Genomic DNA, 216040 nt, shown 5'->3' on the forward strand with positions numbered 1-216040 from the left:
AGCGCCGCGCCCTCGTAGCGAGTGTCATGTCACTCGAAGGCGAGTCCGCACCCGATTTCACGCTCGAAAGCACCGCCGGCGAACCGATCACCCTCTCGGAGACGCTCGAAGAGGGGCCGACCGTCGTGGTGATCAACCGCGGGTACTGGTGTAGCTTCTGTGCCGAACAGTTGCAAACGTTCAGCGAGGTCTCCTACGACCTCTGGTTCAACGACGGTGTGGATATCCTCCCGGTCGTCCCCAGCCCGCTCGGCCGCGTCACCGAGATGCGCGACCGCTACGATCTGGACATTCAACTACTGGCCGATCCCGACGGCGAGGTCGCTGAACGCTACAGCGGCACCGAGGAGACCAAATACGGCGTCACCGGCATTTCGGGCGTCTACGTGATCGACTCGGAGGGCGAGGTGCGCTACGAACAGGTCGCCGACGACCTTACCGACCGGGTGTATGGGAACTGGATCCGCTATTTCATCCGCAACGAATTCGAGGACCCCTTCTGAATCGCCGGGTCTATGCGAGCGGTGACCGATCTCCGAGCATGGACACCGCACTCATCGTCGGCGGCACCCGCTTTATCGGCCGCCACACGGTCCGAGAGCTACTGGATCACGAGTACGAGGTGACGATCTTCAACCGGGGCAACCACGAGAACCCCTTCGCCGGAAACGACCGGGTAACCCACGTCGAGGGCGACCGCAACGACGAAACCGCCCTAGAGACCGCCGCAGTCTCGGTCGATCCCGACCTCGTGATCGACTGTATCGCGTACTACCCCGAGCAGGTCCGCGCGGCCACGGAGGTCTTCGCCGATGCCCGGTACGTCTACGTTTCGAGCGGCTCCTCGTACGGGGTCGAACACGTCCCGAAACGCGAGGGCGAGACGCCGCTCGAAGCCTGCACGCCCGAGCAGGCGACCGACGACTCGCCGGCGACCTACGGCGCGCGCAAGGCCGAGGGCGACCGGGCGGTCTTCGAGGCCGCAGAGCGCGGCGTCGAGGCGATGGCCGTCAGGCCCTGCATCGTCTACGGACCCTATGACTACACCGAACGCCTCGATTACTGGATCGACCGGGTGCTGAATCACGACCGCGTGGTCGTGCCCGGCGACGGCCAACACCTCTGGCACCGTGTCTACGTCGGGGACGTCGCGAGCGCGCTGCGGATCGTCGGCGAGTCCGGTACTGCGGGCGAGGCCTACAACGTCGGCGATCGCCAGCTGCTCACGCTCGAAGAGACGCTCGAAACGATCGCCGAGGTCGCGAAAACGGAGGTCGAAGTCGTCACCGCGGGCGAGCGCGAACTCGCCACCGGCGGGCTCTCGCCCGACGATTTCACGCTCTATCGGGAGTACCCACACGTCATGTCGACGGCGAAACTATCGGATCTCGGTTGGGAATCGACGCCAATCGGGGAAACGATGGCCCGCACCGTCGCGGAACACGAAGAGAGCGACCGCGACGGGGCCGAGTACGACCCCGGTCGCGAGGCCGAAGAACGCGTGCTGGGCGTGCTCGATACGCTGTAGGTCCGTGGATCGAGCCGACGCCGAGTCGGCGATCGGTCGTCGGGTTCGAAGTCAAGAGCAAACGGTTTGGCCGGCGGGCGTCTCCTCCCCGTATGTTCGAGAAATCCAGCTGGATCCGCCTCCCGCGGAACGTACTCATCGGCCACGGCGTGCTCGACCGGGCCGTCGAGGCGATCGACGAGCTCCACCTCACAGGTCGGCCGCTGATAGTCACCAGCCCGACCCCCCGAGAGGTCGCCGGCGACCGGGTGATCGAGGACTTCGGGGATCGAGGGATCGAGCCGGCGGTCATCGTCGTCGAGGAGGCGAGTTTCGCGGCCGTTCAAGAGGTGATCGAGGCGGCCCGAAGCGAGGAGGCGGGCTACCTCATCGGGATCGGCGGCGGAAAGGCCATCGACATCGCGAAGATGGCCTCCGACGAGATCGGAACCGGCTTCGTCTCGGTCCCGACCGCCGCGAGCCACGATGGGATCGTCTCCGGACGGGGCTCGGTCCCCGAGGGCGACACCCGTCACTCGGTGGCCGCGGACCCGCCGGTGGCCGTCGTCGCCGACACCACCGTGCTCGCGAACGCGCCGTGGGAGCTGACGACGGCGGGCTGTGCGGACATCATCTCGAACTACACCGCGGTGAAGGACTGGCGGCTCGCCAATCGCCTCCAGAACGTCGAGTATTCGGAGTACTCGGCGGCACTGTCGGAGATGACCGCAGAGATGCTCGTGGGCAACGCCGACTCGATCAAGCGCGGGCTCGAGGAGTCGGCGTGGATCGTCACGAAGGCGCTGGTCTCCTCGGGCGTCGCGATGTCCATTGCGGGGTCTTCCCGACCGGCCTCGGGCGCGGAACACCTCTTCAGCCACCAGCTCGACCGGATCGCTCCCGGGAGAGCGCTGCATGGCCATCAAGTGGGGGTCGGCTCGATCATGGTCGAGTACCTCCACAGCGGTGAGAGCGGGCGCTGGAGTGCGATCCGGGACGCCCTGTCGAGCATCGAGGCGCCGACGACGGCCGCCGAGCTCGGGCTCGACGAGGAGGAGGTGCTCGAAGCGCTGACGAGCGCCCACGAGATCCGCGACCGCTACACCATCCTCGGCAACGGGATGAACGAGCGGGCGGCCCGCGAGGCGGCGACCGTCACCGGCGTGATCTGAGAGGGATTGTCGTAGGAGTTCATAGGTTTCCTGTCCGGATATCGAACCACGGTGTCGGCTCCCGTGAGGCGAACCATCCGGATGGCGACGATACACCCTCCGAGTCACTCCGCCTCTTCGGTCGGGAGCCAGTCCTCGTCGGCGTCGGTTCGTCCCGCCAGAACGGCGTTGAAGATCGCCCCCAGAAGCAGGATCAACCCGCCGAGATAGAGCCACGTAAGCACCAGCAGAACCGCACCGGCGACCCCGTAGAGCGCGACGCTGTCGGAGGTCGTCGCGTACACCCGGAAGCCGAGCGCCGAAAGCGTCCACGCGACCGCCGAGAACGCCGCGCCGGGCATCGCCTCGCCGAGGGTAACCGATTCGGCCGGAAAGCGGTAGTACATCGGGAGGAAGGCGAGGAAGAAGGCCCCAAGCAGTAGGGGAACGCTGAGCACCGAGACGGCGACGTTGTCGACGACGAGCGCGAGCGCGACGCCGACCCCGCCAATCAGCGAGAGCGCGACCAGCACGATCGCGAATATGAGGAGCGAATCGGCGATTTTCCGGAGGCCCGACCGTCGCTTTCGCGTGCCGTAGATCTCGCTGAACGCGATGTTCACGGCTTGAAACATCGTCGCCGTGCTGTAGAGGAAGATGCCCGCGGCGATCAGTCCCGCCCGGGTCCGGGCCCCTCCGTTCCCGGCGACCTCCGCGATCACGGGTTCGATCTCGGCGGCACGGAGGCCGGTGATCGATGCGAGCACCCCCGCCGTCGTCCCGGGACTCTGGACGATCGAGACGCCGATCGTGAGGAGCAACAGGAGGGGGATCAGCGAGTTGAAGGCGTAATACCCCAATCCGGCGGCCGTGACGGTGATGTGCTGTTCCCTCCCGACGGCGATCGACGCCTTTAGCGCGCGAAGCCACTCGCGGTACTCCCCCATCAAGTCGACCCACAGCGACCAGCGGGGAAACCCCTTCGAATCGTGGGCGGTGGGTCTTATGGCGCTGGCGACGGAGCGGGGAGTATGGCGGACGATTACGACCACGACCGCAGGCTGGTTTCGGGCTGGGAGGGGCGCTACTTCGAGGACTTCGCCGTCGGCGATATCTACAAACACCCCTACGGGCGAACCGTCACCGAGACCGACAACGTCTGGTTCACCAACCTGACGATGAACCTCAACCCGATGCACTTCAACGAGGCCTACGCCGCCGAAACGGAGTTCGGCGAGCGCCTCGTCGATGGCACTTTCACTATTGCGCTCGCGGTGGGGATGAGCGTCATCGACATTTCGATGAACGCCACCGCCAACCTCGGCTACGATAGGATCAGACATCACGCGCCGGTCTTCCACGGCGACACGATCTTCGCCGAGAGCGAGGTCCTGGAGAAACGCGAGAGCAGTTCTCGAGACCACGTCGGGATCGTTACAACGGAACTCCGGGCGTACAACGAGGACGGGACGAAGGTGCTCTCCTTGGAGCGCACCCCGATGGTGCTCAAACGCGAATACGCAGAGCCCTCCCCGGAGCAGCCGACGGGGTGGCCCGAGGGCGTCGGCACCCAACCGGAGGGTCTCGGTTAGACGTACTCTTCGAGGAACGTCGCGATCCTCGTGTAGGCCTCGATACGGTTCTCGAGTTTGGTGAAACCGTGGCCCTCGTCCTCGAAGATCAGCGTCTCGACGGGGACGTGCTCTTTCGCACGCTCGGCGATCTGTTCGGCCTCCCCCACGGGGACTCTCGGGTCGTTCTCGCCGTGGAGGACGAACAGCGGGGCCTCGATCGAGTCGATGTTGTTGATCGGCGAGACGGATTCGAGAAACTCCCGGTCGCGTTCGAGAGATCCGTACTCGGCCTCGCGGAGTTCGCGCCGCCAGTCGCCGGTATTCTCGAGGAACGTCACGAAGTTCGCGATACCGACGATGTCCACGCCGGCGGCCCACAGGTCGGGGTACTCGGTGAGCGCTGCGAGTACCATGAACCCGCCATAGGAGCCGCCGAGCGCGACGATCCTGTCGGGATCGATTGTGGACTGGCTGTGCAGCCACTCGACGCCAGCCCGGATGTCTGCAACCGAGTCCATGCGCTTTTCGACGTCGTCCAAGTGGGTGTACTCGCGACCATATCCCGACGAACCGCGGACGTTGGGCTCGAAGTAGGCGTAGCCCCGATTGAGGAAGTACTGTTTGACCGGGCTGAACGAGGGCCGGCGCTGGCCCTCGGGCCCGCCGTGGATGTCGACGATCACCGGCGTCTCGCCTGCGGACGCGTCGGCGGGCAGCGAGAAGAAGGCGGGGATCTCCCGGCCAGCGCGGGACTCCGTCCCGCGGGCGGACGGGTTTTGCCCGTCAACGTCGAACGACTCGAAACGCACGAGTTCGGAGGAAGCGAATCGCTCACGGGGGATCCCGCCGGTGGCGGCGTCGGTCCAGCGTTCGGTCTCGCCCGTTTCGACGTCGACCACGTAGACGTTCGTGTTCTCCGTGTTGCCGGTCGCGCTCACCGCAAACCGCTCGCCGTCGGGTCCGAAGCTCACTCCGCCGGCGACCCCCTCGGGCAGGTCGGGGGCAGGGAACTCGTGGATCTCCGTCTCGCCGATGAACTCCCCGACAGTGAGTTCCGCGTAGCCCTCGACGTTGCGTGAGTAGACGATTCGCCCGCTTTCTTCGTCGATCGCGACCCCATCGACGTTCCAGTCTCCACCGTCTTCGACGACGTCCAGATCACCCGTCCCGGTGTCGAGTCGCGCGAGATACAGCGTGTCGCTATCGAGGTCGGTCACGAGGTAGATTCCTCCGTTCGGTCCCCAGCTCGTGCTCTGAAAGCGAACGGCCCCTTCATGCGGCGTCAGGTGGGTCAGCTCGCCCGACTCGATATCGAGGACGAAGACGTCCTGATCGAAACTGGAGGAGGCCTCGGTGACGATCAGTCGCGAGTCGTCGGGACTCCACCCGCCGACTTCGAGCCAACCCTCGCCCTCGTGGATCAGTTCTGCCTCCTCGCCGCGCTCGTTGCGGCCCTGGGCGTAGATATCGAAGACGGCCTCGTCGCGACGGTTCGAGGCGAAGGCGAACCGGTCGCCGTCGTGAGACCACCCGCCAAAGCGGTGTTTGGCGCTCGGCTTATCGGTTAAGGGATCGATCATGCCATCCTCGTCCAGTAAAAAGAGTTGCTGACGCTCGTTACCGCCCCGATCCATCCCGAAGACGAGTTCGGGGCGTGTAGGCGAGAAGGCGGTGAAGGTGACGCGCTCGTCGTCGAAGGTGCGCTGGTCGGGCCACGCCCGGGGAGAGTCGAGCGACCAGACCTGCGGAACGCCCGTGGTATCCATCAGGAAGGAGAGCCGATCGCCCTCGGGGCCGAACGACGCCCCGTAGGCGTTGCGGACGTTGAGATAGCGTTCGAACGGGTATGCCATGTGGCGGCCTGTCGCCGGATTCGCATAGGGTTTCGGGTCGCGGAACCCGGCCGTGGCGTTTATTATATGTCAATATAACATGTAGTGTATGAAACAATCCCTCCACGACCATCCGGGGGTTCACGACGCGCTGTACGCCCGGAAGCCCTACGCGGAGGAGGTGGCGTTCGCCCTCGAGCGAGCGCCCGCGGCCGACCGGGCGCTCGTCGTGGGCTGTCGGACCGGCGAGCACGTCCGGCGGTTCGAGGCCGCCGGCGTGGATGCCGTCAGCGTCGACCCGTCCCCGGCGATGGTCGAACGCGCGCGCGAGCGGTCGGATTCGACGTTCCACGTCGGGGGGCTGCCGGGGCTGTCGGTCGATGGGGAGTTCGATCTCGTGGTCGCGCCCTTCATGACGGTGAACCGCCTCGCGGCCGACGAGCTGGAGCCGGCGCTGGCGGCGCTCGCGGACCGCGTGGGCGAGGACGGGGTGCTGGTGCTCGACACGGGCGAGTACCCCGACATGGAGTCGCCGACGCTCCGGACCGCGGGCGGGATCGAGAATGACGACGGAGAGATCGGGGGCGCCTGTGCGCTCTTCGAGCAGTTCCGCCGGTTAGACGGCCGGGAGGTGCGCGCGGAGTCGGTCGTCCTCCACGGGGAGTCGTGGTTCGTCGACGGCCACGAACTGGTTGAGTTCGAGAACGACGAGATCGGGACCCGCCTGGCCGACCTGGGGTTCGTCGTCAAGCGCGAGGACTGGCTCCCCGACCCGACGACGCCGGCCGAGTCCTCCGTGTTCGTCGCCAGCCGGTAGACGATTCCCCGTTCGGCTACACGAGCCAGTAGCGGGCCACGAGCGCGAAAAAACGGGCGGGGCGGTGTGCGTCTACTGGCCGTCGCCGGTCTCGATCGGGGTGCGGATCATGCTGCCCCACTCGGTCCACGAGCCGTCGTAGTTGCGGACGTCCTCGAAGCCCAGCAGTTCGCGCAGCGCGAACCACTCGATCGAGGAGCGCTCGCCGACGCGGCAGTAGGCGATGGTCGACTCCTCGCCGTCGACGCCGGCCTCGGCGTAGAGCTCGCGCAGTTCGTCGGCGCTCTTGAACGTGCCGTCGTCGTTCAGGATGGTCGCGATGGGGACGTTGCTCGCCCCGGGGATGTGGCCGGCGCGCTGGGCGGTCTCGTTGAGCCCCTCGGGCGCGATGACCTCGCCGCTGAATTCCTCGGGCGAGCGCACGTCAACCATCGGGAGCCCCTGCTCGATCGCGGTATCGACGTCGTCGCGGTACGCACGGATCGACTCGAAGGGGCCCCGGGCGTTGTACTCCTGGGCGTCGAACTCGGGTACCTCGTCGGTCAGCGGGTAGTCGTTGTCGACCCAGTAGCCCTTCCCGCCGTCGAGCACCTTCGCGTCCTCGTGGCCGTAGTATTTGGCCTGCCAGTAGGCAAAGAGCGCGAACCAGTTGGGAACCCGGCCGCCGCCGTAGAAGACGATGGTGCTGTCCTCGGTGATGCCGGCCTCGCCCATCGTCTCTTCGAAGGCGTCCTTCGAGAGGATGTCGCGGGTCTGCTGGTTCGTGAAGTCCTCCTCCCAGTCGAAGAAGATCGCGCCCGGCGCGTGGCCCTCCTCGTAGGCGGTGTACTCCGAGTCCGCCGTGACGGTGGGGTTGTTCACTTCCAGCAGTCGATACTCGGGGTCGTCGCTCTGGAACTCCTCCAGATGGTCCTCGACCCAATCCGCACTCACGAGCACGTCGTTATCATAATCGGACATACGGGTCGGCCTACGTCCCCTACCCTATCAGGTCTTATGGCGGCGGCCGCATACGTCGGTTCACCCTGAAAGACGCAATATTGCCCGCTATCGGTCACCGTTTGCGGCCTCGACCGCCCGGACGGCGGCGACGTTCTCGGGGACGTCGTGGACCCGGACGATATCCGCACCGCGTTCGGCCGCGATGGTCGTCCCGGCAATGGTTGCCGCCGTTCGGTTCTCCGAATCGCGGCCGATCCGGTCGAACATCGATTTATGCGAGTGACCGATCAGCACGGGACAGCCGAGCGCGTGGAACTCCTCGACCCGCCCGAGGATCTCGAAGCCCTCGCGGGCGCTCTTCGCGAATCCCAGCCCGGGATCGACGATGATCTTCTCGCGATCGAGCCCGGCCTTCTCGGCGAGCAACACCCGTTCGGTGAGTTCGCCGATTACGTCCTCGACCACGTCGTCGTATGCGACCTCCCGGTCGGGGTCGACCGGCGCGTCGAGGCTGTGCATCACGATCAAGGGCGCGTCGTACTCGGCGGCGACGAACCGCATCTCGGGGTCCTCGAGGCCGGAAACGTCGTTCAGTATGTCCGCACCGGCCTCCATCGCCGCGCGGGCGACCGCGGCCTTGCGCGTGTCGACCGATACCAGCGCGTCGAGGTCCGCAATCCGTTCGACGACGGGGACCACGCGCTCGATCTCCTCCTCCGTGGGGACAGGATCGGCGCCCGGTCGGGTGCTTTCGCCGCCGACGTCGATGACATCCACACCGTCCTCGACCATGCGTTCCGCTTGGGCGACCGCGTCCTCGACGCGCTCGTACTCGCCGCCGTCGTGGAAGCTGTCGGGCGTGACGTTGAGGATACCCATCACCGCGGTGCGGTCCTCCCACGGATACCCATGCGAGGCGGGTTCGACCCCGATCCTGAGGGCCTCGCGGACGTTCCGGGCGACGACCGGCAGACCGTAGGGCTGGCCCTCGAGCTTCTCACAGAGGCGTTTGAACTGCGCGAGCGTGCCCATCAGGACCACGTCGATGGTCTCCTCGTCCTGGTCGTTGAGCCCTGACTGGGCGCACTCCCCGCCAAGCGAGAGCATCTCCTCCTTCAAGTATTGGGCCTGCCGGCGCTGGACGCGGGTCTTGAGCACGCGGTGGACGGCCTTTCCGCGCATCCGCCAGACGCCCGCCGAGGTCACATGCGAGCCCTCCAGTACCGAACGGGCCTCGCCCAGATCGCGAACTCGCTTGGGGATCTCGGCGCGCGTCCAGTGCTCGCGGGCCTCCGCGACGGCGAACAGCGAGCCCGCCACGAGCACGCAGTCGTCGGGCCCCGCCTCTTTCAGCGCGCGGGTGAGCGCCCCCGAGACCGCCCCGCGCGTTTTGACGTCCTTGACGCCGCGCTCGGCGAAGACGCGCGCGAGCACCTCGCGGTCCTCCGCCCGGTCGAGATCGGGCTGGGTACAGACGACGTGATCCGGTTCGGGAAGCGCGTCGGCCATTCCTCTGTGATCCTTCTCGTGCATCGCGCCGACCACCAAGAAGAGGTCGTCGTACTCGAACTCCGCGAGGGTTTCGGAAAGCGCCTCGCAGGCCCCGGGGTTGTGCGCGCCGTCGAGGATAGTGAGTGGCTCCTCGCCCATCACCTCGAAGCGACCCGGCCAGTGGGCGTTTCTGAGCCCGCGCTCCAGTTCGGCCTCGGACGCGCCGACCTGTCGGGCGAGCGCCGCCGCGATCCCTGCGTTTCGCGCCTGATAGCTCCCCAACAGCGGGAGCCGGGTCTCGACGGCCCAGTCGGGACCCGAGAGCGCGACCGCGCTCTCGACGTGGTTGGTCCGCCCGCCGTACTCCGTGCTGACCTCTGCCTCAGGGCCGACCGTCAGGACCTCGCCGGCCTGTGCTTCGATGGCCGCGAGCGCCTCGCCCTCGGCGGCCGTCACGAGCGGTCCCTCGGCGGGCGCGACATGGGCCTTATCGCGGGCGATCTCCGCGATGGTGTCGCCCAGAATGCCGGTGTGTTCGAGTGTGACGCTCGTCACCGCGCTCGCGACGGGGTCGATCACGCTGGTGGCGTCGTATCGGCCGCCGATCCCGACTTCGAGGACCGCGACGTCCACGTCGCGACGGCCGAACTCCCGGAGCGCCATCGCGGTCATCACCTCGAAGAAGGTGGGGGCCTCGCCTTCGGCCGCGCGCTCGATGACGTGGGGTTCGATCGACTCGACGAACTCTGTGAGGGCGCCTTTGGTCATGGGGCGGCCGTCGACCTGCACGCGCTCGCGGACGTCGTCGAGATGCGGCGAGGTGTAGAGCCCGACGGATAGCCCGGATTCGCGGAGGACCGACTCGGTCATCTTCGCGGTACTCCCCTTCCCGTTCGAGCCGGCGACCTGGACGTATCGGGGCCCCTCCTGTGGGTCATCGAGGTAGTGCAGGAGCTCGGCCGTCGACTCCGTGCCGGGTTTCGGACGGAAGCGCCGCAGATCGAAGAGGAAGTTCGCGGCGTCGTGAAACTCCATGTACGACAGGAAAAACGGGGCGTGCTTAGGACTATCGGAGGGTGCTATTCCAGCGCCTCGTCGGGCCGAACCGTCCCGCGCTCGATGACCTCCGAGCGCTCGGCATGAGCGCGCGCGTTCTCGACGTAGTGGTCGGCGGCGGCCGCAAACACGGCGTCGTCGAGTTCCTTCACCGGCTCGGCAGGTGCGCCTGCAACCAGCGTTCGAGCCGGTACCGCAGTCCCCTCGGTGACGGTGCTGTTGGCCGCGACGACCGCCTCTTCTCCAATAACCGCGCCGTCGAGGACGATCGCGCCCATCCCGACGAGGCTTCGCTCGCCCGTCTCGGCGGCGTGGACGATCGCGTTGTGGCCCACCGTAGTATGGGCCCCGAGTTCGACACCCTCGTGGAGGGTGGCGTTGTCCTGGACGTTCGCGCCCTCGCGCAGGGTAATGGTGCCGTGGTCGCCCCGTAATACCGCGCCGGGCCAGACGCTCGTCTCGGCTTCGAGCACCACATCGCCGATGACGACCGCGCTCTCGTCGACGTAGGCCGACTCGGCGATCTCCGGTACTGTGCCGTCGAAGGACCTGATCATATATACAAAATAGCCAGCTCGTACAAATCCATTTTGTTAAGTAATAATCACATCTATAAAATTTTATATACTAATATACAGATATGAAAAAATACTAAATATTTATTACAATTATTTTAATATACAAATATGGTATATGATAGTCGAGATTTCATGAAACAAGCTGCCCCGTTTGGCGATCTTTGCGGTGAATTAAACAAGTCTCTTTATGATGTATATGAGGATGGGAAGTGGGTCTATAAATCGAATCGGTATCAATCTAGCGAAAAAGATTGTATGAACGATCTAATGATAGATCTATCAAAAGTAAAATGTTATGGGTATGCATGGGAAGATAACTTAGAGGACATTCAAAGCCATATATTATATCATATTATACAGAATGCATCCAGTAATAAATCAGCGCTTAACGATTTTTTCTCAAGATACAGTGGTGACTTAGAGAGTATAGAAAGAAATCTCACCAATGGATGGAGGGATGAATTTGCACTAAACGACCCAATTGGGAAGGATGAAGGCGAGAGAATGAAGACAGTAGAATGGCGAATTACGATGTGCTACTATTCAATATTTAAAGCACAGAGTGCATTAATGCACTGCAGATTTAACAAGATACGCGAGAATGCAAAAGGTGGGTCACATGTGCAGATGTGAAAAAACATCGAAAAGAAATGATGAGCCATCTTCAAGGTGACCTTTATGTGTATCCATTCATGCTATTTCCTCAAAAACACGATATACAGAATTCTTGGTTTGATCAAACCGTCCCCTATCCAATCTCAGAGGGGGAATATGCGGAGCAGAATAGTATTATTAAAAGAAAAGCAAAAAAGAATATGAAACAGATCTATGAGAATTTTCGAGAGCTTGAAGATATAGACACAAAAGGAGTGTATACGTTTTATGATATTCTATTGCAATTCCGAACGTGGGCAAATTATAAGCATGGAGGTGTATTTAGCTTGTTGTATGGAGAAGGTTATAAAAAAGCGATCGATGATGCACTTCGCCTGCTCGCATTCGTGGGATTAGCTATCGCAGAGGTTGGGATAATTATGTCTCAAGGTTATGAATATTTTGAGGACATGTTAGATGCATTCAGAGCAAGTGCATCAGATGGAGTTTCAGATTCGGATAAAATAGTGAATAAAAGAGCGGAAGCATACAAAAGAACATATTCTGAGTCGAAATTTAATCTCATTTAACTCTTAATCAGTCGTGGCGGAACGCCCGAGAACCGGTGAAGACCATCGCCATGTCGTGTTCGTTCGCGGCGTCGATCACGTCCTCGTCGTTCACGGAGCCACCCGGTTGAATCACCGCCTCGATGCCGGCCTCGTTGGCCTCCTCGATACCGTCGGGGAACGGGAAGAACGCGTCAGAGGCCATGACCGCGCCCTCGCTGTCCTTGCCCTCGGCGTGTTCCTCCGCTTTCATCGCCGCCAGCCGAACGGCATCGACCCGGCTGACCTGCCCCATCCCGACGCCGACCGTTTCAGTATCCTTCACGAACAGGATCGCGTTCGACTTGACGTGTTTGATGGTGTGCCACGCAAAGAGCAACGACTCGAATTCGTCACTACTCGGCTCGCGCTCGGTGACGACCTCCAGGTCCTCACGCGCGAGGTGCTGGTCGTCGGCCTCTTGGACCAGCCGCCCGCCTTCGAGTTTCTTCTCCCGCAGGGCGGGTTCCAGATCGCCGAACGGACCCACGTCGAGCACCCGGAGGTTCTCCTTCCCGCGGAGGACCGCGAGCGCGTCCTCGCTGTAGTCGGGCGCGACGACGACCTCCTTGAACGAGTCGACGATCGCCTCCGCCGTGCGCTCGTCACACGTGCGGTTCAGCGCGACGATCCCCCCGAACGCGCTCATCGGGTCCGTCGAGAGCGCGCTGTCGTAGGCCTCGCTCACGGAGTCGGCCGTGGCGCATCCGGCGGGGTTCGTGTGTTTGATCACCGCCGCAGCGGGCTCCTCGAACTCCTTGATGAGGCCGAGGGCGGCGTCGGCGTCGTTGTAGTTGTTGTACGAGAGCGCCTTCGCGCCCTCGTTCAGTTGTTCTGCGTGGACCACCGTCGCGCGCTCTTCGGTTTCATCGCGATAGAGCGCGGCGGCCTGATGGGGGTTCTCGCCGTATCGGAGTTCGTTTCCGCGGTCCTCGCTCGTGATCCGGCGGGCGGGGAACTCCTTGTCCTCGTCGCTCTCGACGTGAACCTCGCCGTCCTCTACTTCGACCGTTCCCTCGGCGACCCAGCGCACCGCGCGGGGGTAGGCGCGGAACTCGGCGTCGTAGAGCACGCGTTCCTTGAGACTCGCCTCGTCGTCGCCCTCGTAGACCGGCACCGCCTCCTGGGTGACGATGGGTCCCGCGTCCACGTCCTCGGTGACGATATGCACCGTACAGCCCGTGACCCGCACGCCCGCCTCCAGAACCGCCTCGTGGGCGTTCATCCCCGGGAACGAGGGCAAGAGCGCGGGGTGGACGTTCAGCGTCAGCGGCGCGCCCTCGAGGAACTCCCGCGTCAGCACGCGCATGTAGCCGTCCAAACAGACCAGATCGAGGTCGTACTCCGAGAGCGCATCGAGGATCCGGCGCTCGTGGGACTCGCGGGATTCGTCCTCGTCGCGTTCGACGACCTCGGTGGGGATCCCTCGGTCCTCGGCCTTGTCCAGCACGGGCGCGTCGGCGTGGTTCGACAGGACCACTTCGAGTTCGGCCCCGCCGGGTGCGCCGTCCGCGATGTGCATGAGGTTTCTCCCGCGATTGCTCGCCAGCCCCGCGACCTGTGTCATACCTCCAGAAGCGACCGCGAGTTCAAAAGTCGTTGCGGTCTCCACGGACAAACTATCCAGTTTCGTGTATAACTTTACCGAAGAGACGGGGTTAGATACCGTATTCTATGCACGAGAGTGGTTCGACACCGATACGGTTTTGCGGCGGGCGTCGGTATCCCGGCGTATGAACGAGGACCAGCGTTCGGACCCGCTGTACGCAGTCTCGCCGCTCGACGGGCGGTACGCGTGGCGGACCGCACCGATTTCGCCCTACGCCAGTGAGGCCGCGCTCATGCGAGCCCGTGTGCGCGTCGAAGTCGAGTACCTCATCGCGCTGTCGGATCTCGACGCTACGCCACTGGAGATCGACGACGAGAAGCGGGCGACGCTGCGGGAGAGCTACGAGGGGTTCAATCGGGAAGACGCCCGGCTGATCAAACGCATCGAGACGGAGGGCTACGGCGAGTACAGCGCGACCAACCACGACGTGAAGGCGATCGAGTACTTCGTGCGCGAGCGCCTGCCCGAGGGTGTCGGCGAGCAGTGGATCCACTTCGGGCTCACGAGCGAGGACGTGAACAACCTCGCCCACCGGCTGCTGTTGAAACCTGCCGTCGAGGAGGTGCTCACCCCCGCGCTCCGAGACGTGCGCGATGCGCTCGCCGACCTCGCACGCGAGAACCGCGCGGTCCCGATGCTCGCGCGGACCCACGGCCAGCCCGCGACGCCCACCACGTTCGGCAAGGAGATGGCCGTCTACGCCGCGCGACTCGCGAAGGCGCTGAGCCGGATCGAGGGCGCCGCTGACGAGCTTTCGGGTAAACTGGCGGGGGCCTCGGGCACCTACGCCGCACACACCGTTGCGTATCCGGAGGTCGACTGGCGAGCGTTCTCGCAGGAGTTCGTCGAGGGACTCGGTCTCGAACACGTTCCCCTCATCACGCAGGTCAACCCGTGTGACGACCTCGCTGAACTCTTCGACGCCCTGCGGGGCGCGAACGACGTCCTGCTCGACCTCGACCGGGACGTCTGGCTCTACGTCTCGGACGGGTATCTCGGCCAGCGAACGGTCGAGGGCGAGACGGGCTCCTCGACGATGCCCCACAAGGTCAACCCGATCGACTTCGAGAACAGCGAAGGGAACCTCTCGAAGGCCAACTCCGACCTGACGTTTCTCGCCGACTACGTTACCACCTCCCGGCTCCAGCGGGACCTCTCGGATTCGACGGTGAAGCGAAACATCGGCGCGGCGATTTCCCACTGTCTGATCGGCTACAGGAAATGCGAGACCGGGCTCTCGAAGGTGACGCCCAACGAGGCGGTCATGCGCGAGGAGCTGGAGGAGAACCCCGAAGTGATCGGCGAAGCAGTGCAAACGATCCTCAGACGGGAGGGCCACACCGACGCCTACGAGCGAGTGAAGGCGTTGACACGGGGTCAGCGCACTTCCCTCGACGACTTCAAGGCGCTCTTTGAGGACCTCGACGTCGACGAGCGCATTCGTGAGGAACTGATGGAACTGACGCCCGCGGGCTACACCGGGCTGGCGGAGGAACTGGTCGGCGAACTCGACGAGTAGCGGCCTCCATCCCTAGAGGTCCGAACGCCGTCCCGACCTCACCGCCACGGGAGGCGATCCGACAGGGCTCGAATCGGGAGAGGGTATATAGCTGTCAACGACTATGGATGAGGTATGGAAACGTGAACCATGCAACGGGCAGGGGGTGCACTGGTCGTCCTCGCGGTGCTGTTGTTGGTCGGCCTCCTACCCGGAGTCGCGCTCGTTCCGAACCTTCCGGGGGCCTCGATCGCGATTATCATGCTCGCGGTCGGTACGCTACTGATCGGGGTCGCCCGCGAGCGTCGTCCGGTCTAGGTCGGTCGGGAGAGCGCCTCGGTTAGGATTCGGGCCGCTCGACGAACGTCCGTTACCCGGACGTACTCGCGCTCGCCGTGGGCGACCGCTCCCCTCTCGTCGGCGAGGACGCCGGGTCCGAAGACCACCGTGGGGGCCTCGTTCGCGAAGTAGGAGGCCTCCGTCGCGGCGGTAAAGGGGCGGACTTTGCCCGCACCCGCCGCCCGCAGCGCCTCGACGACTGCGGCGTTCGGGTCGGTTTCGAACGCCTCCAGAAAGGGCGTCTCGCGCTCGGTAAAGCGAAAGTCGGCCTCGATCTCGGGCACCCGCGATTCGAGGTGGGCGACCAGCGTCTCGGCGAACGCCTCGGTCGTTTCGGGCGGGACGCTTCGACGGTCCAGCGTGATCCGACACTCGCTCGGCACCTGGTTGGTCGCCGACCCGCCCTCGATCATCGTCGGGGTGAGCGTCGGACCACCGAGGTCGGGATGGGGCTCGGCGTCCGCGTCGAACTCTTCGAGGGCGAGGAGAACCCGGCCCGCGTCGGAGACGGCGTTGTGGCCCGTCTCGGGTTCGGCGGCGTGGGCGTTCTCGCCACGGACGGTGAGCGTTCCCTGAAACCGGCCCTTCGCGGCGGTACAGATGTCGGTGTCGGTGGGTTCGCCGACGATACACCGATCGAAATCGAGCGCGAGGGCGTGTGCGCCCGTCGAGAGGGTTTCCTCGTCGGGCGTGACCGCGAGCGTGAGCGTCCCGTCGGGGTCACAATCGAGGAAGGCCGCGAGCATCGCCGCGAGCGGTCCCTTCGCGTCACAGGACCCCCGCCCGCGGATCACGTCGCCGTCGCTCTCGAAGGGGACGTGTGGCGAGACGGTGTCGATGTGCGTGTTCAACAGGGTGTGGGGAGAACCCTCGCCGCGCGAGGCGATCACGTTCCCGGCCCCGTCGACGCGCGGTTCGACGCCGTGCTCCGCGAGGGTTTCGCACAACAGGTCGCGCATCTCCTCGACGCCCTCGTTCGAAGGGATTTCTACCGCTCGTTCGAGGAACTCGATCGGGTCGAAACTCACGGGGCCACCTCGCCCCGTCCCTCGAACGCGACGGGACCGGAGAGGACTGCGGGTCCGTTCTCGGGCACTTCCACGAGCAGTTCACCGCCGGGCGGCGAGACGGACACACGCTCGTCCTCGACGAGCCCCAGTCGCTTCGCGACCACCGCGATGGCGACCGCACCGGTGCCACACGAGCGGGTCTCGCCCTCGACACCGCGCTCGAACGTGCGCTGATCGAACCCCCGCTCGCTCCGACTGGCGAGGTTCACGTTCGCGCCCTCCGGAAAGACCTCGGCGTGGCGAACGGGCGGGGCCATCGACGCGAGATCAACAGTCGAAACGTCGTCGACGAAAACGACGGCGTGGGGAACCCCTGTATTGACCGCCGTGACCTCCCATCCCTCGACTTCCTCGCGGATCAGCGACTCCTCGCGCGCAAGCGGAATTTCGGACGGAGCGAACGAGGGCACGCCCATCTCGATCTCGATGACCTCCTCGCCCACGCGGGCGTACCGTTCGCCAGCGGGCGTGTCGATAGCGAACTCGTCGGTTTCGAGCCGCCTCGCAGCCCATTGGGCCGCACATCGTGCGCCGTTGCCACACATCGCCGCGGTGCCGCCGTCGGGCTGGTACAGCCGCATTCGCACGCGATCCCCGCCCTCGATCGAGAGAACGAGCACGCCGTCGGCTCCCCGACGGCCGTCGACCTCGACGCCCGTCTCGCGGTCGCAGTGAGTGATCGCGAACGCGCCCCAGTCGTCGACGGGCTCGCTCACCTCGCAGACGAGGAAGTCGTTGCCCGTCCCGTGGTACTTCTCGAATGCTACAGCCATGGGACCTCCCGTTCGAGCCGCGTCACGTCCGCGACGGTCTCGCGGCGCCGATCCACCGCGCTCTTGTCGTCCTCTATCACTGCCGTAGCGGGGCGCGGGCGGCTGTTGTACTGGCTCGCCATTTCGTACCCATATGCTCCCGCGTTGCCGATCGCGAGCAGGTCGCCGCGGGCGGGGTCGGGTAACTCGTAGCTCCCGAAGACGTCCCCGCTCTCGCAGATCGGACCGGTCACGGTCGCCTCGACGGTCTCGCAATCTCCCGTGCCGGCGAGCGAGCGGATCGCGTGATGGGCGTCGTACATCGCCGGCCGGGCCAGCGTCGTCATCCCGGCATCGACGCCGACGACCAGTTCATCGCCGGCGGGTTTGACCGTGTTCACCCGGGTGAGCAGGACGCCGGCATCCGCGACGAGGTAGCGGCCGGGCTCGACGACGAGCGTCGCGTCGACCTCGCCGAGTGCCTCGCGGGTCGCGTCGGCCACCGCCGCCAGATCGAGGGGGTCCTCAGCCTCGCGGTAGGGCACCCCGAACCCGCCGCCGATATCGACGAACTCCAGGCCGAGATCGGTTCTTCGAGCTAACTCGCCCATCCGCGAGACGAGTTCGCGGTGGGCCGCGAGGTCCTCGCCGCTGATCCCGCTGCCGGCGTGGGCGTGGATCCCGACGACGTCGAAGCCCCGTTCGTCGGCCTCGGCGAGGAGATCGGGCGCGCGCTCGATGGGGACGCCGAACTTCGCGTTCGCCCCAGTCGAGACCTTCTCGTGGTGGCCCGCACCGACGCCGGGATTGACCCGAAGACAGAGCCGGCCCGAAAAGCCCCGCTCTGCGAGCCGGTCGATCGTATCCTTGGCCCCCGCAGTGACCGTCAGCTCGGGGTGTTCGCGGGCGGTCGAGACGGCGTAATCGAGGTCTTCTTCGGGCGGATTGACCGCGGTGTACTGTACGCGTTCGGGGGGAGTCCCCGCCGAGAGCGCGCGCTCGACCTCGCCCGCGGAGGCACACTCGATTCCCGCGCCGGCTTCGACGAGCGTCCCCAGCACCGCCGAGGCGGTGTTTGCCTTCGCCGCGTACATGACCCGTCCCTCGGGAAAGGCGTCGGCCATCCGGGCGTAGTTCTCGCGGACCCGTTCGAGGTCCTGAACGTACAGCGGTGTTTCATGGGTATCCGCCAGCCCTTCCAGACGGGCGGCGTCCCACTCGGCGAGCCGCCGTACTGGGGAACTCATTCCCGCAGGGCCTCCTCCCGACGGGTCGCGTCGAGGGTTTCATCCTCGACATCAAGCGCCACGACGGCGGGCTTGTACGCCCCGCCCTCGAAGAGGTCGTGATCGCCCAGCGAGGACTCGACGTAGCGGGTAAAGGCCCGTCGTTCGGGTGGGAGTTCGCCGTAGAGGACCTCCTCCTCGACCAGATCGTAGACCGGGATCCGGGGCGTAAGAAGGGTGTTCTCGCCGACGATGGAGTCCTTGCCAACGACGAATCCCGAGGTCACGCGACAGCCGGCACCGAGGGAAACGCCGTCCTCGACCACCACAGGGGCGCTCTCGACGGGTTCGAGGACGCCACCGATGAGCGTGTTCGCACCGAGTTTCACATTATCGCCGATCTGGGCGCACGAGCCGACCGTATCACAGGAGTCGATAAGCGTGCCGTTTCCTACGAAAGCGCCGACGTTGACGAACGCCGGACTCATCAGGATCGCGTCGCTGCCCACGTAGGCGCCGCGCCGGATCACGGTGCCGTCGGGCGTGTTCCGGGTACCCCGCTCGCCCAGGTCCGCGGTGTCGCGCAGCGGCAGGACGTCGTGGTAGGTCACGTCGCCGTAGGTTCGTGGATGGGTCTCGCGCAGCCCGAAGTTGAGCAGAATACCGCGCTTGACCCACTCGTTGGCCTCCCACTCGCCCGCACGCTTTTCTGCGGCCCGGACTTCGCCGGCTTCGAGCGCCGCGAGGAAGGCGTCGAGCGTGTCGAGGTGGTCGGTCGTCGCCGTCTCTGAACTGACGTCGTCCCGCCGATACTGTTCCCACAGGGCCGTAATCTCGGTTTCGAGAGTCATGACTGACTATCGGGCAGGGTGTCTGAAAAGTCGTACCATCCCGGCGAACGTCCCGCGAGCCACTCGGCCGCATCGAGTGCCCCCGCCGCGAACACCCCACGACTGCCCGCCCGGTGGGTGAGCCGAAGCTCCTCGTGGTTGCCCGCGAGCAACACCTCGTGCTCCCCGCTGATGTCGCCCGCGCGCCGGGCGTGGACGCCGATCTCGCCCTCCTCACGGGGAGCGTCGCCCTCGCGACCGTGGACCCGGGGGGATTCGCCCCGGGTCTCGTCGATCGTGTCGAGCACCCTGTTCGCGGTCCCGCTGGGGGCGTCGCGCTTGCCGTTGTGGTGGGTCTCTGTGAGTTCGACGTCGTACTCGGGTAGCGCGGCGACGGCCTCGCGGACGGCGCTCAAGAGCCCCTGGACCCCGCGGGCGAAGTTCGCCGCCTGCAAGACGGGAATCGCCTTGCTGGCCTCGCACAGCTCCTCGTAGTGCTCTTCGGAGAAGCCGGTCGTGCCGACGACTGCCGGGACGCCGGCTGCTGCACAGTCGGTTACGTACGAAACGCTCGGGTCGGGTAGCGTGAAGTCGATGGTCGCGTCGGGCTCTCGCTCCTCGAGCAGCGTCGCGAACTCCTCGGCGGGCTCGATCGCCACGCCGGCGTACTCGCCGGTCGAGCTGTGGCTCACCCCGATGACCTCGTGGCCCGCCTCGCGGGCGGCGTCGATCACTTCCCGGCCCATCCGGCCCGTCGCGCCGGTCACGGCGACCTTCATGCTTCGAGTTCGAGCTCGGGGGTCGGTTCGAGATCGCTCAACAGGTCCTCCAGTTCCCCGCGAACCCCCTCGGAAGCCCGCGAGAGCGGCGAGCGCAGGTGCGGTTCGCAGTGCCCGCGCATGGCCATCGCTTCCTTCACTGGAATGGGGTTGGACTCCTCGAACAGCGTCCGCATCAGCCCGCCGAGCTCGTGGTGCAGCGACCGGGCCCGCTCGTAATCTCCCGCGAGTGCTGCTCCGACCATCGCACAGGTGCGTTCCGGTTCGACGTTCGCGACGACGCTGATGGTGCCGGTCCCGCCCACCGAAAGGGTCGGAAGCGTCATCGCGTCGTCGCCCGAGAGGACACTGAAATCGGCCTCGCGGGTCCGCTCGACGACCTCGCTGATCCGTCCGAGGTCGCCGCTTGCGGCCTTGTAGCCGACGATATTCTCGTGGTCTGCGAGCGAGACGGCGGTCTCGACCGCGATGTTTCGTCCCGTGCGACCGGGAACGTTGTAGATTATCTGAGGGAGATCGACCGCGTCGGCGATCGTTCTGTAATGCTGTTCCATCCCCGCCGGTTCGGGACGGTTGTAGTACGGCGAGATCAGGAGCAGGCCGTCGGCACCCGCCTCCGCCGAGCGCTCCGAGAGTTCGAGCGCTTCCGCTGTGTTGTTGCTCCCGCTTCCCGCGATCACGGGGACGTTTTCGACGGCCGCCGAGACGCACTCGACGACCTCAACGTGTTCGTCGTGGGAAAGCGTCGCGCTTTCACCTGTGGAGCCGACCGGAACGAGGCCGTCGACGCCCGCGCGTTCGAGGCGCTGGGCGTCGGCACTGAGTGATTCGAAGTCGATGCTGCCGTCGTCGCCGAAGGGCGTCACCATCGCCGGGAAGACGCCGCTGTAGGGTTCGTGTGCTGTCATTGGTTCGGTGGTTTCGATGGTTCGGTGAGGTGGTTTGCGTGCGGTTCACGGATCGGGCCACGGACGGGGTCGCTACCCCCGCCGGAAGCCCACCTCACACGCGTTTTTTGAAAAGAGCGCTGGGCGACACGCTGTCGGCCTCCGAACCCGTGCGTGTCGGTCGCGTCATACTCCCATACCTGCCGGCGGACCACTTAGCCCTTGCGACCCGAGCGAGCGTTGCCACCCCGACGAATTCGGTCCACATAGAAGTCTGATGAACTAAACGAAGCGTTTTATCGCCTGCCCCGAGAGAGTCCGGTATGACGGTCGTCCATCCGAACCAGCGTGTCGCCGTACTGGCCGACTCGCAGAACCTCTATCACTCCGCACACAGCCTCTACTCCCGAAACATCGACTACTCCGCGCTCCTCGAGGAGGCGGTCGGGGGCCGCGAACTCGTCCGCGCGATCGCCTACGTGATCCGTGCCGATTCCCCCGAGGAGGAGAGCTTCTTCGAGGCGTTGATCGACATCGGCTTCGAGACGAAGATAAAGGACATCAAAACCTTCGGCGACGGATCGAAGAAGGCCGACTGGGACGTCGGGATGAGCCTCGACGCCGTGACGCTGGCCTCCCACGTCGATACCGTCGTCCTCTGTACCGGCGACGGCGACTTCTCCCGGCTGTGTTCGCACCTGCGCCATCAGGGCGTGCGCATCGAGGTGATGGCGCTGGGTCCCTCGACGGCCGACGAACTGGTCGAGGCGACCGATTCGTTCGTCGATCTGACCGAGCGCGAGGAGACGTTCCTGTTGTAGCCGCCCTAAACCGCCCGTCCCTCGCCGGTCGTCCCGATGAGAAGCGATCCAACGGCCAGCCCGGTCGTGGCCAGCGCCGCGAGTACGATCGGAACCGAGAGGCTGAGCATGCCGGTAGCGAACAGGAGCGCGCCACTCAGGACGAGGAGGGCCGCACCTGCGGCGGTCTTGATCTGATCCGAAGCCATTGGTCACCGATAGGAACGGCCGCTATATAATTCTCACCAAACACGCCGGCTATCGAACACCACGGTATCGAGTGACACACAGACGAAACGGTGGTCTCTTGTACGCCGACCGCCACCGACCGGGGGATGAGCGACGGAGACGAACGGCCGCGACTGGTGCGGATCGCCGACTACCAGTTCGGTCGTGACGTGGGCGGGAGGCTGTTTACGGGCGAGCTTCGTATCGAACGCTCGAAATCGGGCCGTCCACGACAGGTCCACGCCCCCGAGGGCCGACTCGTTTCCTTGGGTGCGGACGGTCGGTTCACGCTGGGAATCGCGGGCGGGAGACGGCTGCTTTCGGCGCTCGACGCACCCGCGGGCCGGGTGGTCGTCGGCGACGACAGCGAACCGTTCGTGCGCGACGGGAAGAACGTCTTCGCGAAGTTCGTTTCGGAGGCCGGCCCGGAGATCCGGCCGGGCGACGAGGTGTGTGTCGTCCACGAATCGGGCGAGTTACTCGCGGTCGGGCGCGCGGAGCTGTCGGCGAGCGCCATGTGCGGGTTCGAGACGGGCATGGCGGTGAAGGTCCGGGAGGGCGCCGACGGCGAGTAACGCCATCCTTTTGGCCCCACGCCACCTCTCGGCGCGTATGTTTGGAGGAGGCGGCGGCGGGCTCGACCCGCGCAAGATGGAACAGATGATGAAACAGATGGGAATCGACACGGAGGAACTCGATGCCACGGAGATCGTCATCCGAACCCCCGAAAAAGAACTGGTCTTCTCGGACGCCGACGTCACGGTGATCAACGCCCAGGGCCAGCAGACCTACCAGATCGTCGGCGAACCCGAGACCCGCGAGGCAGGGTCGGGATCGGACGCGGGCGAGGACACCGCGATCGAGGACGCGGACATCCCCGCAGACGACATCGAGATCGTCGCGATGCGGACCGGCGCGAGCGAGGACGACGCGCGCGAAGCGCTCGAAGAGGCGGACGGCGACCTAGCGACGGCGGTCGAGAAGCTCGAAGCAGAGCCCAAGTGATCCTACTCACCCACGGCGACCGAGAGTACCTCCGTGAACCCGGCGAGGAGCTCCAGACCGACCTCGGCGTCGTCGAGATCCCCGCGGACGCGGGGCCGGGAGACGTTCTCGAAACGCATCTCGGCGAGGAGTTCCGCGTCCGGCGGCTCCGCGGGCCCGACCTGTTCAATCACTTCGAGCGCACCGGCGCGCCGATGCTCCCTCGCGATATCGGCCTCGTGATCGGGGAAACCGGGATCGCAGGCGGGGATCGCGTGCTCGACGCCGGTACCGGTACGGGCGTGCTCGCCGCCTACATGGGACGGGTCGGCGCGGAGGTGGTGACCTACGAGCGAAACCCGGAGTTCGCCGAGATCGCTCGGAAGAACGTCGCACTCGGTGGCGTCGCGGAAAACGTGACGGTTCGAACGGGCGACCTGACCGACGACGTGGGAGAGCTCTCGGGGTTCGACGTCCTCACGCTGGACACCGAGGACGCCCCCGACGTGGTCGCGCGGGCCGACGAACTCCTCGTTCCGGGGGGCTTTCTCGCGGTCTACTCGCCGTTCGTCGAGGCGACGCGGGAGGTCGTCGACGTCGCCCGCGAGGGGCTCTCGGACGTGCGGGCGGTCGAGACGATCCAGCGCGAACTCGACGTCGACGAGAGGGGAACGCGTCCCAGTACGGGACCGGTCGGTCACTCGGGCTATCTGGTGTTCGCGCGGAACTAGTCGTCGTCTCGGCCGAACATCGGATCCATCGAAACCGATCTCCGCCCCGGTACCGAACCGGAGGTCCGGTCGGCTACTCGTAGACCCGGACTTCCCGTGTGGCGGCATCGATCACGACCCGATAGCCGTCGAGATGAAACGAGATGACGCCGCCGGAGCGACCCTGTCCGTTGGTCCGCGGAGCGAACAGGTCACAGAGCGCTTCGGGGCCGAGGACGTCGTTGAGCGGGCCGATCTCGGCGTGGGAGGACCCGGAAGCGATCGCGACCGCGTCGATCACGACGAACGAGAGGTCCTCGCGGTCGTCGTACTCGGTTCGGTGGACGGGTTCGCTTGGGTAGGTGATGTTCACGGTGGCTTCCTCGAGCGGGTCCAATCGGGTGTCCCGATATCGATCCAGTATTAATTGTAGGTAAATAACTATTGCTATTAACCCGGATCGTGGCAGTAGACGGCCGAGGATGCCGAGAGGGCTCGTGAGTCGTCCCAGCTTATGCCGACGCGAGGTCGCGAAACGCCGCCGCCGAGGTTCGGGTCCCCTTCGCGATCAGGACGTCGCCGGCTACCAGTTCCGTGTCGGCGTCGGGGACGAGCATCCAGCCCTCTTCGGGACGCCGCACGGCGAGGACGTTCATGCTCACGTCGGATTCGGGAACACCGTCGACGAGTGAGGTGTCCTCGAGGCGACTCGCACTCTCGACGGTCACACGGACGATGATCTCGTCGCTCTCCTGGACCGCGAGTTCGACCACGGGGTGGACCTCGATCTCCCGGAGGACCCCCTCGCTGATCTCGAGGGCCGCATCCGAGATCTCCTCGGTGCTGAACCCGAGGTGAAGCAGCCCGCGAAGCGAGACGGGATCGGGCGCGTCGCTCGCCGCCTGCAGCGTCCACGCCTCGAAGCGCGAGCGCAGCGCGTCGACCTCGACTTCGAGGTTGTGGACCTCCTCCGCGAGTTCGACGTTGTTGAACAGGATCGAGCCGTACGCCAGATCCACGGCGAGTTCGCTCAGGTTCTTCATCAGGACGATCGAGTCGACCGCTCGATCGAGGTCCTCGATCTCGGAGTCGGGGACCGCCGGAGGGGCGTACTGCTCGCCCGAGAGCGTCGCGTAGACCTCCTCGATCCCGGCGTCGGATCCCCGTAGTAGGGTGACGTCGTCGGTCCGGATCTCGGTGTCGGGCCCGGGGTTGAGGATCCACTCCGATCCCCGTCGGATCGCGATCACACGGACGCCGGTCTCGGACTCGAGGTCGATGTCGAGGAGCGTGCGCCCGGCATAGGGCGAGTCCGCGGAGACGAGTCCCCGGACGAGGGTCTCGACGGCCTCGGGCAGCGCCGCCCGCATCGCGCTCGGAAGGCCGACCTCCTCTAGGACCACCTTCGCGATGTCGCCGGTCGCATCGGAGATCTTCTCCGCGCCGCTGACGATCCCCAGAACGGGCGCGAGCGCCTCGGCGTCCGAGGGGTTTCGCGCGGCCATCAGCAGGCTCATCCGGGCGCGGAGCTGGAGGACGTCCATCCGCTCCTCGAGCTGAAGCACCTCCTCGGCGATGCGCTCGTTGTTCAGGAGCACTGCCGAGTACGAGAGGTCGATCAGCAGCTCGGAGGTGTCCTTCATCTCGACGAGCAGGTCCTTGACGCTCACCGGCTCGTACTCGACCGTGGTCGGCGATGAGTCGCCACGAGGGGGTCCCATAGCGAGGGTTTCGTGGGTACGCAAAAAGTCCTTGCGCAGCTAGTGGTCGTCCTCGCGCCACTTGTGCTCGCATTCGGTGCAGACGAAGAACCGGGTTTCGGACTCGTCGGCCGCCCGGATCTGCTGCATGTACCAGTAGGCGCGGTCGTTGCCACACTCGGGACACTGTGCGCTCGTGGTCGGGAGGCCGCTGTTTTCCGCCCCCGACTCGATGACCTCGCTTTCCTCCTGAGCGGCGGTCGTGGTGTAGGAGGCGCTGTCGCCTTTGGGCTGTTCGTTCCCACAGCTCTTACAGACCCAGACGTCTCCCTCACCCATCATCATCGAGCCGCACTCGTCGCAAAATTCCATGCCCTGCCTATCGCATCCAGCCAATTAAGCGCCCCGAATCGCGCTATCCCTCCCCTTCGGACTGGTAGGGCTCGCCGACCGCCTCGCGGGGCAGCGAGTTGTGGATCTCGGTTTTGAGATCGTCGACCGAGCGATACGAGTCGCTGCCGGTCTCGGAGACGAGTTCGCCGAGGTTCGCCTCGCCGTCGGCCAGCAGAACCGTCACCTCCTCGAATTCGACCGCGGCGTCGTCCCGGGAGATCGGATAGGAAAGCTCCTCTAGCTCGTCGTCGACCCGGCTGAGTTTGACTTCGCGTGTCATGAAACCACATACGATAGCTGGGGTCTTAGCCCTTCGCCGAACAGCAGGCTGATAGCCCCCGGTTCCGTAGACCCGTCGTGGCGCTCTTCGAAACCGACCGACGCATCCTCGCGCTCGCCATGGCCCGGATGGCCGACGGCGTCGGCAACTCCTTTCTCATCATCGTCCTGCCCCTCTATATCGCGAGCGGGATCGTCGAGGGGCGGACGTTCGGGCTGACGGAGTCGATGCTCATCGGGATCGTCCTCTCGCTGGTGGGCTTCGTCAGCAGCCTCTCCCAGCCCGTCACCGGGCGGGTCTCGGATCGAACGGGCCGACGGAAGCTCTACATCCTGATCGGGCTTGGCGGGCTGACGACCGCGAACCTGCTGTACCTGCTCGCGGGGTCGTACCTCTCGCTGATCGCGTTGCGCGCCCTGCAGGGGATGTCGATCGCCTTCATCATCCCCGCCTCGGTCGCGCTCGTCAACGAACTGGCTGGCGCGGGCACCCGCGGGGGCAACATGGGCGTCTACAACACCTTTCGGCTGGTCGGCTTCGGGGCGGGCCCGGTCGCCGCCGGCGTGCTCGTCAACGCCGGTCCCTACTCGATTCTGGGGTTCGGCCTTTCGGGGTTTGAGGCTACCTTCTACGTCGCTGCCGGGGCGGCCGCACTGAGTTTCGCGCTCGTCTCGGCTCTCGTCCACGACCCCGCGGAACTCGAACGCGCGGGCGAGGACCTCTCGATCGACGTCCTCGACGGCGACGGCGGGCTCGATCCGATCTTCACCCTCGGGGTGGCCTCGCTGTTCATGGCGATCGGGATCGCGCTCTTTGCGACCCTCCAGCCCGAGATCAACGCCCGCCTCGATCAGGGCTCGACCTGGTTCGGGGTGCAGTTTGCGGCCTTTATCATCTCACAGGTCTTCCTGCAGGTCCCCATCGGGAGGGCGAGCGACCGCTGGGGTCGAAAGCCGTTCATCCTCGTCGGACTCGTCCTGCTCGCGCCCTCGACGCTCGCACAGGGGATCGTGCTCGACTCGTGGCTCATGCTGGTTGTCCGGCTCACACAGGGGGTCGCCGGCGCGATGGTGTTCGCCCCGGCGCTCGCGCTGGCGGGAGATCTCGCGACCGGCGGGGACTCGGGAAGCAAGCTCTCGGTGCTGACGATGGCGTTCGGCCTCGGAGTGGCGCTCGGGCCGCTCTCGGCGGGCTTTCTCGTGGGACTGGGATTCGTGGTACCTTTTGCCGTCGGAGCGACGCTCGCGCTCGTCGGATTCGGTCTGGTCTACACGCAGGTCGAGGAGACCGTCGAGAGCGGGATCCACAGTACGGGCTCCGACCCCGCTCCGCAGGACTAGCTACTCGAAGTCGGGGTCGCGCTTCTCGACGAACGCCTCCATCCCCTCGCGCTGATCAGCGGTTCCGAACAGGCCGCTCCAGAGGCGTTTCTCGTAGTCGAGTCCCGCCGACTGGGGTCCCTCGTGGACCTGATTGAGCGCCTCCTTCGCCGCCGCGAGGGCGAAGCGCGGCTTTTCCGCTAACTGGTGGGCCATCTCTTCGACCACGGAATCGAGATCGTCCTGCGGAACGACCTCGCCGACCAGCCCGATCTCGGCGGCGGCCTCGGCGTCGAGCCGTTCGCCCAGGAAGACCATCCGCCGTGCGGCGGCGTCGCCGACGAGTCTGGAGAGTCGTTGGGTACCGCCCCAGCCGGGGACGATCCCCAGATCGATCTCGGTCTGGCCGAGCACGGCGTTCTCGCTCGCGACCCGCAGGTCGCAGGCCAGCGCGAGTTCACAGCCGCCACCGAAGGCATACCCGTTGACGGCGGCGATCACCGGTGCGGAGTGGTCGGCGAGCCGGTCACAGATCTCGTGGCCGAGTTCGGCGTACTCCATGGCCTCCTCGACCGAAAGCCCCTTCATGTAGCCGATGTCGGCGCCGGCGACGAACGCGTCCTCGCCCGCGCCCGTCAGCACCACGACTCGGGCGTCTTCGGTCTCGTCGAGGGTCCGGTCGAGCGCCTCCAGCGTGTTGACGTTGAGCGCATTCAGGCTGTCGGGCCGGTCGATGGTGACGGTGGCGACACCGTCGATGCGGGAGATCGTGACGTTCTCTGGCATGGGCCCGACGAGGGGCCCCGATACCCTAAGCGTTCGCCAATCGGAGAACGAATGAGTAACGTATCACCTCCCCGTAGCGTCGGGCAATGACACTCTCGGAGGAGGCAACGGAGCGCCTCGCGGACGTGGTGTCGCTCCAGCCGACGAAGAACGCCGAACTCCAGGATCGGTGGGGGATGGAAAGCGGGAGCGAGGTCCACCAGTACCTCGAAAACGAGCTCTCGGAGTACTACTACCGCGACGAGGACAGTCTCATCCGGGCCACGCCCGACGCGGCGGACCTCGTCGACGTCGATCCCGGCATCGAGGGCGGCGCGGACGGCACCGTCATCCGCGTCCCCGAACTGCAGGGACAGGTCTTCGAGGTGCTCGCTGGCCCCGACGAACGCTCTCAAAGCGTGGTCTCGGTGCTGCAGGACCTCCGCTCGGAGTTCGGCATCGACCCCGAGGCCGGAGACGTCCGCTCGGCGCTCCAGAGCCTGAAACGAAAGGGGATCGTCGAGGTCGAATACCGAACCGTCCCCACGTTCCGGAAGGCCGCCCCCCGCGAGGACGTCACCGTCGAGACGCTGGAGTAGCCTCCGAGCGCGCGCGTTCCCGGCGGCATTCGAGCACCTTTTTGATACCCTTCCCGGGACCGCCCTCGATGGGCCAGCCCTTCGTGCGCCACGCGGGAGGCTCCGGGGAGAACTCCGGACACGAGCCGGAACACTCGGCGGCGGTCTGTTCGTGGCCTTTCACCGTGCAGTGGGGCACGAGCGCGTCCGAGTCGATCCGCCCCTCGAAGTGCCGGCAATCCGGACGCATCGTGTCGATATACGAGCGCCACCCTCGCTCGTAGGCCCGCTCGGCGATCGCGAGGCGTTTGTCGGCCTTCCACTCGGGCGAAACGTACTCAAAGCGCGCGGCCGAGCGGTCGTGGTCGCCTCCAGGGGGGCGCTCCGTGATCCGCGTTCCCGGATCGGCGGGTGAGAGCCGGCGGGGGTGCCAGCGGACGCTCGCCTCTCCCTCCGAGAAGACGAGGATGCCGGCTTCGACGGGCAGGTCCTCCAACAGGGCGGGTTCGACGCGTTCGCCGGTCGCGCGGGTCGCGACCCAGACCTCGTCCGCGAGTCCGAGGGCGACGTCCCGTTCTAGCTGATCCCCGAGTACGCGGGCGGCACTCGCATCGAGATCGGGTTTGTTCTCGATGGCGATAACTCTCGATAGCCAGTCGGGGTAGTCGTAGCGCCGCCGGATCTCGATCCGGTTCCCCCGTTTTCGGACGTCGAGGATCCCCCGCTCGCCCGCGGCGTGGATCGATTCTCGCACGTAGCGCCACGGGTAGCCCGGGTGGGGCAGCGCCTCGCGGTAGTACTCCCACTCCGGGGGCGCGTTCCGGACGGCATGGAGGAGATCGGCGTCCAACCGCTCGTGACCGAACCGCGTGCGCTGAGCGAGTCCCTCGGGGTCGACTTCGAGGACGACCGTGTCCCAGCGCCGCCCGCGGGTCCCGAGTTGGCGCGAGACGATAACTGGAGAGGGGTCGCCCTCGGGAGGCCAGTTTCGTTCGGCCCACCGACAGACCCGGAGTTCGAAGCCGAACTCGTGGTCGATTCGCTCGCGCGTCATGCGCACAGCTCCGTCCGCGACCGGCCTAAGTCGTTCGAACCGGCCTACCCGTCGCGGTCGGTATCCGCGCCGTCGGAGTCGTCGGAATCGGTATCGGTATCGCGCCCATCGCTGTCCCGGTCGATGCCGTCGGAGTCGAGATCCGGGCCGTCCGTGTCCCGATCGATCCCGTCGCTATCCCCGTCGGGGCCGTCGTGGTCCGTGTCCACGCCGTCGGAATCGGCGTCCGAACCGTCCGCGTCGCGATCACCGCCTACGTCGGGAACCCGAGGCGGTCGGGCTCGGTCCGCGTCTTCGGGTCGCCCGGCGTCACGGTCGTCGGGGTCCTCGCCGACGGCGCTCCCGGTCGCGTAGAGCACCACCGGCGGGAGGACGTAGGCGGCGATCGCCAGCCAGGCAAACGAGGAATCGATGAAGATCAGCAGGCCGAAGGCGGTCAGTGCCGCCGTCGCCGCGGCGTGGATCGCCGTGGTCGTATAGCGCCGATAGTACGCCCAGAAGCCGCGGGCTCGTTTCGCGATCGGTGTCCCAAAATCGGTTCGGGCGGTCATCGGATCGGCCGCCAAGGAGGTGTCATAGGGATCCTACGCTACCCGCACGTTTCAGCACTCCTCTTGCAAGCCGGGGGCTGTGTGGAGTCGGCGGCCCCGATCGTCGAGACCGGTCAGTAGCCGTTCTCGTCGAGGAACTCGTGGGCGTCTTCCAATATCTCCCGCGGGCCGTCCTGCGTGATGGTGTTGATCGCCTGCTCGTAGTCGCGCCACTGCAGGTCGCGGTGTTCCGTCGAGAGTTCGGCCGAGGCCTCGAAGGACTTGGCGATGAACAGGTGGACCGTCTTGTGGATGGTCTGTCCGTTCGCCTGAAAGACGTAGTCGTACTCGTCGCGAAAGCCGTCCAGCAGCCTGAAGTCCTCGATTCCCGCTTCCTCTTTCACTTCGCGTATCGCGGTCTGTTGGAGTTCCTCCTCGCCCTCAACCCCGCCCTTGGGGAACTCCCAGTCCCCCGGGCGGCTCTTGAGGAGGAGGTACTCGCGCCGTCCACGCGTATCCCGAAAGAGGATCGCGCCGGCGCTCGTCGCATCTACCGTCATTACCGTTCCTATCCCGCCAATCGTTAAGAGAATATCGGAGTGGGGACCCACGAGGGGTGACGAACCGGACGAAGAACTATAGTTCGTGGTTCCGACACGCCGACATGGTCGTTTCTCCCAAGGAGGTCTACCACACGCTCCGACAGTTCCAGTCGCTCGCCGAGGTCGAACGCGAGAGCTTCGGGTACACGTCGCTGTCGATCCCCGAACGGGCGTGGTACTGGCGGCGTGGATTTCTGAGCCGGGCGTCCGTCCTCTACGACTTCGAAACCCACGGCCACGAGGACTACCTCACGGACTACCAGCGCTACGTCCGGACCCGAGGAATCAACGGTCGATTCGGTTACGCGCTGGACAACAAGCTCATGCTGTACGGCCTCCTGAGCGAGTTCTCCGATCGCCTGCCGGAACTCCACGGGATCGTCAGCGACGGCACCTTCCGCTCGATCTCTCTCGACGGAAAACGGGGCCCGACCCGTCCCGCAATCGAGTGGGCCGAGGACCTCGATGCGGACGAGACCGTCGTGGTGAAATGGGTGATCGGCGGGGGCGGCCACAGCGTCCTGTTGCTCACGCGAACGGGGGAGGGCTATCGGGTCAACGGCGAGCGCGTCCCGCGGGACGACCTGTGCGAGCGCTTCGAAAAAATGGACGACTACATCGTCACGGGCTTCTCCCAGCAGTCCGAGTACGCCGACGCGATCTACCCCGAGGCGACCAACACCGTCCGGGCGGTGACGATGTGGGATTCCGAACGGGACGAACCGTTCCTCGCGCGGGCGATCCACCGGATCGGCACCGACGAGACGAAACCGATGGACAACTGGTCGCAGGGCGGACTCGGCGCGCTCATCGACCCCGAGACGGGCGAACTCGGCGAGGCCGTGAGCTACCCCGAGAACGGCGAGCGCACGTGGCGCACGGATCACCCCGATACCGGAGCGAGAATCGAGGGCGTCGAGATCCCCGGCTGGGAGGCGGTTCGGGAGGGACTACTTGAGGTCGCGGATTCGGTGCCGTACCTCCCCTACGTGGGGTGGGATCTGGTGGTGACGGGGACCGGAGAGTTCGAGATAATCGAGGCGAACAACTACCCCGGCGTGAAATCGCTGCAGGTCCACGGCCCGCTGTGTGCGGACGAGCGCGTCGAGCGCTTCTACCGAGAACACGGCGTGCGCTAAGTCGGACCGTTTTTGATGCCTGCCCGCGTCAGGAGTCGGTAGACCCCATCCATGACCTTCGTCACGAAACTCACGCTCCAGAGCGGGGACCGAACGGTGCTCGACCGAGTAGTAGAGGAGATCGCCACGGTCGTCGAACGAAAGGGTGCAGAGATGAAAGGACCGCATCCGAGTCCGCCGGACACCTACCGAGTTCCCCAGCACAAACGGACCACCGGCGGCGAGACGTTCGAGCCGTGGTCGTATACGGTGTACACCCGGACGATCGAGATCGTCGGTCACGACGAGGTCGCCCGGGGAGTGATGGACCGCTCGCTTCCGGCGGGCGTCCACCTCGGCGTCGAGGTCGAGCAGGTCCGCCCGCTCGGATCGAGCTAAATTAAGTAGCCCCCGGTTCTCGAGGTGGGTATGAGCACCGACCACCTGATCGAGATCAGGCGCGACTTGCACCGTCACCCCGAGCCCGCGTGGCGCGAGTTCTACACCACCTGCCGCATCGTCGAGGAGCTCGAACGGATCGGCGTCTCCGACCTGTACGTCGGGCGCGAGGCGATCGATACCGACGAGCGGCTCGCGGTCCCCGAATCCTCGGAACTCGTCGAATGGTTCGACCGGGCGCGGGCGGCGGGAGCGAAGGAGGACGTCTTGGAGCGCCTCGACGGCGGTTATACGGGCTGTGTCGCCGTGATCGAGCAGGGGGAGGGGCCTACAATCGGGCTTCGCGTCGACATCGACGGCCTGCTGCGCGGCGAGAGCGAGGCCGACGAGCACGTCCCCGCCGCGGAGGGCTTTCGCTCCGAGAACGAGGGCGCGATGCACGCCTGCGGGCACGACGCCCACGCGACCATCGGGCTGGGCGTGATCGAGGCCGTAAAGGAAAGCGACTTCGAGGGCACGCTCAAGGTGTTCTTCCAGCCCGGCGAGGAGATGATCGCCGGCGGCAAGGCGATGGCCAAAAGCGAGCACCTCGCGGACGTCGAGTACCTGCTGGCCCTCCATATCGGCCTCGACCACCCCACGGGCGAGGTCGTGGCGGGGATCGACGACTTCCTCGCGGTCTCGCACCTCCACGCGGAGTTCTCGGGCGAGCCTGCGCATGCCGGGGCCGAACCCGACGCCGGCGAGAACGCGGTGCAGGCGATGGCGACGGCGGTGAGCAACCTCTACGCGATCCCCCGCCACCACGACGGGGCGACCCGAGTTAACGCCGGACAGGTCGGCGGCGGCACCGCCTCGAACATCATCCCCGAGCACGCCTACATCGAGGGCGAGGTACGGGGCCAGACCACCGAACTCATGGAGTACATGCGCGAGCGCGCCGATCGCGTGCTCGAAAACGCCGCCGCGATGCACGGCTGTGAAGTGGCGGTCGAAACCCGCGGCGAGGCCCCCAGCGCGAGAAGCGACGACGCGCTGGTCGAGGTCGTCGGCGCGGTCGCACGCACAACGCCGGGCGTCGGGAACGTCCTCGATCGGGACGCACTGGGCGGCAGCGAGGACGCGACCTACCTCATGCGGGAGGTCCAGAAGAACGGCGGCTATGCGAGCTACGTCGGGATCGGCACCGACCACCCCGGTGGCCACCACACCGCGACCTTCGACGTCGACGAGGAGAGTATCGGCATCGGCATCGACGTGATCAGCCGGTCGATCGAGGAAATCGCGGCGACTCGCCCGTAGTTCCCAACGGTCGCAGGCGGGTCCCGAACCCCGGGATCGCCGCGGAATCAGTCGGCCGCCGCGGGCTGGGCCTCAACCCGCTCGAGGACCGCCGAGAGCCACGCGGGCAGGTCGTCGGGGTATCGGGCGGTGATAAGGTTGTCGTCGACGACGCACTCCTCGTCGACGAACGTCGCGCCGGCGTTCTCGATGTCGACCCGGATCGACCAGTAGCCGGTGGCCTCCCGGCCCTCCAGAACATCGGCGCTGATCAGCAACTGGGCGCCGTGACACACCGACGCGATGGGTTTGTCGCTCGCGTCGAACTCCCGGACGAGATCGACCGCCTCCTCGGCCTCCAGCCGGAGGTTCTCGGGGGCGTGCCCGCCCGGCACGACCAGCAGGTCGTACTCGTCCTCGCTCGCGTCCGAAATCGCGAGGTCGGCGTCCATCTCCTCGCCGATCTTTCCCACTACCGACTCGCCGGCGGGTGTGGCGAGCGCGACGTCGAGACCGGCCTCCTGAAGCCGGTAGTAGGGGTAGGTGAGTTCGCTGTCCTCGAACCCGTCGGTGGTGACGATGAGTGCCTTCATGGCACTCTTCTATACTCCTGCCAGCCACGAAACGAGCGCCACAGCCATCGCACCGTCTTTATATCCCCGTGTCACCGAGTCGCTCGTTCGCACGCCTCAATATCACCCTTGTTTATCTTTGAATGGGTATTTATTCCTCGAGAGCATAGCGCACTCGATGGCAGAGATGGGCTTCATGCCGCGTTCGTACGAGGACATTCCCGCCGAGCGCCGTCCGTCGATGGGACAGGCGCTGGTCCCAGTGGTGGGGATGATCGCCTTCCTGTTGATCGGGTCGGTCGGCTTCGGGCTCGACCCACACATGCCGCTGCTGTGGGGCTGCGTGCTGACCGGGTTGATGGGGCGATACTGGCTGGGCTATACGTGGGACGAGCTCTTCTCGGGGATCGCCGACAGCCTGCTGATGGGCATTCAAGCGATCCTCATCCTGTTCGTGATCTACATGCTGATAGCGACGTGGATCGGCTCGGGAACGATCCCGGGGCTGATCTACTACGGGCTCGAACTGCTCACGCCTGCGGTCTTCCTGCCGGCGACCGCGCTGATCACGACCGTTTCGGCGTTCGCGATCGGCTCGTCGTGGACCACCGCCGCGACCCTGGGCGTCGCGCTCATGGGGATCGGACAGGGGTTGGGCGTCCCCGCGCCGATGACCGCCGGCGCGGTGCTGACGGGCGCGTACACCGGCGACAAGATCACGCCGCTTTCGGACACGACGAACCTCGCCGCGGCGGTGACCGACACCGACCTGATGGAGCACGTCAACACCATGCGCGTGGGCACCGGCCTCGCGCTGGGGATCGCGCTGGTCGCCTACTCGATCCTCGGCCTGCGGATCTCCGGGTCGATCCCCACGGGGCAGGTCGAGACCATTCAGTCGGGGATCCTCGCGGGCTACGAGGTCAATCCCGTCGTGTTCCTCCCGCTCGCCATCACGTTCGGGCTGGCGCTCGTGGGCTATCCGGCGCTGCCGGCGCTGGTCGCGGGGGTCTTCGCGGGCGTCGGGACCATGTTGCTCGTCCAGGGGGTCGGGTTCGCCGAGGCATGGCAGATCGCCCAGTCGGGGACCGCCCCGGAAACGGGGACGGCGCTGGTCGACGACCTGCTCGCGAGCGACGGGCTGAACGGCTCGGCATGGACGGTCTCGATCGTCGTCGTCGCGCTCTCGCTGGGCGGGCTGCTCGAACGAACCGGGACGCTCGCCGCGCTCGCACGGGGAATCGAGGGGGTCATCCACAGCGTCGCGGGGCTGACGGTCAGTACGGGCGCCTCGGCCTTCGCGATGAACGGTCTCGCGGGCCAGCAGTACATGAGCATCGTCGTCCCGGCGATGACCTTCCGGGGGGTCTACGAGGAGTTCGGGCTGGAGAGCAAGAACCTCTCGAGAGCCGTCGAGGCCGCCGGTACCACCACGAGCGTGCTGATCCCGTGGAACGCCGGCGGCGCCTTTATGACCGCGACCCTCGGCGTCTCGCCGCTCGCCTACGGGCCCTACTATTTCCTCGGCTTCCTCTCGCCGGCGATCCTCGTGGTCATGGGGCTCACGGGGTGGAAGATCACCTACAAGGACGATCCGGACGAGGAGCCCGGTCCGGCGCCGGGGCAAGCGCCCGCCGACGGGGACTGATACTGTCGGAGGTGACGAGTCGACTCGCAGTCCTCGGATGTCCCGAGACGGGGTTCCACGTCCGCGGTTCGAATATTCACGAAATCACGTCCGACCGTATGAGCCGTCGAACGCAACGTTTCTATGGGCGCACGCGGAGCGTCCGACATGCCGACCGAAACCGGTCTCGACGCGTTGCTCCCGGAACTCGACCTGATCGAGGACTCCGACCTCCGCGCGGGCGTGGGGGACGCGTAGCGCTCGGCGATCGAGGAGACTGGCGTCGAGGACCTCGAAACGCTCCCGTGGTACCCGCCGGTCCAGCGCGAACTCGACCTTCCCGAGGAGACGCTGCTCGCACACATCCGGGACGTAACCGCGGGCGCGATCGCGCTCGCCGAAACCCTGATCGAGCGCCGGGATGTGCGGATCGACCTCGATACCGTCGTCGCGGGTGCGCTCGTCCACGACGTGAGCAAGCTCTACGAGTTCGACGGAACCGAGGAAAGCGAGATCGGGACGCTGCTGGGCCATCCCTACTTACGGGGTCCACGTCGTCGCGCGGGCGGGCCTGCCGACCGAGATGGGCCACATCGTCCTCTCTCACACCCGGCGGACGACCGTCGAACCAGCAACTATTGAGGCCGAGATCGTCCGCCGGGCCGACGAGGCCGCGGCCGCCGCGATTCGTACTGAAGCGGTTTCGGACCTCCGGGACGCACCATGACCGAATTGACGGACGGCTGACCGCGAGCGCCGGAGGCGCGAGCGGACCTTTTTCGCCCAGATTTTTGCTCGGAGCGGTGCGCGCTTTGCGCGCACCCGACGAGTAAAAAGGTGGGTGAGTCTAGTACTTCGCTTCCGCGCCGGTCGTCTCGTAGATCCGGTCCATGATCGCGTCGCGCTCGCGCTGCCAGCCCGCGAGCGCTGAGGGTCGATCCGGGTAGCGTTCGTAGTGGTCAAGCAACTCGTCGGCGTGGCGCTTGGTCTTATAGAAGTCGAGGATCGTCCCCCAGTGGCCGAAGCTGCCGATCGCCGCCTGAAGCTTGAGCTTCAGCCCGAAATCCGTACTCCCCGAATAGAGCGCTTCGGCGAGGTTCTCGCCGGGAAGGGAGACGAGCAGGCTTGTCAGCTCCGAGACCTCGACGGCCGTCGCCATGATGTTGTAGACGTCGAGTGCGGCGTAGCGCCCGCCGTAGTGGTCCATCACGCGCTCGTTGTAGTCCCAGAGCGCGCGCTCGCTCACGTCGCCGGTTTCGAGGGCCCGGATGGCCTGCTCACCCGCGTACTCGCCGGCATATGCGGCACCGGCGATCCCGCCGCCGGTCGTGGGGTTGACGTGGCCGGCCGAATCGCCGACGGCGATAAAGCCCGGCGCGACCGCCGAATCGTAGGGCCGTCTGGTCGGGAGCGCGGCCCCGAGTTTGTCTTCCACTGTGGCGCCTTCGAACTCCGGGCGGGTCGCCAGATCGGCTTTGAGATCCTCGACCAGTTGCATCGGCTCCTCGTTCATCTGGAAGCCGACGCCCGCATTGATCTCGGTGCCCGTCCGCGGGAAGTACCAGAGGTAGCCGGCGGCGCGTTTGGTCGGTTTGAACACCAGGGCATCCTTCCACTCGACCTCCTCTTCGACGTGGACGATCTCTCTGTATGCGGAACAGAACTGCGAATAGGTGACGTTCGTATCGAAGGTCGCTTGCGAGAGGTCGGCCTTGTCCTGCAGGATCGAGAGCGCGCCCGCCCCGTCGATGGTGATTTCGGCCTCGACGGTCAGGGGCTCGCCCTTCCGGCGGGCCTTGACGCCCGTGATCCGGTTCCCGTCCTGAATCACGTCCTGAACGACGGTATCGTAGGAGAACTCCACGCCAGCGTCGTCGGCACCCCGGATGATCGCTTTCCCGTACTCGAAGCGATCGATCACGGCGAGTTCGCCCGGAACGGGGATATTGAGGACGGTGCCGTGTTCGGGGAGTTCGAACCGGCCGTGATCGACCTCGGTGTTGGTCATCGCGGGTTCGAGTTTCGAACGGGAGATCACATCGGGGAACTCGTCGGCGCCCTTCAGGGCGTCCCCGCAGGCGATGTGGCCCGCTTCCTCGCGTGTCTTTCGTTCGAGGACGAGCACGTCGTAGCCCGCCTCGGCGATCGTCGCCCCCGCATAACAGCCCGCCGTGCCGGCCCCTACGATAGCGACGTCGACGGACCTCGATCTACTCATACCCGGAGTGGCCGCGCGACCGGCAAAACGCTTTAGGTCGAATTCGGTCGTTCTGTCGCCGACACGACGGGAGATAAAGGGTTTTGGGCGAGTTGGCTGTAGGGGTGGCTATGGCCACCTACACCGTCGAGTTCGTCGGCACCGGGGAGACGATCGAGGTCACTGACAAACAGACGATCCTCTCGCGGTGTCTGGAGGAGGGCATCGCCCAGGAGTACTCCTGTCGGGTCGGGATGTGTCTGGCGTGTACCGCCGAGATCGTCGAGGGAGAGGTGACTCAACCGGCCGCACGCGGCCTCAGCGAGGAGGAATCCGAAGAGTTCGCCCTGACCTGCATGGCCCGTCCCCGATCGGATCTGAAGCTCGATCGGGGGAAATACCCCCCGAGTATCGCGACCGACGAGCGGGCGAACCACACGGTCACAGGATCTGGTTCGGGCACCGTCGCCGCTGACGACGACTAAGCCTCCTTCTCGCGGCGAATCGCTGCGACCGTGTTCTGGATGTACTTGATCGCCGTCGCGATCGCCATCAGCCCGCTCATGAGCTCCTGCTGGCTCGCGCCGTCGGGGTAGATCCGGTGTTCGAACTGGATCGAGTCCACGTTCGGGAACTCCGTCGAGGTCTCCTCCTCGTCGAGGAAGGTGTAAAACCCGGGCGTCGCCGCGAAGACGGGGCCGATGCGGGCGAGCAGTTCGTAGCGCTGGTCGGGGTCGGCGATCACCGCCGCGGTGCGCTCGGTGTCGAAGGCGGCGCGGCCGACGATCCGGAGGGGGCCCCACGTGTCCTCCTTGATGACGTTCAGCGGGATATGCGAGAGGCGACACTGGATGCTGAAGGTCGCGGCGTTCTCGGTGGTCCGTTCGACGTCCTGAACCACCCGGTCGTCGAGCCACTTTTCGACCTGCTCGGCGGTGATGTCGTCGACCATACCCGACCTTCGTGGTCCGACACTAAAGGCTCGGTCCTGCATCTGCCGGTCTCGGGGGAGAAGGCTATCCGGTCGCGGGTCGTAGGTCGACCATGCCACGGGTCGAGCAACTGTTTATCGCACGAGAGGACTCCTCCCCGATGGAGTCCCTAGAGTCGGTCGAGGCCGTCGAGGGCGGGTTGGAGGGGGATCGCTACTGCACGGGGAAGGGCTACTACTCCCCCTTTGACGTCTGTGAGGTGACGCTGATCGAAGGCGAGGCGATCGACGACATAGTAGACGAATTCGATATCGACCTTTCCGATGGGAGACACCGCCGCAACGTCGTCACCCGTGAGGTCGCGGTCCACGACCTGCTGGGGGCGACTTTTTCGATCGGGGAGGCGACCCTGCGAGGAACGCGCCCGCGCCCGCCGTGTGCCCACGTCGAGCAGGTCGCCGGCGAGAAGGGGGTCGCCCGCGCGCTCAAGAACAAGCGCGGCGGGATCTGTGCGACGGTCCTCGACCCCGGTTCGATCGGGGTGGGCGACGAAATCGAGGTCATAGAGCCCGACGCCCGGACGATGGGCCGGAAGGTCGCGGACCGACTGGGCCTCTAGCTCTCCGGGAAGATGCTCTCGGGAACGTAGGCGGTGACGATCCAGTTGGGTGCATCGACGACCTCGCTGAGTTTCAGGTCGACCGCGGCCGAACAGAGGATGTACGCCTCTCCGCGGGTGAGGTCGCGCTCGCGTTCGAGGTGGTCGATCATGTGCAGGACGGCCTTCCTCGCCGCCTCCATCAGGTCGTCGCTGATCCCCGTCGTGCCGTACATCGGCTCGTCCTCGTCGGTGGCGGTAAACGGCCCCGTCGTCTCCAGTCGGGGCTGGTCGAAGCCGGCGTCCTTCTTCAGGCCGAACCGCACGGTGACGAACATCGGCGCTTCGATCCCGGTGACACAGACCTCGCCGTCGCCCTGTGCGACGTGACAGTCGCCGGTCGAGAAGAGCGCGCCCTCGACCTCGACGGGGAGATACACCGTCGAACCCGCAGTCATCTGCTTGACGTCCATGTTCCCGCCGACGTCTCTGGGAGGAAGGGTGTCGTGCTCGCCCGGCTCGGCGGGCGCGTTGCCGATCGTCCCCGGGAACATGTCTATTGGGATCTCGATGCCGTTGACGAACTGTGCGACCTCGTCGTCGATCTCCCAGACGTGCAGCCCGGCCTCCTCGAACTCCTCGGGTAGGAGTCCGAGTCCCATCTCGCCGGGCATGAACCCCGTAAAGCCCCAGCCCTTGTGCTCGAAGTCGAGCAGTTCGACGACCAGCGCGTCGCCGGGTTCCGCACCCTCGACCGCAACGGGACCCGTCAGGGGGTGAACCGGGTCGAAACTGGCGTTCGCGAGGTCTTCGACCCCCGAATCGGGGCCGACCTGTCCGTCGAGGGCGTCCCGACACTCGAAGCGGACGACTTCGCCCGGTTCGACCGTCAGAACGGGGTCGATAGCGTTGTCCCAGGCGTTGTGGACGTTCTCGCCTGCGTCGCTCAGTTCATGGTCGACCTCGTAGTTTGCGCTCGTCATGACAACCGGTTCCACGCACGGATGGGCGATAAAGCCACGTGTGGCGGCGAGTCGGCTGAAGGGAACAGAGCCGGGAGTGAGCATCACGGACGGTCGTCCGGAACGGGTGGGGCTTTCTCCGCCCCGCGAACGCGGGGAACGGGAGTGGTGCCCGCAATCTCGCGCCGCTTACGGAACGCGATGCTCGTCGAACGGCGCGAATCAGAGATTCGCTGGCTCGACGAAGCTACGCTTCGTCGAACAGCTCCTCGCCGGAGACCATGTGCTCGGAGACGGTATCGAGGTCGAGCGTGAGTCCGAGGCCCGGCGCCTCGGAGATCTCGATGGAGCCCTCCTCGATCACGCTCTCCTCGACGAGGTCCTCCCACCAGCCCAACTGGTAGGAGTGGAACTCGACGGCCAGCGAGTTGGGGATCGCACTTGCGACGTGAGCCGAGGCCATCGTCGCCACGGGAGAAGAAACGTTGTGCATCGCGATCGGCATGTAGTAGGTGTCCGCAAGGTCGGCGATCTTGCGGGTCTCTCTCATTCCACCCACCTTGGGCAGGTCGGGCGCGAGGATGTCGACGGCCTGCTGGTCGACGAGTCGGCGCTGGCCGTGTTTGCGATAGACGTTCTCGCCGGCGGCGATCGGCGTCGAGGTGTGTTGGGTGACCTCGCGCTGGACGTCGTGGTTCTCCGGCGGGACGGGGTCCTCGAGCCACCAGATGGGGTACTCCTCCAAGCGTGCGGCCAGCCGTTTCGCGCTCCCGCCGGTAAACGACCAGTGACAGTCGAACGCGACGTCCGCCCGGTCGCCGACGCGGTCGGTGACCTCCTCGACGATCTCGACCTTGTGCTCGATTTCTCGATCACTCAGGTGGCGGTTCGCGCGGTCCTTCTCCTCGCCGCTCGGTACGTCCAGATCGAACTTCAGGGCGTCGTAGCCGAGTTCCTCGACGACGCGTTCGGCCTCGGCGGCGTTGGAGTCGGGTTCGCTCTCGTCGCCGGCGTGACAGTCACAGTAGACGCGAACCTCGTCGCGGTACTTGCCCCCGAGGAGCTGGTAGGCGGGCACGTCGAGGATCTTCCCCGCCAGATCGTGCAGTGCGATCTCGATGCCCGAAACGGCGGTGACGGTCACGCCCGCGATCGAGCCCTCGCCGGACATCTTCTGGATGAGGTGCTCGTAGAGCCGGTCGATATCGAGCGGGTTTTCCCCGACGAGGAACGGCGTCATCCGGTCGATCAGTTCGGGAACGCCCGCACCCCAGTAGGCCTCGCCCGTGCCGACGATGCCCGCGTCGGTGTAGATTCTCACGAGGGTCCACGGGAAGTTCCCGTCGATCATCGTCGTCTGGACGTCGGTGATCGAGACGTCGCGCCCGCCGCCCCGTTTCGCAGCAAGCCCCATCGTATCGGCCGAGAGCTCCCGCATCGTGTACTCGGCGTTGGGGTCGTGCAGCTGTCGGTAGTCGCGAACCATACTCGGAATGGCCCCCTCAGCGTGAAAACGATGTGGGATTCGAGATCGGTATTACGATGCGAAGAAAGGCTCCGGCCATGGAGATCACAGAGGTCGAGACGTTCGTCGTCGACGCCGACTGGCGAAACTGGTTTTTCGTCCAGGTCCACACCGACGAGGGGATAAGCGGCGTCGGGGAGGCCCTCTCGGGCGAGGGACTGACCGCCGCGCTCGAGGCGACCGCCGACGCGCACAAACACTACCTCATCGGCGAGGACCCGCTGAACCGAAAGGCGATCAGCCGGCGGCTCCGCCGTGACCCCTTCGCGTGGCGCGCGGGCAAGCTGATCAACGCCGTCGCGAACGCCTTCGACATCGCCCTGCTCGACATCGCGGGGAAATACTACAACGAACCCGTCTGGAAACTCCTCGGGGGCAAGATCCACGACGAGATCCCCGTCTATGCCAACGGCTGGCACATCGGCGAGCGCACCCCCGAGAACTACGCCCACCACGCCGAGAAAGCAGTGGAAGAACAGGAGTACCCCGCACTGAAGTGCGACCCGTTCGCCCACTACGAGTACTCGCTGACCGACGACCAGATCGAAGAGGTCGGAGAGTTGCTCGGGGCCGTCCGGGAGGCCGTCGGCTGGGACGTCGGCATCGCGCTCGACTGTCACGGCCGCTTTTCACGACGTGGGGCGATCGAGGTCGCGAACGGCCTCGAGGAGTACGACATCATGTTCCTCGAGGAGCCCGTCGAACTCGAGGACCGCCAGGTGATGGCCGAGATCACGAAACAGGTGAACATGCCCGTCGCGACCGGCGAACGCATCTACAACAACGAGACGATGGCCGACCTGATCCGCACGCAGGCCTGTGATATCGTCCAGCCCGACGTCACCAACTACGGCAGCATCCAGGAGCTCCAGCACGCCGCCGCGATGGCGAAATCCCGCTACATGACGTTCGCGCCGCACAACCCCCAACGCGGGCGTCTCGACGGCCGCCGCACTCCATCTCTGTGCCGGCATCGAGAACCTCGAAGTGCTCGAACACATGAGCCGGGACGTCCCGTGGGGCGACGAGATCGTCAAACACGACTTCGAAGTGAGTAACGGCACCCTTGAGGTCCCCGACAAGCCGGGACTGGGCGTCGAGTTCGACGCCGAGGCCGCCCGCGAGCACCCCGGCGAGCCAAAGGACAGCCACAGCCTCTTCGACGCCGAGGGCGCGCTCAAGCGGCCCTAGGGAGTCGTACTTTCAAGGAGGCGGCGCGCCGAACCGAGGTATGGAACTCGTCGAAGACACGCTGGCGGTCGACCTCGACACCTTCCTCGCCCGGCCGCTCTTTTGTTTCCTCGCCACCGAATCGCCTGACGGCCCCCGAGTCTCGCCGCTGTGGTACCTCTGGGAAGAGGGCGCGGTCTGGATCGCCGTCAACCCCGAACTGAAGAGCTATCCCGACCGGATCGAATCGGATCCGCGAACCGCCCTCGCGGTCGTCGACTTCGACGCTTCTCGAGGATTAGTCCAGCACGTCGGCATGCGCGGGACGGCGAGCATCGAGGCGTTCGACCCCGAGAAGGCGACCCGGCTGTTCGGTCGGTATCTCGGTCCCGAAGAGGGGTGGGACGGGCGCTTTCACGCCGTCTTCGAGCGGAACGAGCGCTACCGGCTGGTCAAGTTCGAGCCCGGGACGGTCGTCGCGCGCGATCAGTCCTACGCGCCGGCGGGGCCGCTATAGCAGGTCCAGCGATTCGAGATCCGAGACCATCGCCTCCTCGCTCTCGGCGTCCATCGTTCGCAGGGGGCTGCGAAGCGGGCCGGCCTCGAAGCCGACGTGGGGAAGTGCGCTCTTGACGCCGGCCATGTAGGAGCCGTACTTGATCGCGTCGCGCACGTCGTAGACGTCGCTCTGGAGTTCGCGGGCGCGCTCTTCCTCGCCGGCGTCGTAGCTCTCGAAGAGGTCGACGACCAGTTCGGGAAAGACGTTCGCGACGGCGCTGACCATACCGGAGCAACCGATCTCCAGACCCGGGAACAGAAGCGAGTCCGAGCCAGCCAGAAAGGTCAGTTCGGGGTGGGCGTCGATGGCCTGTGCGAGCCACGGGACGTCCTTGCTCGAGTCCTTGACGCCCGCGAGGTTCTCGATCTCCGCGAGTCCGTCGAGGGTCTCCAGCGAGAGCGCGTTGCCGGTCTTGCTCGGGATGTGATAGATATAGACGGGGAGGTCGACCGCGTCGGCGACCCGGCGGTAGTGGTTGAGGGCGGCCTCGCCATCCAGCGGGTAGTAGTAGGGGGTGACGACGACGAGACCGTCCGCGCCGACGGATTCGGCGTGTTCTGCGGCCTCGACGGTCTCGTAGGTGCTCGGCGCACCGACGCCCGCGATCACGGGGACCTCGTCGATCTCCTCCGTGACAGCCTCGACGACGCCCTTTCGTTCCTCGCCCGTAAGCAGGGGGAACTCGCCGTTCGTTCCCAACGGGAAGACGCCGTGTGCGCCGCCGTCGACGACGTAGCGCGCGTGGTCGGCAGTTCGCTCGTAATCGACTTCCTCCTCGTCGTCGAAGACGGTGATCGTCGGCGGGATCACGCCCTGTAATGACAGTGGATCCGCGGACCCGGTGTGCATACCGGAGGGTTGCCGGCCAGTCCCTTAATGGGTGGCGGTCCACTCGGCGGGGACGAGGACGCGCGAATCGGGCGGACAGACGGCCTCCTCGGGCGTGATCGCCCCCTCGCCCGCGACCGACGCCAGCCACGTCTCGACGTCGTGGATCCGGAGTTTCAGCCGGACGCTACAGGAATGCAGTCCGGGCGAATCGGGCAGCAGCGTCCGATCGAGGTCGTACTCGCGGTACAGCGACCGGCGATCGGGCCACGGGCTGTCGAACGGCGACAGCGGAAGCGGGAGGTTGCGCCGACAGAACCCCTCGATCTGATTGAGGATCGAACTCGTCCGGGGACGGTCGGGCGGTCGGTAGCGCAGGACCGCCGGGTCGAGTTGCTGGATCGCGTCGAGGAAGGTCTCGGTGCTCCGGTGCTCGGGCGGGGTCGAGAGGTGCCACTCGAGGAGTTCGCTGTCGGCACAGACGAACGACTCGGTGAACTGGTCGGCCAGATGGGTACGGAAGGACTTCGAGGGGAGGTTCTTGATCCCGAACACGCTCGGGAGGTCGTGCTCGCTCGTACAGCGCTCGCGACAGCACTCGAGTTCGCGTTCGAGCCGGTCCTCGATGAGGGTCTCGGCACCGGTCACCTCGGACACCGACTGGCAGTCCGCGAGCAGGTCGGCGCTCTCGGGCATGATCCCGAGTTTCCTGTCGGTGAGGAAGTCGATAGCGTCCGGCTCCTCGGGGAGCCCCGAGAGCTTGACCGACTTGCCGAACGCGCCGATCCGTTTCTTCTGGACGAAGAATTCCTTCAGAAGCGAGTCGATCGCCCAGCCGTGGTAGATCACGTCGGCGTCGGCGATCTCCTCGACACCGCGCTGGTGAATGTGGATCGACTCGCCGATCCCGTTGGTATACCGGATCGTGTCGATGTCCGTGCGGAAGTACGAACCGTCGATCCCCAAGGTTCGGTGGGTCGCGCCGTACTGGTCCGCGAGCTTCTTCGCGACCCGCACCTCCGATGAGTCCGCCGTCCCGACGGTGTAACAGCACTCGATGTCGGGGATCCCCGCGAGCAGCGTCCGCGAGTCGTAGCCCGCCCCCAACAGCAGTCCCTTCGTCCCCCGAAGGTCCGCCCGCCGCGAGAGCGCCCGTTCCAGTCGCTCGGCGAGTTCGTCCGCGTAGTTGAACTCCCGTGGGCGGTAGACGAACCGGTCGAGGCGGTCGGTCGAATCCGGATAGAGGACGCCGTCGAAGGGGGTGCGAGAGACCTCCTCGAAGAGCGTCCGATCGTCGAGGACGACGCTGATGTGGGCGAGCTCGAGCAGCGAGTCGGGATCGAGCGACAGCTCCCGTCTCGCACGACAGACGTGTGCGGCGTCGGTGCCGAAGGTCCTCGGACCACTCGGGCCACCGGCGTCGGTGTAGAAACACTCCCACGACCGGATGGGGTCGGTGTAGACCGCCGCTTCGGTCCCGTCCGCGACCGCGACGAGATACGAGCCGTTGAGCGCCGTAAGCGCCGTCCGCCCGTGTTCCCGATGACGCTCGAGCAGCCAGCGGGCGGGCCAGTCGATCCCGTCCGGAGTATAGATCTCCCCCCAAATGACACAGCACCCCGAGTCGTCCTCGTAGGTCGCGCTTCGATGTGGAGCGTTGAGGTCGGGGTCCCGGATCCCGACCGTGAGCGAGTCGGCAGAACACACCCGGTCGAACGCACCCTCATCACACGCGTCGGCGAACGCGTCGGCATCACCGAACACCCCGAACAGTTCCTTGTGCATCATGTCAGATCTCCCGCCCCTCCGTCCCACTACGAAACCCTGTCGACTGCTGTCTCCCGGAGATTGATAAGTGTACTAGAAACATGGATCGGTCGGGAGGAGGTCGACGACGCCGGCCGACGCCGATGGGTCGCCGTACTCGCAGCCACGACATCGGAATTCACCGAACAGATATCTGAATTTATCCATAGTCTGTCACGTGCGTTCGAGTGTACAGCATCGGTCGTACTGTAGTTTACGGTGGACGAGAGTAGTCCGACCACCAACGGTATTGGCTCCGCAGGCCTATTCGAACACATGGTACGCGAGATATCCGCCGAGCGCGTCGAACGCATGCAGCGGGCCGGGGAGTCGTTCACGCTCGTCGATACCCGCCCCGAGGGGAGTTTCGAGGCGTGGCACATGCCGGATGCGGTGAACTTCACCTTCGGTAAAGAGGAGACGCTCACCGACGAGCGAACGGCGGCGTTCGACCGGCGGGTCGACGGCGACCGGCCCATCGTTACGGTCTGTGCGAAGGGGATCTCCTCGCAGCACTTCGCCGACGAACTCGCGTCGGCGGGCTACGACGACGTGGCGGTGCTCGAGGGCGGAATGGAAGCCTGGAGCGCCGTCTACGACGTGATCGAGATCGCCGTCGATTCGGTCGAGATCCTCCAGCTCCAGCGCCGCGCGAAGGGCTGTCTGGGCTACGTGGTCGGCGATCCCGAAACCGAAAAAGCGGCCGTGGTCGACGCGACCCGCCACACCGAGGAGTTCCGTGACGCCGCCAGCGAGCGTGGCTACGAGGTCACGGCCGTCCTCGATACGCACGTTCACGCCGACCACGTCTCGGGCGGACGCGCCCTCGCCTCGGAACTCGGAGTCCCGTACTACCTCGGCGAGCGCGCCCGCGAGCGTGGGCTGGCCTACGAGTACACACCCCTCGAACGCAACGAGGTCCTCCGGATAGGGAGCGTCGACCTCAAGGCGCTGTGGACGCCCGGCCACACGAGCGAGATGGTGAACTATCTAGTGGGAGAGACGGCGCTCCTGAGCGCCGATACGCTGTTCGTCGACGGGACCGGCCGGACCGAGTTGGAGTTCAGCGAGGACGCCGGCGAGCGTGGCGCGCGTATGCAGTACGAGTCGATCCATCGGACCCTGCTCGCCGAACCCGATTCTATCACCCTGCTCCCGGGCCACGTCACCGTCACTAGCGAGGGCGAGTTCGAGGGCGGAAAACCCGGGAAACCGGTCCGCGCGACCGTCGGCGACCTCCGGACCGGATTGGAAGTACTGGACCTCGACGAGGAGGCGTTCGTCGAGCGCAGCCTCGAAACCCTGCCCGAAAAACCGCCGAACTACGAGCGGGTGATCGAGGTCAACCGGGGCAAGGAGGACGTCGACGGGGACGAGGCGACCGAACTCGAACTCGGACCGAACAACTGCAGCGCCTAGTCGAGCGCCGCGAGCCGGTTGAGCGCGTAGATCGTCCGCAGCATGTCCGCCGCACGACCCCGATCGAAGACGAGTTCGTCGGTCTCCCGCACGAAGGCGAGGACGTCCGCCGAGGCGTGTTCCGGCGCGGCCCCGAGTCCCGAATCGTTCTCCGCGACCCACTCCATCACCCGGAGGTCGCTCTTCGAGTCGCCCATCACGAGCGCGAAGGGGTCCGTGATCCCCAGCACGTCGAGTGCGGCCTCGACGCCGACCACCTTGTTGAGTTCTAGAGAACCGATCTCGGCGGCGTCGCCCTCGTAGTAGGCGACGTCGATGCGCTCGAAGAACGTCTCGACCGCGTCGGGGGCCTCCCCGGGGTCGGGGACCGAATCGACGGATTCGAGCACGTCGTGGATCTCGGGATCTGCCGCGGCGTAGAACGAACGCGCGTACTCGCTGGTCGCGTCGGACTCCTCGCCCGTGACCTCGGCGACCGCCTCCCCCAATAGATCGATCTCGTAGACGAGCGCCTCGTCGATGATCCCCACCGCGTCCTCCGAGCCGATCTCGAAGTTGGGCTTCATCGTGACGTTGAACTCGTTGCCCTGCAGGTGGCAGTTCCGCCGCAGGTCATCGGGGGCCTCCCGGAGCACACGCGAGCGCACGTGATCGAACACCGAGACGATCTCGTCGTCGAGGTCCTCGTACAGCAGGTGCTTGGTGTCGGCCGCATGGCCCGGGGTGAACACCCCGGTCCCGGCCTCGTAGACGATCGAAAGTTCCCCCGAGTGGACGAGTTCGCTGCCAAGGCCCTGAATCATAAACCCCTTGACGTTCTCCAAGGTCTGGCCCGTACAGATCACGATCGGGACGCCGTCCTCGTGGAACTCGGTCAACAGCGAGAGGGTCTCCCGAGGAATCTCGTTGTCGGTGTTGCCAGCCGACCGCAGCGTCTCGTCGACGTCCAGTACGAGGACGTTCGCCGGTCGGTCGTATTTCGAGTGGAGATCGAGCGCGGTAAAGGCCTGCTGACGGGTCGCGTGGGCCGCGATCTCGGCGTAGACCTCTCCTTCGTCAAACGCCGCTCTGATCTCCGATTTCCGCCGATCGAGTTCCTCGCTCGCGCGCTGCCAGTGTTCAAGGGCGACCCGCGAGTCGACGGGCGGAAACAGGTCGACGAGGTCCTGATACGCCCTCAACGTATCGGCGGGGAATCCCTCGTAGAGACGGTACAGCAGGTCGTATCGTTCCATACGCTTGCTGTTCGGCCGAACGACAAAAGCGTGGGTATCGCTGGATCGGCACGTCCCGGGCGGGACCGGTCACCCAGCGATAGAAGTCTTTACTCGAAGAAGAATAAATGTTTTGTTCTCGTGGTTCCTGACCACGAGTATGGACGCGATCGCCGTTCGCGAGGGCGAACACGAACCGAGCGTGATCGACGTGCCGAAACCCGAACCGGGCGACGGCGAAGCACTGGTCAGGACCCTGCGCGTGGGCGTCGACGGCACCGACCGGGAGGTCCTCGAGGGGGGTCACGGCGAGTTTCCCGAGGGCGAGGACTACCTGATACTCGGCCACGAGGCGGTCGGCGTCGTCGAAGAGCCCAACGGGACCGACTACGAGGAGGGCGACGTCGTCGTCCCGACGGTCCGGCGGCCGCCGAACGGCGAAAACGAGTACTTCGAGCGGGGCGAGCCCGACATGGCCCCCGAGGGCGAGTATCACGAACGGGGGATCGTCGGCGCACACGGCTTCATGGCCGAGTACTTCACCAGCCCCGCGGAGGACCTCGTGCGGATCCCCGACGAACAGGCCCCGCTGGGCTTTCTGATCGAACCGATCAGCATCACCGAGAAGGCACTCGAACACGCGTATGCCTCCCGATCGGCCTTTACGTGGGAGCCCGAGAGCGCGGCCGTCCTCGGCAACGGGAGTCTCGGACTGCTGACGCTCGCGATGCTCGTCCACATCCACCCCTTCGAGCGGACGTACTGTGTGGGCCGCCGCGACCGCCCCGACCCGACCATCGAGATCATCGAGGAACTGGGTGCGACCTACGTCGACTCGCGGGAAACGTCAGTCGACGAGCTTTCGAGCGAATACGAGGGGATGGACCTCGTTTACGAGGCGACGGGTTACGCGAAACACGCTTTCCAGACGATCGAGGCGCTCGCGCCGAACGGCGTCAGCGCGCTGCTGGGCGTGCCCGAGCCGTGGGAGTTCGAGATAGACGGAGGGACGCTCCACGAGGAGCTCGTATTGCACAACAAGGCCTTGGTGGGAAGCGTCAACTCCCACGTGAGCCACTTCCAGAACGCGAGCGACACGCTCGGGTCGCTTCCCGAGGAATTCCTCGACGCGCTCGTGACCGGCGTCTACGGACTCGACGACTGGGAGGCGGCGTTCGTGGATGACGATACGACTATAAAAACGGCGGTCGAATTCGGGGCGTATGAAGAACGTTGACGACCTGATCGAGAGCGCCGCCGAGCTGGCGGAGGGCGGCCTCTCGAAGGGCGAGATCGCGGACGAACTGAACGTCTCGCGGGAGACGGCGAGCTGGCTGGTCGAACGAAGCGGACGGGCCGAACCGCCCACCGAGCCCGAAGACCGGGGCAAACCCGCCGACATCCACGTCGACTGGAGCGCCGTCGGTCGGGACAGCGCCCGGCTCTCGTACGTCTCGCGGGCGATGGCGGATCTGTTGCGCAAGCAGGGCGAGGAGATCGATCTGACCGTGGGAATCGAGAAGGCCGGCGCGCCGCTTGCGACGATGGTCGGGCGGGAACTCGACACGGATCTGTGTACCTACGCGCCACGCAAACACCAGTGGGAGGAGGGCGACATGGAGAACCTCGGCGGGAGCTTCTCGCGGAACTTCGCGGCGATCCGCGACAGGGAGTGTTACGTGATCGACGACACGATCACGAGCGGCACCACGATGAAGGAGACCATCGCGGCGATCCGCGAGCAGGGCGGCGAACCCGTCGCCTGCGTCGTCCTCGTGGACAAACAGGGCGTCGAGGAGATCGAGGGTGTCCCGGTCTACTCGCTGATCCAGGTCATCCCCGTCGACAGCGACGAGTAGGAAAACCGCTTTCCCCGTGGGCTCCGTAGAGCGGGTATGACGTTCCAACCCGATCAGGGGCTCTCACAGGCGGAGGTCACCGAACGCGTCGACAGCGCGATCGAGGACAACGAAGTGGTGCTGTTCATGAAGGGCAACCGGCTGATGCCCCAGTGTGGGTTCTCCCAGCGCGCGCTCGAACTGATCACCCAGCACCGCGAGGACGTCGAGTGTGTCGACACGCTCGAATCGCTCGACGAGTACCGAGCGGCGCTCTCCGAGCACAGCGGCTGGGAGACGACGCCCCAGACCTACGTGAACGGCGAGTTCATCGGCGGAAGCGACATCCTCGCGGAGATGGACGAACGCGGCGAGCTCGCGGCGGCGCTGAACGCCGAGTAGCACGGGAAGAGTGCAGGCAGTAGTTTTTTGTAGGGAAAGACCATATATGTCTGGAGCACCTATTATCAGTCGCACGGGCGCGGCAACGGACCGACAACCACCCGAAGAGATTCATCCACACACAATGTCAGGGCGCGTATATCAACTTCACTCGACGCTGGAACTCCCCCTCGAGGATGTCACCGAATACTTCGACTCCGACCCGGAGCTGCCGGAGCAGATCGAAGACATCGACATCACGAGGCGAAACAACACACTCATCATCAAATCCGTCGCCCGCGAGGGGGCGGTGAGCAAGTACACGCCGACCGCCCAACTGAAGGCGAGCGTCGCCGAGACTCGCGTCTACGAGGAGGAGCCCGAGGCCGGGCCGGGTGCGCCCCCCGCGTGGGGCGAGGAAGAAGAGGAGATCCCCTCCGAACTCGTCGAGTTCGCCGCGTTCAAGGGCGATCGCGAGACCGTCCTCCAGAACACGGCCCTGCAGTTCCCCATGTTCGAGGTGCTCTGTGCCATCGCCCAGCAGGCCGAAAAGGGCACGCTGACTGCGATCTCCGAACACGACGGCGAACTCGAAGCGACCAAGATCGTCGACGGCGAGAAACGTCCCGCGACCGTCGAGGTCGTCGAGGGACCCGGCAAGGAAACCGCCCCCGCAAACGGGATCAACTGGCGCGACAACAAGTTCATCTCGTGATCGAGTGGCCTGCCACCACACCACGTGGCAGGGCGTAAACCCTTTGTGCGTTCTAATTAAATCTCATTAGCGTACACCATGCCCGACGGATTTCCCGACTATCTGGACGTCGATTACGAGGACGGCGAGGGAGAAGCGCCCGAAGAGTACCCGACGCTCGATGCGAAGATCGAGAAGGCGATCGAAGTGACTCGGCAGGGACTCGAACAGTACGAGAACCCCGCGGTGATGTGGACAGGTGGCAAGGACTCGACGCTTACCCTCTATTTCATCAAGGAGGTCGCCGAGCAGTTCGACCTCGAGGTGCCGCCGGCGGTGTTCATCGACCACTACCAGCACTTCGACGAGATCCACGACTTCGTCGAGAAGTGGGCGGAGGAGTGGGACCTCGACGTGATCTACGCGCGCAACGAGGACGTCGGCGCGTACGTCGAGGAACACGACCTCGAACCCGGTGACGACATCGAGATCAGCGAACTCAACGAGCAGAACCGCCATCACGTGCGTGACCTGCTCGAGTACGAGGACGAGACCTTCCCGTTCCTGCTCGACACCTACGTCGGAAACCACCTGCTCAAGACCGTCGCGCTCAACAACGCCCTCGAGGAACACGACATCGACGGCGTCATCTCGGGCGTGCGCTGGGACGAACAGGAAGCACGGGCCGACGAGACGTTCTTCAGTCCCCGCCACGATCCCGACATCTACCCGCCCCACGACCGGATCCAGCCCATCCTACACTTCGACGAGGCGGCGGTCTGGGACGCCTTCTGGTACGTCGTCGTCCCCGAGACCGTCGAGGGCTACCCCGAGGAGGGCTACATCCCCCAGGGCTACGACGACCTCCCCGAGGGCATCTCTCAGGAGGACATCCCGATCTCGCCCAAATACTTCGAGGGCTTTCGCTCGCTCGGCAGCGAGATCAGCACCGAGAAGAGCGAGGAGGAGCCGGCGTGGCTGCAGGACCTCGACAACACAACCGAGCGCGCGGGCCGTGCCCAGGACAAGGAGGACCTGATGGAGCGCCTGCGCGACCTCGGCTACATGTAACGTTCGCCGCGAGACCGGAATCCATCGACACGGGACGAGACCTTCGGTCGCTTTCCTTTCCCTGTGCGGGCAGTTAGTAGGGAGTTCCGTCGAACAACGGAGGGTCCATCAATCGACGACGGTTGGCTAGGTATGCGACGGTGAAACGTGCCTTAGAGACGGTTTCCATACCCTGAGAGTGCCTTTCAGAGAATATATTTACAACACCGGAACCTACCGGTTGTATGAACGAATCCACCCGTTCACGGGCCGTGAAGAACCGTTTCAGAGACCCCGAAGTGACCATCGCGGCCGGCCTCCTCGCCATCGGCGCGGCGATCTACACGGTCGAGACGTATCTCTCGCCGACGCTCCTGATGAACGACGGGAATCCCGCGACGTTCGCAGCCGTCTTCGGCGCGATGGGACTCCTCTATCTGGCCGTCCTGCTCGTCTCCGAAACCGCTAGCGCATAAGCGAACGGCCGGAAGCGCTCGGTCCACTGTGGCGAGTGACGCTCGGAGACGACATACTATTACCGTCGAGCGCGTCACAGGTCGGTGATGGCCGAGTTCCCGACGTATCTCGATGTCGACTACACCAGCGGCGAGGGCGAGAGCCCCGAGGGGTACCCGACGCTCGACGCGAAGGTCGAAAAGGCGATCGAAATCACGCACGTCGCCCTCGAACAGTACCGAAACCCGGCGGTGATGTGGACCGGCGGGAAGGACTCGACGCTCGTGCTCTACTTCGTCCGTGAGGTCGCCCGCGAGTTCGATCTCGACGTGCCCCCAGTGGTGTTCATCGATCACTTCGAACACTTCCCGGACGTCCTCGCGTTCGTCGAGCGGTGGGCCGGGAACTGGGACCTCGACCTGATCTACGCCAGAAACGAGGAATTCGCCCGCCTCGGAGCCGATCCGGGCGACGAGATCCCGATCGACATCCTGAGCGAGGAAAACCGGCGGGAACTCCGCGACCGGCTGGCGTACGAGGGCGATACCTTCCGATTCAGCGCCGACAGCTACGAGGGCAACCACCTGCTGAAGACTGTCGCGTTGAACGCGATTATCCGCGAAGAGGGGTTCGACGGCGTGTTCTCGGGCGTGCGCTGGGACGAACAGGAAGCACGGGCCGACGAGACGTTCTTCAGCCCCCGCCACGACCCCGAGAAATATCCGCCCCACGACCGGGTCCACTCGATCCTCCAGTTCGACGAGCGCGCCGTCTGGGACGCGATGTGGAGTCACGTCGTTCCCGACGCGGTCGAGGGGTATCCCGCGGGCCACGTTCCGCAGGACTACGACGGCCTGCCCGCCGGCGTCGAACCGGCCGACCTCCCGGTGAGCCCGAAGTACTTCGAGGGGTTTCGCTCGCTCGGCAGCGAGCGGGGATCGGCCAGAAGCGACGACCGTCCGGCGTGGCTCCAGGACCTCGATGGGACCACGGAACGGGCGGGCCGCGCCCAGGACAAGGAGGACCTGATGGGACGGCTGCGCGATCTCGGCTACATGTGATCGATGACCGACCCGAATTCGCGTCCCTCGATGATCCCGGCGATCACCTCGCGTGGGTTTAGTGGGTCGCGCGGTACTCGCCGTGTTTGACGCCGATGGCGAGCACGACGAGGCCGAAGATCACCATCGAGGGCAGCACCATCATCAGGACGGTCCCGGTCCCCATCATCGGCGTCGTCCCGACGACACCGAGTGCGATCAGCGCGATGAAGGCCGCTGCCGTCTTCGGGAGATCGAACTCCATACCCGATCCTTCGTCGCGGCGAGGATGAGACTGTCGGTTGGACGCCCGTAGCCGAGGCGGTCGGCACGGATCGCGGACTCGCCGATCGGTCGTCTCCGGTGGGCGTCCATGACGGGACCGATGGAATATTTACGGCCTCGGTCGAAGCGGGTCCAATGAGCCGGGACGACGCACCGAGGGAGGAGTGCTAATGCGCAGTTACGTCGACTGGCGTGCGAGCGTTAGCCTCGTCGGGACGATCTGTAAGTGGCTCTCGGTGCCGCTCTCGTTCCCCCTTCTGATCGCGCTCTACTACGGCGACCCGCTCGCCCCCTTCCTCGGATTCATCGCGGTCGCGGTCGCCCTCGGAACGGGCCTCGGACGCCTCGAAACCAACCCCGACATCGGGGCACGCGAGGCGTTCTTGCTCGTTACGCTCGGGTGGGTAACGGTCGCCATCGTCGGCGCAGTCCCCTACGTCATCGCGGGCAACGGCACGATCGCCCACCCGATCAACGCACTGTTCGAATCGATGAGCGGCTTTACCACCACCGGGGCGACCGTACTGGCGGACATCTCCTTCGAGACGCACTCGCGGTCCGTGCTGATGTGGCGCCAGCTCACCCAGTGGATCGGCGGGATGGGGATCATCGTCCTCGGGGTCGCGATCCTCTCACAGCTCTCCGTGGGGGGGATCCAGCTCATGGAGGCCGAAGCGCCGGGGCCGAGCGTCCAGAAACTCACGCCGACGATCGCGCGGACCGCACGGATCCTCTGGGGGATCTATCTCACGGTGACGGTGGGCTACGTGGGCCTGCTCTACGGTCTTCACCTCGTCGGGCTGGCCCCGAACATGGACCTCTACAACGCGATCGCCCACGGCTTTACGACCCTCTCGACCGGCGGCTTCTCACCCGAGGCCAGAAGCATCGAGGCATTCTCGCCGGCCGTCCAGTGGCTCGTCATCCCCTTTATGGTCGTCGCGGGGACGAACTTCGCGCTTGTCTGGCAGGCCTCGCAGTCGGGACTACGACCGTTCCGGGAGAGCACGGAGTTTCGCACCTATCTCGGCGTGATCGCCGGTTTCGGCGGCCTGATTACGGTCCTACTCGTGACGGGTGCGGGCGTCGACACGGCCGAACTGTTGATCGAGGACGGAGACGACGCGGTCCGCCACGCACTGTTCCAGATCGTCTCGATCCTCACGACGACCGGCTTCGCGAGCCTCGATTTCAACTTCTGGACCCCCTCCGCGCAGTTCCTCCTGTTCGTCGGGATGTTCATCGGCGGGATGTCCGGCAGTACCGCCGGCGGCGTCAAGATCATCCGCTGGATCGTCATCATCAAGTCCGCACGCCGAGAGCTCTTTACGGCCGTCCACCCCGAGGCGGTCAGACCCGTCCGGATCGGCGGGCAGGTGATCGACGAGCGCGCGATCCGCGGGATCTACGCCTACACGCTGCTGTACGTCGTGCTCTTTTTCGCGGGGACGCTGTTCGTCCTCGAGGACGCGGTCCGTGTCGGCATCGACATCCGGAGCTTCGAGGCGATGAGCGCGACGGCCGCCACGTTGGGGAACATCGGCCCCGGCTTCGGGACCGCCGGCCCGATGGCTACCTACGAGACGTTTCCCGACAGCACGAAACTCGTGATGGTGCTTCTGATGTGGATCGGCCGCCTCGAGATACTGCCGGTCCTCGCGGTGTTCACACCGGCGTTCTGGCGGCGTTAAGCGACGTGATACCGGACGATCGCTTCCTTGTCACACTCGGGGCAGCGCTCGACGCCCGCCTCGACCGTCGTCCCGCAGTGGCGACATTCCGAAACGATCTGCTCCGACCCGGAGAGATACGCCCGCATCGTATCGAGAATCGGCATGAGTGATAGACGTTTCAACACTCCGAGGTAATAATCCTTTATCTTCGCACGCAGCGCGAGGGACGGACCAGATCGGCGAGACCGACCACACAGCCCAGCAGCCAGCCACCCGGAACGGCGATCCCGAGCCACATCCCGACGCAGGCCACCCCTTCGAGGGTGTGATTCTCTCGGAGATACTCGCTTGCACCCACGGTCGCAAGCGGCCCGTCGAGCAGTCGGATCGCCAGTTCCGTGCTCCCCGAGGGGGTCGCCGATCCGAGGGTCACCGAAACGAGCGCGGCGACCACGGGCGGGAGAAAGAGCACGGTCATCGCCGACGGGTAGACGAGGAGGACCGTCGTCCCGCGCCCGCCCACGCGCGAGAAGGTGATGGCGGCCGCTGCTGCCACCGTCGCGACGACCACCGCGGCGGCGACCGCGATGAATCCCCGACGGGAGAACTGGAAGTGGGCCACGACCGTCAGCCCACCCCAGACGAGTACGGAGAGCCCGACGACGCCGACGACGCCCAGACTCGCCGCCGCCCGGTCGATCCGACGGGTGGGGTATCGCAGCGCGAATCCGACCACTACGAGCGGGTACACCAGCGCCACGACGAGCGCGCCGACGCCGGCCCATCCCCCGTAGGCGACTCGACCGCCCGCCGTCTCCGGCATCAACGTTCCCGGCACCGGGAGCGCGCCGCCGCGCTGTCGAGGGAAGAACAGTTCCATCCAACTCTCGTGTAACCGCCTCAGGTCGAGACGGATCGCCCCGACGGCCCCGGGGCGGTGTGACCGCACTGCCATGCCGTCTAATTAGTATAAAATTACTTTATTGTTTTGGCAACAACAAATAGGCTACCAGGGCGCGAAGCTCGGATCGACCTGGCGTTCTTCCGTACTGATCCCGTCGATGGTTTCGACGTCCTCGGCGTCGAGTTCCAGCGACAGGGACTCCCAGTTGTCGCGGATGTGCTCCTCGCCGGTGGCCTTGGGGATCGCGGTGATGCCCTTCTCGCGGAGCCACGCGAGGCTGACTTGGGCAGCACTGGCGTCGTGTTTCTCGGCGATCTCCTCGAGTTGGGGCACGTCGAAGACCTTCCCGCGCGCGAGCGGCGAGTACGCGACCAGCGGGAGGTCGTGTTCGTCGGCGTAGGCTCGGAGGGTCTCCTGTGGAAGGAGGGGATGGCATTCGACCTGATTCGCGAAGATCGGGACCGAACTCGCCTCCCGGGCCTCGTCGAGCTGGTCGGGTTCGAAGTTCGAGACGCCGACGTTCTCGACGAGCCCGTCGGCGACGAGCGTCGAGAGCGCGTCGAAGGTCCCTTCGGGGTCGTACTCGCCGGCCGGCCAGTGGATATAGAGGAGGTCCACGTACTCGACGCCGAGCTTCTCGAGGCTCTCCTCGGTGCTCTCGACGACGTCCTCGGGCGCGAGGTTCTCGATCCAGACCTTCGTCGCGAGGAAGATCTCATCGCGGTCGACGCCCGCGCGCTCGATCCCCTCGCCGACGCTCTCCTCGTTGCCGTAGGCCTGTGCGGTGTCGATGTGTCGATAGCCCATATCGAGGGCTTCCCGGACGCTCTCGGCGCACTCCTCTTCGTCCTCGTTCTCCCAAGTACCGAGCCCGAGCATGGGCATTCCGTTCACGCTGGCTACGTCGTCACTGGTCGGTGAGTCCATACCCGAGGAAGGGGCGAGCGACGGATAGGCGTTCGGGATGCGGTAGCCGGGCGGCCTCGGAAAGCCCGCTTACAGCGCGCTACCGGGATGGTACTCGCCGAAGGCCTCGCGGAGGACGTCACATATCTCGCCGGTCGTCGCCTCGGCTTTCACAGCCTCGAGGATCGGGGGCATGACGTTCTCCTCGCCCTCGGCGGCCTCGCCGAGCGCCGCGAGCGCCTCGGCGACCGCCTCGTCGTCGCGCTCCTCGCGCACCCCCTCCAACCGGGCGATCTGACGCTGCTGGTCCTCCTCGGTGACCTCCTCGATGTCCATCTCGGGTTCCTCGTCGATCTCGAACTCGTTGACGCCGACGATCACTCTACTACCATCCTCGATCTCGCGCTGGCGCTCGAAAGCGACGTCCTGGATCTGGCGCTGAACCCACTGGTCCTCGACGGCCTCGAGCATCCCACCCCGGTCGTCGACCTCGCGGATGATCTCGAACGCCTCCTCCTCGATCTCGTCGGTCAGCGCCTCGACGTAGTACGAGCCGGCAAGCGGGTCGATGGTGTCGGCAGCGCCCGACTCGTGGGCGAGGATCTGTTGGGTTCGCAGTGCAGTACGAACGGACTTTTCTGTAGGGAGGGCAAGCGCCTCGTCCTTCCCGTTGGTATGCAAACTCTGCGTGCCGCCCAACACCGCGGCGAGCGCCTGGTACGCGACCCGGACGACGTTGTTCTCGATCTGCTGGGCGGTCAGCATCGATCCGGCGGTCTGGGTGTGGAACTTCAGCTGTTTCGCCTTTTCACTCTCGGCGTCGAAGCGCTCCTCCATAATCTGTGCCCACATCCGTCTGGCGGCCCGGAACTTCGCGACCTCCTCGAAGATGTCGTTGTGGGCGTTGAAGAAGAAGGAAAGTTGGGGGGCGAACTCGTCGACCGCTTGGCCCGCCTCCAGCGCTGCCTCGACGTACTCGATACCGTTTCCGAGGGTGAACGCGAGTTCCTGGGCCGCAGAGGCCCCGGCCTCGCGGATGTGGTAGCCCGAGATCGAGATGGTGTTGAAGTTCGGCACCTCCTCGGCGCAGAACTCGAAGACGTCGGTGATGATTCGCATTGAAGGTCCGGGCGGGTAGATGTAGGTGTTGCGCGCGATGTACTCCTTCAGCAGGTCGTTCTGGATCGTTCCCCTGAGGTCCTCACGGGGGACGCCCTGCTCGTCGCCGACGGCGATGTACATCGCGAGCAACACGGCGGCGGGCGCATTGATCGTCATGCTCGTCGAGACCTCATCGAGGGGAATGCCCTCGAAGACGGCTTTCATGTCGTTGAGGGAATCGATCGCCACGCCCGACTTGCCGACCTCGCCGGCGGCCATCTCGGCGTCGGAGTCGTAGCCCATCTGCGTGGGGAGGTCGAACGCCATCGAAAGCCCCGTTTGCCCTTGGTCCATGAGGTAGCGGTAGCGTTCGTTGGTTTCCTCGGCGGTACCCATCCCCGCGTACTGGCGCATCGTCCACAGGCGCCCGCGGTACATCGTCGAGTAGACACCCCTGGTATAGGGGTTCTCGCCGGGAAATCCCAGATCCTCCTCGTAGTCGAAGTCCGCGACGTCGTCGGGCGTATATAAGGGATCGATCTCGTGGCCGTCGGTGTCGGTCGTAAACGCCTCCTTTCGCTCGCCGAAGCGCTCGACGGTCGGGCCGCGCGTCTCCGCTTCCCACTGCGTCTTCCCCTCGCGGATCGATTCGAGTTCCTCCTGGTCGAACATGCGGAACCCTACCGCGTGCAGGCTCTTAAGCGGTCGTCAATCGGGCATCCGCTCCGCGCCACTTTTGGCCGGTGGGACACAACGGAGGCTATGGACACGCCCGTCGCCCCCGACGAGGGCGACCGCTCGCCGATCCCGGTCGACGAGGACAGCGATCGCTGGCGGGCGGCCAAATACACGCTGCCGTTCGTCGCACTCGGGATCGCCGACGTGATACTCGTCATCGGCTGGGGGCTCAACCCGATCTGGGGCTTTGCGATCCTCCCGCCCATCCTGTTCATGAGCGTACTGACGTGGGTCGCGTTCAAGAGCGGCTTCGTCACCGATCGCGAGGACTACTGACGGCCCGTATCGTACTTGTAGGTCGCCGTTTCGGGGTCGATCCCGAACTCCTCGGCGGGGATCTCGTCCCCGTTATCCCCCTCGGCGTCGGGTGCCGGTGATGCCACCTTGAACCGCTCTCTGAGCCGGTCGGGCATCGAGAACTCCCCGATAACGAGGCTCGTCGCGATCACCTCCTCGTGGTGCTCGCGCTTGGCGTCGAGGCGGTCCCCGAGGGGTTCGGGAAGCGCCGAGCGCTCGATGGGTTCGAACCCGAACTGCAGCAGGTAGTCGGGTTCGGGTGCGAGCGCGTAGACCGTCTCGAACCCCTCGTCGCCCGCGTGATCGACGAGACGCTCGACGACGTGGGCGCCGACGCCCTGCCCGCGCCACGGTTCGACGACGCCGAGGCTGGTGACCTCACAGACCTCCTCGTGGAGCCGGAGACGACCGAATCCGGCCTTCTCGCCCGTCTCCTCGTCGAGCGCGATGACGTACTCCCGGGAGCGAAACGCCGCCTCGTCGAGGTCCATGCGCTCGATCTCCTCGAGGAGCCAGACCTCTTCTCGCTTCTTGGCGCCTCGGACGTACATACATCGGGTTGGACCGCCCGCAGTAAAAGCCTTTCACGGCGACCGAAAGGTTGAATCGCGCCGCTCGCGAATCCGGGTCCATGAGCGACGAAGACGATACCGAAGAGGAGGAGGCCCCGCTCGTCGAACTCGGCGACCGAACGCCGGTCGAGGGCGCCCCGCTCGCGCGCGTGGCCTCCCGACTGTACTGGCCCGTCCAGCGGAGCGAGATCCGGCGAAAGGAAGGCGAGACGGTCGTCCGCACCGCCGAGGGGCCCACGTCGGTCGATGAGCTCCTCGACGGAACCGATATCACCTACTTCGAGAGCCGCCAGGAGTTCGTCGATGCCTGCCGCGAAGTGACCGGCACCGGTCCGGTACCGACCGCCGAGTAGATGTCGCTCCCGGGGCGGCTCTCGTGGATACAGCAGTCGTTGCTGGTCGCCGCGGTCGTCCTCCTCGTCTGGGTGAACTGGTCGACGACCACGATCACACAGCGGGTCGTCCGCGACACCGTGTTGTACCTTCTAGTCCCCCTCGGTCTCGGACTCGCTCACGGCCGTAACGTCGGCTGGCGGGTCGACCGCCGGGCGATCCGCGATACGCTGGTACTCTCGGCGTTCGTCCTTCCGTTCTACCTCGTCGGCTCGACGCTTCCCTCCGTTCGGGAGTTCTACCCGCTGTGGGAGACCACGCCCGCACTGGGGGCGTTCGTCCCCCACGCCGTCCAGCTGTTCGTCCTCGCGCTCGCCACCGAAACCTACTTTCGGGGACTGCTCTGTGTCGGGGTCCGGGACCTGGGCGCGAAATGCGTCTTCATCAGTCCCGTCGTCTACGCGCTGCTCCACGTCCACAAACCGCCGATCGAACTCGTCCTCTCGGGGCCGACCGACGTGCTGTTCGGCGCGGTCGACTACCACGCCGACTCGATCCTGCCATCGACGGTCGCCCACGGCGGCGGCCTCGTGTTGCTCGACTGGCTCGTGCTCCACGAGCCGATCGTCCCGTCCGAGGCGGTCCTCCAGTGGTTCTCGTGGCTGCCCCTGCCGCTGTGACGGGCGACCTTTTTTGAAGACGTCAGCCGATAGGGCGACCATGAGCCTCCCAATCGATCCCGAGCAGTTGACCGCGGAGGACATCGGCGAAAAGCAAGCGACCCTCGATATGGGCCACGACGAGGCCGTCGAGCACGTCCGCGAGGCGTTCACGGCAGCGGGCTTCGGCGTGCCCGTCGAGTTCTCGCCCTCGGAGTTGCTCCGTGAGAAGGTCGGTTCCGATCGGGACCCCTACTACGTCCTCGGGGCCTGTAACCCGCACATGGCCGACAGGGCGCTCGACGTGACCGAGCGGATCGGCGCGATCTTCCCGTGTAACGTCGTCGTCTGGGAGGTCGAACCCGGCCTCCAGCAGGTCTATCACGTCTCGATCATGCGGATCGCCCGGCTGGTGGCGATCGCGCCCGACGATGACGAGTGGGCCGAGATCGTCGCCGAGACCGGCGAGATGGTCGAACAAGCGATGTCGAACCTCGATAGCAGTGCGAGCGGCGAGAAGCCGCGCGGTTCGCAGGGCGGCAAAAGCGAGGGTTCCGGCGGGAGCCCGCGCTAATTCTCCCGGTCCTCACGGAGCCGTTCGGCCCACACCTCCCCGTTGTCGAACCGATTTTCGAGTTCTGCGAAGCCGACCGGATCAGCCGCTTTCCCCTTATAAACAAACCGCTCGAGCACCAGCGCGAGCGCGACGGGCAAGACGAGCGTCAGCCCGATCAGGGCCAGGAGAGCGAGTTCGGCGGGCGAGAGCGAACCCGCGACGACCAACGCGTCCATACACGCGGTAGGGCAGAGGTGCGAATAAGCGTTCGCCCGTCACTCCTCGACCCGCTCGCGGAGCTCTTCGACTTCGGCTTCGAGTTCGTCGAGGCGCTCGCTGTCGCTCTCGAAAAAGCGTCTGTAGGCTGCGATAACGAGAAAGAAGGGCGCGAGGAAGACAACGATTATCAACAGGATCACAGCGAACTCTATACCGCCGGGAACCGGGCCGAACAGGAGCATGTTTCGGACCGCTGAACGAGCCTGATAGCTCTTCTGGCCGTCGAGTGCGGCCGCCGGATCACGTCGAGAAGTCCGCGAGTGAGGCCTGCACGCCCGCGACCAGCTCCGAGGATCGGCGCAGCTCGCCGGTCGAGATCGGGAGGTGGGGCTCGATTCCCTGAACAGCCCCGTGGAAGGTCTCTGCGACCCCGCTCTCGCCCTCGAAGGCGTCCCGGACGCTCTCGCGGATCTGCCAGACGCCCACGGGAGCCCAGTACTCCTCGGAGACGTGCCGGAGGACGAGGACCTTCGCCTGCCGGCCGATTGAGTCGAGGTACTCGAGTGCGGCCAGTCGGGTCGCGTAGTATGCTCCCGCAGTGCCGCCATCGACGTACCCCGTCCGGCCCTCGTAGCCCTCGTGGTCGCTGGCGATCCAGACCTCCGAGCCGACGGGGTTCCAGACGCTACCGGGCGCCTTCATCTCGACGAGTTCGAACTCCCAGTTTCCGGGGGTAAGGATCGCCCAGTAACGATTACCCATGTACTCGCTCGAAAACACGCGCGTCTCGTCGACGCTCGGATTCGACCGGATCGAACCCCGGAGGAACTTCCCGACGGTGTCGTCGACGGCGGTGATCGACCAGCGGGTCGGGACCAGCCGGCGGCTCTCGGCCTCGCCGAGCGCGCCCGCCGAGAGGATCCGGTTGATCTCGTAGACGTCGAATCCCCGTCGATACAGATAGGTCATCGCGCCCTCGGCGCGCCAGTCGTCGTCCTCCAAGGTCTTCTCGACGGGACGGGGAACGTGGGGGTTCTCGGTCAGAGTCGCGGATTCGGCACCGGTTCGGGGTCCGCGCGGGGCGGCGGTGTCGCCATCAGGGAAATCGAAATCCAGCCGCGAGTCCGAGAGGCCGATCTCTACTCCAACGGGTCGGTCGGCGATGGCGACCTCCCGCTGGGTGCCGACGAAACCGTTCCAGACGTCGTGGACGTTGGGTGATTCGATCCCTCGGGCAGTCGTATCGAGTCCGGCGTCCCGAACGTCCGTAAACCGGTTCGCGTTCAACAGTCCGGTTCGGCGCTGGACCACGTCGTCGATCGAGAGTCCCTGGCGGTACCACGCGCTATCGGTGGCGTATTCCGAAGCGCGCTCCTCGTCGCCGACCGGCGAGAGCAGCCCCGTCGATACTTTGGGGTAGTTCGAGTGGCCGACGAAGATCGAAGGGGCGGTCGAGCCGACCAGCGAGTCGCCCGAGAGCGCCTCGGAGAAGCGGTCCTCGACCTCGTCGAGGTACTGGGTGATCCCGTAGGACTTCTCGCGGGCCAGCCGGCGGCGCTCGGCGGCCTCGTCGCGCTCGAACCCCTCGAGGTACTCGTCGAGTCGCATTCGGCCGTGGTAGGCGGCCGAGTGGCTTGAACGTTCGGCTGGCGGGCGCTCAGGGGCGAAACAGGCTACGGGTGCCTCGCTGTGGGAGGCGATAAAAACGGACCGCGAGACGACGTGTCGTCTCGCGGGTCGATGACCGTCTAGTTGTGAATGCCCATCGCTTCGATCTGTTCCTGATAGCGGTTCCGGATGGTGACTTCCGTGACCTGTGCGACGTCGGCGACCTCGCGCTGGGTCTTCTTCTCGTTACAGAGAAGCGAGGCGGCGTAAATGGCCGCCGCCGCGTAGCCGGTCGGGGACTTGCCCGAGAGCAGTCCCTCCTCGGCGGTGGTTTCGATGATCTCGTTGGCTTTCGACTGTACTTCTTCCGAGAGTTCGAGTTCGGAGCAGAATCGGGGAACGTACTTCTTGGGATCGACCGGCCGCATCTCGAGGCCGAGTTCCTGGGAGATATACCGATAGGTCCGGCCGATCTCCTTTCGCTCGACACGCGAAACCTCGCTGATCTCCTCGAGACTGCGAGGAATACCCTCCTTTCGACAGGCGGCATAGAGCGCCGCGGTGGCGACGCCCTCGATCGAGCGTCCACGGATGAGGTCTTCCTTGAGCGCGCGCCGGTAGATCACGCTCGCGACCTCCCGGACTGAGCGGGGGACGCCCAGCGCGCTGGCCATGCGGTCGATCTCGCTGAGTGCGAACTGGAGGTTGCGCTCGCCGGCGTCCTTCGTCCGGATGCGCTCCTGCCATTTGCGCAACCGGTGCATCTGGCTGCGTTTCTTCGAGGAGATGGACCGGCCGTAGGCGTCCTTGTCCTTCCAGTCGATAGTGGTCGTCAGCCCCTTGTCGTGCATCGTCTGGGTCGTCGGTGCGCCCACCCGGGACTTGCTCTGGCGCTCCGAGTGGTTGAACGCCCGCCACTCGGGACCGGGGTCGATGTTCCCCTCCTCGACGACCAGACCGCAGTCATCGCAGATGAGTTCCCCCCGATCGTCGCTCTTGACGAGGGTGTCGGAGCCACACTCCGGACAGGTGCGGACCCCTTCTTCCTCGTTTGCTCCTTCGGGTTGCTCCGTCTCGTGCTCGCGCTCCCGCTGGCGGGTGGACCGTGTCATCGCACTTAAATAGTAGTGTAATCAGCGCACTTAAACCCTTGGTCCAGTCCGGATTTTGATAGAATTGGATGAAGCGTCGGAAACCGGTCTATCAGTGCTGCCGAGCGATCTACGGGCGATATTCTACGAGATATCGGTACCAGAACGGCTATAGTCCAGAACCGGCCAGCGTCAGACAATGCCCTCTCTTTCCTGTGATCCCGAGGAGGCGCTCGAGAAACTGAAAGACGCGGGAGCGAGCGTTTCGGCCGGGAATACGGACCACGAGCGGTGGCGGGCACGGCTCGGCGAGGCGAACGCGGTCGCCTACGACGACACCGTCGTCGTCCAGGGCGCGCGCCCCGCCGACATCGAATCGGTCCTTCGAGAGGGCGGCGGCCGGGTGCATCTGTACTTCGACGGTGGGAGCCGCGGCAACCCCGGCCCGGCGGCGATCGGGTGGGTGCTCGTCTCGGGCGACGGGATCGTGACCGAGGGGAACGAACGCATCGGGGAGACGACGAACAACCGCGCGGAGTACGAGGCACTCGTGCGCGGGCTGGAGGTCGCCCGCGAGTACGGCTTCGACGAGGTAGAGATCCGCGGCGACTCCCAACTCGTGGTCAAACAGGTCCGTGGGGAGTGGGACGCGAACGATCCCGGAATGCGGGAACGGCGCGTGCGCGTCCACGAGCTACTCTCCGAGTTCGACATCTGGTCGATCACGCACGTACCGAGGGAGGTAAACGAGCGCGCCGACGAACTCGTAAACGAGGCGTTCGAGGATGGCTGAACTACCCGACGATGTCGTCGAGGAGGCGACCCAACTGACGAAACTCGCACGCGCGGCTGTCGATTCCGACGAGGCGGCGGCGTATCGCGACCACCGGACGGAACTGCTCGCCGATCACGGCTTTCGCGCGCGCGTCCGCGAGGACGACGCCACCGAGACGCTCGTCTTACATCCCGCCGAGTGGGTCGAAGACGGGACGATTCGGCCCGACCGGGTCGGGGACGTCGACCGGGCAGTCGAAGTGCAGGTCGCCGGCCCCGAGAGCCCCGACGACTGGGCCGCCGTCGAGGAGCACAACCGCACGGTCGCGGCCCGCGTCCGGGAGGAGTACGGCGAGGTCCACGGGGACAACGCCGACGCCTTCGCCGACTTCATGAGCAATCACTACGCGAAGCGTGTCGAGGCGGCCACGCCCGAGGAGCGCACGGAGTTCGTACAGGAGTACTTCGTTCGTAACGCGTGGCCGAGCGAGGCTCAAAAGGAGGTCGTAGAGCAGTCGCTCGAGTACGTCGAAAAAACGGCGAAAACGGATCTGTCGTAGCTACGGCGTAGTGGACTCTACGCTTCGATGAGGGCCCGAACGTCCTCGGCGCGGTCCTCGTCGGTGACGAGCTTCGAGAAGACCCAGTTCAACTGGCCCAGAACCGTCTCGTAGCCGTCTGCGGTGAGCTCGTACTGGTTGGTACGCTTGTCGAGTTCGCTCTTCTCGACGAGTCCGCGCTCGACCAGGTCGTCGAGGTTCGGGTACAACCGCCCGTGGTTGACCTCGGTGCCGTAGTAGCTCTCTAGTTCGCGTTTGATAGCCAGCCCGTACATCGGCTCCTCGGCGAGGATGACCAGAATGTTGTGCTGGAACGCGGTCAAATCATGTGCCGTCTGCTGGGTGCCCGGAACCGCTTGTGCCTCTGACATCACCGTAAAACATGTCATCGGGCTATTTAACACTTGCCAACCATTCCGTTTGTTTCTATAGAAATTACCAGTCAATATCAAGATATATAGTAAATAGAAGTACCAGTAGTGTTAGATTTTTGTACTATCAAGCGGGCGTGCGGCGGGCAGGTGTCGAAAGGACTTTTTCCTCACCCGGAGCAGGTCGAACCGGAATGACGAACCTCTGGGAAGACCTCGAAACGGGACCGAACCCGCCCGAAGAGATCTACGCGGTGGTCGAGTGTCTCAAAGGCGAGCGCAACAAGTACGAGTACGACAAGGACATCCCGGGAGTGGTCCTCGATCGGGTGCTTCACTCGAACGTCCACTACCCCTCGGACTACGGGTTTATTCCCCGAAGTTACTACGACGACGAAGACCCCTTCGACGTGATGGTTCTCGTCGAGGATCAGACGTTCCCCGGCTGTGTCGTCGAGGCCCGTCCCGTCGGGCTGATGAAGATGGACGACGACGGCGAGCAGGACGACAAGGTCATCGCCGTGCCGGTCGAGGACCCCCGATACGACCACATCGAGGACGTCGAGGACCTCACCCAGCAGACGAAAGACGAGATAGACGAGTTCTTCTCGTCCTACAAGAACTTGGAAGAAGGCAAGGAGGTCGAGACGCAGGGCTGGGAGGACCGCGAAGCGGCCTACGACGCGATCGAGCACGCCCAGGAGCTCTACGAGGAGGAGTTCGCGTAATTCCTGTTAGTAATAATATACTCCGGACCGAATGTTTTATGATTATGGGTAATTTTTTGAAGGGTGAGAGCGTAGCGAGTCGTATGGCAGCACGCACACCCGCCATGGGAATCGCCCATCCGACGGTCGTTCCGACGAACGTCGAGGCGGAGGCGGACGAAGCGCCCCACCGAGACGAGGACGAAGCGATCGAACGGTAGTCAAGCGGCGTGAAACGAAGGTTCTTGTAGGGGACGCCAGTAGAGGGGAATATGGGTCTCTTCGATCGGATACGCGGCGGCGAAGACCTGCCTCGTGTCGCGTTTATCGGTATCGACGGCGTTCCACACACGCTCCTCGCGGACCACCCCGAGGAGTTCCCGAACTTCGCCGCGATCGCCGAGGAGGGGACGGCCGACGCGATCGAGAGCATCGTTCCCCCCGAATCGAGCGCCTGCTGGCCCTCGCTGACGACGGGACAGAACCCCGGCGAAACAGGGGTCTACGGCTTTCAGGACCGCGAGAACGGCTCGTACGACACCTACGTGCCGATGGGCCGTGACGTCCAGGCGACCCGCCTGTGGGATCGCGTCACCGAGGCCAACCGGAAGGCGACGGTGATGAACGTCCCCGTGACGTTCCCACCCCAGCGAACGGTCCAGCGGATGGTCTCGGGCTTTCTCTCTCCCGGTCTCGACAAGGCGGCGTACCCCGACGAACTCCGTGAGACGCTCGCGGGGCTCGACTACCGGATCGACGTGAACGCGAAACTCGGCCACGACGAGGACAAGACCGCCTTTGTCGAGGACGCCCACGAGACGATCGACGCCCGGTATGAGGCGTTCAAACACTACATCGACGCCGACGACTGGGACCTCTTCTTCGGCGTGTTTATGACCACCGACCGGGTCAACCACTTCCTGTTCGAGGACTACGAGCGCGACGGCGAATACAGAGAGGAGTTCATGGAGTTCTACCGGAAGCTCGACGGCTACATCGGCGATCTCCGCGACCGTCTCGCCGAGGATGTCACCCTCATCATCGCAAGCGATCACGGCTTTACCACCCTCGATTACGAGGTCCACTGCAACCAGTGGCTCGCCGAGGAGGGCTGGCTCTCCTTCGAGAACGAGGACCACGCGGAACTCGGCGACATCGCGACGGACGCACGCGCGTACTCGCTCATCCCGGGTCGGTTCTATATCAACCTCGAGGGGCGCGAACCACGGGGAAGCGTTCCCGAGGAGGAGTACGAGTCGGTCCGTGCGGAACTCAAGGCCGACCTCGAGGCGCTCGAAGGGCCGAACGGCGAGAAGGTCTGTGAGCGGGTCGTCGAGAAGGAGGACGCCTTCCGGGGCGATCACGCGGACATCGCGCCCGACCTGGTCGCGATTCCGAACCACGGCTTCGATCTCAAGTCCGGCTTTTCGGGCCACGGCGAGGTGTTCGGCAAGGGACCGCGAAACGGGATGCACAGCTTCGACAACGCGACCCTCCACATCGACGGCGAGGCGACGATCAGCGACGCCAACCTCTTCGACATCGCGCCGACCATCCTCGACCTGATGGAGGCCGAGTACGACCGGGGCGAGTTCGACGGCGCGAGCCTCGTCTAGATCGCCGACCGGAGGCTTTCTTCACCCCGGGCCCGTACCCCCGGGCATGCTCTATCGCGACCTCGACGGCAGCGAGGCCGACAGTCCCGAGGACCTCAGAGAACAGTACGAGAGCGAACTCGCGGACGTGGTCGAATCGGTCGGCGTCGAACGCGCCGCCGAAGGGACGGGGATCGAGACGGATCGACTGGGGGCGCTCGTCGACGGTGAGTCACCCGAACTGACCGTCGAGGAGGCCACGGAGATCCTCGCGCTCTCGGAAGACGAACCCGACGCCGAGATCGTGCGAGCCGAGATCGAGGACCGTCTCCTACTGGGCATGACCACCGCCGTCCTCGACGTGGACACCATCGCCGCGAACCTCGACAGCGATCTCTCGGGCAAGGAGGTCCACCAGCGCGTCGAGGGGCGGGCCCCGATGACGCTCGCCGAATACGCCGAGATCCATCAGTTCATCGGGGAGCAAAAACGATGACGCGAGTCGCGATACTGGGTTGTGGGTACATCGGGCTCGAACTCGGGAGACAGCTCACCGCTCGCGGCCACGAGGTCGTCGGCGTGCGGCGCTCCCCTGAAGGATGCGAGTCGATCGAGGACGCCGGCTTCCGGAGTGTGCGAGCCGACCTCACCGATCCCGACGATCTCGCGCGCGTCCCGGACGCCGACGTGCTCGTCTTCGCGGCGAGTTCGGGCGGCCGGGACGCGGCGGCCGCCCGCGAGGTCTACGTCCGCGGACTCGAAACCGTACTCGGGGAGTTCTCGCAACGCGCTGACCCGCCCGAACGGCTGCTCTACACCTCGAGTACCGGCGTCTACGGCGATCACGACGGGGGCTGGGTCGACGAGGAGACGGAGGTGGAGCCGACCACCGAGAAGACGCGCGTGCTCCGAGAAGCGGAGGAAGTCGCGCTCGACTCGCCCATCGCGGGCACCGTCGTGCGCTTTGCGGGGCTGTACGGCCCCGATCGCTACCGCTTGGAGCGATATCTGGAGGGACCCGTAACGGAGGGGTACCTGAACATGATCCACCGCGAGGACGCCGCCGGCACGGTCCGCTACCTCATAGAGGAGGGCCTCGCCCGGGGCGAGGTCGTGCTGGCCGTCGACGACGAACCCGCCTCGAAATGGGACTTTGCCGACTGGCTCGCGGAACAGTGTGGCGTCCCGGAGCCGGGAAAGGAGACGAAGGAGGAACGCCTCTCGGATCCGGACCTCTCGGAACCCGCCCGACGACGACTGGAGACGAGCAAGCGCTGTTCGAACGAGAGACTTCAGGAACTGGGCTACGAGTTCTCGTACCCGACCTACCGCGAGGGGTATCACGAGGCGGTCAAAGCCTACCCGAGCCGGTAGGAGCGGGCAGTATATTCCGTTCGCTCCGGTAGATCCCCCCATGGCGACCGCAGACGGCACCTGGGCCTACCGGGATCGCTTCGGCGAGGAGTTCGGCCGGACCTATTTCCGCCGGTTCGGCGACGGGGTAGTCTCGAGTCTCGGCCTCGGGACCTATCTGGGTGACCCGACCGACGCGGTCGACGAGGAGTACGAGAACGCGATCACGGCGGCGCTCGAAGGCGGCTGTAACGTCCTCGATACGGCGATCAACTACCGCCACCAACGAAGCGAGCGCGTAGTGGGGCGGGCACTCGACGGGAGCGGGATCGACCGCGAGGCGGTGCTCGTCGCGACCAAGGGGGGCTTCGTCCCCTTCGACGGCGAGCGCCCCGCCGATCCGGGCGCGTACATTCAGGAGAAGTACGTCGATACCGGGCTCGTCGCCCGCGACGAGCTGGTGCGAGGCAGTCACTGCATCGCGCCCGACTTCATCGAGGAGCAACTGGAGCGTTCGCTTTCGAACCTCGGACTGGAGACGATCGACCTCTACTACGTCCACAACCCCGAGACACAGTTGGAGGAACGCTCGCGCGAGGAGATCTACGACACGCTCGAAGGGACGTTCACCCGACTCGAAGAACGTGTCGCCGCGGACGATCTCCGGTATTACGGGGTGGCGACGTGGGACGCCTTCCGGGTCCATCCGGAACACGAGCGCCACCTCTCGCTGCCCGAGATCGCCTCGCGGGCTCGCTCGGCGGCGAAGGCCGCGGGCAACACCGCGACCCATCTCCGGGCGATCCAACTACCCTTCAACGTCCACATGGCCGACGCCTTTACCGTTGAGGCCCACGAGGGGGCCGAGGGAACCGAAAGCGCGCTGTGGTTCGCCCAAAAGGCGGGGCTGAACGCCTTCGCGAGCGCGAGCATCGGGCAGGGCCAGCTGGCGGCGGGGCTTCCGGAGGCGGTCGCAGAACGGTTGGAGGGCGAATCGGCAGCCCAGAAGGCGATCAACTTCGCGCGCAGCGCGCCCGGGGTGACGAGCGCGCTCGTCGGGATGCGCAATCGAGATCACGTCCACGAGAACCTCGATGCCTGTCGATCCGACCCGATGGGGGCCGACGCGTTCGATTCCGTGTTCGAGTAGCCGACCGCGAGGGAAACGGCAACCCCGGCGCGTTCCGAAAGGGTTGGGACCCGCCCACGTCTCGATAGCGGTAGTGACCCGGAGCCGGCTGTTCGTCTCGCTGTGTTCGATGGCGTTCCTCGTCAACCTCGTTCGCGTGGTCTACGCACCGCTCGTCGAGCCGCTGCAGGCGGCCTTCTCCGTTGGACCGGGGACCATCGGGCTGGTCGTTACCCTCGTCTGGACCGGTAGCGCCCTCCCCAGAATCCCCATCGGCTACCTCCTCACGGTCATTCCCCGCCACCGGGTCGTACTGCTTGCCGGCGTGACCCTGACGCTCTCGTCGCTGCTCGCGACGTTCGCGAACTCCGTGCTCACCCTTGCATTGGGAGCGTTCCTGATCGGCACCGCCACCAGCGGGTATTTCGTCGCGGCGAACCCGCTGATCAGCGAGCTCTACACCGGGCAGATCGGACGGATGCTCGGGATCCACGGCGCGGTGATCCAGGTGGCCGCCGTGATCGCCGCGCCGCTTGTCACCCTCGCCCTGCTGGTCTCCTGGCGGCTCGTCTTCGCCCTGATCGGGTTCGGGGCGCTCGTTGCGACCGCCGTCCTCTACCGGACCGCGAAACGCACCGAGTTCCCCGCCGCGAGCGGGGTCGATCGGGACTTCCTGGGTGCGATCCGCGCCGAGTGGCGGCTCATCGCCGTCGGGGTGTTGGTCTTTGGGGCGACGAGCTTCCTCTGGCAGGGACTGTTCAACTTCTATCCCTCCTACATGGAGACCGCCCGCGGGTTCGATCCGGGACTGGCACGGAACCTGCTGACGGTTGCCTTCGCCGCGGGCGTGCCCGCCTTCTGGATCAGCGGACGACTGGTCGATCGCCTGCCCGCCCTCCCGTACCTGCTCGCGGTCATCGGCTCGTTCATCGTCTGCGTCCTGCTGTTGACCGTCACGGAGGGACTGGTCGGGATCGTCCTCCTCAGTGCGGTCATGGGGTACGTGATCCACAGCATGTTCCCCGCGGCCGACACCTTCCTGCTCTCGTCGTTCCCCGACGAGCACCGCGGCGGGGCCTATGCTACGTTCAGCGGCGGGATGATGTTCGGACAGGCGCTTGGGAGCTGGTTCGTCGGCGAACTCGTCGAGTCCGGGATCGCGTACGATAGGGTGTTCCAGGGACTCGCGCTGGCGCTTGCGGCGCTCGTCGGGGCCGTCACGCTGCTGGGGGTCGCCGGTCGACTGCCGGCGGCGACGGAGGTATAACGGCCCGCTTTTACTCGCTCGCCCGAAGGGGAGAGCGATGGAGTACGTCCAGGAGCGGATCGCGACGCTCCACGATCTGACGGGCCAGCCCCCGGACGCACCCACGGACCGCGCCGCCGTCGTCGTCCCGATGACCGATCGCGAGTTCGCTGGACTGGCCCCCGAGCGAACGCTGGAGACGCTCGAAGCCGTCGAACCCGCCCGCGTGATCGTCCCGCTTCGCGCGCCCGCCTCGCGCGTCGGGGCGTTCGAATCGTGGCTCTCGGGGTTCGATCTCGATCTCACTCTCGTCTGGTGTAACGCGCCGGCGGTCGAGGGGCTGCTCGCCGATTACGGGATCGACGGTCCGACGGGAAAGGGTCGGGACGTCTGGCTCGGTATGGGACTGGCCGCCCGCGAGGAGTTCGTCGCGCTCCACGACGCGGACGTGAAGAACTACGACGCCTCGCAGGTCCCCCGGCTGCTCGCGCCCCTCGGCGGGTTCGAGTTCTCGAAGGGGTACTACGCCCGCGTCGAGAACGGCCGCCTCTACGGGCGACTGTTCAGGCTGTTTTACGAGCCGCTGGTCGCGGCGCTCGGGGAGCGCCATTCTCACGAACTCCTCGAGTATCTGGGGGCGTTTCGCTACGCGCTTGCCGGCGAGATGGGGTTCACGTCGACGGTCGCCCGCGAGGTCCGTCCCGAACCCGTCTGGGGGCTCGAAACCGGCCTGCTCGGCGAGACCTTCTCGATCGCCGGTTTCGAGGGGACCGCACAGGTCGATCTGGGCGTCCACGAACACGACCACCGGGCGGTGAGCGGGGCGACGGGACTCGCCACCATGAGCGAGCACGTCGCTGATGCGCTGTTTCGCCTGCTCGAAGACGGGGGGATCGAACCCGATTTCGACACACTGCCGGAGCGCTACCGCGAGGTCGCCGGACGGTTCGTCGCGGGGTACGCCGCCGACGCGGCGTTCAACGGGTTGGCGTACGACCGGGAAGCAGAGCGCGCTCAAGTCGACAGCTACGCCGAGTCGATCCACCCGGCAGGGAGTGACCGGCGACTGCCCGCGTGGGCCGACACCGACCTCTCGCCCGAGGACGTGGCGAGCGCGAGCGAACGGGCGCTCGACGCGCTCTGAACTACCGGCGCTCGCGCCCGAGGCGGTCGACCATCCGCTCGACGCTCGAATCGAGGCGCGGATCGCGCGCGAGTCGCCACCCGCCCTCCCCGTGTGTGACCCGCCCAGCCGACTCCAGTTCGGCGAGTCGTTCACCCACGTCGTCGGGATCGTCCCCGAGGAGGGAGGCGATCCGTTCGGCGGTAGCCGGGTCGGCTTCGCCGATCGCATCGAAGAGCGCGGCGTCGTCCATAGTGCGGGAACGGCCGGGCGGAAGAAAACCGTTTGGCCGGGGTTCTTTGTGCAGCTATTCCTGAGGGGACCTATGCTCACGGACGACGAACTCGCGGGGATCTGTGACCTCTTCGGGGCGCTCACCCGCGAGGAGTTCGAGAGAGCCCGGTCCGAACTCGCCTACCGACAGGGAGAGGAACCCGGTCCCGAGGGTCGAATCGAGGAGGCGCGTTCCGCCTACGCGCTGGTCGAACACGAGGGGCTGGTTCTGGCGGGTCCCGCCGCGTTCCCGACGCTCCCCGAGGGGGCGAGCGACCTGCCCCACATCCTCGACGTCCCCGAACGCGAGGTGGATCGGGAGGCAGCAGGGAAGACAGTCCTCAGACGGCTTTCGGCGGAGGACGACCCGGACCTCGCACGCGAGGTGAGCTACGACCTTGAAGCGTGGGCCCCGGTCGACGCGAGCGCGGTCCGCGACGACGAGCAAGAACGGCTATAGTGTCGGGGCCGATAGATCCACCAATGGACCTCAGTCGGGTCGTCGGTCGGGAGCCCCGCCGGGTCACGGACGAGGAGCGCGAGGCGGCGGTGATCGTCCCCGTCGTCCACCGGGCGGGCGAGCCCCACCTGCTGTTTACGAAGCGGGCCGACGACCTCTCGGACCATCCCGGTCAGATGAGCTTTCCCGGCGGCGGGCGCGAGACGTACGACGAGAGCATCTACGCGACCGCACTACGCGAGGCCCGCGAGGAGATCGGCCTGCGCGAGGAGGAAGCGGAGTTCGTCGGCCAACTCGACGATATTCGGACGGTGACCGCCTTTTCGATCACGCCGTTCGTCGTCGAAATCCCCGACAGGGAGTACGAACCCGACGACCGCGAAGTCGCCGAGATCGCCGTCCTCCCGGTCGCGGGACTCACTGACGAGAGCAACCACGAACTCGAACGGCGCGAACATCCCTACTACGGCGAGATCGTGATCCACTACTTCCACGTCGGCGGCTACACCGTCTGGGGGGCCACGGGGCGGATCGTCGTCCAGTTCCTCGAACTCACCACGGAGTGGCGCGCGCCCGAGCGCCTCGACCCCGAGTCCTACGGATAGGCCGAACGACACGCTTTTGCGCTCGACCCTCCCTACGGGGCGTATGATCGTACAGACGCCACGGGGACTCGCGGATCGGTCCGCGGGGGATCGCGTTCCGACCCGATCGTGAGTCGGTTCTCGGAGGAGACGATGCTGGCCGGTGAGCGGGTGCGCTCGACCGGGCTCGACGCCGCCGCGCTCAAGCCCGCCGAGTGTGACGTCTCCCGGGGGGCGGCCCTCCCGTTCGAGACGGTCGTCGTCGACTACGAGGGGCGCGAACACCTCCCCGAGCGCGGGGTGCTCGAATCGCTCGCCGCCGAGAAGGAGGTCTACCTCACGACGCCCGTCCGGGCCGACGGCTTCGACCCGCTGGGCGAGGACTCGCTGCTCGCGGAGCTTCCGGATGGCGTCGGGAGAGTCCTCGTTGCAGGCCACAGCGCCTATCTGAGCGATGACGAACGGAACAAAGCGCTCGCACCCCGTCTGGGTGCGGCCGTCGAGTCCGCGCCGGGCGCGTGGGTCGGCACCGAAGGGGTCGAACGCCTCGCGCTTGCGACCGGGGCGACCCAGTTCGAGCTCCTGGGTCGCTCGACACCGCAGGACCTGCGGGCGCTGCGGGCCGCGGGTTTCTCGGGCGAGGTCGCCGTCTACGCGCCGACCGTTCTGACGGACGACCCCGACGAGGCCCTCGACGCGCTCGGGGCCTACGTTGCCCGCAGGCGGCCAGTTGCCCGTGCACTGCCCGAGGGCGCGCCGACGGACGCGGCGGCGACCGACCGCGCCCGCGAGGTGCTGCTCGCGGCGAGTAGCGACTTCGCGCTGGTGGGAGGGGCTGAGGAAGTCCGCCAACAGGTCGGGGCGCTCCGGGAGGCGGGTGCGGACACGGTCGTCGGCTATCCCGCCCGCGGACTAGAGGAGTTCCTGTAAACCGGAGGGGGCGAAGGTCAAGTAGTCGGCCCGCACACGGATCGCCATGACACGGATCGCGGTGATCGGCGGCGGGGCGGTCGGACTCACGGCCGCACACGACCTCGCGCGTGCCGGCGAGGACGTGACCGTCTTCGAGCGCGGCGCGCTCGCCTCGGGAAGCACGGATCGGGCGGCGGGCGTACTCTACGACGCCTACGCCGGAGAGATCGACGCGCGGATCGGGAAGCGATCGATCGAGCGCTTCCGCGAGTTCTCGGTCGGGGATGGCTTCGAGTTCCACGAGACTCCCTACGTCTGGTTCGCGCAGGCGGGCGACGAGCGGCGCGGAAGCGCGATCCGCGAACAGGTTTCGGAAATGTGCTCACGGGGGATCGACGCCGGACTGCTCGACGAGAGGGAACTGACCGGGTTGGCACCGGACCTCGAAACGAACGACATCGGGACGGCCGCCCTCGCCCGGAACGCGGGCTGGACCGACCCGGCGACCTACGCCGGGATGATGGCCACAAAGGCACGCAAGACAGGTGTCGAGATCAGGACGGACACGCCCGCGGCGCTCGCGGAGGCGGGCGTCAACGCTGGCGGGGATCGCGAGCCGTTCGAGACGGTGGTCGTCGCGGCGGGCGCACACACGAAACGGGTCCTCGAAAAAGCCGGTCGTTCGATCGCGATGAAACCCTACCGGGTGCAGGCGCTCGTCCTCGACGCCGCGGTCGAGACACCGATGGGCTACGACGCGAGCGCAGGCTTCTACTTCCGGCCACATCCGGACGGGCTGTTGGTGGGGGACGGCACCGAGGACCGGGAGAGCGATCCCGAGGGGTGGGACCGGGCATCCGACGCGGGATTCGTCGCGTCAGCCCGCGAGCGGGCGGGCGAACGCCTCGGACTCGCCGAGCCGCCGGTCGAACGGGCGTGGGCGGGGCTCTGTACCGCCACCCCTGACGGGGACCCCCTACTGGGCTGGCTCGAAGAGGGGCTGTACGTCGCGACGGGCTGGCAGGGCCACGGGTTCATGCGCGCGCCGGCGCTCGGCGAAGTGATCGCACGCGAAGTGCGTGGCGAATCGGGGGTCGAACCGTTCGACCCGACGCGATTCACGGGCGAGGAGGAGTTCCCGATCGTCGAGGGGTTGGCGCTCTAGGCGGGGGTTCCGACCGAGGTGTCGTCGGGAGTCTCCGCCTCGTCGTCGGGGGATTCGGCGTCGATCCCGTCTGCGTCCTCGATCGTGACCGTTGTGGCGTCGCTCTCGCCCTTGGGAATCCGGACGTGGAGCGTGCCGTTTTCCTTGAGCGTCGCGGTGGCGGCCTCGGCGTCGATGGCCGCGCCCTCGGGGAGCCGGACGCTGCCGTCCAGCGAGAGCCCGCGGCCGGGCAGGCGCATCTCGAAGCCCTCGTGGAACTCACGGAAGCGTTCGAGACGGACGAGCACCTCGCCGTTCGAGAAGCGCACCTGTACGTCGCCGCTCGACACTCCCGGCGCGTCGAAGACGGCGAGGTAGGCCTCCTCGCCTTCGAGCAGGTCGACCGCGAGCGGGCGCGATTCCTGGACGCGGCTCGAGACCCGCCCGACGCTCTCTGCGATGTGGTTGCCGACCGATTTGCCGATCTCCCAGACCTTCATGGTCATAGCTTGATGGCTTCGAGACAGTCGACGCCCCCGCAGTAGGGACACTGGAAGTCCTCGACGCCGACGTCGTCGGGCATGTCGTAGGTGTAGTGGAGTTCGAACATATCGAGTTCGCAGTCGTCGTCCGTACAGACGACTTCGAGGGTCGCGGGCATGGACGAGTGTAGGGCCGCCGCGATTATCAATGCCGTGGGTGAGTTCTAAGTGCGCGCCGGTCGACCCCCCGGTATGCGAGTCGGCGTAATCTCCGATACCCACGACAACGTCGCGGCCATCGAGCGCGCGACTGACCTGTTCCGCGAGGAGGGCATCGAGACCCTGGTCCACTGTGGCGACTTCATCGCCCCGCCGGTGCTGCCCTTCTTCGAGGGCTTTTCGCTCCACGGCGTGCTCGGCAACAACGACGGCGAGGTCGCGGGCCTCGAATCGGGTTTCGAGGCGATCGGGGGAGAGCTCCACGGCCGCTTCGCCGACCTCGAACTCGGCGGGAAGCGTTTCGCCGTGCTCCACGGCGAATCGAAGGAGGAGGTCGAGGGCTACGCCGCCTCGGGCGAGTACGACTACGTCTGTTACGGCCATCACCACGAACGCGAGAGACGGGTGGTCGACAAAACCCTAGTAGTGAACCCCGGCGCGCACTTTCCTACCGTCCCCGAGGAACACCGAACGGTGGCGGTCGTCGACACCGAGAGTCGAGGCGTCGAGTTCTACCGGGTATAACGTCTTTTGTCGTTCCGGGGGTTAGAGCGGGTATGACCGACCCCTCGGAACTCTCGGTGACGCTAGTCGACGGCTACGTCGACGAGCCGGCACACTTCGGGGTTCCACCCTACATCTCGACGTACCCGCGGTACACGGCCGGCGCGCTCGTCGATGCGGGCGTTCCCCCCGAGAACGTCACGTATCACACGATCGACGAGCTGCGCGAGGACAGGAAGAAATGGCGCGACGTCGAGGACGCGGACCTGATGGTCTATATCGGCGGGATGACCGTCCCTGGAAAGTACGTCGGCGGCACGCCCGCCGAACCCGACGAGGTGAAGAAACTGGCGTGGGTTTCCCGTGGAACGAGCTTGATGGGCGGCCCCGTGAAGTTCGGCGTCGGCGAGGAGAACGCCGGCGCCCAGGATATGGAGCGAAAGGACCTCGATTACGACTTCGTCGCGAAGGGCGACATCGAGGCCGCCGCCGCCGACCTCGTGGGATCGGGACTCGAAGGGTTCAACGACCGGATGCGCGACAACGAGGAGATCGACCGCTGGGCGAGGGAGGGCGCGTTCGTGATCGAACAGCACCCCAACCACCCCGAGTACCTGATCTGCGAGATGGAGACCTCGCGGGGCTGTGCGTATCGGTGTTCGTTCTGTACCGAACCGCTGTACGGCAACCCCGCCTTTCGGAGCGCCGAGTCGGTCGTGAGCGAAGTCTCGAACCTCGCCGACAGGGGTTCCCGACACTTCCGGCTGGGACGCCAAGCCGACATCCTCGCCTTTGGCGGCGACGGCGAGAAACCGAACCCCGACGCTCTCAGGGAGCTTTACGGCGGGATCCGCGAGGCGGTGCCCGACCTCGGGACGCTGCATCTGGACAACATGAACCCGGTGACGATCGTCGAGTATCCCGAGAAGTCGCGCGAGGGGATCCGGATCATCGCCGAGCACAACACGCCCGGCGACACCGCGGCGTTCGGATTAGAGAGTGCGGATCCCGTGGTTCAAGAGGAGAACAACCTCCTCGTCACCGCCGAGGAATGTCTGGGGGCGGTGCGGATGGTCAACGAGGAGGGCGGATGGCGACCCGGCGAAACGCCCGGTACGGGCCCCTCACACGGCGAGAGTGCGGGGAACCGCCTTCCCAAGTTGCTGCCGGGAATCAACCTCGTCCACGGGCTGATGGGCGAGCGTCCGGAGACCTACGAGCACAACAAGCGCTTTCTCGAACGAGTCTACGACGAGGGGCTGATGGTCCGGCGGATCAACATCCGGCAGGTGATGGCGTTTGCGGGTACGGAGATGGCGGAGACGGGCGCGGACATCGCCCGCGAGCACAAGGAGCAGTTCAAGCCGTACAAACGCGAGATCAGGGAGGAGATCGACAACCCGATGCTCAAGCGGGTCGCGCCCGCGGGAACGGTCTTGGAAGATGTCCACATGGAGTACCACGAAGAGGGGACGACCTTCGGGCGACAGCTGGGGACCTACTCGCTTCTGATCGGGGTGCCCGGCGAGTACGAGTTGGGGAGCGCGATGGACGTCGCGATCGTGGATCACGGCTACCGGTCGGTGACGGGGGTTCCATACCCGCTCGACGTCAACGGCGCGACGATGACCGAACTGACGGCGGTACCGGGGATCGGGAAGTCCACGGCGGGCGACATCGTCGTCGGTCGACCGTACGACTCGGCGCGCGAGGCCGGCGAGAAGGTGGGTGTGGATCTCTCGCGGTTCGCCTGAGAGGACCGGAATTCTGTCGCATGATCGGTACCGGGTGAAGTAACGGCGGTCCGCGAGCGAACGTCGTTCGCTCGCGGTCTTTTTAGTGCGCTCACTGAGCTTCGCTCAGTGGCGTCAGCGGGACCCGAGGTCCCGCCAGACAGGTTAAGCGGGTTGAGTGCGCCGAAGGCCCGGCGAACCCCCGCAGTAAAAACGTGCGTGTCTCAGACCGATTCCTCGATGATCTCGCCGACCGCGAAGTTCGACTTGACCTGACTGACCTCGACTTTCACTTGCTCGCCGATCTCGGCGCCGGGGACGATAATGACGTAGCCCCGTTCGACGCGGGCGATGCCGTCGCCCTGCTTGCCGATGTCCTCGATCTCGACGTAGCGGATCTCGCCCTCCTCGACGGGCGGTTGGGGCTCGCTCGAGGGACGGCGCTTCGAGGATGTGTCGGCCTCCTCGGACGCGCCCGAGTCGCGGGAGATGAGTGCGACGCGGTAGGTTTCGTCGGGGTCGAGCGATCCGGTCTCGATCTCGCTGTCGGGGATCTCGACGACGTAGCCGCCGTCGCTCTCGGTGAGTTCCGCGTTGAACAGACACAGGAGTTTATCAGAGATTTGCATGGGGAGACCTCCACGCTACTCGTCGGTGTCGCCCCTATTAGTAGTGTCGCCGATTTCGCGCCCGTCGGGGCGTTTGGGCCCCTCCGAGTCGTGGACGACCGTCGACCCCTCGACGGGCCGATAGTTCTCCCGAACCCCGATGGCCTCCTCCAGTTCGCGGACCGCGCGCTCCTTCAGAGCCCCAGCCAACTCCTCGGCGTCCGCTCGCGAGATGTCCCGCCCCAGCCCCTCGCACTCGTGGGCCCGAACCATCCCCTCCGAATCGACCGCCTCGCCCATCGGCTGGCTCGTCCCACCGAGTGCGACGCTGAAGGGGTACGTTCGACAGATCAGCGGGCGCTCGTCGTGGACGGTACAGGTCCCCATTCCGGCCTCGTCTTCGGTATAGAAGGTACAGTCCCCACAGCCGTCAGTCTGAAGCGCCCACTCGAAGGTCTCGCCCTCGCCCGCCTCGTCGAGCCCGTAGGGCATGGGCCGGGCGACGTCGCGCCAGTCGCGCGTCTCGCTTTCGAGCTCCCGGACCTCGTCGGGAAACACCGTCGCGGTGTGGGGCTCGTCGGCCTCGCTCGTACAGCAGGCCCCACACCGGGTACACTCGAAGCCGATGGACTCGATGGCGTCGGCAAGCACCCTGATATCGAGGTCGCGGGCGCGTGCCAGTTCGGTTTCGAGCGACTCCATGACTCGACGAGGGGTCGGCGGGCCAAAAGGTCGTCGTCAGGGCCGGGCGCGCTCGCCGTCCCACTCGATTTCGCCCTCGCTCGCGAGCTGTTTCAGATGAGCTTCGACGGTCAGCGCCGCGAGGTCCTCGACCCCCGCGAGGTCCTTCTCGTAGGCCGCGTCGCGGATCGCCGCTATCGTTTCGTTGCCCGCTTCGACCGCCCGCAGGACCCGGCGTTCGCGCTCCAGCCGGTGGTCGATCAGCCAGTCGAGGCGTCTTTGCGGTACCTCGATCGGGTCGCCGTGGCCCGGGTAGATGGTTCGAGGGTCGAGTTCGTGGAGCCGATGCAGCGAGTCGAGGTAGGCGGCCATATCGGCGTCCTCGCCGCCGACGAAGACGCTCCCCTCCGCCATCGCCAGATCCCCACACAGGACCGCCGTCCCGGTCGAGAAGGCGACGTGATCCGGCGCGTGGCCGGGCGTTTCGAGGACAGTCAGCCCGGCCAGACGATCGCCCTCCGAGAAGGTCTCGTCGGGCGAAACGCCGGTGGCCGACTCGAATCGATCGGCGTGGCCCGACAGCGCCCATACCGTGCGGGAGTCAGCGTAGTGGGCGAGCGCGCCGACGTGGTCCGGGTGGGTGTGCGTGACGGCGACGTGGGTCGCCCGTTCGGCGGCGGCGTCGAGGGCGTCGGTGCGCGCGGCGGGATCGAGCAGGATCTCGCCGACGAGATAGGCGTTGGTCGATCCCGTGGGCGCGCGGGTGGGCGTCGGCACCGAAAACCGGTCGATATCCATACGGGGTGGTTACACCCCCAGCAGCGAGAACTTACCGACGGAGGAAGTAGACCTGTTTTCTGGCGTCGCGGAAGCTGTATCGGGAGGTGACGATGTCGACCTCCTCCAACCGGTTCAACGCGTAGCGAACGGTCCGGTCGGGTAACAACGACTCCTCTGCGAGTCCCCCCTGCGAGAGCGGGGCGTCGGTCTCGAGGACCTTCGCGACGAGTTTCGCGCTCGGCGGTAGTTCACGGAGCCGCTCGGTGTACTCCTCTTCGGAGAGCGTCGTCTCGCTCCTCCCCAAGCTGTCCACACGTGTGCTCATACCCATCACTCGCAAGGGTTCATGGTAAGCGTTGGCTATAGATGTGTACAAACAATATATATGCATCAAGGAGTATAATTACCATACCAAGAAACGGCTTTCCGCCGCTCGGTCGAAGGGAAGACATGGGAGCGATACCCGAGGAGTACGAGGACCTCTTCGAGCGGAAGACGTTCGCACACGTCGCGACGCTGATGGAGGACGGTACGCCGCAGGTGACGCCGGTGTGGGTCGATTACGACGGCGAGTACCTCATGATCAACACCGCCCGCGGCCGACAGAAAGAGCGAAACCTCACGCGGGATCCGAAGGTCGGTGTCTCGATCCTCGATCCCGAGGACCCCTACACCTATCTCTCGATCCGGGGGGAAGTCGCGGAGATCACCGAGGAGGGAGCCGTAGACCACATCGACGAACTCGCGAGGCGGTACATGGACGTCGAGGAGTACCCCTTCCACGACGAGGAGGGCGGCGAACGGGTAATCGTCAAGATCCGGCCGGATCGGGTGATCACGGGGCAGTGATCCAGTAGGACTTTATCCCCCGGCAGGAGTATGTCGTGGCGTGAAGGGCAAGGAGTGGTACCAGACGGCCGAGGTCGCCGAGGAGTACGAGGACAAGCGGTTCTCCCGGGGCGGCCGGCTGATCGACCGCCAGGAGAAGGAGGCGGTCAGCTCCGCGCTCGGGGATTTGAAGGGAAAGAAGGTCCTCGAGATCGCCGCCGGAACCGGTCGTTTTTCGGTGATGCTCGCGGCCCGTGGCGCGGACGTGATCGGGCTCGACATCTCCGATGCGATGCTGTCACAGGGCCGTCAAAAGGCCCGCGGGGCGGGTCTCTCGGATCGCGTCGAGTTCGTCCGTGGCGATGCCGCTCGGCTGCCGTTTCCGGACGATCACTTCGACGCGGTGCTCGCGATGCGGTTTTTCCACCTCATCCCCAACCCGGATCGCTACCTCCGGGAGATCCGGCGGGTGACCACGGATCGGTTGGTGTTCGATACGTTCAACACGCCGAGTTCGCGCTCGATCTACAACTGGCTGTTGCCGATGGGATCGCGGCTGTACGACGACGACGACGTCCGTGCGATGCTCGACCGGACGGGCTACGAACTCGCCGATTCGAGCCACGACTTCCTGCTTCCCTATGGGTTGTACCGGGCGATCCCGCGGTCGCTTGCGGACGGCCTCTATCGGATCGAATCCGGCCTCCGACACACGGAGGTCGGCGACGACTTCGCGTCGGTCTCGTACTGGAGCGTTCGTGTCAGCTAGCAGTTGAGTGATCGGCAGCCATCAGTCCGCTGTATTTTTAGTGTTCGGGTACGGTATCCGGTGATATGGAGTTCTCCGTCGTGGTCCCGACACTGAACGGTCGGCGACAGCTCGTGGGCTGTCTCGACGCGCTCCGCGAGCGCCTGCCGACCGTCGAGACCATCGTTGTCAACGGGCCCTCGACGGACGGCACCAGTGGCATGCTCCACGAGCGTCCCGACGTGGACGTCCTCGTCGAGATCGCCGACAGGAACATCAACGTCGCGCGCAACGCCGGCCTCGAGATCGCGAGCGGCGAGGTGGTGGTGTTGCTCGATCAGGGTCACCGCATCGAGGACGGCTGGGCGGCGGCGATCGAGCGGGGCGTTGACGGGGAGACGGACGCCGTCACTGGACCGACCCACCGGCCGATCCGCGGGGGGATCACCACCGAGGCACGCGAACGACGGACCATCGCGGGTCGGGAGGTCACCTACTTCAACGGCGGGAACGTCGCGCTGACCCGCGAGGCGATCGACGATCTCGACGGCTTCGACGAGTACCTCGAAACGGGTGGTGCGCGCGACGTCGCCCATCGACTCGCGGGCCAGGAGCGGACGGTCAGCTGGCAGCCCGGAATGGGCGTCCGAAAGAGCATCGAAACCGACGGCGGGGACGGGGACGACCCGCGGATGGTGAGCCCGGGAAGCGTCTTCCTCGGCGACGAAGCCCACCAGCGCTGGGGGCTCAAGTACCGGTCGCTCGCCTACCGACTCGCGAAGAACTACGGTCCTCGGCCCACGGTCCTCCGACGGCTCGCGGGTCACACGGCCGTCGACGGGGTCGCCTCCGTTCGGGGCGTTCTCGAGGGGGGCGTCACGCCCACAGCGTGGATCGGCGGCGGGAGCGCGGTCTCGGCCAACACGCTGATCGGGCTGAAGGACGGACTGCGAGCGCGCGTGAGCGACCGGACGCCGCGGCGAAACCCCTACGGGATCTCGGGCCGGCACGACCGGGCCGTCGAACAGTACGACTGGCGGTAAGCGGTCCGGCAGACCGTGGTCCACCTCGAACCGCCGTGGCGACGGCAGGGTGCGGCTACCCGATCGCCGTCCCGCCGGAATTGTGACGACCTATCAGTGACGAAAAGAATAGAAACTATTATATAGAACCGCTAACGACCCCTATCTGAGGAATACATATGTCACAAGCATCACAGCGGCGCATGGGCGGACAGCCAATCTTCATTCTCAGCGACGACAGCTCCCGGACGCAGGGTCGGGACGCCCAGTCCTCGAACATCGCCGCGGGCAAGGCGGTCGCCGAGGCGGTACGCACGACGCTCGGTCCACGGGGTATGGACAAGATGCTCGTCGACAACTCGGGCGAGGTCGTCATCACCAACGACGGGGCGACGATCCTCAACGAGATGGACATCGAGCACCCCGCCGCCCAGATGATCGTCGAGGTCGCCCAGACCCAGGAGGACGAGGTCGGCGACGGAACGACCACGGCCGCCGTGTTGGCGGGCGAACTGCTCGCACAGGCCGAGGACCTCTTCGAGGACGACGTCCACCCGACGACGATCGTCGAGGGGTATCACGAGGCCGCACGCATCGCCCAGGAGGCGATCGAGGAGATTACCCTCGACGAGGAACTCGACGACGAGCACCTCCGTGCGGTCGCCGAGTCCAGCATGACCGGCAAGGGAACCGGCGACATCACCGCCGCCCGACTGGCCGAGATCGTCGTCGAGACGGTCAAGGGAGTCCAGTCCGAGGAGGGGATCGACCGCGACGAGATCCGCGTCCAGACCCAAGTCGGCGGCTCTTCGAGCGCGACCAAACTCGTCGAGGGCGTCGTCGTCGACGAGGAGCCCGCAAACGACAACATGCCCCGCTCGGTCGAGGACGCCACGGTCGCGGTGCTCGACATGGAGCTCGGGGTCCGCAAGGCCAGCATCGACGCCGAGTACAACATCACCGACATCGAACAGTTGAACGCCGCGATCGAGGCAGAGGAGGGCGAGCTTCGGGGTTACACTGAAAAACTCTCGGAGGCCGGCGTCGATGTCGCGTTCGTCACGGACGACATCGAGGACCGCGTCGCGAGCGCGCTCGCCGAGGCCGGCATCCTGGCCTTCGAGAACGTCGGTAACAAGGACGCCCGTGCGGTCGCCCGCGCGGTCGGCGCGAAGCGCATCGGCAGCCTCGAGGACCTCGATACCGACGACTTCGGCTACGCCGAATCCATCGCCGTCGAGAAGTATGGCGACGACGAGCTCGCGTTCGTCGAGGGCGGCGCCGAGGCCGAAGCCGTCACGCTGTTCCTTCGCGGCGGCACCGAGCACGTCGTCGACGAACTCGAACGCGCCATTGACGACGCGCTCGACGTCGTGACCGCCGCGCTCGATTCGGGCGGGATCGTCCCCGGCGCGGGCGCGACCGAGATCGCGATCGCCGAACGCGTCCGAAGCGAAGCTGCGGGCGTTTCAGGGCGAAAACAGCTCGCCGTCGAAGCCTTTGCCGACGCCGTCGAAGTGCTGCCCCGCACCCTCGCGCGCAACACGGGGATGGACCCCATCGACGCACTGGTCGACCTGCGCTCGGCGTACGATTCCACTGGCAGTGCAGGGATCATCTCGAAGGGCCAGACCGGCGAGGTCGCAGACCCCATCGAGGAGGGCGTCTTCGACCCCGCCGCCGTCAAACGCGAGGCCGTCGAGAGCGCCACCGAGGCCGCGACGATGATCGTCCGTATCGACGACATCATCGCCGCCGACTGAGCCGCGTCGATTCCTGAGGCCGAAATTTCTTCGTGCGAACCGGGTTCGGTCAGTCGGTCGTTTCCGAGCCGTCGCAAAGCGCGGTTCGACCGGCGATAGCTCGCGATCAGACCGTCGGCAGCCGCCAGCCGCGACGCAGCGCGAGCAGGCGAAGCGCGAGGACCAGCACGGCACAGCCGATCATTGCGATCCCGGCAGGGAGACCGACCGAAACGCCGAGCCAGAACGCCACCCCGCCGATCACCGCGGGCGTCGCGTAGAAGTCCTCGCGGAGGACGACCGGGACACGGGTGAGTAAGAGATCACAGAGGCTGCCGCCGCCGACGGCGGTCAGCGTGGCGAGGACGACGATCCCGAAGGGGGTAAGGCCGGCCTCGTAGCCGACCGAGGCGCCGGTCGCGGCGAACGCAGCGAGCCCGACCGCATCGGGAAGCACCACGAGCGGGTGCTCGCGGAGGTCGCCGAACCGTCGGATGAGAACGAGCGCGAGCGCGACGCCGAGGAGCACAACCAGCACGTCGGTCGTCGTGCGGAGCGCGAGCGGGACCTGTCCGACGAGCGTATCCCGAATCGTTCCCCCGCCAAGCGCGGTCAGGATCCCGAGGACTGCGACCCCGAACAGGTCGAGGTCGGCCTCCGCGCCCTTGAGCGAGCCGACGATGGCGAAGGCGAGCAGCCCGATCACGTTCATCAGCGCGAAGGCGACGGCGTCGCTCATGCAGTCGGAGTCGAATCGGCCCCGCGTAATCACCCGTTCGGTACGGCGGCTCGATCAGGGATCCACGCCGGTCATCCGCCAGCCGGCGGCGGCGATGGCGAGGCCGGCCAGCGCGATGACCGTCAGTCCAGGGGCGAACGACCCGGTCAGATCGAGCAGCGAGCCGACGAGAAACGGGCCGAGAAACCCACCTAGTTCGCCGACCGCGAAGACGAAGCCGACGGCAGTGGCCGTGAGTCCGGGTCCAATCCCCTCCAGTTCGACCGGGATCGCACGCAACAGCGGGCCGACGCCGCCGAGACCGATCCCAACGGCGATGATCCCGAGCGCGGCGATCACGAGGGCAGTCTCCGCGGCCAGCAGGACGAGCGTGCCGGTCGTGACGAGCACTCCCGAGAGAACGACCGCCGGGCGGCGCGCCGAGAGGCGATCCGACAGCGGCGGGATCGAGAGCGCGCCGACGACCTGCCCGGCCACCAGTACCGTGGTGGTGAGGCCGGCGAGGGCGGGACGAACTCCCCGAGTCTCGAAGATCGTCGAAGACGGCGATACGATCGTCAACACGACCTCTATCAACGCGTTCGAGGGCAACGATACATTGGTGGATTACTCGACGACGAAGGGCGCGATCGTCGCCTTCACCCGCTCGCTGTCCCAGCAGCTCGCGGGCGAGGGGATCCGGGTCAATCAGGTCGCGCCGGGTCCGATCTGGACGCCGTTGATCCCGGCGACGATCGGCCAGTACGACCCCGAGGCGGTCGCGGAGTTCGGCCGGGACGTGCCGATGGGCCGGCCCGGCCAACCGAGCGAACTCGGGCCGGCGTACGTCTATCTGGCCTGTGAGGATTCCTCGTATATGAGCGGGCAGACGCTCCACATAAACGGCGGCTCGATCATCGGTGGGTAGACGCCCCTCAGTAGGAGATCGTTACCTCGGAGCCGACGCCCACGCCGAAGGCCTCGTCGCCGCGTCCGGCGTTGACCGCGAGCTCGACGTTGCCGTGACCACCGACGGTGACGAGCCGGTGGCCGGGCTCGACGCCGGCGTAGCTGCGCTCGGCGGGGACGGCGGTGCCGTTGACCGCGACCTCCTCGCCGAAGCGATCCATCAGAACATCACCGGGAACGTTGGTGACGGCGTTGCCGAAGCGATCGACCACGAGCACCTCGCCGCTCGCCTCCCGGCCCCGGAGGTCGGGATCGGGAAACCAGAGGTCCTCGGGGTCGGTCTCGGAGAGCCACTCGATCTTCCTCACTTTTTCGACGCCGGCCTCATGGACCGCCGCGGCGGCAGGTGCAAAGACGTCCCGGCCGTCGAAGGTGCTCCCTTCGCCGCCGGTGGCAGGAAACGCCTCGTGATCGGGGTCGATGGCGAACGCCTCGGGATCGGGATAGCCAAGCCCACGGGCCGGCGGCATGAGCACACCGTTGTCAGGGCCGATCAGAGCGCTATCGCCGGCGCGGATGACCAGCGCCTGCCGGTCGGTACCGACCCCAGGGTCGATCACCGCGAGGTGGACCGCCGGCGGGAACCACGGTAGGACTTCGCGGAGCCAGAAGGCGGCGGTACGGGGCTCCTGACGGGGGAGGTTGTGGGCGACGTCGACCAGGCGGGCGTCGGTCCGCGAGTAGATTACGCCCTTCATCGCCGCCGGGTACGGCTCGCCGAAGTCCGATGTGAGCGTGATCATTGGACGCCGTTGGCGTCGGTCTCGCTGACCTGCTGGATGCGCTCGATACCGTTGGTCTCGTGAACGACATTGACGACTGCTTCGGGAACGAGCGACTCCCAGTCGCCGTCCTCGATCATGCGTTCTCGTACCTCGGTTCCCTCGAGTTCCTCGCGGTTGAACATCGGCGACTGGCGCACCTCGACGCCCGCCTCCTCGAACAGCCGAATGACGAGGGGGTTGTTCGAGTAGGCGATCTCGAAGTACGGGCTCATGCTCTGGACGTGGCTGGCCCAGACGGAGTTGCGATCGAGGTCCTCGATCGGGACCGCGTAGGTCACGATATCGTAGTCGACGAGCGACTTGGTGATCATCATGATGCGCTCGCCGGCGGTGAACGGATCGTGTCTCGAGTGCGAATCGCCGGCGCTGCCGATGCCGAGGACGAGTTCGTCGACCTCGTTCGCGATCCGGTCGACCATGCGGTGGTGCCCGTTGTGGTAGGGCTGGAACCGGCCGATGTAGAACCCCCGTGTCATCTTCCTGTCGCACTCGACAGCACGGCCCACCAAAAACGTAGCGAGTCGGGGAACGAGACGGCAGGGAGAAAGTATATCAGTTGCGCAACCTTGGATTTCACCAGCGACCAGATTCTATGAGCAACGAGAGAGACACCGGAGATCGCCCCGTAGACGGGGTGAGCGAGTCGTCGGAAACCGATTCCGACGACGCCCGAGACGAGTCCCCGCAGGACGGCTCGGGGGACGGGTTCGGTAGCGATGTCGACGTCGAGTTCGACGCCGAGATCGACGAGGACGACGAGGGCCTACTCGGAGGGTTACAGATCGACTCCACCGAGGACATCAAGGTCCCCGAGAAGCTGGTCGATCAGGTGATCGGCCAGGACCACGCCCAGGAGATCGTCCGCAAGGCCGCAAAACAGCGCCGACACATCCTGATGATCGGTTCGCCGGGAACCGGCAAGTCGATGCTGGCGAAGGCGATGACCCAGCTGCTTCCCAACGAGGACCTCCAAGACGTTCTGATCTACCACAACCCGGACGACGGCAACGAGCCGAAGGTTCGCACTGTACCCGCAGGAAAGGGCGAACAGATCGTCGACGCCCACAAGGAGGAAGCCCGCAAGCGAAACACGATGCGGACCATCCTGATGTGGCTGATCATCATCGTTATCCTCGGGTACTCGCTGTTCATCGGGAACATTCTCTTGGGGATCATCGCCGCCGCGATCATCTACCTCGCGTTCAAGTACGCGAACCGCGGCAGTGACGCGATGATCCCGAACCTCCTGATCAACAACGCCGACCGCACCACCGCGCCCTTCGAGGACGTGACCGGTGCCCACGCCGGCGCACTGTTGGGCGACGTCCGTCACGACCCGTTCCAATCCGGCGGCATGGAGACGCCGAGCCACGACCGGGTCGAGGCCGGCGGGATCCACAAGTCCCACCGCGGCGTGCTGTTCATCGACGAGATCAACACGCTCGACGTGCGCAGCCAACAGCACCTGATGACGGCGATCCAGGAGGGCGAGTTCTCCATCACCGGACAGAGCGAGCGCTCCTCGGGCGCGATGGTCCAGACCGAGCCCGTCCCGACGGACTTCATCATGGTCGCGGCGGGTAACCGCGACGCCCTCGAGAATATGCATCCCGCACTGCGGTCGCGGATCAAGGGCTACGGTTACGAGGTGTTCTTCGACGACACCATCGAGGACACCCCCGAAATGCGCCGCAAGTACGCTCGCTTCGTCGCCCAAGAGGTCGAAAACGACGGCCGGCTCCCGCACTTCACCCGAAAGGCGGTCGAGGAGGTCGTCCTCGAGGCTCAGCGTCGGTCGGGCCGAAAGGGGCATCTGACCCTTCAACTGCGGAACCTCGGCGGACTGGTCCGGGTCGCGGGCGACATCGCCCGTGCGGAGGACAGCGAGTTCACGACCCGCGATCACGTCCTGCAGGCGAAAAAGCGTTCGCGCTCGATCGAACAGCAGCTCGCAGACACGTACATCGAGCGCTACAGCGACTACGACATGACGATGAACGAGGGCGGCGTCGTCGGCCGGGTCAACGGACTCGCGGTGATGGGCGGCGACTCGGGCATCGTCAAGCCGATCATGGCCGAGGTCACGCAGGGCCACGGCGAGGTGATCGCGACCGGGAAACTCCAGGAGATCGCCCAGGAATCGGTCCAGAACGTCTCGGCGATCATCAAGAAGTTCACCAACCAGGACATCAACGAACTGGACGTCCACATCCAGTTCCTGCAGTCCTACGAGGGCGTCGAGGGCGACTCGGCGTCGATCTCCATCGCGACGGCGGTGATCAGCGCCTTAGAGGAGATCCCGATCGCACAGAACGTCGCCATGACCGGCTCGCTATCGGTTCGCGGCGACGTATTGCCCGTCGGCGGGGTCACCCACAAGATCGAGGCCGCGGCGAAGGCCGGCATCGACACGGTGATCATCCCGGCGGCCAACGAACAGGACGTGATGATCGAGGACGAGTACAAGGACCAGATCGAGATCGTCCCGGTCAGCCACATCAGCGAGGTGCTCGACATCGCGCTCGTCGGCGAGCCCGAAAAGGACGGGCTGGTCGACCGGCTGAAGCAGATCACGACCGCGCTCGATCGGGATCGACAGGTCCCGAGCGGCTCTCCGACGCCGCAGTAACGTGCCCAACTGGGCGACGTTCGTCGGCCTGACGGGCGTCGTCACCCTCTTGCTTCTCGCGCTCGCGTACGCCTCACAATCGATGGTCGCGACGGTCAAGGAGCCCGACTCCACTACCGAGCCCACGGCCGGACTCCTGCTTGCGAACGTTGCGCTCTCACAGGGGGTCCTGCTCGGCGTCCTGCTGGCGGCCGCGTGGTACACGCAGGTCCCGCTCGCGGCGCTCGGGATTACCACGGACCTCACGACGACGGCCGCCCTCACACTCGGCGTGGGCCTCGGGTTCGTCCTGTATTTGAGCTCGGAGCTCGGCGGTGCGACGGCCGACAGGCTGGGTTTCGAGTACGACGAGGGGCTCAGGGGATTGCTCGCGCCGGATTCGATGGGGGGGTGGGCCGTCCTCCTGGGGATCGTTCTCCCCGTGATCGCCGTCTTCGAGGAGTTCCTCTTCCGGGCAGCGCTGATCGGCGCGGTTTCGGCGGGCTACGGCGTCTCACCGTGGCTTCTCGCGGTTCTCTCCTCGATGCTCTTCGCGATGGGCCACGGCGCACAGGGACGGACGGGGATCATCATCACGGGACTGTTGGGCTTCGCGCTCGCGGCGGCGTTCGTCCTCACCGAGAGCCTGCTCGTGGTCGTCCTCGCACACTATCTCGTGAACGCTCTGGAGTTCGTGGTCCACGAAGGGCTTGGCATCGAGTGGATCTAGCGACTCGATTCGATCTCCCGGAGCCGGCGTTCGAATCCCGTCGGGAGCGCGCTCGGGCCGTCGAGGACCCGATGATCGGGGATCAAGATCGGAACCGGGTTCGCCTCCAAAGCGGCGCGGACGACCCCCTCGTCTCCCTCGGGATCGAGTCCCGGCGCCGTCCGCACGAGCGTCGCCACGTCGCTCGTCTCGCCGTACGGGATCTCCCGCACCCGTTCGAGCACCGCCCGGTGGTCCGTCGGAACGGTGAGCGCGATCGGGACGTCCGCGAAGTCGTCGGACTCGCCCCGCAGAACACGCTCGATCCGGTCGAGGAGTTCGTGGCCGCGCGTGGTTTCCTCGGAGGGCTCCTCGGGAAACGAGAGGCTGATGACCCGTCCCGAGGCGACTCCGATCTGGACGGTTCGGTCGAGTCCGTCTAGCTCGCGGGCGTAGATCCCCGTGTCACTGGCGTCCATACCGAACGAAGGGCCGAGCCCGACTTCAACCCCGTGACGCAAGTCTTATGTGCAAATCAGTACGTTAGCGTACAGTGATGAACACTAGTGACGCGATCGCGCCGGCCGTCGAGTCGATCCTTGACTCGGCGCGCGAGCGCGAGGGGGGCGACGAACGCCTCTCGATCGAGGCGCGGTCGTTTCCCGAGGCCGTCGCGGCCACCGAGCGAGAGGACCGGGTACCGGTGATCAGCGAGGTCAAACCCACCAGCCCGACGACCGAGGGCGTACGCGAGGACGATCCGGTCGAACTGGCCCGGGAGATGGTCGCGGGCGGGGCGACGGCGCTGTCGGTGCTGACCGAGCCCGAGCATTTCGGTGGGTCGACCGAAACGCTGGAGCGGGTACGCGAGGTCGTCGACGTACCGGTCCTGCGGAAGGACTTCATCCTGCGCGAGGACCAGTTCGACGTAGTCGAGGCCGACCTGATACTGCTGATCGCGCGCTTCGTCGACGACCTCGAGGAACTCGTCGCGGCGGCGACGGATCGCGGGTTCCAGCCGCTCGTCGAGGTACATACTGCAGAAGAGCTCGAGGAGGCGATCGATGCGGGCGCCGATATCGTCGGGATCAACAACCGCGATCTCGGGAAGTTGGAAGTGGATCTCGCGACCTTCGAGCGCGTCGCCGCGAAAGCCCCCGAGGACGTGCTGTTGATCGCCGAAAGCGGGATCAGTAGTGGGGAAGACGTCCGGCGGATGCGCGAGGCGGGCGCGGACGCGCTGTTGATCGGCACTGCCATCATGGACGGCGACGTACGCGAGAACACGAGGGAGTTCACCACGACATGAGCCAGAGCAAGTTCGGACGCTACGGCGGCCAGTACGTACCCGAGGCGCTGATGCCCGCGATCGAGGAACTGGAGGACGCCTATCAGAGGTACGTCCTCGAAAACGAGGAAGGGTTCGTAGACGACTTCCGGGCCCGCCTGCGCGATTTCGGCGGGCGGCCCACGCCGCTCCAGCATGCGGAGGCCCTCTCCGCGCGCTACGATCGGGAGGTGTACCTCAAGCGCGAGGACCTCCTCCACGGGGGGGCGCACAAGCTAAACAACGCCCTCGGACAGGCGCTGCTCGCCAAATACATGGGAAAGGAGCGGATCATCGCCGAGACCGGCGCCGGCCAGCACGGTACCGCGACGGCGATGGCCTGTGCGCATCTCGGACTCGACTGCGAGATCTACATGGGCGAACGCGACATCAACCGCCAGCGCCCCAACGTCTTCCGGATGCGTCTCAACGGAGCCGAGGTGAACCCGGTGACGACAGGTCGGGGAACCCTCAAGGAGGCCATCAGCGAGACGATGCGCGACTGGGCCACCTCGGTCGAGGATACCCACTACGTAATCGGCTCGGTAGTAGGTCCTCACCCCTTCCCGCGAATGGTCCGGGACTTTCAGGCGGTCATCAGCGAGGAGGCCCGCGATCAGGTGATCGAGAAGACCGGTGGGCTCCCGGACAGCGTGCTCGCGTGTGCGGGCGGCGGCTCGAACACGATGGGGGCCTTTCACGAGTTCACGGGGGATGATACGGATCTCTACGCCGTCGAGGCAGGCGGCAGTAGTCTAGAGGTCGACGAGGAGGGTGGCGTCGCGCCCAACTCCGCGTCGCTCTCGACCGGAAGTGAAGGGGTCCTCCACGGCGCGCGAACCAAACTGCTTCAGGACTCGGACGGCCAGATCATGGAGTCCCATTCAGTTTCGTCGGGACTGGATTACGCCGGGGTGGGTCCGGAACTCGCCCATCTCGTCGACGAGGGTCGGGTCACGCCGGTGAACGTCGACGACGACGGGGCCCTAGAGAGCTTTCATCGCCTCTCACAGCTGGAGGGGATCATCCCCGCGCTGGAGACGGCCCACGCCTTCGCCTTCCTCGAAGAGGAGTACGAGGACTTGGGAGAGATCGTGATCGTCAACGTCTCGGGGCGGGGCGACAAGGACCTCGAATCGGTGATCGAGGAGACCGCAGAACGCGACATCGAAGGGGCACCTGACATGGACGTCTTTCAGGGGGGACTATGAGCGGGAGTCGCATCGACGAGGCGTTCGCCGACGGCCCGGCCTTCATCCCCTATCTCGCCGCGGGCGACCCCAATATCGAGTCGACCAAGGAGTATGTCCGCGCGTTGGTCCGTGGCGGCGCCGATATCGTCGAACTCGGGCTTCCGTTCTCGGAGCCGATCGCGGAGGGTTCGACCATCCAGAACGCGATCGTCCGCTCGCTGGAGGGCGGGATGACGCCCGACGCCTACTTCGACCTGGTCGAGGACCTCGATATCGGGGTGCCGGTCGTCTGCATGACCTACTACAATCTGATCTATCGATACGGTGAGGAGGAGGGCCCCGAGCCGTTCGTTCGACGAGCCGCGAAGGTCGGAATCGACGGGTTCGTCGTGCCGGACCTGCCCGCCGAGGAGGCCGACCCGCTCCGGGAGGCCTGTGACGAGTACGGGCTCGACCTGATCTTCATCGTCGCGCCGACGACACGAGGCGAGCGGCTGAGACGGATCATGGATCGGGTCTCGGGATACGTCTACGTGCAGGCACGGCTCGGGACCACGGGCGCGCGAACCGACGTGAGCGACCAGACCGATACGAGCCTCGGACGTCTGGATGAGTGGGACGTTCCGAAGGCCGTAGGCTTCGGGATCAGCGAGCGCGAACACGCAGAACGCATCGTCACGGGCGGCGCGGACGGGATCATCGTCGGGAGCGCGCTCGTCGATATAGTAGCCGAGGGCGATACGGACGACGGAACGGTCGCCGAGCGCCTCGAACGAAAAGCGAGGGAACTGAAGGAAGGCGCACTCGCGGGTGGGGAAAGCCGGCCGCAACCGGAACGTCCATAACTGCTCCATGACGGAGTGTCTCATACTATGACCGCAGGATTCGACGCACGACTCGAGCGGATCAGCACCGACGGCAAGTACCTCATCGTCCCGATGGACCACGGGATCACCATGGGCGCGGTAAAGGGGCTGAAGGACATCGAGGGGACGATCGACGCGGTGACGCGGGGCGGGGCGGACTGCGTGCTCACCCAAAAGGGGATCGCACCCCGCGTGCATCCCAACACCAACGGCGCGGGCTACGTCGTCCACCTCAACGGCTCGACGACCATCGGCCCCGACGAGAGCGACAAACGAGTCACGGGATCCGTCGAGGAGGCCATTCGTGCGGGTGCGGACGCCGTTTCGTTCCACATCAACGTCGGCTCGGATTACGAACCCGAGCAGATCGAGGGGCTCGCCCGGTTGACCGATCGGGCCGATCGGTTCGGTATGCCCGTGCTGGCGATGGCCTACGCACGTGGGCCCGGCATCGACAGTGCCGATCCCGAGTCGCTCGGCCACGCGGTGCGCCTCGCGGAGGAACTCGGTGCGGACATCGTCAAGACGGGCTACTCGGGCGACGCCGAGAGCTTCCAGCACGTCGTCGAGTCGACCCGGCTTCCCGTGGTTATCGCGGGCGGCGCGCGCGGGACCGACAGGGACACCCTCGAAAAGGTTCGGGGCACGATCGACGCCGGCGGCGCGGGCATCTCGATGGGGCGGTCGATCTTCCAGCACGACGACCCCGAGGCGATCACGCGGGCGGTGTCGGCGGTGATCCACGAGGACGCCAGCGCCGAGGAGGCCATCGAGACCGCAGGGCTCGCGGTCGAGGCCTGAAAGCGACGACTGCAGGCACAACGACTAACGAAATCGGCGCCGAATCGGCGCTCATGCCACGCGAACGCCGTCCCGGCGACGAGCCGCCGCTCGACGAGGAGTTCCCGTCCCTGAGAGTGCTCTCGGCGTCGCCCGAGAACGCCGAGGTCGCCTCCCGAACCGCCCTCGACGGACTGTTGACGTCCGTGGGGACCCACTACATCCGGAACCACTATCCCACACCCGAAACCGAGGCCGAGGGGTGGACGATATCGCTGACCGGGCTTCTCGATGGAAGCGGGGAGACGGGACCGAACGCCGACGGCCCCGTCGTCGAAATGGACGAACTGCGCGAGGACTATCCCACCGAGTCCGTCGTCCACACCATGGAATGTTCGGGCAACGGCCGGGCCTTCTTCGAACCCGATGCGGAGGGTCACCAGTGGACCGACGGCGCGGTCAGCACCGCCGTCTGGACCGGCACGCCCGTCCAGGCGCTTCTCGACGAGTACGACGCCCCCGCGGAGGGCTGGGTCGCGGTCATGGGTGGGGACGCCCCCGAGGGCGAGGAGGTCTTCTGTCGGTCCCTGCCGATGGGGAAAGTACGGGTGGACTGCGTGCTGGCCTACGAGATGAACGGCCGGCCGCTGCCGGCCGACCACGGCCATCCCGTCAGGCTGCTGGTGCCCGGCTGGTTCGGCAACAACAGCGTCAAGTGGGTCGATCGGATCCACGTCGCCGACTCGATGCCAACCGGTGAGAAGTGGGAGGGATATACCAAATATCAGCAGTTGGAGTACCGTCTGCGCTTCGACGACGACGAGGACCCCGAGGAACTCGCAACCGTCGAAACGGCCGACACCTACGAACAGATGATGGCCGACGAGCCGCGACACGCCTACTTCTTCGATCAGCTCCCCAAATCGCTGATCACGGCCCCCGCCGACGGTGCGACCCTGTCGGCCGACGAAACCGTCGAGATCCGGGGGCTGGCGTGGGCCGGCGAGACTCCCGTCGAGCGCGTCGAGCTTTCGATGGGTGTTCGAAAGAGCAGGGCTCTTTCGAGCCAGTCAGAAGCGTCAAACGCTTCTGATGACGGCGGCGAGACGTGGTCCGACGCCGACCTCGGCGAGCCGGCGCTAGGCCGGTACGCCTGGCGGCGCTTCCGGGCCGAGTGGAACCCCGAACCGGGCGAGTACCGCCTGCTCGCGCGCGCGACGGACGCGAAGGGGCGCGTCCAGCCGGCACGGATCGCCGAGCCCGACCCCGAACAGACGGGGATCGCCGGGGACGCCTACCCGTGGAACACGCAGGGCTACGGCAACAACGCGCACCGACCGCTGGGGGTCTCGGTGACCGTCGGACTCGATGAGATATAGTGCGGACACGGGGTTCGACCGCAGGCACAATCCGTTTGACCGAGGGGCGTGGTCCCGATAGTATGGGACAGGTACACTACGACTTCGCGGGCGAGACGGCGATAGTTACGGGTGGATCCTCGGGCATCGGCCGCGCGATCGCGCTGGCGTTCGGCGACGCGGAGGCGACCGTGATCGTCGCGGACAAGCAGGAAGAACCGAAGGACCCCGACAACGATGTGCCGACCCACGAGGCCATCGAGGAGTCCGGGGGACGTGCCGAGTTCGTCGAGACGGACGTCGCCGACCCCGAGCAGGTCCGCTCGGTGATCGAGGCCGCCCGCGAGTACGGCGGCGTCGACGTCATGGTCAACAACGCGGGCGTCTACATCGGGGGTTCGTTCACCGACTACGATTCGAAAGACCTCGATACGGGCTACGAGGTCAATATTCGGGGAATGTTCGTCGGCACCCAGGCGGCTGCGAGCGACATGATCGACCGCGACGCGGAGGGCGCGATCGTCAACACCGCTTCGATCAGTTCGAATCTCGCCCAGCACGGCCAGGTCGCCTACGACACGACGAAGGGCGCACTGCGGATGCTCACGCGGGGTGCGGCGCTCGAACTCGCCTCGGAGGGAATCAGGGTCAACGCCACCGCGCCGGGGCAGATCGCCACCGAGTTCACCGAGAACGGCACCGAGCGTACCCAGAAACGGGCCGGCGACGGGGAGTTCCTGAAACCGATCCCGATGGGGCGGGCGGGCTTCCCCGAGGACGTCGCCGACGCCACCCTGTATCTCGCGAGCGACGCCGCCGGCTACACCACCGGCGAACTGCTGTCGGTCGACGGCGGCTGGCAGATCGCCTGAGGGGCGTTTGCTCATCGGAGTTCTCTCGCGCTACCGCGCGCTGTAGTATACTCCTAAAAAGTCACGAACACTCGGTGTCCGTGGTCCGCAAACCGCTACATCGCCAGCCGCTCGGCGATCCGCTCCAAGGAGTCGATTCCCTGTACTTCGCCGATTTCGTCGGGGACGGTCAGGATCTCGAACTCCGGAAACGTCCCGTGGATCTCCGCGAGTCGCTCCTCGTGGCGCTCCTTTCGGGTTCGACAGCGCGAACAGCCCTCATCCACGTCCTCAAGAACTCGGTTCACCACGAGCGTCGAGACGGGCATCTCGACCTCGTGCAGGCGCTCGACCAGCCGCTCGGTTTCTGCGATCGCCATCCGCTCGGGGATGAGGACGGCACGAAACTCCGTGCGCTCGGGATCGCGAAGCACCTCGCGAGCACGTTCCATCCGTGACTTCAGCCCGGCGAGTCGTCCTCGCTTTCGTCCCGGCCGAGGTAGGCAGCGGGTCCCATCAGCATGCTTCGGGTCGAGGTCGCCATCCGGTGGAGCTGGCCCCGCACCGAGTCGGTGGTCTCGAGCGCGGCGTCGAGGACCTCGGGCAGTTCGAGCAGCCGGAGGGTGTGACCCGTCGGCGCGGTGTCGAAGACGATCCGGTCGTACTCGCCCGAATCGACGTACTCCGCGAGGGTATCGAGCGCTGCGGCCTCGTCGCCCCCGGCGGGGATCCCCGAGCCGAACAGGCGTTCGACCTCGTCTTCGGAGAGAGTGATCCCCACCGCCCGGAGATCGCTCGCGATCGCCGAGACGATCGATTGGTACCGGTCCGCGCGGCTCTCGGGGTCGATCTCGACGGCGAAGAGGTTCTCCTGTATCTCGGTTGGTTCCCCCGTGAGATCGCGTTCGTACGAGTCAGAAAGCGAGTGGGCGGGGTCCGTCGAGACGACGAGGGTGCGTCTGCCGCGCCCGGCGAGCGCCAGGCCGGTCGCGGCGGCCATCGTCGTCTTCCCGACGCCACCCTTCCCGCCGTAGAGGACGTGTTCTGTCACACGCGCGCTACGATCCCCAGCGGTAAAGCTCCAACCCGGATACCGAAACGGTTGTTTCAAGCCCGCCCCGTGCGATCGACGAGACATGACGCGATCCGTGTGGCTGAAAGCCGACGACGCGGTCGGCGACTGGGAGGCTCGCAAACGACGAATCACCGCCGGTCTGGAAGCCGGCGTCGACTGGGTGCTCGTCGACGAGTCGGACGTCGAGCGCGTGCGCGAACTCGGCAGCGTGAACGTCGCCGCGTTCCGCTCGGGCGGTGACGTCCACGTCATGGACGCAGAGGAGAGCGAAACCGCGGAGCCCGACGCCGTGGTCATCGGCAAGAAGGGCGAGGGCGACGGTACCGTCGATCTGCCCGAGGACTTCTCGGGCTCGGCGGACCTCTCGGCGCTCCGGCGCGAGGACGAGACGCCGACGGGAGCGTACATCAGGATCCTCGACGAGTACTACGAGGCGTTCGCCGAAGAGGCCGCGGCGGAGGCCGACTACACCGTCGTGGTCGGCGAGGACTGGACGATCATCCCCCTCGAAAACCTGATCGCCCGCATCGGCGAAGAGACCGACCTGATCGCGGGCGTTCAGTCGGCCGAGGAGGCCCGCACCGCCTTCGAGACTCTCGAGATCGGGGCCGACGCCGTCCTGTTGGATTCGGACGACCCCGACACCATTCGCGAGACCGTCGCGGTACGGGACCGGTCGGAGCGCGAACACCTCGATCTGGGGTGGGCGACGGTCACTGAGATCGCCCAAACAGGGAGCGCCGACCGGGTCTGTGTCGATACCGGCAGCCTGATGGATCACGACGAGGGGATGCTCGTCGGCTCGATGAGCCGGGGACTGTTCTTCGTCCACGCCGAGACCGCCGAGTCGCCCTACGTCGCCTCCCGACCGTTCCGGGTGAACGCCGGGGCGGTCCACGCCTACGTCCGCACCCCCGACGGCGGCACGAAGTACCTCTCCGAGCTCGAGAGCGGCGACGAGGTCCAACTCGTGGATACGGAGGGCAACACCCGCGAGGCGATCGTCGGCCGGGTGAAAATCGAGAGCCGGCCGATGTTCCGGGTCGAAGCCGAAACCGCCGATGGGGACCGGGTCGCGACGCTGCTCCAGAACGCAGAGACCATCAAGGTCCGGACCCGCGAGGGGCGAAAAGCAGTGACCGACCTCGAAGCGGGCGACGAAGTACTGCTGTACTACGAGGCGGTGGCTCGCCACTTCGGCGAGGCGGTTGAAGAACGGATCATCGAGAAGTAGCGTCCTCGAGTTCGGCGTCGGCGGAGCCGGGTTCGGTCGTGAGGGGTTCGGTACACCAGTGACAGAAGTCGAGTTCGAGGTCGTCGAGTTCGTGTCCGCAGTTCGGACAGCGCTGTCCGATCTCGCGCTGTCTGGTTTGGGTGGCCTGCCAGTAGGCGTCGGCGGCGCTGAACCCGATCACGACGAACAGGGCGATCTGGGCCTCCGCCGGGAGTTGCGCCGAGAGCGCCATTGCGTCGTCGAAGGTGGTGACGCCGTCGACGAGTTCCTCGGGAACGAACAGGACGAACGAGAGGACGACCATCCAGAACCACAGCAGGGCTCGGAACCAGGCGCGAAGGTAGACGTGCCCAGCACCGGGCACGAGGACGGCGAAGAAGGCCGCGAGCCACGGTCGTTTGTGCGAGCCCTCGCTCATTGGTCGGGGGTCAGTGCTACGGCTACTTAATGCGTTCGGCCCGTATCACAACCCGAGCACCCGCAAGAGGACGCCGACGCCGACGACGAGCAGGCCGAGGCCGATCCCGATGCCGGGAATGGGGATCGGGAGCAGGCCGATGCCGAGGATCACGCCGAGGACCATCACGATCGTCGAGATCTTGACCATACCCGTTCGTTTCGGGGAACGCCCAAAGGGCTTGACCCGGCACCTGCGTCGAGCGCCGGCCGAGAGAGGGGAGTCAGTGCCCGGTCTTCCACGCCACGACCCCGGCGAGGGTCACGAGGAGCCCGTAGAGGAGGCCGGTCCCCGGAAGCGGGACGATTCCGAACAGCACGCCGACGATACCGACCGGGACGAGCACCGAAGAGGCGTTGACCATACGCGGATCACCCGCCGGCGACGCAAAGTCGTTGGCCCGGCGACTGCGGGATCACCACCGCTAAGTATTACAGCGTCATTACTCGACTCATGACCGATCTCGGTAAAGTAGACCGCGCCTTCTTCGACGAACACATCTATCCCCACCTCGGCGCCGACCGGGAAGACGTGCGACTCGCACCGCAACACGGCGTCGATTTCGGAGTGATCGACGCCGGCGAACACGTCCTCGCGCTCGCGACCGACCCCGTCTTCGTCATGCCTTCGCTGGGGTTCGACCGGGCGGCGTGGTTCGCGTTTCACATCCTGATGAGCGACGTCGCGGTCTCCGGGATCCCGCCGAGCCATCTCTCGATCGACCTGAACTTGCCGCCGGAGATCACCGACGAGCAGTTCGCGACCGTCTGGGAGACGATGCACGAGGAGGCCACCGAGTTGGGCGTCTCGGTCGTGACAGGGCATACGGGGCGGTACGCGGGCTGTAACTACCCGATGGTCGGCGGCGGCACGACGCTTGCGGTCGGCGATCCCGCGGATCTGGTGCGCCCGGACGGCGCGCAGGCGGGCGATGCGGTGATCGTGACGAAGGGACCGGCCATCGAGGCGACGGGGCTGCTCTCGATCCAGTTCGAGGAGATCCTCGACCTCGATTCGGAAACGATGGCGGCAGCCAAGGAACGTTTTTACGACATGAGCCCCGTCGAGGACGCGTTGGTCGCCGCAGCGGCCGGACCGGTCACCGCCATGCACGACGCCACCGAAGGGGGCGTTTACGGAGGACTTCACGAGGTGGCCCGGGCCGGCGGCGTGCGTATCGACGTCGAGCGCGAGGCGGTGCCGGTCATGGACGGGGTCGAGGCGACCTGCGCGGCCTTCGACATCGACCCGTGGATCTCGATCAGCGAAGGGACCCTGCTCCTGACCGTCGAGAGCAACGGCGCCGGGGACGTGCTCTCGGCGCTTCGCTCGGAGGACATCCCGGCGGCGGTCGTCGGCGAAGCGAGCGAGGGCGAGGGCGTCTACTTCAACGGCGAACCCGTAGAGCGCCCCGAGCACGACCCGTTTTGGGGAGCGTTCGAGGAGGGGATGGTCCGGTTGGAGGGCGAACAATGACCCGCCAGTCGGCCCCGCACACCCCGCCGGTGGCGCTAACGATCGCAGGGAGTGATTCGGGTGGCGGGGCGGGGATCCAGGCGGACATCAAGACGATGGAAGCTCATGGAGCCTTCGCGACAAGCGCGATCACCGCCGTCACCGCCCAGAACACGCGGGGTGTCGAGCGCTCGCACGTCCTCCCCACTTCGGAGATCGACGCCCAAATCGAGGCCGTAACGAGCGACTTCGACGTGGGCGCGATCAAAACGGGTATGCTCGCGACGAGCGAGGTGGTCGAACTGGTCGCCGGGAAACTCGCCGGCTACGACGGATCCATCGTAATCGACCCGGTGATGGTCGCGACGAGCGGGGACCGCCTGCTCGAACCCGAGGCCGAGGCGGCCTACGAGGCGCTGATCGGGGAGGCCACCGTGGTAACGCCGAACGCCGACGAGGCGGCGGTGCTGACGGGGATCGACCCCGAGGACGCCGACGACGCCCGCGAAGCTGGCGAGCAGTTGGTGGAAATGGGTGCCGAGGCGGCGCTACTCAAGGGCGGGCACCTGCCGACTGACGACGTGAAAGACGTGCTGGTGACGGGCGAGGGCGCGAGGACGTTCGAGCACGTGCGGGTCGACACCGATGCGACCCACGGCTCGGGCTGTACGCTGGGCTCGGCGATCGCCGCCCGCCTCGCGCGCGGCGAAGGGGTGGAGGTGGCCGTCGAGGGCGCGCTCGACTTCATGGAGCGGGCCGTGCGGTACTCGCTCGATGTCGGCGCGGGGCCGGGCTCAGTCCACCATCTGGCCGGGCTCCGGAACCGCGCGGAGCGCGAGCCGACGGCTGAGAGAGTGGAAAAAACCGTCGAGCGGTTCGTCGCGGCGGACCTCCGGGGACTCGTCCCCGAGGTGGGGATGAACGTCGTCGGGGCGACGCCCTACGCCGAATTGGTGGGCGAGACCGCCGCAGTCGAGGGCCGGATCACGAAAACGATGTCGGGGATTGCACCCAATCGGGGTGTGCGCTTCGGCGCGTCGAGCCACGTCGCCCGGTTCTTGCTCTCGGCCCGCGAGTTCGCGCCCGACCTCCGATACGCGGTGAACTGCCGGTTCGACGACGACGTCGAGGCGGCGCTGGACGCGCTGGAGGCCCCGATCACGGAGTTCGACCGTTCCGAGGAGCCCGAGGAACTGAAAGAAGAGGAAGGGAGCACGATGGGCTGGGGCGCCCGGCAGGCCTTCGACGTCGAGGAGACGCCCGCGGCCGTGATCGACCGCGGCGAAGTGGGCAAGGAGGCGATCGTCAAGATCGTCGCGCTCGACCCCGAGACGCTGATCGAGCGGACGCTCGCCGTTCACGACGCGCTGGACTAGCGAACCCGATCGAGCACCGGGATCTCCGCGATCCGCTCTTCCGAAAGGAGCGACCGGTCGAGCCCGGACGGTTTCTCTCCTCCCTCTGTTCGGATCACGCGTTCGGGCGTGACCAACAGGTCCATCGGCACGTCGTGGGGCTCGGGTGCGGGGGCGTCGTCTACGACCTGCCTCCCGTGGACGGTCGTCGCCGACGGGGTATCGTCGCCCACCAGATCGAGTTCGCGGAGAACGGCGAACTCCAGGTCGGAGTAGCCCTCGCCCTTGCCGATGCGGGTGCCGGCCTCGGTGACCGCAACGCTTCCCGACACCACGAGGTCGATCTCGGTCATCTCCTCGGGACCCATCGGGACGCCGTGGTTCGAAACCCCCGAGACCGTCGTCGCCTCGTCGATGTCGCTCACCTCGTCGGGGTCAAGTCGGAGAAACGGTTTTTCGCTCTTCAGGCGGGGTTGGGCCATGTAGAGGGTCTTTCCCTCGCGAAGGGCGCGCCTGCGGACGGGGAGCTGTGGCGCGTCGGGGTTGGCCTTGATCGTCCCCGCCTCCTGCCACTCGGGCTGGTCTGCCAACCGTTCTGCGGCCTCGCTTGCCCCGACGAAGTTTGGGATCCGACCGTGGGGCGGGTAGGGAAACCGGGCGATCCCCTCGCTTTCGAGCGCGTCCCAGATCCGCTCGCGAATCGTCTGTTTGTCCATGCCGTCGCCTCCGCGGACACGGACAAAAGGGTGGCGCGTCTCACTCTCGACGCTCGGATCGCTCCTCGAGGAAGCGCTCGGCCCGTCGAGCGCCGCGTTGCATCAGTCGATCGATGAACTCGGGGTCGCGATCCAGCTTCGAGGAGGTCGACAGTTCGCCGCCCATCTCGATGAACTCCACGTCGATGGGCTTGTACTCCTCCGAGAGGGCCCCCTCGTCGAGCCAGTCGTTGACCTGCTCGATGAAATCGACCTCCTGGTACAGCGAGAGGTTTCCGGCGAGCTCGTTTCGCCGATCGGCGATCTCCTCGAGCGACTCCGGCACGTCGTCGCGGCGTTTCGGGTTGATCTGGACGATCCAGATCTCGTCGGGTTTGGCCTCCAGTTCGCGGGGCTCGAGGAACTCCCGGATCGGCGGGTTCTGGCTGAACAGTCCGTCCCAGTACCAGTGATCGTCGATCTCGACCGCCTCGAACAGGGTCGGGATCGCCGCCGAGGCGAGCACCGACTCGGCCGTGACCCCGGCGTTTCGGAAGGTGGCGAACTCGCCCTCGGTGACGTCGGCCGCCCCGACGATCAGGTCGAGATCGGCGTCCGCGGCGAGGTCCGAGGCCCGTTCGAAGTCGACGTGCGCCTCGATCGCCTCGAGAAAACGATCCCGCCCGGCCGAGGTGAACGGGACGTCGTAGGGGCTGACCCCCGGGACCGGCCAGCCGCGTTCGGCGACCGCCGCCAGCCGGACGGCCCACTCGTTGGTCATCCGGTCGACCGCGGAGCGTGCCGAGAGGTCACGCCAGACCCCCTCGAGGGTCTCGACGGCTCGCTCGGTGCCGCCCTCGAGCAGTCCGTACCAGGCGGCGGTCGCACAGACGGCGCCTCCCGAGGTACCGCTGAACGCGACGGGTTCGAACGCCCGGTCCTCGCGTTCGCGCAGGAGTCGCCCGAGCACGCCGGCGGTGAACGCGGTGTGACTCCCCCCGCCCTGGCAGGCGATCGCGACGTGCGTCGTGCCGTCGGTGTCGGTACTCATATGCGTTGATGGGCGTACGGAGTCCTTAGTTCAGGGTGGTTTCACAGGAACTGAACGCCGACGTAGCACTTAACCGATGGAGGACGTACGCCGGGTCATGGCAGACGACTACGACAGGATCGACGTCACCGAAGCGGAGCGAACGCCCTCGGCCTCGTCGGGGACCGACCACGTCGACCTCGTCACCGAGTTGGGCTGTACGGAGATGCGCCCGAAGGTGTGGGATCTGGCGCCGGACGACGCGATGAGCTACCATCGCCAGCACGAACAAGAGGAGTTCTACTACGTTCTCTCTGGACCCGCCCGGATCCGCATCGGCGACGAACGTCTCGACGTCAGCGAGGGGACGGCCCTTAGAATTCCGCCCGAGACGCCGCGGCAGGTGTTCAACGATACCGAGGAGGACCACCGCTGGCTGATCGTCGGCGCGCCGCCGGCCGAGGACGACGGCGAGGTGCTGGAGGAGGACTGAATGGACAAACGCTGTCCCGACTGCGGCGTGACGATGGAGGGCGGAACGCTCGTCAGTTCGGTCGACCGCGAGGCGGTGAAGCTCCGGACCGACGAGTCGGCCGGCGGCGTACTCGGAAAGCTCGGGATGAAGGAGACGCTCCCGATCGACGCGTGGGCCTGTCCGGAGTGCGGGCTGGTCCGGCTGTACGCCGAGTCGGAGTAGTCGGGGTGAACCCGACACGGTTTTGGCGATCACGGGCGAGGTTCGTGTCATGACAGAGGGCGGAATCGTCGGGGAGTTCCTCTCGCTCAAGGAGGGAACTGACGCCGATCTGCTGGCGATGCAGTGTGGGGATTTCTACGAGTTCTTCGCCGACGACGCCGAACTGGTTGCGGAGGAACTCGACCTCAGGGTGTCGAAGAAGTCCTCACACGGCTCGTCGTACCCGATGGCGGGCGTTCCCCTCTCGGAACTGACGCCGTATCTCAAGGCGTTGGTCGAGCGGGGCTACCGGGTAGCGGTCGCCGACCAGTACGACACGGAGGACGGCCACGCCCGCGAGATCACGCGCGTCGCGACGCCGGGTACCCTCATCGAAACCACGGAGGAGGACGCCCGATACCTCGCGGGGGTCGTCCGGGTCTCGGACGAGTGCTACGGACTCGCGTTCGCGGAGGTGACGACGGGGCGATTCCTCGTCACCAGAATCGAGGGCGAGGACGCAGAGGCGCGCGCGATCACCGAGTGTTACCGCTACGACCCCGTCGAGATCCTTCCGGGACCCGACCTACGCGAGGACGAGGACTTCCTCGAATCCCTCTCGGAGCGAACCGACGGGGAGGTGACGCTCCACGAAAAGAACGCCTTCGCGCCCGGCGCGGCGACACATCGCACCCGGGAACAGTTCGGCCGCGAGACGCTGTCGAGTCTGGATCTCGAAACGGAGGGCCCGGAGGTACGGGCGGCGGGTGCGGTACTGTCGTACGTCGAGGAGACCGGGCTGGGAGTGCTCCCGTCGATGACGCGACTCCAGCCCTACGGCGCCGACGACTTCGTCTCGTGTGACGTCACCACCCAGCGCAACCTCGAACTCACGGAGACGATGACCGGCGCGGGCCGGTCGCTGTTCGGGACGGTCGACCATACCGTCACGAGCGCGGGCGGCCGACTGTTGAAGGAGTGGCTCGGACGACCCCGGCGCTCGCTCGGCGAGCTTCACCGGCGACAAGACAGCGTCGGGGCGCTCTGCGAGCGCGCGCTGGCCCGCGAGGACCTCCGGGAGATCCTCGGGGAAGCCTACGACCTCGAACGGCTGGCGAGCCGCGCGACACACGGCAGCGCCGACGCCCACGCGCTGTTGCGGGCACGCGACACGCTCGCACTCCTCCCGGAGGTCGCCGACCTGATCGGGGGCGACGACCGCCTCGCGGAATCACCGCTGTCGGGGATCATCGAGCGACCCGACTGCGAGAGCGCGGCGACGCTCGAAAAAGCACTTCGGGAGGCGCTGGCGGAGGAGCCGCCGAAAACGCTCCGGGAGGGCGGGCTGATAACGAAGGGCTACGATGCCGAGTTAGACGAACTCGTCGAGCGCCACGAGAACGCACTGGCATGGATCGAGGAGCTCGGACCTCGCGAGAAGGCCGACCATGGAATCACGCACCTGCAGGTCGATCGCAACAAAACGGACGGGTACTACATCCAGGTCGGCAAGAGCGAGGCCGAAGCGGTGCCCGAGACGTATCGGCAGGTCAAGACGCTGAAGAACTCGGTGCGGTTCACCACCGACGCCCTCGAAGAGCGCGAGCGCGAGGTCCTCCGGCTCGAAGAACGGCGCGGAGAACTCGAATACGAACTGTTCTGCGAACTGCGCGAGCGGGTTGCGGACCGCGCGAGCCTGCTTCAGGACGTGGGACGGGCCATCGCCGAACTCGATAGCCTGGCGAGCCTCGCGACCCACGCCGTCGAGAACCGCTGGGTCCGTCCCGAACTCGAAGAATCACGGGCCCTCGACATCGAGGCGGGCCGGCACCCGGTCGTCGAGCAGACGACGGAGTTCGTGCCGAACGACCTCCAGTTGAGCGAAAGCCGCGGGTTCCTGATCGTCACCGGCCCGAACATGTCCGGGAAGTCGACCTACATGCGCCAGGTCGCGCTGATCGTTTTGCTGGCGCAGGTGGGCAGCTTCGTCCCCGCCGAGTACGCGAAAATCGGCCTCGTAGACGGTATCTACACGCGGGTTGGCGCGCTCGACGAGCTCGCACAGGGGCGCTCTACCTTCATGGTCGAGATGCAGGAACTCTCGAACATTCTGCATTCGGCCACGGAGGACTCACTGGTGATCCTCGACGAGGTCGGCCGCGGAACGGCGACCTACGACGGCATCTCGATCGCGTGGGCTACCACCGAGTATCTCCACAACGAGATCCGCGCGAAGACGCTGTTTGCGACCCACTACCACGAGCTGACGGCGCTCGCCGATCACTTGGAGCGCGTCGCAAACGTCCACGTCGCGGTGGACGACGAAGGTAACGACGTCACGTTCCTGCGGACGATCCGCGAGGGGCCGACGAATCGCTCCTACGGGGTCCACGTCGCAGATCTGGCGGGCGTTCCGGATCCAGTAGTCTCGCGGTCGGACGAAGTACTCGAACGCCTGCGCGCGGAAAAGGCGATCGAGGCGAGGGGAGAGGACGGGGGTGGTGCGAGCGGTTCAGGGACCCAGCAGGTGGTCTTCGACGTGGGCTCGGGGCAGTTCGAAACGGCCTCGACCGACGGCGGGAGTAGTGGTGAGGAAGCCGACGAGCAGCTCGACCCCGAGACCGAAGCCGTCCTCTCGGAGCTTTCCGAGGTCGAACTCGCGAACGTCTCGCCGGTAGAGCTGATGGGGCGGGTCCAGGAGTGGCAAGGGAGGGTCCGAAGATGAGCCGGAACGAAAACGAGATCCGCACGCTCGATCCCGCGACGGTCGATAAGATCGCCGCCGGCGAGGTGGTCGAACGGCCCGCCTCGGTCGTGAAGGAGCTCGTCGAGAACGCCCTCGACGCTGACGCCGCGGAGATCACCGTCGAGATCGATGCTGGCGGGATCGAGCGGATCCGGGTCGCGGACGACGGGGTCGGGATGAGTGAGGAGGCAGTGAGAAAGGCCGTACAACAGCACACCACGAGCAAGCTTCGAAGTCTCTCGGATCTGGAGCGGGGCGTCTCGACGCTCGGATTCCGGGGCGAGGCGCTGTATACCATCGGCGCGGTCTCCCGACTCGCGATCACGACCAAACCTCGCGGGGGTGAGACGGGGACGACACTCACCCTCGCGGGCGGCGAGATCGAGGCCGTCGAACCGGCGGGCTGTCCCGAGGGGACCGCCGTCGAGGTGACCGACCTCTTCTACAACACGCCCGCCCGCAAGAAGTACCTCAAGCGCGAATCGACGGAGTTCGACCACGTCAACACCATCGTCACGCGATACGCGCTCGCCAATCCCGGCGTGCGGTTCGCCCTCGAACACAACGGTAGAGAGGTCTTCTCGACCACGGGGCAGGGCGACCGGCAGGCGACGATCCTCTCGATCTACGGTCGGGAGGTCGCCCGTGGGATGGTCCCCATCGAGGAGGTCGCGGAGGGGCCCCTCGATGGGATGTCGGGCTACGTGAGCGATCCCGAGACCACGCGGGCGAGTTCGACCTACATCTCGACGTACGTCAACGGCCGGTACGTCCGTACGAACACCGTCAGGACGGCGGTCGTCGACGCCTACGGTACCCAACTCGCACCGAGTCGGTACCCCTTTGCCGTCCTCGACCTCGACGTACCGCCGGAGTCGGTCGATGTGAACGTCCATCCCCGCAAGATGGAGGTCAGGTTCGGCGAGGAGACGGCCATCCGCGAGCAGATCGAGGAAACGATAGAGGGGACGCTGCTTGATCACGGATTGATCCGGACATCGGCTCCGCGCGGGCGCTCGACGCCCGACGAGACGGAGATAGCGCCGGGATCGGCGGACCGGAATCGAGAGAGATCGGCGTCGAAGTCGGGATCGCCCACCGCACGCTCCTCACGGGCGAGCGCCGAGGGAAGCAAACACGAACACGACGGTGGATCTAGCGGTATCGAGGAATCCGACGTATCGAGCGCCTCTGATATCCCGGTAGACGGGGAAGAGACGGGCCCACGAGCGCACGAGGGGTCCCGATTCGGTGCCCCGACGCGACAGACAGCGTTCGGCGAACCGGAGGGGCCGAGCTACGACCGCCTGCCCGATCTACGGGTGCTCGGACAGCTCCAGGACACCTATGTGGTCTGTGAAAGCGAGGCGGGGCTCGTTCTCGTCGACCAGCACGCCGCCGACGAACGGGTCCACTACGAGCGCCTACGGGCGGAACTCGCCGGCGAGACGACGACGCAGGCGCTCGTCTCGCCGGTCGAACTCGAACTCACCGCCCGCGAGGCCGAACTGTTCGCGTCCTACGAGGACGCGCTCGCCCATCTGGGCTTCGTCGCGACCCGTGAGGGACGAACGGTTCGGATCACCACCGTTCCCGCGGTCTTCGACGCGACGCTCCCGCCCGACCTCCTGCGGGACGCACTCGCGGAGTGTGTCTCGGGCGACCCCGGCGACACCGTCGAGGCGACCGTCGACGACCTCGTGGGTGATTTAGCGTGCTATCCCGCCGTCACGGGCAACACCTCGCTGACGGAGGGCTCTGTCGTCGAGTTACTGTCGGCACTCGACGGTTGTGAGAACCCGTATGCCTGCCCGCACGGGCGGCCGACGGTGATCCGCATCGACCGCGAGGAACTCGCCGAGCGCTTCGAGCGCGACTACCCGGGCCACGCCGAGCGTCGGGACTGATTACAGGGCGGTCTCGGGTCCGGGGACGTCCTCGGCGCGGGCCGGACGACGCTGCAGGCGTTCGAGCAGTCGGTACTCGCGATAGACCTGGAGACCGAGTACCGGAACCGCCCCGCCGAGCAGCGCCAGCGCGACGGGGAGGTCGAGCAGCGCCGCGCCAGCCGTCCCGATGACGCTTCCGGCACAGAGCCCCGCACCGGCGTACAGCCGCCGGCGAGTCGACTGGATCGCCCCTCTCCCGCGCTCGGAGCCGTCGATTGGGAACATGGGCGACAGTAGGCGAGCGACCGTTAAGAGGGTCCGCCAACCGGACTGAAAGTGAAAGGGCGGGACGGGAGCGGGGTCATCGCGAGAAAGGGGATGGCGGACGTTTTTAGCGTGGCGCGAGAAGACCGGTGTATGACCGATCTCGTGACCTTCGGCGAGACGATGATACGGCTCTCGCCGCCGGGCAACGAACGCCTCGAGACCACGACCGAACTGGAGGTCCGTGCCGCTGGTGCCGAAAGCAACGTCGCCGTCGCCGCCGCCCGACTGGGTGCCGACACGGTATGGACCTCGAAACTGCCCGACTCCCCGCTTGGCCGGCGGGTCACGAGCGAACTCGAGAGCTACGGGCTCGAAACCGCGCCCGTCCTGAGCGACGAGGGACGCCAGGGAACCTACTACATCGAGTTCGCGGGCGAACCCCGCGGGACCGACGTGATCTACGACCGGGCCGACGCGGCCGTGACGAGCGCCCACGCCGAGGAACTCCCGACCGAGCGCATCCGCGAGGCGGAGTGGTTCTACACGAGCGGGATCACGCCCGCGCTCTCCGAGACGCTCGAAGAAACCACTGAGACGCTGTTGTGGACCGCCCGGGACGCGGGCACCAAGACCGCGTTCGACCTGAACTACCGGAGCAAGCTCTGGTCGCCCGAGGAGGCCCGGGAGGTGCTGGAGGGCCTGTTCGAGGACGTCGACGTGCTCGTGACCGCGGTGCGCGACGCGGAGAACGTCCTCGGCGCGGAGGGCGACCGAGAGGCGATCGCCCGCGGGTTGGCCGAGGAGCACGGCTTCGAGACGGTCGTGCTCACGCTGGGGGCGGAGGGCGCACTGGCCTGCCACGAGGGGGAGATCACCCGCCAGTCGACCTTCGAGACCGAGACCCACGACCCCATTGGGACGGGTGACGCCTTCGTCGGGGCCTTCCTCGCGAAGCGGATCGCGGGCGGTGATATCGGTGGGGCGCTCGAATACGGCGCGGCGACGGCGGCGCTCAAGCGGACGATCCCGGGCGACATCGCGGTCGTCACCCCCGAGGAGGTCGGGGGCGTGATAGAGGCGGCCGAAAGCGGGATCTCGCGGTAGGGTGCGAGGGGGACACGGGCGGAAAACGGCTAAACCGACCGCGCTCGAAGGAAGGGTATGACCCACGTCGCAATCGTCGGGGCCTACGGGAGCGCGGGCGTCGCCGTCGCACAGTCGCTGGCCGACGCCGAACGGGACGTCGAGTTGACCCTGATCGACGACGGCGAACCCGGCGGCGGCCTCTGTATTCTCAGAGGGTGTATGCCCTCGAAGGCGGTGCTCTCGGCGGGCGCTCACAGGTTTCAGGCCCGCCACGACGACCGGCTCTCGGGTACCCCCGAGGTCGACCTCTCGAGCGTCGTCGAGACGAAAGACGAGCAGGTGCTCGGTTTCGCCGAACACCGCCGCGGCGCGGTCCACGACCTCGCCGAGCACGAGGACGTCGAGCTCATCCACGAGACCGCCCGTTTCACCGGTCCGCACACGCTCGCGGTGGACGACCGGGAGATCGAGGCCGACTACGTCGTGATCGCGACGGGCTCGACGCTGAACGTCCCCGACCTGCCGGGAATGGAGGAGGTCGATCCCACGGGCAGCGCCGAGGTGCTCGATGCGACCGACTTCCCCGACTCGGGGATCGTTATGGGATTTGGCTACGTCGGACTCGAACTCGTCCCCTACCTCTCGGAGGCAGGAGGGATGGAGCTGACCGTGATCGAACACGACGACCGCCCCGTCGACGAGGCTCCCCCCGGGTACGGCGATACGATCCTCGACCTCTACCGCGAGGAGTTCGGGATCGAGATCCTCACGAACGCCCGGGAGCGCTCGGTAGAACCCACCGCCGAGGGCGGCGTCCGGATGGAACTCGAGCGCGACGGCGAGGTCGAGACGATCGAGGCCGACCAGCTCTTTACGTTCACCGGCCGGAAGCCGAACCTGGATGGATTGGGCATCGAAAATACCGACCTCTCGCCGGAGGCGGGCTGGGTCGAGGACACGATGCAGGCGCGGGACGACCCTCGAACCTTCGTCGTCGGGGACGTCAACGGCCACGAGCCGATCCTCCACGTCGCCAAAGAGCAGGGGTTTCGGGCCGCCGAGAACGTCCTCGCACACGCGGCGGGACGGGACCTCGAACCCTACGAGAACGTCCACCACCACGTGATCTTCAGCGGACTGGGCGTCTATCCCTTCGCCCGGCTGGGCCACACGGCCGACAGCGCCCGGGAGGCGGGCTACGACCCGATCGAGGTGAGCCGCGAGGCGAGCGACGACGGTGTGTTCAAAGTGAAGAACGTCCCCGAGGGGCTGGCGACGCTCGTGGTCGCACAGGACGGCACTGTGCTGGGCTATCAGGGGCTGCACCACCACGCCGACTCGATGGCGAAAACGATGCAGATCGTCGTCGAACTCGGGCTCGACGTGCGCGAGCTACCTGATAGAGCGTACCACCCGACGCTTCCAGAGATTCTGGATGGATTGTTCCGCGAGGCGAGCGCGGAGGTCGACGAATAGGAGTCGAAAACGAGGACACGGTGCGGTGGCCGGTACGAACGCGGGCGGCACTTTCGCCGCCCGCGTTCGTAGGGCGGGGAAAGGCTGGTCCCGGAAGTGCCGTGTAATCGCACGGCACGACTGCGGGCCTGGTGGTCATAAAAAGGGCGAGGGCTGGCTGCCAAGCCAGCCCGAGGGCTTTTCAGCCGAAGTTCTCGACCTTCGCGTCGTCGGGATCTCCCCTCGTCTCTTCGAGCGCGTCGAGCGCCTCGGTGACGAACTCCTGAAAGCCGTAGACGAAGACCTGCTGGCCTTCGTAGTAGCTCGCGACGTGATCCGCGAGTTCGTCGGTGACGATGACGGTTGCACCCTCGTCTTTGAGCGCGCTCAGCCGGTCCTCGTGGACGGGCTCGTCGTCGCAGTAGACGATCGTGACCTCGTTTCCGTCGGCCAGCGCGCGCTCGCCGATCCCGACGGCGGGGCCGACGCCCGGCCCGCCCGCCAGTATCAGCGAGTCGTCCTCGTTTTCGTAGTAGGCGCTGCCGTAGGGGCCCTCGACGGTGACGCTCTCGCCCTCGGCGCTCTCGATCCACGGGCCGAGTTCACCCTCGGGGTCGATCCCGATGGTGATTTCAATGGTCTCACCCACCTCAGGCGATGAGAGGGTGTAAAAGCGCGAGACGTGCTCGCCGTCGATGGTGGTCGAGAGCTTGAGGAACTGGCCGGGCTGGGCGTCGAACCCGTCGGGCGTTTCGAGGTCGACCGCAACGGTGTCTGCTCCGACCTCTCTGACGGCGGCGATGGTGGTCTGCGTCGGCTCCATAGCGAGGGTACTCACTGGCGAGGAAAAGTCCTTGCTCTTGGCGACGGATTCCCCGGCTGTAGGTGGTTACGCAAGGCTTTTTGCCCACGGCGGGACTATCTCGATACCACATGCCTGAGGACTTAAACTGGGCCGTCGGCGGGGAAGCCGGCGACGGGATCGATTCGACGGGGAAGATCTTCGCCCAGGCTCTCTCACGGGCTGGACGACACGTCTTCACCTCCAAGGACTTCGCCTCGCGGATCCGCGGCGGCTACACCGCCTACAAGATCCGAACCTCAGTCGACGAGCTAAACAGCGTCGTCGACCGGCTCGACATCCTCGTCGCGCTGACCCAGCGCACCATCGACGAGAACCTCGACGAACTCCACGAGGACAGCGTCGTCATCTACGACGGCGAGCGCTCGTGGGACGCGGAGGTCCCCGAGGAGCAGATCGCCCTCGACGTGCCCCTGAAATCGCTCGCGGAGGACGCCGGCGGCGCGATCATGCAGAACGTCGTCGCGCTCGGGGCGGCCTGCGAGGTCGCGGGCTTCCCGATCGAGCACTTGGACAGCGCCTTGGAGAAGCGTTTCGGCGACAAGGGTCAGAAGCTCGTCGACAACAACCAGGAAGCGGCCAGAAAAGGTCGCGATTACGTCCAGGAAAACTACGATCACGACTTCGGCTACAGTCTCGACACCACCGACGAGGACTACGTCCTGCTCAACGGCGACGAGGCCATCGGTATGGGCGCGCTCGTGGCCGGCTGCCGGTTCTACGCGGGCTACCCCATCACACCCGCGACGAACGTGATGGAGTACCTCACGGGGAGGATCGACAAGTACGGCGGCACCGTCGTACAGGCCGAGGACGAACTCTCGGCGATCAACATGGCGCTGGGTGCGGCCCGTGCGGGCGCGCGCTCGATGACCGCCACCTCGGGCCCGGGGATCGACCTGATGACCGAGACGTTCGGGCTGATCGCCACCAGCGAGACGCCGCTGGTGATCGCCGACGTGATGCGTTCGGGCCCCTCGACGGGGATGCCCACGAAGCAGGAACAAGGCGACCTCAACATGACCCTCTATGGGGGCCACGGCGAGATTCCCCGATTCGTCCTCGCGCCCACCACCATCGCGGAGTGTTTCCACAAGACAATCGAGGCGTTCAACCTCGCCGAGAAGTACCAGACCCCCGTGTACGTCGTCTCGGATCTGGCGATGGCGGTGACCGAACAGACGTTCTCGCCCGAGGAGTTCGACATGGACGCCGTCGAGATCGATCGCGGAAAGGTCGTCGACGAGGACTCGATCGACCAGTATCTCGACGAGCAGGGACGCTTCCAACCCCACTACGACGCCGCCGACGGCGTCAGTCCCCGCGCGTTCCCCGGCACCGAGCAGGGCGCACACATGACGACCGGCCTCGAACACGACGAACTGGGTCGGCGGACCGAGGACACCGAGGAGCGGGTTCAGCAGGTCGACAAACGCAACCGGAAGGTCGAGACCGCCCAGCGAGAGGAGGACTGGTCGCCCCGGGAGTTCGGCAACGCCGAGGCCGAGAACCTCGTGCTCTCGTGGGGATCGAACGAGGGCGCCATCAGGGAGGCGATGCAGGACCTCGACGTCGACGTCCGGTTCATCTCGGTGCCGTATGTGTTCCCGCGGCCGGATCTGACGGAGGCCGTCGAGAACGCCGAAAAGACCGTCGTCGTCGAGTGTAACGCGACGGGACAGTTCGCGGATCTCGTCGAGCGCGACACCCTTACACGGGTCGAGCGCATCAACAAGTACAACGGCGTTCGGTTCAACGCGGACGAACTCCGCGATCGGATCACGGAGACGTTCGCCGCCGAATCGGAGGCAACAGCATGAGCTCTCAGGCACACTTCACCGACTTCAAATCGGACAAGCGACCGACGTGGTGTCCCGGCTGCGGCGACTTCGGGACGATGAACGGCATGATGAAAGCGTTGGCGAACACCGGCAACAGCCCCGACGACACGTTCATCTGCGCCGGTATCGGCTGCTCGGGCAAGATCGGCACGTACATGCACTCGTATGCGCTCCACGGCGTCCACGGGCGCGCGCTGCCGGTCGGAACGGGAGTGAAACTCGCCAATCCCGATCTCGAAGTGATGGTCGCGGGCGGGGACGGCGACGGCTATTCGATCGGCGCGGGTCACTTTATCCACGCGGTCCGGCGGAACGTCGACATGACGTACGTCGTCATGGACAACCGGATCTACGGGCTCACGAAGGGCCAGTTCTCGCCCACCTCCCGGGAGGACTTCGAGACCTCGACCTCGCCGGGCGGGACCAAGCAGTCGCCGGTTCACCCGCTGGCGCTGGCGATGGCCGCCGGCGGCAGTTTCATCGCCCAGTCCTTCTCCTCGGACGCACAGCGCCACACCGAGATCATCGAGCAGGCCATCGAGCACGACGGCTTCTCGCTGGTCAACACCTACAGCCCCTGCGTGACGTTCAACGACGTCGACACCTACGACTTCTTCCGGGACTCGCTCGTGGACCTCGCAGAGGAGGACCACGACCCCACCGACTACGACCAGGCCCGACAGAAAATCATGGACTTCGACAACATCTATCAGGGTATTCTCTATCAGGACAACGACAGTGTGGGCTACGAGAAACGGCTCGGGATCAAGGAACCGATGAACGAGATCCCCGACGGCGCGCCCGAGGGCGCGATGGACCTCGTCCGCGAGTTCTACTGAATCGCCCGAGAGCCCGCGTTTACCCGTCCGACCTTCCGCTTTCCTTCGTCCGACTGAGAAGGTATCTGCCGTCGGCGGAGACACGGCGGTGCGTCCCGAACGGATTCCGTCGCCCCCGTCAGGTCGCGTCCGCGACGTGTCAACGGGAGTATTACCACTCATTTTTATGAGGCCGTCGGCTAGCCCGTAGTATGACCGAATCGTACGACATCGTCGTGGTCGGTGGCGGTACTGCCGGCTGTTTCGCCGCCGCGACGGCCGCCGCGGAGGGGCTCTCGACCGTGCTCCTCGAACGAAAGACCCGCGAGGAGGCCGGCCACATCGCCTGTGGAGATGCGATCAAGGGAAAGAGCACGTTTCCCGACGTGATGGATCTGGAGTACCTGAAAGAGGAGTCCTTTACCAACCGAAACATCCGTCGAGCACGTTTCGAGAACCCGAACGGCGACGAGATCGACATCGAGTTCGACCAGCCGGGTGCGGTACTCGACCGCAAACGCTACGGCGAGGTCGTCCTCGAGGAGGCCGAACGCGCGGGGACGACGATGCACTACGACACCGTCGTTCAGGACGTCATGCAGGACGAAGGGGTCGTCACGGGCGTCCGCGCGAATCGAAACGGCGAGACGATCGACTACGAGGCGACCATCACGATCGACGCGGCGGGCGCGCTCTCGATCCTGCAGGACAAAGCCGACCTCTCGGAGGCGACGTTCGACACGAACGTGAACTACTCGCAGTTCTGTTCGGCCTACCGGGAGATCGTTCACGTCGAGGAGGAGGTCGAGTGGAAGGACGCCATCGTCTTCAAGCCCACCGAGGAACTCGGCTACCTCTGGTATTTCCCACGGTCGGGGACGGAGATCAACGCCGGGCTGGGGTTTCAGATGAACAAGGAGCCGATGGAGCTGGTCGAGGTGCTCAAACGCGATCTCGCGACCCGTCCGGAGTTCGAGGGCGCCACAGTGGAAGACAAACTCGGTGGCGCACTCCCCACGAGGCGGCCGTACGATTCTGCGGTCGCGCCGGGCCTGATCGCCGCCGGTGACGCGGCGGCCCACGTCAATCCCACGACCGGCGGGGGAATCCCTGGGGCGGCGAAAGCGGGCTACTGGGCCGCCCAGCAGGCCATCGAGGCGATCGGCGAGAGCGACGTAAGCGAGTCGGCGCTCTGGGAGTACAACCGGAAGGTGATGACCGACTTCGGCAAGCGATTCGCTGCGATCGATCTCTACAACATCTGGGGCGGGGCTCACGAGGTCGAGGAACTCGTCTCGGTCGTCTCGGCGATTCCGGGCCAGCAGCTCGCCGACGCGATCAACGGGAGTGGGGGCTCGTCGATGGAGTTCGGACTGAAGCTGCGGACGCTGATCGAGACGTTCGGCCACTGGGACCTGCTCTACGAACTGTATCGAGTTCGGGACCGGGCGGCAACGCTCACGAGCCACTACGAGGCGTATCCGAGCACGCCCGTCGCCTTCGAGGGGTGGCGCTCGGAGCGCGACCGCGTGCTCGATGAGGTCTACGAGATCAGCGGCGCACAGCCGAAATACTGACGCGAGAAGCGGGAACTATACGCCCGGTCGGTCTACGAACGGTATGCGCTTCGATCACGCCGGGATCGCGACCGACGATAGCGACGATCTAGCCGCCCTCTTCGAAACCGTCTTCGACGCGTCGATCGTCCACGAGGAAGAGTTCGACGGGATGAACGTCACTTTCCTCGACTTCGGAAACGGGTATTTCGAATTACTCGAGCCCCGAGACGGCGGGACGATCGCACGGTATCTCGATCGAAACGGATCGGGGATCCACCACCTCGCCCTCGAGACCGACGACATCGAGGCGGCGCTCGGAACCGCCCGCGAGGCCGGGATCGATCTCATCGACGAGGAGTCCCGAGGAGGGGCGTGGGGCCACGAGGTCGCCTTCCTCCACCCGAAGTCGACGGGTGGCGTCCTTATCGAGTTTGTCGAGCACTAGCTTACTCGATTTCTCTGATGACGTCCGCCGGGTTCCCCCCGACGACGACGCCGGGCGGAACGTCGCCGGCGACGACCGCGCCCGAGGCGATCACCGCACCGTCCCCGATCGTGACGCCCGGGTTGAGCACCGCCCGTCCGCCGATCCAGACGCCGTCGCCGACCGTGACTGGCTTCCCGTATTCGAGACCGGCGGCGCGCTCGTCGGCGGCGAGCGGGTGGGTCGCGGTGTAGACGTGAACGGCCGGTCCGAGCAGGCAGTCGTCGCCGAACTCGACCCGGCAGACATCCAGAATCACGCAGTCGAAGTTGGCGTAGAAGTCCTCGCCGACGTGGACGTTCGAGCCGTAGTCGCACCGAAACGGGGGTTCGACGAAGAGGTCGCCCTCGACGGAGCCGAACAGCTCTTCCAATATTCGCTCGCGTCGGTCGGGATCGTTCCCCGTGGTTCGGTTGTACTCGCGGGTGAGTTCGCGGGCACGCGCTCTCTCGGCGACGAGTTGTGGGTCGCTTGCGTCGTAGAGCTCCCCGCGAAGCATCTTCTCGCGCTCACTGGGCATGGCCTTTATCCAGGGGGCGCCCGGATACGGGTTGCTGTTCTCCGATTGAAGCTCGTTTCTGGACGTGCTATGGAGGGGAGAGTCACTACTCGCGGAGAACCGGAAGTGGGCGGCTGCGGTAGCGGACCGGCGCGTCTCCGTCGCGCCGGCCTTTTTGGAGGAGATTTTTCGAGGAGCGGTGTGCGAACGAAGTGAGCACACCGCTCCTCGAAAAATCTCCGCGTCTAGAAGTAGTCGATCGACTCGGGCAGTTCGAGCTTCATGCCCTTTCGCTCGCGGATCTCCATGATCGTCTCGCGCTGGAGGCTGTCGGACATGACGCGGAAGCCGGCGTTCTCGGTGTTCCACGAGGCCCGACCCTCGGTCGCGCTACGGATGTCCGAGGAGAAGCCGATCATCTCGTCGACGGGGGCGATCCCCTCGATGACCATGAGGTCGCCCTCCTGGTACATGTCGTCGACCCGGCCACGCCGTCCCTGGATCTCGCCGCTTGCGGCACCCATGTGCTCGCTGGGGACGTCGATGCGGACGTCCTGGATGGGTTCGAGCAGCGAGACGTGCCCGGCGATGAGCGCGCGGTGGACCGCGCGGCGAACCGCGGGGATGACCTGTGCGGGACCCCGGTGGATGGTGTCCTCGTGGAGTCGGGCGTCGTTCAAGCGGAGCAACGTCCCCTGAACGGGTTCTGCGGCCAGCGGCCCCTCGTCGAGGGCCTCTTCGAGCCCCTCGATGACGAGTTCCATCGTCTCGTTCAAGTGCTGGATCCCTTTGGTATCGTCGATGAGGACGTTGGTGCCGAAGATGTGCTCGACGTTCTGGGAGGAGTCCTTGTCCATGCCGGCCTCCTGGAGGGCCTCGCGGCGCTCCTGTTCGGGCATGTCCATCGAGACCTCGCCGAGGCGGATCTGGTCGACGATCTCCTCCGAGAGGGGTTCGGCAGTGAGGTAAAAGCGGTTGTGGCGGTTCGGTGAGATCCCCTCGACGGTGTCGGTCGCCCCGCGAATGGCCTCGCGGTAGACGACGATCGGCTCACCGGTATTTACTGGAATACCCTGGTTGCGCTCGATGCGCTGGGTGATCACTTCGAGGTGGAGTTCGCCCTGGCCCGAGATGAGGTGCTCGCCGGTGTCCTCGTTGATCGTGATCTGGATCGTGGGGTCCTCCTTCGAGACCTGCCGGAGCGTCTCGATGAGCTTCGGGAGGTCGTCCATGCTCTTCGCCTCGACGCTCTTGGTGATGACGGGCTCGGAGATGTGCTCGATCGACTCGAAAGGCGTCATCTCCACGCTGGAGACGGTCGAGCCGGCGATGGCGTCGCGCAGACCGGTGACGGCGGCGATGTTCCCCGCCGGGACGTGTTCGACCTCCTCGCGCTCGCCGCCCATGTAGATACCGACCGACTGAACGCGGTTCTTGCCCGCAGTACCCGAGACGTAGAGCTCCTGGCCCTTCTCGATGGTGCCGGAGAACACGCGGCCGGCGGCGATCTCGCCGGCGTGGGGGTCGATACCGATGTCGGTGACCATCAGGACGACCTCGCCCTCGTCGTCGACCAGCCGCATGCCCTCCGCGAGGTCGCTCTCGTCGTCGCCACGCCAGATACGCGGGATACGACGGGGCTGGGCGTCGAGCGGGTTCGGGAAGTGCTCACAGACCATGTCGAGTACGACGTCCGACAGCGGCGTCCGGTCGTGGAGCTCCTGGCGCTCGTCGTTGCGTTCGAGATCGATGATGTCGCCAAAGTCGATGCCGGTCGCCTGCATCGACGGCATCGAGACGCCCCACCGATAGAGCGCCGAGCCGAACGCGACGGTACCGTCCTCGACGGAGACCGTCCAGTCGTCGATGTCGTCCATGTCCTCGGTCATCCCGCGGATGAGCTCGTTGACGTCGTCGATAACCGAGAGGAGGCGCTGTTGCATCTCCTCGGGCCCCTCCTGGAGCTCGCTGATGAGACGGTCGACCTTGTTGATAAAGAGCGTCGGCTTGACGCCCTCACGGAGCGCCTGACGGACGACGGTTTCGGTCTGGGGCATCGCGCCCTCGACGGCGTCGACGACCACGAGCGCACCGTCGACCGCGCGCATCGCACGGGTGACGTCGCCGCCGAAGTCGACGTGGCCCGGCGTGTCGATGAGGTTGATGAGGTGGTTGGTGTCCTCGTACTCGTGGGTCATCGAGACGTTCGCCGCGTCGATGGTGATCCCGCGCTCCTGTTCGTCCTCCTCGGTGTCCATCATCAGCCGGGTGGCCTCGCCCTCGTCGGCGATCATGCCCGCACCGGCCAGTAGATTGTCCGTCAGCGTCGTCTTTCCGTGATCGACGTGTGCGGCGATGGCGATGTTCCGGATGTTCTCCGGCTTGTCCATCAACCGTTCACACTCCTGAACGATCTTCTTTCGTCGGCCCATTACCGTCTCCTACCGGTAGCGGAGTGAAAAGGGTAGTGTTTCACATTCGCCGTTTGACGGCGAATGTGAAGCAGAGAGCGTAGCGAAGCGGAACGAGCGTGTTTCGTTCGAGCGGCGCGAGAACCAAGGTCGCTGTGAACGGAGTGAACAGCGGTGTTTCGCGTGGGCGATAGCGAGCGTGAAGCAGGGAGTAGACGGTGAGCGAGCGGAGCGAACGGAGACGACCGTGGTTTGCATGAGGTGCTTCGGCGCGGATCCTCGACTAGGGGCGACGAGCACCGGGAATCGTGCCGGCGGTTCGCGCGCGGTTCAACTCGGACAGGGGAGAGCGGTGTGACGGCCGGCACGAGCGGGGCCGTCACCCTCGACGGCTCCGCGAGTGGGGCGGGGAAGGGCTGGCGTCCTAAGCGAGCGGTTCGGATCCGAACCGCTCGGAACGCGGCCCGGTGGTCCTCGGAAATCGAAGGTTTCCGGGACCGGAAAAGACAGTGTTGCAGTCATTTGTGGGGTCATGAAACGGGCGAGGCGGATCTGCCGAGGTTTCGCCGGAGAACCGTCGATTCTCCCGATCCCGAAGCGGCTCCGTCACTTCGACGACTCGTCGGAGCGGCGAAACCGTTCCGAGATGCTAAAAAAGCCGTCGGCGTTTTCGAGGACGCCGAGGGTTGTTCAGAGCAGGAGCAGCGGCGACACCCCCACCAGAACGATCCCGAGGACAACCCGAAGCAGGTGGGGATCGACCAGGTGGGCGACCTTCCATCCGGCGACGACGCCCACCAGTTGCGGGATCCCGACGAGCAGGGCGACGGGGATCGACACCGCACCCGAGAGCGCGTAGCCGACGGTCGCGAACGCCGAGATGAAGATCGACTGGACCTGCGCGACCGCGACCGCCACGAGCATGGGCACGCCGAGCACCACGAGGACCGGCACGGCGACGACGGGGCCGCCGACGCCGAGCAGCCCGCCGAGAACGCCGATCCCGAGGCCGACCCCGCCGACGAGTATCCGGCGCTGGCGGTCGGGGACGCTATCCAGTCGGTTCGAGGGTTTCAGGCCGACGCGTTCGCGGTAGACGATAACCGCACCGATGGTGGCGACGAACAGCGAGAGCAGGTAGCCGAAGACGTACTCGGGGAGCAGCAAGTTGAGCTGCGAGCCCGCGAGCGCACCAGCGATGCTCGTCGCGCTCAGGACGATCGCCATCTCGCGGGCGTAGCCCTGTGCGAACTCGCCGGACCGGAAATAGACGAGGCTGCCCAGCAGGCCGGTCGCGACGAACGTCGCACTCGCGGTGCCCGCGACCTCCGCGGACGAGAGGGGCGCGAGCGCGAACAGCGCGATCGTCACGAAGACGCCGCCGGGGCCGATCGCGGTGATCCCGACACCCGCAAACAGGGCGATCACGACGAGGAGCGCGGCGAGTTCGGGCGACACTATCGGTCGAAAACCGCCGGGAGTCGTAAGTCTGGTGATCGACGTCGAGTCGTGTGGCGCTTGCGGTTCACGACACCTCGTAGCCGAACCGACGGCAGGCCGGATCGACAGTCTACAGCCCGCCGCCGAAGAGCATGCCGATGAAGTCCCGGATGGAGAGGGCCGCGAGCACGATCGCGAGCAACACGAGCGTCGCGTTGACGAGGTTGAGCTTCAGGGTGTTGGTGTGCTCGCCCATGGTCCCGCGGTCGTTGACGGCCCAGAACAGGAGCACCGCCGCCAGCGGCAGCGCGAAGATGCCGTTGTAGGTCGGAAAGAGGATCACCATGTCGACGACCGAGAGGCCGAGCGCCGACGAGATGACCGGCGAGAGCACGCCCAGTCCCGTCCCGGCCGCGAAGACGAGCTTGAACAGCCGTCCGTCCTTGGTCGGTTCGTGACCGAGCGCCTGCGGGACGATGTAGGCGGGCGTCCACATGATCGGGATGATGCTGTTGAACGCCGCCGCCGCGGCCCCGGCGATGAAGAGGACCATCGCCCACGCGCCGAACACCTCGACGAGCGCCTCGCCGGGCGTCATGAACGTATCGAGTGTCGTGTAGCCGAGCGCGGGCAGGATCGCCGCCGAGACGATCAGGATCGCAATCGTCGTGACCCCACCGACGGCGTAGCCGACCGCGAGGTCCTTTCGCATCGTCGGGAGGTCCGACTCGTCGGTCCAGCCCTTGTTCTCGACGAGGATCGACTCGAGGAAGAAGTTGGGCCAGAGCGCCGTGGTTCCGAGCAGCCCCGCCGCCATCGTCAGCGCCGCGGCGTTCTCGATGCTCGGGACGAACCCGCCCGCGACCGCCGTCGGGTCCGCGCCGCTCGGGAGCATGACGATCACGAAGATCACCATCAGCGCGAGCATCATGGCGATCATGACGTTCTCGACCAGCTCGTAGTCGAGCAGGCCGACGCCGATCGCGACGAACGTCGTGGCGACCGCGACGGGCTGCCAGCCGATCGCGCCCCCGGAGAGGAACTGCACGCCGGCGCCGACCGCCGCGACCAGTCCCAGCGTCCAGGCGACACACCCGACCGAGAGAAACAGCGCGACCGCCGTCGCGCCGCCGCGTCCGAGTTTCGCCCTGATGAACTCCATCAACGAGGTGCCGTGGATGCCCAGCCGGGCGCTCATGTCCTGGGCCATGAAACCCAGAAGCGCCGCGCCGACGACAGCCCACAACAGTGTGTACCCGTGGGCGACGCCCGCCTGGCTCGCGATGAACACCGATCCCGACCCGAAGTAGCTCGCGACCATTACGAACGCCAGTCCGTACTCCTTTATCGTTGCCGATACCTCGTCTAACCAACTGCGTCGTGCGTGATCCGTTGCCATTTATATTGACGATTCGCATTCCGTAACCGCTTGAAAACTCGTCCGAATGATACGTCAATCATATCTATGGGAATTGGAGAGATAAACCCTCTGCTTGCCCGGTCCGTTCGACCGATCGGGGTACACGACAGCCGAGGAGTGGTCGTTTCGACCGGCTACCGGAGGTCATAGCCGCGAACTACGGATCGTGCCTCTCGGGACGGTCGCGGCGGCGGGCCCGCCCGCGTTCAACCGCGTAACTCGCGCCGATCGCGCCAAGGGCCGCCGTCCCTCCCACGCCGGTCGTGAGGGCCGCACTCCCGTCGTCGATCGTCACCGCGTAGCGTTCGGTCTCGCCGGCCGCGATCGTACCCTCGATCGTCTCGTCGAGGAACCCGTGATACCTGTCGCCGACGTAGACGTCGAGGGCGTACTCGCTGGCGCCTCGGCCAGTCAGTGCGATCCGGTACGTTCCATCGGACACCCCATAGCGGTAGTGGAGCGGTTCGGGGCCGGTAGTCCGTTCGAGTCGCCGTCCCGTCTGATCGACGACGACCGTCTCGACTGCGGGGTCCGCCGCGACGAACAGGGTCGTCCCGAACACGCGCTCGGAGAGCGATTTCCCGCCCCTGAGCGGTCCGGAGGGATCGCGCCGGGCGCGGATCAACCGGTCGTACTCGTTGTGAACGAACTGGTCGTAACCCGCGCCGTACTCGACGGGCTGGGGAACCGGCGTCTCGCCGCTCGTGTCGATCTCGACGGTGTAGGTGAACTCCGCGTAGGTCTCGGCGGTGTAGTTGGGGTTGTACGCGAGCAGCACGATCCGATCGGGGTGGCGCTCGTAGTCGTAAACGAGCACCTGATGCGAGCGGACCGACTCCTCCGAAAACAGCGTGATCGCGGCGGTGCCGAAGGCGTCGACCGCCGCCAGTAGATCCGCGAGTTGCGAGTCGTAATCGATCAGCGAGGCGTCGAGCAGGGCGTACCGCCCGAGCCATGCGTGAAAATCGACGTACTGTGCGGTCTGGTACTCGACGAGATCGTCGAGGATCGGCGTCTCCTCGATGGATTGCGGGGCGTTCGGGTGGGCGATCTCGCTCGCCGTATCGAAGCCGCCGGGAATCGTCTCGGGGCGTTCGAAATATCGCTGTGCGGCGAAGACCATCCCGTAGCAGTAGCCGTTGGTTCGGACCGCTTCGAGCAGTCCTTCGCGAGCGTGCCGAGAGAACCCATCGACGAACCCGCCGGGAAACTCCGAGATCGGGCGGTCGAACACGTTCTCGAACGACTCACGCCACCCGTCGTCGACGGTGTCGGGCACCGTTCCGGGATACGGCCCCTCGCGTACGCGCCAGTTATAAAACCCGAAACCGTGACGGGTCGGATCGAACGTCCGGTCGGCCGTCGACCCGACACTTCCCGTCTTCGACCCGCCAAGTTCCGGGGTGATCGCCGTGGCGGCCACCGAGACGGCAGCCAGAACCGATCGGCGTGTCACACCACGACCATCCTCGTTGGGAGAGGAACACCGCCTCGGTTCAGGACCGCTCACGATCGATCACGTCACAAACAAAACAGAATTAATATATAAAATATAGATAACTTTAGGGTGCGCCCGGACGGTTACCCCGTAGTAAGGGCGGCGGATCGTAACCCCTTTAACCGGAACCGGCATATGCTGAAGTGAGTCCTGGTAGGGTAGTGGACCATCCTACGGGCTTGCGGAGCCTGTGACCGGAGTTCAAATCTCCGTCAGGACGTTTTCACGGCGCAATAAAGCGATCGACAGGGACGACTGCGCCGTGAAAGCACGCGGAGATTTGAGCAGAGACTCAGGACGTCCGCTGGCGCTCACGGCCTGACGTGCCTCCCGCTCGCTTCGCTCACGTGAAACTCCTCGCGGAGCGGTAAGCAGGAAGTAACGCGAACAAGCGCAGTGAAACAGTCGAGTTTCACTGGGCCTCAGTGCGTTTTCGGGGGAGGGGACGGCGGGGAGGCCGTATACGATCCGGGAACCGCTGGACCGGTTTTATGGTACCCCTACTGTGACTTTCGGTCAAGTGGGCTGGCCGTTATCATCAGCCATAATTACTTAACTAGATAACAAAAAGATATATGCTGTGGTATTACCACACATGGTGTATGCACGAGCACTACTGTGGGTGGTGTGGGGCAAAGACCGTCGGGTCCTACGATCAGGGGGAAGACACGTGGGTCTGTGGGATCTGCCATAGCGCCGATCGCATCCCCGGGTCCGCGGGTTCCTACGGTCTCTCGTAACTGCCCGCGGGCCGTCTGAAGGCCCTACAGGAGGAACGAGACGACCGCGAGGACCAAGAACGCGATGATGAGCCATTTGGCGATCGTCATCGACATTCCTGCGATTCCGCCAGCACCGAGAGCACCGGCGACGATCGCGAGGACGAAAAACAGGATCGCGAGCTCAAGCATGGCTCACGCCTCCCAGTCCGTTCGTGGCGCTCGATCGTCGGGACGGTGTCCGTCGACCGACATGAGTGATATCCATTCCACTCCCATTGAGTACTATCGATTACAAGACAGTCGGTGCTTGCTCCTGCAACCCAATTATATAGGACGAACCGATACACGCTACTCGCCGCGGAACGAAGGTCCTGTATGGATCGCGCGCTTCGAACCGGAATCGCCCTCTACAACGCCGGCTACCATCACGCCGCCCACGACGCGTGGGAACCGGTATGGCTCGAACTCCCCGACGGTGAGGACGAGCGGCTACTCCACGGGTTGATCCAGTACACCGCCGCGATCCACCACGCCCGGACCCGCAACTGGGCGGGCACGATCGGGCTCGCAGTGAGCGCTCGCGAGTATCTCACCGACCTTCCGGAGGCGTATCGCGGCGTCGACCTCGTCCCCGTCCGACGGACGCTCGATGCGCTCGGGAGCGACCCCGAGTGGATCGAACGGGCGCGTCCGCCGCGACTCACCCATCGAGGGGAACCCGTGTCGCCCTCCGCCCTCGACACCGAGGAGTGCCTACTGGCCGCACCGATTCTCGCATCGGCCGGGGGTTACGACGCGGCACTCGTCGAGCGGGCCCGTGGATACGCACGCGAGGGACTCGAGACCGGCGAATCGAACCCGTTTCTCGCGCTCTGTACGGATTTCGTTCGGGAGCCAGCCCAGCGCGATCTCGTCTACGGGCGACTCTCGGATCACGTCTCCCGGCGACGCTCGCGCGAGCGTGACGTCGAGGGGCTGTTCGATCCCCACAGGTGACGGCATCGGTCGGTCAAAACGGGACGGAAGCGTTCAGTCGGTGTAGTTGGCGGAGTTGTCCTGTGGGTCGTATCCGAGTACCTCGCGGGCGCGCTCGATCGAGTAGTACTTGCGGTCGTTGTCGGAGATACCGTAGACGATCTCGTAGTCGTACTCGGCTTCGAGACAGCACTCGAAGAGGTGTGCACAGTCGCGATGGCTGAGCCACATCGCCTGGCCGCGCTCGTAGTCCTTGGGGGGATGGTCCTTCGTGAGGTTGCCGATTCGGACACAGGCGACGCTCAGGCCGTGTTCGTCGTGAAAAAAGCGCCCGAGCGACTCGCCGGCGGCCTTCGAGACGCCGTAGCGGTTGCCGGGTCGGGGGAGTTCGGTGCCGTCGAGGAGGAACTTGTCGTCCGGCCGGTAGATGTTAGGGGTGCGTGCCTCGGTCTCGTAGGCCCCGACCGCGTGGTTCGAGGAGGCGAAGGCGAACGTCTCGACGCCGGCGTCGACTGCCGCCTCCATGACGGTGTGGGTGCCGTCGATGTTGTTCCGGAGGACGCTGTCCCACGGCGCTTCCGGTCGCGGGTCGCCCGCCAGATGGATCACCGCACCGACGCCGTCCATGGCCTCGCGGACGGTCTCCTCGTCGGTGATGTCCCCGACGACGAACTCGCCCGGCGGGTCCTCGGCCGGCGGTTCACGGTCGAACAAGCGCCACTCGTAGGCCCCGGCGAGCCTGTCGAGAATCGCGCGGCCGACCCGCCCCTCGGAGCCGGTCAGCAAGACGGGAGCGTCCATTCAGGTTGAGGGTCGCCACCGACCACTAAGAAACGTGCGATTCGAGGCGCTGTGTCGCCCCAAACGACGAACGAGGTGTTACTGCGAGAGGCGGGCGAACGCGAGGTTGCCGCTGATGTTCTTGATGTAGATGTTCACCACGTCGCCCTCCTGTGCGCCCGGAACGAAGATGGTGTAGTTGCCCCGCTCGGCGACGCCGTCGCCCTTCCGACCCGTGCCGGTGATCTTGACCTCGTAGGTCTGGCCCTCCTCGACGGCGTCGCGCTGTTGGGTCTGGGTGGTCTGGGTGCGTTTCGTGACCGGTCGGAACGCCCCACAGGCGTCACAGCGCAACATCGGGGTGCGGTCCTCGCGCACGAGGCGGGTATCGGGGAGCCCACACTCCGAACACCGGACGTACTCCTCGACATAGCTCGAAACCGCGGCGTCGAGATCGGGGCCACTGAAATTGCCGTTGTACCGCCCGCGGCCGTTCTCGAACTTGCCGCTGGTACCGAGTTCGCGCTGGATGAACCGGTGGAGGTGTTCTGCCTCCCGGTTCAGCGTGTCGGCGATATCGCCGAGGTTCGTCAGCCGGGTGAAGGCACCGTCCTTCTGTGCTTGGGCGTCGGGGATCGAGAGCCGCTCGCTGTTTCCTTTGATGTCCGGGACCTCGTCCATCGCCCTGTCGAGGCTTGCGCTGTAGTCCATACCGAAAGAACGGATCGCGGGCGTATAGGCGCTTCGTGACACCGTGGCCCACCCACGCACCGAAAACGCCTTTCCCCGAACCCCCCACACACCGGTATGCCAACCGACAGCGAGATCGCCTGCTTCGAGGCCGGTATCAAGTTCGGCACGCTCTATCACCAGTTTACGGGAACCCCGGTCGACCACGAGAGCGCCCCCGGCCTAGAGCGCGCGATGGAGGAGGCCATCGAGAACCAGCCCCACTGCACCGAGGCCTCGATAACCGTCCACGACGACCGCCTCGACGACGCCATCGACCCCGAGATCGGCTACACCGAACTCCAGGGACCGCTGATGGACGCCGAAATCACCGTCGAGTACGAAGGTGTGACGGTGCGGACGAAAATGGAACTCGAGGACGGCTACCCCAGAATGCGGGTTCGGAACGTCGAGGGGTGACGGTTCACTTTCACCGTGCGGTCGGGTCACTATTAAACCAACGGGGGTCGAATCGTTCGCCATGAGCCAGTCGACCTTGGACGACGACGAACTACTCGGCGAGGCCGCAAGCGAGATCCGCGCGGACGTCGAGGCGAACATGGATGCCGCGAGAAGCGAACTGCCGAGCGCCGACGCCATCTGGAATGTCGACGCCGAGAACACTCTGGGTGTGCTTAATTCGCTGAAATCCTCGCTCGATACCGGCGACGCGGCGGAGAACCTCCGCGATGCGCGCAAGTGGTTCATGGTCGGGGAGCGGGCTGACGCCTTCGAGGATCCCGAATCGCTCGAAGAGGAACTCGACGATCTCGCCGCGCTCATCGAAACCGTCGATGACGCTCACGACCAAGTGGGCGGGCTCGCGAGCACCGTCCCCGAGCTTCGCGGGGAGCTAGAGGACGCCGGCGCAGGCGAGGAAAGCGAGGCGGACGATAAGGAGAGCGTGGAAGACGACGAGGACGCAGACGAAAACGAGGAGTGACCGGTCAATCAGCGTTTTCGGGTGTCGTACTCCCGGCCCTCGATCGCCTCCATGAGTTCGACCAGCGCCGCACTCGCGAGCGCGAGCAGTTCCTCACCCCGTTTCGCTGAGCCCTCCCCGGGGTCGCCGACGACGCCGTTTTCGGTGAACTCCGCCGAATCGACCGCGAGGTTCACCCGCGAGACCCACTCGCCCCAGCGCTCTGCGGCCCCTTCGCGGGCCTCCTCGATCCGATCCTCCCGGACGAGATCGGGTTCGATCCACCGCAACAAGGCGGTTTCGAGCGGGCCGCCGTGACCCATATCCGTTCGCTGGTCGCCGACGCCCTCGAACCACGTATAGGGAACAGCGTTGGCGGCGTCGTGTCGCGATATCGTCGCACAGACCTCGCCCAAAGCGGGGACGTTCCCGCCGTGGCCGTTGACGACGATTACCCGATCCCAGCCGTGAAAGGCGAGGCTCGCGACCGTCTCGCGCACGTAGGCCCGAAAGGTGTCGGGGCTCACCCAGAGCGTTCCCGTGAAGTGGCGGTGTTCTTCTGCGACTCCGACCGGAATCGCGGGCGCGACGACAACCTCGCCGTCGTAGGCCTCGCTTGCGGCCTCGGCGACTGCTTTTGCTGTACTGGCGTCGGTTCCCAGCGGGGCGTGGGGACCGTGCTGTTCGGTGCTGCCGACCGGCAGGAGGGCCAGGTCTGTCTCCGCGTCGGCGGCGTCGGTCCAGGTGGCCTCCGAGAGGTGCATGCGGGCAGGTCGCGGGGCGGCGAGTTAGTTCCGGCGGTGCCTGCAGGAGGAACCGTTTTGTGTGCGGGCAGCGACGTTCGAGTGCTATGAGCGACGACGATTCCAGAGAGCAGGGCGTCGAGTTCGGCGAGTTCGAGGAGACCATGGAGAGCCTCGACTACCCGATCGACCACGACGAGTTGCTCGACGAACACGGCGACGACGAACTCGAACTTTCGGGCGAGACGACGACCCTCTCGGAGGTCCTCGAACCCGTTCAGGACGACGACCAGACCTACGAGACCGAGGAGGACTTAGAGACGATGATCATGAACATGGTCGGCGACGACGCCGTCGGCCGCGAGGGCTACAGCGATCGCGGCGGGTCGGCCGAATCCGAGGAAATGGACGAGGAGCGCGACGAACAGGAGTCGTTCTAGTCGTCGCCCGCCTCGGTTCGGGCCTGACGTTTCGCGGCGCGCTCGATGAACTCCTCGGGGAGTTCGTCGATCTCACCCGCCTGAACGCCCCAGAGATGGGCGTATAAGCCGCCGTTTTCCAGCAGTTCGTCGTGTTCGCCGCGTTCGACGATCCGGCCGTCCTCGAGGACGACGATCCCCTCGGCGTCCTTGATCGTCGAGAGGCGGTGGGCGATGGCAAACGTCGTGCGATTTTCGGTGAGGTCGTCGAGCGAGCGCTGGATCAGCATCTCCGTTTCGGTGTCGACGTCACTGGTCGCCTCGTCGAGCACGAGGATCTCGGGGTCTTTGAGGATCGCCCGGGCGATCGAAACGCGCTGGCGCTGCCCGCCCGAGAGTTTGACGCCACGCTCGCCGACCATGGTGTCGTAGCCATTGGGCAGGTCGCTGATGAAATCGTGTGCCTCGGCGGCCTTGGCGGCCTCGACGACCGCCTCGTCGTCGGCGGTGAACGTCCCGTAGGCGATGTTCTCCCGGACGGTCCCGTAAAAGAGGAACGTGTCCTGACTGACGTAGCCGATCGACTGGCGCAGGCTTCTGAGCGACACGTTACGGACGTCTTGGCCGTCGATCCGAATGGCGCCCGAATCGACGTCGTACATCCTGAGCAGGAGTTTCAATACGGTGGATTTGCCCGCCCCAGTGGGACCGACCAGCGCGGCGGTTTCGCCGGGTTCGACGGTGAAATCGATGTTCTCGACGATAGGGTCCTCGTCATAGCCGAAGGTCACGCCGTCGTATTCCACTCGCCCGTCCTCGACGACGAGGTCGGTGTCCGCGTCCTCGGCGAGCACGCCGGGTTCGTCCATCAGCCCGAAGATCCGGGCGCTCGAAGCGTCCGCACGCTGGTACATGTTGATTATCTGTCCGAACTGGGCCATCGGCCAGATGAGCTGCTGAGTCAGCGTGATGAAGACGACGAAGTCCCCCACCGAGAGCGTTCCCGTAAGCGGACCGGGCGCGCCCGCGAAGATCCAGTAGCCCCCGACGAGGAACGTGAGGACGAATCCGACCCCCGAGATCGCCTGCAGTGTGGGAAAGAACTTGATCCGGGTCCAGATGGCGTCCCAGTTGGCGTCGTAGTACTCCATCGAGGCGTCGTCGACCCGGTCGTCCTCGTAGCGCTCGGTGTTGCTCGACTTGATGACCTGAATACCCCCGAGATTGTTCTCCAGTCGGGAGTTGAGCGAGCCGACCGTCGCGCGCATCTTCTTGTACTTCGGGCGGATGATCGTGATGAACGCGTAGGTGAAGGCGGCGATCAACGGAACGGGAACGAGCGCGACCAGTGCGAGCTGGGGGTTGAGCGTAAAGAGGATGGCAGCGATCGCGATCACCATCACGATCAGGCGGGAGGCGGAGTTCAACCCGTCGTTGAGGAACCGTTCGAGCTGGTTGACGTCGTTCGAGAGGATGGACATGAGCTCGCCGGTCTGTTTGTCCGAGAAGAACTCCATGCCCAGCCGTTGCATCTGGCTGTAGCTGTCGACACGGATCTCGTGGGTGATGTTCTGAGCCGAGGCGTTCCAGCCCCAGTTTCGCAACCAGTGAAAGACCGCACCGAGGAGGAACGACCCCGCGATGATCCCGACGGTCAGGGCGAACTGCCCCTCTTGGGTACTCGGCAGCCACGCGTCGGGGACGAACCGGAGGCTGAAGGCCTGCTCCTGCAAGAAGATCGAGTCGATCGCCAGCCCGAGCATCAGCGGCGGGATCAGATCCAGCAGACGGGCGACGAGGCTCGCGAGGATCCCGACGGCGTACTCGACGGTGTTGTCGAGACCGTACTCCCGAAAGAGCCGACGGATCGAGTCGTCCACCGTCGCCCGTTGTGCCTCGAACGGGTCGTCGTCTGCGTCGTGGACGGCCATTACCGCAGTTCGGGGATCTACGGTAAAAAGGGTTGTTGCGAACCGAAACCGTCAGTAGTCGATCTCAACCCGATCGCCCTCGGAGATCCCGTTCTCGGCGGCGTAGCCGTAGTTCACTTCGAGGACCCACTTGGCCTCGCCGCGATAGCTCCGCAGATCGGATTGGTCCTCCTCGCGGGGTGCCTCGTGGATCGCTGTGATCCGTCGGTCCTCACCGATAAATATCATGTCGATCGGGAAGGCCATATCGCGCATGACGAAGCTCCGGGTGCTCTCGTGTTCGAAGACGAACAACATCCCCTCGTCGGCACTCAGGGATTCGTGATCCGAGAGGCCGGTGTAGCGTTGGGGCGGGGTGTCCGCGACCTCGACATCGACGGTCGCGAGAGTGTCGCCCCCGTCGGTGATCGTCACCGTCGCCGCCTCCTCACTCCCGGTGACGAGCGCGAACGCCCCGAGTTGATACGCGAGGGTAAGGGCGATAGCGACGACGAGGAAGGCAGTGATCACCAGCGGCAGACGGCGACGGACCATACACGAACGAGGAGGCGATCCGGGTAAGCGTTTCCGGTCGAGAAAGAAACCGTTATTCGCCCGCGCCGATTCCACTCGGATACGGGTTCGTGGTCTAGTTGGTTATGACGCGGCCTTTACAAGGCCGAGATCGGTGGTTCGAATCCGCCCGAACCCACTTTTGGCGCCGCGAGTGAACTCGCGAGCGGCGGCGAAGTGCCGAGAGGGCGGTTCGAATCAAAGAATGGAGCGAACGAACGTGAGCGGAACGACTGTGGTTCGGATCCACCCGGATCCATGGGGCGACGAATCACTCGCTTTTCGGTGGATTCGCAGGGAGTGATCGGACGGACCGCTAGTCGTTCGCCAGACACACGAGCACTTCCATCTCGTCGGTCCCCAACCCCTGATGGACCGGCAGGGTGTGGAGACGCGTCGAGAGGTCGTTCTCGGTGGCGAACGTTTCGTCGCCACGGACCTCGTAGGGAAGCGGCGGCCAGGGCTTTGCGGTTCCCGACAGCGTTCCGAGGTCGTCGGGGGCCTCAACGATCGCGGGGTAGTACTGCGGACAGGCCCCCGGCGTGAGCGACTCGAAGACCGGTTCGATCCCGTCGAGGTCCCGGATCGTTCGGTCCCAGACCCGATAGTTCGCCCGCCGAGACGCGATCACATCGATGGGATCGGTCCGCTCGAGTACGTGCAACGAGAGGCGCGACATGGGGATCTTGGTCGACTCGTAGATCTCGCGGGGGTCCTCCTCGATGTCGTTCTGGTGAACATGGCCGTTCGTCCGTCGTGAACGAGCGCTCACCCAGCGAAGCGTCGAGAGCGCCTGTTTGAACACCGGCTGCCTGCTGACCGATCGGCCGAACGCACGCCCACAGTAGCGGTAGTCCGCTTTCGTGTATCGATCGCGAACCGCGGATCGGGCCAGCGCCGCCCCGGAGAGGTCGTCGTTGTCGAGAAAGAGCGCCGCGCCGTTGGGGATCGGCAGTGTCTTGTGCAGGCTCGTGATGCCGATGTCCCCGAACGTCCCGAGCAACTGCCCGTCGAGCGTGCTCAACGCGGCGTGTGCGTTGTCGTCGATCGTGTAGGCGCCGTACTCCGCGGCGAGTTCACGGATCGCCCCGATGTCCTCGCGGGCCTGTGGTTGGCCGAAGTAGTGGACGAACATCACCGCGAGCGTCCCCGAATCAAGCAGCTCCTCGATGCGGTTGAGGTCCGGCTGGAGCCTGCGATCGCAGGTGTAGTAGCGCGGTTCGAGTCCCGCCTCGCGAAACGGCTCGACGATCCCGTAGGGCAGGTACGCCGGGAGGACGACGTTGTCGGCGTCGGGGCACTCGGCGAGCATGACGTCGATCCCGTCGCGACAGGCGACCTTTCCGTAGCCGTAAAACGAGTATCGGGACGCGCCGTGGTCCTCGAAGTACGCCCGAACGCCGTCGCCGTTCGCGCGCGAAAAAACGGTTCGAGGGCTGAGCCGCGGGGTAGAGCGGGCCATCCGAACTATCGGAACGGTACCAGCGTTCGAGCGGTGTTGACCGCCTCGGCACGTGCCGAGCGTTTGAGCGCCCCGTGGTAGGTCGCCAGATCGGGTGCGAACTTCGATTTGTACCGGCAGATCCGACGCTGGTTGGCGCCGACCAGATCGTAGCGCTCGATACCCCTTGATTTGGCGTCGGTCATGACGTGCCAGTCGAGCAGGTCGTTGACCGGGATCTCCGCGTCGCCTTTCGTTCCGCCCTGCCAGCGATAGACCGTGTCCTTGTGCTCGATGGCGACGATCCCGCCCGCCATCTCTCCCTCCGAGTTCCAGCAGGTGTAGGGTTTGACCTGTCCGTCGGGAAACGTCGTGTACAGGCGGGTGACGTACTCGTCGTCGATGAAGTAGGCCATCTCCTGCTCGTCGTGGCGTTCGCGGACCCGGTCGATGATCTCCTTCGCCTCCGAAAGCCCGCCGACCTCGATATCGTATTCGTCGTCGTCGGTGTTGCGGATGTTCGAGCGCGCGTCGCTCGACAGCTCCATCAGGAGGTCGTCCTCGCTGGGCGTCAGGTCCGTCACGTAGGTGTAGTACGGTTCGACCGCGTATCCTTTCTCCTTGTACGGCCGGAGGTCCTGATACCGGTCGACCGTCCGGATGTGGGTCAGGTCCGGGTCGAGGTTCTCATCGGTCCACTCGTGACAGGCGTAGGCAAAGCGGCGGTTGCGCCGTTCCTTCTTGCGCTGTTTGAGCTGATGGGTGTCCAGCAATGCCGCACCCAGATAGTAGACTTCCGTATGTGAGGGCGGCGAGACCACCACCGTAAACGGCCCCTTTCGCTTCTCGAAAACGGGAAGGATCCCGACCGCCTGCTGGCCCTTGTAGGCCACCAGCGGGTGAAGCGTCGTCCCAGTGTGATCCGCGAGCAGGGAGATCCCCTCTCGCTGGTGGAAGGGGCCTGCCGCCTCCGCCCGTTTCACGTAGCTGTTCCACTCTTCGAGTTCCTCGCCGGACGCGCGTCGTACAGTGATACTCATTCGTTTCCTTCTAGATAGCCGAGGGCCGACAGTCGATCTTCGATCTCCTCGTCGTCCGTCTGTTCAACCGACTCATCGAGTTCCGGGTACTCGTATCCTTCGGTTGCCTCGACTGCGGAAAGAACGTTCCCGTCCATCCGATCGCTTCTGGGCACGCCGAGCGCCGAGAGGACCGTCGGTGCGACGTCGAAGAGGTGGGCCCCCGAGAGGTCCGCGTCGGTGTCGACCCCCTCGCCGCTGATGGCGATCATCCCGTGGAGTTTGTGGTTGTACGGCTCGGTCGGCGGGCCGAAGATCTCGCCTTTGAAGTCCGCCGAGAGGAACTGCTCGAACTCGTCGGGTATGGTCACGATATCGACGGCTTCCTCGGCGTGCGGTCCCCAGAAATACTCCTCGCGTGGGGCGACCTCCTCGAACATCGGTTCGCCGTCCGGCGTTTCGACTCCCGACAGGACGTCGATGAGCTCCGCACGGACAGACTCGTAGTCGCTCTCGGGGACGGTCCCGTCGGGTTCGCGGCCCTCGACGTTCATCCGGAGGCCGAGTTCGATCCGCGAGCGCATGTAGGCACTCGACCGTGCGAAATCGACCTGCTCGTTGCCCGCCCGGCGGGCGTCCGCGGGGATGAACCGCTTGACGAGGCCCTCGAGGCCGACCGCCCGGAGCGCCTTGCCCGCGCGTGCGGGCGTGATCCCGACCTGTGCGGCGGCACCGATGGCCCGACCCGCCAGCCCCGGCGAGGGAGCTTTCGCGTCGTCGCCCTCCCGGAGTTGGCCGTTCAGCATCGGGAGCCACGCCGGCATCCCCGAGCCGCCGGTGGTCGTCTCGACGTAGCCCTCCCGATCGAGGAACTCGTTGACCCGGAGTTCGTACTCGTCGTAGGGTCCCATCCCGTGATCGCTCGCGACGATCACGGTGTCGGGATCGCAGGATTCGAGCAGATCCCCCACTTCGTCGTCGACCGCTCGGTAGATCGCCTCGACGTAGTCCTCGCGGCCAGGGTGTTCGTGGAAGACGCTGTCGGTCCCCTGAAACTCGATGAAGCCGAACTCGGGGTCGTACTCGTCGGCGAGATGGCGGAAGGCGGCCCCGCGCATGCGCACGAGGTCGACGTACTCGCCGGGCTGGTCGCGCTCGGGGTCGGGGTATACTCGATAGTCGCCGATCGCCTCGCGGAGTTCCTCGAGGGTGCCCTCCGGATGACACTGCGGGTTCTCGGGGGCGGTGTAGCCGGGAACGATCGCGCCGTCGATCTCCGGGGGCGGTGCGGTGACGGGGACGTTGACGACGACGCTCGTCATCCCCTGATGGGTGAGCAGCTCCCAGAGCGCCGCCTCGCGGACGTGGGTCGCGTTGACGACGTCCCAGTCGTAGCCCTCGTAGTGCAGGAAACCGAAGACGCCGTGTTTGCCGGGGTTCACGCCGGTGTACAGCGAGGGCCACGCGCTGGCGGTCCACGGCGGGATCTGCGATTCGAGGGGGGCGCTTGCGCCCTCCTCGATGAGCGACTCGAGGTTCGGGAGCGCACCCTTCTCCAACAGCGGTTCGAGGACGGGATCACAGGCGGCGTCGATCCCGATGACCAGCGTATCCAGTCGGTCGGCGCTCACCGCGAGCCCTCCTCCGGAAACGGGAGTTGGGCGTCGGTCGATTCCGGTCGGTCGTCGCCGGCTTGCACGCCGGCCAGTCGTTGGGTTGTTGGCATGGTGAGTATGGTGAGGAGCGTATACAGCTCTACGACGTTGTTCTGCCCGTCGAGATGGGCCTGATAGCACGCGCGAACGTCCTCGAAGTCGAGGAACTCCAACCCCTCGATGACGTCCGAATGGGATTCGATCGCCCGCCAGTAGAAGTCGTCGGAACGGATCAACATCTCGTCGTTCACCCACGAACCGCTGCTGAGGTACGGCTGTGGCGGGGTTTCGTTCGCGACGTGCTTTCGCCAGAGCGCCTTCAGCTTTCGGCCCACGAAGTCGACGGGAAACGAATGTCCGAGGCCCAATCCCACGTCCGCGTGGGGGATCGACGCGAGCCGTGGGTCGAGTCGCTTGACGGCCGCGTCGATGACGTTCCGTCGCAGCCGATAGCGGATCGGCATCCGGAGCGAGAGGTCCACGAGGCGGTTGTCGAGAAACGGCGTTCGGTAGGGGATCATCTCCCGCAGGCTGTTCCGAAAGATGACGTCGTCGTCGTTCGAAAGCGGGAAGTAGCCGCTGCAGTAGACGAGGTCCTCGATCGACTCGTAGCGGACGCCGTGGTGGACGATCTCACCCTCGTCCCAATAGATGTTCTCCTCGAGGGTCGAACGGAGGTCGTTGGGAAACGGGAGGTTGTCGTCGCTCGGGGCGATCTCACAGAGCCAGTCGACGAACTCGGGGATGGTCCGGATCTTCGTCTGGATGGGGAGCGTGAGGTTTCCGATCCGGCCGAGATCGTAGCTGAGCGAGGGGATGGCGTGGCCCTTGAACAGCGTATCGGCGTACATGCCCGACAGGAGCACGTCGACACGGCTCGTGATCTCCGACTCGAAGCCGGTCGCATACCCCTGTGTGAACCAGCCGTTGAAGTTCGAGAAGGGCTGGTTGCGAACGAGTGCCTCCTCCTGATAGTCGTGATTGCGTCGCAGGAAGACGAACTCGTTGTCCGACTCGATCGCGACGCGTTCGGCGGTGCGCGCCTCACGACTCATCCACCCCGCCATGTGAAACGCCGTGCTCCCGGGGCCGAGGGCAGCGAGGTTCAGCCGCGAGTCGCTCCCGCCCGACAGCAGGACGCCGTATCGCAGATCGTCGCGGCGCCACTCGTCGAAGAGTTCGGTAAACCGATCGGTGAACTCGTCGACGAACGCCTCGAACGGCGCGTCCTGTGGACGATAGCGCGGGCGCCAATACTGTTCGACGTCGATCGAGTCGTCGTCGAGTCCGATCGTGGTGATCGAGGCGGGTTGGAGCTCCTCGATCCCGACGAGAGGGGTTTTCACGCCGAACGGCCGCCGGTAGACGAGGTACTCGTGGAGGTAGCCCAGATCGAACTCCGTCTCGATGGCCGGGTGATCCGCGATGGCGTCGATCTCCGTCGCGAACACGATCCCGTCGCCGGGCGTCGCGTAGTAGATCGGGATCGTCCCCAGACGGTCGGTGAAAATCGAGAGTTCACGGGCGTCCCGGTCGTAGATGAGTCCGATACAGTTGCCGTTGAGTCCGTGGACGAACTCGCGACCGTGTTCGGCGTATAGCTCCGCACAGTAGCCGACGCTGTCTCGGTGGTTCGGCCGTGGAGTGTGGCCCGTCGTTCCGCCGAGCGGGGCGTCGTCGAACCCGTAGACCTCGCCGAGTACCCAGAGCTCGACGCCCTCGCTGGTTTCGACCGGCTGTTCGCCGTTCAACAGAGGATGTGTGCTGAGCTGTATGGATACGTCGGCGTCGCTCCGCTCGGACGCGATACCGTGTTCCGGCACTTTCGCTCGTGTTGTCGGTAGCTCGTGGCCGACGGCTCCTCGGAGCCCAACCATCTTCTCAGCCACCTCCTGCTGACCGACCATACGACCTACTGTGCGGGCGAGGGGATTCAATGCTACGGTCCATTATCCCGGACGAATCGAGGCCTCCACGTGACTCTCGGCTGCCATATACGACGTTCCCGATTACTCGTTATTTATTATGGAGGCTGTAATTCGGAGTTATGTCGTCCCTCCTGCCCGTAATCGTGCCCATTAGGTGTTCACACCCACTCGATGGGTGCGGTGGCTAAAGGAGTCGTTAACCCTCCCGTCGACGTGTGAAGAGCCCCCCGTATCGCGGATCGATCGATTCGCGTGGCTGCGGCGGCTTTCGAAATCCTTTTTGGGGTGCTTGCCGTCGCTTCGGACGGGCCGCCTTAGCTCAGACTGGGAGAGCACTCGACTGAAGATCGAGCTGTCCCCGGTTCAAATCCGGGAGGCGGCATCCGGATTTTACGCGATCCTCGTTCGAGTGGCCGCTTCGATATGAGATCGATCACAGGGGCTCAGATGGTGGTACGTCCCGTAAAAACCCCAATCGGTGACGAGCCGTCCTCGTGACCGCCGTGACGGTCGTGAGGTATACCGTAACTACCGGTACGAGCGAATCGAGCGCAACGGAGACCCCTCCCTCACCGACGGAGTCTACGTCGTCCGCGCGTCGCGTGGTGACGTCGGCCCGAGAGCGGTGAACGCGCTGTGGATTTCGATCGATGACACCCCGCCCGATTCATAGACAACAGTGTAGAAATACCACAGTAACAGCTGATAGTATTACCCGAAAGCATTTCATCTAATCTGATAAATACTCTCTCGAAGACGGCCACGCTCTGCGACGGTCCCTAATTATCTAATCTAGACAACATTTTTATTACCAATTTAACGTACATTAAATGACTATATTTAGTATCTACAATATTCGAATAAATTCATATCAGTGGGAAACGATACGTCTATTGCAATGTCCGACGACAGCATCAAAACGTACCTGGCGAACCACCCACGAATGACCGGCGTCCTGTTCACCCTCCTCGTGTTGTTGACACAGGCAGGGAATGCGGCGGCAAGCAATTACGTCGTTGCTGGACCCTAATTATATATCAGTAAGAGAGAATTCGTCGCTCCAGTAAAGTTTTCCATCAATCCTTAGAGGGATACCATCAAAGGTTAAAAAGTCCTCTAATTCACGTGTACTAAGAGAGAATGTGTCTATATCACCTGAATTCAAGTAATAATTTTCGTTAGATCCTATTATCGGAACAATTAGACTGCCTATACCTTCTATATCAGTAGTATACGTTTTAAACACTAACTCAAAGCCGTTATCCACTTTAGTTATATCGCAGACGGCTGGAGCTCCGCTTTCTGTTTGCGCTATTGACATCCCACCATCCCCGATGACGATGTACTGCTCACCAATCACGTTTTCTCCCTTGGCTACTTCCAAGGCGGCCCGGAGCGGGAACCCGTTGTTCAACAGTCGCGCCAGCGTCGCGCCGATCTCAACTGCCCCGACGTTGATCACGTCGGTCAGGGTGACGATCCCGCCGATCGCTCCGCCGTCGATCAGTGCCATCCCCTGATCGTAGGACCGACAGCCGTTGAGCAGGAAGGCGTCGACACCGACTTCCTCGAGCGTCGTCGCGTCGAGTCGCCCGTCGGCACACTCGAACCCGTCGGGTTCGATGTGGCCGATGTAGTGGAGGAAATCCGCGTCCGTTTCGAGGACCGACCGCAGCTCCGCGCGCGTGAGATCGCGGTGTGCCGTCACCTCGAAGGGGAGCTCCTCGCGCGAGCCGTAGACGTCGTCGACAAGGTCGCGCTCCTCGTCCATCTCCGGGTCGTTACAGACGACGGTAATCGAGACGTCGCCGCTCGATTGCTCGCGCGCGAGGTGGTTTCGGTAGGCCTGCGGAGTCGCCTTGCTCGCACCCATCGGCGTCTCGTCTCCGACCCAGACCTGTTCGAGCGACCCCGTCGGAGCCGGTTCGACGTACGATTCGGTCTGCGGGGCCGTCGCACTCGCCACCTCGCGCGTGCTCCGGGTGGAGGAGTTCCTGAGAAATCCCTCTATCGCGGTTGTCTCGGCTCGGGCCGGCGAGACTCGTTGGGTGTCGGGCGTTCGAACCACCGCCATATCGTTGACAAGAAACGGCAGCATCTCGATGCTCGACGGGGTCGTCGCGACGTGGGAGGTGAGCTTCCACTCGGGGAGGTGCGGTTCGATCGTCGAGTACGGCTCCGACAGATACGCCGCCAGCTGTTCGCCGATCGGCCGATCGTAGAGCGCGGCGAAATCGAGGTCGACGTGTCGTTCGATCGCCCGGCGTTCGTGGAGATCGATCGGATAGAGCCCCTCGGTTCGAGTGATACAGTCGAAGAAGAACGATTGTTTCAGCGCTCGCTCGACCTCGGTTTCGAACTCGTCGTCGATTCCGAGCGGATGGACGAACCCGGATTCGGTTCGGATCTGCGCCTCGTCACCGGGTTCGACCGTCGCGCCGAGGTAGTACGCGAGCGGGGCGACCACGTAGGCGTGACGGAGCGTGGGCGGGACCTCGATGGTAATCCCCGTCTCCGGCGGTGAGAGCTCGTCGGGAATCGAGAGCGCCGATCCGCGCTCGATAGTCGGCGGGTGACCCCGAAGCGTCGGATACGACCGTTCGGGACTCGTCGTCTTCAGTGCCGAGCTGAACGTCGAGATCGCCGCCATGACGTCTTCGGGCTCGTCCGTCGTCGTGATCGTCGCCGCCGGGCGATCGTGTTTCGAGCGTGCGCCGATCGAGACGGTGTCCCGCTCGGGGAACTCGATCGCCATTCGTGTGGCGTCGGCGCTGATCTCGAAGGGGCCCTCGATCCGCACGTAGAGCTTCATCGGCGCGCACAGTTCGAGGCTGTAGGCCCCGTCGGGGAACGACTCTTCGGCGAACTTGCCCGTCTCCGTGAGCATCCGTCCATCGGCGTCCCGGACGTACACCGCGATCACCGTCGGGACGGTGATCGCATCGGTCTCGACGGCGACGGCACCGTCGACGGGGAACCTAAACGACGCCCCGCTGGTGACCGTCGGCGCGGCCGGTGAGGACAACGAGAGCGAATAGCGCCGCCGTTCGACGGTGTCGACGACGTCGAGCGTTCCGTCGTCGTACTCGAACCGGATCGCCGCCGAATCGGTCGTCTGACCGTGTGGAGACGATTGAGTCATCGCATCAGTGTACATATCATCGATATCGGACAAAAATCTATCGACCGTTTCGTCCCTAGTAGTGTCGACTCGTGTCGTGGTTCCCTGCGCTCTTCGGGTCCCGCGTCGTTTCCCGGGTCGAACGGGCGCAACGTTTATATTTTAATCGATTGAAACTATGATGAGAGGATGTCACCAGAGCACGGGTCTAGTGGGTCGGAATACGAGGAGATGACGGCGCTCGTTCAGGAACTCGATGCGCTCAAACAGCGCGGGTCGAACCTCCTCGTCGTCGGCTCGCGGATGCCCGCCGCCCACGAAGCCGCCTGCCGGCAGTTCCTCGGCGAGTCGACCACACAGGCACGCCGCCGCCTGTTCGTCCTCACGGATCCCTGTGCGTCGGTCTCCAAGCGCCTCTCGGCCGAAGCCCCCGGTTCGGATCGCCGCTCGGTACTCAGGTACGACGCGGCCAGTCGGAGCGCCGCTGTGGCCCCCTCCCAGCCCTCGATATCGGCTTCCGAGCGACGGGTCAAGGGCGACCTCGGCTCGCTCGGCGTCGCCATCTCCGAGGCGATCGCCGAGTTCGAGGCCACGAGCAGCGGGCTCTCCCCCGCGGAGCTTCGCCTCTGTTTCGATTCGCTCACGCCGCTGGTATCGGAGTACGACTCCGAGCCGGTCTTTCGGTTCCTCCACCTGCTGACCCACCGGGTTCGGTCGGTCGACGGAATGGCCCACTACCACCTCACGACCGAGCGCTCCAACCGGACGGTCGGGCTGCTCGAACCGCTGTTCGACGCGGTGATCGAACTCTGTCTGCGCGGGGACACCCTCTATCAGCGGTGGTACCTGCGCGACAGCGGACTGACGACCGGCTGGCTGCAGCTTTAGACGCTCCAGTATATCTCGTCCGCGCGGTGTCTCCGACCGTAGGCGTCGAGCCCCTCGCCTACGAGGCCCCTCAGTGCAGATCATCGTACAGCGTCGAGTGGGTGTAATCGAGGAAGGTGACGGGCACCCGTAGTTGCCCTCCTTTGCGCACCACGCTCGCGAGGCCGTTGTAGACGTGTTTGTGCCGTCGATCGCGCACCCAAAAGGCCGCGAGCGGCGGACGCTGGTCGGTCGCGGATACCGAGTGCAGCGCCTCGATCGCCCGGTAGCTCAGTTCGTAACAGAAGAGGCCGGTCGAGTCCTCCTCGATGAGGGTTCCGATATCGGTCGGCCCCTCGAACGGCGCGCGCAGGTCGACCCTGCCCATGACGACGTTGTCCTCGACGGAACCCGCAACGTATCGGGGGATATCGTAGTGACCGTACTCGCGAAAGCCCTCCTTGAGCCCCTCGACGAGCCCCTCACTGTTCGCTGGCGAGACGCCACAGAACCGTTCGACGACCGCGGGCGCGACCGGGTCCGAGACGTCCCCACGAAGGGCCGCCGTCGCAAGCGGGCGCGGGGTCGTTTCGCTGAGACGTCCGAAAAAGCCCGCTATGGTGTGGTACTCGTAGGTCGTCTCGGCCATCAGTTCCGCGGCGTCGCGGAACAACGCCAGCGCGTCCCCCGCAAGGTCGTCGGGGCGCTCGTCGAAGGGATGGAACCGCTGGTCGTCGCCCCGTTCGATCCACAGCCCCTCGCCGTCGACGTCGTAGGTCATCCCACCGTCCTCGATCTTGCCCCCGAACTGCCGGTTCTCGGCGAGGAGCGGGTCGAGGTCCTGTTCGCGGAGGTTCGTCCCGCCGCCCACGCCGTAGCCCAGTACGACGTTGTCGATCGCCTTCACGGAGCCGAGCGCGAGGCCGCCCGTTCCGACCGCCCTCAGTAGCTGCCGTCGGGTGAACTCCCTCACGCGCGCTCGCCCCCGAGGTCGTACTCCTCGCCGGTGACGAGGTACGCCAGATCCTCGACGATCACGTAGAGTTCGGGGAGCACCTTTACGACGGCCCACGCGATGGCCAGCAGCGCGACCACCGCCAGTCCCTGCGAGAGGATCCGGTCGGCGACGAAAAACGAGACCCTGATAGGGTCCTCGACGCCGAACAGCCACATCACGGGACCGGCAAGCGCCGCCTGATCGAACAGCTGGTGGCCGATCGAGTAGGCGATGAAGACGTTGCGCGCGACGTTGAGGATCCAGATCGTCGAGAGCGCGAGTGCGAGCGCAGCGAGTCGGCGCTCGATGGGGGCGCACACCGCCGCGATCAGCCCGCCGAAGATGGCCATGCTGCCGATGCCCGTACAGGCGAAGACGATCCGCGTCGAGTAGCGCCGGCCCGAATCGAGGGTGAACGCGAAGGTGTTTCGCAGGCCGGCGTCGTCGGTCTCGAAGGCGGGAGTCGATCCCAGCAACTGGAGACCGGCGTGGGTCTGGTTCGCGACGATCTCGATGAGCGTGTCGTGAAAGATGGGGATCGCGCCGAAGGGGAGATAGATCAGTCCCATGACGCCGACCGCCCGCGAGAGGGTTAGGAGCGAATCCCGACCGGCGTGAAGGCGAAGGGCGACGTAGATACAGGCAGGGACGGCGATACTCGCCAGTATCGCCTCGACGATGCTGCGGTGGTCGAAGACGAAAAACGGGACCATCAACAGCCAGAACAGCGCGAACCCGAGCCACGCGAGGGCCGTGATCGAGCGCGCGCTCGTGCGGTCGCGCCGATCGACGGCGATCCCCGCGACGAACCCGCCCATGACGATCCAGATGAGAACGTCAGTCACGGGCGTCAGGTCGGGGAGCATACCCGATCGAGGGGTGCAATCATAATATATCTGTTGTGTTATCACGCGGAATTAGAGGTGCGTCGCTCGTCGGTGGAGCGCTCGAAAAAAGGGTGGAGTGCGTCAGCGGGAACCGGACGGGAATCCGGTTGGTTCTCGGTGGTTAGGCGCGGTTCCGGAGCGCGATGCCGGCCGCTGCCAGCAGCGCGATCAGGGCCACGGCGATACCGAAGCCGGGCTGATCCTCGCCTTCGGAATCGTCACCGGAGCCGTCGTTGTTGTTGTCGTCTCCGTTCTTCTCGTCGTTGTTGTTGTCGTCTTGGTTCTGCTCGTCACCGTCGTTGATGTTCTGGTTCTCCTCGCCGAGGACCAGCGTGCCCTCGTCGGTGGTGTCGTCTTCATCGTTGATGGTCAGAGTACCGGTCGTCTCCTCACCATCGTGGGTGGCGGTGACGTCGTACTCGCCGTGCCAGAGTTCGAAGGTCACTTGACCGTCGTCACCGGTGGTCTCGGTCTGATCGGCGACCGAGACGTCGGCGCCGGAGACGGCGTTGCCGTCAGCGTCCTCGACGGTGATTGTCACCGTGTGGGGCTGACCGGCGGACTCGACGAGCGTCGCGTCGACCTGTTGCTGGACTTCTTCCTCACCGTTGTTGTCGGTCATGCGGACCGTGAAGTTCTGTCCGGCCTCGTGCTCGCTGAGGTCGAAGGTCGATTCGATGGCGCCCTCATCGCCGACCTCGGCGGTCTGGCTCATGAGGAACGGGTCGTCACCGGTTGCGCGCAGGCGGATCTGCACGTCCGTACCGGGTGCGGCGTTGGACTCGCCGGTAACGGTTGCGTTCTCGTCGTTCTCGACCTGCAGGACGCCGTCGGCGTTGAAGTCGCCGGTGACCTCGATGTTACGCTCAGTGACACTGAAGCTCGTCTCTGCTTCCTCGGCGTTGTTGTCGTTGCTCTCGGAGTAGGAGTTGACGTAGTCCTCACTAACGCTGAAGGTCACGTCGTACTCCTGATCGGCATCGATGTTCTCGTTCGTGGTGTCGACCACGAAGTAGATGCGGTTGTTGTCCGCGTCCGTCACGACATCGAAGTTCTCGATCGTGTTAGCGGAGGTGTATCGCTCGGGGTTCGACTGCTCGACTGTGAGGTTGAGATCGCTGCTGTCGAAGTCGTCGTTCGCCAGCTGACCGAAGACGCCGGAGACGTCGACGCCGATGACCAGCTGGTCACCGTCGGCAACGTCGCTGCCCGTCGTCGTCGCGTTCTCGAGGTCGTCAACGTCGGAGGAGATGTCCGCGCCAGCGGGTGCGACCGCCGTGTCGATGTCGCCCGTCGAGCCGTCGTTCAGGACGAGCGTGGCGAGGTCCGTCTCCTCACTGTTGACGTACAGTTCGAGGTTGAAGTCAGCGGGGAGGAGTCGGTACTCATCGCCGAGTTTTTCCTCACCCTCTCCGTCGAAGGCACCATTGAGACTAACAGTATCTTCGCTGTCGTCAGCGGTGTAGAAGGTATCTTCGGCCTCCTTACCCGCATTGTAGGTGTTGAAGTAGACGGTGACTTCGCCGTCGCCGTCGTTATCAACAACATTGATGCTCGCGTTGTAGTTCTCGTCGCCCTCGGTTAGGTCGACAGTCGCGTTGTCCGTTCCCTGAAGGTCAACGGTGAACTCCACAATGTCACCGGCTTCTTCGGAGTAAGTCGAGGAGTCGAACTCCGCGTTAGCCTCGACTTCCTCGGTCACTTCGACGCTGGTCGTCGTCTCTGCTGTCGTGTCCTCGACACTCACGGTGACGTTGTACTCACCGGTTTCGATATCACTGAAGTCAGCCGAGACACCCTCTCCGTTGGGGTCAACGTCTTCGACAGTAACCTCACCGTCTTCAGCGGTACCGCCGAAGACTGCTTCGAGATCGTCATCGCTCAGATCGTCCGAGCTGATCTGCAGGTTGACGGGCTCGTCGCGGTTGTCGCTGTCGTAGTTTAGAGTGGTTTCTGACTGGTCGACAGTATCGGAGACGAATTCAGCAGAGATGTCCTGCTCGACGACCCAGAATGGACCGTATGCCGTGTCCTCGTCATCGACGAGAACGTACGGTCCTTCACTGTAATCCGTGGTGTCGATAGTAACCATCCCAGTGCTGTCCGCGCGCAGATACTCAACGGGCGAGTCGCTGGGCGAGGTACCAGCGTGAATCGCGACGGTCTCACCGCCCTCAAAGCCCGTCACCTCAATGGACTGTCCCTGGTAGAAGTCCTCTTGGCTACCGAGGTTTCCGGCGTCTCGACTGTCGCTCACAGTAAAGGTGGTGTCTGCCTGCGACCACTGGGTGAGGTCGTCACCCTCGGCGGGTGCGTCCAGCGTGCCGTCCGTGGCGATCGCGTAGACGGTGTACTCGCCATCGAGACCGGAGACGTCAGCATTCAGTTCCGTCGACTGGTCGTCGACGTTCCCCGTCTCGTTCACGAGGATGTCGTCACCCTCGTTGTAGGTGCCATCTTGACTGATCACGGCATAGACTTCGCCGTCACCGTCTGCGTGCGATACATTGATCGTCGCCTCGCTTCCGTCGGCGAGGTCGACGTTTTCTGCCGTAACCTCGGTCGCATCCGCAGCAGCCGCGCCCGCAAACGCAGCGGACATGGCGAACACGGAGAGGACCATCAGGGCGGCAAGGAACAGCGCTTGTCCCTTTTCGCGTAGTGTGTGTTTCTTTGCTCATGTTTCGTTTGATCGGTCGACAACCCTTTCTCACCCGGCAGGACCCACATGGGCCACCGATTGGGCGATACTCGGACCGTCCTTCGGGTAGGGGTGTCCGTATTGAGACGTCTTCATGTAATAAGATTTGTGAGATAATATAGAAATTAAAAGGTGTTTAGAAGTGGTTTGAACGGACCGATGGTCTCTTGTTCCGTATGTTATCTACTCGTATTATTCTGAGTGGGGCTCGATACGGAGTGTTTTGTGAATTGCCGTTCTTCGACGGGGAATATCTTCACACGAACTTATCACAGATCGGTCGGAATCAGATACCCAAACCATCACGACCGGGAATCCCTGTGGTCCGTCTACCTCGCGCCGTTCGGGTGGGCGTCAAGACGGTCGGCGGCGGGCTCTGGTCCGACACGGGTTCGGACGCGTGGGCGGGATTTGCCGATCGGGCAAACCGGGTTTCGACCCTGAGACGGTTGCACCCGGTTCGAGCGCCCCGCTTCGAAGGGATTATGTGTCGCCTCGGCCTGAGAACCGACAAGAGTATCTATGTCAGACAAACCCGCCTCGATGTACCGGGAGATCTCGAAACAGCCCTATACACGCCGTGAGTACATCACCGGGATCCCCGGCTCGAAGATCGCACAGCACCGCATGGGGGACCGCGACCGCGATGCGGAAGACTGGCCCGTCCAGATCTCGCTGACTCTCGACGAGGAGTGCCAGATCCGAAACGGCGCGCTCGAGGCGTCCCGGCTCGCGATGAACCGCCACCTGATCAAGGAACTCGGCGAGTTCAACTACGCCGCGATCCTCCGGAAGTTCCCCCACCACGTCATCCGCGAGAACAAACAGGCGACCGGCGCGGGTGCCGACCGTGTCTCCGACGGGATGCGCCAGGCGTTCGGCAAAGTGGTCGGAACGGCTGCCCGGATCGAGAAGGGCGAGCGCGTCTTCACCATCTGGTGTGAAGTCGAGGATGCCCCCGTCGCGAAGGAGGCACTCCGCCGCGCGTACAACAAGGTCTCGCCGCCATGCACTATCAGAGTCGAGCGCGGCGAGAAGCTGCTCGTGTCGTAAGTGCTCACGCTCGCGGTCGCCACACGCGCTGAAACCTACGACCGACTCGACCGACTCCTCCCCGAGTACGGCATCGAGGTCCGTCATCTCGAACCCACTGGACGCACGCTACCGATTTCTCCCGAGACGTCCCCCTTCGAACAGTTCGACGTCGGCCTCGTGTTCCCCTCGCGGCTCATGGAAGGCGGTCTCGTCGATGCGCTTCTCGACATCCCGTGGGTCAACGACCGCGGGGCGATCGCGACGTCGCGCAACAAAGCCGAGGTGCTCGCACGTCTCTCTCGTGTGGGTGTGCCGGTTCCCGACACCGTCCTCGTTTCGAATCCCGTCTCGCGCGCGGAACTCCGGGCCGTCTTCGAGCGCTTCGACCCGCCCGTGGTGATTAAACCCAACTCCACGACCCGAGGGGTCGGAATCACGCTCGCGGGCGACCTCGATTCGTTTCTCGGGATCTGTGACTACCTCTCGCTGATCCACGAGTTCCCGGCGACGGACGACCGGTCGTTTCTCGTCCAGGAGTTCCTCCCGGAGGCGCGCGATTACCGGGCGATGGTCATCGAGGGCGAGTACGTCGGTGCGGTCGAGCGAACGGGTGAAGGCTGGAAACACAACGTTCACGCGGGCGCACGCGCGACGGGCGTTCGACTCCCTGCCGACCACCGGGAACTCGTCGAGCGGGTCGCGGAGACGCTCGACATCCCGTTTATCGGCGTCGACCTGCTCGTTTCCGGGGAACGGACGCTCGTCTCCGAGACCAACGCCCGGCCGACCGTAGACGAGGCGACCAAGTACGAGCCCGACTTCGACGAGCGGCTCGCGGCGCTCGTCCGCTCGCGCACACGGGAGTAACAGACCTCCGGCGTGGGATCGACCCCTCCGAGACGACGCCCGCGTAGCGGCCCTTTACTGCGTGTCCAGCCAGTAGTCGTGAGCCGGGCTACGATCCAAGAGGCCGCCGAATCGAGCGCCGATATCGTCGTTTCGTCGACCGGGTCCACGAGGCTGTCGAGCCACTCGGCTAACCGATCGGAAAACGGAAAACTGGGACGGGTCCGGACTTAGGCGCTGTCGTTAAACCGGTTGTTCGTCGAGAGGGGCGCGTCGCCGGGCTCGCCGCGGACGAAGTGGCCGGCGGGGTTGACCTCGCCGTCGCGTTCCATGCTGAGCAGCTCGATGAACCACGCCTCGTGATCCATCTCCTCCTGGAGGATGCGCTGGGCCATGTCGTAGGTCCGAGGGTCGCAGTCGCGGGTCATGTCACAGACCTCGCTCCAGGTGCGGATCGCACAGCGCTCGGCCTCAAGCAGCACCTCGAGGATGTTCTCGGGCTGTGGGTCCTCGGGTAGCTCGGCGTCGGGACACGACGCGCGGTCGGCGAACTCGCGGATGTCGTTGGGGATCATGCCGTCGAGCTCGTAGATCCGGGGCATGACGAGTTCGAAGTGGGCGCGGTCCTCGAGACGCGCGTCCTCGGTGATCTCCTTGTAGTCCTCGTTGCCCGCCAGATGCGTGCGGAGGTTCGTGTAGTAGTAGTACGTGGTGAACTCCGCGCCGATCGCGTCTATCAGTTTCTCGCGGATTTCCTCGGGGTCACCGCCTCGCTCCCGAATCGTCTCCATTCCGACGCGCTGGCTGGTATCGCCCGGATCGACACTGCCGCTCCCGTGCTGTTTCTCGCTCATGATTTCCTCCGATTCGATAAACGGTTTTGCGATACTTAAAATGTGGTTGTCGAATCGCTACATGTCCTTTCAGTTCGATAAACCCATATACTTGCTCGGAGGGGTGAAACTTCCGGGACGCTACGTCACGACGGCGGTGCTCTCCGCCTCCCTCGAAAGCGCCTCGAAGCGTTTGCCGGCCCCGGCGGTGAGGGGGTACCTGTCGTGGTACGGGTCGGGATCCCGATCTTGGCCGACGACCGTCCCGATGGCGTCAGCGATTTCCTCGTAGTTCTCACCGACGATATCCTGAACGAGTACCGGGAGGCTGGCCCGTTCACAGAGTTCGCTCGCGGCGGCCCGACCCGCGTAGACGCGCCCCTCCTCGCTGTCGACGAACACCAGCGCGAAGGGAACCTCCTCGAACTGCGCGGCGAGGAACTCCTGGGCAGGATCGTCGTACCACGGGATCGCGCCGACGCCCGGGAGTCGGCGCAATGCCGTTGCGGCCGCCGAACAGAGCGGGCACTCGCCGTCGTAGATCAGGACGCCGTGATACTCGGAATCGTCGGCCTCGATCATACTCCGAGTTCGGGTGGGCGGAGAATAAGCGTTAATCGACGTCGATCGCGGCCGATCCGTCCGCGCGCGCGAGCGTGACTTCGAGTACACCGTTGTTGTAGGTCGCACGCGCCGAGTGCTCGTCGACCCGGCCGGGGAGCGTGATCCGTTCGTCGTAGTCCCGGTGGTCGTTGGCGGCGCTGATGGTCAGGGCCTTCCCGTCGCAGGTCAGCCCGATATCGCCCTTCTCGACGCCCGGAAGGTCCGCGACCACGCGGATCTCCTCGTCGGTCTCGTAGATGTCGACGTGCGTATCACTACCGAAGCCCGCGTCGCTGACCTCGACGCCGCCGCCCATCACGTCGTTCATCATCCGCTCGAGTTCGCGGAAAATATCGTCGAAAGGGTCGTTGCGGTCGTCGCGTCTCATACCTGGGATAGGTGCCTGTGTGACAAAAGGCTTTGCGGGCCTCAGGGAGCCGGCGAGGAGATCGTCGGGATCTCCCGAGTACCGGGCAGTCCGATCCCCAAGCTCTCGTTCGTCATCGCCATGCTCTCGTCTCTTCCCGCCAACCCCGTCATCGCACGGATCGCATCGACGTTCTCGGGGATCACGTCGCTCTCCTGGTGGATCGCTTGGAACAGATACAGTTCCGAGTCCTGGACGTTGATCGACTCGCCCCAGACGCAGTTCTCCCAGAGGTCGCCCCGCGGCCGACCCCGATCGCGTGCCAACTCCCGGAGCTTGCCCGTCCCATCGATCGCCAGACCGTCGTCGACGACGAAGATACGCGACTCCCCCGCGAGTAGCTCGCGGACCTCCTCCGAGGAGGGTTCGCTCTCGAGTTCGATGTTCAGGCTGTGCATGTGCATCAGCGTCGTCGGCACGGTCAGTCCCATCGTGTCGATCGAGAGGTCGGGGAAGATCGTGTTGACGTCGGGACCGTGGTGTGAAGGGACCGTGATCGGATCGGGCAGGATGTCGTTGATCGGGCCCCGTCCCGTCTGGTCGGGATCCCCGCCCCGCCGAACGAGCGTTGCACGGACCTTCTCGACGCCGTAGGCCTCCTCGAGAGGGGAAACGAGCCGCGAGATCCCCGTCGTGTTACACGAGACGACCCGGACGTACTCCGCACCCTCGGCGTCCTCGAAGTTCGCCCGCGCGTTGAAGCTGGTGTCGACCAGACTGTCCGACTCCTTGCCCTGAAGGATCGCGGGGGTCCCGGCGGCCTCGTAGCGCGGGCGGTTCTCGGCGCCGATCCCGCCGGGAGTGGCGTCGACGACGATGTCGCTTTCTGCGATCAGATCCTCGCTCGTCCCCGCTACCTCGTAGCCTGCCTTTCGAAACGCACTCACGCGGTCCTCACGGGCGGAGTAGAGTGTGTATCCTCGGCGCACCGCACCGTCGGCACCGAAATCGGGACTGGCCTTCGAGACGCCACAGACTTCCATATCGGGCTGGGCGGCGACCGCGTCCGCGACGCGCTTGCCGATGGTGCCGTAGCCGTTGATACCGACCTGTAACATACACGTGTCTGTGGGGTGCCAAAGGGAATAATATTTACGAGTTAATAGTTAAGAAAGTAACTCGCCGCCGAGTAACTCGATCCGTCGGAGGCTTGGGGTGTGAATAAACCCGCTGAGACCGTATGGACGTATACGACGAGTAGCGGCGTGGAAACGCCGGTTATGCACCGCCTATCCCGAATAGGCGTAAGATACTTACTACTGGATAACAATAACTCAAATATGAGTAAGAACTTCGGTTCGGGGCCGGTACGGGTGGGGCTCAACGGGTTCGGGCGGATCGGTCGGAACGTCTTCCGGGCCGCCATGGAGACGCCCTCGATCGAGCTGGTGGGCATCAACGACATCATGGACGTCGAGGACATGCACTACCTCGCGAAGTACGATACCGTTCAGGGACGCCTCGACGGGCTCGAACTCGACGGCGAGACGCTCGTCTACGAAGGGAACGAGGTCCCGACGTTCAGCGAGAAGGACCCGACCCAGTTGCCGTGGGAGGACCTGGATGTCGACGTCGCCTTCGAGGCGACGGGCATCTTCCGTACCCGCGAGGACGCCGCCCAGCACCTCGAGGCTGGTGCCGATAAGGTGATCATCAGTGCGCCGCCAAAAGGCGAGGACCCAGTCCGGACGGTCGTCTACGGCGTCAACCACGAGGAGTACGACGGTGACGATATCGTCTCGAACGCTTCTTGCACTACGAACAGCGTCGCGCCAGTCGCGAAGGTGCTCGACGAGGCCTTCGGCATCGAGTCGGGCCTGCTGACGACGGTTCACGCCTACACCGGCACGCAGAACCTCGTCGACGGGCCCTCGGGCAAGACGCGGCGCGGGCGGGCCGCCGCCGAGAACATCATCCCGACCTCGACAGGTGCGGCCCAGTCGACCACCGAGGTCCTGCCGAACCTCGAGGGGAAACTCGACGGGATGGCCATGCGCGTGCCCGTTCCGACCGGATCGATCACCGACCTCGTCGTCGACCTCGAGGCCGATGTCGGGACCGAGGAAGTCAACGAGGCGCTTCGCGAGGCCGCGGACGGGGACCTGAAGGGCGTGCTCGGGTACACCGACGACGAGATCGTCTCCCGGGACATCGTCGGCCTGCCCTTCTCCTCCTACGTCGACCTCGATTCGACGCTCTCGGTCGAGGGCGGGCAGGTCAAAGTGCTCGCGTGGTACGACAACGAGTTCGGCTTCGCCAGCCGGATGCTCGACCTCGCACAGTACATCGTCGCGCAGGACGAGGAAACGCGCGCCGAAGCGGCGGCGTAGGGCGGGCTTTATTATCGCGGTCGATCTCTCCACACCCATGTTCGAAACGCTCGACGACCTACCCGAGGAGGGGCGCTTGCTGGTACGGATCGACGTCAACTCGCCGGTCGAGAACGGTGAGGTACAGGACAACCGCCGGTTCGCGCGCCACGCCGGAACCCTTCGGGAACTCGCCGACGCCGGCCACCCTCTTGCGGTTCTCGCCCACCAAGGCCGGCCCGGGCGGGACACCTTCGTCTCGCTTGAACAGCACGCCGAGATCCTCTTCGAGCACCTCGACCGCGAGGTGCGGTACGTTCCCGACACCTACGGCGAGGAGGCGTTGGAGGCGATTCGCAACCTCGGAGCGGGTGAGATCCTCCTCCTCGAAAACGTCCGGATGGTCGACGAGGAACTCGCCGACCGCACGCCCGAGGAACACGCAAAGAGCGCGCTCGTCGAGACCCTTTCTCAGGAATTCGACGCCTACGTCAACGACGCCTACTCCACCGCCCATCGCGGACATGCCTCGATCGTCGGCTTCCCGCAGGTGATGGACTCGTATGCGGGCCGTGTCATGGAGGTCGAGTACGAGGCCAACTCCGCGATCCAGGAACGGGAGTTCGACGGCCACGTCGCGATGGTGCTGGGGGGGACGAAGGCCGACGACCTCATCGGCGTCATGGAGCGCGTCGAGGACACCGTCGACACCTTCCTTATGGGCGGGATCGTCGGCGAGCTGTTCCTCCGGGCGGCGGGCCACGACGTCGGCTACGACGTCGAGGGCACTGACTTCTTCGACGAGCAGTGGGACGACCAGGAGGAGACGATCCGCGAGCTGCTCGATTCCTATGGGGGTCGGATTCTCCTCCCCGTGGATCTCGCCTATGAGGACGACGCGGGCGAGCGCGCCGAAGTAGCGGTCGAGGGCGTCGAAAAGGAGGCCTCGTTTCTCGATGTCGGGAGCGAGACGGTCGAGGGGTACGAGGAGGTCGTCGCCGACAGCGAGGCGGTCTTCGTCAAGGGCGCACTGGGCGTCTTCGAGGACGAACGCTTCTCGAAGGGGACGGTGGGGGTTATCGAGGCCATCGCCAAAACGGACTGCTTTTCGGTGGTCGGCGGGGGCGATACGTCGAGAGCGATCGGGATGTATGGCCTGAGCGAGGACGACTTCTCGCACGTCTCGATCGCGGGCGGGGCATACGTCCGGGCGCTGACGGGCGAATCGCTGGTCGCCATCGAGGCGCTCTCGGGGTAAGGCAACGCCTAACCGCCCTCCGGACGACCCTCCGACATGGCTCTTAGACCCGCCGCCGAGACGGCGATCCGACAGTGTATGGCCCTCCAGCCGGACGAATCGTGTGCGATCGTCACCGACGACCGGAGACGGGCGATCGGCGAGGCCCTCTACGAGGTGGCACGCGAGATCACCGACGACGCGGTCCTACTCACGTACCCGCCGGGCCCCCAGCACGGCGCCGAACCGCCGGCACCGGTCGCCGCGGCGATGGGCGGCGCGGACGTGGTACTCGCCCCGACCAGCAAGAGCCTGAGCCACACCCGCGCGCGCGGTGCGGCGACCGACGCGGGGACGCGCGCGGCCACCCTCCCGGGGATCACCGAGGAGGTCTTCAGGACCGGTCTGGAGGCCGACTACGAGCGTATCCGCGAGGAGTGCAACCGGATGCTCGAACGGGTTGCGGATGCGACGGAGATCCGCGTGACCTCGCCGCAGGGAACGGACATCACCGTCGAGCCGGGCGAGCGCGAGTGGCTCGCGGATACGGGGATCGTCCACGAACCGGGCGACTTCTCGAACCTCCCGGCAGGGGAGGTGTTCGTCAGCCCCGAGACAGCCGAGGGAATCTACGTGGTCGACGGGACGATGCACCCCCACGGGCTGCTCGATGACGAGATCGAAATCGAGGTCGAGGAGGGCTACGTCACCTCGGTGAGCGATCCAGAGGTTCGAGCCGAGTTGAAAGAAGCCGCCGAGGAAGTGGGCAAGGGCGCCTACAACCTCGCCGAACTCGGAATCGGGACGAACCTCGCGGTCACCGAGTTGGTGGGGAGCGTTCTCCTCGACGAGAAGGCGGCCGGAACCGTCCACATCGCTATCGGGGACGACGCGGGCATCGGCGGGGACACGGACGCGCCGATCCATTCGGACGGGATCCTCCGGGAGCCCACGGTCTACGCCGACGGGGTAGAAGTGGACCTCCCACGACCCTGACCACAGACGACTTTTATAGCGCGATACACTATCCCCTCCAATGAGCAATACAGCGAGTCAGGTGGCGCTTTCGTGTCCCTCGTGTTCGCCCGAGGAGGCGACGGTCCACGAGGTGCTGAAACCCGGCGGGCAGGCGACGGTGCGGTGTACGGCCTGCGGGCACACCCACAAGACGAAAATCGAGGAGGAAAGCGACGTGGAGATCGACGTGATCGTCTCACAGGACGGCGAGTCGTTCTCGACGAGCGCCGACGTGCCCGAACGCGAGGAACTCGCCGTCGGCGAGGAGTTCGTCCTCGATACCGAGGAGGCGATCATGCTCGTGCGGATCACGAGCATTGAACTCGGCGAGGACAGGCGGGGCGAGAGCGCCCCTGCCGAGGAGATCCGAACCCTGTGGACCCGCGCGGTCGACAACGTCTCGGTCAACCTCACCGTCCACCCCAACGAGAAACGCGAGGAGAGCCGAAGCGTCAAACTGCAGGTGCCCGGCGACCACGACTTCACCGTCGGCGAACGCGAGGAGATGGGCGACGAGGAGTTCGTCATCACGGGGATCCACGTCAAACGCGACGCGACGGGCTATCACCAGTCGAAACTCGACTTCGAAGGGGACACCGTCCGGGCGAAGGACGTCAAACGCCTCTACGGCGAGGACGATTCGCCGACCGCGTGGTCCGTCTGGTAGGATGAACCACGAGGCCGCACGCGGGGCGCTCGTCGATCGGCTCGCCCGCCGTGAGGGGCTCTCCGAGTCCACGATCGCGGCGATGAAGGCGGTACCGCGCCACGAGTTCGTTCCCTCCGACCGACGGGACGACGCCTACGCCGACCGACCGCTGCCGATCGGCGACGACCAGACCATCAGCGCCCCGCACATGGTGGCGATCATGACCGATCTGCTGGGGGTCGAGGCGGGCGATTCGGTGCTGGAAGTCGGGACCGGCTGTGGCTATCACGCCGCCGTCACGAGCGAGGTCGTCGGCCCGGAGAGCGTTTTCAGTGTCGAGTTCAGCCCCGAACTCGCCGAGCAGGCGAGGGGGACGTTAGAGCGGATCGGCTATGGCGATATCAGTATCAGAGAGGGAGACGGCCGCGAGGGGTGGCCCGAGGGTGCCCCCTACGACGCCGCCTACGTCACCTGTGCGGTCCCGGAGATCCCCGCCGCCGTCGTAGACCAAGTCCGTTCCGGAGGGGTAATCCTCGCACCGGTCGGTGACTGGTCCCAGACCCTCGTCCGTGCTCGCATCGGGGAGGACGCTGTGGCGGAGCGTGAGACCCACGGTGCGGTTCGGTTCGTCTCGGTCCGGGGCTGATCGCCGGATGGGGCGTCCCGAGACCGGCTACGGGTGTCGCTCGACCGGTTCGGATCGGCGTTTCAGTTCGTACTCGGCGGTCAGATACGCGCCGAGATACCCGCCGAGTGCACTCAGTCCGACCACGTACAGCGCGCCCACGAGCAGGGCGGCGACGACGACGATCAGCGAGACTGCCGTCCCGGTGGGATCGAGGGTGAAGATCCCGACGAACCCAACGATGGCGAGTCCGAGGAGGCCAAGCGGGACGAGCGCGATCAGCCCGGAGAGGGCGCCGCTTCGGACGCCTCCTTGCGTGTCCGTCCCCTGGAGATAGGCGGTGACAGCGCCGCCGGCGATCGGAGCCAGGGGGACGAACCACGAGAGGACCGTGGTGACGACCGCGCCGATCAGCGCGTGAGTGAGGGTGTCCGAGTCCTCCATAGTCTAACTTGTACGCGTATCGATATGATCGTACCGGTCGTTCGGACAAGCGCGCGACTCTTGGTGCTCGGTCGCCGAGAACCGTGTATGGACCCCGCCGTCCTGCGAGAGGACATGGTCGATAGCCTCGAACACGAGGCCAAGGCCGCCCTCGACACCGAACGGGTCGCCCTCGCGATGCGAGACGTCCCCCGCGAGGCGTTCGTCGACGACGAGCGTCTCGCGTACGCCGACCGCGCGACCGAGATCGACGGGACGACCGTCCTCGCACCCAGCACCGCCGCCCGCCTCCTCGAAGCGCTCGACGCCCGCGAGGGCGATTCGATCCTCGTCGTCGGCGTCGGCGTCGGCTACACCGCCGCCGTTCTCGCCGAACTCGGTGACGCGACGAACGTCCACGCCGTCGACATCGACCGCAACATGGTTCATACGGCCCGCGAGAACCTCGATCGAACCGGCTACGGTGCGACACTCGTCGACTGCCGGGACGGCTCGCGGGGCCTCCCCGAGTACGCCCCGTTCGACCGCATCCTCGTCGAGGCCGCCGCCGTCCGGCCGCCTCGGGCGCTGCTCGACCAGCTTTCCGGGGATGGACGACTCGTCATGCCGATGGGCACGAGCGGACAGACGCTCGTCGCGCTCGATTCCACCGGAACGGTCCTCGAACGGATCTGTCCCGTCGCCTTTCGGCCGCTGCTCCTCGAGGGCCAACAGCCCGGGCGGCTCGAACGCAACCGGACCGAGCGCGAAGATAGGGAGTTCGCGGAGCGCAACGCCCAGCGCCGTCACGGCTGGGAACAGGAGTGGATCGACTGGGACGGCGGCCGATACCGCTAAGTCGTCGCTGTCGGATGGGAGGACATGGCCCGTTCACGGGGCGATCCACGCGTGCTGTTCGTCCTCAACGTCGTCCTCTCGTCGCTGTTTTGCTATCTCGTCCTCCGTGGGCTCGCGTTCGTCGGGGCCGTCGAGTTCACGTGGGTTCTCCTGGCGGGGTCGACGGCCGCGCTCGTCGTCGTTACTCGTCTCGTTACCCGGTGAGGGCGTTTGTCGGCCCGACAGCCACAAGACGTATTCCCACCGTCGATGGTTGGATAGCAATGGCCGATCGAACCGAACCGACCGCCCACGAGTGCGCTCCCGAGCGGTTCTTCAAAGTCGTCGCCCGGTCGAAGAGTTACGTCCTCGACGTTCACATCCCCGAACAGCGACACATCGAGGGCACGGACGCGTTCGTCCCCTACGATAGCATCCGCGAGCATCGGGATCTCCTTCCCGACGAGGACACCCCGATCACGCTGTACTGTCGCAGCGACGGGATGAGTCGGGAGGTCACCGACGTTCTCCTCGAAATGGGCTACGAGGAGGTCTACCTCCTTCGAGGCGGTATTCAAGCATGGGAAGACGAAGGACTACCGCTTTCGGAGTACCGGTTCTGCGAGCCGGGCGTCCGTACCGACGGATAGCCCTTTCGGACCGTTGAGTCACTCACACCCCGGGAAACCGATCGCTCGCGGATGTGAACCCAGAAGACGCCCGGAGCGGGATTTGAACCCGCGTCACGACCGTGACAGGGTCGTATGATGGGCCACTACACCATCCGGGCGAACGCATCTCCACCTTTCCGGCTTGCAGACTTAAGGCTTTCCAAACGACCGGCCCGTGTGCCGTCTACCCAAAACACTCATTTCGGTTCCTCCCCTACCGGATCGTATCAGCCCCGGATCGCAGACGACCGGTATTCGTCGCGTCCGCCGCGACCGGCGGACCGAGTAGCGTCCGCTATCTAGAGTGGAAACGCTTAACTATACGTCGCCGTTACGTGCCTGTAGTATCTCGTGACAGCAGCTTCTCTCGCCAGCCAGCCGTCGGACACAGCACACACATGGATGTAAGTGAACACACCCTGGTACCCGAGCACAGCCTCATGGACGAGGCGGACCTCGATGAGGTGCTCGCGGAGTACGACATCAAACGCACAGACCTACCGAAGATCAAACGCACCGATCCCGCGCTCCCGGACGAAGCCGAGGTCGGTGACGTCGTAAAGATCGTTCGTGACTCACGGACGACCGATCGAGCCATCGTCTACCGATTGGTGATCGAATAATGAACGGGACACACCGACGGACGATCTCCGAGGAGTACTTCTCGAAGGAACGACTCGCAGAACACCACTTTCGCTCCTTCAACGACTTCCTGAATCGAGGGATGCAACAGGTCGTCGACGAAAAGGAGACGATCGACACCGACATCGGCGACAAGGAGGGCCAAGAGCCCGTCTACGTCGAACTCGGCGACGTCCGCGTCGTCACCCCTCGCGTGCGGGAGGCCGACGGGAGCGAAGAGCTCCTGTATCCACAGGAAGCGCGCCTCCGAAACATCACCTACTCCGCACCCGTGTTCATGGAGATGTCGATCGTCAAGGGCGGCGAGGAGGAAGAAGAGCGGGTCGTCGACACGACCGAGACCAAGGTCGGCCGGATGCCGATCATGGTCGGCTCCGATAAGTGTAACATCGCCGGCTTCTCCGACGAGGAACTCATCGACATCGGCGAGGACCCCGCCGACCCCGGGGGCTACTTCCTCGTCAACGGCTCCGAGCGCGTGCTGATGACCAGCGAGGACCTCGCGCCCAACAAGATCCTCGCCGAATACGACAGCAAGTACGGCGACGAGATCCAGGTCGCCAAAACGTTCAGCCAGCGCCGCGGGTATCGCGCGCTCGTCCTCTGTGAGCGCGGCCGTGACGGCCTGCTCGAGGTCTCGTTCCCCTCCGTGTCGGGCTCGATCAACTTCGTCACGCTCGTTCGCGCACTCGGACTCGAATCCGACGAGGAGATCGTCCACCGGGTCAGCGATGACCCCGAGATCGTGAAGTACATGCTCGAGAATCTGGAGGAAGCAGACGTCCAGACCACCGAGGAGGCCATCGAAACACTCGGAAAGCGCGTCGCCTCGGGACAGGGCAAGAACTACCAGCTCAAACGGGCGAACTACGTCATCGACCGATACCTGCTGCCACACCTCCACGAGGAGGGCGTCCCCGACGAGGACGTCCGGATCAACAAGGCCTTTTATCTCTGTCGGATGGCCGAGGCGTGTTTCGAACTCGCCCTTCAGCGCCGCGACTCCGACGACAAGGACCACTACGCCAACAAGCGTCTCAAGGTCAGCGGCGACCTGATGACCGACCTCTTCAGGACGGCGCTGAACAAGCTCGCCCGCGACGTGAAGTACCAGCTCGAACGCGCGAACATGCGAAACCGCCAACTCTCGGTGAACACGGTGGTTCGCTCGGACGTGCTGACCGAACGCCTCGAACACCCCATCGCAACCGGTAACTGGGTCGGCGGCCGCTCGGGCGTGAGCCAACTGGTCGACCGGACGGACTTCATGGGCGTTCTCTCGCACCTGCGTCGGCTTCGTTCGCCGCTCAGCCGCTCGCAACCGCATTTCGAGGCGCGTGACCTGCACGCGACCCAGTGGGGTCGGATCTGTCCCTCCGAGACCCCCGAGGGGCCGAACTGTGGGCTGGTGAAGAACTTCGCCCAGGCGATGGAGCTGACCCAGAACATCGAGGACGAACAGGGACTTAAACGAGAACTGGCGTCGATGGGCGTCGAGGGCATTCCGGGCCTCGAATCGACCACGCGAACGCCCGCGGACGACTAATCCCAATTACCAACACATGGCACAGGCACGAGACGCGAAAGTGTACGTCAACGGCAGTCTGGTCGGTACGCACCCCGACCCCGAACAGCTCGCAGAACAGGTCAGAGAGGCGCGACGCCGCGGCGAGGTCAGCGAGATGGTCAACGTCTCGGTGAAAGAGCGCACCCAGGAGGTCGTGATCAACGCCGACGCCGGGCGCGCGCGGCGGCCCCTGATCGTCGTCGAGGACGGCGAGCCACTGATCACCGACGAGGCCGTCGAAGCGCTCGAGAACGGCGAGGTCGAGTTCGACACCCTCGTCGAACAGGGCTACATCGAGTTCATCGACGCCGAAGAGGAAGAGGACATCTACGTCGGCGTCGACCGCGAGGAACTCACCGACGAACACACCCACCTCGAGATCGACCCCTCGCTGATCTTCGGGATCGGCGCGGGCATGATCCCGTATCCCGAACACAACGCCTCGCCCCGGATCACGATGGGTGCGGGGATGATGAAACAGTCGCTCGGGCTTCCGAGCGCGAACTACCGGATCCGCCCCGACACCCGCCAGCACCTGCTTCACTACCCGCAGCTGTCGATGGTCAAGACCCAGACCACCGAACAGATCGGGTTCGACGAACGGCCCGCCGCCCAGAACTTCGTCGTGGCAGTCCTGAGCTACGAGGGGTTCAACATCGAGGACGCGCTCGTGATGAATCAGGGCTCGGTCGATCGGGGACTGTCACGTTCGCACTTCTTCCGGACCTACGAGGGCGAAGAACGGCGGTATCCCGGCGGTCAGGAGGACCGCTTCGAGATCCCGAGCGAGGACGTCCGCGGGGGCCGCGGTGAGGAGGCCTACACGCACCTCGACGAGGACGGGTTGGTAAACCCCGAGACGAACGTCAGCGAGAGTTCCGTCCTACTGGGCAAGACCTCCCCGCCGAAGTTCCTCGAAGAGCCGGACGACATGGGCGGAATGGGCGTCCAAAAGCGCCGCGAGACGAGCGTGACGATGCGAAGCGGCGAGTCGGGGATCGTCGACACCGTCACCCTGATGGAGGGCGAAGACGGCTCGAAGCTCTCGAAGGTGAAGGTACGCGACGAGCGGATCCCCGAACTCGGCGACAAGTTCGCCTCACGACACGGGCAGAAAGGGGTCGTTGGCCACCTCGCCCCTCAGGAGGACATGCCCTTCACGCAGGAAGGAGTCGTTCCCGATCTGGTCGTCAACCCCCACGCGCTGCCCTCGCGGATGACCGTCGGCCACGTCCTGGAGATGCTCGGCGGCAAGGTCGGGTCCTTAGAAGGACGGAGAGTGGACGGGACCCCCTTCTCGGGCGAGAGCGAAGAGGAAATGCGCGACGCGCTCGAGGAACGCGGATTCATGTCCTCGGGCAAGGAGGTCATGTACTCGGGCGTCTCCGGCGAGAAGGTCGAGGCCGAGGTCTTCGTCGGGACCATCCTCTATCACAAGCTGTATCACATGGTCTCGAACAAGCTGCACGCCCGCTCGCGCGGGCCAGTGCAGGTACTGACCCGCCAGCCCACCGAGGGTCGCGCCCGCGAGGGTGGGCTCCGCGTGGGTGAGATGGAGCGCGACACCGTCATCGGCCACGGCGCGGCGATGGTGCTCAAGGAGCGCCTGCTCGACTCCTCGGACCGCGAGTACATCGACGTCTGTGGGAACTGCGGGATGACCGCCGTCGAGAACGTCCAACAACAGCGCGTCTACTGTCCGAACTGCGGCGAGGAGACCGACATCCACGAGATCGAGATGAGTTACGCCTTCAACCTCCTGCTCGACGAGATGAAGGCGCTTGGCATCGCACCGCGACTCGAGCTGTCGGAGGCAGTCTAACTCCCCACTACCCAATATATGCCACCACAAACCACACCCAAACAGATCGACCACATCGACTTCGGGCTGATGGATCCCGAGGAGTACCGGGACATGAGCGCGACGAAAATCATCACCGCCGACACCTACGACGACGACGGCTTCCCCATCGACATGGGATTGATGGACCCCCGACTGGGCGTCATCGACCCCGGACTCGAGTGCAAGACGTGTGGGAAGCACTCGGGGGCCTGTAACGGCCACTTCGGCAACATCGAACTCGCCGCGCCCGTCATCCACGTCGGCTTCACGAAGCTCATTCGCCGGCTACTGCGGGGAACCTGTCGAGAGTGTTCGCGCCTCCTCCTCACGGAGGACGAAAAGGAGGAGTTCCGCGAGGAACTCGTCCGCACGCGCGAACTCGCGGACGACGTCAACGACGTGACCAAGGCGGCGATCCGACAGGCCCGGAAGGCCAACTCGTGTCCCCACTGCGGAGAGGTCCAGTTCGACATCCAACACGAAAAGCCCACGACCTACTACGAGGTCCAGCAGGTCCTGACCAGCGAGTACTCCGAGCGGATCGCGGCGGCGATGCAGCCCGACGAAGACGAGGAGGATGGCGAGGCGACGACGCCGCCCGAACTCGCAGAGGAGACCGACATCGACGTCTCCCGTATCAACCAGATCCTCTCGGGCGAGTTCCGTCCCCGACGCGCGGATCGAGAGGCCATCGAGAAGGCGCTGGGGATCGATCTGACCGAGGAAGACCTCAACAAGCTGATGCCCTCGGACATCCGCGACTGGTTCGAGGACATCCCCGACGAGGACATCGAGGTGCTGGGGATGAACCCCGAGAAGTCCCGCCCCGAGTGGATGATCCTCACTGTCCTTCCCGTTCCGCCGGTCACGGCCCGACCCTCGATCACGCTCGACAACGGCCAGCGCTCCGAGGACGACCTCACCCACAAGCTGGTCGACATCATCCGCATCAACCAGCGGTTCATGGAGAACCGCGAGGCCGGTGCGCCCCAACTGATCATCGAGGACCTCTGGGAACTGCTGCAGTACCACGTCACCACGTTCATGGACAACGAAATTTCGGGGACACCTCCGGCCCGTCACCGCTCCGGGCGCCCCCTCAAAACGCTCAGCCAGCGTCTAAAGGGCAAGGACGGGCGGTTCCGAAACAGCCTCTCGGGCAAGCGCGTGAACTTCTCGGCCCGGACTGTGATCAGCCCGGATCCGACCCTCTCGCTCAACGAGGTCGGCATCCCGAAACACGTCGCAAACGAGATGACCCAGACGATGGTCGTCACCGAGCGAAACATCGAGCAGGCCCGCCAGTACGTCGCGAACGGGCCAAACGAGCACCCGGGTGCGAACTACGTCCGACGGCCCGACGGCCGCCGGCTCAAAGTAACGGAGAAGAACTGCGAGGCGCTCGCCGGCCTCGACGACGAGGCCGCCGAGATCCAGAGTCTCGCGCCCGGTTGGGAGGTCAACCGTCACCTGGTCGACGGGGACATCGTGATCTTCAACCGCCAGCCCTCGCTGCACCGGATGAGTATCATGGCCCACGAGGTGGTCGTGATGCCCTACAAGACGTTCCGACTCAACACCGTCGTCTGCCCGCCCTATAACGCCGACTTCGACGGCGACGAGATGAACCTCCACGCGCTGCAGTCGGAGGAGGCCCGCGCGGAGGCGCGCGTGCTGATGCGGGTCCAGGAACAGATCCTCTCGCCCCGGTTCGGCGAGAACATCATCGGAGCGATCCAGGACCACATCTCCGGGCTCTACTTGCTGACCCACGAGAACCCACGGTTCAACGAGACACAGGCGCTCGACCTGCTGCGCGGGACCGAGGTCGACGAGCTGCCCGAACCCGACGGCGACGAGGGGACCGGCCCGTACTGGACCGGCCGGACGATCTTCTCCCAGTTGCTCCCCGACGGGCTGGACCTCGAGTTCACCTCCTCGGCGGGCGATGCCGTCGTCATCGAGGACGGGACGCTACTTGAGGGCACCGTCGACGAGGACGGCGTCGGCGCGTTTGGCGGCGAGGTCGTCGACCGACTCGTCAAGGAGTACAGCGAGACCCGCGCACGCGTGTTCGTCAATGAGGTCGCGAGCCTCGCGATGCGTGCGATCATGCACTTCGGATTCAGCCTGGGGATCGACGACGAGTCCATCCCCGAGGAGGCCGGCGAGCAGATCGACGAGGCGATCCAGAACGCCTACGACCGCGTTCAGGAACTCATTACGACCTACGAGAACGGCGACTTAGAGAGCCTGCCCGGTCGGACGGTCGACGAGACCCTCGAGATGAAAATCATGCAGACGCTCGGAAAGGCCAGGGACAGCGCGGGCGACATCGCCGAAGACCACTTCGCGGACGACAACCCCGCGGTGATCATGGCCGAGTCCGGCGCGCGTGGTTCGCTTCTCAACCTCACACAGATGGCCGGCTGTGTCGGTCAGCAGGCAGTGCGCGGCGAGCGGATCAACCGCGGCTACGAGGGCCGAACCCTGAGCCACTACCAGGAGGGCGACCTCTCGGCGGAGGCCCACGGCTTCGTCGAGAACTCCTATCGGGCGGGGCTCACCCCCCGGGAGTTCTTCTTCCACGCGATGGGCGGCCGCGAGGGGCTGGTCGACACCGCGGTCCGGACCTCGAAGTCGGGCTACCTGCAACGCCGGCTGATCAACGCGCTCTCGGAGCTTGAAACGCAGTACGACGGCACCGTGCGCGACACCTCCGATAAGATCGTCCAGTTCGAGTTCGGCGAGGACGGCACCTCGCCGGTCCGGGTCTCCTCCTCGGAGGAGCCCGACATCGACGTCGAAACGATCGCGGATCGCGTCCTCGCCGAGGAGTTCGACTCCGAAGAGGAGAAACGAGCGTTCCTCGGGCGGCGCGAGCCGTCGACGAACCTCTCGGAACACGCGGACGCACGGCGCATGAGCAACATCATGGAGGTCGAATCCGATGACTGAATACGACGTAACCGACGACGTAGCGGCGGTCGTCGAGGACACGGACCTGCCTCGACGGCTCAAAGAGCGCGTCTACGAAACGATCGAGGCACGCGACGTGACCACCGAACAGGCCGACGAGATCGCCCGCGGCGTCGAGAGCAAGTACCTCGACACCCGCGTCGATCCGCTCGACCCCGTCGGGACCGTCTCGGCCCAGTCGATCGGCGAGCCCGGAACGCAGATGACGATGAACACGTTCCACTACGCGGGCGTCGCCGAGATCGACGTCACGCAGGGGCTTCCCCGACTGATCGAACTGGTCGACGCCCGGAAGACGCCTGATACGCCGATGATGACGGTGTATCTCGAAGACGAGTACGCGACCGACCGCGAGAAAGCGCACGAAGTGGTCTGGAACATCGAGGCGACGCGCATCCTCGCGCTGGGCGACGTCTCGACGAACGTCGCGGACATGAACGTTCAGATCGACCTGAACGCCGACACCTTGGAGGAGCGGATGATCACCCCCGAGGAGGTCGCAGAGATCATCGAAGATTCCTTGGGTGTCTCGACCATCCAGCAGGGGACGGCGATCCAGTTCGGCCCCGAACAGCCGAGCTACCGGGACCTGCTCCAGTTGGTCGAAGAACTGCGCGAGATCGTCTTCAAGGGGATCGAGGAGGTCTCCCGGGTCGTCGTCCGAAAGGAGGACACCGACGAGAGCCCCGAGGGCGAAGAGGAGTTCGTCCTCTATACGGAGGGCTCGGAGTTCGGCGACGCGCTCGCGATCGAGGGCGTCGATTCCTCACGCACGACGTGTAACAACATCCACGAGATCTACCGCAACCTCGGCGTCGAGGCCGCCCGTGAGACGATCATCAACGAGACGATGGACACCCTGCGCGAGCAGGGCCTCGACGACGTGAACGTCCGACACCTGATGCTCGTTTCGGACATCATGACCACGCGTGGTACCATCGAATCCATCGGTCGCCACGGCATCTCGGGCAACAAGGACAGCGTGCTAGCGCGTGCGGCCTACGAAGTCACCGTGAATCACCTGCTCGACGCGGCGATCCACGGAGAGGTCGACGACTTGAACGGCGTCATCGAGAACGTCATCGTCGGCAAGCCGATCAAACTCGGGACCGGCGACGTCGACCTGCGGATGGGGTCGATCTCATCGCCGACCAGTTCGGATTAGATGGCTCGAACCCTCTCGGACGATGCGCGACGGTATATCGCCGCCTTCGAGAACGTGACCGGCGCGAGTGCGATCGACTGCGTGATCGACGAGGATCGGCTCGTGTTCGTCGTAGGCGCCGGAGATATGGGCCAAGCGATCGGTCCCGGCGGTGAGACGGTTCACCGGCTCGAAGACCGACTCGACAGGGCAGTCGACCTCGTCGAGGACGCAGACACCCCCGAGGCGTTCGTCGCGAACGCGCTCTCGCCCGCGGCGGTCTATCACGTCACTATCAGCGAGAACGACACCCTCGTGGCGTATGCGGAGGTCGCCGAGGACGATCGCGGCGTCGCGATCGGCTCCGAAGGGAAGAACATCGAGACGGCCCGGACGCTGGCGAAACGACACTTCGACCTCGACGACATCCAGTTGACCTGAGAACGTCGCCGACTCTCCTACCTGTTTCGAACCGGATCCGCTATCGATTCGCCCGGCAACCGCATCAGGATACGTTTGACCGAAGCGATAGGCAGTTCTGCGGTCCGCAGGGACGCGAAACGGAGATCAGTCTTGGGTCTCGGTTTCGATACTGGTGTGTGGTTTGGGGACCTTCCGGTTTTCCGCCCACGAGACGAACCACCGGGCGAGATAGACGCTGGCGACCGCGAGGATCATCCCGGCGAGGACGTCGATCAGCCAGTGGATCCCCAGGTACATCGTCGAGACGACGATGCTGAGTACGAACACCGCACTGATCCACAGCCAGTGGGGGTAGTGGTCGCGGGTCCACCACGCGAACAGCAAGACGGTCATCGCCATCGAGGTGTGCAGCGACGGGAAGACGTTCGAACTCGTGTTGATCGCCGCCGTGAGCGTCATGATCTCCGGGAACTGCTCGAACATCGGCTGGCCGACCTCGCTCGGAAGAGCCCGGCGAGGGCCGTACGCGATGAACAACGTATAGAAGACGGTGCCGGCACCGTAGTTGATCATGTAGGCGACGAGTAGCTCCTTGAGGTACCGTTGTGTCGGCAACAGCAGGTACGCGACGATCGGGAAGACCAGCACGAACGCGAAGCCGAACACGTAGGCGAACGAGAAGTACCAGACGGCGGCCTCCATGGGGAGAGCCGCCTGTAACTGGCCGACGAGCCCGCCCTCGAGAGCGACCAGAGTGTCGGTGATGTTGACACCGATCACTCCGGAGAGTGTCGTCGTCAGCTGGTGGGCGAGTTTGTTGAGGAGGTAGACGACCCCGAGTCCGACGAGATACGGTCCGGACTCCCGGATCTGATAGCGTAGTTCGGCGCGGGCTTCGCTGATCGAGTCGAGTCCGATGACGATCACGCTGGTGGCCATCGTCATGAGAACTACTCCACTCACGACGATCAGAAGGATGGTGATCAGGTCCATCGACTCCCTCCGACAGGTGTCGTCCCGCGGGCGTTGTCCCTCGAACACCGGATTGTCCGGGAATCTACCCCGTTACCGGTAGAAATCGACGTTCGAGGCTGTCGTATCTGGCCGATTACACAACCCATCACAGTAGTACACTATCGTGCCGAAGGGTAAATACTCCTCCGGTACTGGTGCCAGTACGCTACACTGTCTCATACGCCGGTGGTTGCCACATCCCTCGAAGGGTCAGACCCCCTCAGTGAACGTTCGGCCGCGACAGGTGCTTCCAGGATCCACCGCCCACACGTCGACGGCTCAAAAGGCGAGCCTTAAGTGGCTCGATGGGGTAGAAACCGGTACTATGGGAAACGGCAAGTACGCGGCGCGTAAACTCAAGCGCGACCGCCAGAACCACCGGTGGTCGGACTCGGAGTACGCCCGCCGGGAGCGTGGTCTCCGGAAGAAATCCGACCCCCTCGAGGGCGCACCGCAGGGCCGGGGCATCGTCCTCGAGAAGGTTGGTATCGAGGCGAAACAGCCCAACTCCGCGATCCGAAAGTGTGTTCGAGTCCAGCTGATCAAGAACGGCAAGCAGGTCACCGCGTTCTGTCCCGGTGACGGCGCGATCAGCTTTATCGACGAACACGACGAGGTGACCATTGCGGGTATCGGCGGCGCGAAGGGTCGTGCGATGGGCGACCTCTCGGGCGTGAACTACAAGGTCGACAAGGTAAACGGCGTCAGCCTGCTCGAACTCGTTCGAGGAAACGCCGAGAAACCGGTGCGATAATGGCAGAAAGCGAAGCCCCCGAGCCGGAGCAGCCGGCCGGCTCGGACGAGATCGATACCGACGCACTGCTCTTTGGCCGCTGGAAGACCGACGAGATCGAGTACGCCGACCCGAGTACCAAACGCTACATCTCGGTGACGCCCATCGCACACACGATGGGCCGTCACGCCGGCAAGCAGTTCCAGAAGAGCGAGATCAGCATCGTCGAGCGGCTGATCAACCGCCTGATGCAGACCGAGGAGAACACCGGCAAGAAGCAGCAGGCGCTCGGGATCGTCCGTGACGCCTTCGAGATCGTCCACGACCGAACGGAAGAAAACCCCGTTCAGGTACTCGTCCACGCCGTCGAGAACGCCGGCCCCCGCGAGGAGACCGTCCGCCTGAAGTACGGCGGGATCTCGGTTCCCAAAGCGGTGGACGTCGGTCCCCAGCGCCGTGTCGATCAGTCCCTGAAGTTCCTCGCCGAGGGCGCGTACAACGCCTCCTTCAAGACCTCGACGGACGCAAGCGAGGCGCTCGCACAGCAGTTGATCGGCGCGGCGGACTACGACGTCCAGACGTACGCAATCAACCAGAAAGAGGAAAAAGAGCGCGTCGCCGCGGCCGCCCGCTAGAGTCGCTTCTCCCGTTTCAGGGTCTTTCTCGTACTCGTTTACGAGCCCGGACGCCTCGCAATTCGCAATCGACCAGCGACCGCACCGCCGACGGCACGGTCAATCCGCGGGCGCCCGTCCTCAGTCGGTCACCCGAAAGACCGTCACGCCGTCGTTCGCGTAGGCGAGTTCGTAGCGCTCGTGTTCGACCATCGATCGTCGGTCGTCGAACCGGTCGTTGTCGACGTAGACGTAGTCAGGGTCGATGTCGTACTCCTCGGTAGTTTCGTTTACGCAGGCGGCATCGTCACAGGCGGCCAGATCGTCGTGAAGCGCGTGCTGTCGTTCGTATCGCTCCTGTGTGGTCCACTCGGCGCCCCACCAGACGGTCAGGCTGGTTCGGTCGGCGACGAAGGGGAACCACTCCGCGGCGTTGTCGAGGACGACGAACTGTGCGTCCGGCGGCGTCTCGCGTGCGGCCCACTCCATGGCCTCGATGTCGTCGTCGTCGACGTACGCTCCCAGCGAGTTCCGTTGTTCGAACGGCGGGTCGCCGGTCACGTAGAGCGCGCCGAACCACGTCGTCGAGAGGATCAGCGCCGCGAGCGCGACGGTCGTGACGGTCTCGCCGTCGGCTCGCCCGAGGCGACGCGGAACGACCTCGGCGAGCCACGGGACGACCGCACCGACGACCGCCATCCCGATCAGCATCGCACCGGGGATGTAGGCGAACCGTACCTGCGTGATGGTGATGATCGTGACGACGAACCACGCCGGTAGGACGTAACGGCGCTTCGTAAGCGCGTAGACGGCTCCGGCCAGCGCCGTCGACGCGATGAGTATCTCCGAGGGGAACCCGGCGTCGTTGAACAGGACCACGGCTTCGAGGACCGCGTCGAGTTCCGTTATTCCGAGCCCACCGTGGGTGTTCGAGGCGCTGAGGATCGTCCCGGCGCCGTAGGTCCGGATCACGTAGAGCCACCACGGCGCGCCGACGATCGCACCGCCGAGGGCGACGCCCGCCCCGTGGAGCAGTCCGCGAACGGAGCGGTCGAAGGCGGCGAACAACACGAGGTAGGAGATCCCGAAGTACGCCATCTGAACCGGATGGGTCAGCATCGTCAGGCCGTAGAGGACCGCGCCTGGGAGGATCCAGCGTCGATCGCCGGTTTTGAACAGGCGCACGCCGACGTAGAGTCCGATCAGGAGGAACAACACGGCCGGGGACCGGACCGCCCCGCCCCCGGAGATGTGCCAACGCGTGATCTGCGGGGCGGTCGCGAAGACGACGGTCGCGACCCCGGCTTGTCTGATCGGGAGGAACTCCCGGGACAGATAGAAGTACGGAACCAAGAGGAGAACGAACGCGACACCCGGAAGCAGGCGGCTGATCAACAGCGGGTCGATCCCGACGTCGATCAGGACCGCCATGACGTAAAACATCAGCGGCGGGTACGCGAAGGGGAGTCCCTCGGCGGTGTACAGCGGGATGACCTCGGGTCTGCGATAACCGTTCTCGATCAGGACCTCGGCCATGTGGGGAAACAGCGCCGTCGCGTAGGCGGGATAGGGCTTGTTGAGGAAGTACCCCGCGACGACGAGGCTGCCCGCGAGCACCGAAACGACGAGCCAGAAGCGCTCCTCGTCGAAGATCGACGCCACGGAAAACGTCTCCGACTCCTCGCGTTCGCTCCGGCCGTACTCGTCGGCCATTTATTCGGTCTGCCCTGCGATGGGCTGGCGGGTTTTCGTCCCTTCGTCGATCAGGTCCGCACACGCGTAGCCGGCCTCGATCGCGCCGTTCAGACTCCGCTCGGGGTACTGAGCGCGACTCGCCATGCCCGCGTAGTAGACCCCCTCGCCGACCGAGGTAGAAAGGTCGTAGGGGACGACCATGTCGAGGTAGCCCCGCTCGTAGACCGGCGCACTCCGGGGGTTTCTGGCCGTCCGGATCCAGTTCACGCTGGTAGAATCGAAGTCGGGAAACAGCGACTCGAGACCCGAGAGCCACGTCTCTTCGACCTCCTCGTCGTCCATCCGCCAGAGGTCCTCCTCGGGGCTCTGGATGTAGCTCGCGGCGTACAGCAGGTGTTCGCCGCCGTAGCGCGAGCGGGGAACGAAGTTGGTGTGTTCGAGCAGCGCGCCGAAGGGTGCCTCGTCGGCAATATTGAGCCAGTAGGTGTCCATGAGCGATTCCTCGAGACTCAACACGGAGCAGACCGTCCCCTGGAACTCGATGGCACACTCGTAGCCAGTCAGTTCCTCCAGTACGTTCGGCATCGCGGCGACGACGGCGCTGTCGACGTCGTGGCGCTCCGTCGTTCCCTCGCGCTCGACGACGAGCCGATCCACGCCGCCGCCCGAGAGTTCGATGTCCGTTACGCTCGCGCCGGTGGTGATGTTCTCCCGCCCGACGGCCTCGATCAGCGCGTCGATCAGCCGGGCGAACCCGCCGTCGAAGTAGCCGAGGATCTCCCCGCGCATGAGGTCGCGCTCGCCGCGGAATTTCACCCGCCCGAGCAGCCACGCGGCGCTGACCGCCTCCTTTCGGGAGCCGAACTTCGCGTCCAACAGCGGTTCGAAGAAGTTCTCGTAGATCCCGCGGGTGGTGTGTTCGAGTAAGAACTCCCTCACCGGGACGTCCTCGTAGTCCTCGATGTCCTCGTAGGTGTCGAATCGTGGCATCCCCCCTCGAAGGTCGATCTCCTTGGTGAGGGCGGCCAGCCGGACCTTGTCGTAGAGGCTCATGTGGGGGTACGCGAGGATCTCGAAGGGCGTATCGAGCGGGTGGACCTCGCCGTCGACGTAATAGGCGTTCTTCCCGATGCGCCACTCGATCTCGGTCCCGAGCCCGAGTTCCGAGGCGAGTTCGACGATGGTGTGTTCGGACTTCGAGAGGTGGTGGTAGAACTGCTCGATGGGGTCGCCTGCGGTCTCGTAGGTCGCGGCCAACCCGCCGATATCGTCGCTCGCCTCGAATATTCGAACGTCGTGGCCCCGCCTTTGTAACCGGTAGGCAGCGGCCAGTCCGGCGATTCCTCCGCCGACGATCCCGACGGTGTCCGCGTCAGTTCGTATCATATGAGTAGTAGGTTAGTCCGAATCGGTCGCGATCTCGCGGGCCTCGCGGCTCTCCTCGACGGCGGTGGTCAGCGAGACGTTGAGCGCGAGCATCGAGCCCACGCCGCCGACCACCGTTACGCCGTTTTTGATCGCGTGATCGACGATCGCCGCGCCCAGCGCGACGCTCGCGCCGATGGGCGTGAGTGCGACGACCAGCACCGTAAATGCACCCTCGTACATTCCGATCCCCCCCGGCGAGAGGGGAAGGACCTTCGCGAGGTTGCCGACGCTGACGGCGAAGAACCCGACCGAGAGCAGCGCCACGGGCGAGATATCGACCCCGAACGCGAGCAAGACGAGGATGGCCGCGAGCACGTCGATGCTCCAGATGGCGAAGCTGCTGGCGGCGATCCGGGCCGAAGCCCGCCGGTTGCCCGCGACCAGTTGGATGTCGCCGACGAACCGTTCTGCGATCTCCGTGATGAACTCCGCGGAGGCGCCCGAGCCGAGTCGGTCGCCGAACGCGCGCACGTAGTTGCGGTCGGTCCGCACGCTCAGGACGATCAGCGCGATCGCCCCGAACGCGGCCAGCCCGACCGTCGCGGCGGCGATCATCGTCGCCCGGCCGCCTCCCGGGACCTCGCTCCCGACGATGTCGGTGTAGAGCCCGCCGACGCTCGTGGCGCCGGTGGCCGCCAGTCCCAAGAACACCGTGCCCGCGAGCGCGGTGACCATCAGCAGGTCGAACACTCGCTCGATGGCCAGCGAGGCGAAGCCCGAGGGATAGGGGACGTTTCGCCGCGCCTTGACGACGTACGCCCGGATCGGATCGCCCAGCCGGGCCGGGAAGACCACGTTCCCGGTCTGGCTGATGAAGATCGCGCCGGTCAGGAAGCCGACCTTCTCGTGAAAGCCCAGTTCCGCGAGGATGTCGCGATACCGCACGCCCATCAGCGGCAGCGAGACCACGTAGATCAGCGCCGAGAGCGCGATCAACAGCGGGTCGGCCTCGCTCATGCGGGCCAGCACCTCCGAGGGATCGAAGAACTGCGCGCCGAAGACGATCAAAAGCAGGGTGAACAGGATCCCGCCGGCGACCGTCGTCCGCTGGGTGATGCGGGGGTCGACCGAGTACTCCCACCACATCCGCCCGACTCCGCCGCCCATGTCGAGGACGTCACGCGAGAAGTCGACCGTCGAGTCCCCCTTGGAGGTCCACTCGACGGGGAATTCCTTGACGCGATAGCCCATGTTCTGGGCGCGCACGAGCACCTCGGTGTCCCAGTACCAGTGGTCGTCCTCGACGGCGTCGAACAGTTCGAACGCGGTTTCGCGGTCGAACGCCTTGAACCCACACTGGTGGTCCCTGAGATCGGAGGGCAGGGCCAGCCGGACGAGCCCGTTGAACACGCGGCTCGCACCGCCGCGTTTCAGCGGGCGGTCGGCCTTCCGGCCGGGCATCCACCGCGAGCCGGTCGCCACGTCGTAGCCCTCGGTGCGAACGCTCTCGACGAGCTCCTCGAGGTGGTGCATGTCGGTCGCCAGGTCCGTATCGAAGAAGACCAGCACCTCGCCCTCCGAGACGCGGAATGCTTGTTCGACCGCGCCGCCGCGTCCGAGACGTTCCTCGCCGTGGAAGTGACGTACCCGCGGGTCGGCCTCTGCGAGCCGGCTCGCGATCTCGGGGGTCCGATCCGAACAGCCGTCCTCCGCGACGATGACCTCGAAGGCGTCGCGGGGAAGGAACCCCTCCAACGTTCGGATCGTGATCTCGACTGTCCCCTCGATCGTCTCCTCCTCGTTGTACGCCGGGAGGACGACGCTGACGATGCGGCTCATCCGGGAAACCGCCCGTTCCAGTCGTCTCGTATCAGGATCGATCGATCCCGTGCGGGTCTCCCACCGTCGTGAGCGACGAGTCCGTGCCGTCCGCGAGGACCCCTCATCAATAATCTATTTGACATTATCCCTGCCCACCTCTAGTACCATATCTGGGACACGCTTGATCATAAACCCCTTGCTGTAGACTTCCCGGCCCGTTGAGGTACCTATGACGGGTCAGTCGGCCGCTTGCGCGTCCGTCGCGGTCGCGTACGTCCGTGTCGCGTCGACGAGCGCCTTGCGGTACTCGCTCTCGTCGGGATCGTTCCTGAGGTCCCGGAACCGGCGTTTGAACGCCTCGAACCCGACCCCCGGTGCGTCCCGAACGGCCGCGTGGGCCAGATCGTACAGCCGGTGGTCCTCCCCGACGAGGCCGTGGCGTTCGACCAGCGCGAGCGCGAACGCGGCGTTGACGACCGTTATCTCTGGATCGGCGGCCGGCGAGATCCGCTCGAAGCCCGCCCGGGACGGCGCGGGTCTGTCGGCCAGCGCCGCCGCCAGCCCGGATTCGAGAAAGGAGACGAGTTTGTCCGCCGGACCCAGCGTCAGGGTGATGTCGTCGGCGTAGATGTCCTTCATGTGGTTCGCGATCTGATAGCAGTGAGCGAGTTTGTGACGTTCGACACTCCGGCCCGAGAGCGCGAGAAACAGCGCCTCGTCGGTCGACTGGGTGTGTGAGGGATGGCCCCGCTCGTTTCGGTGCATATGGGCGAACTCATGTAAGGCGAGTTCGCGGGCCATCGCGCTCGTGGCGGCCTGTCGGGAGATGTTGAGCACGTGGTACTCGCCGGGATGGGACGTCCAGGTCCGCTCGTCGGGGTCCTCGCGGATCCGAACCCGCACGGGAAGCGAGAGGTCGTACTCGGTCTCGAAGAGGTCGCGGGCACTCAGAAACGGGGAGGGTGGGGCGGAACCTGTCACTCGAAGGTCCATGTCTATCCGTACCAGGGGTTCGAGGGGTATGACTGTTGCCCCGAAAGCCCTCGGCCGGACCTGACAGTCCGACCGGACGGCACTCGCGAAACGCCTGCCCTCCCCCGCCCCGCGAACGGGTCGAGAGTGACGACCCGTTCGCGCCGGTCACCGTATGGGACAACCGTGTCGTTGAGGACGGGTCCTGTGATCCCCCGCGTTTTTGCCGTGGGCCGTCGTAGCTACCCGTATGGCAGAGAGAATCCTCGTTCCGATCGACGACTCGGACCGATCAACGGAAGCGATGGAGTTCGCCTTCGACGGGAACCCCGATGCCACGTTCGTGGCGTTGCACGTCCACGAACCAGTCTACGGCGAGGGGTTCGCGTGGCGCGACGGCGATGACGACGTCGAACGGCTGTTCGCCCACGCCGAGGAGATCGCCGAGAAGCACGGCGTCGCGCTCGAAACCGTAAGCAGCGAGGGCAAACCCTCCGACGAGATCGTCGAGTACGCCGAGGAGAACCCGGTAGATTCGATCGTCATGGGATCGCACGGTCGGTCGGGGGCCTCGCGCGTGCTGTTGGGCAGCGTCGCCGAAACGGTCACCCGTCGCTCGCCGGTCCCGGTGACGGTCGTTCGCTGAACGGAACGGCGAATCGAGGAGCGATCGACCGGAAACGGCGGAGTCCGCTAATCGCCCGCAGAGGGCGGGTTTGACCGGCAACGGCAACGCTTATGCGCGGGCCACGACACCCGTTCTAGAGAGAATGGGCGCGATAGAGGACGTGTATTCGGACCTCGACACGGACGTTTCGTTCGAAGAGTTCGAGGAGGCAGTCGAGGCGAAGGTCGAACAGATGGGTGGGCTCGCGGACGACGAGACCGCCGCGATGCTGATCGCCCACGAGCTACGCGACGAGGAGGTCACCGGTATCAGCGACATCGAACCCGGAATGGACGAGGTGAAGTTCCTCGCGAAGGTCACCGGCGTCGGCGAGCTTCGTACCTTCGACCGGGATGAGGAGGACGAGGACGGCATGGTGATCAACGTCGAGGCTGCCGACGCGACCGGCTCGGTCAGACTCGCCTTCTGGGACGAGCAGGCCAAAGCCATCGAGAACGAGGGAATGGAACCGGGCACCGTCCTTCGAGTGAAGGGCCGTCCCAAGGAGGGCTACAACGGCCTGGAGGTCAGCGTCACCCAAGCCGAGGAGGACCCCGACGCCGAGGTCGACGTCCAGATCCAGGACACCTACCGGATCGAGGACCTCTCGATGGGACTGTCCGACGTCGACGTCCGGGGAAGGGTACTCGCGACCGACTCGATCCGTACGTTCGACCGCGACGACGGCTCCGAAGGACGAGTGGCGAACCTCACACTCGGGGACGAGACCGGGCGGATCAGGATCACCCTCTGGGACGAGCGCACCGAGGCCACGGAGGAGTTCTCGGCGGGCCAGTCCGTCGAGATCACCGACGGCTACGTCCGGGAGCGAAACGGCGACATCGAGCTCCACGTCGGCAACCGGGGCACCATCGCGGAGATCGACGAGGAGATCGAGTACATCCCCGAGACCACGCCCATCGAGGCCCTGGAGATCGAGGACGTCGCGGATATCGGCGGCGTGGTCCGTTCGGCGGATCCGAAACGAACGTTCGACCGCGACGACGGATCGGAAGGGCAGGTCAGAAACGTCCGAATTCAGGACGAGACGGGCGACATCCGGGTCGCGATGTGGGGCAAGAAGGCCGACATCGAGATGGGGCCGGGCGATACCGTCCAGTTCGCCGACGTCGAGATCCAGGACGGCTGGCAGGACGACATCGAGGCCAGCGCGGGCTGGCGCTCGACGGTGACGGTCACCGATTCCGGTGCCGGAGCCGGCGGGCCTGCGACCGGCAGTGATTCGGACTCGGCGGACCTCTCGTCGTTCGGCGACGGCGCGAGCGGTTCCGACGAGTCGGTGACGGAGGATACGACGGCTGACGAGGCCGACGCCGACGCGGAGGTCGTCGAGTTCACAGGTACAGTAGTTCAGCCGGGCAACCCGGCGAAACTCGACAACCGCGACGAGACCGTGACCGTCCTCACGAACGAGGACCTCTCGCTGGGCGAGGAGGTCACGGTGAGAGGCCCGATGCGCGAGGGACGGATCGACGCCGAGGACGTCGTTTAGAACCTTTTTTCATTACCGGGCCCGATGATCGGGTATGTCACAACAGCGCATGGAACCGGCAAGCGCGACGCTCGCTCACTGGTCGAGCCCCGACGGCGACCCGCCGACCATCGTCGAGGGAGAGGGCTGTTACGTCACCGACGACGAGGGCGAGGAGTACCTCGACTTCATCGCCCAGCTCTACTGTGTCAACGCCGGCCACGGAAACGGGGAGATCAACGCGGCCATCGAAGAACAGCTCTCGAAGGTGGCGTACGTCTCCTCGGCGAAGCACAACGACACGCGCGATCGGCTGGCCGACGAGCTCGCCGAGATCGCACCCGGCCGACTCTCGAACACCTTCTTCTCGATCTCGGGTAGCGAGGCCAACGAGGCGGCGGTCCAGATCGCCCGCGAGTACACGGGCGCGCCGAAGGTCCTGACGCGCTACCAGTCCTATCACGGCGGGACCTACGGCGCGGGGAGCCTGACGGGCGACCCCTCCACCAGAGCAGCGCTCGAACCCTACGGCGGGACCGCGACCGGAAAGTTCCTGCCGCCGCTGCCCGAGGCATTCGACGCCGAGGGCGAGGAGCTAGCAGAGAAGGCCGCGAACCACCTGGAGTACGTGATCCGAAACGAGGGCCACGAGACCGTCGGCGCCGTGTTGATGGAGCCGGTCGCGGGCACCAGCGGTGCGTATCCCGCCCCCGAGGGATATTTCGAGCGGGTCCGGGAGATCTGCGACGAGTACGATGTGCTGTTGATCGCCGACGAGGTCATCACCGGCTTCGGGCGGTGTGGCGAGTGGTTCGGGATCCAGACGGAGGGGATCGAACCGGACATGCTGACGTTTGCGAAGGGCGTCACGAGCGCCTACGCACCGCTCGCGGGCGTGCTCGTCGGCCCCGAGATCGCCGACAACGTCCGCGAAGGGGGCTACGATCTCGGACAGACCTTCGGGGGCCACCCCCTCTCCTGTGCGGCGGGGCTGGGCGCCATCGATGTCTATCGCGACGGCCTCCTCGAGAACGTCAGAGAGAACGCGGCGTATTTCGAGGACGAGCTCAGGGAGCTAGAAGCGCACGACGCCGTCGCGGACGTGCGCGGTCGGGGCTTCCTCTGGGGGATCACGTTCAGGGACGGCGAGGAGCCGTTCGTCGACCCGTGGACCGATCCCGACGCCGATAACCCCGTCGGAACGGTCGTCGAGGAGGCCGCCGAGCGGAACGTGCTGATCGGGGCGGGCCGGCCGGCGACGCAGGTCATCTGTGCGCCGCCGCTGTGCGCGGGGCGAGAGGAAATCAGCGACGGTGTCGACGCGCTCGATGCGGCGATCGGGGCCGCCTTCGGTCGAAACGACGAAAACGCTTAAGCGTCCCTGTGGATGGGATTGTGTATGAGCGTCGAGTTGCCGTTCGCGCCGGTGGATACGATCATCCGGCGCAACGCCGGCGGGTTGCGCGTCAGTGCCGAAGCGACGGCGGAACTTGCCGAACGGATCCAACGACGGGGGGCATCCATCGCGGCGAGAGCGACCGAGGGCGCCGACGCCGAGGGCAGAAAGACACTGATGCCGGCCGACTTCGGCGTCGAGGAGGTGGTCGATCCCGACGCGCTCGAACTCCCGATCGCGCCGGTCGACCGGATCGCCCGACTCGACATCGACGACCGCTACCGGGTCTCGATGGATGCCCGTATCGCCCTAGCACAGCTACTGGAGGCCGACGCCGACGACATCGCCGAGGGCGCAACGAGACTCGCGCGCCACGCCGGCCGCCGGACGATAAAAGCCGAGGACGTCCGGATGTACCTCGAACTGGTCGAATGAAGGGGATGAGAGTGGAATGATGACATGAAATTCGGATACAGCGACACCTGTCTCGAGCACGACACGGGGGGACGCCACCCGGAGACGCCCGACCGCCTCCGGGCGATCAAACGCGGGCTCACCCGGAAACACGGCGTCGAGTACGTCGAGGCAGATCCGGCGAGCGTCGCCGCCATCGAGGCGGTCCACGACCCCGAGTACGTCGCCGAAATCGAGCAGTTCTGTGCCTCCGGCGGTGGGAACTGGGACCCCGACACCGTCGCCGTCGAGGAGACGTGGGACGCGGCCCTCCAGAGTGCCGGCCTCGCCCAGTGGGCCGCCGAGGGTGCCCTCGACGGGAAACAGGGCCGGGATACCCCCTTCTCGATCGGTCGGCCGCCGGGCCACCACGCCCTGTCGGATGACGCGATGGGGTTCTGTTTCTTCAACAACGCGGCGGTCGCCGCCCAGACGGCCCTCGAGGAGGTCGATCGGGTCGCGATCGTCGACTGGGACGTTCACCACGGCAACGGCACCCAGGAGATCTTCGAGAACCGGTCGGACGTCCTCTACGCCTCGCTCCACGAGGAGGGGCTGTATCCGGGGACGGGCGACGCCGAGGAGACCGGGACCGGCGAGGGCGAGGGGGCGACCTGCAACGTCCCGCTCCCCGCGGGGACCGACGACGACGGGTATCTGTACGCCGTCGAGGAGGTACTGGCCCCGGCTATCGAGCGGTTCGACCCCGGTCTCTTACTCGTGAGCGCCGGCTTCGACGCCCACCGCCACGACCCCATCTCGCGGATGCGCGTCTCGACCGACGGTTTCGGCCACCTCACGATCGCGCTCCGGGAGATCGCCGATTCGGCCTCGGCACCGATCGCGTTCGTTCTGGAGGGGGGATACGGCCTCGATACCCTCTCAGAGGGGGTCGCGATGGTCCACGAGGTCTTCGACGGCCACACCCCCGTCGAGAGCGAGTCGAAGGCCGACGGAGACGTCGAGGAGATCGTCTCGGATCTCCGCGAGCGTCACGGGCTGGGCTCGTAGTACCGCGCGAGGTCGGCGTCGAACTCCGCAAGGAGATCGAGGAGTTCGTCACCGACGAGCAGGTCGTATCCCCCATCGAGCGCGCACTCGACGGCCGGGCCGAGCGCCACCGAGAACAGTTCACTCTCCAGACACTCGACCGCGGCGGTGTACTCGCGCTCGCGTTCGACGACGTAGCGCCCCTCGTCAACGAAGGGGCCGTAGGCGTCGCTTTCATCGTATTTCTCGTAGAAGGCGGCGGCGTGCTCGCGGACGTGGACCGGCGGGCCGACGTGGCGCTCGACGGCGGGGAGCGAATCGACCTCGGGCTCGATCATCAGGAGCGCCCGGTCGGCGGCGAACGCCGCCGACCTGAGGACCGAGAACCCCCGCCGATCGAGTTCGTCGACGAGGTTCGAGCGGGACTTCTCGAGTTGGGGATAGAGCTGGTCGTCGACGATATCCGGTGTGGGGAACCGAAGCGCTATCGGCGTCGTCTCGCGGCGTGCGAGGTGGGTTTCCAGATCCTCCCGGGAGAGCGGGGAGGGATCGCTCGACTCAAACCGGTCCTCGTGAGGGTCGTCCGTCAGAGTGCGGGCGTGGTGCTGGAAGCGTGCGAGGTTGGTACTCGAAAGGACCGCCGCGACGTTTCGCTCGGGATCCGTGGGGTCGATCACGACCAGCGGGTCGTCGAACCCCCGGGTACCGTGATCCTCCGGATCGAGTTCGACCGGCAGGTGCCAGTCGGCGACGACCTCGATCAGCGGGCGAACACCGCCGAACTCGATCACGAGGAGTTCACAGAGATACCCCGAAAATCCCTCCGTTCGGAGGTCGCTGCCGTAGATCCCGCAGGCGGTGAGAAATCGCTTGAGGACGCGCACGTCCGCGGCGAGGTCGGTCGTGATCTCGCGTTCGACGTACTCGGTGTGAAAGGGGGTGCGGTCGACCGCCGAGCGCGCGTCGGTCGCGGATTGGACCCGATAGCAGGGGACGAGATCCACGTCGTAACCCTCGAATTTCCCCGTCGTATAGGGGTGTTCGGCGTACTCGGCGCGTCCCTCCGGGAGGACCGCGCGACCGACCTCCAGTCCCATCGATTCGAGGTCCTCGCGCGGGAGATCGGGGGGAAAGCGGACGAACAGGTCGATGTCCTGATCACCGGGGAGCCACGTTTCTCTGGCAGTGGATCCCACACGAACGAGATCGGTTTCGACGGAGAGGTCGGCGGTAGCCGACTCCGTACGAGCGACGAAGCGGTCGGTCGCGTCCGCGAGGCGCTCGCGTTCGGCCTCCGAGGGGGTCGTCCGCTCGCGGACGGTGGCGAGGACGGAAGAGAGGGCGTCGGTCATTGCCGACGGTTCCCCCGGAGCGGGTGAAAGGGTATCGATGGGACGACGACAAAGCGAAAGTCCTATTTAACGAGTGGGGTTAGGTTGGAGTGAAGCCGCCGTAGCTCAGTTGGTAGAGCACCTGGTTGTTACCCAGGTTGTCCCAGGTTCGAGTCCTGGCGGCGGCGTGAATTTTCTGCGAAAATTCACGGCCCGCAAGACGCAGTCTTGCGACGGCGTCAAAACGAAGTTTTGACGAGCACACGAGAACCGCGAAGCGGTTCTCGGGACGGCGTGAAATCGCAGCGCGATTTTACGCGCAATGGGAACGTTTCGGGTTTCGGTGACCGCGTACGTCTGTTACAGTCGATCTCACGGAGCCGTGGCTCTAGTATCGTCTCGTTGCAACTGGTTACGACCATCCGGCAGAATTTTGTTCGGCGGTTCAGTACCCCGAGAGGAGGGCCCGTATCTCAGTCTGGTTAGAGAGGTCGGCTCATAACCGACTCGTCCTTGGTTCAAATCCGAGCGGGCCCATCGATTCTGCGAGGAACGGGAGTGAGGAGCGGTTGAACGGTGTCGAATAGTGACCGGATGGATCTGTAGAAATTACTCTCAACGGACCGATTGGGAGACTGGCCCGAGGAGCCCTCCAGGAGATATACACGTAGAACGACTGCTCCATAGAGATACATATCAGTGTTGAGTAACTTATTTACCAGAAGACGTTCTGTGAAGAATATAGGGACCGGGCGACGAGCCTGATCGAGGTCCTTCGAGAGACCAGACGACACATGAAACACGTCACCGAGGCACGATCCATCGACGGACGGGTAGCGGCAAGCGAGTACGAACTCGACCTCGTTCACGATCCGCGGACGACACCGGTACGGGTCGCGATATTCGATGTCGATGACGTCGACCGATGGATCCGGGCGAACGAGGGTCTCCTCGTGGACCTCACGACGGTCCGATGACGGTCGACTCGAATTCTCTATAACTATTCCGTATCGTGTCGGATAGGTCCCGAATGTGAACGCATCTGATACGGATCAATATACTATATAGATCTCCTAGAAGAGTTCTTGTGTTTTCCATCGAATATCCATACGATGGTAAGAACCCGCTTACAGCGCCATAAATACACAGCGATCGAGAGGTGTCAATACATAGTCGGTCGAAACCAGCGTCCGAGGACGCGCGTATGACGGGCAGTATTGAGAGAGCGGACGAAAATACATATATCGGTCGCGATAGCGCGCCCTGTAAACACTGCAACGAGGTCATCGAGACCGACGTACCGGCGTGTCCCCACTGTGGAAACCAGCCGGTAGCAGCGGTCAAATGGGCGAGTATCGCGGCGATAGTCATCGGGACGATACTCGCGGTACCGATCGGGTATGTCGAATGGATGGCGTGGTTCGGCCCTCTCGTCGGCGTCGTGCTGTTCTGTGGCGGTGTCGGCGTCTACTGGGTCGTCACGGAGCGTTACAGCCCGACGAAGTACGACGCGACGACCGACTCGAGGTACTCCGAGGCGGAACCCGCTAGATCCTGAGAGTAGCCACCGGGTGTCGGAGCCGATCGAACGGGTCGTTACGATCGGGGCTCAGATACGGAGGATCGACGGGTCGATATCGGACCAGCCGACACGCCGACAGAACGCCCTCCATCGCCACCACCGACCCCGAAATCCGGCAGCCGGATATCCGACCGGTATGTAAACCGTACTAAACGTTCATGCCGACTCGAAGCATAGCTATCGGGTATGGCCACGATAGGTCGGTCACCGGGTGAGGAGGCGCTCGCCGGGCTATCGAGCGAGGCGCTCGAAGCGTTCGAGAGGGAGTTTCATGGCGAGCTACTGTTCCCGCAGGACGCGGGGTACGGGGAGGCGCGGACGGTCTGGAACGGGATGATCGACAGCTATCCCGCGATCATCGCGCGCTGTTCGGGCGTCGCGGACGTCATCACGGCGGTAACGTTCGGACGCGAGTACGACCTGCCGGTGGCGGTACGCGGCGGGGGACACAACGTCGCCGGCACGGCCGTTCAGGACGGGGGAATCGTCGTCGACCTCTCGGCGATGAACGGCGTGCGCGTCGACCCCGAGGCCCGGACGGTGCGTGCCGAAGGCGGGGCGACCCTCGGGGACGTCGACCGCGAGACACAGCTGTTCGGCCTCGCGACGGCCCTCGGCGCGGTCTCACAGACGGGGATTGCGGGCCTGACGCTCAACGGCGGCTACGGTCACCTGAGTCGGCAGTACGGGCTGTCGCTCGACAACCTGCGTAGCGTCGATATCGTCACGGCCGACGGGACGGTCCGGACCGCGAGCGCCGAGGAGAACACGGACCTGTTCTGGGCGGTCCGAGGCGGGGGCGGGAACTTCGGCGTGGTCACCTCCTTCGAGTACGCGCTCCACGAGGTCGGCCCCGAGGTGTACACCCTCTTCGTGTGGTTCCACGCCGAGGACTCGAAGGAAGCGATGGATCGCTACCGCGAGTGGATCGCTACCGCCCCACGGGAGGCGGGCGTGCTCGCGTTCGCCGCACACGTCCCCGACCTCGAGGAGTTCCCCGAGGAGCACTGGGGCGAGCCCACGGTCGCCATGCTGGGTTCGTATCGCGGCGATTCCGACGACGCCAGAGCGGTCTTCGAGGCTCTGGGAGAGGGCCTGACGCCCCTCGTCGACTTCAGCGGCCCGATGGCGTACACGGAGCTACAGTCGATGCTCGACGAGGACTACCCCGACGGGTTGCGTTACTACTGGAAGTCAGTCTACCTGTCAGCGGTCACCGACGAGGTCGTCGACCTGCTGCTCCGGTACAACGAGTCGACACCCTCGCCCCTCTCGACGGTCGACCTCTGGCACCTCGACGGCGCGGTTTCGGAGATTCCCCGGGACGCGACCGCGTTCTGGCACCGGGACAAGCCCTACATGATCACCTTCGAGGCCAACTGGGAGGACCCGGCGGACGACGACGCCAACGTGGACTGGGCGCGCGAGGGGATCGCCGAGACGCAGGACCTCTCGGTCGCCTCGGGCCGGTACGGCAACTTCCCGGGGATGAACGAGGACCCCACGAGGGCGCTCTTCGGCGACAACTACGAGCGGCTGGTCGAGATCAAATCGAGATACGACCCGGAGAATCTCTTTCGGTCGAACGCGAACGTCGCGCCACGGCCGAGCGCCCCATGAGACGGTGCCTCGGAACGCACGGGACGTTCCCGACCGAAAGCGAACGGCCCCGGACAGCGACGGTGTCAGCCCGGGACCGGCGTAGAGGACGGCGAGGGCGCTGTGCGCGAGACGGTTACTGTCTGTGAACCGAAACGAGAGAGTCTCCGGAGTCGACCGTCGGTAATCGGAGGATTCCCGGGACGTTCGCACGGCCCCGCCGTCGATCGAATCACTGTGTAGAGGGGTAAACCAAGTACACGAGGAGTTGAGTTATCCCTATTGTCAATGATTCGGTAGTTTCATTACAGTAAACGGTAAACGGGGTATCGGGGAGGGGATCAGTAAATGCCGATTCAGCTGTCGATACTCGCGGTCGTACTGGTGTTGGTCGTGCCGGCGGTGGCGTACCTGCTGTACGCCTTCGTCCGAGGGTTCGTCATCGAGACCAGACGGTTACGGACGCCGAACTACACGCCACGGACGATAGACGACGGACGCGACGACTATTGAGGCCGCGGGACGAACCGCCGAAGGGAGCGGCCCAGTCCGATCCGGAGGGGCACTCGTAGACGGCCAGTCGCGGGGCTATTCGTGGGTGAACAGGAACAGCCGTCCGTCGTCGTTTGTGACGGTGCAGAGGTTCATCACCTTGCCGAGCGAGAGGCTCGTCTCGTCGTGTTTGCAGACCACGAGGTAATCGAACGAGTCCTCGCACACCGGACACGCGATGGCCGTCGTGTTCTGATAGCTCGCGGTCGCCTCGTTCTCCTCGCGCGGCGTCAGGTAGCTCTTCATCTCGTCGAGGTTGTCGACGGTCGCCATACCCGATACGGGGGCGGGTGGGAAATAAAGCTACGCTCGTGATCAACACCGTTTGCCGTCCCGTCTCCGGGTTCTCGACGATCCGACTGCCGGGGGCGTAGAGCGATTCCTCCGGAGGGTCTATCGGAACACGCCACCAGTCGACGGGGTGATCGTGCTCACGACCGAACGGAGCGCAACCGAGGTCCTCCGGGCCTACACGGAGCCGACCGACGAAAACCGGGCGGGAATCGGAATCATCGACACGCGATCGGCAGGCCAGTACGTCGAGGACGTCTATCGGGAGCGCCCGATCCACTACACGGCCGCCGACAGTGACATCGAGCGGACCGCGATGTCGGTCACCAAACTGACCGAGGCGCTGCCGACGACACCCGCACAGCGGCTTCACCTGATCGTCGACTCCTACAGCGCCCTACACGAGTCGTTGTCCCGGGAGGACCGCGCTCAACTGTTGAACACGTTTCACTCACAGATCGACGGGTACGGAATCTAGGTGACCGACGAGGCCGACGAGGTCCTCAGTCGATGGACGACGGGAGCCATCTGATTCGAGGGGGACGGGGACGAGACGCGATATCGTCGGGCATAGTGGCTCGCGGAGCTATTCGGTGTCGTCCGTGTCGGCTTCGTCGCTATCGAAGGTGACCTCCTCCTCGGGGTGGGGCTCGACGTGGCTGAGGATCCCGTGGGGAACGTAGCCGATGTTGTAGCCGTCCTCGTTGCGCAGGACGATCCCGCGTTCGTACTCCCGGAAGTCGAAACAGTTGACTTCCTCGTAGGTGTTGCCGGGTTTGAAGACGACTTTCATGGAGACCGATGGGACGGCGAGGGCCTAAAGAAGGAGGCCGGAGAACGCAAGCGGGCCCAACGGGACTCGTTCCCAGTGCGGACCGATCGTCCTGTGAAACGGGATTCGGCGGACTTCGATACACGCCAAGAGCCACACTCGCTCGACGAAACCGCCACCGGAGAGCGATAACCGTCGAGACTGCAGTCTTACCTCCGAGCCTCGTTGAAACCTCGTCGCTGATAGGACCGTAAACCCGTACTGAACGAGACGTGAACCCATCACTGGTGGAATTCACGAGTTCGATAAAATTCTTGCGCTGGCGCGAAGACTACATTACGGATGGACAAACTTAACATACGAGAGTGACAACATCCCGATGATGACTAGGTCCAACCGAGACTGGTGGCCGAACCAGTTGAACCTGACCATCCTCGACCAGAACGCTCGTCCGGTCGATCCGATGGGCGAAGAGTTCGACTACGCCGAGGAGTTCGAAAAACTCGACCTCGACGAAGTAAAGGCGGACATCGAGGACGTGTTGACGACGTCCCAGGAGTGGTGGCCGGCGGACTACGGTCACTACGGTCCGTTGATGATTCGAATGGCATGGCACAGCGCCGGTACGTACCGTACTACTGACGGTCGTGGCGGCGCCTCCGGCGGCACGCAGCGCTTCGCGCCGCTGAACAGTTGGCCCGACAACGCCAACCTCGATAAGGCACGTCGGCTGCTCTGGCCGGTCAAGCAGAAGTACGGCCGCAAACTCTCGTGGGCCGACCTGATCGTTCTGACCGGGAACGTCGCGCTCGAATCGATGGGCTTCGAGACGTTCGGCTTCGGCGGCGGCCGAGAGGACGAGTTCGAGCCGGACGAGGCCGTCGACTGGGGCCCCGAGGACGAGTGGGAGGCCTCCGACCGCTTCGAGGAGGAGGGCGAACTCGAGGGGAACCTCGCCGCCACCGTAATGGGGCTAATCTACGTGAACCCCGAGGGACCGGACGGCAATCCGAACCCCGAGGCGTCGGCGACGAACATTCGCGAGTCGTTCGGCAAGATGGCGATGAACGACGAGGAGACGGCCGCGCTCATCGCCGGCGGCCACACCTTCGGGAAGGTCCACGGTGCCGAGAACCCCGACGAGCACGTCGGTCCCGAGCCCGAGGCGGCCCCCATCGACCAGCAGGGCTTCGGCTGGGAGAGCAGCCACGGTTCGGGCAAGGGCAGCGACGCGATCACCAGCGGGATCGAGGGGCCGTGGAACGCCACGCCGACGATGTGGGACACGAGCTATCTCGACAACCTGCTCGACCACGAGTGGGAACCCGAGAAGGGTCCCGGCGGCGCGTGGCAGTGGACCACGGTCGACGATTCCCTCGATAACACCGCGCCCGGCACCGAAGACCCCGCCGAGAAGGAGGACGTGATGATGCTGACGACGGACATCGCGCTGAAACGCGATCCCGAATACCGCGAGATCATCGAGCGCTTTCAGGAGAACCCCACGGAGTTCCAAGAGGCGTTCGCGAAGGCGTGGTACAAGCTGATCCACCGCGACATGGGCCCACAGTCCCTGCTCCTCGGGCCGGAAGTCCCCGACGAGGAGATGCTGTGGCAGGACCCCCTCCCGGAGGTCGATTACGAACCCATTGGCGATGAGGAGATCGCCGAGCTCAAGGACGAGATCCTCGACTCGGACCTCTCGATTCCGCAACTCGTGAAGACCGCCTGGGCGTCGGCGTCGACCTACCGCTACGGCGACAAGCGCGGTGGCGCGAACGGTGCCCGGATCCGCCTCCGACCCCAGCGAGAGTGGGACGTCAACGACCCCGAGCAGCTGATGACCGTCCTGAACACCTTAGAGAGGGTCCAGGAGGAGTTCAACGGTTCGCGCTCGGACGACGTGCGCGTCTCGCTCGCCGACCTGATCGTGCTGGGCGGCAACGCGGCCATCGAGGAGGCGGCGGCCGAGGCCGGCTACGACGTGGAGGTGCCCTTCGAGCCGGGCCGTGTCGACGCCTCGCAGGAGCAGACCGATGTCGAAAGCTTCGAGGCACTTGAACCGAGAGCCGACGGGTTCCGCAACTACCTCGGGGGCGAGACCGACGACTCGGCCGAGGAGCTGCTGATCGACAAGGCCGACCTGTTGAACCTCACGGCTCCGGAAACGACGGCGCTGGTCGGCGGCATGCGCGCACTGAACGCGAACTACGACGACTCGGACCTCGGCGTCTTCACCGACCGGCCGGGAACGCTGACCAACGACTTCTTCGAGACCGTCCTCTCCATGGACTACGAGTGGGAAGCGGCCGAGGAGTCGGCATCCGAGTCCGAAGACGTCATGGAACGGGAGGAGCCCGGGGAGGCCCACGACGTCTACGAGTTGCGCGACCGTGAGACGGGCGACGTCGAGTGGACGGGCACCCGCGTCGACCTCGTCTTTGGATCGAACGCCCGACTTCGAGCCCTCGCGGACGTCTACGCGTCCGAGGACGGCGAGGAGCAGTTCGTCCAGGACTTCGTGGACGCGTGGCACAAGGTGATGACGCTCGACCGGTTCGACCTCGAATAATCACGGCCGAGCGTCTGCGGGATTTTTTTGCGACTGATTACGAAGCGTCGCGAACTCATGGAACGACGGAACCAGTAGGAAACCGAAGGACCGACTGGAGCCCCAGTGAAGCCGGGGTGACGAAGACGAACGGGAACTCGGGTTCGGGCGCGACGGGACTGCCGTGAGGGGACCGAACGGCAGTCAGGAGCTCCCGTTCTCTCGCTTCGCTCGTTTACGGGCGCGACGGGATTTGAACCCGCGGCATCTTGGTCCGGAACCAAGGACTCTGTCCACTGAGCTACGCGCCCTCGCTCCCACGTACCGGCGGCGGTCGTTTAACCGTTGTGAACCGCAATCACTCCTCGATGGATGGGGTCGGACCGACGGGCTCCTCGATCAACGACTCCTTCCACGTGCCCCGCAGGAACCACGCTCCAGCGAGCACTGCCCCGACGATGTGTCCCATCGTCATCCCGACCCAGATTCCCGTCGCGCCCCACCCGGCGGTGAAGGCGAGCAGGTAGACGGCTGGAACCCGGACTCCCCAGAGGTTAAGCCACGACAGCACCATCGCGGTCTTCGTGTTGCCCGCGCCGCGAAACGCCCCCAGAACGACCTGCATCACGCCGATGAACGCGAACTCCACCGATCGGATCCGCAGGTAGTCGGTCGCGAGCGCGATGGTTTCGGCCGCGCCGGGGACGTCCTCGCCGAGGAAGACGGCGTTGATCGGCCGGGCGAAGATCACGGCAACCACGGCGACGCCGGTCATCACCCCGCCTGCGGCCCCCGCCGCGAGCCGGACCGCCCGTTCGGCGCGCTCGGGTTTCTCGGCCCCCAGATTCTGACCGACGATCGTCTCCGTGGCCTTCGAGAGCCCGAGTGCGGGCAGGAACACGAGCGAGATCAGCCGGTTGCCGAGCCCGTAGGCGGCGACCACCGGCGGCGCAAAGGAGACCACCATCGCAGTCAGCACCACGAGCGCCAGCGCGTTCGCGGACTGCTCTAAGGAGGTCGGTACGCCCAATCGGGTGATCTCCCGGACGTTCTCCGGATCGAGCCGGAGGTGCGAGAGGCGAACGTCGGGACCGAACGGGGTCCGAAAGAGGACGTAAAAGGCGAGGAGACTCGCGACGCCCCGGGAGAAGACGGTCGCCAGCGCCGCTCCTTCGATTCCGTAGCCCGAGAACCCGGTGAGAGAAAACAACAGCCCTTCGAGCGAGGACAACGAGAGCCACGCGAACAGGGGGTTGCTGTCGAAGCCGAAGATCAAGAACGGATCGATGGCGACGTTGAGAACGACGCTTACGAACATGAGTCGCATCGGGAGTCGAGTGTTGCCTGACCCGCGCATCAGCGCCTCGAAGACGTAGAAGCCAAAGAGAAAGGGCAGCCCGAGGAAGAACACCCGCATGTAGTCGGCCGCGAGCGGGATCACCCGCTCCGTCGTTTGGGGATCGCTCGGGAGCAGGGAGAGGGCGGGGTCGGTGTAGAAGTAACCGAGAACACCGAGGAGGGTCGCGAGGACGCCCACGAACGCGAGCGTCTGGCCGGCGAACAGCCCCGCCGAGGCATCGCTCTCGGCACCGGTGTACTGGGCGACGAGGATGCTCCCAGCGGTGGTAAACCCGGCGGCGATCGCGATCAACAGGAAGACCAGCGGGAACGCGAGGCTGATCGCGCCGACGGCGTCCGCAGAGAGCTGACCGAGCCAGAGGGTGTCGGCGAGGTTGTAGGCGACCTGGAGCACCTGAAAGACAACGATTGGCCAGGCGAGGCGCACCATCGGGCGGATCAGTCCGCCGCTGGTGAGCGTGCTCGATGAATCGGCCACTGCGTTTCGAAACGGAGGCGAGCGCTAAGAAGACTCTGGAATCGGTTAGGGCGTCTCGTCGGTCTCGATGGAGAACTCACCGCGCGGGTAGGCCACGCAGGTCAGCGTGTAGCCCTCCTCGATCTCGTTCTCGTCGAGCATCTGCTGGTTGTCGTGGACGACGTAGTCCTCGGAGGGACCGTCGGTGATACGGCCGCCACAGGAGACACACTGGCCCTGTCGGCAGGCGTACGGCAGGTCCCAGCCCTGTTCTTCGCCCTGATCGAGGATCGGCTCGTTGTTCGCGAGTTCGATGGTCTCGCCCTGTTTGACGAACTCGACCTCGTAGTACTCGATCTCGTCCTCGGGGATGTCGCCCGGTCCGGCGGCCTCCTCGCCACCCTCTTCGAGTTCACCCTCCGCATCGCCGCCACCGGCGACGGCCGCGGCCGCCCCGCCACCGCCGCCGATCGCACGGTTCATCGGTTCGGGGAAGTCCGTCTCGGGAACGGTCGCCGCACGGCGCTCGAGGACCTCCTCCGCGATGTCGTCGGCGGTAGGTCGTTCGGTGCCCTTCGCGAAGTGCAACGCGACCGCGGTGAGGGTCAGGAGGGCCCCGATCGAGAGCGAGAATGCGTCTACCATATGCGCGGGGGTACGGAAGGGGAGGTTAAGGGTATTTTGATCCGTCCGGGTCACCCGATACGGCGAACGAGAACGGCACTGGCGAGAAAACACCCGATCAGCCCTGCGTAGGCCGCCCGGTAGTTCGCGTACTCCGCGACGAACCCGGTATAGAGGGGGCCGAGGCTGCCGACGCCGAAGAAGACCGCCCGGCTCAGCCCGTAGTCCCCGCCCAGCGAGTCGGAGGCCAGACGGGCCATCAGATACGCGTTCATCACCGGCCAGAAGCTCATCAACCCGACGGCGAAGAGGACGATCCCCGCACCCACGGCGATCGGGTGGCCCGCGAGGACGAACAGCGACAGCCCGGTCGCGCCGATCACAGGGGCGATCCCGCCGATTCGACGGTGACCGAACCGATCGCCCAACTCGCCGACTCGCGGGCTGATCGCCAGCCCGATCAGGAAGATCGTCACGAACGCCCCGGTCGCGGGAACCGGCCCGTAGCCCTTCCCGACGCGCAGGTAGGTCGGAAGGAAGCTGACGGCGGCCTGCCAGACGAACATGTACAGGCAGAACAGCCCCAGCACGCGCCGCAGTTGTGGGGAGGAAAACAGCCGACGAACCGTCCGTCGGGCGTCGAGTGCGACCGGCGAGAGCACGTAGGACTCACCGTGCCAGCGATGGAGCAACCCACCGACGACCGCGAGGCCGCCGGTAACCGGGAGGAAGGCGACGCGCCAACTGGCGAGCGCGAGCGCGAGACCGGCCAGCCCGCCGGCGAGCGCACTGCCGAGGCTGTAGGAGGCCGCGACGACGCCGAGCGCGCGGCCCCGGCGGTCGGCGAATGACTCGAAGACCAGTGCCATGTTCGTCGGCTCGTAGAGCCCGACGCCACAGCCGACGACCGCGAGACCGGCGAAGAAGACGGGAACGGTCGGGGCGCTCGCGACGACGAGAAAGCCGACGACGAGCACCGCGATGCTCGCGACGAGCACCGTCTTGCGCGAGAGGATATCCGAGGATCGACCGCCGGGATACATCGCCAGGGCGCCACAGGACCACATCAGCGTCAGCCCCGCGCCCGCGGCGGTGGGCGCGATGTCGAACTCCTCGATGATCGCGGGCAGCGCGGGCGAGATCACCAACTGACCGGCCAGCAGGGTCATAACCCCCAGCGAGAGGACCGGAAGCAGTCGTCCGCGACCGGTATCGGCTCGGGTAGAGGGCAAATCATTCACGGACGATAGGTGTGATATGAAGGCGTTTCGGCGTTTCGCTCCGGGGAACCGCTATGGGGGTCCCCAGCGAACCCCGGGCATGGAGATCGAGATCCTGCTGTACGAGGGGTTCGACGAACTGGACGCGATCGGCCCCTACGAGGTCTTTCGAACCGCGGCCGAGGCCGGCGGCGACCTCGCCACCTCGCTGGTGACCCACCACCCCACCGAACGGATCACGGCGAGCCACGGCCTTCGGGTCGAACCCGACCGAGTGCTCGGCGAACCGGACCTGCTGGTGGTTCCCGGCGGCGGGTGGAGCGCCCGGAACGACCGCGGGACGTGGGGCGAGTACGAGCGAAACGACATCCCGCCGCTGCTCGCCGAGCAGTACGACCGCGGGGCGACCGTCGCCTCGGTCTGTACCGGCGCGATGCTTTCGGAGAGAGCCGGACTCCTCGACGGTAGGCCGGCGATCACGCACGCGAGCGCGCTTTCCGACCTGCGTGAAACGGACGCCGAAGTGATAGAGGCGCGAGTGGTCGATACGGGCGATCTCCTGACGGCGGGCGGAGTCACCTCCGGGATCGATCTGGCGCTGTGGCTCGTCGAACGGGAGATCGGCAAGAAACTCGCCAAAACAGTAGCGACGACCCTAGAGTACGAGCGCGGCGAGGTCTACCGCGCGTAGCTACTCCCGCCGAGCGACTTCGTGACGACCGAAACCGTAGCGAAGCCGGTTCGCGAGTCGTCTCGAAAAACGCCCCTCATCGGGGGCGCGCGAGCCGAAGCGCTCGGAGAGCGCCTGGTAGATCAGCGGCAGGGCGATCTCCTGTTCTAAGGCCTCCTGTACCGTCCACGTACCCGTCGATCCGCCGGCGACGTAGTCGTCGACGTCGCCCAGATCGACGCCTTCCTCACGGAACGCCTCCTCACAGAGTTCGAGCAACCAGGATCGAATCACCGCGCCGTTGTTCCAGGTGCGTGCGACCGATTCGAGGTCGAGGTCGTAGCGCCCCTCCGCGAGCAGTTCGAACCCCTCGCCGTAGGTCTGCATCAGCGCGTACTCGACGCCGTTGTGGACCATCTTCACGTAGTGGCCCGCACCGGAGGGACCCATCCGGTCGTGGCCCGCCCGACCGGTGGCGATCGCGTCGAGGGCCGGAACGAGTTCGTCGTAGGCCCACTGGGGGCCGCCGACCATCAGCGAGAAGCCGGCCTCGGCGCTCGCGGGGCCGCCGGAGGTCCCACAGTCCAGATAGGCCGCCTCCGTGGCTTCGCTTCGCTCGACCGAGCGCTGGAAGTGGGAGTTTCCTCCGTCGACAACGATATCTTCGCTCCCGAGGTGGGGATCCAGATCCGCGAGCGTGGCGTCGACGGCCTTCCCCGCCGGGACCATCAGCCAGATCCGTTTCTCCTCGCCCAGTTTCTCCGCGAGGTCCGTGACCGAGTCTGCGGGGGTTGCACCCGCCTCGGCGACGCGCTCGACGGTCGACTCGTCGAGGTCGTAGGCGACCACGTTGTGGCCCGCCTCCATGAGTCGGTCCACGACGATCAGTCCCATCCGTCCGAGTCCGATGACGCCCAGTTGCATGGCTGGCGATGGCGGGGGCGCGGGCATACCGGTTGCGGTTCCCCGTCGGGACGTGACTCAACTCTAGAGAGAATTGGGATCGATCTGAGGGAGTTTTCGGAGACAGTCCGCAAATCCCTCAAGTAGGTCTGACGCCACCTTCTACTCGCATGGTGTCACTAGATCGACGTGAGCTGCTGAAGACGGCGGGAAGCGTAGCACTGATCGGGACGGTCGCGGGGTGTATGGGACAGGAATCCGAGAGCGAGGACAACGCCAGCAGCGAAGGCGAACAACAGGAAGGGTCCGGGTCGGGCAACGACAGTGCCGAAGAGGAAACGGGCGAGGGCGGACAGGATGGCGAGATGGCGATGGTTCGAGTCACCCACCTCTCGCCGGACGCCCCGAACGTCGACATCTACGTCGACGACCAAGCCGTCCTCGAGGACGTGCCCTATCGGACGGTGAGCGACTACCTCGAACTCGAACCCGGTACCTACGGTGTCCGGATCACGGCCGCCGGCGACGAGGAGACTGTCGTCTTCGACGAGCAGGTGGACGTGGCGGCAGGCTGGTTCACGCTCGCGGCGGTCGGCGAACTCGAGGGGCAAAACCAGCCCTTCGAGGTGCTTGTCCTGGAGGACGACCTCTCGGATCCGGGCCAGAACGCCCGCGTTCGCGTTCTCCACGCCTCGCCGGACGCGCCGGAGGTCGACCTCGTCGCGGCCGACTCGGGCGATCCGCTCGCGGAGGGACTGGCCTTCGGCGACACCGGCTCGTTCGAGGTCCCCGAGGGTGCCTACACCCTCGAAGTCCGACCCGCAGGCGGCGAGGAGGCGGTCGCCGAGTTCGACGTCGAGGTCGCCGCCGGAAGCGTCTACAGCGCCTTCGCCGTCGGGTACGTCGAACCCGCCGACGCGCCCGTCGACGCGCCGTTCGAGCTCGAAGTGGTCGAGGACACCCAGTAACCCGACCGGGACGTCCCGCCGTCTCACTCGTTGGGACGGCACGGAGGGTTTTAGCCGCTGGCCGAGTAGCTAGCACCAAGTGTCAATAGAAAACGACCTGTGGTACCTCATCAGCGGCGTTCGCGGTGGCGAGAACCGGGTGCGAATCATCCGACTGCTCGAAGACCGACCCCACAACGCGAACCAGCTCGCGGGGCGACTCGACCTGAGTTACAACACCGTTCGGTACCACCTCGACCGGTTGTGCGATCACGGCATCGTCGAGTCCGGTGGTCAGGAGTACGGGGAGCTCTACTACCTGACCGAGCGCTTCGAGCGCCACCGGGGCGCGTTCGAGACGGTCACCGGAAGCATGGAGTGAGTCGGCGGACCGGGCGGACGCGAAACTTTATCAGAGCCCGGTCGCTCCGTTCGGGTATGAGCGTCGCGTCGTCGGTAGTACGTCGGTAGTTCTCGCTTCGACAACGCAATCCACTTACGCTCACTGGAGAGACTCAGGACATGGACGACAGTTACGACCCCGGCGCGATCGAGCCACGGTGGCGCGAACGCTGGGCCGACGAGGACGTGTATCGCTACGAGGGAGACGAAAAACGCCCCGAGTACGTCATCGACACGCCGCCGCCGTACCCCACTGGCAACCTCCACATCGGCAACGCGCTGGGCTGGTGTTACATGGACTTCGCCGCCCGCTTTCAGCGCCTGCAGGGAAAGGACGTCCTCTACCCACAGGGCTGGGACTGTCACGGTTTACCTACTGAAGTGAAAGTCGAGGAGAACCACGACATCCACCGCACCGACGTCTCGCGCGAGGAGTTTCGCGAACTCTGTATCGAACACACCGAGTCCCAGATCGACGCGATGAAGGAGACGATGGGTCGTTTGGGATTCTCCCAGGACTGGAACCACGAGTTCCGCACGATGGATCCCGAGTACTGGGGCAAGACCCAGCGGTCGTTCGTCGAGATGAGTGAGGAAGAATACGTCTACCGGGACGAACACCCGGTCAACTGGTGTCCGCGCTGTGAGACGGCGATCGCGGACGCCGAGGTCGAAAACGAGGACCGCGAGGGGACCCTCTTTACCATCCGGTTTGCGGGCGTCGAGAACGACCCGATCGAGATCGCGAGCACGCGGCCCGAACTGCTTTCGGCCTGCGTCGCGGTCGCGGTCGATCCCGACGACGAGCGCTACGAGGACCGGGTCGGCGAGTCCTTCGAGGTGCCGATCTTCGGTCAGGAGGTCGAACTCATCGCCGACGAGGAGGTTGACTCGGAGTTCGGGACCGGCGCAGTGATGATCTGTACGTTCGGGGACAAACAGGACGTGAACTGGTGGGCGGAGTACGACCTCCCTCTCAGAACCGTGCTGACGGAAGACGGCCGGCTGAACGAGCGCGCCGGCGATTTCGAGGGGCTGACCGTCGACGAGGCCAAAGCCGAGATCGCCGCGGCGCTCGACGAAGCCGGCGATCTGCAGGACCGAGAGCCCGTCGAACAGTCGGTGGGCTGTTGCTGGCGGTGTGACACGCCCATCGAGATCCTCTCGAAGGAGCAGTGGTTCATCCGCGTCGATCAGGAGGAGATCCTCGAGAAGGCTCGGGAGGTCGAGTGGATCCCCGAGCACATGTACGCCCGGCTCCGGGAGTGGACCGAGGGGATGGAGTGGGACTGGGTGATCTCCCGTCAGCGCGTCTTCGCGACCCCGATCCCGGCGTGGTTCTGTGAGGAGTGTGGGTACGTCCACGTCGCGAGCGTCGAGGACCTCCCGGTCAAACCCACCAGTGAGTCGCCCGAACAGGCGTGTCCCGAGTGCGGGAGCGAGGAGTGGCGCGGCGAGACCGACGTGATGGACACGTGGATGGACTCCTCGATCTCGGCGCTGCACGTCGCGGGCTGGCCCGACGAGGAGTTCTCGCCGGTGCAGCTGCGAGAGCAGGGTCACGACATCATCCGGACGTGGGCCTTCTACACCATCCTCCGGACCGCCGCGCTAGAGGACGAGATCCCGTGGGAGCAGGCCCTCATTAATGGAATGGTCTTCGGCGAGGACGGCAACAAGATGTCGAAGTCGCGGGGCAACTTCGTCCAGCCCGAGGAAGTCGTCGAGGAACACGGCGCCGACGCCTTCCGTCAGGCGATCGCGCTCGGCGGGCAACCGGGCAGCGACATTCAGTTCCAGTCGAAGGAGGTCACATCGGCGTCTCGCTTCCTCACCAAGCTCTGGAACATCAGCCGGTTTTCCGACAACCACCTCGACGAGGACACTCCGGAAGTCGACGCCCCCGCGTACCGCGACGCCGACCGGTGGATCCTCACCGAACTCGATTCGGTGGCGGGGGCCGTCGAGGCCGACATGGAAGCCTACCGGTTCGACGCTGCCCTCAGGAAGATCAGGGAGTTCGTCTGGCACGATCTGGCCGACGACTACCTCGAACTCATCAAAGGGCGGCTCTACGAGGGCCGGCCCGGCGAACGGGACGCCGCCCGCCACGCGCTCTATACGGCGTTGTCGAGCTCTCTCAGGATGCTATCGCCCTTCTCGCCGTTTTTCACCGAGGAGATCTATCGGGACCTTCCCGGGACCGATGGCAGCATCCACACCGCCGAGTGGCCCGAGGTCGACGTCGACTGGGACCGCGAGGAAGCGACGGGCGACGGCGAGCTGATCGCTGACGTCGCGAGCACGATTCGCGGGTGGAAATCCGACACGGGAATGGCGCTCAACGCCGACCTCGACCGGATCGAACTCTACGCCGACGGTGACCTCGAGGGACTCGACACCTACGACCTGAGCGAGGCGGTCAACGGCCCCGTCTACATCGAGGCGGGACGGCCCGACATCGAACTCGTCCCCGTCGAGGTCGACCCCGATCAGAGCGTCATCGGCCCCGAGTTCCGCGACCGGGCCGGTGCGGTACTGGGCGCGCTCTCCGAGGCCGATCCCGCCGAGATCAAGGCCCAGCGCGAGACCGGCGAGATAGAACTCGACATCGGTGATGAAACGGTCACGCTCCCGCCCGAGGCCGTCGAGATCCGCGAGGAGCGCCGTGCGGAAGGCGGCGAGGAGGTCGCGGTACTCGAAACCGAGCGCGCGACCGTGCTCGTGTTCCCCTGACTCGTCGATATGGCCGACGAATCACGGGAGCAGGGAGTGAAGCACAGCGAGACGACCGTGTTCACGGCGACAAAGTCGCCGTGAGCCAGACGGATCTTCGATCCGTCGCTGTTCCCGTGAACCATCGATAGGACCGACGGTTCATCGGAGCAGGGAACGAAGTCCGTAGACGGAGTGACCATGTTCCCGTGAACGACGCCACCCCATGGATCGGCGCGCTTTTCCCCCCACTGTGCGCGTTTCTCGCATGGACGAACGAATCCATGAGCACGCCGAGGTGCTGGTCGACTGGAGCGCGCGGGTCGAGGCGGGCGACGACGTCGTGCTCTCGGTCGCGGAAGGGGCACACGACCTGACGGTAGCGGTCGCGGAGAAACTGGGCGAGCGCGGGGCGAACCCCCTCGTGACCTACGACTCCGACGAGGTGAGCCGGGCGTATCTCACCGCCTACGACGGCGAGTTTGGGACTGGTGAACACGAACTCGCGATGATCGAAAACGCGGACGTGTATCTCCGGCTGGGCGGCGGGCGGAACACCAGCGCGCTCGCGGACGTATCCGGCGAGGTCCGCCAGGCCTACGCCACCGCGAGCGCGGAACTCAGGGAAGCGCGGATGAAAACAGACTGGGTTTCGACTGTACATCCCACCCGGTCGCTCGCCCAGCAGGCCGGCATGGCCTACGAGGAGTATCGGGACTTCGCCTACGACGCCATCCTCCGAGACTGGGAGTCGCTCGCCGACGAAATGGCCGAGATGAAAAACGTACTCGATTCGGGCAGCGAGGTCCGTATCGAAAAGGAGAAAACCGATCTCACGATGTCGATCGAGGGCCGCACAGCCGTGAACAGCGCCGCCTCCGTGGCTTACGACTCACACAACCTACCCTCGGGCGAGGTCTTCACCGCACCCCATGCCACGGAGGGCGAGGTCCTCTTCGACGTACCGATGACGGTCAACGGCAAGCGACTGCGGGACGTCTCGCTCACCTTCGAAGGCGGCGAGGTCGTCGACTTTTCTGCCGGAGTCAACGAGGACGAACTCGAAACGATCCTCGACACGGACGACGGCGCGCGCCGACTCGGGGAGCTGGGAATCGGCATGAACCGCGGGATCGACCGCTTCACCGACAACATCCTCTTCGACGAGAAGATGGGCGATACGATCCATCTGGCGCTCGGACGGGCCTACGACGCCTGCCTGCCCGAGGGCGAAGAAGGGAACGGGTCGGCCGTCCACGTCGACCTAATCACCGACATGAGCGAGGGGCGAATGGAGGTGGATGGAGAAGTCGTGCAGCGAAACGGCGTCTTCGACTGGGAGGAGGGGTTCGAGGGATGAGGGCCACTTGAAAAGCGCTTGCGATGGCCACCCACAAACGAAGGCGTCGTGGCCCGAATTGGAACGTATGGCACACGAGTTCACCGACGAGGACCGCGACAAGCCGGTCAGAACCGCCGACGGGGAGCGGATCGGCACCGTCTCGGACGTCAGCGACGGTCGGGCGAGCGTCGAGGAGGAGGAGGGACTCGCCGACGCGATCAAGGAGAAACTCGGATGGAACGACAGCGACGACGGCTCCTACGAACTATCGGACGCGGCGATCGACCGTGTCGACGACTACGGCGTCTGGATCCGCCAGATTTGAGGGTTACGAGACCGCCTCCGCGACCGGGGCGACTCGAACGTGGCGAGCGACGTCCTCAGGTAACGAGACGGGCTCTCCTCCGTCCGGCCGAACGGTCACCATCCCGAAGGGCGCGACCTCCTCGACGGACAGGGAGACACCGGGGTTGACCCCGCGTTCCGAGAGGTACTCGAGGACATCGGGGTCGCGGTCGCTGACCTCCCGGACCTCGACGGTCGCACCGACCTCACAGTCGGCCAGTACGTCGCCTGTGGGTTCGGCGGGCGGCTCTAAGTCCGCGTTGGGGATCGGCGCGCCGTGGGGATCCACAGTCGGGTCCTCGAGGGTCGCGGCGACGCGCTCCTCGAAGGTCTCGCTGATGTGGTGTTCTAACCGGTCGGCCTCGTCGTGGACCTCGCTCCACGTGAAGTCGAGGTGTTCGGTGAGGTAGGCCTCCAAGAGACGGTGATGGCGGATCACTTCGAGGGCGACGCGTTCGCCGTCGGTCGTGAGGGTGACACCCTTGTACTTCTCGCGGTCGGCCAGTCCGCGCTCCTCGAATTTCGAGAGCATGCTCGTGACGGTCGGCGGCGTCACCTCGAGGTGCTCGGCGATCGCGGAGGTCCGCACACGCTCGCCGTCGCCCTCCCCTTGGAGTTGGTAGATGGCCTTGAGGTAGTCCTCCATGACGGCGCTGAGCATCATCGACCGTATTAGACGCGCCGAATTCCTAAGTCTATCGCTGTCGAATCAGTGATCGTGGGCGGGGCGTCGTAGCAGTCGTGTGAGACGGCGTGGTCGTAGGCGGGCGACTCGATCTGGATCGTAGCGTGATCGACTCCGAATCGTTCGTGGAGCGCCGACCGGGAGCGTTCGAGCACCACATTGGAGTCGACCCGACCCTTGATCACGAGGTGCGCCGAGAGGGCGTACCGGCTCGAGGAGAGCGCCCAGACGTGGACGTCGTGAACGTCACAGACGCCGTTGAGACCCCCGAGGAACCCGCGGATCTCCTCGAGATCGAGGTCGCCCGGCGTACCCTGCAGCAGGATGTTCAGGCTGTCGCCGAGCAGCCCCCGGGTCGAGTGACGACCCCGACGACGATGGCCACCTCGGGCTAGACCGCCGGCGGGTCCCTGAAGCGCCCGATCGCCTCGTAGACGATGTATCCCACCGTCACCACCAGCAGGAGGCCGTTCGCGAGCGCCCCGAGCACCTCGGTTCGCTGGTAGCCGTAGGTCCGTTTCGCGTCGGCCGGACGGGTCGCGACCCACGCCGCAAACAGCGCCAGCCCGAGGCTCGCGCTGTCGGTGAGCATGTGGACCGCGTCGGCCAGAAGCGTCAGCGATCCCGCGTACAGCGCTCCCGCGAGTTCGATCACGAAAGCAGCGTGTTGATCGCGAGCGCGCGGAAGCCGTGGCTCGTGTGATCGTGATCGTGGCCGCCATGGTCGTGGGCGCTCACGAGATGACCCTCCATCGGAAACGCCGGACGTCCATTGAAGACTCGTTAGTCCCCGTTCCGTATTAACTCCCCGGCCAAAACTCGACATTTCTTATGGAAGGTCTAATATCTATATCTGATATATTATTAATCAATGGAGGACACCGTGGGTAGGGAGCGTTCGAGAACGTGGCTGAGGGGAGTAAGCCCCCTTCTGTTCGGCCCGGCATTCGGCTGAGCGCCCGCGCCCGTGTCCCCGGATTACATCCGGGGGCGTACCGAGCTGTGCTCGGTAGCGTCCGGGCTACCATACGACGCTCTCGCGTCGGGGCACGGGCTTGCACCGGCGAGGGTGGCCGTTCCATCCGTTCTCCCCCGTCGCCGTTCGGTCGGTGACTCCCCGCCATCTCGGGCGGGTTCGCGGACCTCATCACTCGAGGGGAGCGGTATCGTTTCTGTTCCAGTGCCGGCGGTCTCCCGCCCCGGGCTTGCGCCCGGTCGCCTGCCCGGACGGTGGGGGGACTTTCCTCGTTTGCGTGCCCGCAGGACGCGAGACACGGGACGGCGAACCGTCCCGCGTGCGGTTGCGTCCGACGGGACCACGCTACGGTGGCCGGGCTTCCTCTGCCGGGCTTTTGTACTCGGTTCCGGGAGATAAGTCGTTCGCTCGGCGGGTGTCAGACACCCTGAGCCAAACAGAAGGCTTGAAGGCGGCCACACCCCTCATACGGGATATGTCCGAGGCCCAGACCGTCCGCCTCAGTTACGAGGACGGCATCCGAGCCGTCGAACTGGCGCGTGAATCCATCGAGTCCTACGTCTGTCACGGCCAGCGTGAACAGCCCGGCAGTATGCGCGAGGCCTTCTATCAACGAACCGGAGCGCTCGTCCGGATCGAATCGACCCGTGGACGCGGCAGCCTCCGGGGCTGTGCCGGCTCGTATCAGTCGAACGATCAATTGGGCCACGTGATCGTCGACGCCGCGATCGCCGCCGCGAGCGAGGACTCGTGTGGCTCGGAGCTCAACGCCGCCGAACTCGACAGCGTGGCGGTCTCGACCTGTATCGTTCGGGACGTCCTCCTGACCGACGATCCCCTCGCGGACCTCGAACTCGGACACCACGGGGTCGCGATCGACGGCGGCAACCGGGGCGGCTGGCTCTACCCGACGATCCCCGTCGAGAACGACTGGAGCGTCCGCGAGTACCTCGATCGCTCCTGCCGGAAGGCCGGACTGGCGCCGACCGCCTGGCAGGACGACGACGTGATGGTCGTGCTCTTCGGCGGCGAGGTGTTCCGCGAGCGCGAGCCCAACGGCTCGATCGAGCACCGCTCGAACCTATAACACGGCCGCGGCGTCCCCTCGGAGCCGGTCTTTCGCGTCCTCGATATCGAACTGGCGAGCGATCTCGCCCTCGGCGATCAGGGGCTCCAAAAGCGCCTCCCCGTCGGCGACCTCCCGGTCTGCGAGCGCGACGTGGTGGCCACCCTCCTCCGTCCTGTAGACCTCCTTGACGCCGGGAAGCTTTCCCCGTTTCGAGATCGCCTCGCCCTCGATCTCGACGATGTCGAGCGCGAAGTCGACGGGATCGGCGCTCGTGATCGCGCCGCCGACACCGAAGCCCTCGGCGACGTCCCGGAGTTCGCGCAGGTCGTCGGGCCCGAGCCCGCCCGAGGCGAAGATCCCCACGTCCTCGTAGCCCCACGAGTCCAGATGCCAGCGCAGTTCCTTGAGGATGTGTCGAAAGTCGCCGCGTCGGGAGCCCGTGGTGTCGATGCGGACGCTGTCTAAGTCCTCGCCGAGCGCCTCCACCGCGCCGAGTACCTCCTCGACCTCGTCCGAGAACGTATCACAGAGCGTGATCCGGGGCACCTCTTCGGGGACGGCCTCGTCGAACGCGCGGAAGGCCTCGCCCTGGTTGCCCCGTCCGTAACAGAGGAGGAGTGCGTGGGGCATCGTCCCTCCGGCCTCGTAGCCGAGGACCTCGCCGGCGGCGACGTGAGAGAAGCCGTCGAGGCCGGCGACAAGCGCCGCCCGCTCGACGGTCGGCGCGAGCATCGGGTGGAGGTGCCGGGCGCCAAACGAGAGCACCTGCGAGTCGGGGGCGGCCCGCCGGACATCCAGCGCCCCGGTCAGAAAGCCGCTGGCCTGCGAGAGAAAGCCCAGAATCGAGGTCTCGAAGCGTGCGAACTCCAGATAGGGGCCTTCGATCCGCATCACGGGCCCGCCGTCGAACAGCCGCCCCTCGCGGATGGCGTGGACCGTCAGATCGCGGCCGATGAGCAGGTTCGCGACGTCCTTGACCCCGCCGAAGGCCTCGAACTCGCCGGTGGGAAACTGGTCTGCGGTCACCTCCGCGACGACGTGGGGGTTCTTGTCGGCGTGTTCGAGGGTCGTCTCGGTCCGCAGGAAGTAGGCGTCGGTCGCGGTGCCCTCGCGGATCGCCTCCGGCGAGAGCGTCTCGAAGGGGTTGTCCATACGCCGGGTTGGGGGGGCGACCTCGAAAAAACCACCGGGGTTAGCGCCGTCGAGCGAGGACGAATCCCGTCCCGACGAGCGCCGCGAGCGCCACGGCGATCCCAAAGCCGGGTAGCTCCTCCGAGTCTCCGTCCGACCCGTCGGCTTCGCTCCCGTCGCTCCCCGGTGGACCCTCGTCGCTACCGGGCCGGGCATTCTCGGAGACCGCGGTGAGGGCGTCGGTATCCGGTGCGTGGGTGATCGTCACCGTATTGCCCTCGACGGCCACGTGATAGGCCCCGTCGTAACCGCCCTCCTCGATGACGTAGGTGTCGCCCTCGACGCGCTCCCCGCCCCAGTAGGCAAGCAGTTCGTCGAAGCCGTCTGCGAAGGTCTCGGCGTCGGCGGGCGAGTCCCACGCCAGTTTCCAGACGTAGCCCAGTTCGTCGCCGTTCTCGTAGGCGACGAACCGGTCGCCGGCCCAGCCGGTTGCGTACCGGCTCCCGTAGTCGAACATCCCGTAGGCGGGGGGCTCGTCGCCCTCGTAGGTGAACCACTCGTCGGCGGGGATCACCGGGTCCCGTCCGTCGCTGTCGTAGAGCGGGTTGACGAACATGATCGTGATCGCACCCATCCCTAGCCGGTCGTACGCGGGCCCGTCCTCGGGATCGAGGCGCTCCCAGTCACCCGAACTGGTGTCCTCGATTCGGACCTCGCGGGGGTCGTCCTCGGGGTAGCCCTCGGCGTCGATCACCTGCTCGGTGCTCGCCGGCGGGGTATCGTACATGTCGTTGACGGCGCCCCAGCCGCCGGCCCCGCGGACCGCCTCGACGAACGCGGGCCCGGCGTCGTAGGGGAAGTACTCGAGAACGAGGAGGCCGACGTTCGCGGGCCGTCCCGGTCCTTCGCCGGGTTCAGCGCCCGCCTCGCCGGGAGTGACACACTCCCACTCGGTCCCACAGCGTTCCCGATACAGCGTCTCGGTGTAGGTCGCGTCGCCCTCGATCAGGCCGAGTTGGCCCCCGGAACCGTCCTGCGTGGGGGCGTCATAGCCCGCGAGCCCCCAGCGGTCGTCCTGGTAGGCGTGGACGAGTTCGTGAGCGAGGGTGAGTTCGTTCAGCCGGGGGTCGGCGTCGTTGGAGACGACGACGATCTCGCCGGTGGCGGGCTCGTAGAACCCGGCGATCGAGGTGTTCATGTTCTCGGTCCGGACGGCGGTCGCGTTCTCGTCGTCGCCGACGAGAAACAGCGCCTGGAGGCGCGCGTTCTCGAAGGCGGAGCGCTCCCCGCTCGCGTTCCCGCCCAGCCCCGCGTACTGGCGCTGGAACTCCTCGCGGCTGACGACGGTCACGGGGGGCCGGTCCTCGAACTCGATCCCCCTGAGTTCCTCGACGCGGACCATCGCCCGCGAGACGACCGCCTCGAGTTCTGCATCCGAGAGGCCGTCGGAGGCGTCGATCGCGAGTTCGTCGTCGGGGTCGTACTCGCGCCACTCGGTGTCGGTCTGGGCGTGTGCGGGATGTGCGAGCGGCGCGCCGACGAGCGAGAGCAGGCAGACGGCGATAAAGAGGGCGGCGAGACGTTCCATACCGCGTCCTCGGAGCGCGCGAGGAAAAAGTATCCGGCGGGCCACACAGTTAGGGGGGTTCGACCCCTACGTCGGGTATGCGCTTCGACCCAGAGCGGACGGCGCTGATCGTCGTCGACATGCAAAATGGGTTCTGTCACGAGGAGGGCAGCCTCCACGCGCCCGCGAGCGAGGACGCGATCGGCTCTGTGAGGGAAGTCATCGAAACCGCACGCGAGGCGGGCGTACGGGTGATCTACACACGGGACGTGCACCCGCCCGAACAGTTCGAGAGGAACCACTACTACGACGAGTTCGAGCGCTGGGGCGAGCACGTCCTCGAAGGGTCGTGGGAGGCCGAGATCGTCTCGGAACTCGAACCCCACGAAGGAGATCACGTCGTCGAGAAACACACCTACGACGCCTTTTACAACACCGAACTGGAGGGGTGGCTCCGGGCGCGCGGGATCGACGACCTGCTGATCTGTGGCACCCTCGCAAACGTCTGCGTGTTCCACACGGCGGGCAGCGCCGGTCTGCGGGACTTCCGGCCCGTCGTGATCGAGGACGCGCTGGGCTACATCGAGGAGGATCACCGCGAGTACGCCGTCGAGCACTCGGCGTGGCTGTTCGGCGAAACGACGACAAGAAGGGAGATCGAGTTCGAATGAGGGGACGGCGATGACCGACGGGGATCCCGAGTACGACACGGATTTTCGCGACCGTCCCGAGGCCTACGAGATCGGCCGGAGCGAGGAGGGCGTCTTCAAGGTCCAACCTTACAAGGACGAGTTGCTCCCGCTGTGGACGTTCAAAACGCCCGAGGAAGCCGAGGAATCCGCCGACGCGATCCTCGAAAAGTACGAGGAGTACCGCGCGGACGGGGAGTTCCCGGGGATGGACATAGCCCGCAAGTACCTCCAGATGGGGTATACGCGCGCCATGCGCTATGCGAAGTACCCCGGCGGGACGAAGTACGTCGATGGCGAGGAACGCGACCCCCAGCAGTGGGCCGACCCCGAGAAACGCGAGGCTGCGCTCCGGTTCGAGGAGCGTTTAGAGAGCGTTCGCGAGGACGAGGCCTACCAGCGGGCGACGGAGGCTCACCGGGAGCGATGAGCGGACGTCCGCCATCGGGGACGGACCGAAGCGCCATCGAGTTCGAGCGCGAGGCCTACGGCGCGATCATCGAGCACGCCCGCGCGGGAGCCCCCGAGGAGGTCTGTGGCGTCCTGGGCGGCGAGTACGGCGCACACTGTTCGCGCGTGCGGACGGTTCGCCGTGCGGAAAACGCCGCCGAGAACCCCGAAACGCGCTACGCCATCGACCCCGCGGAGGCGATCGGACTGATCGAGGGGATCGAAAAGCGAGGGGAGGACCTCGTGGGGTTCTACCACTCGCACCCGGTGGGCCCGACCGAGCCGAGTCGGACCGACACGGAGCGGGCGGCGTGGCCGGGCAAGAGCTACGTGATCGTCGCGCTCGACGGCGAGCCGTTCGTCGGCGCGTGGCGCTGGAACGGCGAAGACGGGCGGTTCGAGGGGGAGACGGTCCGCCTGCTCCCGCGGGAGCGATAACCTAACGGGGCTCGATCCCCGAACGCATCCATGGTCGAGGAACTCACCCCCGAGGAGGTTCGGGAGAAAGTCGAGGACGACGAGATCCGGGTCGTCGACATCCGGCCCGAACACGAGTTCGAGCGGGGACACATTCCCGGCGCGATCAACGTCCCGATGAACCGGCTTCCGACCGAGATCGACGAACACGACTGGGACGGGGAGGTCGTCGTCGCCTGTCCGATCGGCAAGAGTTCCGTGCAGGCCGCGAAACTCATCGGGAGCTACGAGGGCGTCGAGGACGCCGGGCAAGTCGCGAGCATGGCGGGGGGCTACGACGCCTGGGAGTACGACCTCGAGGAAGGCGAGAGCGAGGCCTGATCGGTCAGTCGCCGCGGAACAGCCGGTAGGCCCCTTGTCCGGTGGCCACCGGCCGGGTTCCCTCTGACGTCTCGCTCTCGACACGGATCTCGCTGACGCCCACGGATCCACCCGACCGGACGACCTCCGCGGTCGCGGTGAGGTCGGCGGTGGCCCGTTCGAGGTAGTTGACGTTCAGGTTGATCGTCGCCACACCGCCGTCGAGGGGCTCATCGAGGGTGGTTCGCAGGGCGAGCCCGCCCGCGGTATCGACGAGGGTCGCGGCGACCCCGCCGTGGATCTCCGAGTGGCCCTCGTTCCCGCCGGGGTGGGTGTTGGTGAGCTTCTCGTCGTAGGGGATCGTCATGACGATCCGACCCCGCTCGAGCGAGTCGACGCGGGTGCCGAGCCACGAGAGGAAGTCGTGGTGGTCGTCGATGTAGTCTTGGAGGAACGAGCCGTCGTCGACGGGGAACTGAGTCATACGTCCACCTCAGGGGCCGGACGCTTCAACGCACCGACCCGGGCGGATCGAGACCTCGATCCGATCGCCGATCGAGAAGCCGTGGCCCGGACGGACGAGTTTCGCGCCCAGGGTCTCCCGGCCGGCAAAGAGCGAGATCCCGGTAACGGGGTCGCCGTTCGCGCGCACCTCGATGGGGTCCCACTCGACATCGCGTCCCGTCGCTGTTCCGATGCGCTCGCCCAGCAGCGAAACCGGTCCCGACGCACCCGCGAACGCCCCGCCGCCCGCGTAGTGTGGGAGCCCGCCGTCGAGCGCCGTCTCCCCCGAATCGTCGGCGATCCCCGCGAAATACTCGCCGGGTGCGGGGTGGGCCGGCGAGTCGAGGACGACGAAGGTCTCGCCGACGGCGTTGACGCGTCCGGTGCCGTCCCAGACGACCGGCTCGACCGCACAGCCGAGGTCGACCGGGAGCGAGCCGGAGGCCCGATACGGATCCGCGTCGGGGTCACGAAATCCGAGATGGAGGTGGTCGTCGACCCACGGGGCGAAAAACCCCGCCCGGACGGTGGTTCCGAGCGGATCGCCGATCTCGACGCGGTCGCCCGCCGAAACGGCGGGGTCGACGTGGAGGACCCGGGCGACGTACTCCCCGCAGTCGATCAGGATCAGGTGGTCGTGTTCGGGCGAGTAGGGTTTCGGCGGCGCGCGCACGGTCCGGGTGTCGAGGACCTCGCCGGCGACGGGACTCGGCGCACCCTCGCTCGGATAGAGGTCGATCGCGCGGCCCCGGTCGTGGGCGGCGTACGGCGAGTTGAAGAGGCTGAACCGGGGATACCGCGCGAGGAGTTCGTGCGAGAGGGTGACGCTCATCACCGAGAGTTCGGGCGCGGGGGTTTAGCCCCGTCGCCTTCTATCCTACCTATGCACGTGCTCCGAGGACGGGCGGGGTCGATCGAGGCCGACCGGCGGGTCACGGCGGAGATGCTCACCGCCGCGGGCGAGGAGCGCGAACCCGCCGTTCGGGTCTGGACGCCCTCTCGCCAGCTCGCGTTCGGACGGCGGGACGCGAACGGGCCGGGCTACGAGGAGGCCCGGCGGATCGCCGAGGGACGAGGGTTCCCGGCGGTCGAGCGGAGCGTCGGCGGGCGGGCGGTCGCCTATACGGGGTCGACGCTCGCGTTCGCTCACGCGGTTCCCATCGAGGACTCCCGAGAGGGGCTGACCGCCAGATATGACGGGGCGAGCGAGCGGGTGCGGCGGGCGCTCGCGGGTCTCGGCGTCGAGACCGAGCACGGGGAACCCCCCGAGAGCTTCTGTCCGGGGACCCACTCGCTGCGTGAGGACGGAAAGGTCGTCGGGATCGCCCAGCGCGTTACCAGTAGAGCCGCGCTCGTCTCCGGGATCGTCATCGTTGCCGACCGCGAGGAGATCGCGGGCGTTCTCTCGCCGGTCTACGACGCCCTCTCGATCCCGTTCGACCCCGGTTCGGTGGGGAGCGTCGCCCGCGCGGGCGGGCCGAGCGATCCCAAGGCGGTCGCACGGGCTATCGAGGACGAACTGGTCGGCGACGCCCGGGCGACTGTCGAACGGGTCGATCGGTGAGCCGGGATCACGGAATCTGCGACGGACGTTCGAACCTCATCGCCGGGGCGGGTTAGGATGTCGTCGTCGACTTTCGTGTCTACTTCGGAGTCCGAACGTTTCGTCGTCCAGGTCGATGGGATCACAGGCGGAATACGCGTAAAAACGGAGCGTGTAGAGGCCGTGATGAGCCTTCACGAAACGATTCGATAGATCCTCACGAACCCGACGGTACTGGCCGTCTGGGTGGCGCTGGTCGCCGTCTCGCTCGGCGTGCTCGTCTGGGACCTCCGGGCGAACAACGAGGAACTCGGAGGCCTCATGAAGTACGTCTGGGGGTTCACCGTGCTCTACTCGGGCCCGATCGGGCTCGCGGGCTACTGGTACTCGGGCCGGACGCAGATCGCCCACGACTCGCTCTGGCGCAAGGGGTTCCGGTCGGTCAGCCACTGCTACTCGGGGTGTGGCGCGGGCGAGATCACCGGCGTGATCGTCGCGCTCGGGTTGCTCTCGCTCGGGAACCTCTACGTCGCGCTCGTCACCTTCGCGCTGGCGTACGTCTTCGGGTACGCCCTGACCGTCGGGCCGCTCATGCAGGACGGAGTTCCCTTCAAGGAGGCGATAGTCGATGCGCTCTACAGTGAGACCGCGAGCATCGCGGTGATGGAGATCGTCGCGATCGGGACCGACCTCTGGCTCGCTGGCGAGGCGACGATGGGCGAGACGCTGTTCTGGGCCGCGTTGGTGTTCTCGCTGTCGATGGGGCTCGTCGCCGCCTACCCGGTCAACGTCGTCCTGATCCGGCTCGGCGTCAAGGAGGGGATGATGAACCCGGCGGAGATGGGGTTCTGGCTTGGGGCCATAACGGGGGGCCGACCGACACGAACCGCGATCCGGCCCCGTCTCTCACCCGACACCGGCGGGAACCCGCGCCATTTACGGCCCGTCCGCCCTCCCTGTCACGTATGCTCATCGCGAACGCCCGTCTCGCGGACGGCCGGACCGTCGACGTGCGGATCGAAGGCGAGCGGATCGCCGCCGTCGGTTCCCTGGGGGGTGAGGCCGACGTCGACGCCGCGGGCAAACTCCTGCTCCCGGGCGCGATCGACGCCCACGTCCACTTGCGCGAACCCGGCTTTCCCCACAAGGAGACCTGGGAGACGGGATCGAAAAGCGCCGCCGCGGGCGGGGTGACGACGGTGGTGGATCAGCCCAACACCGACCCGCCCACGACCGACGGGGCGGCCTTCGACGCGAAGGCCGAACTAGCTCGAAAATCGCTCGTCGATTACGGGATCAACGGCGGCGTCACGGGGGAATGGAAGCCCGACGAACTGTTCTCCCGGCCGATCTTCGCCCTCGGGGAGGTCTTTCTGGCCGACTCGACCGGCGAGATGGGAATCGACGCCGAACTGTTCGAGCGGGCGGTCGAGCGAGCGGCCCGCGAGGGAGTCGTCGTGACCGTCCACGCCGAGGACGCCACACTGTTCGACCGGGAGGCGCTCGAGGCCGCGGGCGAGGGGGTCGGCCGCGATGCGGATGCCGACGCCTGGAGCGCCTACCGGAGCGCCGCGGCCGAGGTCGCGGCCGTCGAACGCGCCTGCGAGGTCGGCGCCGACTCGGCGGCGGCGGTCCACATCGCCCACACCTCCACGCCCGAGGGGATCGACGCCGCCGCTGCGGCGGGCGCGACCTGCGAGGTCTGCCCGCATCATCTCTTCCTCTCACGGGGCGATCTCGACGATCTCGGTACGTTCGGCCGAATGAACCCGCCGCTCAGGAGCGAGGAACGGCGGGAAGCGGTCGCAGAGCGGGTCCGGGACGGCACCGTCGACATCGTTGCGACGGATCATGCACCCCATACCCACGAGGAGAAGGAGGCGGGGATACGGGAGGCCCCGAGCGGCGTCCCCGGCGTCGAGACGATGGTGCCCCTCCTGCTCGCGGCGGCCGAACGCGGCGAACTGACCCGCGAGCGCGTGCGCGACCTCACGGCGACGAACCCCGCACGGGTGTTCGACCTACCGCGGAAAGGGGAAGTCAGGGAAGGGATGGACGCGGATCTGGCGCTGTACGATCCCGAGCGAGTCGAGACGATCCGCGGGCAGGACCTCCACTCGAAGGCGGGGTGGACGCCCTTCGAGGGGTTCGAGGGGGTCTTCCCCGAACTGACGCTGGTCCGGGGAGCGGTCGTCTACCAGCGGGACGCGGACGACGATGGCGCGGGAGAAAGCGAGGCGTTCGGCGAGCCAGCGGGGCGAAACGTCCGCGGGTAGCTCACTCCAGTTCCTCGCCGCAGTGGGGACAGGTCTCGTGGTCGTGGCCGGTCTCCTCGGCGCGAAAGCGCTCGCTGGAGCGGCGAACGTCCCGCATCACGTCGGAAATGCGGTCCTCGACGTCGAGTTCCTCGCTTGCGGCCAGATCCGTCCCCTCGACCTCCAGTAAGAATTTGGCGACCTCGGTGACCTCGTACATCAACTCGTCGAGCTCCTCGGCGGTGAAAAACCCGCTCATCGCACCGTACAGGAAGGTCGCGCCGGATTTCGTGACCTTCTCCTCGAAGGAGGCCCGGGCCTGGTTCACGGCCTGCGGGCTGTAGGTGTCGGTCATGAAGGGCACCAGTTCGGGGAGGTTGTTTCCGATCTTGGTCATCTCGACGCCGGTCTCGGTCCGGAAGTCCGCACACAACCGGGCGATCGCCCACTCGCGGGCGGTGACGTACGTCCGGTCGCGCAGGAAGCCGTTGACCCGGTCGTAGGCCGCCCCGTCCATCTTCGTAAAGCGGGCGTAGCGGCGCACGTCTTCCGGGACCTCGGAGCCATCCGTCTGCGAGGGCGACTCGGTGGTCCGGTCCGTCCCGGTCGGGTCGTCGTCGGGCCGTGGATCCGAGGGCGAGGAATCGGGCATAGGGTGGGTTTCGGAGCCGGAGGAAAAAGCGTATCGCCCGGTAGGCTTTTGCGAGGAGCCCTCGAACGCCGGATCATGAAACTGCTGTTGGGAATCGGCGGGAGCGACGACTCTTGGCACGCGCTCACACAGACCGCGGAGCGCGCCGCCGAGGCGGGCGACTCGCTGACGGTGGCGATCCTCGAGAACCCCGACTCGGAGATGTCTCCCGGGGAGATAGAGGAAAAGGTCGAACGGACCCTCGGGGAGTACGACCTTGAGGCCGACGTCCGTCACGTCGAGGGCGACCCCGGCGCGATGCTCGTCGAGATCGGCGACGGCGAGGGCTACGACCAGATCGTTCTCGGAGGCGGTCAGCGAAGCCCGATGGGTAAGATCAGGGTCGGACAGGTCGCGGAGTTCGTCGTGTTGAACGCCGAAACCAGCGTCACCCTCGTGAGATAGATGGCCGACTACGACTATCCCGAGGCGGTCGCGGGCCCGTTCGAGGCACCCCCCGTGGAGTTCGAGGACCGTGAGGGCCGGCCCATCGAAATCAGGGTGTACGACGCGGAGCGGGACTTCGAGGCGCTGTGTGAGATGTACGATACATTCGACCCCGCCGACCGGGCACAGGGCATCCCGCCGGCCCGCGAGGAGCGCGTGCGCAGTTGGCTCGACGTGATCCTCGATGAGGGTCAG

The 216040-nt window shown here is 65.5% G+C and carries 232 protein-coding genes, 7 tRNA genes, 1 other RNA gene and 3 pseudogenes (1 of these 243 only partly in view); 135 read left to right on the top strand and 108 right to left on the bottom strand.

All coding sequences use genetic code 11. From position 1 onward, the window contains the following. The first annotated feature begins 26 nt into the window (after positions 1 to 26). From HAPAU_RS01425 to HAPAU_RS01435, 3 genes are all read left to right on the top strand, one after another. The gene (locus tag HAPAU_RS01425) at positions 27 to 503 is read left to right on the top strand and encodes a peroxiredoxin family protein (protein ID WP_066378633.1); all 477 of its coding nucleotides are present in this window, start codon (positions 27 to 29) and stop codon (positions 501 to 503) included. 38 nt (positions 504 to 541) lie between these two features. Further along, positions 542 to 1528 (top strand): NAD-dependent epimerase/dehydratase family protein, encoded by a 987-nt coding sequence (locus HAPAU_RS01430; protein ID WP_066378636.1) that lies wholly within the window; start codon positions 542 to 544, stop codon positions 1526 to 1528. 92 nt (positions 1529 to 1620) lie between these two features. Beyond that, on the top strand, positions 1621 to 2679 hold the full coding sequence (locus HAPAU_RS01435; RefSeq protein WP_066378641.1) for an NAD(P)-dependent glycerol-1-phosphate dehydrogenase: 1059 nt from the start codon (positions 1621 to 1623) through the stop codon (positions 2677 to 2679). A gap of 104 nt (positions 2680 to 2783) precedes the next feature. On the opposite strand, the gene HAPAU_RS01440 is transcribed toward HAPAU_RS01435, so the two are convergent. Continuing rightward, the gene (locus tag HAPAU_RS01440; protein ID WP_066378642.1) at positions 2784 to 3605 is read right to left on the bottom strand and encodes a YihY/virulence factor BrkB family protein; all 822 of its coding nucleotides are present in this window, start codon (positions 3603 to 3605) and stop codon (positions 2784 to 2786) included. Positions 3606 to 3689: 84 nt separating this feature from the next. On the opposite strand from HAPAU_RS01440, the gene HAPAU_RS01445 reads away from it, so the two are divergent. Beyond that, entirely contained in the window at positions 3690 to 4250 is a 561-nt protein-coding gene (locus HAPAU_RS01445; RefSeq protein WP_066378647.1) for a MaoC family dehydratase, read from the top strand. Here HAPAU_RS01445 and HAPAU_RS01450 read toward each other — a convergent pair. Beyond that, positions 4247 to 6085 (bottom strand): S9 family peptidase, encoded by a 1839-nt coding sequence (locus HAPAU_RS01450; protein WP_066378650.1) that lies wholly within the window; start codon positions 6083 to 6085, stop codon positions 4247 to 4249. The two genes, HAPAU_RS01445 and HAPAU_RS01450, sit on opposite strands and share 4 nt — an antisense overlap. A gap of 88 nt (positions 6086 to 6173) precedes the next feature. Between HAPAU_RS01450 and HAPAU_RS01455 the strand changes: the two genes are divergently transcribed. Beyond that, a complete protein-coding gene (locus tag HAPAU_RS01455) occupies positions 6174 to 6881 on the top strand; it encodes a class I SAM-dependent methyltransferase (protein ID WP_066378653.1) in 708 nt (235 codons plus the stop codon). 72 nt (positions 6882 to 6953) lie between these two features. Here the strand turns inward: HAPAU_RS01455 and HAPAU_RS01460 are convergent, their stop codons facing one another. The 3 genes from HAPAU_RS01460 to HAPAU_RS01470 form a co-directional block, all read right to left on the bottom strand. Further along, the gene (locus HAPAU_RS01460) at positions 6954 to 7841 is read right to left on the bottom strand and encodes a sulfurtransferase (RefSeq protein ID WP_066378655.1); all 888 of its coding nucleotides are present in this window, start codon (positions 7839 to 7841) and stop codon (positions 6954 to 6956) included. An 87-nt stretch (positions 7842 to 7928) separates the two neighbouring features. Continuing rightward, positions 7929 to 10349, bottom strand: a complete 2421-nt coding sequence (folP, locus tag HAPAU_RS01465; protein WP_066378661.1) for a dihydropteroate synthase — start codon at positions 10347 to 10349, stop codon at positions 7929 to 7931. Positions 10350 to 10393: 44 nt separating this feature from the next. Next, entirely contained in the window at positions 10394 to 10927 is a 534-nt protein-coding gene (locus HAPAU_RS01470) for a gamma carbonic anhydrase family protein (protein ID WP_066378668.1), read from the bottom strand. 153 nt (positions 10928 to 11080) lie between these two features. Here HAPAU_RS01470 and HAPAU_RS20800 point away from each other — a divergent pair, with 153 nt between their 5' ends. Further along, positions 11081 to 11581 carry a hypothetical protein gene (locus HAPAU_RS20800; protein ID WP_157078404.1) on the top strand — a complete coding sequence of 167 codons (501 nt, stop codon included), beginning with the start codon at positions 11081 to 11083 and terminating at the stop codon, positions 11579 to 11581. After that, on the top strand, positions 11578 to 12132 hold the full coding sequence (locus HAPAU_RS01475) for a hypothetical protein (protein WP_157078405.1): 555 nt from the start codon (positions 11578 to 11580) through the stop codon (positions 12130 to 12132). The genes HAPAU_RS20800 and HAPAU_RS01475 overlap by 4 nt, the downstream gene beginning before the upstream one ends. A gap of 7 nt (positions 12133 to 12139) precedes the next feature. Here HAPAU_RS01475 and purH read toward each other — a convergent pair whose 3' ends face one another. Next, the gene (purH, locus tag HAPAU_RS01480; RefSeq protein WP_066378671.1) at positions 12140 to 13717 is read right to left on the bottom strand and encodes a bifunctional phosphoribosylaminoimidazolecarboxamide formyltransferase/IMP cyclohydrolase; all 1578 of its coding nucleotides are present in this window, start codon (positions 13715 to 13717) and stop codon (positions 12140 to 12142) included. Between the two features lie 166 nt (positions 13718 to 13883). Here purH and purB point away from each other — a divergent pair, with 166 nt between their 5' ends. Then, positions 13884 to 15278, top strand: coding sequence for an adenylosuccinate lyase (gene purB, locus HAPAU_RS01485; RefSeq protein WP_066378674.1), 1395 nt, complete (start codon positions 13884 to 13886; stop codon positions 15276 to 15278). Positions 15279 to 15407: 129 nt separating this feature from the next. Then, positions 15408 to 15575 carry a hypothetical protein gene (locus HAPAU_RS21490; protein WP_169802604.1) on the top strand — a complete coding sequence of 56 codons (168 nt, stop codon included), beginning with the start codon at positions 15408 to 15410 and terminating at the stop codon, positions 15573 to 15575. Here the strand turns inward: HAPAU_RS21490 and HAPAU_RS01490 are convergent. The 6 genes from HAPAU_RS01490 to dapA are packed head-to-tail and all read right to left on the bottom strand — an operon-like array spanning position 15572 to position 21161. Then, a complete protein-coding gene (locus HAPAU_RS01490) occupies positions 15572 to 16624 on the bottom strand; it encodes a M20 family metallopeptidase (RefSeq protein WP_066378676.1) in 1053 nt (350 codons plus the stop codon). The genes HAPAU_RS21490 and HAPAU_RS01490 overlap by 4 nt on opposite strands. After that, positions 16621 to 17439: a diaminopimelate epimerase gene (gene dapF / locus HAPAU_RS01495; RefSeq protein WP_066378678.1), complete on the bottom strand. Its 819-nt coding sequence runs from the start codon at positions 17437 to 17439 to the stop codon at positions 16621 to 16623. Before dapF ends, HAPAU_RS01490 begins: the two co-directional genes overlap by 4 nt. Further along, positions 17430 to 18665: a diaminopimelate decarboxylase gene (lysA, locus tag HAPAU_RS01500; RefSeq protein ID WP_066378680.1), complete on the bottom strand. Its 1236-nt coding sequence runs from the start codon at positions 18663 to 18665 to the stop codon at positions 17430 to 17432. The genes dapF and lysA overlap by 10 nt, the downstream gene beginning before the upstream one ends. Further along, the gene (locus HAPAU_RS01505; RefSeq protein ID WP_066378682.1) at positions 18662 to 19495 is read right to left on the bottom strand and encodes a 2,3,4,5-tetrahydropyridine-2,6-dicarboxylate N-succinyltransferase; all 834 of its coding nucleotides are present in this window, start codon (positions 19493 to 19495) and stop codon (positions 18662 to 18664) included. Before HAPAU_RS01505 ends, lysA begins: the two co-directional genes overlap by 4 nt. Next, positions 19492 to 20253 carry a 4-hydroxy-tetrahydrodipicolinate reductase gene (gene dapB / locus HAPAU_RS01510; protein WP_066378684.1) on the bottom strand — a complete coding sequence of 254 codons (762 nt, stop codon included), beginning with the start codon at positions 20251 to 20253 and terminating at the stop codon, positions 19492 to 19494. Before dapB ends, HAPAU_RS01505 begins: the two co-directional genes overlap by 4 nt. Then, complete coding sequence (gene dapA / locus HAPAU_RS01515; protein ID WP_066378688.1) at positions 20250 to 21161, bottom strand: 4-hydroxy-tetrahydrodipicolinate synthase; 912 nt, start codon at positions 21159 to 21161, stop codon at positions 20250 to 20252. Before dapA ends, dapB begins: the two co-directional genes overlap by 4 nt. 302 nt (positions 21162 to 21463) lie before the next feature. On the opposite strand from dapA, the gene HAPAU_RS01520 reads away from it, so the two are divergent. Beyond that, on the top strand, positions 21464 to 21961 hold the full coding sequence (locus HAPAU_RS01520) for a LabA-like NYN domain-containing protein (RefSeq protein WP_066378690.1): 498 nt from the start codon (positions 21464 to 21466) through the stop codon (positions 21959 to 21961). Between the two features lie 5 nt (positions 21962 to 21966). Here the strand turns inward: HAPAU_RS01520 and HAPAU_RS01525 are convergent, their stop codons facing one another. Next, complete coding sequence (locus tag HAPAU_RS01525; RefSeq protein ID WP_066378692.1) at positions 21967 to 22149, bottom strand: hypothetical protein; 183 nt, start codon at positions 22147 to 22149, stop codon at positions 21967 to 21969. Between the two features lie 126 nt (positions 22150 to 22275). On the opposite strand from HAPAU_RS01525, the gene HAPAU_RS01530 reads away from it, so the two are divergent. The 3 genes from HAPAU_RS01530 to HAPAU_RS01540 are packed head-to-tail and all read left to right on the top strand — an operon-like array spanning position 22276 to position 23883. Next, positions 22276 to 22743, top strand: coding sequence for a PUA domain-containing protein (locus HAPAU_RS01530; protein ID WP_066378694.1), 468 nt, complete (start codon positions 22276 to 22278; stop codon positions 22741 to 22743). Between the two features lie 37 nt (positions 22744 to 22780). Continuing rightward, positions 22781 to 23173 (top strand): nascent polypeptide-associated complex protein, encoded by a 393-nt coding sequence (locus tag HAPAU_RS01535; protein WP_066378695.1) that lies wholly within the window; start codon positions 22781 to 22783, stop codon positions 23171 to 23173. After that, on the top strand, positions 23170 to 23883 hold the full coding sequence (locus HAPAU_RS01540) for a tRNA (adenine-N1)-methyltransferase (RefSeq protein ID WP_066378696.1): 714 nt from the start codon (positions 23170 to 23172) through the stop codon (positions 23881 to 23883). Before HAPAU_RS01535 ends, HAPAU_RS01540 begins: the two co-directional genes overlap by 4 nt. A gap of 73 nt (positions 23884 to 23956) precedes the next feature. Here the strand turns inward: HAPAU_RS01540 and HAPAU_RS01545 are convergent, their stop codons facing one another. The 4 genes from HAPAU_RS01545 to HAPAU_RS01560 form a co-directional block, all read right to left on the bottom strand. Continuing rightward, positions 23957 to 24235 carry a HalOD1 output domain-containing protein gene (locus HAPAU_RS01545; protein ID WP_066379380.1) on the bottom strand — a complete coding sequence of 93 codons (279 nt, stop codon included), beginning with the start codon at positions 24233 to 24235 and terminating at the stop codon, positions 23957 to 23959. Positions 24236 to 24374: 139 nt separating this feature from the next. Beyond that, positions 24375 to 25583: a potassium channel family protein gene (locus HAPAU_RS01550; RefSeq protein WP_066378700.1), complete on the bottom strand. Its 1209-nt coding sequence runs from the start codon at positions 25581 to 25583 to the stop codon at positions 24375 to 24377. Positions 25584 to 25622: 39 nt separating this feature from the next. After that, positions 25623 to 25934 (bottom strand): transcription factor S, encoded by a 312-nt coding sequence (locus HAPAU_RS01555; RefSeq protein WP_066378702.1) that lies wholly within the window; start codon positions 25932 to 25934, stop codon positions 25623 to 25625. 43 nt (positions 25935 to 25977) lie between these two features. Beyond that, positions 25978 to 26235 carry a DUF5789 family protein gene (locus tag HAPAU_RS01560; protein ID WP_066378704.1) on the bottom strand — a complete coding sequence of 86 codons (258 nt, stop codon included), beginning with the start codon at positions 26233 to 26235 and terminating at the stop codon, positions 25978 to 25980. 119 nt (positions 26236 to 26354) lie between these two features. Between HAPAU_RS01560 and HAPAU_RS01565 the strand changes: the two genes are divergently transcribed. Beyond that, positions 26355 to 27575, top strand: a complete 1221-nt coding sequence (locus HAPAU_RS01565; protein WP_368085870.1) for an MFS transporter — start codon at positions 26355 to 26357, stop codon at positions 27573 to 27575. Here HAPAU_RS01565 and HAPAU_RS01570 read toward each other — a convergent pair whose 3' ends face one another. Beyond that, positions 27576 to 28340 carry an enoyl-CoA hydratase/isomerase family protein gene (locus tag HAPAU_RS01570; RefSeq protein WP_066378711.1) on the bottom strand — a complete coding sequence of 255 codons (765 nt, stop codon included), beginning with the start codon at positions 28338 to 28340 and terminating at the stop codon, positions 27576 to 27578. Positions 28341 to 28426: 86 nt separating this feature from the next. Between HAPAU_RS01570 and HAPAU_RS01575 the strand changes: the two genes are divergently transcribed. Continuing rightward, positions 28427 to 28918: a DUF5797 family protein gene (locus HAPAU_RS01575; protein ID WP_066378713.1), complete on the top strand. Its 492-nt coding sequence runs from the start codon at positions 28427 to 28429 to the stop codon at positions 28916 to 28918. Here HAPAU_RS01575 and HAPAU_RS01580 read toward each other — a convergent pair. The 3 genes from HAPAU_RS01580 to HAPAU_RS01590 form a co-directional block, all read right to left on the bottom strand. Further along, positions 28896 to 29951, bottom strand: coding sequence for a DUF5787 family protein (locus HAPAU_RS01580; RefSeq protein WP_066378716.1), 1056 nt, complete (start codon positions 29949 to 29951; stop codon positions 28896 to 28898). The two genes, HAPAU_RS01575 and HAPAU_RS01580, sit on opposite strands and share 23 nt — an antisense overlap. 44 nt (positions 29952 to 29995) lie before the next feature. Beyond that, positions 29996 to 30502, bottom strand: coding sequence for a hypothetical protein (locus HAPAU_RS01585; RefSeq protein WP_066378718.1), 507 nt, complete (start codon positions 30500 to 30502; stop codon positions 29996 to 29998). A 113-nt stretch (positions 30503 to 30615) separates the two neighbouring features. Next, positions 30616 to 31041 carry a bis(5'-nucleosyl)-tetraphosphatase gene (locus tag HAPAU_RS01590; protein WP_066378721.1) on the bottom strand — a complete coding sequence of 142 codons (426 nt, stop codon included), beginning with the start codon at positions 31039 to 31041 and terminating at the stop codon, positions 30616 to 30618. A gap of 104 nt (positions 31042 to 31145) precedes the next feature. Here HAPAU_RS01590 and HAPAU_RS01595 point away from each other — a divergent pair, with 104 nt between their 5' ends. The 3 genes from HAPAU_RS01595 to HAPAU_RS01605 are packed head-to-tail and all read left to right on the top strand — an operon-like array spanning position 31146 to position 33902. Beyond that, positions 31146 to 32222, top strand: coding sequence for a sugar-transfer associated ATP-grasp domain-containing protein (locus tag HAPAU_RS01595; RefSeq protein ID WP_066379382.1), 1077 nt, complete (start codon positions 31146 to 31148; stop codon positions 32220 to 32222). Positions 32223 to 32273: 51 nt separating this feature from the next. Then, positions 32274 to 32600, top strand: coding sequence for an uS10/mL48 family ribosomal protein (locus HAPAU_RS01600; protein WP_066378723.1), 327 nt, complete (start codon positions 32274 to 32276; stop codon positions 32598 to 32600). 30 nt (positions 32601 to 32630) lie between these two features. Continuing rightward, positions 32631 to 33902 (top strand): amidohydrolase, encoded by a 1272-nt coding sequence (locus HAPAU_RS01605; protein WP_066378724.1) that lies wholly within the window; start codon positions 32631 to 32633, stop codon positions 33900 to 33902. A 47-nt stretch (positions 33903 to 33949) separates the two neighbouring features. On the opposite strand, the gene HAPAU_RS01610 is transcribed toward HAPAU_RS01605, so the two are convergent. Further along, complete coding sequence (locus HAPAU_RS01610) at positions 33950 to 34474, bottom strand: type 1 glutamine amidotransferase domain-containing protein (protein WP_066378727.1); 525 nt, start codon at positions 34472 to 34474, stop codon at positions 33950 to 33952. Between the two features lie 157 nt (positions 34475 to 34631). Between HAPAU_RS01610 and arcD the strand changes: the two genes are divergently transcribed. Then, complete coding sequence (gene arcD, locus HAPAU_RS01615; RefSeq protein ID WP_066378729.1) at positions 34632 to 36101, top strand: arginine/ornithine antiporter ArcD; 1470 nt, start codon at positions 34632 to 34634, stop codon at positions 36099 to 36101. A gap of 84 nt (positions 36102 to 36185) precedes the next feature. Here arcD and HAPAU_RS22135 read toward each other — a convergent pair whose 3' ends face one another. Further along, entirely contained in the window at positions 36186 to 36614 is a 429-nt protein-coding gene (locus HAPAU_RS22135) for a hypothetical protein (RefSeq protein WP_245634005.1), read from the bottom strand. A 49-nt stretch (positions 36615 to 36663) separates the two neighbouring features. Here HAPAU_RS22135 and HAPAU_RS22140 point away from each other — a divergent pair, with 49 nt between their 5' ends. Beyond that, the gene (locus tag HAPAU_RS22140) at positions 36664 to 36807 is read left to right on the top strand and encodes a hypothetical protein (protein WP_245634006.1); all 144 of its coding nucleotides are present in this window, start codon (positions 36664 to 36666) and stop codon (positions 36805 to 36807) included. A gap of 120 nt (positions 36808 to 36927) precedes the next feature. Here the strand turns inward: HAPAU_RS22140 and HAPAU_RS01625 are convergent, their stop codons facing one another. Then, the gene (locus tag HAPAU_RS01625) at positions 36928 to 38298 is read right to left on the bottom strand and encodes a geranylgeranyl reductase family protein (RefSeq protein WP_066378732.1); all 1371 of its coding nucleotides are present in this window, start codon (positions 38296 to 38298) and stop codon (positions 36928 to 36930) included. A 110-nt stretch (positions 38299 to 38408) separates the two neighbouring features. On the opposite strand from HAPAU_RS01625, the gene HAPAU_RS01630 reads away from it, so the two are divergent. After that, positions 38409 to 38762: a 2Fe-2S iron-sulfur cluster-binding protein gene (locus tag HAPAU_RS01630; RefSeq protein ID WP_066378738.1), complete on the top strand. Its 354-nt coding sequence runs from the start codon at positions 38409 to 38411 to the stop codon at positions 38760 to 38762. Here the strand turns inward: HAPAU_RS01630 and HAPAU_RS01635 are convergent. Beyond that, a complete protein-coding gene (locus HAPAU_RS01635) occupies positions 38759 to 39229 on the bottom strand; it encodes a hypothetical protein (protein WP_066378740.1) in 471 nt (156 codons plus the stop codon). The genes HAPAU_RS01630 and HAPAU_RS01635 overlap by 4 nt on opposite strands. Before the next feature lie 92 nt (positions 39230 to 39321). Between HAPAU_RS01635 and HAPAU_RS01640 the strand changes: the two genes are divergently transcribed. Beyond that, positions 39322 to 39828 (top strand): MOSC domain-containing protein, encoded by a 507-nt coding sequence (locus HAPAU_RS01640; protein ID WP_066378744.1) that lies wholly within the window; start codon positions 39322 to 39324, stop codon positions 39826 to 39828. On the opposite strand, the gene HAPAU_RS01645 is transcribed toward HAPAU_RS01640, so the two are convergent. Beyond that, complete coding sequence (locus HAPAU_RS01645; protein ID WP_066378747.1) at positions 39825 to 40790, bottom strand: acetamidase/formamidase family protein; 966 nt, start codon at positions 40788 to 40790, stop codon at positions 39825 to 39827. The two genes, HAPAU_RS01640 and HAPAU_RS01645, sit on opposite strands and share 4 nt — an antisense overlap. Before the next feature lie 226 nt (positions 40791 to 41016). After that, entirely contained in the window at positions 41017 to 42255 is a 1239-nt protein-coding gene (locus HAPAU_RS01650; protein WP_066378750.1) for a mandelate racemase/muconate lactonizing enzyme family protein, read from the bottom strand. Positions 42256 to 42332: 77 nt separating this feature from the next. Between HAPAU_RS01650 and HAPAU_RS01655 the strand changes: the two are divergent. Beyond that, positions 42333 to 43485 (top strand): annotated as a pseudogene (locus HAPAU_RS01655) (mandelate racemase/muconate lactonizing enzyme family protein). A gap of 40 nt (positions 43486 to 43525) precedes the next feature. Further along, positions 43526 to 43981 (top strand): pyridoxamine 5'-phosphate oxidase family protein, encoded by a 456-nt coding sequence (locus HAPAU_RS01660; protein WP_066378752.1) that lies wholly within the window; start codon positions 43526 to 43528, stop codon positions 43979 to 43981. Here HAPAU_RS01660 and HAPAU_RS01665 read toward each other — a convergent pair. Beyond that, positions 43976 to 44872 carry a dihydrodipicolinate synthase family protein gene (locus HAPAU_RS01665; protein WP_066378753.1) on the bottom strand — a complete coding sequence of 299 codons (897 nt, stop codon included), beginning with the start codon at positions 44870 to 44872 and terminating at the stop codon, positions 43976 to 43978. The genes HAPAU_RS01660 and HAPAU_RS01665 overlap by 6 nt on opposite strands. Before the next feature lie 24 nt (positions 44873 to 44896). Then, positions 44897 to 46639, bottom strand: coding sequence for a hypothetical protein (locus HAPAU_RS01670; protein ID WP_066378754.1), 1743 nt, complete (start codon positions 46637 to 46639; stop codon positions 44897 to 44899). 294 nt (positions 46640 to 46933) lie between these two features. On the opposite strand from HAPAU_RS01670, the gene HAPAU_RS01675 reads away from it, so the two are divergent. After that, positions 46934 to 48076: an MBL fold metallo-hydrolase gene (locus HAPAU_RS01675; protein ID WP_066378755.1), complete on the top strand. Its 1143-nt coding sequence runs from the start codon at positions 46934 to 46936 to the stop codon at positions 48074 to 48076. On the opposite strand, the gene HAPAU_RS01680 is transcribed toward HAPAU_RS01675, so the two are convergent. Continuing rightward, positions 48073 to 49311 carry an HAD family hydrolase gene (locus tag HAPAU_RS01680; RefSeq protein WP_066378757.1) on the bottom strand — a complete coding sequence of 413 codons (1239 nt, stop codon included), beginning with the start codon at positions 49309 to 49311 and terminating at the stop codon, positions 48073 to 48075. The genes HAPAU_RS01675 and HAPAU_RS01680 overlap by 4 nt on opposite strands. Positions 49312 to 49450: 139 nt before the next feature. Between HAPAU_RS01680 and HAPAU_RS01685 the strand changes: the two genes are divergently transcribed. The 7 genes from HAPAU_RS01685 (at position 49451) to HAPAU_RS01715 (ending at position 54770) form a co-directional block, all read left to right on the top strand. Then, entirely contained in the window at positions 49451 to 50527 is a 1077-nt protein-coding gene (locus HAPAU_RS01685; protein WP_066378760.1) for a glucose 1-dehydrogenase, read from the top strand. Beyond that, on the top strand, positions 50514 to 51149 hold the full coding sequence (gene gfcR / locus HAPAU_RS01690) for a transcriptional regulator GfcR (RefSeq protein WP_066378762.1): 636 nt from the start codon (positions 50514 to 50516) through the stop codon (positions 51147 to 51149). Before HAPAU_RS01685 ends, gfcR begins: the two co-directional genes overlap by 14 nt. 36 nt (positions 51150 to 51185) lie before the next feature. After that, on the top strand, positions 51186 to 51530 hold the full coding sequence (locus HAPAU_RS01695) for a glutaredoxin family protein (RefSeq protein WP_066378765.1): 345 nt from the start codon (positions 51186 to 51188) through the stop codon (positions 51528 to 51530). A 124-nt stretch (positions 51531 to 51654) separates the two neighbouring features. Then, complete coding sequence (locus HAPAU_RS01700; RefSeq protein WP_066378768.1) at positions 51655 to 52224, top strand: DUF7110 family protein; 570 nt, start codon at positions 51655 to 51657, stop codon at positions 52222 to 52224. Between the two features lie 78 nt (positions 52225 to 52302). Further along, positions 52303 to 53274: a phosphoadenosine phosphosulfate reductase family protein gene (locus HAPAU_RS01705; RefSeq protein ID WP_066378770.1), complete on the top strand. Its 972-nt coding sequence runs from the start codon at positions 52303 to 52305 to the stop codon at positions 53272 to 53274. A 224-nt stretch (positions 53275 to 53498) separates the two neighbouring features. Continuing rightward, complete coding sequence (locus HAPAU_RS01710) at positions 53499 to 53729, top strand: hypothetical protein (protein WP_066378773.1); 231 nt, start codon at positions 53499 to 53501, stop codon at positions 53727 to 53729. A gap of 87 nt (positions 53730 to 53816) precedes the next feature. After that, entirely contained in the window at positions 53817 to 54770 is a 954-nt protein-coding gene (locus HAPAU_RS01715; protein WP_066378776.1) for a phosphoadenosine phosphosulfate reductase family protein, read from the top strand. A 58-nt stretch (positions 54771 to 54828) separates the two neighbouring features. On the opposite strand, the gene HAPAU_RS01720 is transcribed toward HAPAU_RS01715, so the two are convergent. Continuing rightward, entirely contained in the window at positions 54829 to 55014 is a 186-nt protein-coding gene (locus HAPAU_RS01720) for a DUF7333 family protein (RefSeq protein ID WP_066378777.1), read from the bottom strand. Positions 55015 to 55204: 190 nt separating this feature from the next. On the opposite strand from HAPAU_RS01720, the gene HAPAU_RS01725 reads away from it, so the two are divergent. Then, positions 55205 to 56725, top strand: coding sequence for a TrkH family potassium uptake protein (locus HAPAU_RS01725; protein WP_066378779.1), 1521 nt, complete (start codon positions 55205 to 55207; stop codon positions 56723 to 56725). Here the strand turns inward: HAPAU_RS01725 and HAPAU_RS21495 are convergent. The 4 genes from HAPAU_RS21495 to HAPAU_RS01740 form a co-directional block, all read right to left on the bottom strand. Continuing rightward, positions 56722 to 56871, bottom strand: coding sequence for a hypothetical protein (locus HAPAU_RS21495; protein WP_169802605.1), 150 nt, complete (start codon positions 56869 to 56871; stop codon positions 56722 to 56724). The genes HAPAU_RS01725 and HAPAU_RS21495 overlap by 4 nt on opposite strands. Before the next feature lie 38 nt (positions 56872 to 56909). Then, positions 56910 to 57662, bottom strand: a complete 753-nt coding sequence (locus HAPAU_RS01730) for a hypothetical protein (RefSeq protein WP_066378782.1) — start codon at positions 57660 to 57662, stop codon at positions 56910 to 56912. A 51-nt stretch (positions 57663 to 57713) separates the two neighbouring features. Then, complete coding sequence (locus HAPAU_RS01735) at positions 57714 to 58538, bottom strand: aldo/keto reductase (RefSeq protein WP_066378784.1); 825 nt, start codon at positions 58536 to 58538, stop codon at positions 57714 to 57716. A 69-nt stretch (positions 58539 to 58607) separates the two neighbouring features. Beyond that, positions 58608 to 60290 (bottom strand): acyl-CoA mutase large subunit family protein, encoded by a 1683-nt coding sequence (locus HAPAU_RS01740; protein WP_066378787.1) that lies wholly within the window; start codon positions 60288 to 60290, stop codon positions 58608 to 58610. A 90-nt stretch (positions 60291 to 60380) separates the two neighbouring features. Here HAPAU_RS01740 and HAPAU_RS01745 point away from each other — a divergent pair, with 90 nt between their 5' ends. Next, the gene (locus HAPAU_RS01745) at positions 60381 to 60632 is read left to right on the top strand and encodes a hypothetical protein (protein WP_066378790.1); all 252 of its coding nucleotides are present in this window, start codon (positions 60381 to 60383) and stop codon (positions 60630 to 60632) included. Here HAPAU_RS01745 and HAPAU_RS01750 read toward each other — a convergent pair. After that, complete coding sequence (locus tag HAPAU_RS01750; protein ID WP_066378792.1) at positions 60626 to 61204, bottom strand: GNAT family N-acetyltransferase; 579 nt, start codon at positions 61202 to 61204, stop codon at positions 60626 to 60628. The two genes, HAPAU_RS01745 and HAPAU_RS01750, sit on opposite strands and share 7 nt — an antisense overlap. Before the next feature lie 80 nt (positions 61205 to 61284). Between HAPAU_RS01750 and HAPAU_RS01755 the strand changes: the two genes are divergently transcribed. From HAPAU_RS01755 to HAPAU_RS01765, 3 genes are read left to right on the top strand one after another with little or no spacing between them, the layout of a single operon-like run. After that, positions 61285 to 61578 carry a DUF5789 family protein gene (locus HAPAU_RS01755; protein WP_066378795.1) on the top strand — a complete coding sequence of 98 codons (294 nt, stop codon included), beginning with the start codon at positions 61285 to 61287 and terminating at the stop codon, positions 61576 to 61578. After that, positions 61579 to 62238 carry a CPBP family intramembrane glutamic endopeptidase gene (locus HAPAU_RS01760; RefSeq protein WP_066378797.1) on the top strand — a complete coding sequence of 220 codons (660 nt, stop codon included), beginning with the start codon at positions 61579 to 61581 and terminating at the stop codon, positions 62236 to 62238. Between the two features lie 40 nt (positions 62239 to 62278). Continuing rightward, positions 62279 to 62791 carry a DUF302 domain-containing protein gene (locus tag HAPAU_RS01765; RefSeq protein ID WP_066378799.1) on the top strand — a complete coding sequence of 171 codons (513 nt, stop codon included), beginning with the start codon at positions 62279 to 62281 and terminating at the stop codon, positions 62789 to 62791. On the opposite strand, the gene HAPAU_RS01770 is transcribed toward HAPAU_RS01765, so the two are convergent. The 4 genes from HAPAU_RS01770 to HAPAU_RS01785 all read right to left on the bottom strand — a co-directional run bounded on the left by HAPAU_RS01770 (position 62788) and on the right by HAPAU_RS01785 (position 65712). After that, positions 62788 to 63009, bottom strand: coding sequence for a hypothetical protein (locus HAPAU_RS01770; protein WP_066378800.1), 222 nt, complete (start codon positions 63007 to 63009; stop codon positions 62788 to 62790). The genes HAPAU_RS01765 and HAPAU_RS01770 overlap by 4 nt on opposite strands. A gap of 39 nt (positions 63010 to 63048) precedes the next feature. Beyond that, entirely contained in the window at positions 63049 to 63234 is a 186-nt protein-coding gene (locus tag HAPAU_RS01775) for a hypothetical protein (RefSeq protein WP_066378802.1), read from the bottom strand. 58 nt (positions 63235 to 63292) lie between these two features. Further along, complete coding sequence (gene nreA, locus HAPAU_RS01780; protein WP_066378805.1) at positions 63293 to 64600, bottom strand: DNA repair protein NreA; 1308 nt, start codon at positions 64598 to 64600, stop codon at positions 63293 to 63295. A 140-nt stretch (positions 64601 to 64740) separates the two neighbouring features. Further along, a complete protein-coding gene (locus HAPAU_RS01785) occupies positions 64741 to 65712 on the bottom strand; it encodes a transcription initiation factor IIB (protein ID WP_066378807.1) in 972 nt (323 codons plus the stop codon). A gap of 178 nt (positions 65713 to 65890) precedes the next feature. Between HAPAU_RS01785 and rnhA the strand changes: the two genes are divergently transcribed. Both rnhA and HAPAU_RS01795 read left to right on the top strand, forming a co-directional pair. Continuing rightward, entirely contained in the window at positions 65891 to 66484 is a 594-nt protein-coding gene (rnhA, locus tag HAPAU_RS01790; protein ID WP_066378810.1) for a ribonuclease HI, read from the top strand. Next, positions 66477 to 67025 (top strand): DUF7108 family protein, encoded by a 549-nt coding sequence (locus HAPAU_RS01795; protein ID WP_066378812.1) that lies wholly within the window; start codon positions 66477 to 66479, stop codon positions 67023 to 67025. Before rnhA ends, HAPAU_RS01795 begins: the two co-directional genes overlap by 8 nt. 17 nt (positions 67026 to 67042) lie before the next feature. On the opposite strand, the gene HAPAU_RS01800 is transcribed toward HAPAU_RS01795, so the two are convergent. After that, positions 67043 to 67396, bottom strand: coding sequence for a PadR family transcriptional regulator (locus tag HAPAU_RS01800; RefSeq protein ID WP_066378815.1), 354 nt, complete (start codon positions 67394 to 67396; stop codon positions 67043 to 67045). 194 nt (positions 67397 to 67590) lie between these two features. Here HAPAU_RS01800 and HAPAU_RS01805 point away from each other — a divergent pair, with 194 nt between their 5' ends. The 7 genes from HAPAU_RS01805 (at position 67591) to HAPAU_RS01835 (ending at position 74570) form a co-directional block, all read left to right on the top strand. Beyond that, positions 67591 to 68124: an inorganic diphosphatase gene (locus HAPAU_RS01805; RefSeq protein ID WP_066378818.1), complete on the top strand. Its 534-nt coding sequence runs from the start codon at positions 67591 to 67593 to the stop codon at positions 68122 to 68124. Positions 68125 to 68375: 251 nt separating this feature from the next. Further along, entirely contained in the window at positions 68376 to 69719 is a 1344-nt protein-coding gene (locus HAPAU_RS01810; protein ID WP_066378820.1) for an alkaline phosphatase family protein, read from the top strand. 46 nt (positions 69720 to 69765) lie between these two features. Next, positions 69766 to 70194, top strand: a complete 429-nt coding sequence (locus tag HAPAU_RS01815; protein WP_066378821.1) for a DUF5791 family protein — start codon at positions 69766 to 69768, stop codon at positions 70192 to 70194. Then, on the top strand, positions 70191 to 71072 hold the full coding sequence (locus HAPAU_RS01820) for an SDR family oxidoreductase (protein WP_066378823.1): 882 nt from the start codon (positions 70191 to 70193) through the stop codon (positions 71070 to 71072). The genes HAPAU_RS01815 and HAPAU_RS01820 overlap by 4 nt, the downstream gene beginning before the upstream one ends. A gap of 40 nt (positions 71073 to 71112) precedes the next feature. Next, positions 71113 to 72201, top strand: coding sequence for an aldo/keto reductase (locus HAPAU_RS01825; protein WP_066378825.1), 1089 nt, complete (start codon positions 71113 to 71115; stop codon positions 72199 to 72201). Between the two features lie 73 nt (positions 72202 to 72274). Next, positions 72275 to 73447: an MFS transporter gene (locus tag HAPAU_RS01830; RefSeq protein WP_245634007.1), complete on the top strand. Its 1173-nt coding sequence runs from the start codon at positions 72275 to 72277 to the stop codon at positions 73445 to 73447. A gap of 37 nt (positions 73448 to 73484) precedes the next feature. Further along, on the top strand, positions 73485 to 74570 hold the full coding sequence (locus HAPAU_RS01835; RefSeq protein WP_066378827.1) for a glycosyl transferase family 2: 1086 nt from the start codon (positions 73485 to 73487) through the stop codon (positions 74568 to 74570). A 1-nt stretch (position 74571) separates the two neighbouring features. Here the strand turns inward: HAPAU_RS01835 and HAPAU_RS01840 are convergent, their stop codons facing one another. Further along, a complete protein-coding gene (locus HAPAU_RS01840) occupies positions 74572 to 74856 on the bottom strand; it encodes a DprA-like winged helix domain-containing protein (RefSeq protein ID WP_368085871.1) in 285 nt (94 codons plus the stop codon). Between the two features lie 18 nt (positions 74857 to 74874). Between HAPAU_RS01840 and HAPAU_RS01845 the strand changes: the two genes are divergently transcribed. The 4 genes from HAPAU_RS01845 to HAPAU_RS01860 all read left to right on the top strand — a co-directional run bounded on the left by HAPAU_RS01845 (position 74875) and on the right by HAPAU_RS01860 (position 77943). Beyond that, positions 74875 to 75282 carry a DUF7109 family protein gene (locus HAPAU_RS01845; protein WP_066378836.1) on the top strand — a complete coding sequence of 136 codons (408 nt, stop codon included), beginning with the start codon at positions 74875 to 74877 and terminating at the stop codon, positions 75280 to 75282. A gap of 23 nt (positions 75283 to 75305) precedes the next feature. Then, positions 75306 to 75887 (top strand): NUDIX hydrolase, encoded by a 582-nt coding sequence (locus tag HAPAU_RS01850; protein WP_066378838.1) that lies wholly within the window; start codon positions 75306 to 75308, stop codon positions 75885 to 75887. A gap of 132 nt (positions 75888 to 76019) precedes the next feature. Next, positions 76020 to 76796 carry a DUF7388 family protein gene (locus HAPAU_RS01855; protein ID WP_066379387.1) on the top strand — a complete coding sequence of 259 codons (777 nt, stop codon included), beginning with the start codon at positions 76020 to 76022 and terminating at the stop codon, positions 76794 to 76796. Between the two features lie 46 nt (positions 76797 to 76842). After that, positions 76843 to 77943 carry an NAD(P)/FAD-dependent oxidoreductase gene (locus HAPAU_RS01860; protein ID WP_066378840.1) on the top strand — a complete coding sequence of 367 codons (1101 nt, stop codon included), beginning with the start codon at positions 76843 to 76845 and terminating at the stop codon, positions 77941 to 77943. On the opposite strand, the gene HAPAU_RS01865 is transcribed toward HAPAU_RS01860, so the two are convergent. Together HAPAU_RS01865 and HAPAU_RS21500 are read right to left on the bottom strand one after the other, a co-directional pair. Next, entirely contained in the window at positions 77940 to 78428 is a 489-nt protein-coding gene (locus HAPAU_RS01865; protein ID WP_066378843.1) for an Hsp20/alpha crystallin family protein, read from the bottom strand. The two genes, HAPAU_RS01860 and HAPAU_RS01865, sit on opposite strands and share 4 nt — an antisense overlap. After that, complete coding sequence (locus HAPAU_RS21500; protein ID WP_169802606.1) at positions 78425 to 78583, bottom strand: DUF7559 family protein; 159 nt, start codon at positions 78581 to 78583, stop codon at positions 78425 to 78427. The genes HAPAU_RS01865 and HAPAU_RS21500 overlap by 4 nt, the downstream gene beginning before the upstream one ends. A gap of 73 nt (positions 78584 to 78656) precedes the next feature. Here HAPAU_RS21500 and HAPAU_RS01870 point away from each other — a divergent pair, with 73 nt between their 5' ends. Further along, a complete protein-coding gene (locus HAPAU_RS01870; RefSeq protein ID WP_066378846.1) occupies positions 78657 to 79148 on the top strand; it encodes a metallophosphoesterase in 492 nt (163 codons plus the stop codon). Positions 79149 to 79180: 32 nt separating this feature from the next. After that, the gene (locus HAPAU_RS01875; protein WP_066378847.1) at positions 79181 to 80881 is read left to right on the top strand and encodes a radical SAM protein; all 1701 of its coding nucleotides are present in this window, start codon (positions 79181 to 79183) and stop codon (positions 80879 to 80881) included. 203 nt (positions 80882 to 81084) lie between these two features. Here HAPAU_RS01875 and HAPAU_RS01880 read toward each other — a convergent pair whose 3' ends face one another. Genes HAPAU_RS01880 through HAPAU_RS01895 form a run of 4 tightly spaced genes read right to left on the bottom strand, consistent with a single transcriptional unit; the run spans position 81085 to position 83260 of the window. Next, on the bottom strand, positions 81085 to 81489 hold the full coding sequence (locus HAPAU_RS01880; RefSeq protein ID WP_066378849.1) for a TRAM domain-containing protein: 405 nt from the start codon (positions 81487 to 81489) through the stop codon (positions 81085 to 81087). A gap of 15 nt (positions 81490 to 81504) precedes the next feature. Next, positions 81505 to 82170, bottom strand: a complete 666-nt coding sequence (locus tag HAPAU_RS01885; RefSeq protein ID WP_066378851.1) for a YkgJ family cysteine cluster protein — start codon at positions 82168 to 82170, stop codon at positions 81505 to 81507. A gap of 36 nt (positions 82171 to 82206) precedes the next feature. After that, on the bottom strand, positions 82207 to 82947 hold the full coding sequence (locus HAPAU_RS01890) for an MBL fold metallo-hydrolase (protein ID WP_066378855.1): 741 nt from the start codon (positions 82945 to 82947) through the stop codon (positions 82207 to 82209). 31 nt (positions 82948 to 82978) lie between these two features. Next, positions 82979 to 83260 carry an ArsR family transcriptional regulator gene (locus tag HAPAU_RS01895; RefSeq protein WP_066378857.1) on the bottom strand — a complete coding sequence of 94 codons (282 nt, stop codon included), beginning with the start codon at positions 83258 to 83260 and terminating at the stop codon, positions 82979 to 82981. A gap of 119 nt (positions 83261 to 83379) precedes the next feature. Here HAPAU_RS01895 and HAPAU_RS01900 point away from each other — a divergent pair, with 119 nt between their 5' ends. From HAPAU_RS01900 to thsA, 4 genes are all read left to right on the top strand, one after another. Further along, positions 83380 to 83778, top strand: coding sequence for a PPOX class F420-dependent oxidoreductase (locus HAPAU_RS01900; RefSeq protein WP_066378859.1), 399 nt, complete (start codon positions 83380 to 83382; stop codon positions 83776 to 83778). 40 nt (positions 83779 to 83818) lie between these two features. Next, entirely contained in the window at positions 83819 to 84526 is a 708-nt protein-coding gene (locus tag HAPAU_RS01905) for a class I SAM-dependent methyltransferase (RefSeq protein ID WP_066378860.1), read from the top strand. A gap of 65 nt (positions 84527 to 84591) precedes the next feature. After that, positions 84592 to 85548, top strand: coding sequence for a glycosyltransferase family 2 protein (locus HAPAU_RS01910; RefSeq protein ID WP_066378862.1), 957 nt, complete (start codon positions 84592 to 84594; stop codon positions 85546 to 85548). Positions 85549 to 85730: 182 nt separating this feature from the next. Continuing rightward, complete coding sequence (gene thsA / locus HAPAU_RS01915) at positions 85731 to 87290, top strand: thermosome subunit alpha (RefSeq protein WP_066378866.1); 1560 nt, start codon at positions 85731 to 85733, stop codon at positions 87288 to 87290. Between the two features lie 106 nt (positions 87291 to 87396). Here thsA and HAPAU_RS01920 read toward each other — a convergent pair whose 3' ends face one another. Further along, a complete protein-coding gene (locus tag HAPAU_RS01920) occupies positions 87397 to 88008 on the bottom strand; it encodes a trimeric intracellular cation channel family protein (protein ID WP_066378868.1) in 612 nt (203 codons plus the stop codon). Positions 88009 to 88062: 54 nt separating this feature from the next. Further along, complete coding sequence (locus HAPAU_RS01925) at positions 88063 to 88572, bottom strand: MFS transporter (protein ID WP_169802595.1); 510 nt, start codon at positions 88570 to 88572, stop codon at positions 88063 to 88065. Between HAPAU_RS01925 and HAPAU_RS01930 the strand changes: the two genes are divergently transcribed. Continuing rightward, positions 88499 to 88915, top strand: a complete 417-nt coding sequence (locus tag HAPAU_RS01930; RefSeq protein WP_245634008.1) for an SDR family oxidoreductase — start codon at positions 88499 to 88501, stop codon at positions 88913 to 88915. The genes HAPAU_RS01925 and HAPAU_RS01930 overlap by 74 nt on opposite strands. Positions 88916 to 88922: 7 nt before the next feature. On the opposite strand, the gene HAPAU_RS01935 is transcribed toward HAPAU_RS01930, so the two are convergent. Both HAPAU_RS01935 and HAPAU_RS01940 read right to left on the bottom strand, forming a co-directional pair. After that, positions 88923 to 89699 carry an SAM hydrolase/SAM-dependent halogenase family protein gene (locus HAPAU_RS01935; RefSeq protein WP_066378879.1) on the bottom strand — a complete coding sequence of 259 codons (777 nt, stop codon included), beginning with the start codon at positions 89697 to 89699 and terminating at the stop codon, positions 88923 to 88925. Beyond that, positions 89696 to 90217 carry a nicotinamide-nucleotide adenylyltransferase gene (locus tag HAPAU_RS01940; RefSeq protein ID WP_066378882.1) on the bottom strand — a complete coding sequence of 174 codons (522 nt, stop codon included), beginning with the start codon at positions 90215 to 90217 and terminating at the stop codon, positions 89696 to 89698. The genes HAPAU_RS01935 and HAPAU_RS01940 overlap by 4 nt, the downstream gene beginning before the upstream one ends. A 116-nt stretch (positions 90218 to 90333) precedes the next feature. Between HAPAU_RS01940 and lonB the strand changes: the two genes are divergently transcribed. Both lonB and HAPAU_RS01950 read left to right on the top strand, forming a co-directional pair. Further along, positions 90334 to 92370: an ATP-dependent protease LonB gene (gene lonB, locus HAPAU_RS01945; protein WP_066378883.1), complete on the top strand. Its 2037-nt coding sequence runs from the start codon at positions 90334 to 90336 to the stop codon at positions 92368 to 92370. A 1-nt stretch (position 92371) separates the two neighbouring features. After that, positions 92372 to 93079, top strand: a complete 708-nt coding sequence (locus HAPAU_RS01950; RefSeq protein WP_066378885.1) for a CPBP family intramembrane glutamic endopeptidase — start codon at positions 92372 to 92374, stop codon at positions 93077 to 93079. Here HAPAU_RS01950 and HAPAU_RS01955 read toward each other — a convergent pair. Then, a complete protein-coding gene (locus HAPAU_RS01955) occupies positions 93076 to 93537 on the bottom strand; it encodes a methylated-DNA--[protein]-cysteine S-methyltransferase (protein WP_066378887.1) in 462 nt (153 codons plus the stop codon). The genes HAPAU_RS01950 and HAPAU_RS01955 overlap by 4 nt on opposite strands. A 77-nt stretch (positions 93538 to 93614) precedes the next feature. On the opposite strand from HAPAU_RS01955, the gene trpC reads away from it, so the two are divergent. From trpC to HAPAU_RS01985, 6 genes are all read left to right on the top strand, one after another. Next, complete coding sequence (trpC, locus tag HAPAU_RS01960) at positions 93615 to 94367, top strand: indole-3-glycerol phosphate synthase (protein ID WP_066378890.1); 753 nt, start codon at positions 93615 to 93617, stop codon at positions 94365 to 94367. Continuing rightward, positions 94364 to 95596 carry a tryptophan synthase subunit beta gene (gene trpB, locus HAPAU_RS01965; protein WP_066378891.1) on the top strand — a complete coding sequence of 411 codons (1233 nt, stop codon included), beginning with the start codon at positions 94364 to 94366 and terminating at the stop codon, positions 95594 to 95596. The genes trpC and trpB overlap by 4 nt, the downstream gene beginning before the upstream one ends. Beyond that, positions 95593 to 96423: a tryptophan synthase subunit alpha gene (trpA, locus tag HAPAU_RS01970; RefSeq protein WP_066378892.1), complete on the top strand. Its 831-nt coding sequence runs from the start codon at positions 95593 to 95595 to the stop codon at positions 96421 to 96423. The genes trpB and trpA overlap by 4 nt, the downstream gene beginning before the upstream one ends. A 27-nt stretch (positions 96424 to 96450) precedes the next feature. Next, entirely contained in the window at positions 96451 to 97245 is a 795-nt protein-coding gene (locus HAPAU_RS01975; protein ID WP_066378895.1) for a 2-amino-3,7-dideoxy-D-threo-hept-6-ulosonate synthase, read from the top strand. 53 nt (positions 97246 to 97298) lie between these two features. Further along, positions 97299 to 98603, top strand: a complete 1305-nt coding sequence (locus HAPAU_RS01980) for a sulfite oxidase (RefSeq protein ID WP_066378898.1) — start codon at positions 97299 to 97301, stop codon at positions 98601 to 98603. A gap of 62 nt (positions 98604 to 98665) precedes the next feature. Further along, the gene (locus tag HAPAU_RS01985) at positions 98666 to 99454 is read left to right on the top strand and encodes an SDR family NAD(P)-dependent oxidoreductase (RefSeq protein ID WP_066378900.1); all 789 of its coding nucleotides are present in this window, start codon (positions 98666 to 98668) and stop codon (positions 99452 to 99454) included. A gap of 95 nt (positions 99455 to 99549) precedes the next feature. Here HAPAU_RS01985 and HAPAU_RS22860 read toward each other — a convergent pair. Then, positions 99550 to 100484 (bottom strand): annotated as a pseudogene (locus HAPAU_RS22860) (ArsA family ATPase). Between the two features lie 85 nt (positions 100485 to 100569). On the opposite strand from HAPAU_RS22860, the gene HAPAU_RS01995 reads away from it, so the two are divergent. After that, positions 100570 to 101742, top strand: a complete 1173-nt coding sequence (locus HAPAU_RS01995) for a 3-dehydroquinate synthase II (protein WP_066378901.1) — start codon at positions 100570 to 100572, stop codon at positions 101740 to 101742. Here HAPAU_RS01995 and HAPAU_RS02000 read toward each other — a convergent pair. The 3 genes from HAPAU_RS02000 to HAPAU_RS21510 form a co-directional block, all read right to left on the bottom strand. Beyond that, on the bottom strand, positions 101729 to 102160 hold the full coding sequence (locus HAPAU_RS02000; protein ID WP_066378903.1) for a DUF6677 family protein: 432 nt from the start codon (positions 102158 to 102160) through the stop codon (positions 101729 to 101731). The genes HAPAU_RS01995 and HAPAU_RS02000 overlap by 14 nt on opposite strands. Before the next feature lie 45 nt (positions 102161 to 102205). Continuing rightward, positions 102206 to 102349, bottom strand: a complete 144-nt coding sequence (locus tag HAPAU_RS21505) for a hypothetical protein (RefSeq protein WP_169802607.1) — start codon at positions 102347 to 102349, stop codon at positions 102206 to 102208. Positions 102350 to 102422: 73 nt separating this feature from the next. After that, positions 102423 to 102563 (bottom strand): hypothetical protein, encoded by a 141-nt coding sequence (locus HAPAU_RS21510; protein ID WP_169802608.1) that lies wholly within the window; start codon positions 102561 to 102563, stop codon positions 102423 to 102425. An 89-nt stretch (positions 102564 to 102652) separates the two neighbouring features. On the opposite strand from HAPAU_RS21510, the gene HAPAU_RS02005 reads away from it, so the two are divergent. Beyond that, on the top strand, positions 102653 to 103675 hold the full coding sequence (locus HAPAU_RS02005; RefSeq protein ID WP_066378906.1) for an AIR synthase family protein: 1023 nt from the start codon (positions 102653 to 102655) through the stop codon (positions 103673 to 103675). After that, complete coding sequence (gene thiD / locus HAPAU_RS02010; protein ID WP_066378909.1) at positions 103672 to 105030, top strand: bifunctional hydroxymethylpyrimidine kinase/phosphomethylpyrimidine kinase; 1359 nt, start codon at positions 103672 to 103674, stop codon at positions 105028 to 105030. Before HAPAU_RS02005 ends, thiD begins: the two co-directional genes overlap by 4 nt. Here thiD and HAPAU_RS02015 read toward each other — a convergent pair. Continuing rightward, positions 105027 to 105725, bottom strand: coding sequence for a 5-formyltetrahydrofolate cyclo-ligase (locus HAPAU_RS02015; RefSeq protein WP_066378911.1), 699 nt, complete (start codon positions 105723 to 105725; stop codon positions 105027 to 105029). The two genes, thiD and HAPAU_RS02015, sit on opposite strands and share 4 nt — an antisense overlap. Positions 105726 to 105765: 40 nt before the next feature. Beyond that, complete coding sequence (locus HAPAU_RS02020) at positions 105766 to 106755, bottom strand: patatin-like phospholipase family protein (RefSeq protein WP_066378914.1); 990 nt, start codon at positions 106753 to 106755, stop codon at positions 105766 to 105768. Between the two features lie 97 nt (positions 106756 to 106852). Between HAPAU_RS02020 and HAPAU_RS02025 the strand changes: the two genes are divergently transcribed. The 4 genes from HAPAU_RS02025 to mutL are packed head-to-tail and all read left to right on the top strand — an operon-like array spanning position 106853 to position 112063. Beyond that, positions 106853 to 107227, top strand: a complete 375-nt coding sequence (locus HAPAU_RS02025; protein WP_066378915.1) for a cupin domain-containing protein — start codon at positions 106853 to 106855, stop codon at positions 107225 to 107227. Next, complete coding sequence (locus HAPAU_RS02030; protein WP_066378916.1) at positions 107228 to 107431, top strand: PF20097 family protein; 204 nt, start codon at positions 107228 to 107230, stop codon at positions 107429 to 107431. A gap of 49 nt (positions 107432 to 107480) precedes the next feature. Further along, on the top strand, positions 107481 to 110135 hold the full coding sequence (gene mutS, locus HAPAU_RS02035) for a DNA mismatch repair protein MutS (RefSeq protein WP_066379389.1): 2655 nt from the start codon (positions 107481 to 107483) through the stop codon (positions 110133 to 110135). Continuing rightward, a complete protein-coding gene (gene mutL, locus HAPAU_RS02040; protein WP_066378918.1) occupies positions 110132 to 112063 on the top strand; it encodes a DNA mismatch repair endonuclease MutL in 1932 nt (643 codons plus the stop codon). Before mutS ends, mutL begins: the two co-directional genes overlap by 4 nt. Here the strand turns inward: mutL and HAPAU_RS02045 are convergent, their stop codons facing one another. Next, the gene (locus tag HAPAU_RS02045; RefSeq protein ID WP_066378921.1) at positions 112064 to 112330 is read right to left on the bottom strand and encodes a hypothetical protein; all 267 of its coding nucleotides are present in this window, start codon (positions 112328 to 112330) and stop codon (positions 112064 to 112066) included. A gap of 132 nt (positions 112331 to 112462) precedes the next feature. Here HAPAU_RS02045 and kdgK1 point away from each other — a divergent pair, with 132 nt between their 5' ends. Beyond that, positions 112463 to 113416, top strand: coding sequence for a bifunctional 2-dehydro-3-deoxygluconokinase/2-dehydro-3-deoxygalactonokinase (kdgK1, locus tag HAPAU_RS02050; RefSeq protein WP_066378923.1), 954 nt, complete (start codon positions 112463 to 112465; stop codon positions 113414 to 113416). Positions 113417 to 113473: 57 nt separating this feature from the next. Continuing rightward, positions 113474 to 114874: a dihydrolipoyl dehydrogenase family protein gene (locus HAPAU_RS02055; protein WP_066378925.1), complete on the top strand. Its 1401-nt coding sequence runs from the start codon at positions 113474 to 113476 to the stop codon at positions 114872 to 114874. Between the two features lie 181 nt (positions 114875 to 115055). On the opposite strand, the gene HAPAU_RS02060 is transcribed toward HAPAU_RS02055, so the two are convergent. Then, the gene (locus tag HAPAU_RS02060) at positions 115056 to 115676 is read right to left on the bottom strand and encodes a ferredoxin--NADP reductase (protein ID WP_066378929.1); all 621 of its coding nucleotides are present in this window, start codon (positions 115674 to 115676) and stop codon (positions 115056 to 115058) included. A 110-nt stretch (positions 115677 to 115786) separates the two neighbouring features. On the opposite strand from HAPAU_RS02060, the gene HAPAU_RS02065 reads away from it, so the two are divergent. The 4 genes from HAPAU_RS02065 (at position 115787) to mce (ending at position 120378) form a co-directional block, all read left to right on the top strand. Continuing rightward, entirely contained in the window at positions 115787 to 117535 is a 1749-nt protein-coding gene (locus HAPAU_RS02065; RefSeq protein WP_066378932.1) for a 2-oxoacid:acceptor oxidoreductase subunit alpha, read from the top strand. Further along, complete coding sequence (locus tag HAPAU_RS02070; protein ID WP_066378935.1) at positions 117532 to 118395, top strand: 2-oxoacid:ferredoxin oxidoreductase subunit beta; 864 nt, start codon at positions 117532 to 117534, stop codon at positions 118393 to 118395. The genes HAPAU_RS02065 and HAPAU_RS02070 overlap by 4 nt, the downstream gene beginning before the upstream one ends. Before the next feature lie 191 nt (positions 118396 to 118586). Beyond that, a complete protein-coding gene (locus HAPAU_RS02075) occupies positions 118587 to 119951 on the top strand; it encodes a geranylgeranyl reductase family protein (protein WP_066378937.1) in 1365 nt (454 codons plus the stop codon). Positions 119952 to 119994: 43 nt separating this feature from the next. After that, a complete protein-coding gene (gene mce / locus HAPAU_RS02080) occupies positions 119995 to 120378 on the top strand; it encodes a methylmalonyl-CoA epimerase (protein WP_066378938.1) in 384 nt (127 codons plus the stop codon). Between the two features lies 1 nt (position 120379). Here the strand turns inward: mce and HAPAU_RS02085 are convergent, their stop codons facing one another. The 5 genes from HAPAU_RS02085 to HAPAU_RS02105 form a co-directional block, all read right to left on the bottom strand. Then, positions 120380 to 120937, bottom strand: a complete 558-nt coding sequence (locus HAPAU_RS02085) for a sugar O-acetyltransferase (RefSeq protein WP_066378942.1) — start codon at positions 120935 to 120937, stop codon at positions 120380 to 120382. A gap of 224 nt (positions 120938 to 121161) precedes the next feature. Then, positions 121162 to 123348 (bottom strand): elongation factor EF-2, encoded by a 2187-nt coding sequence (locus HAPAU_RS02090; protein ID WP_066378944.1) that lies wholly within the window; start codon positions 123346 to 123348, stop codon positions 121162 to 121164. Between the two features lie 669 nt (positions 123349 to 124017). After that, positions 124018 to 124785: a sulfite exporter TauE/SafE family protein gene (locus HAPAU_RS02095; protein ID WP_066378946.1), complete on the bottom strand. Its 768-nt coding sequence runs from the start codon at positions 124783 to 124785 to the stop codon at positions 124018 to 124020. A gap of 112 nt (positions 124786 to 124897) precedes the next feature. After that, entirely contained in the window at positions 124898 to 126166 is a 1269-nt protein-coding gene (locus HAPAU_RS02100; RefSeq protein ID WP_066378948.1) for an NRAMP family divalent metal transporter, read from the bottom strand. A 178-nt stretch (positions 126167 to 126344) separates the two neighbouring features. After that, on the bottom strand, positions 126345 to 127643 hold the full coding sequence (locus tag HAPAU_RS02105; RefSeq protein ID WP_245634009.1) for a hypothetical protein: 1299 nt from the start codon (positions 127641 to 127643) through the stop codon (positions 126345 to 126347). A 189-nt stretch (positions 127644 to 127832) separates the two neighbouring features. Here HAPAU_RS02105 and HAPAU_RS02110 point away from each other — a divergent pair. Next, positions 127833 to 127905, top strand: a tRNA-Arg gene (locus HAPAU_RS02110). A 382-nt stretch (positions 127906 to 128287) separates the two neighbouring features. Then, entirely contained in the window at positions 128288 to 128425 is a 138-nt protein-coding gene (locus HAPAU_RS20805) for a hypothetical protein (RefSeq protein ID WP_157078406.1), read from the top strand. 24 nt (positions 128426 to 128449) lie between these two features. On the opposite strand, the gene HAPAU_RS19615 is transcribed toward HAPAU_RS20805, so the two are convergent. Then, the gene (locus HAPAU_RS19615; protein WP_084383643.1) at positions 128450 to 128596 is read right to left on the bottom strand and encodes a DUF1328 family protein; all 147 of its coding nucleotides are present in this window, start codon (positions 128594 to 128596) and stop codon (positions 128450 to 128452) included. A gap of 186 nt (positions 128597 to 128782) precedes the next feature. On the opposite strand from HAPAU_RS19615, the gene HAPAU_RS02115 reads away from it, so the two are divergent. Continuing rightward, a complete protein-coding gene (locus tag HAPAU_RS02115) occupies positions 128783 to 129403 on the top strand; it encodes a DUF309 domain-containing protein (RefSeq protein ID WP_066378953.1) in 621 nt (206 codons plus the stop codon). Positions 129404 to 129436: 33 nt separating this feature from the next. Here the strand turns inward: HAPAU_RS02115 and azf are convergent, their stop codons facing one another. Both azf and HAPAU_RS02125 read right to left on the bottom strand, forming a co-directional pair. Continuing rightward, positions 129437 to 130183 (bottom strand): NAD-dependent glucose-6-phosphate dehydrogenase Azf, encoded by a 747-nt coding sequence (azf, locus tag HAPAU_RS02120; RefSeq protein WP_066378955.1) that lies wholly within the window; start codon positions 130181 to 130183, stop codon positions 129437 to 129439. Positions 130184 to 130261: 78 nt separating this feature from the next. Next, positions 130262 to 130873: a translation initiation factor IF-2 subunit beta gene (locus HAPAU_RS02125; protein ID WP_066378957.1), complete on the bottom strand. Its 612-nt coding sequence runs from the start codon at positions 130871 to 130873 to the stop codon at positions 130262 to 130264. Positions 130874 to 130969: 96 nt separating this feature from the next. On the opposite strand from HAPAU_RS02125, the gene HAPAU_RS02130 reads away from it, so the two are divergent. Next, positions 130970 to 131311, top strand: coding sequence for a dihydroneopterin aldolase family protein (locus tag HAPAU_RS02130; protein WP_066378959.1), 342 nt, complete (start codon positions 130970 to 130972; stop codon positions 131309 to 131311). Between the two features lie 61 nt (positions 131312 to 131372). Further along, positions 131373 to 131834, top strand: a complete 462-nt coding sequence (locus HAPAU_RS02135; protein WP_066378961.1) for a DUF5790 family protein — start codon at positions 131373 to 131375, stop codon at positions 131832 to 131834. An 8-nt stretch (positions 131835 to 131842) separates the two neighbouring features. Here HAPAU_RS02135 and HAPAU_RS02140 read toward each other — a convergent pair whose 3' ends face one another. Further along, positions 131843 to 132577: a creatininase family protein gene (locus HAPAU_RS02140; RefSeq protein WP_066378963.1), complete on the bottom strand. Its 735-nt coding sequence runs from the start codon at positions 132575 to 132577 to the stop codon at positions 131843 to 131845. Between the two features lie 86 nt (positions 132578 to 132663). Here HAPAU_RS02140 and HAPAU_RS02145 point away from each other — a divergent pair, with 86 nt between their 5' ends. Beyond that, a complete protein-coding gene (locus HAPAU_RS02145) occupies positions 132664 to 132996 on the top strand; it encodes a DUF5789 family protein (RefSeq protein ID WP_066378965.1) in 333 nt (110 codons plus the stop codon). Here the strand turns inward: HAPAU_RS02145 and HAPAU_RS02150 are convergent. Both HAPAU_RS02150 and HAPAU_RS02155 read right to left on the bottom strand, forming a co-directional pair. Further along, positions 132993 to 134906, bottom strand: a complete 1914-nt coding sequence (locus tag HAPAU_RS02150; RefSeq protein WP_066378967.1) for an ABC transporter ATP-binding protein — start codon at positions 134904 to 134906, stop codon at positions 132993 to 132995. The genes HAPAU_RS02145 and HAPAU_RS02150 overlap by 4 nt on opposite strands. Positions 134907 to 134957: 51 nt before the next feature. Continuing rightward, positions 134958 to 135440: a DUF192 domain-containing protein gene (locus tag HAPAU_RS02155; protein WP_066378969.1), complete on the bottom strand. Its 483-nt coding sequence runs from the start codon at positions 135438 to 135440 to the stop codon at positions 134958 to 134960. Between the two features lie 83 nt (positions 135441 to 135523). Between HAPAU_RS02155 and HAPAU_RS02160 the strand changes: the two genes are divergently transcribed. After that, positions 135524 to 135597, top strand: a tRNA-Val gene (locus HAPAU_RS02160). A gap of 177 nt (positions 135598 to 135774) precedes the next feature. On the opposite strand, the gene HAPAU_RS02165 is transcribed toward HAPAU_RS02160, so the two are convergent. Genes HAPAU_RS02165 through HAPAU_RS02180 form a run of 4 tightly spaced genes read right to left on the bottom strand, consistent with a single transcriptional unit; the run spans position 135775 to position 141480 of the window. Beyond that, entirely contained in the window at positions 135775 to 136920 is a 1146-nt protein-coding gene (locus tag HAPAU_RS02165) for a DegT/DnrJ/EryC1/StrS family aminotransferase (RefSeq protein ID WP_066378970.1), read from the bottom strand. A gap of 5 nt (positions 136921 to 136925) precedes the next feature. Next, positions 136926 to 137939, bottom strand: coding sequence for a lipid II:glycine glycyltransferase FemX (locus HAPAU_RS02170; protein ID WP_066378972.1), 1014 nt, complete (start codon positions 137937 to 137939; stop codon positions 136926 to 136928). Then, positions 137936 to 139549: an alkaline phosphatase family protein gene (locus tag HAPAU_RS02175; protein WP_066378975.1), complete on the bottom strand. Its 1614-nt coding sequence runs from the start codon at positions 139547 to 139549 to the stop codon at positions 137936 to 137938. The genes HAPAU_RS02170 and HAPAU_RS02175 overlap by 4 nt, the downstream gene beginning before the upstream one ends. Further along, entirely contained in the window at positions 139546 to 141480 is a 1935-nt protein-coding gene (locus HAPAU_RS02180; RefSeq protein WP_245634010.1) for an asparagine synthase-related protein, read from the bottom strand. Before HAPAU_RS02180 ends, HAPAU_RS02175 begins: the two co-directional genes overlap by 4 nt. 329 nt (positions 141481 to 141809) lie before the next feature. On the opposite strand from HAPAU_RS02180, the gene HAPAU_RS02185 reads away from it, so the two are divergent. After that, positions 141810 to 141883: transfer RNA gene (locus tag HAPAU_RS02185), tRNA-Phe, on the top strand. A 516-nt stretch (positions 141884 to 142399) separates the two neighbouring features. After that, on the top strand, positions 142400 to 142531 hold the full coding sequence (locus HAPAU_RS22715; RefSeq protein ID WP_281177854.1) for a DUF7503 family protein: 132 nt from the start codon (positions 142400 to 142402) through the stop codon (positions 142529 to 142531). On the opposite strand, the gene HAPAU_RS02195 is transcribed toward HAPAU_RS22715, so the two are convergent. Continuing rightward, on the bottom strand, positions 142532 to 144643 hold the full coding sequence (locus tag HAPAU_RS02195) for a hypothetical protein (protein WP_066379399.1): 2112 nt from the start codon (positions 144641 to 144643) through the stop codon (positions 142532 to 142534). 168 nt (positions 144644 to 144811) lie between these two features. Between HAPAU_RS02195 and HAPAU_RS02200 the strand changes: the two genes are divergently transcribed. Next, positions 144812 to 145510 (top strand): DUF7504 family protein, encoded by a 699-nt coding sequence (locus tag HAPAU_RS02200; protein ID WP_066378978.1) that lies wholly within the window; start codon positions 144812 to 144814, stop codon positions 145508 to 145510. Positions 145511 to 145580: 70 nt separating this feature from the next. Here HAPAU_RS02200 and HAPAU_RS02205 read toward each other — a convergent pair whose 3' ends face one another. The 3 genes from HAPAU_RS02205 to HAPAU_RS02215 all read right to left on the bottom strand — a co-directional run bounded on the left by HAPAU_RS02205 (position 145581) and on the right by HAPAU_RS02215 (position 150014). Continuing rightward, positions 145581 to 146462: a hypothetical protein gene (locus HAPAU_RS02205; RefSeq protein WP_245634011.1), complete on the bottom strand. Its 882-nt coding sequence runs from the start codon at positions 146460 to 146462 to the stop codon at positions 145581 to 145583. Further along, on the bottom strand, positions 146459 to 147352 hold the full coding sequence (gene artA / locus HAPAU_RS02210) for an archaeosortase A (protein WP_066378980.1): 894 nt from the start codon (positions 147350 to 147352) through the stop codon (positions 146459 to 146461). The genes HAPAU_RS02205 and artA overlap by 4 nt, the downstream gene beginning before the upstream one ends. Before the next feature lie 142 nt (positions 147353 to 147494). Then, the gene (locus tag HAPAU_RS02215) at positions 147495 to 150014 is read right to left on the bottom strand and encodes a carboxypeptidase-like regulatory domain-containing protein (RefSeq protein ID WP_281177856.1); all 2520 of its coding nucleotides are present in this window, start codon (positions 150012 to 150014) and stop codon (positions 147495 to 147497) included. A 582-nt stretch (positions 150015 to 150596) separates the two neighbouring features. Here HAPAU_RS02215 and HAPAU_RS02220 point away from each other — a divergent pair. Together HAPAU_RS02220 and HAPAU_RS02225 are read left to right on the top strand one after the other, a co-directional pair. Then, entirely contained in the window at positions 150597 to 151127 is a 531-nt protein-coding gene (locus HAPAU_RS02220) for a 50S ribosomal protein L16 (RefSeq protein ID WP_066378984.1), read from the top strand. Then, positions 151128 to 151976 carry an ATP-grasp domain-containing protein gene (locus HAPAU_RS02225; protein ID WP_066378986.1) on the top strand — a complete coding sequence of 283 codons (849 nt, stop codon included), beginning with the start codon at positions 151128 to 151130 and terminating at the stop codon, positions 151974 to 151976. A 209-nt stretch (positions 151977 to 152185) separates the two neighbouring features. Here the strand turns inward: HAPAU_RS02225 and dps are convergent, their stop codons facing one another. From dps to HAPAU_RS02245, 4 genes are all read right to left on the bottom strand, one after another. Continuing rightward, complete coding sequence (gene dps / locus HAPAU_RS02230) at positions 152186 to 152809, bottom strand: DNA protection during starvation protein (RefSeq protein WP_066378988.1); 624 nt, start codon at positions 152807 to 152809, stop codon at positions 152186 to 152188. Between the two features lie 120 nt (positions 152810 to 152929). Then, a complete protein-coding gene (locus HAPAU_RS02235; RefSeq protein ID WP_066378992.1) occupies positions 152930 to 153370 on the bottom strand; it encodes a DCC1-like thiol-disulfide oxidoreductase family protein in 441 nt (146 codons plus the stop codon). 31 nt (positions 153371 to 153401) lie between these two features. Further along, positions 153402 to 153779 (bottom strand): Hsp20/alpha crystallin family protein, encoded by a 378-nt coding sequence (locus HAPAU_RS02240; protein WP_066378995.1) that lies wholly within the window; start codon positions 153777 to 153779, stop codon positions 153402 to 153404. Positions 153780 to 153820: 41 nt separating this feature from the next. Next, positions 153821 to 154876 carry a type II glyceraldehyde-3-phosphate dehydrogenase gene (locus tag HAPAU_RS02245; RefSeq protein WP_066378998.1) on the bottom strand — a complete coding sequence of 352 codons (1056 nt, stop codon included), beginning with the start codon at positions 154874 to 154876 and terminating at the stop codon, positions 153821 to 153823. A 222-nt stretch (positions 154877 to 155098) separates the two neighbouring features. Between HAPAU_RS02245 and gap the strand changes: the two genes are divergently transcribed. From gap to HAPAU_RS02270, 5 genes are read left to right on the top strand one after another with little or no spacing between them, the layout of a single operon-like run. Then, positions 155099 to 156148: a type I glyceraldehyde-3-phosphate dehydrogenase gene (gene gap, locus HAPAU_RS02250; protein WP_066379000.1), complete on the top strand. Its 1050-nt coding sequence runs from the start codon at positions 155099 to 155101 to the stop codon at positions 156146 to 156148. A gap of 37 nt (positions 156149 to 156185) precedes the next feature. Beyond that, the gene (locus tag HAPAU_RS02255) at positions 156186 to 157385 is read left to right on the top strand and encodes a phosphoglycerate kinase (protein ID WP_066379006.1); all 1200 of its coding nucleotides are present in this window, start codon (positions 156186 to 156188) and stop codon (positions 157383 to 157385) included. Between the two features lie 36 nt (positions 157386 to 157421). Continuing rightward, entirely contained in the window at positions 157422 to 158360 is a 939-nt protein-coding gene (locus HAPAU_RS02260; protein WP_066379014.1) for an aminopeptidase, read from the top strand. A gap of 40 nt (positions 158361 to 158400) precedes the next feature. Then, positions 158401 to 159048, top strand: a complete 648-nt coding sequence (locus HAPAU_RS02265) for an HVO_0476 family zinc finger protein (RefSeq protein ID WP_066379017.1) — start codon at positions 158401 to 158403, stop codon at positions 159046 to 159048. 1 nt (position 159049) lies between these two features. After that, on the top strand, positions 159050 to 159676 hold the full coding sequence (locus HAPAU_RS02270) for a protein-L-isoaspartate(D-aspartate) O-methyltransferase (protein WP_066379020.1): 627 nt from the start codon (positions 159050 to 159052) through the stop codon (positions 159674 to 159676). A 27-nt stretch (positions 159677 to 159703) separates the two neighbouring features. On the opposite strand, the gene HAPAU_RS02275 is transcribed toward HAPAU_RS02270, so the two are convergent. After that, positions 159704 to 160099, bottom strand: a complete 396-nt coding sequence (locus HAPAU_RS02275; RefSeq protein ID WP_066379022.1) for a DUF5518 domain-containing protein — start codon at positions 160097 to 160099, stop codon at positions 159704 to 159706. An 87-nt stretch (positions 160100 to 160186) separates the two neighbouring features. Between HAPAU_RS02275 and HAPAU_RS02280 the strand changes: the two genes are divergently transcribed. Genes HAPAU_RS02280 through HAPAU_RS02290 form a run of 3 tightly spaced genes read left to right on the top strand, consistent with a single transcriptional unit; the run spans position 160187 to position 161565 of the window. Then, positions 160187 to 160936, top strand: a complete 750-nt coding sequence (locus tag HAPAU_RS02280) for a protein-L-isoaspartate O-methyltransferase family protein (RefSeq protein WP_066379400.1) — start codon at positions 160187 to 160189, stop codon at positions 160934 to 160936. A gap of 24 nt (positions 160937 to 160960) precedes the next feature. Continuing rightward, entirely contained in the window at positions 160961 to 161140 is a 180-nt protein-coding gene (locus tag HAPAU_RS02285) for a hypothetical protein (RefSeq protein ID WP_066379024.1), read from the top strand. Between the two features lie 59 nt (positions 161141 to 161199). Continuing rightward, positions 161200 to 161565 carry a rhodanese-like domain-containing protein gene (locus tag HAPAU_RS02290; RefSeq protein ID WP_066379026.1) on the top strand — a complete coding sequence of 122 codons (366 nt, stop codon included), beginning with the start codon at positions 161200 to 161202 and terminating at the stop codon, positions 161563 to 161565. A 67-nt stretch (positions 161566 to 161632) separates the two neighbouring features. Here HAPAU_RS02290 and HAPAU_RS02295 read toward each other — a convergent pair. Beyond that, positions 161633 to 161705, bottom strand: a tRNA-Asp gene (locus tag HAPAU_RS02295). Between the two features lie 279 nt (positions 161706 to 161984). On the opposite strand from HAPAU_RS02295, the gene HAPAU_RS02300 reads away from it, so the two are divergent. From HAPAU_RS02300 to HAPAU_RS02325, 6 genes are read left to right on the top strand one after another with little or no spacing between them, the layout of a single operon-like run. After that, complete coding sequence (locus HAPAU_RS02300) at positions 161985 to 162209, top strand: DNA-directed RNA polymerase subunit H (protein WP_066379028.1); 225 nt, start codon at positions 161985 to 161987, stop codon at positions 162207 to 162209. Further along, positions 162209 to 163774: a DNA-directed RNA polymerase subunit B'' gene (locus HAPAU_RS02305; RefSeq protein ID WP_066379029.1), complete on the top strand. Its 1566-nt coding sequence runs from the start codon at positions 162209 to 162211 to the stop codon at positions 163772 to 163774. The genes HAPAU_RS02300 and HAPAU_RS02305 overlap by 1 nt, the downstream gene beginning before the upstream one ends. 16 nt (positions 163775 to 163790) lie before the next feature. Continuing rightward, a complete protein-coding gene (gene rpoB, locus HAPAU_RS02310; protein WP_066379031.1) occupies positions 163791 to 165617 on the top strand; it encodes a DNA-directed RNA polymerase subunit B in 1827 nt (608 codons plus the stop codon). Positions 165618 to 165635: 18 nt separating this feature from the next. After that, positions 165636 to 168596 (top strand): DNA-directed RNA polymerase subunit A', encoded by a 2961-nt coding sequence (locus HAPAU_RS02315; RefSeq protein WP_066379033.1) that lies wholly within the window; start codon positions 165636 to 165638, stop codon positions 168594 to 168596. Continuing rightward, the gene (gene rpoA2, locus HAPAU_RS02320; protein WP_066379036.1) at positions 168589 to 169782 is read left to right on the top strand and encodes a DNA-directed RNA polymerase subunit A''; all 1194 of its coding nucleotides are present in this window, start codon (positions 168589 to 168591) and stop codon (positions 169780 to 169782) included. The genes HAPAU_RS02315 and rpoA2 overlap by 8 nt, the downstream gene beginning before the upstream one ends. Continuing rightward, positions 169783 to 170202: a NusA-like transcription termination signal-binding factor gene (locus HAPAU_RS02325; protein ID WP_066379039.1), complete on the top strand. Its 420-nt coding sequence runs from the start codon at positions 169783 to 169785 to the stop codon at positions 170200 to 170202. It abuts the gene before it with no gap. Between the two features lie 126 nt (positions 170203 to 170328). Here HAPAU_RS02325 and HAPAU_RS02330 read toward each other — a convergent pair whose 3' ends face one another. Beyond that, positions 170329 to 171177, bottom strand: coding sequence for a phosphatase PAP2 family protein (locus tag HAPAU_RS02330; RefSeq protein ID WP_066379403.1), 849 nt, complete (start codon positions 171175 to 171177; stop codon positions 170329 to 170331). 346 nt (positions 171178 to 171523) lie between these two features. Between HAPAU_RS02330 and HAPAU_RS02335 the strand changes: the two genes are divergently transcribed. Further along, positions 171524 to 171952, top strand: coding sequence for a 30S ribosomal protein S12 (locus tag HAPAU_RS02335; RefSeq protein WP_066379047.1), 429 nt, complete (start codon positions 171524 to 171526; stop codon positions 171950 to 171952). Next, on the top strand, positions 171952 to 172566 hold the full coding sequence (locus HAPAU_RS02340) for a 30S ribosomal protein S7 (RefSeq protein ID WP_066379050.1): 615 nt from the start codon (positions 171952 to 171954) through the stop codon (positions 172564 to 172566). Before HAPAU_RS02335 ends, HAPAU_RS02340 begins: the two co-directional genes overlap by 1 nt. Positions 172567 to 172686: 120 nt before the next feature. Here HAPAU_RS02340 and HAPAU_RS02345 read toward each other — a convergent pair whose 3' ends face one another. The 4 genes from HAPAU_RS02345 to HAPAU_RS02360 form a co-directional block, all read right to left on the bottom strand. Continuing rightward, positions 172687 to 174258, bottom strand: a complete 1572-nt coding sequence (locus tag HAPAU_RS02345; RefSeq protein ID WP_066379053.1) for a glycosyltransferase family 39 protein — start codon at positions 174256 to 174258, stop codon at positions 172687 to 172689. Beyond that, positions 174259 to 175626 (bottom strand): NAD(P)/FAD-dependent oxidoreductase, encoded by a 1368-nt coding sequence (locus HAPAU_RS02350; RefSeq protein WP_066379055.1) that lies wholly within the window; start codon positions 175624 to 175626, stop codon positions 174259 to 174261. Between the two features lie 12 nt (positions 175627 to 175638). Then, positions 175639 to 177447: a flippase-like domain-containing protein gene (locus HAPAU_RS02355; RefSeq protein ID WP_066379058.1), complete on the bottom strand. Its 1809-nt coding sequence runs from the start codon at positions 177445 to 177447 to the stop codon at positions 175639 to 175641. Positions 177448 to 177666: 219 nt separating this feature from the next. Next, positions 177667 to 178422: a DUF5781 family protein gene (locus HAPAU_RS02360; RefSeq protein ID WP_066379060.1), complete on the bottom strand. Its 756-nt coding sequence runs from the start codon at positions 178420 to 178422 to the stop codon at positions 177667 to 177669. Positions 178423 to 178651: 229 nt separating this feature from the next. Here HAPAU_RS02360 and HAPAU_RS02365 point away from each other — a divergent pair, with 229 nt between their 5' ends. From HAPAU_RS02365 to HAPAU_RS02385, 5 genes are all read left to right on the top strand, one after another. Further along, a complete protein-coding gene (locus HAPAU_RS02365; RefSeq protein ID WP_066379062.1) occupies positions 178652 to 179047 on the top strand; it encodes a universal stress protein in 396 nt (131 codons plus the stop codon). Positions 179048 to 179171: 124 nt separating this feature from the next. Next, a complete protein-coding gene (locus HAPAU_RS02370; RefSeq protein ID WP_066379064.1) occupies positions 179172 to 180581 on the top strand; it encodes a single-stranded DNA binding protein in 1410 nt (469 codons plus the stop codon). Between the two features lie 34 nt (positions 180582 to 180615). After that, complete coding sequence (locus tag HAPAU_RS02375) at positions 180616 to 181935, top strand: aminotransferase family protein (protein ID WP_245634012.1); 1320 nt, start codon at positions 180616 to 180618, stop codon at positions 181933 to 181935. Between the two features lie 24 nt (positions 181936 to 181959). Further along, entirely contained in the window at positions 181960 to 182391 is a 432-nt protein-coding gene (locus tag HAPAU_RS02380) for a histone family protein (protein WP_066379071.1), read from the top strand. 24 nt (positions 182392 to 182415) lie between these two features. Next, entirely contained in the window at positions 182416 to 183420 is a 1005-nt protein-coding gene (locus HAPAU_RS02385; RefSeq protein ID WP_066379073.1) for a histone deacetylase family protein, read from the top strand. Here the strand turns inward: HAPAU_RS02385 and cca are convergent. Beyond that, complete coding sequence (cca, locus tag HAPAU_RS02390; RefSeq protein ID WP_066379075.1) at positions 183402 to 184751, bottom strand: CCA tRNA nucleotidyltransferase; 1350 nt, start codon at positions 184749 to 184751, stop codon at positions 183402 to 183404. The genes HAPAU_RS02385 and cca overlap by 19 nt on opposite strands. 94 nt (positions 184752 to 184845) lie before the next feature. On the opposite strand from cca, the gene HAPAU_RS02395 reads away from it, so the two are divergent. The 6 genes from HAPAU_RS02395 (at position 184846) to HAPAU_RS20810 (ending at position 188424) form a co-directional block, all read left to right on the top strand. After that, positions 184846 to 184918, top strand: a tRNA-Asn gene (locus HAPAU_RS02395). A gap of 274 nt (positions 184919 to 185192) precedes the next feature. Continuing rightward, positions 185193 to 185267: transfer RNA gene (locus tag HAPAU_RS02400), tRNA-Ile, on the top strand. 257 nt (positions 185268 to 185524) lie between these two features. Then, positions 185525 to 185707: a hypothetical protein gene (locus HAPAU_RS02405; RefSeq protein ID WP_066379078.1), complete on the top strand. Its 183-nt coding sequence runs from the start codon at positions 185525 to 185527 to the stop codon at positions 185705 to 185707. 227 nt (positions 185708 to 185934) lie between these two features. Continuing rightward, the gene (locus HAPAU_RS02410) at positions 185935 to 186288 is read left to right on the top strand and encodes a hypothetical protein (protein ID WP_066379080.1); all 354 of its coding nucleotides are present in this window, start codon (positions 185935 to 185937) and stop codon (positions 186286 to 186288) included. 210 nt (positions 186289 to 186498) lie between these two features. After that, entirely contained in the window at positions 186499 to 187932 is a 1434-nt protein-coding gene (locus tag HAPAU_RS02415) for an FAD-binding oxidoreductase (protein WP_066379083.1), read from the top strand. A 327-nt stretch (positions 187933 to 188259) separates the two neighbouring features. Continuing rightward, on the top strand, positions 188260 to 188424 hold the full coding sequence (locus HAPAU_RS20810) for a hypothetical protein (RefSeq protein ID WP_157078408.1): 165 nt from the start codon (positions 188260 to 188262) through the stop codon (positions 188422 to 188424). 75 nt (positions 188425 to 188499) lie between these two features. Here HAPAU_RS20810 and HAPAU_RS02420 read toward each other — a convergent pair whose 3' ends face one another. Next, entirely contained in the window at positions 188500 to 188736 is a 237-nt protein-coding gene (locus tag HAPAU_RS02420) for a DUF7385 family protein (RefSeq protein WP_066379086.1), read from the bottom strand. A gap of 52 nt (positions 188737 to 188788) precedes the next feature. Between HAPAU_RS02420 and HAPAU_RS02425 the strand changes: the two genes are divergently transcribed. Then, entirely contained in the window at positions 188789 to 189232 is a 444-nt protein-coding gene (locus HAPAU_RS02425) for a DUF7504 family protein (protein WP_157078409.1), read from the top strand. Between the two features lie 108 nt (positions 189233 to 189340). On the opposite strand, the gene HAPAU_RS02430 is transcribed toward HAPAU_RS02425, so the two are convergent. After that, positions 189341 to 189547: a hypothetical protein gene (locus tag HAPAU_RS02430; protein ID WP_066379092.1), complete on the bottom strand. Its 207-nt coding sequence runs from the start codon at positions 189545 to 189547 to the stop codon at positions 189341 to 189343. Between the two features lie 361 nt (positions 189548 to 189908). On the opposite strand from HAPAU_RS02430, the gene katG reads away from it, so the two are divergent. Beyond that, entirely contained in the window at positions 189909 to 192098 is a 2190-nt protein-coding gene (gene katG, locus HAPAU_RS02435) for a catalase/peroxidase HPI (protein ID WP_066379407.1), read from the top strand. A 217-nt stretch (positions 192099 to 192315) separates the two neighbouring features. Here katG and HAPAU_RS02440 read toward each other — a convergent pair. From HAPAU_RS02440 to HAPAU_RS02455, 4 genes are all read right to left on the bottom strand, one after another. Next, positions 192316 to 192388, bottom strand: a tRNA-Arg gene (locus HAPAU_RS02440). Between the two features lie 47 nt (positions 192389 to 192435). Beyond that, positions 192436 to 193914, bottom strand: coding sequence for an MATE family efflux transporter (locus tag HAPAU_RS02445; RefSeq protein ID WP_066379095.1), 1479 nt, complete (start codon positions 193912 to 193914; stop codon positions 192436 to 192438). A 45-nt stretch (positions 193915 to 193959) separates the two neighbouring features. Next, positions 193960 to 194538 carry a 2Fe-2S iron-sulfur cluster-binding protein gene (locus tag HAPAU_RS02450; protein ID WP_066379097.1) on the bottom strand — a complete coding sequence of 193 codons (579 nt, stop codon included), beginning with the start codon at positions 194536 to 194538 and terminating at the stop codon, positions 193960 to 193962. A gap of 50 nt (positions 194539 to 194588) precedes the next feature. Next, positions 194589 to 195749: an MFS transporter gene (locus HAPAU_RS02455; RefSeq protein ID WP_157078410.1), complete on the bottom strand. Its 1161-nt coding sequence runs from the start codon at positions 195747 to 195749 to the stop codon at positions 194589 to 194591. Between the two features lie 88 nt (positions 195750 to 195837). On the opposite strand from HAPAU_RS02455, the gene HAPAU_RS02460 reads away from it, so the two are divergent. Then, positions 195838 to 196428 carry a DJ-1/PfpI family protein gene (locus tag HAPAU_RS02460; protein WP_066379101.1) on the top strand — a complete coding sequence of 197 codons (591 nt, stop codon included), beginning with the start codon at positions 195838 to 195840 and terminating at the stop codon, positions 196426 to 196428. Here the strand turns inward: HAPAU_RS02460 and HAPAU_RS02465 are convergent, their stop codons facing one another. Beyond that, complete coding sequence (locus tag HAPAU_RS02465; RefSeq protein WP_066379104.1) at positions 196429 to 197331, bottom strand: decarboxylating 6-phosphogluconate dehydrogenase; 903 nt, start codon at positions 197329 to 197331, stop codon at positions 196429 to 196431. 224 nt (positions 197332 to 197555) lie between these two features. Between HAPAU_RS02465 and HAPAU_RS02470 the strand changes: the two genes are divergently transcribed. The 5 genes from HAPAU_RS02470 (at position 197556) to HAPAU_RS02490 (ending at position 203041) form a co-directional block, all read left to right on the top strand. Further along, positions 197556 to 198278: a DUF4397 domain-containing protein gene (locus tag HAPAU_RS02470; RefSeq protein ID WP_245634013.1), complete on the top strand. Its 723-nt coding sequence runs from the start codon at positions 197556 to 197558 to the stop codon at positions 198276 to 198278. An 85-nt stretch (positions 198279 to 198363) separates the two neighbouring features. Continuing rightward, entirely contained in the window at positions 198364 to 198639 is a 276-nt protein-coding gene (locus tag HAPAU_RS02475) for an ArsR/SmtB family transcription factor (RefSeq protein WP_066379409.1), read from the top strand. Positions 198640 to 198779: 140 nt separating this feature from the next. Continuing rightward, positions 198780 to 201395, top strand: a complete 2616-nt coding sequence (locus HAPAU_RS02480) for a valine--tRNA ligase (RefSeq protein WP_066379110.1) — start codon at positions 198780 to 198782, stop codon at positions 201393 to 201395. Positions 201396 to 201642: 247 nt separating this feature from the next. Further along, positions 201643 to 202734, top strand: a complete 1092-nt coding sequence (locus tag HAPAU_RS02485) for an aminopeptidase (RefSeq protein ID WP_066379112.1) — start codon at positions 201643 to 201645, stop codon at positions 202732 to 202734. Between the two features lie 67 nt (positions 202735 to 202801). Beyond that, positions 202802 to 203041 (top strand): hypothetical protein, encoded by a 240-nt coding sequence (locus HAPAU_RS02490; RefSeq protein ID WP_066379114.1) that lies wholly within the window; start codon positions 202802 to 202804, stop codon positions 203039 to 203041. A 3-nt stretch (positions 203042 to 203044) separates the two neighbouring features. On the opposite strand, the gene HAPAU_RS02495 is transcribed toward HAPAU_RS02490, so the two are convergent. The 4 genes from HAPAU_RS02495 to rnpB form a co-directional block, all read right to left on the bottom strand. After that, positions 203045 to 203725, bottom strand: coding sequence for a metal-dependent transcriptional regulator (locus HAPAU_RS02495; RefSeq protein ID WP_066379116.1), 681 nt, complete (start codon positions 203723 to 203725; stop codon positions 203045 to 203047). 8 nt (positions 203726 to 203733) lie between these two features. Next, on the bottom strand, positions 203734 to 204189 hold the full coding sequence (locus HAPAU_RS23250; protein WP_449267232.1) for a cation transporter dimerization domain-containing protein: 456 nt from the start codon (positions 204187 to 204189) through the stop codon (positions 203734 to 203736). After that, entirely contained in the window at positions 204138 to 204401 is a 264-nt protein-coding gene (locus HAPAU_RS22150) for a cation diffusion facilitator family transporter (RefSeq protein WP_066379122.1), read from the bottom strand. The genes HAPAU_RS23250 and HAPAU_RS22150 overlap by 52 nt, the downstream gene beginning before the upstream one ends. A 257-nt stretch (positions 204402 to 204658) precedes the next feature. Continuing rightward, positions 204659 to 205021, bottom strand: an RNA gene (gene rnpB / locus HAPAU_RS02510) — RNase P RNA component. 176 nt (positions 205022 to 205197) lie between these two features. Here rnpB and HAPAU_RS02515 point away from each other — a divergent pair. After that, positions 205198 to 205809 (top strand): TIGR00296 family protein, encoded by a 612-nt coding sequence (locus HAPAU_RS02515; protein WP_066379125.1) that lies wholly within the window; start codon positions 205198 to 205200, stop codon positions 205807 to 205809. Here HAPAU_RS02515 and HAPAU_RS02520 read toward each other — a convergent pair. Together HAPAU_RS02520 and HAPAU_RS02525 are read right to left on the bottom strand one after the other, a co-directional pair. Continuing rightward, positions 205804 to 206943: a nicotinate phosphoribosyltransferase gene (locus HAPAU_RS02520; protein ID WP_066379127.1), complete on the bottom strand. Its 1140-nt coding sequence runs from the start codon at positions 206941 to 206943 to the stop codon at positions 205804 to 205806. The two genes, HAPAU_RS02515 and HAPAU_RS02520, sit on opposite strands and share 6 nt — an antisense overlap. 40 nt (positions 206944 to 206983) lie before the next feature. Beyond that, positions 206984 to 208510: an Hvo_1808 family surface protein gene (locus HAPAU_RS02525; protein ID WP_066379130.1), complete on the bottom strand. Its 1527-nt coding sequence runs from the start codon at positions 208508 to 208510 to the stop codon at positions 206984 to 206986. Between the two features lie 77 nt (positions 208511 to 208587). Between HAPAU_RS02525 and HAPAU_RS02530 the strand changes: the two genes are divergently transcribed. The 4 genes from HAPAU_RS02530 to HAPAU_RS02545 are packed head-to-tail and all read left to right on the top strand — an operon-like array spanning position 208588 to position 210426. Continuing rightward, positions 208588 to 209160, top strand: coding sequence for a cysteine hydrolase family protein (locus HAPAU_RS02530; RefSeq protein WP_066379132.1), 573 nt, complete (start codon positions 208588 to 208590; stop codon positions 209158 to 209160). Positions 209161 to 209170: 10 nt separating this feature from the next. Continuing rightward, a complete protein-coding gene (locus HAPAU_RS02535; RefSeq protein ID WP_066379134.1) occupies positions 209171 to 209608 on the top strand; it encodes a DUF4385 domain-containing protein in 438 nt (145 codons plus the stop codon). Beyond that, positions 209605 to 210066: a desampylase gene (locus tag HAPAU_RS02540; RefSeq protein WP_066379136.1), complete on the top strand. Its 462-nt coding sequence runs from the start codon at positions 209605 to 209607 to the stop codon at positions 210064 to 210066. Before HAPAU_RS02535 ends, HAPAU_RS02540 begins: the two co-directional genes overlap by 4 nt. 30 nt (positions 210067 to 210096) lie before the next feature. Further along, positions 210097 to 210426, top strand: coding sequence for a rhodanese-like domain-containing protein (locus HAPAU_RS02545; protein ID WP_066379139.1), 330 nt, complete (start codon positions 210097 to 210099; stop codon positions 210424 to 210426). A 4-nt stretch (positions 210427 to 210430) separates the two neighbouring features. On the opposite strand, the gene HAPAU_RS02550 is transcribed toward HAPAU_RS02545, so the two are convergent. Beyond that, positions 210431 to 210889 carry a PaaI family thioesterase gene (locus HAPAU_RS02550; RefSeq protein WP_066379142.1) on the bottom strand — a complete coding sequence of 153 codons (459 nt, stop codon included), beginning with the start codon at positions 210887 to 210889 and terminating at the stop codon, positions 210431 to 210433. 9 nt (positions 210890 to 210898) lie between these two features. Further along, positions 210899 to 211741 (bottom strand): hypothetical protein, encoded by an 843-nt coding sequence (locus tag HAPAU_RS02555; protein WP_066379144.1) that lies wholly within the window; start codon positions 211739 to 211741, stop codon positions 210899 to 210901. A gap of 51 nt (positions 211742 to 211792) precedes the next feature. On the opposite strand from HAPAU_RS02555, the gene HAPAU_RS02560 reads away from it, so the two are divergent. The 3 genes and pseudogenes from HAPAU_RS02560 (at position 211793) to HAPAU_RS02570 (ending at position 214728) form a co-directional block, all read left to right on the top strand. Continuing rightward, entirely contained in the window at positions 211793 to 212473 is a 681-nt protein-coding gene (locus tag HAPAU_RS02560; protein ID WP_066379147.1) for a lipoyl protein ligase domain-containing protein, read from the top strand. Between the two features lie 192 nt (positions 212474 to 212665). Beyond that, a pseudogene (locus HAPAU_RS02565) lies at positions 212666 to 213295 on the top strand (DUF4396 domain-containing protein); the annotation flags it as partial. Positions 213296 to 213417: 122 nt separating this feature from the next. Beyond that, a complete protein-coding gene (locus tag HAPAU_RS02570; RefSeq protein WP_066379150.1) occupies positions 213418 to 214728 on the top strand; it encodes a dihydroorotase in 1311 nt (436 codons plus the stop codon). Position 214729: 1 nt separating this feature from the next. Here HAPAU_RS02570 and HAPAU_RS02575 read toward each other — a convergent pair whose 3' ends face one another. Continuing rightward, a complete protein-coding gene (locus tag HAPAU_RS02575; protein ID WP_066379152.1) occupies positions 214730 to 215359 on the bottom strand; it encodes a DUF5806 family protein in 630 nt (209 codons plus the stop codon). 75 nt (positions 215360 to 215434) lie between these two features. Between HAPAU_RS02575 and HAPAU_RS02580 the strand changes: the two genes are divergently transcribed. Both HAPAU_RS02580 and HAPAU_RS02585 read left to right on the top strand, forming a co-directional pair. After that, entirely contained in the window at positions 215435 to 215803 is a 369-nt protein-coding gene (locus HAPAU_RS02580) for a universal stress protein (protein ID WP_066379157.1), read from the top strand. Further along, positions 215804 to 216040, top strand: partial view of a GNAT family N-acetyltransferase gene (locus HAPAU_RS02585; RefSeq protein ID WP_066379160.1) — the start only. The gene runs 297 nt beyond the window's last position; 237 of the gene's 534 nt are visible here — the first part of the coding sequence; the start codon lies at positions 215804 to 215806; the stop codon falls past the right edge of the window.

The sequence above is a fragment of the Halalkalicoccus paucihalophilus genome, from assembly GCF_001593955.1.
Taxonomy (GTDB): domain Archaea; phylum Halobacteriota; class Halobacteria; order Halobacteriales; family Halalkalicoccaceae; genus Halalkalicoccus; species Halalkalicoccus paucihalophilus.

Excerpts from the sequence above, each read along its gene's own strand:
- HAPAU_RS01880 (WP_066378849.1), bottom strand. The coding sequence starts at position 81,489 with ATGCAAATCTCTGATAAACTCCTGTGTCTGTTCAACGCGGAACTCACC.
- HAPAU_RS02325 (WP_066379039.1), top strand. The coding sequence starts at position 169,783 with ATGGCTCGAACCCTCTCGGACGATGCGCGACGGTATATCGCCGCCTTC.
- HAPAU_RS02220 (WP_066378984.1), top strand. The coding sequence starts at position 150,597 with ATGTCAGACAAACCCGCCTCGATGTACCGGGAGATCTCGAAACAGCCC.
- HAPAU_RS01580 (WP_066378716.1), bottom strand. The coding sequence starts at position 29,951 with ATGACGCGCGAGCGAATCGACCACGAGTTCGGCTTCGAACTCCGGGTC.
- HAPAU_RS01770 (WP_066378800.1), bottom strand. The coding sequence starts at position 63,009 with ATGGACGCGTTGGTCGTCGCGGGTTCGCTCTCGCCCGCCGAACTCGCT.
- HAPAU_RS02380 (WP_066379071.1), top strand. The coding sequence starts at position 181,960 with ATGAGCGTCGAGTTGCCGTTCGCGCCGGTGGATACGATCATCCGGCGC.
- HAPAU_RS02330 (WP_066379403.1), bottom strand. The coding sequence starts at position 171,177 with ATGGACCTGATCACCATCCTTCTGATCGTCGTGAGTGGAGTAGTTCTC.
- HAPAU_RS01445 (WP_066378647.1), top strand. The coding sequence starts at position 3,690 with ATGGCGGACGATTACGACCACGACCGCAGGCTGGTTTCGGGCTGGGAG.
- HAPAU_RS02530 (WP_066379132.1), top strand. The coding sequence starts at position 208,588 with ATGCGCTTCGACCCAGAGCGGACGGCGCTGATCGTCGTCGACATGCAA.
- HAPAU_RS02555 (WP_066379144.1), bottom strand. The coding sequence starts at position 211,741 with ATGAGCGTCACCCTCTCGCACGAACTCCTCGCGCGGTATCCCCGGTTC.
- HAPAU_RS02560 (WP_066379147.1), top strand. The coding sequence starts at position 211,793 with ATGCACGTGCTCCGAGGACGGGCGGGGTCGATCGAGGCCGACCGGCGG.
- HAPAU_RS01980 (WP_066378898.1), top strand. The coding sequence starts at position 97,299 with ATGCCACGCGAACGCCGTCCCGGCGACGAGCCGCCGCTCGACGAGGAG.
- HAPAU_RS01595 (WP_066379382.1), top strand. The coding sequence starts at position 31,146 with ATGGTCGTTTCTCCCAAGGAGGTCTACCACACGCTCCGACAGTTCCAG.
- HAPAU_RS02355 (WP_066379058.1), bottom strand. The coding sequence starts at position 177,447 with ATGAGCCGCATCGTCAGCGTCGTCCTCCCGGCGTACAACGAGGAGGAG.
- HAPAU_RS02495 (WP_066379116.1), bottom strand. The coding sequence starts at position 203,725 with ATGATGCTCAGCGCCGTCATGGAGGACTACCTCAAGGCCATCTACCAA.
- HAPAU_RS02490 (WP_066379114.1), top strand. The coding sequence starts at position 202,802 with ATGGCACACGAGTTCACCGACGAGGACCGCGACAAGCCGGTCAGAACC.
- nreA (WP_066378805.1), bottom strand. The coding sequence starts at position 64,600 with ATGCGACTCGACGAGTACCTCGAGGGGTTCGAGCGCGACGAGGCCGCC.
- HAPAU_RS02335 (WP_066379047.1), top strand. The coding sequence starts at position 171,524 with ATGGGAAACGGCAAGTACGCGGCGCGTAAACTCAAGCGCGACCGCCAG.
- HAPAU_RS02300 (WP_066379028.1), top strand. The coding sequence starts at position 161,985 with ATGGATGTAAGTGAACACACCCTGGTACCCGAGCACAGCCTCATGGAC.
- HAPAU_RS01765 (WP_066378799.1), top strand. The coding sequence starts at position 62,279 with ATGAGCCTCCCAATCGATCCCGAGCAGTTGACCGCGGAGGACATCGGC.
- HAPAU_RS01805 (WP_066378818.1), top strand. The coding sequence starts at position 67,591 with ATGACGAACCTCTGGGAAGACCTCGAAACGGGACCGAACCCGCCCGAA.
- arcD (WP_066378729.1), top strand. The coding sequence starts at position 34,632 with ATGGCAGAGATGGGCTTCATGCCGCGTTCGTACGAGGACATTCCCGCC.
- HAPAU_RS02260 (WP_066379014.1), top strand. The coding sequence starts at position 157,422 with ATGGCTCTTAGACCCGCCGCCGAGACGGCGATCCGACAGTGTATGGCC.
- HAPAU_RS02170 (WP_066378972.1), bottom strand. The coding sequence starts at position 137,939 with ATGAGTATCACTGTACGACGCGCGTCCGGCGAGGAACTCGAAGAGTGG.
- lonB (WP_066378883.1), top strand. The coding sequence starts at position 90,334 with ATGAGCAACGAGAGAGACACCGGAGATCGCCCCGTAGACGGGGTGAGC.
- HAPAU_RS02515 (WP_066379125.1), top strand. The coding sequence starts at position 205,198 with ATGTCCGAGGCCCAGACCGTCCGCCTCAGTTACGAGGACGGCATCCGA.
- HAPAU_RS01570 (WP_066378711.1), bottom strand. The coding sequence starts at position 28,340 with ATGCCAGAGAACGTCACGATCTCCCGCATCGACGGTGTCGCCACCGTC.
- HAPAU_RS01600 (WP_066378723.1), top strand. The coding sequence starts at position 32,274 with ATGACCTTCGTCACGAAACTCACGCTCCAGAGCGGGGACCGAACGGTG.
- HAPAU_RS21490 (WP_169802604.1), top strand. The coding sequence starts at position 15,408 with ATGCAACGGGCAGGGGGTGCACTGGTCGTCCTCGCGGTGCTGTTGTTG.
- HAPAU_RS02275 (WP_066379022.1), bottom strand. The coding sequence starts at position 160,099 with ATGGAGGACTCGGACACCCTCACTCACGCGCTGATCGGCGCGGTCGTC.
- HAPAU_RS02415 (WP_066379083.1), top strand. The coding sequence starts at position 186,499 with ATGGCCACGATAGGTCGGTCACCGGGTGAGGAGGCGCTCGCCGGGCTA.
- HAPAU_RS02450 (WP_066379097.1), bottom strand. The coding sequence starts at position 194,538 with ATGGTAGACGCATTCTCGCTCTCGATCGGGGCCCTCCTGACCCTCACC.
- HAPAU_RS02370 (WP_066379064.1), top strand. The coding sequence starts at position 179,172 with ATGGGCGCGATAGAGGACGTGTATTCGGACCTCGACACGGACGTTTCG.
- thsA (WP_066378866.1), top strand. The coding sequence starts at position 85,731 with ATGGGCGGACAGCCAATCTTCATTCTCAGCGACGACAGCTCCCGGACG.
- HAPAU_RS01640 (WP_066378744.1), top strand. The coding sequence starts at position 39,322 with ATGCCACGGGTCGAGCAACTGTTTATCGCACGAGAGGACTCCTCCCCG.
- HAPAU_RS01530 (WP_066378694.1), top strand. The coding sequence starts at position 22,276 with ATGAGCGACGGAGACGAACGGCCGCGACTGGTGCGGATCGCCGACTAC.
- dapB (WP_066378684.1), bottom strand. The coding sequence starts at position 20,253 with ATGAAGGTCGCCGTGACCGGCGCGACGGGCCGGATGGGCCGGGAAGTG.
- HAPAU_RS21505 (WP_169802607.1), bottom strand. The coding sequence starts at position 102,349 with ATGGTCAAGATCTCGACGATCGTGATGGTCCTCGGCGTGATCCTCGGC.
- purH (WP_066378671.1), bottom strand. The coding sequence starts at position 13,717 with ATGACACAGGTCGCGGGGCTGGCGAGCAATCGCGGGAGAAACCTCATG.
- HAPAU_RS01585 (WP_066378718.1), bottom strand. The coding sequence starts at position 30,502 with ATGACCGCCCGAACCGATTTTGGGACACCGATCGCGAAACGAGCCCGC.
- HAPAU_RS01720 (WP_066378777.1), bottom strand. The coding sequence starts at position 55,014 with ATGGAGTTCGATCTCCCGAAGACGGCAGCGGCCTTCATCGCGCTGATC.
- HAPAU_RS02305 (WP_066379029.1), top strand. The coding sequence starts at position 162,209 with ATGAACGGGACACACCGACGGACGATCTCCGAGGAGTACTTCTCGAAG.
- HAPAU_RS01555 (WP_066378702.1), bottom strand. The coding sequence starts at position 25,934 with ATGGAATTTTGCGACGAGTGCGGCTCGATGATGATGGGTGAGGGAGAC.
- HAPAU_RS02280 (WP_066379400.1), top strand. The coding sequence starts at position 160,187 with ATGGACCCCGCCGTCCTGCGAGAGGACATGGTCGATAGCCTCGAACAC.
- HAPAU_RS02385 (WP_066379073.1), top strand. The coding sequence starts at position 182,416 with ATGAAATTCGGATACAGCGACACCTGTCTCGAGCACGACACGGGGGGA.
- dapF (WP_066378678.1), bottom strand. The coding sequence starts at position 17,439 with ATGGCTGTAGCATTCGAGAAGTACCACGGGACGGGCAACGACTTCCTC.
- HAPAU_RS01610 (WP_066378727.1), bottom strand. The coding sequence starts at position 34,474 with ATGAAGGCACTCATCGTCACCACCGACGGGTTCGAGGACAGCGAACTC.
- HAPAU_RS01730 (WP_066378782.1), bottom strand. The coding sequence starts at position 57,662 with ATGGCAGTGCGGTCACACCGCCCCGGGGCCGTCGGGGCGATCCGTCTC.
- thiD (WP_066378909.1), top strand. The coding sequence starts at position 103,672 with ATGACCCGCCAGTCGGCCCCGCACACCCCGCCGGTGGCGCTAACGATC.
- HAPAU_RS01675 (WP_066378755.1), top strand. The coding sequence starts at position 46,934 with ATGGTACGCGAGATATCCGCCGAGCGCGTCGAACGCATGCAGCGGGCC.
- azf (WP_066378955.1), bottom strand. The coding sequence starts at position 130,183 with ATGGACGCTCCCGTCTTGCTGACCGGCTCCGAGGGGCGGGTCGGCCGC.
- HAPAU_RS01670 (WP_066378754.1), bottom strand. The coding sequence starts at position 46,639 with ATGATGCACAAGGAACTGTTCGGGGTGTTCGGTGATGCCGACGCGTTC.
- HAPAU_RS01750 (WP_066378792.1), bottom strand. The coding sequence starts at position 61,204 with ATGTACGTCCGAGGCGCCAAGAAGCGAGAAGAGGTCTGGCTCCTCGAG.
- HAPAU_RS01985 (WP_066378900.1), top strand. The coding sequence starts at position 98,666 with ATGGGACAGGTACACTACGACTTCGCGGGCGAGACGGCGATAGTTACG.
- HAPAU_RS01645 (WP_066378747.1), bottom strand. The coding sequence starts at position 40,790 with ATGACGAGCGCAAACTACGAGGTCGACCATGAACTGAGCGACGCAGGC.
- gfcR (WP_066378762.1), top strand. The coding sequence starts at position 50,514 with ATGAAGAACGTTGACGACCTGATCGAGAGCGCCGCCGAGCTGGCGGAG.
- HAPAU_RS02545 (WP_066379139.1), top strand. The coding sequence starts at position 210,097 with ATGGTCGAGGAACTCACCCCCGAGGAGGTTCGGGAGAAAGTCGAGGAC.
- HAPAU_RS01785 (WP_066378807.1), bottom strand. The coding sequence starts at position 65,712 with ATGACACGGTCCACCCGCCAGCGGGAGCGCGAGCACGAGACGGAGCAA.
- HAPAU_RS01450 (WP_066378650.1), bottom strand. The coding sequence starts at position 6,085 with ATGGCATACCCGTTCGAACGCTATCTCAACGTCCGCAACGCCTACGGG.
- HAPAU_RS02100 (WP_066378948.1), bottom strand. The coding sequence starts at position 126,166 with ATGGCAACGGATCACGCACGACGCAGTTGGTTAGACGAGGTATCGGCA.
- HAPAU_RS02540 (WP_066379136.1), top strand. The coding sequence starts at position 209,605 with ATGAGCGGACGTCCGCCATCGGGGACGGACCGAAGCGCCATCGAGTTC.
- HAPAU_RS02155 (WP_066378969.1), bottom strand. The coding sequence starts at position 135,440 with ATGGTCCGTCGCCGTCTGCCGCTGGTGATCACTGCCTTCCTCGTCGTC.
- HAPAU_RS02125 (WP_066378957.1), bottom strand. The coding sequence starts at position 130,873 with ATGGACTACAGCGCAAGCCTCGACAGGGCGATGGACGAGGTCCCGGAC.
- HAPAU_RS02285 (WP_066379024.1), top strand. The coding sequence starts at position 160,961 with ATGGCCCGTTCACGGGGCGATCCACGCGTGCTGTTCGTCCTCAACGTC.
- HAPAU_RS02055 (WP_066378925.1), top strand. The coding sequence starts at position 113,474 with ATGACCCACGTCGCAATCGTCGGGGCCTACGGGAGCGCGGGCGTCGCC.
- HAPAU_RS01820 (WP_066378823.1), top strand. The coding sequence starts at position 70,191 with ATGACGCGAGTCGCGATACTGGGTTGTGGGTACATCGGGCTCGAACTC.
- HAPAU_RS01910 (WP_066378862.1), top strand. The coding sequence starts at position 84,592 with ATGGAGTTCTCCGTCGTGGTCCCGACACTGAACGGTCGGCGACAGCTC.
- HAPAU_RS02045 (WP_066378921.1), bottom strand. The coding sequence starts at position 112,330 with ATGTTCCCAATCGACGGCTCCGAGCGCGGGAGAGGGGCGATCCAGTCG.
- HAPAU_RS01560 (WP_066378704.1), bottom strand. The coding sequence starts at position 26,235 with ATGACACGCGAAGTCAAACTCAGCCGGGTCGACGACGAGCTAGAGGAG.
- HAPAU_RS01860 (WP_066378840.1), top strand. The coding sequence starts at position 76,843 with ATGACACGGATCGCGGTGATCGGCGGCGGGGCGGTCGGACTCACGGCC.
- HAPAU_RS01865 (WP_066378843.1), bottom strand. The coding sequence starts at position 78,428 with ATGACCATGAAGGTCTGGGAGATCGGCAAATCGGTCGGCAACCACATC.
- HAPAU_RS01995 (WP_066378901.1), top strand. The coding sequence starts at position 100,570 with ATGACGCGATCCGTGTGGCTGAAAGCCGACGACGCGGTCGGCGACTGG.
- HAPAU_RS01885 (WP_066378851.1), bottom strand. The coding sequence starts at position 82,170 with ATGGAGTCGCTCGAAACCGAACTGGCACGCGCCCGCGACCTCGATATC.
- HAPAU_RS01625 (WP_066378732.1), bottom strand. The coding sequence starts at position 38,298 with ATGAGTAGATCGAGGTCCGTCGACGTCGCTATCGTAGGGGCCGGCACG.
- HAPAU_RS02535 (WP_066379134.1), top strand. The coding sequence starts at position 209,171 with ATGACCGACGGGGATCCCGAGTACGACACGGATTTTCGCGACCGTCCC.
- HAPAU_RS01745 (WP_066378790.1), top strand. The coding sequence starts at position 60,381 with ATGGACACGCCCGTCGCCCCCGACGAGGGCGACCGCTCGCCGATCCCG.
- HAPAU_RS01705 (WP_066378770.1), top strand. The coding sequence starts at position 52,303 with ATGCCCGACGGATTTCCCGACTATCTGGACGTCGATTACGAGGACGGC.
- HAPAU_RS02410 (WP_066379080.1), top strand. The coding sequence starts at position 185,935 with ATGACGGGCAGTATTGAGAGAGCGGACGAAAATACATATATCGGTCGC.
- HAPAU_RS02265 (WP_066379017.1), top strand. The coding sequence starts at position 158,401 with ATGAGCAATACAGCGAGTCAGGTGGCGCTTTCGTGTCCCTCGTGTTCG.
- artA (WP_066378980.1), bottom strand. The coding sequence starts at position 147,352 with ATGCTCCCCGACCTGACGCCCGTGACTGACGTTCTCATCTGGATCGTC.
- HAPAU_RS02015 (WP_066378911.1), bottom strand. The coding sequence starts at position 105,725 with ATGGACAAACAGACGATTCGCGAGCGGATCTGGGACGCGCTCGAAAGC.
- kdgK1 (WP_066378923.1), top strand. The coding sequence starts at position 112,463 with ATGACCGATCTCGTGACCTTCGGCGAGACGATGATACGGCTCTCGCCG.
- HAPAU_RS01760 (WP_066378797.1), top strand. The coding sequence starts at position 61,579 with ATGTCGCTCCCGGGGCGGCTCTCGTGGATACAGCAGTCGTTGCTGGTC.
- HAPAU_RS01740 (WP_066378787.1), bottom strand. The coding sequence starts at position 60,290 with ATGTTCGACCAGGAGGAACTCGAATCGATCCGCGAGGGGAAGACGCAG.
- dapA (WP_066378688.1), bottom strand. The coding sequence starts at position 21,161 with ATGACAGCACACGAACCCTACAGCGGCGTCTTCCCGGCGATGGTGACG.
- HAPAU_RS02030 (WP_066378916.1), top strand. The coding sequence starts at position 107,228 with ATGGACAAACGCTGTCCCGACTGCGGCGTGACGATGGAGGGCGGAACG.
- purB (WP_066378674.1), top strand. The coding sequence starts at position 13,884 with ATGAACGAGGACCAGCGTTCGGACCCGCTGTACGCAGTCTCGCCGCTC.
- HAPAU_RS02165 (WP_066378970.1), bottom strand. The coding sequence starts at position 136,920 with ATGGCCCGCTCTACCCCGCGGCTCAGCCCTCGAACCGTTTTTTCGCGC.
- HAPAU_RS02020 (WP_066378914.1), bottom strand. The coding sequence starts at position 106,755 with ATGAGTACCGACACCGACGGCACGACGCACGTCGCGATCGCCTGCCAG.
- HAPAU_RS01900 (WP_066378859.1), top strand. The coding sequence starts at position 83,380 with ATGGGAGCGATACCCGAGGAGTACGAGGACCTCTTCGAGCGGAAGACG.
- HAPAU_RS02200 (WP_066378978.1), top strand. The coding sequence starts at position 144,812 with ATGTCACCAGAGCACGGGTCTAGTGGGTCGGAATACGAGGAGATGACG.
- HAPAU_RS20805 (WP_157078406.1), top strand. The coding sequence starts at position 128,288 with ATGCACGAGCACTACTGTGGGTGGTGTGGGGCAAAGACCGTCGGGTCC.
- HAPAU_RS02075 (WP_066378937.1), top strand. The coding sequence starts at position 118,587 with ATGACCGAATCGTACGACATCGTCGTGGTCGGTGGCGGTACTGCCGGC.
- HAPAU_RS21495 (WP_169802605.1), bottom strand. The coding sequence starts at position 56,871 with ATGCCGATTCTCGATACGATGCGGGCGTATCTCTCCGGGTCGGAGCAG.
- HAPAU_RS02340 (WP_066379050.1), top strand. The coding sequence starts at position 171,952 with ATGGCAGAAAGCGAAGCCCCCGAGCCGGAGCAGCCGGCCGGCTCGGAC.
- HAPAU_RS01735 (WP_066378784.1), bottom strand. The coding sequence starts at position 58,538 with ATGGACTCACCGACCAGTGACGACGTAGCCAGCGTGAACGGAATGCCC.
- HAPAU_RS01565 (WP_368085870.1), top strand. The coding sequence starts at position 26,355 with ATGGCCCGGATGGCCGACGGCGTCGGCAACTCCTTTCTCATCATCGTC.
- gap (WP_066379000.1), top strand. The coding sequence starts at position 155,099 with ATGAGTAAGAACTTCGGTTCGGGGCCGGTACGGGTGGGGCTCAACGGG.
- HAPAU_RS01440 (WP_066378642.1), bottom strand. The coding sequence starts at position 3,605 with ATGGGGGAGTACCGCGAGTGGCTTCGCGCGCTAAAGGCGTCGATCGCC.
- HAPAU_RS02115 (WP_066378953.1), top strand. The coding sequence starts at position 128,783 with ATGGATCGCGCGCTTCGAACCGGAATCGCCCTCTACAACGCCGGCTAC.
- trpC (WP_066378890.1), top strand. The coding sequence starts at position 93,615 with ATGAACACTAGTGACGCGATCGCGCCGGCCGTCGAGTCGATCCTTGAC.
- HAPAU_RS02135 (WP_066378961.1), top strand. The coding sequence starts at position 131,373 with ATGAGCCAGTCGACCTTGGACGACGACGAACTACTCGGCGAGGCCGCA.
- HAPAU_RS01650 (WP_066378750.1), bottom strand. The coding sequence starts at position 42,255 with ATGGTTCGCGACTACCGACAGCTGCACGACCCCAACGCCGAGTACACG.
- HAPAU_RS01875 (WP_066378847.1), top strand. The coding sequence starts at position 79,181 with ATGACCGACCCCTCGGAACTCTCGGTGACGCTAGTCGACGGCTACGTC.
- HAPAU_RS01815 (WP_066378821.1), top strand. The coding sequence starts at position 69,766 with ATGCTCTATCGCGACCTCGACGGCAGCGAGGCCGACAGTCCCGAGGAC.
- HAPAU_RS01590 (WP_066378721.1), bottom strand. The coding sequence starts at position 31,041 with ATGACGGTAGATGCGACGAGCGCCGGCGCGATCCTCTTTCGGGATACG.
- HAPAU_RS01630 (WP_066378738.1), top strand. The coding sequence starts at position 38,409 with ATGGCCACCTACACCGTCGAGTTCGTCGGCACCGGGGAGACGATCGAG.
- HAPAU_RS01835 (WP_066378827.1), top strand. The coding sequence starts at position 73,485 with ATGGAGTACGTCCAGGAGCGGATCGCGACGCTCCACGATCTGACGGGC.
- mutL (WP_066378918.1), top strand. The coding sequence starts at position 110,132 with ATGAGCCGGAACGAAAACGAGATCCGCACGCTCGATCCCGCGACGGTC.
- HAPAU_RS02235 (WP_066378992.1), bottom strand. The coding sequence starts at position 153,370 with ATGATCGAGGCCGACGATTCCGAGTATCACGGCGTCCTGATCTACGAC.
- HAPAU_RS01715 (WP_066378776.1), top strand. The coding sequence starts at position 53,817 with ATGGCCGAGTTCCCGACGTATCTCGATGTCGACTACACCAGCGGCGAG.
- HAPAU_RS21500 (WP_169802606.1), bottom strand. The coding sequence starts at position 78,583 with ATGCCCGCGACCCTCGAAGTCGTCTGTACGGACGACGACTGCGAACTC.
- HAPAU_RS01605 (WP_066378724.1), top strand. The coding sequence starts at position 32,631 with ATGAGCACCGACCACCTGATCGAGATCAGGCGCGACTTGCACCGTCAC.
- HAPAU_RS02465 (WP_066379104.1), bottom strand. The coding sequence starts at position 197,331 with ATGCAACTGGGCGTCATCGGACTCGGACGGATGGGACTGATCGTCGTG.
- HAPAU_RS01935 (WP_066378879.1), bottom strand. The coding sequence starts at position 89,699 with ATGATCACGCTCACATCGGACTTCGGCGAGCCGTACCCGGCGGCGATG.
- HAPAU_RS02140 (WP_066378963.1), bottom strand. The coding sequence starts at position 132,577 with ATGCACCTCTCGGAGGCCACCTGGACCGACGCCGCCGACGCGGAGACA.
- HAPAU_RS02470 (WP_245634013.1), top strand. The coding sequence starts at position 197,556 with ATGGGACAGGAATCCGAGAGCGAGGACAACGCCAGCAGCGAAGGCGAA.
- HAPAU_RS01800 (WP_066378815.1), bottom strand. The coding sequence starts at position 67,396 with ATGTCAGAGGCACAAGCGGTTCCGGGCACCCAGCAGACGGCACATGAT.
- HAPAU_RS20800 (WP_157078404.1), top strand. The coding sequence starts at position 11,081 with ATGAAACAAGCTGCCCCGTTTGGCGATCTTTGCGGTGAATTAAACAAG.
- HAPAU_RS01775 (WP_066378802.1), bottom strand. The coding sequence starts at position 63,234 with ATGCTCCTGTTCGGCCCGGTTCCCGGCGGTATAGAGTTCGCTGTGATC.
- HAPAU_RS01755 (WP_066378795.1), top strand. The coding sequence starts at position 61,285 with ATGAGCGACGAAGACGATACCGAAGAGGAGGAGGCCCCGCTCGTCGAA.
- HAPAU_RS02070 (WP_066378935.1), top strand. The coding sequence starts at position 117,532 with ATGAGCTCTCAGGCACACTTCACCGACTTCAAATCGGACAAGCGACCG.
- cca (WP_066379075.1), bottom strand. The coding sequence starts at position 184,751 with ATGACCGACGCCCTCTCTTCCGTCCTCGCCACCGTCCGCGAGCGGACG.
- HAPAU_RS02065 (WP_066378932.1), top strand. The coding sequence starts at position 115,787 with ATGCCTGAGGACTTAAACTGGGCCGTCGGCGGGGAAGCCGGCGACGGG.
- HAPAU_RS02180 (WP_245634010.1), bottom strand. The coding sequence starts at position 141,480 with ATGGTCGGTCAGCAGGAGGTGGCTGAGAAGATGGTTGGGCTCCGAGGA.
- HAPAU_RS02485 (WP_066379112.1), top strand. The coding sequence starts at position 201,643 with ATGGACGAACGAATCCATGAGCACGCCGAGGTGCTGGTCGACTGGAGC.
- katG (WP_066379407.1), top strand. The coding sequence starts at position 189,909 with ATGACTAGGTCCAACCGAGACTGGTGGCCGAACCAGTTGAACCTGACC.
- HAPAU_RS01665 (WP_066378753.1), bottom strand. The coding sequence starts at position 44,872 with ATGCACACCGGGTCCGCGGATCCACTGTCATTACAGGGCGTGATCCCG.
- HAPAU_RS02575 (WP_066379152.1), bottom strand. The coding sequence starts at position 215,359 with ATGCCCGATTCCTCGCCCTCGGATCCACGGCCCGACGACGACCCGACC.
- HAPAU_RS02420 (WP_066379086.1), bottom strand. The coding sequence starts at position 188,736 with ATGGCGACCGTCGACAACCTCGACGAGATGAAGAGCTACCTGACGCCG.
- HAPAU_RS02025 (WP_066378915.1), top strand. The coding sequence starts at position 106,853 with ATGGCAGACGACTACGACAGGATCGACGTCACCGAAGCGGAGCGAACG.
- HAPAU_RS01535 (WP_066378695.1), top strand. The coding sequence starts at position 22,781 with ATGTTTGGAGGAGGCGGCGGCGGGCTCGACCCGCGCAAGATGGAACAG.
- HAPAU_RS02570 (WP_066379150.1), top strand. The coding sequence starts at position 213,418 with ATGCTCATCGCGAACGCCCGTCTCGCGGACGGCCGGACCGTCGACGTG.
- HAPAU_RS01890 (WP_066378855.1), bottom strand. The coding sequence starts at position 82,947 with ATGGATATCGACCGGTTTTCGGTGCCGACGCCCACCCGCGCGCCCACG.
- HAPAU_RS02460 (WP_066379101.1), top strand. The coding sequence starts at position 195,838 with ATGGAGATCGAGATCCTGCTGTACGAGGGGTTCGACGAACTGGACGCG.
- HAPAU_RS22135 (WP_245634005.1), bottom strand. The coding sequence starts at position 36,614 with ATGGCCCAGCAGCGTCCCGATCTCGCTTTCCTCGGTTCCGTCGAACTC.
- HAPAU_RS01895 (WP_066378857.1), bottom strand. The coding sequence starts at position 83,260 with ATGGGTATGAGCACACGTGTGGACAGCTTGGGGAGGAGCGAGACGACG.
- dps (WP_066378988.1), bottom strand. The coding sequence starts at position 152,809 with ATGAGCGAGAAACAGCACGGGAGCGGCAGTGTCGATCCGGGCGATACC.
- HAPAU_RS02270 (WP_066379020.1), top strand. The coding sequence starts at position 159,050 with ATGAACCACGAGGCCGCACGCGGGGCGCTCGTCGATCGGCTCGCCCGC.
- HAPAU_RS01870 (WP_066378846.1), top strand. The coding sequence starts at position 78,657 with ATGCGAGTCGGCGTAATCTCCGATACCCACGACAACGTCGCGGCCATC.
- HAPAU_RS02060 (WP_066378929.1), bottom strand. The coding sequence starts at position 115,676 with ATGGAGCCGACGCAGACCACCATCGCCGCCGTCAGAGAGGTCGGAGCA.
- HAPAU_RS02430 (WP_066379092.1), bottom strand. The coding sequence starts at position 189,547 with ATGAAAGTCGTCTTCAAACCCGGCAACACCTACGAGGAAGTCAACTGT.
- HAPAU_RS01550 (WP_066378700.1), bottom strand. The coding sequence starts at position 25,583 with ATGGGACCCCCTCGTGGCGACTCATCGCCGACCACGGTCGAGTACGAG.
- HAPAU_RS01680 (WP_066378757.1), bottom strand. The coding sequence starts at position 49,311 with ATGGAACGATACGACCTGCTGTACCGTCTCTACGAGGGATTCCCCGCC.
- HAPAU_RS01850 (WP_066378838.1), top strand. The coding sequence starts at position 75,306 with ATGGACCTCAGTCGGGTCGTCGGTCGGGAGCCCCGCCGGGTCACGGAC.
- HAPAU_RS01710 (WP_066378773.1), top strand. The coding sequence starts at position 53,499 with ATGAACGAATCCACCCGTTCACGGGCCGTGAAGAACCGTTTCAGAGAC.
- trpB (WP_066378891.1), top strand. The coding sequence starts at position 94,364 with ATGAGCCAGAGCAAGTTCGGACGCTACGGCGGCCAGTACGTACCCGAG.
- HAPAU_RS02150 (WP_066378967.1), bottom strand. The coding sequence starts at position 134,906 with ATGGCCGTCCACGACGCAGACGACGACCCGTTCGAGGCACAACGGGCG.
- HAPAU_RS01520 (WP_066378690.1), top strand. The coding sequence starts at position 21,464 with ATGACGGTCGTCCATCCGAACCAGCGTGTCGCCGTACTGGCCGACTCG.
- HAPAU_RS01920 (WP_066378868.1), bottom strand. The coding sequence starts at position 88,008 with ATGAGCGACGCCGTCGCCTTCGCGCTGATGAACGTGATCGGGCTGCTC.
- HAPAU_RS01435 (WP_066378641.1), top strand. The coding sequence starts at position 1,621 with ATGTTCGAGAAATCCAGCTGGATCCGCCTCCCGCGGAACGTACTCATC.
- HAPAU_RS01660 (WP_066378752.1), top strand. The coding sequence starts at position 43,526 with ATGGAACTCGTCGAAGACACGCTGGCGGTCGACCTCGACACCTTCCTC.
- HAPAU_RS02145 (WP_066378965.1), top strand. The coding sequence starts at position 132,664 with ATGAGCGACGACGATTCCAGAGAGCAGGGCGTCGAGTTCGGCGAGTTC.
- HAPAU_RS02290 (WP_066379026.1), top strand. The coding sequence starts at position 161,200 with ATGGCCGATCGAACCGAACCGACCGCCCACGAGTGCGCTCCCGAGCGG.
- mce (WP_066378938.1), top strand. The coding sequence starts at position 119,995 with ATGCGCTTCGATCACGCCGGGATCGCGACCGACGATAGCGACGATCTA.
- HAPAU_RS02405 (WP_066379078.1), top strand. The coding sequence starts at position 185,525 with ATGAAACACGTCACCGAGGCACGATCCATCGACGGACGGGTAGCGGCA.
- HAPAU_RS02315 (WP_066379033.1), top strand. The coding sequence starts at position 165,636 with ATGCCACCACAAACCACACCCAAACAGATCGACCACATCGACTTCGGG.
- HAPAU_RS01470 (WP_066378668.1), bottom strand. The coding sequence starts at position 10,927 with ATGATCAGGTCCTTCGACGGCACAGTACCGGAGATCGCCGAGTCGGCC.
- HAPAU_RS01505 (WP_066378682.1), bottom strand. The coding sequence starts at position 19,495 with ATGACTCTCGAAACCGAGATTACGGCCCTGTGGGAACAGTATCGGCGG.
- HAPAU_RS02090 (WP_066378944.1), bottom strand. The coding sequence starts at position 123,348 with ATGGGCCGACGAAAGAAGATCGTTCAGGAGTGTGAACGGTTGATGGAC.
- rpoB (WP_066379031.1), top strand. The coding sequence starts at position 163,791 with ATGGCACAGGCACGAGACGCGAAAGTGTACGTCAACGGCAGTCTGGTC.
- HAPAU_RS02350 (WP_066379055.1), bottom strand. The coding sequence starts at position 175,626 with ATGATACGAACTGACGCGGACACCGTCGGGATCGTCGGCGGAGGAATC.
- HAPAU_RS02365 (WP_066379062.1), top strand. The coding sequence starts at position 178,652 with ATGGCAGAGAGAATCCTCGTTCCGATCGACGACTCGGACCGATCAACG.
- HAPAU_RS02520 (WP_066379127.1), bottom strand. The coding sequence starts at position 206,943 with ATGGACAACCCCTTCGAGACGCTCTCGCCGGAGGCGATCCGCGAGGGC.
- HAPAU_RS01425 (WP_066378633.1), top strand. The coding sequence starts at position 27 with ATGTCACTCGAAGGCGAGTCCGCACCCGATTTCACGCTCGAAAGCACC.
- HAPAU_RS02550 (WP_066379142.1), bottom strand. The coding sequence starts at position 210,889 with ATGACTCAGTTCCCCGTCGACGACGGCTCGTTCCTCCAAGACTACATC.
- mutS (WP_066379389.1), top strand. The coding sequence starts at position 107,481 with ATGACAGAGGGCGGAATCGTCGGGGAGTTCCTCTCGCTCAAGGAGGGA.
- HAPAU_RS01810 (WP_066378820.1), top strand. The coding sequence starts at position 68,376 with ATGGGTCTCTTCGATCGGATACGCGGCGGCGAAGACCTGCCTCGTGTC.
- HAPAU_RS02525 (WP_066379130.1), bottom strand. The coding sequence starts at position 208,510 with ATGGAACGTCTCGCCGCCCTCTTTATCGCCGTCTGCCTGCTCTCGCTC.
- HAPAU_RS19615 (WP_084383643.1), bottom strand. The coding sequence starts at position 128,596 with ATGCTTGAGCTCGCGATCCTGTTTTTCGTCCTCGCGATCGTCGCCGGT.
- HAPAU_RS01430 (WP_066378636.1), top strand. The coding sequence starts at position 542 with ATGGACACCGCACTCATCGTCGGCGGCACCCGCTTTATCGGCCGCCAC.
- trpA (WP_066378892.1), top strand. The coding sequence starts at position 95,593 with ATGAGCGGGAGTCGCATCGACGAGGCGTTCGCCGACGGCCCGGCCTTC.
- HAPAU_RS02255 (WP_066379006.1), top strand. The coding sequence starts at position 156,186 with ATGTTCGAAACGCTCGACGACCTACCCGAGGAGGGGCGCTTGCTGGTA.
- HAPAU_RS01940 (WP_066378882.1), bottom strand. The coding sequence starts at position 90,217 with ATGACACGGGGGTTCTACATCGGCCGGTTCCAGCCCTACCACAACGGG.
- HAPAU_RS01725 (WP_066378779.1), top strand. The coding sequence starts at position 55,205 with ATGCGCAGTTACGTCGACTGGCGTGCGAGCGTTAGCCTCGTCGGGACG.
- HAPAU_RS02580 (WP_066379157.1), top strand. The coding sequence starts at position 215,435 with ATGAAACTGCTGTTGGGAATCGGCGGGAGCGACGACTCTTGGCACGCG.
- HAPAU_RS02480 (WP_066379110.1), top strand. The coding sequence starts at position 198,780 with ATGGACGACAGTTACGACCCCGGCGCGATCGAGCCACGGTGGCGCGAA.
- HAPAU_RS01460 (WP_066378655.1), bottom strand. The coding sequence starts at position 7,841 with ATGTCCGATTATGATAACGACGTGCTCGTGAGTGCGGATTGGGTCGAG.
- HAPAU_RS20810 (WP_157078408.1), top strand. The coding sequence starts at position 188,260 with ATGCCGATTCAGCTGTCGATACTCGCGGTCGTACTGGTGTTGGTCGTG.
- HAPAU_RS01525 (WP_066378692.1), bottom strand. The coding sequence starts at position 22,149 with ATGGCTTCGGATCAGATCAAGACCGCCGCAGGTGCGGCCCTCCTCGTC.
- HAPAU_RS01825 (WP_066378825.1), top strand. The coding sequence starts at position 71,113 with ATGGCGACCGCAGACGGCACCTGGGCCTACCGGGATCGCTTCGGCGAG.
- HAPAU_RS01975 (WP_066378895.1), top strand. The coding sequence starts at position 96,451 with ATGACCGCAGGATTCGACGCACGACTCGAGCGGATCAGCACCGACGGC.
- HAPAU_RS01955 (WP_066378887.1), bottom strand. The coding sequence starts at position 93,537 with ATGGACGCCAGTGACACGGGGATCTACGCCCGCGAGCTAGACGGACTC.
- HAPAU_RS22140 (WP_245634006.1), top strand. The coding sequence starts at position 36,664 with ATGGGCCACATCGTCCTCTCTCACACCCGGCGGACGACCGTCGAACCA.
- HAPAU_RS01575 (WP_066378713.1), top strand. The coding sequence starts at position 28,427 with ATGACACTCTCGGAGGAGGCAACGGAGCGCCTCGCGGACGTGGTGTCG.
- HAPAU_RS22715 (WP_281177854.1), top strand. The coding sequence starts at position 142,400 with ATGTCCGACGACAGCATCAAAACGTACCTGGCGAACCACCCACGAATG.
- HAPAU_RS02000 (WP_066378903.1), bottom strand. The coding sequence starts at position 102,160 with ATGAGCGAGGGCTCGCACAAACGACCGTGGCTCGCGGCCTTCTTCGCC.
- HAPAU_RS21510 (WP_169802608.1), bottom strand. The coding sequence starts at position 102,563 with ATGGTCAACGCCTCTTCGGTGCTCGTCCCGGTCGGTATCGTCGGCGTG.
- rnhA (WP_066378810.1), top strand. The coding sequence starts at position 65,891 with ATGCCCTCTCTTTCCTGTGATCCCGAGGAGGCGCTCGAGAAACTGAAA.
- HAPAU_RS01845 (WP_066378836.1), top strand. The coding sequence starts at position 74,875 with ATGCTCACGGACGACGAACTCGCGGGGATCTGTGACCTCTTCGGGGCG.
- folP (WP_066378661.1), bottom strand. The coding sequence starts at position 10,349 with ATGGAGTTTCACGACGCCGCGAACTTCCTCTTCGATCTGCGGCGCTTC.
- HAPAU_RS02360 (WP_066379060.1), bottom strand. The coding sequence starts at position 178,422 with ATGGACCTTCGAGTGACAGGTTCCGCCCCACCCTCCCCGTTTCTGAGT.
- HAPAU_RS01700 (WP_066378768.1), top strand. The coding sequence starts at position 51,655 with ATGTCAGGGCGCGTATATCAACTTCACTCGACGCTGGAACTCCCCCTC.
- HAPAU_RS01695 (WP_066378765.1), top strand. The coding sequence starts at position 51,186 with ATGACGTTCCAACCCGATCAGGGGCTCTCACAGGCGGAGGTCACCGAA.
- HAPAU_RS01455 (WP_066378653.1), top strand. The coding sequence starts at position 6,174 with ATGAAACAATCCCTCCACGACCATCCGGGGGTTCACGACGCGCTGTAC.
- HAPAU_RS02375 (WP_245634012.1), top strand. The coding sequence starts at position 180,616 with ATGTCACAACAGCGCATGGAACCGGCAAGCGCGACGCTCGCTCACTGG.
- HAPAU_RS01855 (WP_066379387.1), top strand. The coding sequence starts at position 76,020 with ATGCTGGCCGGTGAGCGGGTGCGCTCGACCGGGCTCGACGCCGCCGCG.
- HAPAU_RS02240 (WP_066378995.1), bottom strand. The coding sequence starts at position 153,779 with ATGAGACGCGACGACCGCAACGACCCTTTCGACGATATTTTCCGCGAA.
- HAPAU_RS01635 (WP_066378740.1), bottom strand. The coding sequence starts at position 39,229 with ATGGTCGACGACATCACCGCCGAGCAGGTCGAAAAGTGGCTCGACGAC.
- HAPAU_RS01795 (WP_066378812.1), top strand. The coding sequence starts at position 66,477 with ATGGCTGAACTACCCGACGATGTCGTCGAGGAGGCGACCCAACTGACG.
- HAPAU_RS02005 (WP_066378906.1), top strand. The coding sequence starts at position 102,653 with ATGACCGATCTCGGTAAAGTAGACCGCGCCTTCTTCGACGAACACATC.
- HAPAU_RS02130 (WP_066378959.1), top strand. The coding sequence starts at position 130,970 with ATGCCAACCGACAGCGAGATCGCCTGCTTCGAGGCCGGTATCAAGTTC.
- HAPAU_RS02085 (WP_066378942.1), bottom strand. The coding sequence starts at position 120,937 with ATGCCCAGTGAGCGCGAGAAGATGCTTCGCGGGGAGCTCTACGACGCA.
- HAPAU_RS01685 (WP_066378760.1), top strand. The coding sequence starts at position 49,451 with ATGGACGCGATCGCCGTTCGCGAGGGCGAACACGAACCGAGCGTGATC.
- lysA (WP_066378680.1), bottom strand. The coding sequence starts at position 18,665 with ATGAGTTCCCCAGTACGGCGGCTCGCCGAGTGGGACGCCGCCCGTCTG.
- HAPAU_RS02195 (WP_066379399.1), bottom strand. The coding sequence starts at position 144,643 with ATGACTCAATCGTCTCCACACGGTCAGACGACCGATTCGGCGGCGATC.
- HAPAU_RS02345 (WP_066379053.1), bottom strand. The coding sequence starts at position 174,258 with ATGGCCGACGAGTACGGCCGGAGCGAACGCGAGGAGTCGGAGACGTTT.
- rpoA2 (WP_066379036.1), top strand. The coding sequence starts at position 168,589 with ATGACTGAATACGACGTAACCGACGACGTAGCGGCGGTCGTCGAGGAC.
- HAPAU_RS02245 (WP_066378998.1), bottom strand. The coding sequence starts at position 154,876 with ATGTTACAGGTCGGTATCAACGGCTACGGCACCATCGGCAAGCGCGTC.